This window comes from Bacillus sp. URHA0034 (genome assembly GCF_056280405.1).
Genome location: NZ_JBWCDK010000001.1, coordinates 230,686 through 431,699, shown reverse-complemented (window position 1 = coordinate 431,699; position 201,014 = coordinate 230,686). Strand labels below are relative to the sequence as shown.

Genomic DNA, 201,014 nt, shown 5'->3' with positions numbered 1-201,014 from the left:
AACAAAGCAACTGACAGCAAAGAAAATATTTTTAACCTGTCCATACGTATAATAACCATCTCCTTTCCCCGCATTTTTTTATGCAAGTTCAATTTTCAGGTCATGACCTGATCATAATACCCTTAAAAAAATCAATGTTAATTCATTAATCAACATCTGTTTATTATTATATAGAGAAACTTAAAGCATTCAATGGTTAATTTAACGTAATCCGTTGATTACTCAACAGATCAATCAAAATTGTTAATTATCTATAAGAAAGGTTGGGGAAGTCAACATGTCTAATATGCATATCATCAACTCAATCACTGCATTTTTAATAACTTCTGGCTTAAGGTAACGGCTGTACGATTTTCAATAGTGTTTCCACACTTTTGTTTGTATGACCGTCATAATTAACGCATCGAATCATTTGATTCGATGCGTTAGTTTTTTACAAATTGTTATAGGTTTCATCATCGACAGGTTCTAACCATTCCGGCTTTCCTGCAGTGATTGCAAGGTGCACAAACCAGCTGTCTTTTGTGGCACCATGCCAGTGTTTTACACCATCATGGGTGACAATCACATCACCAGCTTTTAATAATTGAGTAGGTTTTCCTTCCTCTTGGTACCAACCTTCGCCACCGGTTACTAATAAAAGTTGGAATCCATCACGATGAATATGCCAGTTATTTCGGCACCCTGGTTCAAAGGTGACATTTCCAACACCAACGTTTACTTTAGGGTCAGACACTAATCCTTTAAGATAACTTTGTCCCACAAAAAATTGTGCAAATGCTTCATTTTTTTCGCCCATTGGGAAAATAACGCCATTTTTTACTTCTTCATGTTTTGCCATTTTAATTCCTCCGTTTATTTTAACTTCCCGCCAAATACCGGGAAGAAGCTATGCTCACCATAATTCTGGATGCGCTCTACATTTTTCAAAATTTCCATATCTGCATCGCTGATAGCAAAATCAAGCTCTGCATTGTTTCTCATGTGATCCGGATTTGCCGTCTTAGGAATTACTACAAGACCAAGCTGGATATCATAACGTAGGCAAAGCTGAGCAACAGATACTCCGTACTTATCAGCTATTACCTTAACCTCTGCATTATCCAGAACTGCACCGTGTGCAATTGGTGAATATGCCTCTACTAGGATGTCATTCTTCTGGTTGAATTCAATTAGTTCAAACGGAGTATTGCTCACATGTGCCAATACCTGATTTACCATAGGCTTTATCTCACAGCTTGCAAGAATATTCTCTACATCATCCTGAAGGAAGTTAGACAGACCAATTGCTTTTACCTTGCCTGCCTTATAAGCATCCTCCATTGCTTTCCATACTTCTTTGTTCTCTTCGAAGTATCGGTTTCCCTCGCGGAACTCCACCCAAGGCTGTGGGCTGTGGATAATCAGAAGATCAATATAATCCAATCCCAACTTTGCTAAAGACTCATCAATGGACTGCGTAACTGCATCATAGGTCTTTGCTTCTGCAGCAACCTTTGTCGTAATGAAAAGTTCTTCTCTTGCGACACCACAGGAACGGATTCCTTCACCTACACCAGTCTCATTCATATAAGCCTGAGCAGTATCAATATGTCGATATCCGATAGATACCGCATCAAGCACTGCCTGTGCTGTCTGTGCATCGTCAAGCAGCCAGGTACCAAGACCTAATTTTGGAATTTCTACACCATTTGATAATTTGTAAGTTTCGTTAAACATGTTTTTGTCTCCTCTACATTGTTATATTTTTTGTAATACCTTGTCTTATAAACATTGCTTTTCCAATTTCTCATCAGGACTTTCTTCAAATGAAACAGAGATGCTTGGATCTCCAGCGTTTACTGAATCCTTAACAGCTTGCTTAATTTTCTGGAATTATTTCATTAACGCAAGCTAATGCGTTCAGTGTTCTCGGAAAGCCAATATATGGAAGGCAATGGGTGATTGCGGCGATCAATGATTCCTTGTTATTGCCTACGTTTTTGTTACCATGCACAGGTGCTTTTACTTGACCTTCAGCACCGCCTAAAGCAGTGATGATGCAGAGTGTCAACAACTCCCGTGTTTTTAAATCAAGTCCCTCGCGAGTATAGAAGTCTCCAAAGCAAAAAGCTGAAAGATATTCCTGCATATGCTTTTGATTTGCCGGAGCACTCTCTTGCATTTTTTTTATGACATCACCGAAAATCTCTACCTGTACGGACAGTCCCTTGTCAAAGCGGTTTTCTTCATTAACAGTGGTTTGACTTTCAATCGGTAAAGCGATATCCTTCGCTTTGAAAACCTCATTGACTTCATTGATAGCATTTAACGTTTTCGGGAATCCAATGTACGGAGCACACTGGTAAACCGCCTCTTTGATTTCTACTGGTGTTAGCCCAACGTTCAGTGCTGCACCCACATGTGCCTTGAGCTGAGGCAACGTCTCGTTGGTCGTAAGTACCACCAGGGTAATCAACTCGCGTTGCTTGTCATCCAGATCACCTTGATAAAAAACTTCCCCAAATATGAAGCGGCTAAGAATGTCCTGAAAATCAGGATCGGTAGCGTATGAGGCAGGTACTCCATTGCCAAATAGCTGTATGTATTTTTCCTTGCTCTTTTCAACGCGGTCCATTTATAAGCCTCCTGTTTTGAAGTAAATTTACTTTTATTTCCAAAAGTTAGCTAAACTGATGTATAAAAAATTGATATTGATTGATTAATCAACATCTGTTTATAATTATATAAAAGCCATTCATAGTTTCAATGGTTAAATTAACACAATTCGTTGATTACTCAACAAATTAATTAAAATTGTTGATTATTTTTAGAAAGATGGGAGAATTAAAATGCCTAAAGTAGATAGAAGGATAACCAAAAGCCAAGTAGCAATAAAAAATGCTGTAACTGAATTAATGTCTGACAAAAGATTTGATGACATTACCATTCAGGATATTGCTGACAGAGCAGATGTTAATCGAGGAACCATTTATCTTCATTACACGGATAAATACGATCTACTGGATAAGATGATTGAAGAACATATGAACAATCTTAGGGAACTATGCCAATCGGCTTCAGAGATGACGTTTCGAGAGGGAAATTATGTCTGGTTCGAATACTTTGAGCGTCATTATTTATTCTTTTCGACTATGCTAGCGAGTAAAGGTGCCCCTTTTTTTCGCAGTCGGTTTCTTAATTTAGTCGTAGAAGAGTATAAACCTGAAGTGGATACAACCGAAGGAAAAAATCAAGGATTAAGCGAAGACGTTTTTCTTCAATTTTTTGCATCAGCTATCGTAGGAGCGGTAGAATGGTGGTTTAAGAATGGAATGCCTTTACCAGCACAAGTCATGGCGGAACAAACGGGTGTATTGTTAGATAGGAATTTTGAATAATCCATCAAGGTTTCAAAAGAATAAAAAAAACTGAGTCCATATCTATACAGGACTCAAGCTTTTTTCTCCGTAGATTAATGTAATCTTAATGCATTGGCTTTTCCCATGCGCCTCTGACCTCAACACCGGTTTCTTTTGCCGCTGCTTCAAGATCAAGGATTTCCTGTTCTGTCAGACTAATCTCGGCAGCTTTAATAGCATCCTTGATGTGGGATGTTTTCGTCACTCCGATAATCGGCACCGTCCCTTTTGCAATGGACCAAGCCGTTGCAATTTGTGCTGTGGACGCATTGTATTTACTGCCGATATCTCTCATTACCTTAATTAAGCCTTCGAGCTTAGCTAGAACGTCTGCATTAAATGCCTCGCCTCTTCTTGTGCCACTTGGGAGAGGATGTTTGGCACTGTATTTGTCTGTTAATGCGCCTTGTTCCAAAACCATGTAAGAAAAGAACACAATATCATTTTCATTGCAATAATCAATAATTCCGGATACTTCCGACGAACGGTAAAGCAAGCTGTAATGGTTTTGTACAGCGGAAATTTTTAACCCTTCTTTCGCCAAAATGCTGGCTGCTAATTTAATTTCTTCAAGATTATGATTGGAGACACCTGCATACTTTACTTTGCCGCTTTTCATCAAAGGAATTAGTTTTGGCGTCCATTTTTCCACATCTGCCGGGTTGTGGATCCAATAAATATCGGCATGGTCCACTCCGAGGCGGTTTAGGCTGCCTTCCAAAAGATCCTCAACTGCGTTATCATTATCATTCGCAATTTGTGGAGTAAATTTCGTTGAAATCAGCACATCATCGCGACCTTTGGTAAAACTCCCCAAAATAGTTTCTGAAGCGTTCAGCCCATATACAGCCGCAGTATCCCATAAATTAAATCCGGCATCCATAGCCGCATCAAATACCGGCTTTATGTCTGCTGCTGTAAGCCGATTTCCGAAAACGGCATCCCCGCCAGTTGGACCGGTCCCCCATGACCATGTACCAAGTGCAATCGGAGGGATTTTCTCATTTTGCAAATTGACTAATTTCATTTTGTTTCACACCTTTCTGTTTTATTAACTGTTTATTTTGGTGAAAAATTTTTTTCATGCCAATGTTTTAAATGGATGTATTTCCGTATTCATTATTTCAGATTTTACGAAAGGGTCATTTTCAAAAAATTCTACTGCTGCTTCGTATGACTCTGCTTTATAAACAATTAATCCCATGCTCCTCTATACAAGAACCAGTAAATAAAATTTTCCCTATCTACAACCATCCGATTTACATAATCCAAATGTTGAGATATTATTTTCTTTTCTTCTTCAGTTGCATTCTGTCTAAAGTTTTCTCTTTTAGTGTTGCTGTTACAAAAAAATGTTGCTGTTTCATTGTTTTGTAACTCTCTTTCTTTTGTATTGAGAAAAGTTATGTCCCACTACAGACTAATATTAACGGACTGCAAGTAGATCAAGTTCAGGGTTCAATGCGTAAACCACGTAATCCTTCGCACTTTGCTCAAGTTGCTCATCGGACTGTTGATTCACTCCGTACAATACAAAAGGTGTCAAATAGCGTGTGCCAATCATGTTACTGCTTGCCTGAAGAGGTCGTAGTAACTCCAGCATAGTGAATTTAAAATTGCCCGCTGGTGAATAGTTTTCTTTAGCGGCACCAGTAGAAACGGCAATCAGCAGCTCTTTTCCGTGTAGCTTGTCCCCTTTGCTTCCAAATGCCCAGCCGTAAGAAAGGACGGCATCCTCCCATTTTTTCATCAATGAAGGCGTGCTGTACCAGTAGAAAGGAAACTGCAAAACAATTCGATCGTGCTTCTCCAATAACCTCTGCTCGGCTGCGACATCGATCTTCTCATCAGGGTAAGCTTCATAAACACGGTGAACGGTAACGTTAGCTTGCCTCTCCATTTCTTCCGTCAAGCGTCGATTAGCACGAGAAGCAGTTAAGTCTGGGTGAAAAACAAGAACAAGAGTTTTCATCTTATTATCTCTCCTTAAAGAATAATTTGTTTGTCAATTTGATTTATTTAAAACTATCATTAAACCTATATACTGGGTGAGGTACTTTTACCCAGTTCAAAAGCTTTTTTATAATGGGACGACTTTGCTCTTCATCGAGTACCCATTGATGGAAATCCTCGAACTGTTTCATCAAAGCTCACACAACCAAAACATAGGCGAAATACGTATAAGTCGGCATTTCCAAGTTCAACATATTCCATTGATTACTCCTTACTTCGAGTGATTTTTTTCACCCAAAGTTTGTTTGCTTCGATATTATTTATCGGATAAAAGCTGCCCTGCAACACCTATATTGTCTCTTTCATTTTCCTTTACGAAAACATAGAAGGTTTGTTCATGTAAATTCATGATATTTGCAGCTGTTGTGGTAAGTTCTTTTACTAACTTTCTTTTTTGTTCTTTAGTTAATTTAGCTGCTTCAATTGTTATCACAGGCATAATTTTATTCTCCTTTTTTACTGTTATGCACTAAAGAATGATTAAACAATTTGTTTGGTTGGGCGAATCAAAATTTCGCTCACCGCAACTGTTTCAGGTGTGCTAATTGCATAAGCTACTGCATCTGCAATATCGCTTGATTTCAAAGAAAGACCTTCTGCACCCTTACTCATAAGTTCCTTTGTCCATTCTCGATTTTTAGGATCATTAATTGTTGTATAAAGTTCAGTAGTTACAGCACCTGGTGAAATAATAGTTGATCGAATGTTATTTTCCCTTTCTTCCTGGCGGAGCCCTTCCATGATCGCACGAACTGCAAACTTAGTACCGCAATATACAGCAGAATCAGGGTATACAACATGTCCTGCAACTGAATCAGTTGCAATAATATGACCGGATTGTTGTTTTTTCATAATTGGTAAAACCGCAGCAATCCCGTTCAAAACACCCATGATGTTGATGTCTAACATTTGGCGCCATTCATCGAAGCGTGTTTCTGAAAGAGGCGCTGTCGGCATAACTCCAGCGTTGTTGTATAGTACATCGACACGTCCATATTTTTCGATTGCCAAATCAACAACGGCTTGAACTTCTTCTTTATTCGTTACATCCGCAACAGCATATGAAATTTCTGCATTCGGTAATGTTTCAACAAGAGATTTCAAACGATCTTCACGACGAGCCGCAATGACTAATTTTGCTCCTTCTTGTGCAAGTTTCTTGGTAGTGGCTTCGCCTATACCACTTGATGCACCCATAATGATAACAATTTTATCTTGAATATTAGACATAACTAAAAACATCCTTTTCTTTTTTTGTTTTGAAAAATTTCCTTGTATAAAGCCCAACATTGACTTCGCTTTTAAAAAACTCAATATCGGTTGATTAACCAACATCTGTTTATTATTATAAATAAAAACACGATGCCTTCAATGGTTAAATTAATGCGATTCGTTGATTACTCAACAAGCAAATAAAAATTGTTGATTATCTTTATGAAAATTTGGTGATTTAAAATTATCAAAAGTAAATAGATAGTAACTTCTTACATATAAAACGCACATGTATATTAATACACGTGCGTTACCATTAATAAACTTAGTTTTAATAGGCACATCTTAACCGTTATTCACTAACGGAAAATGTAACCTTCACACTACCAGAACCTAAGGCTTCAGTAAGACCAGTGACGTTGTCTATGTGTCCGAGCTTTACATAGCTGTAGGATGTATTGAATGTTTTGTAGAAAATAACAAGACAGTTGTTACCATAGAGCATTAAATCTCCTTCATTAATCCTACCTGGAATGGTTGACTTATCTTCCAGAAGATTAACTGACAAATTATTATACTTTTCATTCCCATTATGATCAGACATATCTACTGTTAGCGGTAGCTGGTTTACAAGCGCTTTAGCTGTATCGTTATCCTCAAGAGTTGCCGTGAATGTCTTATTTCCAACTATGATATTTATCGTATTTCCCATTGTTGTCGCCTCCCTAGCACGATCTGTTTGGCTTTTTTTGTGTTCATCGTTTGAGTTATTTTTAGAAACAGCAAATGTTTCAGATGATGTATTCTTATTGTTTTCTGCACTATTACTGCACCCTGCAAAAATAAAAATAACAGCTACTGTAAAAAATACTAGTAGGATTTTCTTCATTTTATTTGCTCCTTTTATAGCTAGGAATTATACCAATTTGCTTAGTTTTGTTACCAATCGATTTGCTTTCCATCTCTAAAGAATCCACCATTCGGTCCTGCAGTTCCAACAGTCGCTAACCACAAGATAGACTCAGCTGCTTGCTTTGGTGTTCTTGGTGCAGATGGTCCGCCCATATCTGAGCTTACCCATCCCGGATCAACTGCATTTATTTTGATATCCCTATTGATTTCTGCAGCTACCAATCGTGTCAATCCATTTAGGGCAAATTTAGACAACTTATAAGCTCCTACTCCTGGATATGACATTTCGCTCATCGCCCCATATTCCGAGGAAACATTAATAATTCTTCCATAACCTTGTTTTTCCATGATGGGAATAAAGGAACGGATGACATGGTATACGCCGAAGAAATTCGTAGCCATCGTTCTCTCTATAATGTAAGGTTCCATTGTCAATAACTTTTCAATTTCGTCCAGATACACTCCAGCATTATTAATCAATACGTCTAATCTTCCATACTGCTCATTTACTGTAATCGCAGCTTGACGGATGCTTTCTTGATTATCTACATCCAACACCACAAACGAAACGTCCAGATTTAATTCCTTAAGCTTTTGCGCAGCTTCATGACCCATCTCCAGATCCCTACTTGCTAAAATCACCTTAAAACCCTTCAACGCCAATTGCTTGACCAACTCATATCCAATTCCTCGATTCCCGCCGGTGACAAGGGCAACTTTTATATCTTTTGACATTTTAAATCCTCCATTTTTCGGCTACTAATCTTGGGCTAAAGCAGATTTTCCACACTCTAGAAATTTAGTAAAAGAAAGTAGGGCAGGGAACATAAATCAACAATGAACAGGGAGCCCTTAAAAAATGATGAATTAATTCCTTATCTAGAAAGTTGTTTTGTAGGACTCTGCATGTAGTTTCTTAGTAAAATAAATAACAGTCCTAATACCAACGATAATAATCCCACTAATACGACGTATTGTGTACCTAAATCTGAAATAAATAATCCACCTACGGCTGTACCAATTGTTGTTCCTAAGTTAACAGATGATAAAAATAATCCATTAGCGAAATCAGGAGCTTTTGGAGCTGCAGACGTAATCCAATATTGATTAATATTGGTTCCTATACCAGCCAATATTCCCCAACATAAAGTAATGATAGCCATAGGTAAAGTAAATTGTCCAAATAAGAATAATAGGATGTAAACAGCTCCCAATGCAAAAGGAAAAGATACTACAGTTTTGATGGCATCTTTAGTAAGTAACTTCCCTGCCAAAATGTTTCCAATAATATTTGCCCCCCCGAATATGACTAACATTAAACTAATTGATTTCCCAGAGATATTCGTAACGGATTTAAGATACTCAGCAAGATAACTATACACCCCAAATACTGCTGAATTAAGTAAAAGGACAGCAAAAATGGAAAGCCAAGTAATTGGTTTTTTTAATACCGACAATTGAGCTCCGTAAGAAAGTCTTTCTTTAACAGGCATAGAAGGGAAAGATACTAATGTAGCAATAAATACTATTGCATTCACGATGGCGAAAAATGCCATTGATATTTGAAACGAAACTGTGCTAGCAAGAAAACTTGCGATTGGTACACCAAGTACCATTCCCGCAGATACTCCAATAAAAACTTTTGAAACAGCTTTTGGAGCTTCTTCCTTACGAACTGAGTTAGCCGCCATTGTAAAAGCGGCTGAGAAATAGATTGGCTGAAAAATGGCTGGAATCACACGTGCAATTATTGCGATGGCAAAGTTAGACGTAAATATAGAGACAATGTTACCTAGAACGAAAATACCAAGTACAAGTAACATTGCTTTTTTGCGATTTACCCCCGAAAATAATAACGGCATCGTTGGACCAGATCCAGCAACAACAAGGGCAAAAAGACTCACAAGCAATCCTGCTTTTGATACACTGACATGAAAGTGATCAGAAATGTAAGGTAATATCCCTATAACTCCCATTTCAGTATTTATGATGCCGAAAGCCCCAAGGGTCAATGTAAATATAAGTAAATTATTTTGCTTAGACAAAAAAGCAACTCCTATCTTAGTTTTATCCAATATTTTTTTTATCGTGCCTCTGAATAAATTTCAAAGAATAATGTGTCCCACAAACATAGATTCCCATAATAGATAGGTGTCCAATTAAAAACCTTAAAGTGGAATTATCATTGAACCAACCAAATGGGCTGTAAATGAATAGTTTAGAACCTATGTCTTCCTCGAAGGAGGAATGCACCCCGTAGGCAACAATTAATACCGCCAAAATACGTAATGCAATAGTACGAACACGGCTTGTACCGGCGATTCCCGTCATCCTCCGAACTGAATTGATAATTATTCCCCATGAAAACCCTATATGGACTGCCATAATGATAAAACCCCAATATGCTGTCTGAACATGTATTTGTCGTAACATCATGTCGTTATTTATGGGAATAATGGGAAATAAGTCACTTGAAATCATCACTGCACTCACCATCATCAAACCTATAGTTACAAGAAAAAGTAGATTGATTGCTATTTGTATAATGCGCCTTAAATGATATTTCCCTTTAAAAATCGCTTTATACCAACGTCGATTTAAGAAGTTATGGACGATAAATAATAAAAGCACCACAACTCCAATGACTTCGTGGACCATGTTTCCAGTAATATAGTAAGCCATTGCAATTAACATAAGCAATGTCATAACAAGGTCATTAACAAGCCTGAATAACATCTTTGGAGTCAAAGTATTTTCCTCTTTCTATTTGATTTATCATTGAATTATGTTTCCATAGTGGACATTTAAACACCTTATAATGACTACACTTCCATTAGCTTTCAAATTGCTGTAAATACATCTTTAAGAGAACGTCCTGAATGATTTTAGCTTTATCCTTACCATCTATTGCATTACTTTCTTCTTTATTTAAATCCTTAGAATCATTCATTTGACCAGATATCTCACTTACCTTCCAGTGGTCAGTAGTGATATCTGCGATTGAAGTTTCTGGATTGCTGTTCTTTGATTGTGAAATCTCTTCCAAATCAAACTCTTTCATTTGTTCTAACGAATTCATATATTGATCCCTTTCCTGATTTGCGTGGCAGGTATAGCATCGCCCAATAGCTGGTCCACCAATACCATCTACCATCACTTCTTTGTCAGGAGTAAATGCTTGGAACTCCCATTCCCCAGGACGCTCATCAGGCGCGTACTGGGAACCCCAGCCGGTACGCTTTTCCATCACTAAATAATGCTCAAGCTCTCCATCTCGAAATCCTTCGAGAGTGATAACGGTGCCGCTCGGAAGCTCCTCTCCGTTCTGCACTGCTTCAATTGCTTCCCTACTATTTACATAGATGTTTTCATGAATATCTCCTCGATCGTAAGTGGCAAACACGATTCCTTTTTCAAGGTCTTCAGGGAATTTAACAAGGTTAGCTCCAGATCCAATCTCATCGTATTCCTCAGACTTTGCTTCAGAGGAATTCTCTTCTTGCTGAGAAATGACCTTTTTCCCAGTATCATTGTTGTTACAAGCAGTAAGAATGAAGGCTAGCAGTAATGCAAATGAATGCATTATTTGTTTTTTCATATTATTTTCTCCTCCAAGTTCCATTTAGTGTCTTTTAAATTCATTGTGACTAGGACTCTACATTCGCCGAACATAGATAATTTCAGCAAATGGTAATGAATGACATCACCCTTCAAATGACTCTGCAGCCATCCGAGATTACCTCCTGATTTAAAGTGATAATTGTTAGTTCGAATATCAATGAATGGGGATTATTACGAAACTGCCATTAGTAAAAAATTGCCTCAAACAGTTATGAGGCAATTTCTAATCAATCATTAATAGCTCAAAGGATATTTCTCATCGAACCCGGTTGGATTCCATCAGTAGCTTATGCATCTTTATAATCGAGGGATGTGGAAAGGTCACGATAAGCATCAATCTGTTGCCGCAGTTCTTTGACCTTTTGTTCAGCACCGGCAAGGGCATCTGCACCGGCAATCCAACGGGACGGTGGTTGTTCCTGATTTACCATGGTGATTAAAGCTTTAGCGAGTTTGACTGGATCGCCTTCCTGCTTTCCGTTTTTCTCTTTCCAAAAAGCATGATATTGCGCATTACGCTCTGCGTAGTCATCAATAGACGGCTCAGCAAGGAATGTTGATTCTGGCTCCAAAAATTCAGTACGGAAGAAGCCTGGTTCTAGAATTGTGGTTTTGATTCCATATGGAGCGACATCTTGATGTAACGACTCCATAAATCCTTCAAGACCGAATTTTGAAGCACAGTAAGCCGCATTGTATTCAAATCCAACTAATCCCGCAAGAGAAGAAATTGAAATAATGTGTCCTGAACGATTCTTACGCATCAAAGGCAACACTGCGCGGGTAACGTTCATCGGACCAATGAGATTGGTATTGATTTGTCGTTCAATCTGTTGTGGGGTCAATTCCTCAAAGAATCCTCCGTAGAAGTTACCTGCGTTGTTGACTACCACATCAATACGTCCAAATCGGTCAACAGCTGACTTGACCGCATCAACGGCACCTGTTGGGTCAATAATATCCAATTTTACGATCAATAGATTTTCATTATCGCCATGAACTTTGGCTAATCTTTCAATATTACGACCAGTGGCAACGACCTGATAACCTGCGGCAAGAGCAGCTTTTACGAACTCCACGCCCATTCCACGTCCAGCACCTGTGATAAACCAAACTTTCTTATTGTTAGTCATATTTATTTCCTCCTAGTTCTATTTTTCTTTTTTAAAATTGATGCACCAATAATTACAATAACTTTATCTTTTTTAGTAGACACACTAAACGTAGTCCTTTCTACTGATTACAATTTATTCTAGCTATGTCCTTTTGATATAGCCAATACTTATATTTCATATCATGATATGCTTGTTATGAATATCAGAAACGTATATACTAAAATAGTATAAAGGAGGATAAGTCAATGGAACTTCGAGTTTTGCGCTATTTTCTGACTGTTGCTAGAGAAGGAAGCATGACGGCTGCGGCTGATTTTTTGCATGTAACACAACCAACTCTATCAAGACAAATAAAAGATCTTGAAGAGGAATTAGGAAAAAAACTATTTATTCGCAGTAGTCATAGTATCAATCTCACCGATGAAGGAATGCTCCTGCGAAAGAGAGCGGAAGAAATCATTGATATGGTTGATAAATTAGAAACAGAATTTAATTCTATGGAAGAAACAATAAGTGGTGATGTTTACATAGGAGGTGGGGAAACAGAAGCAATGAGACAGATTGGACGGATTATAAAAGAGTTACAGGTAAGTTATCCAAATATCCGGTATCACCTCTACAGCGGAAACGAAGACGACGTGACTGATCGACTTGACAAAGGATTGCTTGACTTTGGTATTTTAATTCAACCAGCTGATTTATCTAAATACAATTATATTAATATCCCTGACAAAGATGTTTGGGGCGTTGTTATGAGGAAGGATAGTCCTCTTGCTTTCAAAGAGACCATTCAACCAATGGATTTATTAAATGTTCCGCTGATTTGTTCACGACAAGCTATAAAACAGACATTTTCTAAGAATGAATTTGCGGATTGGTTTGGTGAAGATTTTGATAAATTAAACGTCGTGACTACATATAATCTTGCCTATAATGCTGCCATTATGGTTGATGAGGGCATTGGTTATGCAGTAGTCCTTGATAAAATAGTGAATACATCTAGTGATAGTAACCTTTGTTTTAGACCGCTGGAGCCAATACTTGAATCCGGCTTAAATATTGTTTGGAAAAAGCATCAGGTTTTTTCTGCTGCTGCAGATATGTTTTTAAAAGAAATTCAGGCGAAATTTCAAATACTTTTTCAGATATAAATGCTTAGAAAGAGTTAAAAGGATACAGAGTGGAGTCTAACTTTCTTATAAAATCTATTATAAAAGCCGTTTTTCATATTTTAGAAAAACGGCTTTTCTTTTGTAATAAGAAATAATTAATGAGCCATAGGCATTTTATTTTTTTCCTGCCATTTCCCAGGATTAGTATCATCTGGGATCACTTTGTTGATAATGTCAAGGTAATGACTTGCCTTCTCGTCCATATATTTGACTGTTCGTTTTGCTTCCTCTAACTGAGCCTCAGCGATCTCCTTTTGTTTCAAAATAATTTCATAGCGCTCCTGAATCGTACTGTCACCTTTCAAACACAAATCTACATAGGTTTTAATGTCTTCCACTGTCATACCACATTGTTTTAAATATTTTACACCTGTTAGCCAATTGATGGATTCTTCGTCAAAAAGACGATTATTATTTTTATCACGCTTTAGAGTTGGAACTAATCCTTTATCCGTATAGAAACGAACAGTATGTTCAGTCAGATCAAGTAGCTTAGCCACTTCTTTCACAGTATACAATTCAACCCCACCTCGAATTTTTTAAAAAAAGTTACTTGAAATCTCTTGACTTAGTGTTACACGAAGGTATTAGACTTATTATCGTTCAAGCCTATCGAAAGCTTAAAAATAATTACGTAAAAGAGCAAAAGTTTTTCATATACAAAAAAAGGAATTCCGAAATTATTGACTTCGTGTTACACGAAGGTGATAGGCTTATCATAGTTCAGGTTGCTGAAATTGTAAATCCTAAAATAAAGGATGTCAATGGAGGAACTGAACACGTAAACAAGGAGGATTTTATATGCAAAAAGTTATTTTAAACAATAGTGTTGAAATGCCTATTTTAGGTTTTGGTGTTTATCAAGTCCCTGATCCAGCTCAATGTGAGCAGTCAGTTTCGGATGCACTTGAAGCTGGGTATCGTCTAATTGATACAGCTGCCGCCTATTTTAACGAAGAGGCAGTTGGCGCAGCCATCAAAAAAAGCGGGATTCCAAGGGAAGAACTTTTTATCACAACAAAACTTTGGATTCAGGATGCTGGTTATGAAAATGCAAAAAAAGCCTTTGATGTTTCCTTGAAGAAACTAGGGCTCGACTATCTTGATTTATACCTCATTCACCAACCGTTCAATGATTATTATGGTTCTTGGCGTGCAATGGAAGAACTTTATAAAGAAGGAAGAATTCGCGCCATCGGTGTTTCTAACTTTTATCCGGACCGTCTAGTTGATTTAATTCTGAACAATGAAGTTGTACCGGCTGTCAACCAAGTGGAAACCCATCCGTTCTTCCAACAGAAAGTTGCAAAGAATGTTATGGAAGAATATGGCGTACAAATTCAATCATGGGGACCGTTTGCAGAAGGGCAAAAGAATATCTTCCAAAATGAAATACTTGCCGGTATCGGAGCAAAATATGGCAAGTCGGTAGCACAAGTCATTTTACGTTGGCATATTCAACGTGGTGTAGTGTCAATTCCAAAATCAGTTCATAAAGAACGAATTGTTGAAAACTTTAATGTTTGGAATTTTGCTTTAAGCGATGAAGATATGGCAGCAATTGCTACTATGGATATTGGAAAAAGTGAAATTATTGATCATTTTACTGCCAATACAGCGAAGATGTTAAACGGATGGAAAATTCATGAATAATTAAAAATGAAAGATTTGTTTAGCTCGATATTTAATGCTTTTCATCATCAAAAAACCGATTTTCCAATTAGGAAATTCGGTTTTTCCATTTTAAGACATTACCAATAAGGAGGAAAAACGATTATGAGAAAGCATTTCCGGTGCGAATCAACCAATGACAATTTTATCAAAGAAGTTAAGGGTTCTGCTGTTGTTGTCGGTGCGTCGCTTTCTGGTTTAATGACAGGAATTGCCCTTTCGTGTGCTGGATTGGATGTAACTATATTAGAAAGAGCCGGTTCGAAACCACGTAGCGGTGCAGTTCTTCAAGTTGACAGTGGAGAAATTGATCGAACTCAAACAGCGAAATTCTTAAGAAAACTTGCTTCCGGTGGGATTAGGTCGGCAGAGGCTTGGTCATCTATACAGTTGCGATTGCGCACAGTAGCCGAAGCTGACACTAGAATTACCTTACGTTATGATACTCGTGTTCAAACTATTAATCAGGATAGCGATTCTGCTTGGGCAGTGACGGATAAGGGTGAGATATTCCATGGAAATATTTTGATTGGTGCTGATGGTCACCGTAGTATTGTACGTCGCTTAGTTGCACCTCATAAACCGAATGCAACATTTGCTGGATATTTGATATGGGTAGCTATTGTAGGTGAGAAAGATATACCTGAAAAACATCGACCTAGCCTCAATGCTCCGAAGTTTACTATGCCAGATGGTATCGGTGACTTTTTACTCGGTTCCATTATTGCTGGTGCAGACGGTTCCACCGCTCTTGGAGATCGACGATTGGGATGGGCTTGGTACGATAACACTCAAAATGATTTGTTACGTCGTCTTGGATGTGTGGAAGGTAGCCTTGTTCGACATTCGCTTCATTCTCCTGACATCCCGGAACAGACACTGATTGAGTTGGCTGAAAAGGCTTCTGTTAGATGGGAACAACCATGGTTAGATGCGATCCTTCATAGTATTGAAACACGTAATCTTGTTGGAACTCCGATTGCCGAGTACGTTCCTGACAATCTTGTAAAAGGACGCATAGCAATCGTTGGAGATGCTGCACATCTACCTACACCACTAACTGCATCAGGATTTAATGCTTCCTTACAAGATGCTGCTACCTTAGCCGAATGTGTTGAAAAAGGAATAAAAGGCTCTGCAGCAACCGAGGCTCTTTCGGAATATGAGTCTCTCCGTCTAAAAAATGCATGGCAAATAGTGCAATCTGGACAATCTTTTAGCCGCTCTTTTGGACGATAAAAGTATTGATATTTTTACAACCATATGAAACGGAGGAAATGAAGATGAAAATTTTGATTTTAGGTGCAGCTGGTCAAATTTCTCGTATGATAACTGAAAGATTACTCAATGAAACAGATGCAGAAATTGTTCTTTATGCAAGATCCGCACATTCTCGTTTAAAAGTGACAAGTGGCAGATGTACATCCTTCCCTTGTGACGATTCCTGTAGAATGGGATTATGAGGTTCCCTTTGGGATTGTTTATGCTAATGAGCCATCCAAAGCTGTCATGGCTTTTATTGATGCAATCGATAAGGCAAGAGTTTTGAAATAATTCGTGTCCAATTGTGTATTTGGCAATTAAAACATACTGTTTATGGCAGTATGTTTTTGAATGTAAAAAAGCTGCTGAAAATATGCAAGAAATGCAATAAAAATTTGCATATCTTCAACTTTTTATAATTTGGGATATTAAACAAAAGCCCTAGTTCGTTCAAGTGCAATGCTTCACAAACAACACCATAATTGAAGAGGAAAGGCATATTATCCTCCTTTTTCAAAAAATTAGAAAGTTTTATTATGCCATCAATCTATAAAATCCTTTCTAACAATATCCCCAAATCCTTCGCCATGACATGTGGTGGATAAGGCATTCCATCCTTTAACCACGATTCCAATACGCCTACGTATGCATTTGCGGCGAAATTTACAATAACATCTTCATTTAGACTGTGATTTTTTCCTGCTGCTATATTTACTTCATCCTTGAACTCTCCAATAAGAAACTCAAGGAATTTACTGCGAAAAGAAGGAGCCCCTTTACTCGCCAACATGGTTGAAAAGAATAAATAATTGCTTTCAAAGTATTCAAAAAAGATCCGAGTCGCATCTACCCACTCCCTTTCGCATGCCCATTCACTTGTTTCCCTTAACTTGTTTATATGTTCTTCCATCATCTTATCCAGCAGGTCATATTTATCTGTAAAGTGTAGGTAGATGGTTCCCCGGTTTACATTTGCCCTATCGGAAATATCTTGAATAGTAATGTCATCAAAACCTTTTTCAGTCATAAGTTCGATAAGAGCATTTTTAATGGCTGCTTGGCTTTTGGTTATTCTTCTATCTACTTTCGGCATTGTTTGTTCACCAACTTTCCTTAAGATAAAAGCTGCCTCAATGACAGCCCTATTTTATACAATTACTTGCTTTCCCTCTCCCCCACGGCTAAATCAAGAGGTCATGTGGACGGAATAAACCTATAAATTCCTATCTAGCAAAATCCCCACTTGTTCTGCAATAACTTGACGTGATTCGGATAATCCGTTGATAATCCACGTTTCTACTATCTCTACGATGGCAGCTCCAAAAAATCTAAGAATTAAATCTTTACTTAATCCTTTATTTTTTCCTTCGGTTACATCTACTTCATCCTCCAACTCCTCGATAACAAATTCTAGGAAATGCCTACGAAAAGAAGGAGCTCCTTTACTCGTTAACATGGTTGAAAAGAATGAATAATTCCGCTCAAAGTATTCAAACCAAATTAGATTTCCCTCAACAAAATCCAATTCAGATGTCGTTTCGCACAATTTTCTTAGATCGTTAATATGTTCTTCAATAAGCTTTTCCAGTAGATCAAATTTATCAATGTAATGATCATAAATGGTTCTTCGACCGACATTTGCCCTGTCGGAAATATCTTGTATTGTAATTTGATCAAAACTTTTTTCAGACATCAGCTCAATAAAAGCATTTTTTATTGCTTCTTGAGACTTTTGCACTCTTCTATCAACTCTAGACATTTTAATATCCACCAAACTTTCTTATAAAATATCGCACAATTTCAATCAGCTTGTGCAATAACGCACAAATTGTGGGATTTTGATTATTGCAGACATCCTCTTTTCATTTTATATTATATACAGATGTGCGATAGCATATCAACGTGCAATTTACTAATACATCAAATTTAACTACCTTCGGAATACTAGAAGAGTTAATTAAATTCATAGAGGAGGTTTAATAATGGATCGTGTTGAAAAGAGCAAAGAAAAGTTCAATCAACTATTTGGTGCGGAAGTAACTGCCGCACATGCTACTGATCCTGATTTTCAGGACATCCTTAGCCATTTCATTTTTGGGGAAGTTTTTTATCAAGGTAATCTAGATGACAAACAGCGTGAGTTGATCACTCTGGTGGTTCTTACTACCAACCAGACGTTGCCCCAACTAAAAGCACATGTGGGTGCAGCACTGAATGTTGGGCTAACACCTATAGAAATTAAAGAGGCTGTTTACCAGTGTGCTCCGTACATTGGATTCCCGAAAACGTTAAATGCTATCAATGAAGTCAATGAGGCATTCAAAGCGAAAAATATTGCTTTACCAATTGAAAGTCAAAAGACCATAGATGAAGATAATCGTTTTCAAAAAGGTCTTGACGTTCAAGTCGAGATTTTCGGAGATGTCATTAAAAAAATGCAAGAGAGTGCCCCGTCAAACCAAAAGCATATTCAGGAATATCTTTCTACTTTTTGCTTCGGAGATTTCTATACCCGTGGCGGACTCGATTTGAAAACACGGGAGTTGTTGACAATCTGTATCGTTAGTAGCTTAGGCGGTACTGAAAGTCAGATTAAGGCACATGTGCACGGTAACAAAAATGTGGGCAATGACAAGGAAACATTAATCACCGCCATCACCCACTGCCTCCCATATATGGGCTTTCCAAGAACACTGAACGCATTGGCTTGCGTTAACGAAATTATTCCTGAAAATTAAGAAAGGGTGTTATTATTTATGTCTAATATTCAAGATAAAGTTGTCATTATTACGGGTGCTTCTTCTGGAATTGGAGAAACTACTGCAAGAGAACTTGCGTCCAAAGGTGCGAAGTTGGTACTCGCAGCTCGTCGTGAAGATCGATTAAAGAAATTGCAAGATGAGATCCAAACCAGTGGCGGTCAAGCTATTTATAAAGTGACAGATGTAACTTCTCGCGGACAGATGGAAGAACTAGCTGCCTATGCTCTTAAGGAATTTGGAAAAATAGATGTATTAGTAAACAATGCTGGACTTATGCCACAAGCTTTTCTTGCTGAAAATAAAGTGGACGAGTGGGATAAGATGATTGATGTCAACATCAAAGGTGTTTTATATGCCATCGCTGCTATCGTTCCATCTATGAGAGAACGTAAATCCGGTCATGTTATCAATCTCTCATCAGTTGCTGGACATAACATCTACCCTGGTGGAACGGTTTATTGTGGAACCAAATTTGCAGTTAGAGCCATTTCTGAAGGTTTACGTCAAGAAGAAGCGATGAGTGGCACCAATATCCGAGTTACTAATATTTCTCCTGGGGCTGTTAGTAGTGAATTGTTAGAAACGACAACAGACCCAACCATGAAAGCAGGATTGGATGAATTTTATAAAATTGCAATCGATGCAAATAGTGTTGCTCGTGCCATCGCATTTGCCATTGAGCAACCATCAGATGTAGCCATTAATGAAATGATTGTACGTCCAACTGTTCAAGTAGGTTAATAATAAAAAAATATATTGGAGGAATTAAAATGACAAAACATGAAGAAGTAAAAAATGGAGTTATTTTCCCAGTAGGAGAGAAAAATGAAGCATATGCACAATATTTCGTAGGACAAAGTTACCTTAAATCATTGATCGCAGATCCTAAAGTGAATGTTGGGGTTGGGAATGTGACTTTTGAACCAGGATGCCGGAATAACTGGCATATCCATCGTGATGGATTTCAACTTTTATTAGTAACTGGTGGCGAAGGTTGGTACCAAGAAGACGGAAAACCTGCTCAATTCTTAAAGGCTGGCGATGTTATTGTCACTCACGATGGTGTGAAACACTGGCATGGTGCCGCAAAAGACAGCTGGTTTGAACACATTGCAATCACTGCAGGTACTCCAGAATGGTTAGAACCTGTTTCAGACGAAGTGTATGAAAATGCAACAAAATAAATTGTAAAATATAAGATCAAAAAATGGTAAAACAAACAGCAGGACTAGATTTACTAGATTGCTGAAGTTTGAACGAGAAACGGTTGATACATTCTCTTTAACTGCCCCAACTATGTAAATTGGGGCAGTTATGTTTTTTTAATAATAAATGTAACAAAAGAAAGTTTACAATAGGATGTGTCCATCCCTTATAACGATTACTAGTTAGCCTTCCCCACTATATTTAACTAGGATAGCTGGAGGAAAATAGATTTAAGAATAGTTATTTGAGTGGAGGATTCAAAATATGCCAGAAGAAAAAAATATTAATAATACAATAACAATAACTAAAGCTATGACACTTCTATTAGCAATTGCCGGTGGAATATCGGTAGCTAATATATATTATAACCAACCCTTGCTTTCAGAAATAGCAAAAACCTTTCATACAACATCTAGTTCAGCAGGATTAGTTGCTACTTTTACACAGTTAGGATACGCACTAGGAATATTTATGTTTGCAACCCTTGGAGATATCAAAGAAAAAAAGAAATTGATATTAACGTTAACTGGCTTGGTAACGGTATCCCTTTTAGGTGTGGCTACAGCGCAAAATTTACTATGGATGAATCTTGCCAGTTTTGCTGTTGGTTTAACTAGTGTCGTCCCACAAATTATTTCCCCTCTTGCTGCTCAATTGGCTTCACCCAAAGAAAGAGGAAAGGTAGTAGGGACAGTCGTAAGTGGTCTATTAATTGGGATTTTATTGTCCAGGACAGTATCTGGATTTGTTGGACAAGTAGCGGGGTGGAGAGCTATGTTTGTTGTTGCCGCTATACTGATGTTCATACTTGGGATAATTATGTATTACAAATTACCAGTTACAAAATCAACCACAATCGATAATTTTACTTATAAAGAATTACTTAAATCAGTTTTAAGTATGCCACGCAAGTATCCTAGTTTAATGCTGATTTCTATTTCAGGAGCATTGTTGTTCTGTGCTTTCAGTGTATTTTGGACAACCATGATTTTCTTAGTAGGAAATCCGCCATATTCTATGCAGAGTGATCAGGCTGGACTATTTGGATTATTAGGTGTAGCAGGTGCATTGGGTGCGAACATTATTGGGCGTTTAAGTGAAAGAAAAATTGCCAAATTTATTGGTGTGACATGTATTGGAATCACTCTACTCTCATATTTAATTTTTGGTTTGTTCAGTATGAATATTTTGGGAATGGTAATAGGCGTAATTTTATTAAGCTTAGGTGTTCAAGGTGCACAAGTATTTTACCAAATTAAACTTTATAGCCTAAGTGATGATGAAAGAAGCAGAATAAACACCGTTTTTGTGGTAAGTAATTTTATCGGAGCAGCTGCAGGATCGACATTAGGGGCTATGGCGTGGACCAATTATGGTTGGAACGGAGTATGTATTTTAGGTATAACAGCAGTTCTAATCGCTTTATGGATAAATTCGCGTATAAAAAGTTAAAATAACATGAAATTTGTGATAGGGACGAATGAGTTTCCCTATTTTTAGTTGATTTGTACGATGCATTACATCGCAGAATGAAACACGGTGTTCATATGGAAAGCCCTTATATTATTTTCCTTTTGCTAACATCATTGGTTGGAAACATTGAAGATTATTTGGATGAGGAACGAGAAAAATTTTTTTAAGAAATGGAGGAAATAGAAATGGGTAACTCAATGAAAATAACATTAGACGGAAAAGAATATACAGTGACATTAAACAATAATCGTACCGTAGAAGATATATTAAATATGTTACCGGTGGAATTGACAATGGGAAGATCTGGTGGGCACCATTATTGGGATTCGATTCCAAAAAGACCGTCAATCAAGGGAGTGCCTGTGACCTCAAAACCACATGCAGGTGGCATTTACTACTCTGATTTCGTGCGTGCGCTTGCAGTATTCTACGGTGATGGCACCGTACCTGTGGGGCTTGTGCATATTGGAGACACAAATAAGAATGTTATTTCACAGTTAGCCACATCTGGTAATAGTGTAAAGGCTAAAATTGAGGTTAGTGAGTAACTTTTCAGTTTTAGTATTACAAAATAATAAGATTTAATAAGAGACAATCCATTGCGTTAAATTGCAATAAAATCAAAATGATACAAACGAAAGTGAGGAAACAACATTGGAAAAACACGGAATTGAAAATGGTACAGCCGTTACATTAACTGTTGGCGATGCTGTAATTCCTGCAACGTTGAATGATAATATGGCAGCTCAGGATTTGATTTCCAGACTTCCTTATACAATTACTCTGCATCGTTATGAGTATGATTATTGTGGTGTTATGGATAATCCGCTGGAATATGATAAAAAGGATGAACACAACGGTTGGAAGAATGGGGATATTGATTTTGCCGTTGTTGGTAACTACTTTAGTATCCTTTTTGATGGCGAAGAAGTTTCCGAAAGTTATAGTAATATGATTACATTAGGGCGGATAGACGAAGATTTATCTTTGATTAAAAGCCTTGGAAATACAATTAGGATTACTGTGGCATTGGCTGAATAGCCTTTATATGCTGATTTAAATGACTGCAATTATGCAGTCATTTTTATTATCTTCTTCCACTCCCTCAGTTTGATACGAATATCTCTTGAATGCTCACTTATTCGCAGGATTTCATAACCCTTGTAATTGGAATTACGTGAAATTGAAATGAGTCAGATCATCTTGGCTTCGTGAAGGCATAGTCAAATAAAGGAGTCAGCTACTACTCCATATTTTACCATATAATGCACATCTCCACGCCGCCCTGGAGGCTTTCCCTCCCATGTCTCAACGGGTCAATTGCCCTCTCATTCCTTCGTCATGCCTATCCAAGGGGTGGAGGCCAGTTATGCTAACCTGATGGGTCACGGTGCCCTTTTGTTAAAGAAACCTGGTACTCCGTGCATATTTGAAATCCTACGAATAAGACAACATTCAAAATTTAAGACTATTAGTCATACTGCTTCTATGCTGCTAACGGGATTGTTTCTTGTAATTTATTAGCACAGTAAGATTCGTTTCGCTTAGCTATACCTACAAAAATTCTTGCTAATTTACCGACCAACTTCATGATAGATTTCATTTTCTTAATCTTCTTGACCTTCACATTATATGCATGGATAGCTTTAAACTCAGGGTTATTCATCACAAGGCTCATGGTTGCTAGATAGAGGAAACGACGTAGTCTAGACCTCCCTCGTTTTGAGAGGACAATCTGCCCTTTCCATTTTCCTGAGCTTGCTTCAGCTAAATGAAGTCCTGCATGGCGTAATAGAGAATTCCCATGAGAAAACCCACTTAGATCTCCAGCCTCTCCTAAAATGCCAGCTAATGAAATTTCACTTATACCTTTAATCATAAGCAGCTTCCTTGCAAAGGGTATTTTATTTAGAACTTCTTTAACTTGTTGTTCAACTCTTTCGAGTTGTTTTATGGCGAGGTCATACTCCTCCAGTAATTGTTCTAAATGGAACTTATAAGCGTCCAGTGCTTGTACAGTTCCAATCGAGGATTTTGCTAGATTGATTAGTAATTGAGTCTTTTTGGGTCCTGGTTGTCGCTGCATTAAAGACTTCCATCCCCTCATGACATCTAGAGGCTCAAAGGAAGCTATTTCATTAGGAGTTGGAAATAATCGGAGGGTTGCGATTGCCCCTTTACAAGTAACATCTTTAAATACTTGTCTAAGTTCTGGAAATACAATATCTACCCATCTATGAATCTGATTGGTAGAGCTTACGAGACGTTTAACAATCACGTCACGATTAGAAATTAAAACTCTGAGTTTCTCAAAGGATTCAGATGAAGGGCGAACAAAGGAATAATAGCCGTTTTTCACCATATCAGCGATAACTAGTGCATCTTTTTTATCACTCTTTGATTGAGTGTTATCACGATTCTCCTTGTTTCTCTTTACTAGGTGGGGATTGACTGTTACTACCTCAATTTTTTGTTTAACAAGCCAGTTAGATAGGTTTTTCCAGTAGTGGCCAGTAGGTTCCATACCCACTATTGTGGAATCTAGATTTTTTAGTCTTTTTAACTTTTTAATCCAATTTTGCAGTTTAACAAACCCCTCTTCATTATTTACAAATGTAAGGGGATCTCCGACAACAATTCCACGGAAGTTAACAGCTCGAGCAACATGAAATTGTTGAGCAATGTCTACACCAACAATAAGATGTGTATCGGAAATTCTTTCTATTAGTTGATTTTGTTTGTCTTGCATTTTAAAATTCATAGTAGGGCTTCCTCCTTAAGAGTCTGAGTTAGAGTGGTGTCTATACTCATATCTTACTGAGGGGCTTTATTTTTTTCAAACCTGATATTTAACGATCTACAGGAATGCTAAACTGCCATGAAATTGAAGTGGAAGAACAAATAGAGAACCTAATGATCCCTAAGTTACTTATTCAGCCATTTATAGAGAATGCTGTCATTCATGGAATAGAGCCTTCGAAAGAAAGTGGTTTTATTAAAATAAGTGCTTATCAGAATTCCAACTCCATCCATATTGAAATTATTGACAACGGAGTCGGCATCGAAGAAGCACAACTTAATACGTTAAAAACGACACTGGATACCAACTATTCCACAGGTGTTAATCGTCTGAATGGAACAGGTTATGCCATTCATAATGTGAAAGAAAGGTTACGGCATGTGTATGGTGAACACGCAAAAATCCATATCCATTCTATAAAGGAAAGAGGAACACGAGTAGAAATTCACCTGCTTAATATAGAAAATGTGGGGGTAAGTAGATATGACCAAATTGTTAATAGTTGAAGACGAGTCAACCCTGCGTGAGGGGCTGGTCGAAATGATAGAGTGGAACCGATATGGAATCGATATTTGTACTCCCTGCAGAGATGGGTTGGAGGGTTATAACGAATTCATTAACGAAAAGCCTGACATTCTCTTGACCGATATTCATATGCCGCAAATGAGCGGGCTTGAATTATTAAAAAAAGCTAAGGAAACAGATTTAAATTTTGAAGCCATTTTACTCTCTGGATACAGTGAATTTAGTTATGCAAAAGAAGGCATCAAACTGGGCGCATTTGATTATTTACTGAAACCTTGCCTACCAGAGGATGTTGTCAGTACAGTTATAAAGGCAAAAGAAAAAATTGAAGACAAAAAAGAAATGACAAACATTCTTTCTCAATTAAAAACATCCTGGACCAAGCATGGAACGGAAAGCTTAGATACCAAACAAAAACCAGATGAAATGTTCGAGGTACTTACAAAGAATGAACCTATTCACAAAACCGTATCACTTTGGATTTACTTGCGAAAGAGGTATTTGTATCAACCGCCTATTTAAGTTCTTTATTTAAACAAGAACTAGGAATTAATTTTTTGGATTACCTTCATAAATACCGCATTAATAAAGCCAAACAACTTTTAAAAGAAAGTCTTAAAGTATACGCTGTAGCCAAATTAGTCGGCTATCAGGATGAACGTCATTTTAGCACCACCTTCAAGAAATGGACTGGTTAACACCTACGGAATATCAAAGGAAAATATAAAACATTAGCCCTTTCCTTTTTTTGGAAAGGGCTAATGTTTTATATTTAATTACTAAATTTATGAATTCGCTAAAGCTCCACCTAACGTTCACACTCAATTATTAGCCCTATTTTTAAAAGGTGGTGATTTGGGTATTTAACTAAGTCAAACGCTCCAACGAATATAATCTTGTCAAATCAACAAAACTGGAAGTGAGACCATTATAAACTTGCCAGTATTTTATTTGGAGAGTAATATCTGAGTCATGCAAAATAACCAAACATTAACCCCAACGAGAAAAAAAGAATACAAATCAGGAACATCATTCAATTATCGTCCTTAATTTAAAATTCTCTTCGATAAAGTTTAGTAGACATTGGACTTTCTCCATATAGGATAATTTCACAAGTCCGTGACCCTCGGAGCTCTTTTTAAATCCGAGTGGAACGGTACGCTTTACCAACAGAGCATAAATTTCCGATCACTAATGTTAATATTTTGGTGGAAGATTCCTACGGAGATAGAAGTTGGAGAATAAATTATTTAGATCAATCCCTGGAACTAGCTAAAAACCTTGATATATAACAGTCAATAAAAAATAGGAGACAAGCCTATCTGAAGTTAGAAGGATTTACTGAAAAAGAAGCATTAGAAAATCTAAGAAGACTATTTAATAGTTATGATGACTTTCAAATCAATGCACCCTATAGTGTAAGTACATTATTTCACAAGGTCGCATGGACAAAAGCCACCATATATCAATGATAGCTAATCTTTTAACTTTTATTAAACAGACTAGATAAGTCATTGTTGTCCAAAAAACACTGAAACTCCAAACATCAACGCTTGGTAATTGATGCCTGTTGTCTCGTTTACTTTTCCTCTTTTTTCGATTTTAGCCAACTGGGAAGCAACCTGAATCCAATCTATTCAGAACACAGGTTGCATAATTGGTTTTCCCACGCGCCTCTAACCTCTCGCCGGTTTCTTTTGCCACTTCTTCAAGTTCGAGGGTTTCCATCTTTCACATCGGTACAATGAGCACTACATACCGGAACATATCTTTTATATAAAATTAAGGCTATAGCAATGGTAGTTAATATTAAAAATATCATTTCATCCCTCCCAATCAACTAAGCTTCAAGTAAATGTGAATGGTCTGTATTTAACGGACAATTTCTTAATTGATGTAAAGTGTATTGGTCTTTTGAGATTTCATATAAATCATATAGATTTCTATCTGCGTTTAATTTCTCATACATTGATTTTCTTGTTTCATTTGCTTTTACAACATAAGGTAGTTTTTCGGCTGCTTTTATGGAACGGATATTTTCTTTTCGAATACGCATAAAAACAGATTCAATACCCCGTTCGTAAAATATTTCATTAAAAAAAGCGTCTTTAGCCGCGCTATTATATCCTTTTCCATGATAAGGTTTTCCAAGCCAAGTTCCTAAAAATCCGAAATTACCTTCTATATCGAATAAAGTAATGGTACCGATTGGATTCCCACATTCATCAAGAATCGTCCGGGATAACAATTCCCCTCTCTCTTCTACCTCAATGGTTTGTTTTGTAATAAATAAAAATTCTTCATATGAACCAGCTTTTTGGCGGACGTAAGGGAAGACATCCGGATGCTTCATTAGTTCGTATAATAAGAAACTTTCATAGAGATCTCTTTTCTTGAGCATGACAATCACTCCTTAGGGGGTATTTCGATTACTAAAATATTTCATTTTAATTTCCTTAATTTTTTAAATTAATGTTCCTAAAAATATACATCAATCAATTATTTCTCACATGTATACAATTATTAATTGAGACATAATTTCTGCAATTACTAAATATCCAAAATTGGTGCACTTATGCACAAATGAATTAATATTGTGAATGAATTTACAAGGTCTTTACAAAATAAGAAATTAAGATATTAAGAGAATTCTGCACTAAGGTAATTCAAAATCAGGAAAACAAAAGATGGTTTAACCAATTGCATTAATTGGCAAACCCATCTTTTTTAGAACCTCTAAAAGGAAAATTGCTTATAATATATAATTTACTGGTATCAATATAGCTCTGAAAAGATGATAATTTCACAGTAGTTAATATAAAAATGGTCTCCCAAACCAGTCAACTTTGTATTTTTGGAGACCATTTCTTTAGATAAATTTAGTTGGCTCACTCTCATGAATCTCTATATTTTCCTTTTTCCATTCGTTAACACATGTATAAATCTTACTCAAAGCGTTAGTAATAGTTTTTGATTCCTTCGTCATTAAAGGTCCTGCGATTGCTAAAATAAGGACATAAAGAGCAGTAAATGATATAAGAATAGAATTCAATCCTGCTGTGATTCCCAATTGTGCTAAAACAATGGAAAACTCCCCTCTTACCATGGTGGTTAGACCAATGTTGGTTGAAGCTTTATAGGATAACCCAGCACTTCGTCCGGTAATCAATCCAGCCACCACATTGCCTCCAATGGTTAAAATAGCAGCTCCTATAGCCAGCCAGCCAGCATTAGCTAAGGTTGTTGGATCAATACTTAAGCCACAATTGAAGAAAAATATTGCCCCAAATAAATCTCTAAACGGAATTACGAGATGTTCAATTCGTTCACGTTGCTCCGTTTCAGAAAATACCAGTCCTAATAGCAATGCACCGATTCCTTCTTCAACATGCAGGATTTCTGAAAAACCGGCTACAAAAAACAAAATGGCAAAAATAACGATAATGAAAATTTCATTTGACTTTATTTTCAACCATTTATTTAACAATGAGGACCCTTTTCGGGCTATGACAAAGAATAACATCATATAACCGAATGAAATCATGACTGACGTGATTATTCCTACAACTGATGCAGATTCAGCAAGCAAGATTCCCGAAATAGTCGCTAAATATAGAGCCAAGAAAAGATCCTCAAACAAAATGATACCTAGAATTAGCTCCGTTTCAGGATTTACTGTTCTTTTTAAATCCACAAGAACCTTTGCTACAATTGCAGAAGAGGACACGCTTAAAATACCTGCAATAATAAAAGTCTCCATCCACGGCATGCCCATAATGATCCCATAAGCAATGCCTAGACCAAAATTGATTGCAACGTGTATACTACCTCCCACTATAATATTGCGCCCGGATTTCATTAGTTTTCCTACTGAGAATTCCAGTCCTAAGTAAAATAGGAGAAATAGGACACCAATACGTCCCAAAAACTGAATGATATCATTATTTTGGATAAATTCTATATGTGGACCTACTACCATTCCCAAAATAATCAAAAATGGAACAATCGAAAACTTTAACTTATTTGCAATAATTGAGCCAAGGGCAACTAGAATAAGTGCTATACCAATCTCAAATATTAAATGATTCATCTATATCTTTCACCTCTTGTTGAAAAAGTTTACATAAACGTTTTTATTAGTTTTTTAAACTATTTATATAATTTTAAAAATCATGAATTAAAAAAATTTGGCTTCAGCTTGTTAAAAGAATGATATTGAATAAAATTCCCCGTACCATGCAAGTACAGGGTTTTATTTATTGGAGTTATTTTGTTACATGAAGAGTATGATTTGATTTAAGCAGCTTTTAGAGTTTTTTCTTCTGCATCTGCAACACTACGTGGTAACATTTTTTTAAAAACGACTGGTGTTAATACACAGGAAATGACTGCAACAAGAATAAAGGTCCCGCCCATTTCTGCACTGATTACACCTATTCTTTGACCAATAGTTGCTCCAGCAATCACAAGCGAAAGGGTTGAAGTTAGTAGAAAACCTGAAGCAACTACTGTTTTTTGGTCATACCATTTCCTTAGGATAAGAACAGGAATAAATTTGGACAATAACAGTGCGAAAAGCAGAAGTGGGATTAGTAGCAGCATTTTTTTCTGGCTTAACAATGACCATAGATCCAAGTTCACACCAATCATCACAAAAAAGATAGGAATAAAAAATCCATACCCAAACGAATCCAATTTATGAACCATTTTTTTGTTCGGAGACAGCAAGGATACCAGTACCCCAGCAAGAAACGCCCCAAGTATGTTCTCAGCTCCAACAAACTCCGATATAGCGACCAATACAATTAGAAGAGTAAAAATTGCTCTTGTACCTATCTGTGTGGTTCCTGATGCCAAAACTGAAACAAATTTTCGTCCCTTAAACCTGTTGGCTACTAGATAGAGTACGACGCCCGCAGCAAGTAAAATTAAAATCATCCAAACATTGCCGCTGTCTTTACTATTTAATGAAACAAAAATGGCAAGAAGGATCATTGTAACAAAATCAGCAATAACAGCGGTAAGCAAGATAATCTGACCAATGTTTGTCTTCATCAAATGAGCTTCCTTTAACGTAGGGACAACAACGCCTAGAGAAATCGTTGATATAATTAAAGTCATAAGTAAGACATTATCAATAAAGCCTGCGAAAACAAATAGATAAGATAATGCTAAGGAAGCAATGAAAATCCCTGCAAAAATCATGCCTGCTATCAGAAAGCTATTTGGTTGAACGTTCGCTATTCTTGTTTTCTTCCCTTTCTTGATGGAAAAGGTACTAAAGTCAATTTCAATTCCACTTAAAAACATAAGAAATAAAAATCCTAGAGTTGATAGAATTTCGAGCCAAGCATCTTCATGCACAATATTAAATCCACTCTTCCCAATGATTAACCCCATAATGATTTCGGCAACCACTACAGGAACAAATCGCAATTTTAACTGATATAACAGGATTGGTGTAAAAAACGCGACAATAGTTACAATTAGAAGCGACATAATTGAAGTATGCTGTTCCATCTAATTCCTCCTTTAATCAAAATATTTTGGAAACTCCACCATTTTTCTGGAAAAGTGTGTTATTTGAACATCTGTTTATTATTATAAAGACATTAAGAATGCTTTTAATTGTTAAATTGAATTGGTATTAATAATGGATAAATTAATACTTTTTAAGACCAAATTTTAGGGTCGATTAATAACAACCTCTTTTGATATGGCTGATTTTCCTGGACCCTGGCATAAATGAAAAAAACTCCAGACTAAATGGTTTGGTGTCTTGTATGTTCGCTAAAATTGATGTTTTGATCTCAACTTTTTAACCTCTAAAATACTTTTTTTCTTGACGCATTAAGGAAGTGGTATGTCCTGCAACCTCCGTAAAAGCCAACCAAACCTTCAAAAACCCAAAACAGCGATAGCCCTGCCTCTCTACCGCCCTTACGGTTCCGAGACCGTTCCAGAAGGATTGGGAACAAGTAGTCTTTTTTGTTTAATTTCAAAAGAAATATAAGATAGAATTTAAAAATTGCGAAATTGCTGCGACTTTTTTGTAGTAAACTAATGGATTAATCGTTATTTAACAGCCTATTAGCTGATTTTTTCCTTATGTCCATGCGAAGCTTCTTCCATCAAATTAAATATAGCTTCTATACCATTCTTTTGAATCTCTTCAATTAGTTTTTTTAATCGTTCTTTACGCAGATTAGCAGCCTCCCTTATTTCACTGGAGGCAACAGTAGTAATGTCAACCTTTTTGTAAATATTAGACATACTAATCTTCCTTTCTTTAATGAAAAAGGGTTGGTAAAAAAATAAATAAATGTATATTAACGAGCTGCATATTAAACTAGTACAAATAATTTTTAAAAGAACTCACCTATAGAAACTCCAATTGCTCTGACTTTTCCACTTTGGTAGGCTTCCTCCATAGCACGATAAATCCCGTGATAGTCATTAAAAGGCTCGTGCATCAAAAGCAGGTCAATATAATCGAGCTTCATCGTCCGCAACGATTCATCAATCGTATTCACTGCTTTTCGGTAACCGCCTGACGGTATATACAATTTGGTTGTAATAAACAGTTTTTCGCGTAGCACCCCAGATTTTCGGATTGCATTTCCGACAGCTTTCTCATTGCCATATACCTGTGCAGTATCTATAGAACGATATCCAACATCGATTGCATCCAAAACGCATCGCTCGCATTCTCTGGCACTGATTTGATAAACACCATATCCCAAAATCGGCATTTTCACACCATTATTCAAAGTGATAGACTCCACAATTTCCCTCCTTATTGAAAAACACTTCTTGCCCTTTGGTCCAACTTGTAAGATTATTCCACAATGTTAAACCACGGACCGGAAGTTTGAATTACAGTCCAAAGTTTTTCTGGAAGCTCAAGTTCGCTTACTTTTGACTTCTTAATTGCGATCTCAATTTCAGCTTCTTTACCATTCTGGACTTTTTCAACCCAGTCTGGATTCATGATTAAAGCTTGCCCAATCGCTGCTAGGGTTAGACCCTTATCTAATGCAGTTTTAACGTCATTCGGAGTGGACATAGAACCAGCTGCCATTAAAGGAACTCTGCCATTTACATGTTCCACAAGTAATTCAAGATATGTTTTTTCATCTTGACTATCGACCGGCTTTGCAGAAAGGGTATAAAACAACGAAGCATGTATATAATCAACATCTTCTTCAATAAGGCGATTAATTAATTCATAAGTATCCTTCATTCGCAAACCACCCTCTTGATGTTCGTCAGGTGAAATTCTGTACCCCAAAACAAATGGTTTTGTTGCGTACTTTTTAATCACATTTTTAATTTCCTGAACGACCGCAAGTGGGAAGCGCAAGCGATTTTCTAGTGAACCTCCCCATTCATCCTCGCGTCTATTAAAGAATGGGGAGAAGAAGTTTTGAAGTAAAAACCCATGGGCACCGTGAATTTCAACACCATCAAAACCAGCTTCAATGGCTCTTCTTGTTGTTTCTCCGAAGGCATGAATTACTTCTAGGATTTCATCAAGCGAAAGCTCTCTTGGTAATAACGCAGGAGCAAATTCGGAAGCTTCAGTCTCTAAAGCACTGGAACTAACCACTTCGCCATCTGGAGTTAAAGTCGGTAATGCTTTGTTTCCAGCATGGAAAATCTGAAGGATCGCAGGAGCTCCACCACTTTTCGCGGCTTCAGCTAATTTACGTAAACTTGGAATAAATTTATCGTCATAAGCTGCGAATTCATTTGTAAAACCAATACCATTTGGTTGTACATGTGTACATCCAGTTATGACAAGTCCTACTCCATTGACTCTTCTTTGGTAATATTTCACTTCTTCATCTGATATGGTGTAGTCATCGTTACTTGACCAAGTTGTCATTGGTGACATAATTACTCTATTTTTAAGGATAACTCCATTTTTAAATGTGAATGATTCAAATATGTTGCTATATTGAGTGTTCATTTTTTTACCTCTTTCTATATGCTAATTGCTATGATGCAGTTAGTGTTGTTTTTTTAGAGTGTTCAATCGTTACAATTATGAATTTTTATATCGTACCTCGACACCTTCCAATTATAAACGAACGTTCATTTATTTATATTCTAAAAAATACCTCTTTAATTTAACCCCATACTAGATTTTCATTCAGTACAAGTGTTTATACTCAATGATAAACGAATGTTCGTTCATTATTTAGCAAAAAAATAAATTCAGTTGAATAATAAACGAACATTCGATTATAGTCAATGGATATTTTTTATTAATCTTAGAGAGGGATGATGTTAATGTAGGTTTCAAGCTTTTACAGCATCCCAACTCATTTTAACAATTTCATTTATAATTTTCTCATTTATTTCCGTAATTCCAATAAAATGCTCTTTAGCAACTTGTATCACCGGGTTAAAGGTATACTTAACCAGTAGTTCCGTACCAACTTGTTTAAAAACATTTTGTTTTTTCCCATTTTCAAATAAACCATAGAGAGGTTTAAACAACTCTGTACTTTCATCACGAGAAATATTTTGAAGAAGTGGTGAATTTTGAAACTGTTCGATAAATAAAAAGTAATCTTTGTTTGTCAAGATAAAATCAACATATTTTATTAATGAGGTTTCAAATGCCTTTTGTATTGATATTGAATCATCGAAGTTATTGAAAATGGCTAAACTCATCTTCTTTTTGGCATACAAATATAATTTATTAAGCAAATCCTCCTTATTTTCAAAATAAACATAAATAGTTGAAGCAGAAACCTTGGCTTTTTTAGCAATTTTGGACATAGAGGTCTCGGCAAGACCTTGTTCATTTATTAGTTCTAATGCAGCATTAAAAATGCTTTCGTTTTTATTTTCATCTTTATATCTCATACCTGAATATTAAATGAACGTTCGATTAATGTCAAGTTGAATTGAAAAGCAATATTTACCACATTATTACAAACCTACCCCGTTCAACAAGTAAAAATGACCGCCGCGCGATCATCATCCTTAACGTTTGTTTTAAGTATATTCCTTCACAATTTTCATTGAATATGATCACCTATTCTCTACTATAAATTCCTATCTATGTTCTAACCTTTAAGATTATTCCACAATGTTAAAACAAGGACCGGAAGCTTGAATGACAGTCCAAAGTTTTTTTGGAAGCTCAAGTTCTTAATACTATTGATTGTAATGCATAGCGACTTGACAGTGAATACACCAAAAAGCTAACATAGTTTTAACTAAAAGTTAAAGCAGGTGTTCGCATGTACAATAGACAAATCTATACATTTATTCAAGTAGTAGACTATGGGAGCTTTTCCAAAGCAGCAGAAAAATTGTTTATCTCTACCGTATCCGTAATGAAACAAATCAATGCTCTTGAAGGTCATATAGGAGTGAAACTACTGGAGAGAACAAACCAAGGCGTATTTTTGACCGCAGCCGGACGCTCTATTTATGAAGATGCAAAGCGGATGATTCAAGCTTCCGACAGCGCCATCCAGCGTGCCAGACAGATTGCAGGTGAAGAACAATACGTTATCCGAGTTGGAACTTCTTTGCTGCGTCCATGCAAGGTACTGATGGATCTATGGTCGAAAATTAATGACGGCAATTTACGTTTCCAGATAAAAATAGTCCCCTTTGAAGACGATATGACCTCAACTGTTGCCTCCTTAGGTAAGGAGATCGACTGTTTTGTAGGTCCCTGCGGCTCTATTCAGTGGATGAAGCAATACAATGTCCATTTGCTTGGAATGAATCAATGCTGCATAGCTGTTTCACACAAACACCGACTAGCAAAGAAAAAGCTATTGAAATGGGAAGATTTATACGGAGAAACTCTTATGCTTGTAAAACGTGGCGAAGCTCCGGTTTTAGACCGCCTTCAGGATGAGATTGAAGCAAAACATCCAGAAATCCATATCATAGACACATCAAATTTCTATGATGCAGATGTTTTCAATAAATGTGAACAGATGAACTATGTTATGGAAACACTGGATATCTGGGCAGATGTACATCCTTCCCTTGTGACGATTCCTGTAGAATGGGATTATGAGGTTCCCTTTGGGATTGTTTATGCTAATGAGCCATCCAAAGCTGTCATGGCTTTTATTGATGCAATCGATAAGGCAAGAGTTTTGAAATAATTCGTGTCCAATTGTGTATTTGGCAATTAAAACATACTGTTTATGGCAGTATGTTTTCATAGTGTTGAAAAACAACATCGTCAAGAAAATTCCTGAGAACTCTCAGGAATTTCTCTCTTTTTTAATATAGTAAATTGAATCGTTCATCCGCATCGTCTATAATTTTATATGTGAGGTGTAGACCAATATTCTGTAACGAGCGGAGTTTGGTCCACTTTTTCAAGTTTTGAATGATGGCAGTCATCAAAACTTGTGTCATCACTTTTTGGGCTCCACGGTAACACGCATAGCGTAAACCGTGGAGTTCTTTACTATGCGCAAAACTTAATTCAATGGTAGCTGGTCGAACCAGCTTTAATATTTTTCCCCGGTATGATAACCGTTGTTCGTGCAACTTATCATATATTCCCTGATGAATTGATATTCGGAGAGTCCGGTCTTCCCCAGGTTTTTTGGCAAACGGACAACCATTACATCCTCCTTTCGGAGGCTTAAACTCATGATATCCCTGCCGGGTCGTTGTTTTATAATAAAACGGGACGCCACAAGGGCAGCTGTAAAGATCCTCTCTCACTTTCCGGAACTTTGTCTTGCGACATTGTGGATGTTCCTTCGTTGACGGACGCCGATATGAGATATAAGTAAATATCTTTCGCTCAAACAATCCTTGGGCCAATTTGGCATTATGGTATCCGGCGTCAAGGGCTATTTCCTTACAGTAGCTACCAAACAAATCCGTAAGGAATCCAACTGGGACAGGAGAATCTTATGGCCGGGCACATTGGCAGCGGTCACCTCGGTTCCAATAATAAAGTTGTGGAGGGTATCCACAATACGGTGTTCAAAGTATGCGAACCGTCCACGTTCATCGTGCTTTACGGATAATGCCGCATCGGGGTCAACAGGGGATTTATTTTTCTTTTTTATAGTCCTCTTTACCTCTTTCGCTTTGAGTGGTTTCTTGCCGTACCGGTTCCTGAAATCATTGATGACTTTAAGGTCTTCCTCATCTTCTTCAATAGCCATATCTACATTTTCGGACTCACGAATTCTCTTATTCGCATTTGCTTTTAATTCAGTTTCATCAGCTGCCCATGTTTCCAGCGACAAAAACCCCTCCCGGTTAATCTCAAGCAAATGCCGATTAAAAAGATTCAGCCAAAACTGCGGACCACCAAGGCGTTTCCACAGAAATTTTGAAATGGTGGAATGGTCTGGCACTTTTTGAAAGGGGGAAATCCCCAGAAACCATCGGTATGTCATGTTCTGTTGGACGTGTTCACAAGTAAGACGAACCGAACGGAAGCCTTCCAATTTCTGAATCATGAGGATTTTGATTAATATAACAGGATCAGCTGAAGGACGGCCATTTGGCTTAGGGTAGTACTTTTTCAGCTTCTCAAAAAGATCAAACCAGTCCATAACCTTGTCAATTTCAACCAATTTGTGTGAAGGATTATAAGCTTTAAGATAAAAGGCCCTATTTTGTTCCACTTCTTGTGGAGTGTAAGAGAAAAGCATAAAAAAACCTCCTCTACAATAATGATTGTGAGGAGATTGTAAAAAAAATTTGACACTTTGTCCATTGACAAGTGACTTTATCAACAGAATGAAAACATACTGTTTATGGCAGTATGTTTTTGAATGTAAAAAAGCTGCTGAAAATATGCAAGAAATGCAATAAAAATTTGCATATCTTCAACTTTTTATAATTTGGGATATTAAACAAAAGCCCTAGTTCGTTCAAGTGCAATCCTTCACAAATAACACCATAATTGAAGAGGAAAGGCATATTATCCTCCTTTTTCAAAAAATTAGAAAGTTTTATTTATGCCATCAATCTATAAAATCCTTTCTAACAATATCCCCAAATCCTTCGCCATGACATGTGGTGGATAAGGCATTCCATCCTTTAACCACGATTCCAATACGCCTACGTATGCATTTGCGGCGAAATTTACAATAACATCTTCATTTAGACTGTGATTTTTTCCTGCTTCTATATTTACTTCATCCTTGAACTCTCCAATAAGAAACTCAAGGAATTTACTGCGAAAAGAAGGAGCCCCTTTACTCGCCAACATGGTTGAAAAGAATAAATAATTGCTTTCAAAGTATTCAAAAAAGATCCGAGTCGCATCTACCCACTCCCTTTCGCATGCCCATTCACTTGTTTCCCTTAACTTGTTTATATGTTCTTCCATCAGCTTATCCAGCAGGTCATATTTATCTGTATAGTGTAGGTAGATGGTTCCCCGGTTTACATTTGCCCTATCGGAAATATCTTGAATAGTAATGTCATCAAAACCTTTTTCAGTCATAAGTTCGATAAGAGCATTTTTAATGGCTGCTTGGCTTTTGGTTATTCTTCTATCTACTTTCGGCATTGTTTGTTCACCAACTTTCCTTAAGATAAAAGCTGCCTCAATGACAGCCCTATTTTATACAATTACTTGCTTTCCCTCTCCCCCACGGCTAAATCAAGAGGTCATGTGGACGGAATAAACCTATAAATTCCTATCTAGCAAAATCCTCACTTGTTCTGCAATAACTTGACGTGATTCGGATAATCCGTTGATAATCCACGTTTCTACTATCTCTACGATGGCAGCTCCAAAAAATCTAAGAATTAAATCTTTACTTAATCCTTTATTTTTTCCTTCGGTTACATCTACTTCATCCTCCAACTCCTCGATAACAAATTCTAGGAAATGCCTACGAAAAGAAGGAGCTCCTTTACTCGTTAACATGGAAATATCGCACAATTTCAATCAGCTTGTGCAATAACGCACAAATTGTGGGATTTTGATTATTGCAGACATCCTCTTTTCATTTTATATTATATACAGATGTGCGATACCATATCAACGTGCGATTTACTAATACATCAAATTTAACTACCTTCGGAATAATAGAAGAGTTAATTAAATTCATAGAGGAGGTTTAATAATGGATCGTGTTGAAAAGAGCAAAGAAAAGTTCAATCAACTATTTGGTGCGGGAGTAACTGCCGCACATGCTACTGATCCTGATTTTCAGGACATCCTTAGCCATTTCATTTTTGGGGAAGTTTTTTATCAAGGTAATCTAGATGACAAACAGCGTGAGTTGATCACTCTGGTGGTTCTTACTACCAACCAGACGTTGCCCCAACTAAAAGCACATGTGGGTGCAGCACTAAATGTGGGGCTAACACCTGTAGAAATTAAAGAGGCTGTTTACCAGTGTGCTCCGTACATTGGATTCCCGAAAACGTTAAATGCTATCAATGAAGTCAATGAGGCATTCAAAGCGAAAAATATTGCTTTACCGATTGAAAGTCAAACAACTATAGATGAAGATAATCGTTTTCAAAAAGGTCTTGACGTTCAAGTCGAGATTTTCGGAGATGTCATTAAAAAAATGCAAGAGAGTGCCCCGTCAAACCAAAAGCATATTCAGGAATATCTTTCTACTTTTTGCTTCGGAGATTTCTATACCCGTGGCGGACTCGATTTGAAAACACGGGAGTTGTTGACAATCTGTATCGTTAGTAGCTTAGGCGGTACTGAAAGTCAGATTAAGGCACATGTGCACGGTAACAAAAATGTGGGCAATGACAAGGAAACATTAATCACCGCCATCACCCACTGCCTACCATATATGGGCTTTCCAAGAACACTGAACGCATTGGCTTGCGTTAACGAAATTATTCCTGAAAATTAAGAAAGGGTGTTATTATTTATGTCTAATATTCAAGATAAAGTTGTCATTATTACGGGTGCTTCTTCTGGAATTGGAGAAACTACTGCAAGAGAACTTGCGTCCAAAGGTGCGAAGTTGGTACTCGCAGCTCGTCGTGAAGATCGATTAAAGAAATTGCAAGATGAGATCCAAACCAGTGGCGGTCAAGCTATTTATAAAGTGACAGATGTAACTTCTCGCGGACAGATGGAAGAACTAGCTGCCTATGCTCTAAAGGAATTTGGAAAAATAGATGTATTAGTAAACAATGCTGGGCTTATGCCACAAGCTTTTCTTGCTGAAAATAAAGTGGACGAGTGGGATAAGATGATTGATGTCAACATCAAAGGTGTTTTATATGCCATCGCTGCTATCGTTCCATCTATGAGAGAACGCAAATCCGGTCATGTTATCAATCTTTCTTCTGTAGCAGGACATAACATCTACCCAGGTGGAACGGTTTATTGTGGAACCAAATTTGCAGTTAGAGCCATTTCTGAAGGTTTACGTCAAGAAGAAGCGATGAGTGGCACCAATATCCGAGTTACTAATATTTCTCCTGGGGCTGTTAGTAGTGAATTGTTAGAAACGACAACTGACCCAACGATGAAAGCGGGATTGGATGAATTTTATAAAATTGCAATCGATGCGGATAGTGTGGCTCGTGCCATCGCATTTGCCATTGAGCAACCATCAGATGTAGCCATTAATGAAATGATTGTACGTCCAACTGTTCAAGTAGGTTAATAATAAAAAAATATATTGGAGGAATTAAAATGACAAAACATGAAGAAGTAAAAAATGGCGTTATTTTCCCAGTAGGAGAGAAAAATGAAGCATATGCACAATATTTCGTAGGACAAAGTTATCTTAAATCATTAATTGCTGATCCTAAAGTGAATGTTGGTGTTGGGAATGTGACCTTTGAACCAGGATGCAGAAATAACTGGCATATCCATCGTGATGGATTTCAACTTTTATTAGTAACTGGCGGCGAAGGTTGGTACCAAGAAGAAGGAAAACCTGCTCAATTATTAAAAGCTGGTGATGTTATTGTTACTCATGATGGTGTAAAACACTGGCATGGTGCCGCAAAAGACAGTTGGTTTGAACACATTGCAATCACTGCAGGTACTCCGGAATGGTTAGAACCTGTTTCAGACGATGTGTATGAAAATGCAACAAAATAAATTGTAAAATATAAGATCAAAAAATGGTAAAACAAACAGAGGACTAGATCTACTAGATTGCTGAAGTTTGATCGAGAAACGGTTGATACATTCTCTTTAACCTGCCCCAACTATGTAAATTGGGGCAGTTATTGTTTTTGGACAACCATGATTTTCTTAGTAGAATCCGCCATATTCTATGCAGAGTGATCAAGCTGGACTATTTGGATTATTAGGTGTAGCTGGTGCACTGGGTGCGAACATTATCGGGCGTTTAAGTGAAACAAAAATCGTCAAATTTATTGGTGTGACATGTATTGGAATCACTCTAATCTCGTATTTAATTTTTGGTTTGTTCAGTATGAATATTTGGGGAATGGTAATAGGCGTAATCTTATTAAGCTTAGGTGTTCAAAGTGCACAGGTATTTTACCAAATTAAACTTTATAGCCTAAGTGATGATGAAAGAAGCAGAATAAACACTGTTTTTGTGGTAAGCAATTTTATCGAGCTGCAGGATCTACATTAGGGGCTATGGCATGGAACTATTATGCTTGGAACGGAGTATGTATTTTAGGAATAACTGCCGTTCTAATCGCGTTATGGATAAATTCGCGTATAAAAAGTTAAGAAGACATAAAATTTGGAGATAGGGGCGAATGGATTGCCCTGTTTTAAGTTGATTTGTACTATGCATTACATCGCAGAATGACACACGGTGCTCATATGGAAAAGCCCCTATATTATTTCCCTTTTGCTAACATCATTATTCTTTATGACTCGTTCCTTTTCAGAAGGACTTTTTGGTGACCTTACTAAGGTCATAGACAGTGACATGAACCCGAAATGGCTTGGAAGAGGAGCCAATTGATAAACACAAAAATTCATATGGCATGCGGAGATAAGGATATTCTGCTTTATCTACCCTGTCTGAAGCAGAATACCGTATTAATTGGTAAGGTAAAGTAGCAAGTGACGAGAGAAAATGTAATCAATCAGGAGGAAACAAACATGGGACAGATTATAAAAATGGAGCTCAATGGAAAAGAATACACTGTCAAATTGAATGATAACAAGATTGCGGAAGAATTCGCACAATTGCTGCCTTTTGCAACCTCTGTGTCTGAATATAAGATGAGTCATTATTGGGGGTATATCCCTAAGAGACTGTCAACTCCGAAAGAAATAAAAACCTCAAGACCGCTTAAAGGCAGTGTTTATTACGCAGATCATTTAACAGCAATTGCTGTTTATTATGATGATCCTGGCAGCATTGCACCCTATGTAATTTACCATCTGGGGGATGTTGTGGAGGATATGTTTGAATTAAAAAATGCCGATTATCAAATTAGGTTAAAGGTTAGTGAGTAACTTTTCAGTTTTAGTATTACAAAATAATAAGATTTAATAAGAGACAATCCATTGCGTTAAATTGCAATAAAATCAAAGTGATACAAACGAAAGTGAGGAAACAACATTGAAAAAACACGGAATTGAAAATGGTACAGCCGTTACATTAACTGTTGGCGATGCTGTAATTCCTGCAACGTTGAATGATAATAAGGCAGCTCAGGATTTGATTTCCAGACTTCCTTATACAATTACTTTGCATCGTTATGAGTATGATTATTGTGGTGTTATGGATAATCCGCTGGAATATGATAAAAAGGATGAACACAACGGTTGGAAGAATGGGGATATTGATTTTGCCGTTTTTGGTAACTACTTTAGTATCCTTTTTGATGGCGAAGAAGTTTCCGAAAGTTATAGTAATATGATTACATTAGGGCGGATAGACGAAGATTTATCTGTGATTAAAAGCCTTGGAAATACAATTGGGATTACTGTGGCATTGGCTGAATAGCCTTTATATGCTGATTTAAATGACTGCAATTATGGGGCTGTTGACAAAATGGGGAGGGAGCTTCGCTCCCTCCCCATTTTGTCTCTTTTACGATATTATTAGTTTATAACCACTTTATTTTCAACTCTTTGGTGCTAATTCATAACCTTTATCATTCGTTTTAGATTTATTGCCAACGCCGAAAAGAGACATTGCTCATGAATTTTTTCAATGCCCCTTTTATAGGTTTTATATAGGTTGTGTTTAATTTTCATGGTTCCGAAGGAACCTTCGCACCAAACTCTTCTTAATTTTTGAACCTGTTTGTATTCCTTTGTTTTTGTCCTCTGCATATTTTCCTCTAATAACTCATGTGCAATCGGACGAGAAATAGTTCTCCTACTTGCAGTCTTTCCAAAACATTTTTCTCTAAAAGGGCAGACTTTACAGTCTTTGGTTTTCGCAGAATAAGTTTTATAATAATGCTCACCTTTAATCATTAAATGAGTAAAGGTGAGCTCTTTTTGATTTGGGCAAGTATATGTATCTGTTTCTCTGTCATAAATAAAATCACGGTAGGAAGTTGTATCAAAAGCATTACCATACTTAATTGGACTTATATAACCTGTTATTTCAAGTGTTTTTAATCCATGATGAATAGGAGTTGTGTCGTACCCTCGATCTGCTCCTACATTTTTAATATCTAATTCAAACTTGTCTTGAATAACCTTTAATCTTTCAACGAAGGGCTCGCAATCATTTATGTTTCCCGGGCTCGGATGAATATCTACAATAATTCCGTTTTTTGTATCAATACTGGTGTGAGCTAAGTAGTGGGGACCAGTTGGCTTTCCAGGACGACATAACACACCAGCGTCAGAATCCGTTTTTACAACTGAGATTGTTTCAGTAGATGGACCTTTTGGCTTTCGTCCCCGTTTTTTCGTTCCAGATTCTTTCCTTTTTTCCTAGCCTTCCTTCCTCCGTTGTTCCATCAATCGTTCATCTTGTTCCTTCTTAGCTTTAAACGTCCCCTGCACCTTTGTCCAAACCAATGCCCGGACAATTCCTCCAGCGTCATCCTTGCCTCTTTTTATTACCCTTCTTTTTGCATAAAATCAGAAAGGAAAGAGATTGCCTTTTCTTCATCATCACCATCAGCAATAATGTTGATTTCAGTTCCGGGTCTTACAGCCCGGCTCATTAGTCCCATAATACTTTTTGCATTTACTTTTATCCAGTCTTTTTCAAGGAGAATTTCCGAAGAAAAGCGGTTTGCTCCCTGAACGAATAGTGTAGCAGGACGCGCCTGAAGCCCTGTTTTTAATTTTATCTCAACTTGTTTTACTAGCATTTCACAAACCTCCTCAAAAGTTTTGTCTCTTTTTTCGGATCCATTTTAACAGCTGCAATTTTCTAGTAATTTCATCAATTTTTTTTTTGTAAGCAGTGGTTAGTTCCTTACTTGCGAACTCACCACCTTATACCCATACCGCTGATTTCTCTAAGGTAACGTCCTGTTCTTGAGATTCTAATATGTACCTCTTGTATCATTACAAAAGATTCAGTATTATCAAAATACGAGGACCTGTCCGAATACTGCTATAATACCTGCTAACTATTCCCCTTTTTGTACATTAAAAATTTTTGTCTTTATTCTTTCAATCTTTAATTTTTTATTTAATCTACGTAATGTAGGCTTAAATCCGTAGATTCTGTAGTTATCGTTCCATTTTGTGCCAAAGCAACTCGTACGGAATGAGAGAAAGAAAGATCAGAAGTGCTGGCATCCTAAATATTTTATTTATGCTCTTAACCTAGACCTTTAAATTTTAAGTATTTTACAAAATCGATACTTTACCAACTATTATCTGTCTCCTAATGACTATTTTGTTTCTTATTTTTTATAACGAGGGGGGAGTAACATTCATTTCCATATTACTTAACCTCTGGTTCTGGTAATTATCCTCAATAACTTTAACCAATTCCTCAATTATATCGTTTAGCTTCATCTGGCTAGTATCATTTCCAAGAATAAAAGTAGTTTTACATATCAACATTTCTTCATGCTCAATCACAGAAATGCCCCCGTTCTTAATTATATACACGAAATTACATTACCTAACCAATAACATTCATTGAAAATTGAATTTTACATTATGACAAGTTTTTTTAAAACTACATTTTAAAAAGATATTTAATATTACTGAGAGAGTTCTTCATTAATCGAGATTATCAAGCTTAGTGAAGTGGAAAAGATGTCCTTATATTGGCATGATTTCAAGTAACAAATCCCCTGTCTGAATAGCGTTGCCAGTAGAAACAATCAGGTCTTTCACAACACCTGAAAATGGAGCTTGAACAGTCGTTTCCATTTTCATTGCCTCTGTTATCATTAGGTGATCACCACGTAAAACCTTTTCTCCTTTTTGAACCAGAATTTTCACTACTGATCCCGGCATTGAAGCAGCAATATGATTTGAATTTTTTTGATCTGCCTTTACTCGTGCTTCAACAGTGGCTTTAATATTCTCATCCTTAATAACTACCTCACGAGGTTGACCGTTTAATTCAAAGTATACAACCCTTGTCCCATCTGCTTGCGGGTGTCCAACAGAAACAAGTTTAACCATGAGTGTTTTTCCAGTTTCTATTTCAACTTCTATCTCCTCGCCTAAACGCATCCCGTATAAGAATGTCGGCGTTTCCAAAACGGATAAGTCTCCATATAACTCTACTGTTTTCGTATAATCCATATAAACTTTCGGATAAAGGGCATATGAAAGCACCTCGAAGCTGGTAACAGGCCTTCTTAATTCGTTATATAATTCATCACTTAGTGTTGTGAAATCAACGGGCTCAAGCATTTCCCCCGGTCTAACTTTTAAAGAAGCTTTATCTTTTAATATAACTTTTTGTAATTCTTCGGGAAATCCACTGTATGGTTGACCAAGATACCCTTGAAATAATTCAACTACAGAATCAGGGAAATCGATTGTTTCACCTCTTTTTAAAACATCTTCCTCATTTAACCCATTTTGAATCATAAAAAGTGCCATGTCCCCAACAACCTTTGAAGACGGAGTAACCTTGACAATATCACCGAACATTTGGTTAACCCTTGCATACATTTTTTTCACATCATCCCAACGTTCACCAAGCCCTACACCTTTTGCCTGCTGTTGAAGATTACTATATTGTCCTCCCGGCATTTCATGCTGATAGACTTCTGTATGCGGAGCAATCATTCCGCTTTCGAAATCACGATAGTACTCACGCACATCTTCCCAATAGTGTGAAAGCTGTTCAAGTGCTTCAATTGACACATTAGGTCTACGATCATTCCCCTCTAGTGCATAATAAAGAGAGTTTGCACTTGGCTGTGATGTAAGTCCTGCCATTGAACTTAGTGCTGTATCTACAATATCCACTCCAGCCTGAATTGCCCTGGCATAAGTAATTACACCGTTACCGCTTGTATCATGAGTATGGAGATGGATTGGAACACTGACAGATTCTTTTAGCTCGGTAACAAGACGGTAGGCTGCCTCAGGTTTTAGAAGTCCTGCCATATCTTTAATTGCCAATATATGTGCTCCTTGTGCCTCAAGCTCTTTAGCTAATGTTTTGTAATACTCCAAATTATATTTCACTCTCATGGGATCCAAAATGTCACCAGTATAACAAATAGCAGCCTCCGCAATTTTTCCTGTTTGACGAACAGCATCAATAGCGATTTCCATTCCTTTAACCCAATTCAAACTGTCAAAAATACGAAATACATCAATCCCAGAATTGGCTGATTTTTCTACAAATTCTCTGATAACATTATCAGGATAGTTTTTGTAACCTACAGCATTTGACCCTCTAAAAAGCATTTGGAATAAAACATTCGGCATTTTTTCCCGAAGGCTTAGCAGCCGGTCCCATGGGTCCTCCTTTAAGAAACGATATGATACATCAAAGGTCGCTCCTCCCCACATTTCAAAAGAAAATAATTCCGGAAGCAATTTTGCAGTCGGCTCAGCAATATGTTCAAGATCCTTTGTTCGAACCCTGGTTGCCAACAAGGATTGATGGGCATCCCTAAAGGTTGTATCTGTTATTAATACCCTTTTTTGTTCTTTAATCCACTGAACAAGACCATCTGCACCATTTTCTGTCAAGATTTGCTTTGTTCCCTTTTGTAAGATAACGTCATATTTTACTTTCGGAATTCTTGGATTTGAAAAAACTGGTTTCCTCTTCTTTTCAATCCCTGGAAAACTGTTGATCGTAACGTTTCCAATATAATGAAGCATTTTGGTACCACGATCTTTTCTTACTGGAAACATAAATAGCTCAGGAGTTGTATCAATAAAAGAAGTATCATATTCTCCTTTTATAAACTTAGGGTGTTTTACAACATTCTCAAGAAATGGAATATTTGTTTTAATCCCTCTTATTCTGAACTCACGTAAATTCCTCAGCATTTTGGCAGCGGCATGTTCAAAATTCAATGCACATGTTGAAAGTTTCACTAATAAGGAATCATAATACGGCGTAATCACACTTCCGGTAAAGGCATTCCCGTTATCGAGTCGGACTCCAAAACCTCCTCCAGAACGATAAGTTGCAATTTTACCAGTATCTGGCATAAAATTGTTTAGCGGGTCCTCCGTTGTCACCCGACATTGAATGGCATAACCATTAAATTGGATTTTATGCTGTTCCGGGATTCCCACTGTAGTGCTATGCAAATGATGTCCTTGCGCAACCAATATTTGTGTCTGGACAATATCAATTCCGGTAATCATTTCAGTAATTGTATGCTCAACTTGAACCCGTGGGTTTACCTCAATAAAATAAAAATCTTCTCCAGAAACAAGAAATTCTACCGTTCCGGCATTTACATAGTTTACATTCTTCATGAGTCTAACAGCTGCATTACATATTTTCTTTCGAAGTTCTTTCGAAATGGACACGCTTGGGGCAACTTCTACAACCTTTTGATGCCGCCGTTGTACCGAACAATCCCGTTCGTATAAATGGACAATCTCCCCATGCTCGTCACCAATAATCTGCACCTCTATATGCTTTGGATTTTCGATTAGTTTTTCGATATATACTTCATCGTTTCCAAATGCTGCTTTCGCCTCAGAACTCGCACGATCAAATGCCTCTTGCACCTCTTGAGGTTCTCTTACAACCCTCATACCGCGGCCGCCCCCACCGAGTGCTGCTTTAATCATAACTGGGAACCCTACTTTTTCTCCAAAAACTTTTGCTTCCTGCCAGTCTTTAATCGGGCCATCGCTTCCAGGAATAACTGTAATTTGAGCGAGCTCCGCTCGCTTCCTGGCTTTGACTTTATCACCAAACATGTCAAGATGTTCAGTTTTAGGCCCAATAAATACGATTCCTTCCTCTTCACAACGTTTGGCAAAATTTATATTTTCTGACAAGAATCCATATCCTGGGTGGATCGCATCCACTGATCTTTCCTTTGCAATCTCGATAATACCCTCTATATCTAAATATGCATCAATTGGCTTTTTCCCTTCCCCAACTAGATAGGCTTCATCCGCTTTATAGCGATGATAGGATGCGTAATCCTCTTTTGAATAAATCGCCACTGTTCGTACGTTCAATTCGTTACATGCCCTAAAAACACGAATCGCTATTTCTCCCCGGTTAGCAACTAATACTTTCGTAATCCTTTTTGTCAACTTTAACACCCTATTTTCATTAGATTTATTTAAGGTTAGAAAATCTTCTTACATTCCAAGAGGATTTTCTTCATGAATCAGGAAGAACAGGCCCAGTGAAGTAATGATATTTTAATATATGAATATCAAGCTTTCGGCTGATATTAATCGTTTTTTCACTAGTTAATCCTTCTTGGATGCCAACTCGTATCATTTCTTTTCGAAGAAATTTAATGGTTTTTAATAGATCATAATCATTTTCGACAGTTAGAGATGACCTCATAAACGCTCTCCTTAATTTAAAATCTCACAAATATATTTACCATTCTCAGTCGATTCCCATTTATATTAACGATTTTTCAAGGATTTCCACCACATCTAATGTTTGTACTTTATTTTCAACTTCCTTTGCCTTGGTTCCATCGCTGATCATTGTTAAGCAATAAGGGCATCCTGTACCGATCATGGTTGGATTTGTTTGAAGAAGCTGCTCTGTTCTTGCAACATTGATACGGGTACCGGTCTTTTCTTCCATCCACATACGCCCACCGCCAGCACCGCAGCACATGGCTGTTTCACGTTTCCGTTCAGGTTCTTTAAGTTTGACCCCGGGTATGGATTTTAAGATTTCACGCGGTGCATCATACACATTGTTGTACCTTCCTAAATAACAGGAATCATGGTATGTAATCGTCTCATCCACATGATTCTTTGGAGATAATTTTCCTTCTTTAATTAACTTTTCCAACAATTCAGTATGATGATAAACCTCTGCTTCCAAACCAAATTCAGGATACTCATTTTTTAGAATGTTATAAGCATGAGGATCGATCGTAACAATTTTCTTGACACCATACTTTTTAAATATTTCAATATTGGCATTTGCTAACTCTTGGAATAAGAACTCATTTCCAATTCGACGTGGTGTATCCCCGGAGTTCTTTTCTTCATTACCAAGGATCGCAAGCTTTACTCCGGCCTTGTTCATCACACGGACGAATGATTGGGAAATTTTTTGGCTTCGGTTGTCATAAGAACCCATTGACCCTACAAAGAAAAGGACATCGAATTCTTCTTCTGCTTTTTTCAATTCTTTTACTGTAAGAACCTTTATATCCTCTAATGAATCTCGCCAATTAGCCCGTTCCTTACGGTTCAATCCCCAAGGATTTCCCTGCCGTTCAATATTCGTAATAGCACGCTGTGCCTCAGGATTTATTCTTCCTTCCGTTAAAACAAGGTAACGGCGCAAATCAATTATTTTATCCACATGCTCATTCATAACAGGACATTGATCCTCACAATTACGGCAAGTCGTACAAGCCCATATTTCCTCTTCTGATACAACATCGCCTATTAAACTTACATCTTCAAGAGTAGCTGCTACTTCGTTTGAGCCAGCACCTGCTAGAGCTAATTGATTAGCATTTGTACCTTTAAAAATAAAAGCTGGTGCCCACGGTTGTCTAGAAGTCACCGCTGCCCCTTTTTCTGTCAAATGATTTCTCATGTTGACGATAAGATTCATCGGTGATAACGTTTTTCCAGTTCCTGATGCCGGACACATATTGGTACATCGTCCACATTCTGCACAGGCATATAAGTCAATCAATTGATTCTGGGTAAAATCTTCAATTTTTCCTACACCGAATGCTTCTGCTGTCTCGTCCTCAAAATCAACCTTCTTTAACTTTCCAACAGGACCTGTTTTCCTAAAGAAGATATTGATCATTGCAAATATTTCATGAAATTGCTTAGATTGTGGTACAAACACTAAGAATGAAATTACCGTCAATATGTGAATCCACCAAAATACGTAGAATAAGATGGTTGCTGCAGTTGTTCCAATGCCTGAAAACAATAGCGCTATCAAACTAGAGAATGGAGCATAAACAAGATCTGGTCCGTGACCTACAATAACGGCTTCAAATCCCAATGCAACTAAGATTGACGAGGTTAGAGTGAATAAGGCTACATAGACAAATAGTGCTTTACCATCTCGTTTCCACTGTAACCTTTTCAACTTTTCTCCATAGCGACGGTAACATCCATAAAGAATTGCTAACATCATAAGGAAATTGGTCCACTCTTGAAGAAAGCTAAAATATTTATGTGCTTCACCAAAAGGAAATTCATAACCTTTAATCGCACCTTTTATGATTAGTTCGATAAGTCCTATTTGAATAATAAAAAATCCATAGAATAAGATGACATGCATTGTACCGCTTTTCTTGTCTTTAAATAATTTGGACTGTCCGAAACCATTCACTAATACACCATTAATTCGCTCGTTAAGCTTTAGTTCAAAATCAGCTTTCTTTCCGAGCTTTATAAACAAATACCTGCTATATATCAGATTAGCAAATAAGTAAACAGCATAGCCTGTTACAAATAGGAATAGAAGTATATTCAGAACTTGTATAATACTCATCCTAACTCTCCTTTTAAATTTTTCGTTAATGGAATCTCTTACGAATCCAAAGACAAGTTGTTTGTTTGAAACTAGTATCCATTCAATCTTTAACTCTTCTTTTATTAATGAAGCATTTCCATTATGAGTAATGTAATAAATGGGCAAAAGAGCATCCTAAATTAAAAAATTTTTATTTTAATTGTTTTAAAAGATTCCCTTATGCGATTTTAATTTCAAACAAACCTTTTACTTTGACTTCTCCTATTTCATTGATAGCTTCAGCTTCACAAACCAAACGATCAGAAAGTTTATCAACAACACTTCCTCTTACAACTATCTGTTCTCCAGGTTTTGTCATCGCTTTAAATCGAACAGAAAACTTCATTAAATTGTCGATTGAAAACCATTGACCGATTGCTTCCCCAATAAATCCCATAATCAGCATACCATGTGCGATAACCCCCCCAAGGCCCGCTTCTTCTGCAAATGGCACAACCGTATGAATTGGATTAAAATCCCCCGATGCTCCAGCGTATCTAACTAATTGTGTATGAGAAATTTGTTCTTTTTTGATTGGTTCAAATCGAAAACCGATATTCATTTTGATCCTCCTAGTGTCTTTCTATTACGGTTGAACGTGAAATTAATACTTTTTCATCCTTTTCGTTAAAATATTCTCTTTTAACTACAAAGAAATCCATGGAGGCTTTAGTGAACACATTTTCTAATACACTTTTTACTGTTATTGCTTCACCCGGTTTTATTTCTTTTATATATTCATATTCTTGCTCTCCATGAAGTACCTTTTGCTTGTTTAAACTCAAAAGTTCCGCGGTAGACTTTCCCCCACCCCAAAAATCAATAACAGTGGGGAAAGTCGGTGAAATTTTTTCCCCATTTAAATACTCATCTTTCAAATCCCCAACTGCCAGTGCAAACTCCCTTATTTTCCCTGATTCCACTTTAAAGACATAATTTTCTAGAGTTATCCCGATTCTTTCTTGTAATGTATGACTCAAATTCTTCACTTCCTTTTATACTTTAATAATGAGTTCATTTTTTTCTACATTTTTGAAATGAAAGATATACATTGTAATTGGTGTCCACCGAGATTACAGTTCAAGCCAATTTTTTTAATATAAACATACCGTTTTTTTGATGGAGGCGATATCGGAATTAAATTACCCCTCTGGTTTTTTATTAGATTTTGGATTAAAGATTTCTAAACACTCATCACACATATTGACATAACATTCATGTTGTTCTTCAAATTCTATTCCGCAGTTTGAACATTTTTTATCGGGTAAATTCATATAGAACTCTGTCATTTTAATGAGCATTTTTGTTACCTCCCATTTTCCGAACAAATTAATACATATTCTCCCTTTCTATTAAAAAAGTATTAGGCATTTACAGTCGGCACAGTTTTTAAATATTCCTTATGAAGTTGTGCAGCAATAATGTTTTTCTGAATTTCTGATGTTCCCTCATAAATTTTCGTTATTCTGGCATCGCGATAATACCTTTCAATCGGATACTCTCTTATATAACCAATCCCTCCGTGTATTTGGACCGCTTTGTCTGCTACTCGATTGAAAATCTCTGATCCAAGCAGTTTAGCCATTGATGCTTCTTTAATTACGTTCATTCCTTGATCCACCATCCAGGCTACACGGTAGGTAACCGCTCGCAGGGTTTCCACATCTAGCGCAATTTCTGCCAAATAATGCTGAATAATTTGTTGATCAAATATTGGTTTTCCAAACTGTTCACGCTCATGAGCATATTTAACAGATAATTCTAATAATTTTTGAGAGGATCCCAAGTTACGGGCAGCTAGTCCTGCACGGCCGTTAGCTAGAATTTTTAATGCATTAACATAACCTAAACCTTCTGTTCCAAGTACATTTTCTACTGGGATTTCGCAATCTTCAAAAAAGATTTCACATGAATGGGAGCCGCGGAGACCCATTTTTTCTTCAGTTTTTCCTACTACGAACCCCTTAAAATCTTTCTCAACAATAAATGAAGTAATTCCTTTAACCCCTTTTACCGGATCTGTAACCGCCATTACCGTGAAAACATCCGCAATAGGCCCGTTTGTAATATAATGTTTGGAACCGTTCAAAATGTATTTGTCCCCTTTGCGGGCAGCTTTTGTCTTAATTGCCGCTGCATTGGATCCAGCGCTTGGTTCGGTTAATGCAAATGCACCTATTAGATCACCGGACGCCATACCAGGTAAGTATTTTCTTTTTTGTTCCTCATTTCCCATTTCTACGATCCCGACTGAACCAATTCCAGTATGTGCTCCAATTACGGTTGTATATCCATTGGAGGTACGGCCAATTTCTTCAAAAATAGCGCATTTACCTACCATATCTATTCCCAATCCGCCGTACTCCTCTGGAATACTTAAACCAAATAAACCAATCTCTTTGGTCATTTTCATAATATGGTCAGGGATTCTATCTTCTCTCTCAATTTGATCTGCAATTGGATCAACGGTGTTGTCAACAAAATTTCTAATCGATTTCTTCATTTCCATTAATTCAGGTGATAACGTAAAATCCATGTTAGTTGCACTCCTTTTAATAAATATAGATTTAATATATTTAATTTTCAGAAAATAATTTATTCTGCGTTTTGTTTATTCGATGCATATGTTTACTAATATACTTATACGTATGAGATATTTTTGAATTCAGCTAAAAGCTCTTCACGGAATTTTGGATGAGCAATCGCAACTAATTCTTTTACTCGATCATGAAGCGATTTTCCAAACAAAGAGGCAATTCCGTACTCTGTAACCACATAATCAACTTCTGACTTTAATGAAGTTACAAATGGAACTTTAGCTTTGATTCGGGATTCAGTTCCTTTTTTCGCTGTTGATGGAAGAGCAATAATAGCTTTACCACCTTTTGAGAGCCTTGCTCCATGAATGAAATCCATTTGACCGCCAACACCAGCTACCGGATAAGCCCCAACCTGTTCCGCGTTGATTTGTCCAGTTAGATCTACTTCTAATGCAGAGTTAATCGAATGAAAATTACTTAATTTTGCGATTATTGATGCATTATGAGTATAATCTGAGGGGTATAATTCGATGTTTTTATTATAATCGGCAAACTGGTACAACATTTCCGTACCTGTTATCGTTGTACATACCGTTTTATACTTGTTTAATTCTTTATACTCATTTGTTATTACACCCAGTTCCATTAACTCTTTAATCGGATCTGTTATTGATCCTGAATGAATTCCAAGTCCTTTTTTTGATTTAAGAGAAAGTATAACGCTATCGGCAATCTTTCCAAGCCCTACTTGAATTGTGGTATAATCAGGAATAAGCTCTGCAACGAAACTGCCTATTTTCATTTCCAGTTCTGAGGGTGGTTCACTTGGAATTGTGATTAATGGGCGGTTTGATACAACAAAATGGTCAATCTCAGAAACATGTACCAGAGTGTCTCCATATGTGTATGGAAGCTCATTATTAACCTGTGCTATAACTAATTTTGCGTTTTTAATAAGAGATTTCACAACATCAACTGACAACCCCAAATTGCAATTCCCTTCACTATTTGGGGGAGAAACTTGAATAAGTGCAACATCTAGTTTTTCTTGTTCCAACCAACGAGGTATTTCTGAAAGATTGATAGGTATATAATCACATGACTGATTTAAATAAGCACTTTTTAGGGAAGATGATCCTAAAATGGTACGGATTTTAAAGTGTTCGTGACATGAGGGCTCCGCGTATACACATGGACTTCCAATGACGATGTTATACAGATAAAGCTCCTTTAAACGGTCCTTTTGTTGAACCAGTTCTTCAATAAGCGTTTGTGGTTCATTACAAAATGGAGCAAGAAAAACTTTCTGAAACGATTGTATATTATGAATAGCCTCGTGAACGTTTTTCAACCTGGAATGATAAATATCTAACCAATTTTTCATATATAAACAATCACCTCCTAGCCTAAATTACTTAACTGGCATCTTACCAATCAGTTTAATGGTTTACTAACCTTTCGGACTATACCTGCAAGTTTTCCACAATTGTAGTAATCCCTAATCCGCCGCCAATACAAAATGTAACCAATCCATACTTTTCTCCACGTCTTTCCATTTCATGAAGCAGCTTTGTCATTAAGACTCCGCCTGTACCACCAATTGGATGACCCAATGCAATAGCTCCGCCATTGACATTCACGCGATTGATATCCATGCCAAGTTCCTTTATTACAGCGAGAGATTGTGCTGCAAAGGCTTCATTTAACTCAACAAGTCCGATGTCATCAAGTGTTAACCCTGCTTGTTTCAAGGCTTTACGTGTTGCCGGGGCCGGTCCTATCCCCATGTATTCTGGTGAAATCCCTGCTACAGCCTGTGCAATAATTTTTGCTTTTGGCTTTTTGCCGTAACGCTCTGCTGCAGATTCCGACATCAGTAAAACAGCCCCTGCTCCATCGTTGCGTCCGCTGGAATTTCCGGCAGTTACGGTTCCGTTATCTTTAAATACCGGTTTCAACTTAGCTAATGCTTCCATACTTGTTTCTCTCGGATGCTCGTCTACTTTGAATTCGACAACACCTTTCTTTGTCTTTACTTCGAAAGGAACAATTTGATCATCAAACAACCCGGAAGTAATGGCGCGTTTGGCATTTTCTTGGCTACGTAAAGCGAATTCATCTTGTTCCGTCCGCGAAATCAAATATTTTTCAGCCAAATTTTCAGCTGTAATACCCATTACTAAGTTCCCATATATTTCAATTGGCTGTGTTCTCGGCTGGCTCTCAGTATTTGGATCAAGAAGCTCAGCATTTCCTACTCCATATCCATATCGAGCCTGTCGGAGATAGTAAGGGGCGGTACTCATACTTTCCGCTCCCCCTGCAATCACAATATCAGATAAACCACACATGATTTGTTGTGCTCCATTGTTCATGGCCTGAAGGCCGGATCCGCATTGTCGGTGGACAGTATATCCTGTGACTTCAATTGGAAAACCTGCCCGCAATAATGCAACACGAGCTAAGTTTGGTGCATCTGTGCTTTGTTTTGCCTGGCCAATAATCACTTCATCTACTTCACTTTTTTTAATCCCAGAGCGAGTAGCAATTTCGTCCAATACCTTGGAAGCTAAGAAACCAACCTCAATGTCTTTTAAAGTTCCACCCATACGTCCTACTGCTGTACGTACAGAATCAATGATCACTACATCCCTCATGTATATCTCTCCTTATCTTTTAAAACCGATTTAAATTTTGCTGGATAAACTTCTTGCAAAAGGCGTGATTTTCATAAGTTCCTTGAAGTCAACTTCAGACCGGCAACCCATTCTCGTAATCATATACAACAAATCTTCTGTTGAAACGTTGCCTGTTGCTCCAGGAGAATAAGGGCATCCTCCGAGACCACCTACAGAACTATCAAATTTGGTAATCCCGGCCTGCATGGCAGCGATTACATTTGCCAACGCCATTTTTTCTGTATCATGGAAATGACCCACAAAACTGGTATCAGGATATAAATCTTTTAATCTAGAAAACCTTTCATAAACGAGTTTGGGGTCAGCCTGGCCATTTGTATCGCCAACATCAATTTCGTCTGCACCAAGTTCTACGAAACGATCGCAAACATATTTCACTTCTTCAAAGGAAACATCCCCTTGGAATGGACACTTAAAGGCCATTGAAATATAGGCACGAATAAAAATCCTTTCATTTTTAGCTCTTTCGAACATCGGCACGCATTCTTCCAACGATTCAGAATTGGTCTTGTTAATATTCTTTTTATTGAACTCCGAGCTGGCTCCGATAAAAACAGCAATTTGTGGTGCTTTGGCAGCAATTGCACGCTCCAAAGCTTTTAGATTCGGAGTCAGCGCAATATAGGTAATTCCCAGCTCATTGCAAAAGCTGGCAATTTCTTCTGAATCCGCCATTTGAGGCACCCATTTGGGATGAACAAAAGAGGCTGTTTCCATTCGGGAAAATCCAGCATTCGCAAGCTGAGCAATAAGCTTTTTCTTATCTTCAGTTGAGATTGGCAGTGGTTCGTTTTGCAAACCATCACGAGGACCCACTTCAATTATTTCAACTTCCCGCGGTATAAACATTGGTCCAGGCCTCCTTGAATTAGTAAGATCTTGGCAATCCAAGCACATGTTCAGCAACGAAAGAGAGAATTAAGTTCGTTGAAATAGGAGCTACCTGGTAAAGTCTTGTTTCTTTGAATTTACGCTCAATATCATATTCTTCAGCAAATCCAAAACCGCCATGAGTTTGCAGGGCAACATTCGCAGATTCCCATGATGCATCTGCAGCAAGCAACTTCGCCATATTTGCCTCTGTTCCACACTTTACATTAGCATCAAACAATGCGGCGGCTTTAAAACGCATGAGGTCTGCCGCTTCTACATTCACATGAGCACGTGCGATTGGAAACTGAATACCTTGATTTTGGCCAATTTGGCGATTAAAAACGATTCTCTCGTTTGCATAATTTGTAGCCCGCTCGATAAACCAACGACCATCCCCAATACATTCAGATGCAATTAAAATACGTTCTGCATTCATGCCATCTAATATATATTTAAAGCCTTTGCCTTCTTCTCCAATTAAATTCTCAACGGGAACTTCTAAGTCCTCAATAAATAACTCTGTTGTTGCATGATTCATCATAGTTCGAATTGGTTTGATGGTTAACCCATTTCCAACCGCTTCTCTAAGATCAACCAGTAAAACAGAAAGCCCTTCTGACTTTTTCTTCACTTGTTCAATCGGAGTTGTCCGAACAAGTAAAATCATTAGATCCGAATGTTCCGCTCGGGAAATAAAAACTTTTTGTCCATTAACGATATACTTATCGCCCCGGCGCTCTGCGAATGTTTTTAATTTTGTAGTATCTGTTCCGGTATTGGGTTCTGTAACGCCAAATGCTTGCAATCTTAGAGATCCATCTGCAATTTTAGGCAGATATTTTGCCTTTTGTTCAGCATTTCCATGACGAAGCAGTGTTCCCATTGTGTACATTTGGGCATGACAGGCTCCTGCATTTCCCCCTGAACGGTTAATTTCTTCTAATATTATAGAAGCTTCTGTAATTCCAAGACCTGAACCACCATACTCTTCCGGTATAAGTGCGGCTAAAAATCCATTTCTAGTAATCTCGTTAACAAATTCTTCTGGATATGCCAGTTTTTCATCCAATTCTCTCCAATAGGAATCAGGATACTTGCTGCATACCCCACGTACACTTTGTCTTAGTTCTTCATGTAATTGTTTATCCACAACCGCTGTACTCATCTATCAATTCTCCCCTATGATTAAGAATTTAGTTTTTCACTTATTAAGAAAAGCTTTACCAACTTCTTTAATAAATCATCAGTCTGGCCGCTCTATTTTCCAACAAACTGTGGCTGACGCTTTTCTACAAATGCTCGGACTCCTTCAAGTCTGTCTTCAGTGTTAATACAACGATCGTAATAGCTTATTTCCAGTTTTTTTGCTTCCTTATTTGACATTCCAAATAATTGTTCCACTGATTTTTTACAGTTTTGCACTGCTATAGGTGCATTTTTAGCAATTTGTTCAGCGATTTCCAGTGCTATTTGACGAATTTCACTTGATTTTGCCATAACATTAAGGAGTCCTGCCTGTTCAGCATCTTCCCCTGAAACAATTCTACCGGTGCAAACCCATTCTTTTGCCCGATGAACGCCAATTCGTTTTGACAATAATCTTGTTCCTCCACAGCCTGGCATAATGCCTCTTGTGACTTCTGGCAAACCAAATTTAGCTGTATCGGCTGCTATGATCATGTCACAATTTAAAACGATTTCAAAACCACCCGCAAGCGCAAAACCATCCACTACTGCAATAACCGGCTGTTTCATATCTTGAATTGCACTAAACATTTTTTGGAAAAGTAAATGCTGATTTTTCCATTCTACCTCAGTCATATTATTTCGCTCTTTTAGATCCGCACCTGAACAAAATGCCTTTTCACTAGAGGAAGTTATTAAAACTGCTCTAACATCACTTTGTTCTATTTCTCTGCAAATAGTTAGAATCTGTTCAGCCATTTCAGTTGTAAAAGCATTTCTAGCTTCAGGACGATTTAAAGTGATTTCTGTGATTTTATTTCCTGTTCCAATCTTTTTAAATTCTACAAAAGCCACGTTTGTCATTCCCTTCAGAATTTTCAGATTCCAATAGATACAATTCCCACTTTACTCTTTTTTTTAAGTTGTTTTTTTAAAGGCTTCTTTTATATATCTATCTTCAATCCTACTTTCGATCTGTTCCAATAATGTTTTATCTTTCTGTAATTCAATAATATTTTGCAAGACTAATTGATTTAGATTCGGTTTCCTTTTCACTTTGGCCATGAAAACGGCTCCCTCTAAACAGTTGCTAACGACTTTTTGAATTCTTCCGTCAATAACGGAACTACTTCAAATAGGTCACCTACAATACCATAATCTGCAACCTGGAATATAGGTGCTTCTGGGTCTTTATTGATGGCTACGATGATTTTGGAATTCGACATCCCTGCTAAATGTTGAATGGCACCTGAGATTCCACAAGCAATATAAAGATCAGGCGTTACCACTTTCCCTGTTTGACCAATTTGTAAGGCGTAATCACAATATCCAGCATCACAAGCTCCGCGTGATGCACCTACAGCGCCACCTAAAACTTCTGCCAATTCTTGAAGAGGATTAAATCCTTCCGTACTCTTTACCCCTCGGCCACCAGAAATAATCACTTTTGCTTCGCTCAGGTCAACACCGCTTGTAGTCTTTTGAACAATATCTTTTATTATCGTTCTAATATCTTTGATTACCGGTCGATAGGATATGATCTCTGATTGTACTTTCTTTTCAGCGATTTCAAAATTATTGGCACGAAGGGTTGCAAACACTATCCCTTTATTAAAAACCTTTTCTTGGAAGGCTTTTCCTGCATAAATCGGTCGCGTAAACACAACTGTTCTATCCTCAACAGAAACAGCAGTACAATCAGAAACAAGTCCCGCATCTAACTTGGCGGCCGTTCTTGGAGCCATATCTTTTCCGATCGAAGTATGGCCCATTAATACTACATCAGCTTGTATTTCTTCGATCAGCTGGCATAAAGCTTGGGTATAACCATCTGTCGTATAGCGAGATAATGCCTCATCTTCAACAACATACACTTTTTGCGGACCAAACTTGCTAATTTCCTCAACAAAACGGGAAGCCCCGGGACCGAAGATCGCTGCCGATACTTCTCCTCCCTCTGCAATTTGCTGTGCCACCGTTAAAGCTTCGAAAGATACATTCCGAATCTTCTCATTCTTAATTTCTGTGAATACAAGGACTTTTTTGTTCATTTTTTCCATCTCCTTCATCCCAATTATTAAAACACTTTTGCTTCACTGCGAAGGAGTTGTACTAAATTACTTACCTGTTTAGCAATTTCTCCCTCGAATACTCGACCTGCCTGTTTTTTCGAAGGTAAATATTGATTATGAATAGATGCTCGTACATCCAAATCTTCTTCTGCTAAATCCAAATCCTCGACATCCAAACGATTAATCGGCTTTTTCTTTGCTTTCATAATCCCAGGCAGTGAAGGATAGCGAGGCTCATTCAAACCCTGTTGAGCGGTAGCCAAGAATGGGAGATTCACCTCAATGATTTCCATATCCCCTTCCACATCTCTTTCTACAATTGCCTTACTTCCTTCGATAGATAGTTTCGTTATCGTTGAAACATTAGGAATCCCTAAGGCTTCAGCAACACGAATGGCTACTTGACCGGATCCGGAATCTACAGCCATATTCCCGCCCAGGATTAAATCGTATTCTTCTCCTTCAATTGCTGCGACAATTATTTTAGCTAAAGAATATTCATCCACTTCCATATCTTCTAATTCAACAAAAACGCCCTTGTCCGCACCCATCGCTAATGCGGTCCTGAGTGCATTTTCAGCCCTGTCTGGACCAACAGTCAGGACAATCACTTCCGCACCCTGCTCTTCTTTAATTTTTATTGCTTCTTCTATTGCATATTCATCGTAAGGATTGATGATAAATTCCACTCCATCCTCTTTGATCGTGCCATTATCAATGACAATCCTTTCTTCTGTATCAAAGGTTTGTTTCATTAAAACTAAAATATTCATCCTTTATTCCCTCCTGCTCAGATGTTTTATATTTACATTTAAAACATTGCAATTATCGTGCCAACAATAACTTTCCTTTTAAAACGTTGCAATTGATAGATATATCATGAAAGTAATGGAATATCATTTTCAATTAATGCATTATTACATTAGAATTCGAAAGACATTAATGTTATTTTGCATTATAGGTAAAATTGCAGTTTTGATTTTCATAGCGTTCAGTTAACTGAAAATAAAGATAAGAAATATGATTCTGCTTTCCGGAATTAGCGTTATGATAATAGTTAATAATGTTTGCACTCATGCAACAATGAATAAGAGTATTTTTCATTATCAGTGTAAGCATACAGCTTCCAGCCTTCTATGAGTCTTGTTACTACCTCATCAATATCCTGATAAATTTTCTCATCTTTTTGATCATACATTATATAAAACAATTTAAATCTCTCCTCTTAATAGATTTTATTGGGTATTATTTTTGGGGAGAGTTATAAATTCCGTGCTCCCAAGCTCTTTCCACCATCAACATGTAGCACTTGACCTGTAATATACCGAGCTTCCTCTGATGCAAAAAACAAAACAGTATTTGCAATGTCATGAGGTTGGCCAATTATCGGAGTGGGCTGCGCTTTTAAAAGATTTTGTTGAATCTCGGGCTTAAGGCCACGAATTAAAGGAGTATCAATTAGCCCTGGAGCAATACAGTTCACTGTTATATTAAATTTGGCAAACTCCAGTGCCAAGGCACGAGTCAAACTAACCAGGCCACCTTTAGATGCAGAATAATTGGATTGACCTACTTGACCCAGCCATGCCCGTGAAGAGATGTTAACGATCCTGCCATATTCCTGCTGTTTCATTTGTCCAAGAACTGCCTTAGAACAAATCCAGGCGCCTTTTAAATTCACATTAAGAACAAAATCAAAATCCTCTTCCGGCATTTTTAAAATTAAGTTATCCCTTACAACGCCTGTATTGTTTACCAATCCATCAATTCTTTCATAACGATTCATAATCGTATCCACCATCTGTTCCACTTGTTCGGTTACAGTTATGTCCGCTTGCAAACCAATTGCCTCGTACCCATTTTCCCTTAATCGATGCGCTACGGATTCGGCTTTGGATAAATCAATATCATTGATAACGACTTTGGCTCCATTCTCAGCAAGTTTGGATGCAATTCCTTCACCAATTCCGCTTCCAGAGCCTGTTACTAAAATGACCCTATCTTTAACATTCATTTTGAATCCCCTCTCAAAATTTTATTTAGTAGCTAATTCAACAGCATTGCCAGTTATCAACTAAATATTTGCAAAAACCATGCCAAATTATAGTGGCTGATTTCCTTGCATTAATTCAATTATTTTTATTATTTAGATGCAAATTTTCATTTTTGATGTAGTCTTACATTGTTAAGAGATAACAATATCTGGAAAACAAAAAAAGCCTTTCACAATCTGTGAAAGACTTTTTCCTAGTAACTGTTTAAGTTTACGCTTTTAGCTTTTGTAATTTCCGAACAATCGTAGATTGGTCTACATGTAACATTTCAGCCGCTTTATAAGTATTCCCGTACTTCTCAATGGCCTTGTCAATGAGTTTTTTTTCATACTCCATCACCGCTTCCTTAAGCGGGCGAATTTCTTCTTCTTTTATCATGCTTTGCACCATGGATACTTCCCGAGGAACAAATATTGGAAGTTTAATATCTTTTAAATGAATTGCATCTCCTTCGGAAAGGACAAAACACCGCTCGATCACATTTTTTAATTCACGTACATTCCCCGGCCAACTATACTTCAATAGCATTTCATAAGAGTGTGGCGTAAATTTTTTGGATAGCCCGTACGACTGATTAAATCCATCAAGAAACATCTCGATCATGGGGATGAGGTCTTCCACTCGCTCGCGAAGGGGCGGGACCATAATCGGGATCACATTTAAACGGAAAAAGAGATCCTCGCGGAATTGTCCACTTTTTACTTTTTCCTCCAAATTCATATTGGTTGCTGCAAGAATGCGGACATCCACTTTCTTCGGCTTGATTCCTCCGATTCGTGTCACTTCCCTTTCTTGAATCACCCTTAACAGTTTCACTTGTAAGGTGAGTGGGAGATCTCCCACTTCATCGAGAAAGAGGGTCCCTTTATCAGCCAATTCAAACATTCCCGGCTTTCCTTTTTGACCCGCTCCGGTGAATGCACCACTTTCATATCCAAACAGTTCTGATTCGAGCAGATTCTCGGGGATCGCTCCACAGTTAATCGTGATTAACGGACCCTCACCCCGTGAACTATTCAGATGGATGAGCCTGGCTATTTCTTCTTTTCCTGTTCCTGATTCTCCAAATATTAAGGTGGTTGATTCAAACGAAGCTACTTTTTTGACTAAATGCAACACTTGCTTCATTTCGGAAGATTCGCATATAAAGTTGATCCGCGATTTCATTTCCGTGCGATATTGAGATAATTCTTCTTTATACCGTTCGGTCTGCAGCTTATTTTCTTCCACTTCCTCTTTTAACTGAATTAAATCGGTAATATTCCGTACATTGACGACAATATACTCTACATCTTCCTCGTTAAGAACAGGGTTAACGGTAATGAATAAGTTAACACCAGATTTCATTACATGCGATATCGACGTCGATTTTCTTTCCTTCAACACTTTCTTCGTGATTTCGGACTTAAAGGAAGGGAACATTTTAAATATATTTTTATGGGAAAGATTGGACGTTTCCGACTCAAAGAGCGTACCGATTGCATGGTTATAGCGAATGATTTCCCCGTTACCATCTGTAATAATAATTCCATCATAGGAAGCACTAATAATGGCTTCCAATTGCCGGTTCAGTTTGCGAACCGTGTCCAGTTCCTGCGATATATTCTCAAGCTCCGATATATCCTGAAAAACTGAGACGACGCCGGTAATATCCGTCCCTTCCACAATGGGGGTTCGCGTTAAGATGTGTATTCTATCCCTTCCCACCTCATTCCTTTTGGCAAACTGACCCAATCCTGTCCGCAGAACTTCCAGTACCCCAGTATGACCAACCACATCCGTTACAGATTGGCCGATAGCATCTTCTTTTTTTATGCCAAGTATCTTTTCTGCTGCCGGATTATAGGACGTATAGGTAAGGTTTTTATCAATCGATGTAATTCCAACTGGGGCATATTCGAAAACAGCCTCCAATTCCTTCAAGCGAGATTCGAGCATGTAGATATATGTATCATGTAATTGTCTTTGGCTGATAATTCCGATGATTGATTCAAATTTATTTTGGACTAAATAAAAAGCTTTTTTCTTATGAATTAATGTATTGATATCATCAGTCTCTAAAACCAAGTCATAATTTTGGTTCAATAATAATTGTGAAATTTCATTTACACCGTCCTGGATACCGTTTTTTACGGTGTCCCAGGCTAAAATCCCAATGAGCTGATCATGAATACTATGTACAGGGAGACCCTCTACGCTAGATTGTTCAAATAAAGGCACAACTTCTGTTATACGTTGATTCTCTTTTATGCGGAAAGAAGTTTTAACAGCAATTTCCCTACTTATCAACCTTTTCAATCTGAATACCCCCATTAATCTTTGGCTGAAAACGTTTTTATTTTTCCTTTTATTTTAACATGGTTTTTTATTCAATATTAAAAAAATTTTAAAAATAAAGAAAGTTGGAGGGGGATTGAAGTTCTATTATACTACTTCCCAAAAAAAAGAATCGTGAACGGCGTGGAGACATGTTTTGCTCACCGATATTATTAGGATTAATCGAAGAACATTGACAAAGTTTAACGTAATTACAGATACTGACCTTTGTCCACCACCAGGATCTGACCGGTCACCCCTGAAGAAAGATCACTAGCCAGGAACAGGGCAGCCCTAGCCTGATCGATAGTCTGGGTCGGAACTGTTCTGACGGTACGCGAATGCAAAATTTCCAGCATACTGCTACCCTCCGGTGCTAAACCTCCCTCTTCCTGTTTAGTTGACAACGGCGTTACAGTAAATCCTGGGCATAATGCGTTACAGCGTATTCCCGTACCAACAAGCCTTATCGCAATGTTTTTTGTAAGTATATTCAAGCCTCCTTTGGTCGAGGTATAGGCGGCGCCGCACATCGGCCTTACGCCGTTTGCCGATGAGATATTCACGATTGCACCAGTATTTCTGGGCATCATATGCTGAATAGCTTCTCGGCTATAAATTAGCGGGCCCTTTAGGTTTACATTAATAACATCGTCAATCAAATCGTCGGTTACTGACTCTATCGTCATTAAATCGCCTATGCCGGCGTTATTAACCAGGATATCTACCTGACCGAACTCCGCGATCGCTATAGCAAACACTTCTTTACAATCTTTTGTCGAAGCTACATCCGCAACAACACCGACCGCCTTGCCTCCAATATTTCTAATCCCTTCCACTGCCTTATCCAATGTCTCTTTAACAAGATCAGTCAGCACAACGTTAGCACCTTCTTCGGCATAAAGCTGGGCGATTGCCAAACCAATTCCTTGACCTGCTCCAGTGATAATGGCGGTTTTTCCAAACAATAATTTTTCCAACCTACATTCCTCCTGAGTAATAATATAGCTTCTCGACATTAGCTGAGGCAGATGGGAAAAAGATAGCCTCGAACCCCTACCTATGTGACTGCTTGATCACTGCATTCTCTGCATCGGAGAAAGTAGGTAGTGTCGCGGCTATTCCTGAATGTGTCAATGAATGGGACTTTTGTCTTCTTGTTTCAGTGCTGCCGCACAGACCGCAGCCTCCGTTGAGACTTCCACCCATCATACCATTGTGAAATTCAATATTTCCTTGTGTTCCTGCCTGTCCTTCTAAATCTAATACGTTGCCTCTTCATGCAGCGCTTTCACACAATTCTTCCCTCTTTGATTAAAGAGGACGCCGAGTCGAAAGTATCCACAACTTCTACTTGCAGATAAAAGCACTTACAATACTATCAAACTGTTATAAATTAGCAAGAAATATATTATACATTTTCTTCAAGTAATACTTCCAAACTTTTATTGGAGACATTTTCCACTCTTTTTCCCGGTTTTACGAAAAACATACAGGTCATGGTAAACAAAGCTGCAACCGTCAATGAAATAAACATGGAAATATAGCCATAATGCATGACTAGAGCCCCCACCAATGTTGGAGCGAGGACACTACCGGCGGCCTGTATAAAGTGTAAAATCCCTCCATATGAACCAGCCCTCGATGGCTCTGTATCGATTATAATCGCCCAATACAGTGAACTGTTGAAGTAGACAAATGAATTTCCTAGAAATATCAGGAATAATACAGCTCCTGGACTATGAACAGTCAGTATGGACAAAAAGCATATAATCGTACAAAAATAGGTAACGATCGTAATGCCAGGCCGTGCCAATCGCAAGTTATTGGTTTTTCGTCGAAGAAAATCAGAGAGTTTTGCACCAATTGGACACGTAAAGCAAGCCCCCAACCAAGGAATCATTCCAAGATACCAAAGGGACGATAAATTAAAATGAAAAACGTCCTGTAAGTATTTAGGTGTCCATGTCAAAATGATAAAACTAACAAAGGCTTGCCCAAAGCAACCTAAAGCAGTTAAAACAAGAGTTGGGTTTTTAAAAAAATGATGCCAACGTGTATCATTAGGCTTTGAAGATTTCAGTGCACTTTCTGAATTTAATAACCCCTCGGAAGAACGAATTTCCGCTAACTCTTCCTTGGAAACCCGCGGGTGATTTTCAGGGTAATTCGTAAATACTTTCGCCCATATCAAGGCCCAAATCATCCCAATTGCACCTAAAAAAACAAACATCATTCTCCATCCAGTTACGGATATTAAAAAGACTGCTATCGGCGCTGTTAATAGGGCACCAATCGGTACCCCTACATGCGCCAATGATAACATGAACGCTTTTTCCCTAGGAGCGGCCCAATTTGCTACAGTTCGGCTAACAGCCGTGAAGGATGGACCTTCAGCAAAGCCAAATAAGATACGGAATACAGCAAAACCAATTAATGCAGATCCACCAAACAAGGCTAACCCAATATCACCAGCAAATCCCGTGGCTATTTCAAAAATTGACCAAACTGTAACTACTAAGACCCACAGTAATTTAGGTCCCTTTTTGTCAGCCAAAATTCCACCCAATAAACCTCCAAACATGTAACCGTATCCAAAAAAACCAAGAACTTGACCCCAATTTTCGATATTCAAATTATATTCTTTAATGATAAATTCTCCGGAATATGCAATGGCCCCACGGTCAATGTAATTAATAACTGTAATAAATGTAAGCAATGACATAATCACGTAACGATACTTTCCTCTCATTTACTTCCCTCCAATGGTATTGGTTAATGTTTTATAGCAGATAACGCCCCTATCTCTATTCTCTATCGCTAGAATGTCATTTGATTTTAGACTTAAAATACAACCTGTTTTCCAATTCGCTAAATGATAGTCTAAATATCCAGTTGCAAATTTTACAGTTTAAATCCCTATACATGAGTCCACTCATTAATGGCAATCGACAAGGACATAGAAATCTTTTTCTGCTAAAATCTCAACTACTTCTCAATGCATCCTATCGGAAAGGGTAATAATTACACCGTCTATGTCACAATCATCAAGAAGGTTTATATAATTTTTTTAAAGAGGCAAGTCGGTACCCGTGCCCAAATTTTTACTGCTAGTTATTGCCAGCTACATCTACCATACTAGTTCACCCGAATTCTATTAGTTTAGAATACAATTTTGGCACTAGTTTTCATTTTAAACAGAGAAGAAGCAATTTCCTTTATATAATTGATTTTCCTGCAATAATTGCGCCACGTTATAAATGTTCCTATTTTATTACCTATTTAGGAAAACCATAAAATTAATGTTTTAATTCATGACCCAATGTACTATTGCATCAAAGAGAGCTCTTCCTTTTATATCTCTAGTAGCTCTAGTAATATGGCCATCCCTTGTCCGCCTCCGATGCATAAGGTAGCAACTCCATATTGTACATTGCGCCGGCGCATTTCATACATGAGCGATGTCATCAGCCGAGCGCCGGTTGCTCCTAGCGGATGTCCAAGCGCAATGGCCCCTCCATTGACATTTACTCTGTCCACATCTAGCCCAAGTTCCCGGATGACGGCTAATGCTTGCGAAGCAAATGCTTCGTTTAGTTCAATCAATCCGATATCGGAAAGGCTCAATCCGGTTTTCTTTAACAGTTTTTTTACCGCAGGAACCGGCCCTATTCCCATGATTTCGGGTGAAACCCCTGATGTGGACCAATCCACAATTCTCGCCAGTGGTTTTAAGCCCAACCGATTCGCCTTATCGTTCGACATGAGAATCATAGCCGCAGCGCCGTCATTTCTACCACATGCATTTCCGGCGGTTACCGTACCAATTTCATTGATTATAGGGCGCAATTTAGATAATGTTTCGATGGTCGTTTCTGGCCGAGGATGCTCATCTTCCGAAAATTCAATGGTACGTTTCTTATCTTTGACCATTACCGTTACGATTTCTTTCTGAAACCTTCCTAATTGATTTGCTTTCTGTGCTCGGCTTTGGCTTTGGGCGGCGAATGCGTCCTGTTCTTCACGGCTTATACGATATTTATCCGCTACATTTTCTGCAGTTACTACCATGCTCAAATGATTCCCATACCTCTCAGGTGGCTGAGCCCCATTTTCTAAATTTGAATCCACCAATATAGGATTTCCTTCACCGAAGCGGGCATTCCGCAAATAGATGGGCGCCTGGCTTAAATTCTCCGTACCGCCCACAGCGAGTATCTCAGCCTGACCGAAAGCGATTTCCTGTATTCCCGACACAACTGCCTGCATCCCGGATGCACACAATCGATTTACGGTAAACGCATTTGCTGTTTCCGGAATCCCGGCCCTTAGTGCAGCAACCCTGGCGACATTCGATGACTCCGAAGTTTGCCGAACCTGTCCCAAGATGATTTCATCGATTTGTTGCGGTTCAAGTCCCGCTCGAAAAATCGCTTCCTGCATCACTATTGCAGCCAATTGGCTTGATTCTATACTTTTCAAAGAACCTCCAGCCCGCCCAATTGGCGTTCTTACCGCACTTACAATGACTATTTCACCATTCCTCATTGTTGGGATCCTCCCTCTTCTGTCGCAAGGCTTCTATGGCGAATTTACTTCCATCTTCCTCGCAATTGTAGTTCCCGTAGGGGACTACAACATTATCTTTAATAAATTGTTTTTCTCCTATAAAAATTTTTTCTTCAGTAACTGTAAGTGCTTACAAAACTTCCCCCTTTGAAATTAATTTTTGTAACCTTCCACCTCCTTAGAAAGCCAATATTAATTTACTCCTCAGTGGATGCTACTGGCTGTTACTCTATTATCTTTGCAAAATGCATGCCAAAAGAAAATACTAGAAGAATCCTAGTATTATTAAGTCTGAATGAATAGATTTGATGTAATTTTCCATTTATGAATGCCATTCTGCATGAAAATTAATAACCTCTCTGACAATGACGACTTCATTGTTATTTATTTCTGAAATATCCTTTCTTCTATAAAATGCTTTTTTTCATCAGGACACTACGATTAATGTAATAATCCGTAAAATGCTTGATTGCCGTGATACATGAATCGGCCTTTCGATAGAAAGGAAGTCCACTATCCATCAAAATATCTAAGCTCACTTCCATTTCTCCCGATAAAGAAATCCATAGCGGAATAATTGGTTTATTCAATCGCCTAGCAACCTCTACGGTTTGTCTCACCATTACTTCTGTGTAGGTTCCTAATTTATACGGAAACGGAACGACTACCACATCCAAATTAGGATCATTTGCAAATATTTCAAGGTATTCCCTATACATCCCTAAACTTTGAAAGATGGAAGTCGTCAAATGCATGGGATTGGAGGCCATCCCAAACTCAGATGCAATTCGCTGCAAAAGACCTTTTGTTTTAGGAGTAAGATCAGGAACCACAAGATTGGCTAACCCACACTTTTGGACCAATAAGTTTTTAATACCGGCGGAGTAAGCGAATATGCCAATCCTGTTCCCGACAGGAACTCCATGTTTCACAAAGAGCCATCCCACATCAATTAATTCATCGACGTCTACCGCCGAAATAATGCCTGGATGGTCCTCAACTCCCAACTCCTGCTGACCAATGTTTAATACTATAAGAGGCTTCCCAGCCCTGTTCGCTGCTTCTGCCGCATTCAGGAACTTTTGTTTATCTTTGATCCCTTCGACTATCGCAAAAATAACTTGTGTAGTGGAATCGTATGCCATATATTTGATAAAATCAGCAACTTCCAAATCAGCTTCGCTTCCGGTAGAAACCCAATAATTAAAACCAATTCCTCGATCAACTGAGTCTAGGATGGTTCTCCCCAATCCTCCATCTACGGTGACAACCGATATCCTGCCATTTTGCAAGCGCTTCGGTTCATAATATAACGAGGAAGAGATACCAAACGGTTTTGCTATATTGAATAAACCAAAACTATTGGGGCCTAAAATTCGAATTCCCGTTCGGTCGGAAAAAGCCCTCAATGCTTTTTCAAAAACGCGCTTCTCCTCTGTATCCTCAGTAAAGCGCGTTAAAAGGATAATGAACTTTACTTTTTTTTCTTTACATTCATTAAGCAAAGCTAGGATGGAGCTTGCGTTTTCAATGATCACAACTGTATCCACTTGTTCGGGTATACTCGTTAAATTAGGATAGGCCTTCATTCCAAAAATTTCACTTTGCTCGGAGTGTACTGGATAGATCTTACCCTGATAGTAAGATTTTTGAATATTAATGAGTGCTCTTCCCCCCATCGAATTGGTGTCGATCGAAGCCCCAATGAATGCAACAGATTGCGGAGAAATGAGATAAGATAAATCAGGAAAGCTGTATTCTATCAAAGATATACCTCCTTTTATTTACTATTTATCTATTACTTTTGCAAAAAATGTGCCAAATTAAAAGTCTGAGATTTCCAGGCATGATTTGATTATTTTTCTTATTTAAAATGCAAATTTTCATTTTTGATGTAGGAATACATTGTTGAGACCTATATACCCTAGCATTGCCTCAAACCTTTCTTGGGCTAAAACGTGCCAAACAAAAAAGTACTCATATTTAGCTAGATATATTTAGAAGACTGCTATTTTAAATTAAAAATTCATTTTTAAATTTATATTTGCATGGAAAACTTGTTCTTCATTAAATAAAGATTCCAAAAAATAGCAGATAGACCCTGTTTAATAGGGCAACCCAACCAAAAACTATCTACAACATTGCATAATCTACTATTAAGGTTTGTTTACCAGTTAGTACCTCCGTTCACGCTCCTTCACATGCTTCCCTAATTATAACGTTTCCTTTTTCCTGATGAAGGGATGCCCAATTCATCCCTATACTTTGCCACTGTCCTTCGGGAAATACAAATGCCTTTTTTGGTTAATATATCACTTAACTGTTGATCAGATAATGGTTTATCGTGGTTTTCTTCTTTTATTAAATTCTTCAATTGTTTTTTTACACTTTCGGATGATGCCATCTCACCCGACAAAGTAGATAAACCCGAGGAGAAAAAATATTTCAGTTCAAAGGTCCCTCTCGGTGTTTGTACATACTTTTGAGTGGTAGCCCGACTTACTGTTGATTCGTGAAGGCCTACCGTATCGGCAACTTCCCTCAATGTCATTGGCTTTAAAGCTTGAATGCCATACTCGAAAAAATCCCGCTGTTTCTTTACAATAGTCTCAGCAACCATGCGTATTGTGATTCTACGTTGTTCTAAACTGCGAATGAGCCAACTAGCTGCGTTTATCTTTTCTTGAATGTATTTCTTTGTTTCACTTTCTCCATTATTCAACTTTTGATAAAAAGGACTGATGCTTATTCGTGGAGTTATCGAATCATTGACTAGTACAACGTAATTTCCTTCTACCTTCTCTATAGTAACATCCGGAACAATATATCTATCCTCTTCGTATTGGTAGACCAACCCTGGTCTCGGATTTAGAGTTCGTATATAGTCTATTGCTGCTTGGACTTGGCTTGATGTTGCTTCAAGCTTTTTAGCAATTTTATTAATTTTCCCTTCTGCCAACTCAGATAGATATCTCTTAACGATTTGATAACTAAGGCTATCACTTTGACCCTGATATTCCATCTGTATAATTAAACACTCTTTTAGACTTCTTGCACCCACACCCCTTGGTTCTAAACCCTGAACAACAAACAGCCCCTGCTCAACCTCCCCAATAGGCATATCAAGTTTTTCCGCGATTTGCTCAATGGTAAGGTCCAAATAACCTTTTTCATTTAAATTGCCGATAATATATTGGGCGATTCGTTTCACCATTGGATGGAGCTTCTTCAGATAGGAAAGCTGTTCTAAAAGATGCTTTTCTAATGTTACATCACTTTTTATTATCCAATCCAAAGGGCTGGAAGCGTTTTCGATTTTTTGTATCTTGCTTCTAGGCTCGTAATTATGACGTAAGTATTCCTTCCAGTCCATCTCCTGTGATTTCACTTGCGTTGGCGGATCTACTGAATGAGAATTTGAATTTGAATCTGCATCGAATTGCTCAATAACTGGATTTTCATTTAATTGCTGATGTAAGTACCCAACTAAATCGAAAGCAGATAATTGCAAAATATTTATCGCTTGTCTAAGTTGAGGTGTCATCACTAATTTCATGGATTGCTCTGCAAACAATCCGTAACCCATTTTCATGTTATCTTCCTCCCCCATCTCTATCCCATAATTTTTAAATATTTTATATAGTTAATCTTCGATTTACTATGCAAAAACCATGCCAAATAAAAAAACTTATTCGGATAGTATTTTTAATTATTTTAATTTTTTAAAAAAATGCAACATCGCATTTATGATGTAATTCTGCAGTGTTAATTTAATAATCTTAATAAATGCTATTTCTCTAACAATCGTAAAAAAGCTGCCGGTTCTACCGGCAGCTTTATCCGAAAACACTTTAAACGTTGTGTCCCTTTACTTCGGGACTCACTGGCAAGTTTACATATGAGGCGTAAGTAGAACTGAAGATATATGCAGTAACCGTGAGGATGGAAGACAATACGTGTTTATCTATATTGTCTTTGTCGAATTTTTGATAGCAATCCTAAATCGATGTCCTAGAAGTATGATACGAAGAAGAGGATGTAAAGTAGTTACCTAAACTAGCTGGCCTGAGGGATTTCTTCATGGCTGTTTATACGATTTCGGTGTACAGAATTGCGCATTTTGTCAAAAGGGGACACCTCTCACTTGTTATAAATTTTTAGACAAATTCAGATTCGTGCTTAACGAATCTAATTTGGAAATGGCAGTATTTTTCCTCGGCTTTACAAATAGCATTGATACTTGCCAATAAAGCTGCAATGGATGCTCCTAAAAACATTGAAAGATATCCGGTTTGCAATAAGATTTCCTGTTATAGTTGGCCTTAAAATCATTCCAGAGAAAAAAAAATATGGTTATTCCTGAAATCGTTCCTATTTTAGAAGGAGCTGTATCCACATCTCTAAATCTCTTTTCCTTACATGAGTAACCACGATTTGTAAATGCTTTCAAAAATCCTCCTTTGAAATTAATTTTTGTATCCTTCCGGCTCCTAAGAAAGCCAATATTAAATTACTCCTCTTTGATGCTAGTAGCTATTACTCTATTATCTTAGAGATGCATGCCAACAGAAAAAAAGCTAGGAGAATATAGATTTGATGTGATTTTCCGTTTATGTATGGCATTTTGCATGAGAGAAACATCTTAGTATTGACACCCAATCGCGAAATACAATTCTGGACTCTTATTTAGGGGCCGGAATTTCTGTTTCACCATTTCTTTTTAGAATAACTGCCTTTATCTTCATACCACTTTTTATGAATTTCCGGACGACTTTAATAAAATTTCGTCTATTCTGGTCTTATTTGAGGTTATTCTTTCATTTCTGGAATGATTTCATTGATGCAGGCAATAGCGTTCAATGCCCTCGGAAAGCCAATATAAGGAATACACTGTGTCAGAGCTGATAGCAAAGTTTCTTTATTATTGCCTACATTGACATTGCCCTGAATATGACTACGTACTTGATTCTCACATCCACCCAAAGAGCATAGGATACAGAATGTCAACAGTTCCCTTGCCTTTAAATCCAGTCCGCTTCTTGTATAAATATCACCAAAACAATATGCTGAAAGATAATTCTGAATATGCTTCTGGTTTTCCGGTGTGCTTTCTAGTATTCTGTCAATTCGATCACCAGAAACCATTTTCCGTGCTTTCAGTCCTTTTTCATGTCTGGTTTCTTCCGTTGTTTGTTTCTGGCTTTCCACCGAAAATGGAATGTTTCTTTTCCTTAAACGTTTCATTTACCTGATGGATGGCATTTTGTGTCTTTGAAAATCCGATATACGGCGCACAATGATAGATTGCTTCTTTGATTTCGATTGGGGTTAAACTAATCTTCAATGCTGCACCCACATGCCGTTTTAATTCTTCTAAAGTCTGGTTTGTTGTCAAAACTACAAGCGTAATGAGTTCTCTCATTTTGTCATCCAAGTTGCCTTGAAAATATATCTCCCCATAAATGAAATTCTTCATTAATTGATGGAAATCCGGGTCGGTTTCAGCTATTGGAAGATGAATATTACCAAATAGTCCCTTCCATTTACTGTCGCTCAGTTCAATTCTGCTCATCCTTTCGTCCTCCTATTTGTTTCAAAATAAGCAAGCCTGCATTATCCGGAAATAAATTCCGACAAACGCAGGCTCTGTTTCACATGATACATTGATTTTTAGGCCATCACAGCCTTGTCACGATTCACTTACAAGGTCAATCCTTCTCGTAGAGTCGTACACCTCCGGATAAATCGCCCAGTACGTCCACCAAACGGGTATTGATCACGTCGCCGTATCCCATGCCGATTGCAATCTCATAAGAGTTAAGGCAACTTGCCCCTTGAAGACTTAAGACACCGAGTTCCTTTGTCAGCTCGATGTATAAGGACACATCCTTTGCCGTAAGATTATTGGTCAAACCACCCTCCATATAATCCCCTTGGATGATCGATGGATACCGGTTTAAGGTCGAGAAATTAATGCCACCACCGTGATTGACAACGTCTAAAAAAGTTTCCAAGTTTAGACCAACCTTCTTCGCTGTCACCATCACTTCTGCGGTAGCCGACAAGGCAAGGTTACCTAGAAAATTGTTCAAAACCTTCGCCGCATGTCCGGTTCCACTCTCTCCCATATAGTAAATGTACTTGCTGAATGTTTCGAGGACCCCTCTCACTGATTCCAATGCAACTTTGGAACCTCCAGCCATGATGGTCGACGTTCCCTTTACAACAGAAGCAGCGCCTCCGGTAATGCCTGCGTCTATCAACTCGACACCCTTCTTCTGGTATTTGGCGTACAGCGCCTTTGTCGATGCGGGACGAGCTGTGCTGAGATCGACAATGATCTCGCCGGGCCGTGAATTCGCGATGGTCCCGTTTTCTCCGTATGACACCTTCTCAATAATCCTACTGTCCGGCAAGGACAACAGGATGACATCACTTCGTGCCATTAGGTCAGCAATGCTTTCAGCAGCCAGGATTTCGGCCTCCGCAACCTTTGCGGCATCAGCGTCGTAACCGATCGGTTGAAAACCATGTTCGTGCAATCTCCCCGCAAAGCGTTTCCCCATATTTCCAACACCAATCAGCCCAACCCGAGTATGATTTTCCTGAGCCATTTTCCGATCAACTTCCTTTTTATCGAATATATAATGGAGTTAATTAAACGAATCTATTTATAATAATATTTCATTTTTATTGGAATTGGCATTTAAGCTACAATCATGCTCTTTGACGAATCTGGGTACGGAACGTTTAGCATCAACTGCTTTTCCGTTTATCCACAATTTTAATCGTCCTACTTAACGTCCCTTCCAATTAGCGGGGCGCTTTTCTTTAAATGATAACGGCCCTTCGATTGCATCCTCACTCTCATAAACCTTCTCAAAAATCGCATCTGCACTTTCCCAGGCGGCCGTTCGACCCATCTCGGTCGCCAAATACACCATCTTGTGAGTCGCTGTTATCGTTAGTGGAGCGCCGGCTGCAATGCTTTGGGCAAGCTCCATCGCCTTATCCATCAAAGCAGTCAGTGGCACTACATCATTTAAGAGCCCAATCTCATAGGCACGTTGCGCGCTGATTAACTTTCCCGTTAAAGCCATCTCCATCCAGATTCGTTGCGGAATCATATGCATCAACGGCACGGACCACGGTGCTCCCCGACCCCAACGCGCTTCCGGCATGCCGAACCGTACATGATCAGCCGAAATGGCCAAGTCACATTGCTGCGCTAGAAGAAAACCGCCACCGAGGGCATCCCCATTCACTGCAGCAATCACGGGTTTATTCACCCAAATATTTCGATTTAACATAGGTATAAGATTTCTATCAGGAACCGCAGTTTTGTTTTCGGCAAATTCCTTAAGATGGGCCCCGGCACAAAATGTTTTACCTATTCCGGTAACTATCCCCACTTTGGCATCGCGATCATCACGAAGACGTGCAAATGCATCCCAAAGTCCTTGACGGATTGCTTTACTTAGAGCATTGTGGGAACCAGGTTCATTCAAGGTAATAATGGCCACCTGATCCTTAACCTCATACAATACAGCTTGATTTTCCACTTACTTTCCTCCTCGATACAAACGTACATCCTCTAATATCATTGATTCGCACTCGCTGCGATTAAGGCAACCTATGCAACGATGGACCTTCTCCTTACTGTGAGTGAAACCTTCCCTATAAAATACCACTCTCTTTGTTATTAAAATAGTTTTCTAATAAACACCATTTGCAATAAACGTGCCAAGCTAAAAATACAAATTTATTGTTATTTCTTTTAAAACGGTGGAAATATTAATTTAATTATTCATTTTTTCGATGCAGAAATACATCAATCACTTACGATCCATTGAAACTTAGACTTTCCTAAAAATACGCATCACTTTACCTGGTTCGCAGCGTTGATCGTGGCAAACACGATTGTCAATGCTGGAAGCCATGCAACTAACATTAGTTTCTGAGAGTCGTCGACCTTTCTGCCGTGCTAAGTATATCAAGGTTCAGGCGGTAGATGCGCATCGCGGTGCCATGGAAAAGGTCCTTCTTTTCCGAATCGCTGTAGCTGCGGGTAATGTGCTTCAGAGCGTTCCACAGGGGCACGTAGCCACAAGAGCGACCATCTGGAGAGAAGTTACTCTCCATCATGCACCGATCTGCGCCAAAGGCCTCAATCGCGGTCTCGACATAGGGACGCCAAGTGTCAGCAAGTTCCCTATAGCCTATCACTTCATTTCGCTCCTCGAAACCGAATCCCCAGACTGGCATCCCCAGACCGCCGATCTTACACACCACGTTCGGGCGCCGCGCGATCTCCCGAAGCGAAGCTCTCCAAGTATGAAAGACCTCAGCTCTTTCGTATTCTGTCATGTCCACGCCGACAGCAGTACCCATGTGATTTAGGACGAATGTTAACCCTGGAAATCGATCCACCAAAGACGTCAACTTCGGCAGCGAGGGGTGGTATATTGCAGCGTCGAACGTAAGCCCGCGCTTTTCCAATTCAGCAAGTCCTCGAGGGAATTCATTACTTTCCAGAATCCCAGCTGGCGGTTTGTAAGTCATAACATACCTAAATGGTCTGTCGTCAGGATAGTCCAGCGTTACGTGCCGGATCCCGCGGAATCGATCGGGTGCTGCTTCGAGGCAACGGTCCAATAGTTCGCCGACTTTCGATCCAAAAGTCAAATTTGCATGTCCGATGATTCCTGCACAAATCCGAGCGCTTCCGTAAACTCCGGTGGAATGCATTGCACCTATGCCATTTGCGAACTCGACCTCTCCAATCGGGCGCATATATTCCGGACCGTTCAACCTTGAAAACACCTGGGTCTCGCAATAAACTGAGGCAACGATGTTGTGCCCCGCATTTACATCAGAACTGTAATCATCCGCCATGTACCGGTTGCCCGGCAGGTCGAAAAGGTGATGGTGCGAGTCGACAATAGGCAAATCTGCATCAAGGATTGGCTCCTCGAGGCCTTCCAAGCGCTTTGTTTTCATCGTTATTCCTCCCAACCTTTTTTGTTTTGCAATTCCATTAACATACATCCTTTTTAAATTTATTTATAAGTGGAATTTTACATATGGCTATTTAGTTTTCTTAATATGCCTTTCAGAAAACATTCAGCCCATCCAATCGGCGTTCTTACCGCACTATCTTTTCTTCTATAAAATGCTCTTTTTCATCAGGACACTACGATTCATTTAATAATCCGTAAAATGCTTTACTGACTTGAAACATGCATCGGCCGTTCGATAGAAAGGAAGTCAACTATCCATCAATATATAGAAGCTCGCTTCCATTTCTCCGGATAATGAATTCCATAACGGAATAATTGGTTTATTCAATCGTCTAGCAACCTCTACGGTTTGTCTCACCATTACTTCTGTGTAGGTTCCTAATTTATACGGAAACGGAACAACTACCACATCCAAATTAGGATCATTTGCAAATATCTCCAGGTATTCCCTATACATCCCTAAATTTTGAAAGATGGAATTCGTCAAATGCATAGGATTGGAGGCTATTCCAAATTCAGATGCTATTCGCTGTAAAAGCCCTTTTGTTTTAGGGGTAAGATCGGGAACTGCAAGATTGGCTAACTTACACTTTTGGGCCGGTAAGTTTTTAATCCCAGCGGAGTATGCGAATATGCCGATCCTGTTCCCGGCTGGAATTCCATGATTGACAAAAAGCCATCCCACATCAATCAGTTCATCGAGGTCTACAGCTGAAATGATGCCTGCCTGATGATTCTCCACTCCCATTGCCTGTTGCCCAATGTTTAATACTATAAGCGGCTTCCCAGCCCTGTTCGCCGCTTCTGGCGCATTCAGAAACTTTTGTTTATCTTTGATCCCTTCGACTATCGCAAAAATAACTTGTGTAGTGGAATCGTATGCCATATATTTGATAAAATCAGCAACTTCAAAATCTGCTTCGCTTCCAGTAGAAACCCAATAATTAAAACCAATTCCTCGATCAACTGCGTCTAGGATGGTTCTCCCCAATCCCCCATCTACGGTGACAACCGATATCCTGCCATTTTGTAAGCGTTTCGGTTCATAATATAACGAGGAAGAGATACCAAACGGTTTTGCTATATTGAATAAGCCAAAACTATTGGGGCCTAAAATTCGAATTCCTGTTCTGTCAGAAAAAGCTCTCAATGCTTTTTCCAAAACACACCTCTCCTCTGTTGCTTCAATAATGAGAGTTGAAAGGATAATGAACTTTACTTTTTTTTCTTCACATTCATTAAGCAATGGTAGGATGGAACTTGCGGCTGAGTAGATGACAACTGTTTCCACTAGTTCGGGTATACTCGTCAAATTAGGATAGGCCTTCATTCCAAAAATTTCACTTTGCTCGGAGTGTACTGGATAGATCTTACCCTGAAATTGAGATTTTTGAAGATTAATGAGTGCTCTTCCCCCCATCGTTGGTGTCGATCGAAGCTCCAATGAATGCAACAGATTGCTAAGAAATGAGATAAGATAAATCAGGAAAGCTGTATTCTATCAGAGATATCCCTCCTTTTATTTACTATTTATCTATTACCTTTGCAAAAAATGTGCCAATTTGAAGGGCCGTATTTCCAAGCGTGACTCGTTTATTTTTCTCAGTAAAGATGCAATTTTTCATTTTTAATGTAGGAATACATTGTCAAGACCTACAAACCCTACGTTACACCTAACCTTGTTTGGACTGAAATTTTTTGAAAAATAGGGATATCCAATAGAAGAAGGTAATAGCCTTGTTTAGGAATTACCTATTAAATAGTCGTCTCTTCCTCGGATAATTAACGTAATTTACGCCTTTAGTTTCTGTAACTTTCGAACAATGGTAGATTGGTCTACATGTAACATTTTGGCCGCTTTATAAGTATTCCCGTACTTTTCAATGGCCTTGTCAATGAGTTTTTTCTCATACTCCATCACCGCTTCCTTAAGGGGGCGAATTTCTACTTCTTCTACCATGCTTTGCACATTGGATACCTCCTGAGGTACAAATAATGGTAGTTTAATATCTTTTAATTGAATCGCATCTCCTTCGGATAGAACAAAACAACGCTCGATCACATTTTTTAATTCACGCACATTCCCCGGCCAATTATACTTCAATAGCATTTCATAAGAGTCTGGCGTAAATTTTTTGGTTAGCCCGTACGACTGATTAAATCCATCAAGAAACATCTCGATCATGTGTATGAGGTCTTCCTCTCGCTCGCGAAGAGGCGGGAGCATAATTGGGATCACATTTAGACGAAAAAAGAGATCCTCGCGAAATTGTCCACTTTTTACTTTTTCCTCCAAGTTCATATTGGTTGCAGCAAGAATGCGGACATCCACTTTCTTTGGCATGATTCCTCCGATTCGGGTGACTTCCCTTTCTTGAATCACCCTTAATAGCTTCACTTGTAAGGAAAGAGGTAGATCTCCCACTTCATCGAGGAAGAGGGTTCCTTTATCGGCCAATTCAAACATCCCTGGCTTTCCTCTTTGGCCCGCTCCCGTAAAAGCCCCGTTTTCGTATCCAAATAGTTCCGATTCGAGCAGGTTTTCGGGGATTGCTCCACAGTTGATCGTGATTAAAGGTCCTTCTCTCCGTGAACTATTCAAGTGAATAAGTCTGGCAATTTCCTCTTTTCCCGTACCGGATTCCCCCAATATTAAGGTCGTTGATTCAAACGAAGATACTTTTTTGACTAAATGCAACACTTGCTTCATTTTGGAAGACTCTCCTATAAAATGGATATGGGATTTTAATTCCGTACGATATTGGGATAATTCTTCCTTATATCGCTCCGTAATTAATTTATTTTCTTCTACTTCCTTTTTTAACTGAATTAAGTTGGTGATATTTCGCACATTAACTACCATATAATCTACATTTTCCTCAATCATAACTGGATTTACGGTAATGATTAAGTTTACCCCGGATTCTTCCATAATATCAGATAGAGTAATCGATTTTCTTTCTTTCAAAACTTTCTTTGTTATATCGGATTTAAATGAAGGGAAATTCTGAAATAAATTTTTGGGGTGCCGTTTGGAAAAATCCAATTCCAAGAGCTTTTCAATAGCTTGATTATAGCGAAGATATTCCCCATTGCAATCGGTAATGATAATCCCATCATACGAGGCACGAATAATTGCTTCAAGTTGCTGGTTTAGTTTGCGAACCGTGTCCAGTTCCAACGATATATTCTCAAGCTCCGAAATATCCTGAAAAACGGAGACGACACCGTTAATGTTTTCCCCTTCTATAATGGGAGTCCTTGTTGAGATATATTTTCTGTTTCCAACCTCATACTTTTTAGCCACCTGGGATTCTCCTGTCTGCAGGACTTCCAGCATCCCCCCAGGAACAACCACATCCGTTACGAAGCGACCAATCGTATTTTCTATTTTTACACCGGATATCTTTTCTGCTGCCGGATTATAGGAAGAAAATAATCCGTTTTTATCAATCGATGCAATTCCAACGGGGGCATGTTCAAAAACCGCCTCCAATTCCTTTAGGCGAGATTGGAGCATATCGATATAGGCATCCTTTAATTGGCTTTGGCTGATGATTCCAATAATCGATTGATGTTTATTTTGAACTAAAAAAAACGCTTTTTTATGACGGATTAATGCACAGATGTCATCCGTGTCTAAAACGAAGTCATAGTCCTGGTTCAATGGTAATCGCGAAATTTCATTTAAACCATTTTGAATGGCGCATTTTACAGTGTCCCAAGCCAAAATCCCCATGAGCTGATCATGAATGCTATATACAGGGACACCCTCCAGACTGGATTGTTCAAATAAAGGCGCAACTTCTGTCATTCGTTGATTCACCTTTATTCGAATAGAAGTTTTGACAGCAATTTCCCTACTTATCATCCTTTTCAAGCCAAACACCTCCTCAAAAACACATGCCCAGCACTATTAGCTATCGAATTTAGGGATCTCTTTGTGCAGAACTACTCCTTTGCCAGTTGAACCCCGATCCGCTTAGGCAGCAATCTTGACCCACCACAGCCGGGCATTATGCTGCGATCTGTTTCCGGTAACCAAAGATTGCCGTTTTAGCTGTTACAATCATGTCTCTATAAAAACCTCATCCCTTTTTATGGGCTGAGGTTGTGGATTTCTTGTATGTTTAATTTTTGAAATCAATTAATGATCGCAACTCCGGTTCCTCTGTTATTATGCGGGTGGACGGACACCATCACCTTGTCCTGGAAGCTCAGAGGATTACTCATGTATTCAATTTGGCTTGTAAAGCAACCTTAACCAATTAAGAAGCAGACTTTACCAAATTGAATAGAAGATTCTATACGATTGATTGCATGACCAAATTGATTAAGTGGATACATTTGATCTAAAACAGGCTTAATTTTATACGTTTGAATAAAATCGAGCATCTCTTTATATTCTTCAGCACTTCCCATGGTTGTTCCTAAGATGTTAAATTGCCCCGAGAAGAGTTTACGGATGTTGATTTTAACTTCTTCTCCAGAGGAAACTCCAAATGTAACCACAGTCCCTCCTGGGCGTAACTGATCGAGCGACTTGTTAAATGTAGCAGCTCCAACACTGTCAATAACAAGATCCATTTTTTCTCCACCGAGTGCTTTATTCCAATCTTCATTACTCTCAAGGGCTTTGTCTGCACCAAGTTCAAGGGCTTTTTCACACTTATCCTTTGAGCGGGAAGTAACAAAAACGGTGGCTCCTACTGCTTTTGCAAATTGTAATAAAAACGTTGCTACCCCACTGCCAATTCCGGGAATAAGTACTTTCATATTCGGGTGTAAGCGCCCCCTCGTAAACAATACACGGTACGCTGTGAGAGCTGCAAGTGATAATACACCGGCTTCCTCCCAAGATAAATACTCAGGTTTCTGTACAACATTATCAGCAGGAACAACAACGTATTCCGCTAAAGTCCCATGAGTAGGGTGACCGAGAGTTTCAAAGCCTATCGGGGGAGCATCACTTTTTTCTCTCCATCCAAGCCCGGGGTTAATAATTACTTCATCCCCAGCTTGGACGTTTAACACTCCTGCGCCTACTGCATCGATTACTCCAGCACCGTCTGAACCAATAATGATTGGAGGATCGGTTGATTTATGGCCCTTATTAATGACTAAAAGATCACGGCGATTGAGCCCTGCCGTTCTTAACTTCACCCTTACCTCTCCAGGTTTTAGCTGAGGCTCCGCAATGTCCCGATAAGAAAGCCCTTCAAAGCCTGTTTTTCCCTCATGAACAATTGCCTTCATGTGTTTCACTCCGATTTTAAGTGTATTGTATTTACTAAATCCGAACACGTTAGTGAACTTTAACTTTCCTTTGCGGTAAAACAGCCCTAGTCAAAATACTAGAAGATTTTGTGAAAAGTAAAAACTTTTCTATATTAAACCCCACACTTTACCCGATCCCAGGATTGCCCCATTCCCAACTCCCGTAATTTATACTTTTGAATTCGCTGAGTTGGTGTTCGAGGGAAATCTTCAACAAACTCCACATACCTAGGGATCATAAAAGAGGACATATGGTCTTTGCACCAATGGATCAAATCCTCCGGATCCAATTCTTCTCCAGGCTGTAATCGAATGTATACCATGACTTCTTCTTCACTTAATTCATCCGGGACCCCTACAGCTGCACATTCTAACACTTTAGGGTGTTCGGTAATCGCTTTCTCTACCATGTAAGATGAAATATTCTCACCGCGCCTGCGTATTGAATCTTTCATTCGATCCACAAAATAAAAGAATCCCTCTTCATCCCGATAGCCCCGGTCCCCCGTGTGAAACCAGCCTCCTCTCATCGCTTCTTCGGTCTTATCGGGCATTTTTAAATAACCTTCCATTAACACATGTTCTTCGAGAGGTTTAACGACAATTTCGCCCGTTTGACCCACAGGAAGTTCTTGATCATTTTCATCAAAAATCCGGACATCAAAATGAGGTAATGGCTGACCGCATGAGCCAATACGATAATCCTGCATTGTATTGTACAAGCAAGCTGTTGCAGTTTCAGTAGATCCATAACCTTCCAATAACTGGATATTAAATCTTTCCTCACAAGGACGATAGATTTGTTTAGGAATAGGTGACCCAGTTGCTAAACGGACTTTATGTTGCCGTTCATATTCATTCACCGGCTGCTTATAAAGGATGGAAAGCATGGCACCAATAAATTTAAATATCGTAACCTCATAACGAACCATGTCTCGCCAGAAATTGGAAGCACTGAATTTTCTCGCTAATACTAATGGAGTTTTGGTCAGAAGGGCCGGCATCGTCGTTACTTGTTGGGCATTCACATGAAACAAAGGCAGACAAGTGTATATCCGATCTCCTTCTTTAAACTCATAAATGGTTTTTGCGGTATATTCACCTGTTTTAAAATAGCCGTTATGACTTAACATGACCCCTTTGGGCAAGCCCGTCGTCCCGGAAGTATATAAGATACACATCAAATCGCTTCGTTTCACCTTTTCATCCGCATAAAAAACTTCCGAAGCGGTTTCCAATACCTCTTGATAAGAATGGACGGTTCCATTGATTTCCATGTTAGTCCCGCCAACACAAATCGTATGCTGAATATTTTCTACTTGACTCTTAATCTCAAGATAGAATGGATAAAAATCATCATGAATAAAAAGCACCTTGGCTTCAGAGTGATTTATAATATAAGACAGCATCTCACCTTTGGTAGTGGTATTAATGGGCACCATTACAGCGCCAATTTTGGCTAATGCAAACCATGTAAATAAAAATTCAGGTGAATTTGCCATGATAATGGCTACTTTATCTCCCTTACCTACTTCCAGTTTGGATAGAATGTTAGCCACGCGGTTAACATTGCGATTTATCTCTTCAAACGTATAGATTTTCTCTTCAAAAAAGAGCCATTCTTTTTGCGGGTCTTCTTTCGCCACCTGTTCTATGAGCATGCCAACACTTTGCATCTTCAAGAAACAACTCCTCCCTTTCCTATCGATCGAGTTCTAAACGTAAAATCAAATTCCCCCACGATTTTCCGTGTACATCCAGATTTAAGGACCTAGATACGCCACCGGACAAAGCCTCTTCCATAACAAAATTAAGAGCCTTGATCCCATCAAACTCGTATCTTTGTATTTTTCCTTTGACCAGTTCGCCAAACAACTCAGCTACTTTCTCCACGGTTACTTCTCTTTTCAACCAATCAAAATCTGTTTCATTATAAGGAATTACTCCTACATTGGAGGTATCCCCTTTATCTCCTGATCTGGCAAAAGCCACTTCTCTTAACTGGACTTTAGGCATACTCAAACCTCCTTTACCTGTACATTGTATTGGAACTGGTTTCTAGGCACGGATGTGGAATACATGGCTAAAACTTCGCGAACATTCTGCCTGAATCCACCCCCACCTGAAGGTCCAAAAAATTGCCATTCTACTTCCTTCCCTATGGCTTGGGCAACTTTCTTATCTTTCGTACGAGCTGCGACACGCACCCGAACATCATGTAAAGATTCTTTTGGCAAGACTGAAGAACCTCCATAAATACTGTCCACACCGATGATGTCTATTCTTAATTCTTCGATTTTTTCACCATACCGTCGATTAATCCTTTTATACAATACTTCCCTGCTAAGTTCTGCACGTTCGGAGGCGCCAGGTCCTGCAAAAGATACCTCTCCTTCACCGATATACCCTTCGGCAACACCTACTAAAACTTTTAATGTATCAGGACGAGCTTGTCCTGTTGTACCATAGAAAGACACTCGATCTTTTGTCACTTCCTCAACTTTAGCATGCCTTACATTACAAGTTACATCAGGTGTTCTATATTGTTCAGGATCATGAATCTCATATACCAATTGGGCTTTTACTGTTCCTTCTGTTACTATGCCGCCGGTATCGTCCAATTTGGTAATAATCGCATTCCCTGATGGATCCATTTCCGCTATCGGCAATCCTAAATTATCTAATCCGTGAACAATCCGATAAGGAGGATCAGCAAAATTCCCCCCAGTCACATGGCTTCCACATTCAATTAAATGCCCGACTATCGTTCCTTGTGCAATTTTATCCCAGTCGTCCAATGACCAATTAAATTCATAAGCCATGGGCCCAACAAATAAGGACGGATCGGCCAGTCTACCGCCTATAATAAAATTGGCTCCTCTCTCCAGTGCCTCGACAATCGCTTCAGCTCCAATATAAGCATTAGCAGATATCACCTTGCCGCTAAGTTGACTGAGCGGTTTTCCCGTTTCCCACAATATGGGATCAATCGATTCAATCTTATCGTAAATGTCATCTCCTGTGATGGCTGCAAACCTAACATTTCTAAGGCCCAATTCCTTACATATCTCCAAAGCTTTATCTACTGCGGCAATCGGATTGGCCGCTCCCATGTTTCCAATTACTTTTAATTTCCCTTTATCCACATATGGAGCAAATGTTTTAATCATTTCCTCCAATCTTAAATCATACCCCGATTGCGGATCATTATTTTTTCTCATTTGTGCAAGTGCCAACGTGCGTTCAGCTAAAGAATCAAAACAAATATAGTCTAATTCGCCTTTTTCCACCAAATCAATTGCTGGGATTAAATCATCCTCAGCGTAAGCAGATCCGCCCCCAATACGTAAAGCACTTTTCATAAACTTTCACACCTTCCAAACATATTTATTTCATTTTCATCACTTGTAGGATAATTGCATGTGTCAAAGCTATGAACGTTATGTCTTACTTCACCCGAAACTTATCAGGATTCCTAATGTAAGACATTCCGTTTTTATCTCCTTCCACTTCCTACTTGTTTTATAAAATATTAATGCAAAATATATGCCAACAAAAAATACGGTTGAAATATGTATTATCGCTATGTTTAGATACGTAATCTTAATGTGATTTCCCATTTTTTAATGCAATTCTGCATAATGGTAATTCAGTTTTCAGATTCGCTTTTGCTCCAAATACCAACGAGGTACTTGAAGTAGGGATTTTGAGGAATTAAGGCTTCGATACAAACCATTTCAAAGGGAATTTTGCTTATCTTTAATTGAACGCAACATAACAACCTACTCCCTTCAAACTAAACTAACTATACACTCAGCCATAATGCGGTAATGTTTTAAAATATTGATACAAAAAAATAGCTGCCGAGAAACTCGACAGCCTGGCAAGTCATTTGCAATTCCACTGTAATAAACGCTGTAGCCCGTTACCTCTGATAACGTAATTGAAAGAAAAGATCACAGGATATAGCAGCGACGGAGAGTCCTGTTGGAATATACTTAAAATGCCTGAGTTTACCGGAATTAAATCCCGAAAAACGCAGGCACCGCCTTACATATTGCATTTATATTTCACATTCCCCTAAAATGCTTGTTAAAACAGGGTTCCTGTTATTTGACAGATTCGCCCCCATCCAAGGAGATTTGTGTTCCGGTGATGAAGGAAGACTCATCAGAAGCAAGGAACACCGCTGCGCCTACAATATCTTCCGGATCACCGATTTTATTGAGCATCGTTCTCTCGGCATCGCGTTCTGCTGCCCCCGGTTCGGACAAACGTACCCGATTTATATTCGTTCGGATGACTCCAGGGGCAATCGCATTTACGCGAATTCCTAAACCGCCAAGCTCCAGTGCCATATAGCGAGTCATCGACGCAACAGCCCCCTTAGAAGCGCCATAAGGGACAATATTGGGTGCTGCTTTACTGGCCCCCATAGAGGAGATGTGAATGATCGCTCCGCTTTTCTGTTCAACCATGACACGCGCAGCCTCTTGGCTACAAAGGAAAACCCCCCTGCAGTTCACATCCATTACAAGGTCATAATCCTCATCCGTCTGTTCCAAAAAGGGCTTTCGCACCGTGATTCCGGCGTTGGCCACGAGAATATCCAATCGTCCAAAACGATGTTCAGTTGCCTCGATACTTGCTTTTACACTTGCTCGATTCGCAACATCAACATGTTGAACTAGCCACATGTCTTCAGGAAATCCGGATCCCAATGCAACCTGTCGGGCCGCTTCCTCATTTATATCTGCAAACACGACTCGTGCACCCTCTCTAAGATATCCCTTTGCAATTGCCGCACCCATTCCAGATCCTGCTCCCGTGACTAAAGCTACTTTATTTTCAAGTCTCATAACGATTCCCTCCATATTAATGTTTTTATCTATGCCCAGCTCGCCAATGACGTCCAAAACTAGATTTTCAACTATTAATTATGCAATATTCATGCCAATGGATATTAGTAGTAACCCTTCATGAATTACGTCTAACTATATAAAATTAATGTAATTGTGCATTTTTTAATGCGAATTTCACACTGGAGTTGGCAAATTATATTTGATGAGTGCTTTTTCTTGTGAACGACTTCTCTACGTCAACAAAAGAAAAATAGTTGGTTATTTTCCAAACTAAATATATTGAAACTGAGGTTATTGTATTTTCTCTAATGTTTCTTTCAATGTCGTTACATTTCTTTTTTTATTTCCATGCAAGAAGTAATATAAAATAACATCAGCTAAAACCACTATTGTCATTATGATATATAAGTTTGTAAAACCTAAGATTGGAATTAATAATCCAAGTAAAAATGGTCCAAAACCAGCACCGATATCTACAAATATAAAGAAAGTTGATGTTGCCAAGCCCATACGATTGCGAGGTGAAATCTTAACAGCTATAGCCTGAGCACTTGGAATAAATCCCCCATATCCTAGTCCGATAAAAGCTCCAGATAATAAAAACATATATCCTTGGTGAACATGACTTATTATCAAAAAACCTATAGCTAAACAAATAAGAGCAGGATAAACTACATAATTTTCTCCTTTTTGATCAAACAATCGTCCTGTGAATGGTCTTGATACAATAGCAGCTACTGCATATATTATAAAGAAGAAACTGGCTATATCGACTAAATTAATTTGTTGTGCATATGTGGTAAGAAACGAGAGAATACTAGAATAAACAGCACCTATTATGATACTTACGATTGAAATTGGAAGAGCTTTCGGTTCAAAGAAATTGCTTAGCTTAAACCCTTTTGTGCTATCTAATTGCTCCTTAATACTTTCCTCTTTAGGTATCTTTAGAAAAATAGAAAATAAGAAGGTTATCACTATTATTACTGTACATACAACAAAGTTCATATTAAATCCTAAATTCTGATTAATAAATATACCGAGAAATGGACCAACAGCAGAACCAAGCGTTGTACTTAAACCATAGTAACCCGTAGCTTCGCCCCTACGTACATCTGGAATAACACTTGATACAATTGTTCCTGTTGCAGTTGAGGCAATTCCAAATCCAATACCGTGTAAAAAGCGTACAATTAATAGAAGAGATAAGTTTGTAACGGTAAAATAAAGAAGTATCGTTATAATCGAAAAAATAATTCCAGTAAAGAGGATTTTCTCCCGTCCAATAAGATCTATATATTTACCTGAATAAAGACGTCCAAAAAGCATTCCAATGATAAAAATACCTGCAGCCAACCCACTCATACTTGCTGAAGCATGAAATTTATCTGTTGTAAATACGGTAATACTGGCAATTAATAAAAAATGAATAACATAAAGAAAAAAATTAATCAAAGAAACAATTAAAAAATCTTTTGACCATAATTTAGGTTTATCCAATTTTTATCTAACCCCTTTTAAATATTTGGTTTATCCCGTAAGGGAAAATAATTTTTCTACAAATTTCAGACAATTGTATGAGGATAGATTTAAATAACTTGGGAATTAGTAGATCAATTAAATTTGCTTGATTTATCCTAACCATTTTTATACAAAAGAATCAAACTACAATTACAATTTAACCTAATTGTAGTTTGATTTTTCCAATTTTTTCAAATTCTATTATTATTCCAAAATGCCCTTTAAAATAATACTCTTAACCTGTGTAACCTCTTCTAAAGTAATCGTGAACCCTTCTCTGCCAATACCACTCTTCTTGTATCCACCAAAAGGACTTAATAAATTTCTGTAACCAGCATCTCCATTTAACGTTACACTTCCGGCCTGCATTGCTTGAGCAACTTTCATAGCTTTCTTCATATCTTTTGTGAAAACACTGCTACAAAGACCATAGATGGTATCATTTGCTATTTCAATAGCTTCTTCAATCGTATCAAAAGCTATTATTGGAAAGACTGGTCCAAATATTTCAAAATCATGGGCAACATCCATTTCTGTCGTCACTTCATCTAATACTGCTGGCGTATAATAAGCACCATTTCTTTCTCCACCATAAACAAGCTTTGCACCCTGTTTTACAGTTAATTGAACCTGTTCTTCCACTTCCTTAGCAGCTTTCTCGCTGATTAGTGTACCTACTTTAGTATTTGGATCTTGAGGTTCACCAATTGCGATTCCTTTAAGCTGTTCAATAAGTTTATCTCTAAATTCATCTTTCCGTGAACGATGAATGAGAAATCTCTTTGGAGCGGCACAAATTTGACCGTTATTATTAACAACCCTCCCAGCTATAGATTCTGACACGGCAAAGTCCACATCTGCATCATCTAGAACAATTTGAGGTGCGTTTCCACCCAATTCAAGTCCGAAGGGTATTAAATTTTCAGCAGCCATTTTTGCGATTTCATATCCTACTTCCGTACTTCCTGTAAAACTTACTTTTGCTACTCTTGGGTCTTCTACTAATAACTTTCCTAATTTACTCCCACTACCAGTTAGAAACTGTATTGCATTTCCCGGAATACCAGCTTCTAGCATAAGCTCGCCTATTCTCAAAAGATGCAGTGGATTATCACTCGGAAGCTTACAAATAACCACATTTCCAGCAACTAGGGAAGGTGCTACTTTGTGACTCCATAGGGACACTGGTGAGTTAAATGGAACAATACAAACAATAGTTCCAAGAGGTTCGCGTATGGTGAATTCTATATCTTTTTCTTTCCCTTCATGAACTCCAATAGGCATTGTCATACCTAACATATTGTTTGCCGTTTCCATAAATCCGCTGAAAATTTGTCGGATCAATTTAAATTCATTAATAGCTTGCTTAATCGGTTTCCCCATTTCTTTTGATAAAATTTCCCCTAATTCATAAAGATGTTCATCTACTAAATCAATGAATTTTCTAATTATCGTTTCTCTTTTATGCAGTGGATAGGATCCCCATTCTTTTTGTCCCTTAAGTGAATTTTCAAGTGCAGTGTTTACATCTTCTGCAGTTGCTGCCGGAACAGTATCAAGCAATTCACCTGTAGCAGGATTAATTACTTCAATTGTTGCTTTATCAAAAGCGTCAACTTGTTTTTCGCCAATTAACATTTTCATTTAAGAAATTCCTCCTTTTGACTAATAACCACTATTGAACCTGCCGACAGTTTTTAAGAAATTCCTCCATGTTGTCGAAGCTCCAAACATCGTTCATCTCCTTGCCAAGCAGGATGTGGATTCGGTCAGGTTCTCTCCATACTATTCTTATATCTTTACTTCTGTATCTATTAATCTCTCAGCGCAATAATTGTTCCAAATTAAAAATCTTCCTATTTTCTTTTATCCATTTAGAATGTTCATATTATTAAAATAATAATTCATATATTCAATGTATAATTAAAAATGCCGTGCAAATTCCCTCGGAACTGCAATACTCTTTCTTTCTAAAAGATCGAACGTAACCAACGTGGTTACTGCTTCCGAGAGCAGTTCATTGTGCTGATTATACATGACGTGCCTTAACGTAAAGCTCGTGTTTCCCATTCGCATCGGAGATACAACAATTAGAAGTGAATCACCTAATTTTGCCTCCTTTAGAAATAGGATTTCCAGTTTCTTCAAAGCCACCCCCAAATTCCGTTCACGCAATTCTTTACGGGGTAATCCTGATTTTTGAAACCATTCAATACGGGCATCTTCAAAGTAAAAAATATATTTTTTATTATTCATGTGTCCATACAAATCTATATCATTATCGTTAACCTGAATTTTCCTAACGATTTCCATATATCCACCTCATTGGTGAAATACAAGATTAAGGAGAGAACATGAATTCCTCCATGATGATTTTGCCTACCAAAAAAGCTTGTCGTATATTTGCATTTTCAAATCATTCCTATTTTGACTACAATCCTAAATCCTTAGCTACGGAGTTTCGAAGTATCTCACTCGTTCCACCACCGATACGCTGGAGAACAGACTCTCTATAATGTCTTTCCATCGGGAAATCAGGTGTTACCGAATACCCACCCAATACTTGCATACCCTGATTGGCAATTCGATTATAAGCTTCTGTTACATAGATCTTAGCGAAAGAAGCTTCCGTTCTACTTGGAATCTTTGCATCTATCCGTTTGGCTAAATCATAGGTAATAAGACGAGATAAATGTGCTTCCATTTGCATGTCAACCAACTTATGCTGAATGACTTGAAATTTACTGATTTGTTGTCCGAATTGTAACCGCTGCTTGGCATATGTAAGCGCGGTATCTACCGCGTTTCGCGCGGCACCTGTTGTCATGGCGGCAATCGAAAACCGTTCCTTCGTCAAATTGGTCATCAGATGCTTCCATCCGTTGTTTAATTCACCTAGCATATCATCCTTGTGAACGCGAACATCGTTATAAAATACTTGATAGGTTCCAAGCGACTGGGATACCATAGTATCCATACGTTCAATTTCAATACCTGGTGTAGTTGGATCTACAAAAAACAAGGAGATTCCTTTATGTTTGGGTACCGTTGTGTCTGTTCGTGCAGCCAATACCGTTCTGGTTGCGATGTTTACTTGGGAATTAAAAATCTTCTGCCCGTTGATGATATAATATTCACCATCGCGTACCGCTCTCACTTGGATGGAAGCGGCATCGGAACCGGAATTCGGCTCGGATAAGCTTAAGGATGATCTGAATTCTCCCTTCGCTATTAATGGAAGATATTTTGCTTTCTGTTCTTCTGAACCGTAAGTTAATAAAGATTCAGCCCCATGAACAGATGCTCTGTAAACCATAGTTGCTAACTCAAGGTGACCGTAGGCTAGTTCTTCCAGTATTATTCCTAGCTCTACAAATCCTAATTCTGCTCCACCGTATTTCTCGGGGATTAAGACGCCTAGCCAACCCATATCTGCCACTTTATGAAAGGCTTCCCAAGGCACTATTTTTTCTTGATCACATTTACGGGCATATTCATGCGGCACATGCTCTTTTACAAATTTGCGTACGGTATCGCGTAACATTAACTGTTCTTCTGTAAAACCATAGTCTTTCACGTCTTTCACGTCTTTAACATCCAACATCATTTATTGCTCCCTTCGTTATCGGTCTATGATTTTGGCCGCCCAAACTGTTTTAAGCGCAATCTCGCATTACTCGAAGCATTCTTGCGTATATTACAGCGGAAAGCATCATATCAAATTTCCTGGAATCCCCTGAATCCATGATGTAAATTTCTTACGTTTCTGTATCCCTACACCACCTATGAATTTAATGTTTGGAAAAAACTCGAAGGTAACCGTGATGAGTGCTACTACTTTCTTTATTTTTAATAATGCAAAATGCATGCCAACCTAAATATCTATTAGAACGTGAATCTACATTGACTGAAAATATTGATTTAATGCAATTTTGCATTTTATCGTGTAACATTGCATGATTTAAAGGTTTATGTGGTTTGAACAAGGAAAGTGAAAAGTGGCTCACCTTTTGCAAGACGAGCCACTTTATTAAAGCATTTACCCCTTTCGTACCTTTTCCCAACAGATACTCTTCACTATTTTTATATCGTTTATTGTGTATCTATTAATCTCTCAATGTTAATAGATCCGGGATACTACCATGCTTCCTGAAGCAGTGCAAGGGCCTCTTCTATGCTGATCGGCCGGGGGTTGGTGCGGATGTAGAAATCCCCCATTGCGTTCTGTGCAACCGCCGCCAGATCCCGCTGAGGAATCTGAAGGTCGCGCAGATGCACTGGTATACTCAGATTCCGGAGAAAATCAGTTACAGCCGTTGCCGCCAAAGCAATTCCCTCTGCCTCCCCCTTTCTAACGTCAAGGGCGGAGATCAAGTGTGGATGGCCCGGTGCGGTGATTTCTCTCATAAAACGCATGCCTGGCCCAAGTACAGCGCTAGCCACGTGGCCTTGTGGGAGATGTTCATAGCGGGCCCGTAAGGCATGGAAGAGCCCGGTTACGATGCCGAGGCCGCGGTTGGGCAAGGCATCTGCAGCGCGTGAACGAAGAAGTGAGGCTACCGCAAGCTGGATACGGACGGATGGATCGTCCGGTAGCCGGACCAACTCGGGCAGATACTCTAGGGAAAGGGCCAAGGCCTCGATCAAATCGCCGCAACTGAAACCATTCACGCCAGGGCAAAGCAACCCCTCCACCGTTTCGGCCAACGTGATCACAGCACTGTTCATGTAGAGTGCCGGATCTTCCATGCCAAGTGCCGCCGGGTCAAGGATAATGGCAGCAGGCCTGCTCTTGGGGTCAAATAGTTCGAGCCTCCGGCGCTGCACAGGATCGCGCACACCTCCACCGGCCGCAATGGCTGCTGAGGTAGGTGTTGTAAGCACTGTAATGTTGGGTATTTTCGGCTGCATGAGCCGCGGACTCACAGGCGGTTTTCCTGGCGGATACTGGGTGCACAGGTCGTGAGCCGTTCCGTCCTCACCAAGGAGAATCACAGCGGCCCGAGTTGTAATTACGGCGTTGAGATCACCGACGGCGATCAGCAGATCGGCGTCGGCCTCCCGGGCAGCCGTAACGCAAGCCTCCACAACTGGCAGGGGTGATTCCTTTTGAACACCGCTGAAGGTTCCGGCATAATAAACGCCCAGTGAATGACGAATGGCGTCGAGAAGATGGTTTTCACGAGCAACACTCTCGCCACAGACGATAAACGCCCGCTTTGATCCAAGGCGCTCAGCTTCCTTTCCTAATTGACTCACGGACCCGGGGCCGGCATGAATCCGGATTGCCGGGGCAATGTAACGAAATGATGTAGCAAGTTCCACTTCGATCACTCCTCATTTCTTTTTCTTAGAACAGATATTGGTGGAAACATCTTCCTTTAATATCTGTTCTAAATTTTTTCCCAAAGGATGAAATTTTCAACCGAAAAAATTTCCGCTAATGCAACAGGCCATGGAGTACCCGTTTTACATCATATGAAGGGACGCGGCAGTACAATATCACCGTATGCAATTGAAATGCCACTGGTATTTATCCTATGGTAACCATGGGCATATTTCCTTTCTTACTTTTCCCAATAATTAGGGCATCTGCTGCTTTTACTCCTTGACCCTGGTCAAATACCATGATTGGATTCAGATCGATTTCTTCGAATTTATTTTTTAAACAAGCAGCCATAATACTAACCTTATGCAAAGTCTCCGCCAAGGCATCTATATCCACGGCGCTTTGCCCGCGCACACCTTTTAAAAGTGGATATGATTTAATTTCCTGAATCATCTTCAATGCCTCGGTCTTGGAGAAAGGCGCCATTCTATAAGTGACATCTTTTAAAACTTCAACAAATATTCCGCCTAATCCGAACATCACAACCGGACCAAATTGGGCATCATTCTTGACACCAATTATGACTTCCTTCGACGGACGCACCATTTCTTGAACCATGACTCCATTGATGCGGGCCCCTTCCGCTTTTTTGGCATTATTGATTACATAGTTAAATCCTTTCTCCAACTCTTCCTCGTTAGAGATATTTAAGACCACACAACCAAATTCTGTCTTATGCAAAATATCGGGAGAATCTATTTTTAACGCAACAGGATAACCGATCGTTTCGGCGGCTCTTCTAGCATGTTCGATACTGGATACCAATTCGCTCTTTGTAACAGGCACTTCAAATTGCTGGATAATCGATTTGCTTTCATGTTCTGAAAGAGCATGGCCTTGGTACAAACGATTTTCATATTCTTTAAGCAGTAAGTTCTCGGAAAACTTACGATCGATATTAACCTTCTCGGAATAATGAGGTTTCTTGTGAATGAGAGAGATTACCGAAATCATCTCTTCAATGCTTTGGAAGCACGGGTAATTTGTTTTCAATAATCGTTTATAATCCGGTTCGTTTACCTCTCCAGTGAACCAGCAAATGAATACAGGTTTAACAAACTCATGTTGGGCTTTAATCAAACTATTTGTGATTGTTTGACTATAAGACGGAGGAATCGTAGTCAAACAAAACATGATCATATCAACATTTTCGTCATTTTCAAGCGCCTTTGCAATGTTAACTAAAAGCTTCGGATTTTTTGAAATTTCCCCTGTACCATCAACAGGGTTGGCAAAGCTGGCAAATGGCGGAAGGAATTGTTTTAAAATCTCAATGGTTTCTATTGAAAGATCCGGTATTTTCAAATCAAGTTCATCTGCAATATCCGCTATGACACTTCCGGCACCTCCCGAGATGGATGCAATTCCTAAACGATTTCCCACTTTTTTACCTTTCCATTTGGCCAGCGTTTCAGATACGAGCAACAGTTCATCCATGGTGTTAACGCGAATGATTCCCTGCTGTTTAAACAAAGCATCATGTACTTGATCCGAGCCTGTAAGCGATCCTGTATGAGCTTGAGCTGACTTCGCCGCTCTTTCTGATTTTCCAACTTTAAAAACTACCAGCTCTTTTCCTGCTTCTCTACATACTTCAGCAGCTTCGACAAACGCTTTACCATCCCTGATTCCTTCGATAAAAGCCGCAACCACTTCCGTATTTACATCATTCGCCAAGAATTTGATATAATCGGCTATTTCCACATCCGCTTCATTACCTGCTGAAATTACATAGCTAAAGCCTGCTCCATGTTTTTCAGCTCTTCCCAAAAAGGAACTTAACAATGCCCCGCTTTGCGAGATAAAGCCAATTTTTCCTTTCGGCAAGTGATCTTCCCACAGACCTCCCGATGTACTAAGTACTGCTTGCTGATGTACATTGACAATCCCCGTACAGTTGGGTCCACAAATTCTAAAATCATGGTTAGTACAAATTTCCTGTAATTCTTCTTGTAGCTGTTTTCCTTCTTGAGAGTTTACTTCAGCAAAACCAGATGAAATCACTACTGCTGATTTAATTCCTTTTTGTATACTTTCCTCTATAATAGGAATTACTAACTCTCTCTTTACTCCGATTATTAATGTATCGATATAATCAGGCAAGGATTGAATGTCGGGGTATGCTCTATATCCCATGATAGAATCGTACTTCGGATTGACAGGATAGATTTCCCCCTTGTATCCAAACTTAATTAAGTTGTTCATTAGTCCTGTTGCGCCGGTTTGCCCGACTTTTCTGGCATCGCCTGAAACGCCTATAATGGCAATGCTTGTCGGATTCATTAAATAATTTAAATTCCGTTTCATTTGTTCATCATCACTTTCTGTCTAGTATAATAATAAACAATCTTTATAAACCCAAATCGATCATCTTTTTTTACATAGATGACAACCTGACCGTATAACCCTTCAGCTTCTTGAGAGGTTAATAGAGCTTGGTAACCAGAATTAACAATACAGCAAATAGTCGAAATCGGTACCTGAATTCCCTTTTGTCTCATTGCTTTATAATTTTGGCCTTGTCTAGCGAAGTGGTAGCGCTTGCATAATAGATATCAGGATACTTCCTACAAGATGAAGTGATATTTGCTTTGTAATTGTTATCCACCGTATTGAACAATTCCGGGATGATGATGCTTCTATTTTATTTTGTGAGACTAAATCCTGAATCCATGACAGAAGGTGGTTGACTTTGGTAATTATTAGTAAGCTACTAGAATACCTCCCTATGTCACTATTTAATTCAGAAGGTCAGATTTTTGGTCATACCAAATAGAACCTACTTATCTTAAAATTTTTTCTAGTTAATTTATTGCTAATCAGTAAATGGTTTAGCTTGCTCAGTTTCCCTTACTTGAACTCCACACCATTCCTCAAACATTTTAATCACATTTAACATATCTTCATCTCCTTCGCCTTTAGCCATCGGAATGCCAAAGATCTGGTAGACAGAATTTGAAACAAAAGAAGGTACCTTTAGTTCTTTAGCAACTTGGTTAAATAAACCGATATCTTTGCCCATTAAGTTGACGGAGAAATTAAACTTTTTATCTGGAAATACATAATTAGGAAACTTGTTCATTGTTGCATCATTTCTCCCCCCGCTGGCACTAATGACTTCCATAGCTTTTTGAGGGGATATGCCCGCCTTTGTTGTCACCATGATTGCCTCTGAAGTGGCAACTAAACAGGCAGCAGACAAAAAGTTATTTGCCACTTTAAGTGTATGCCCAGCCCCATTCGGACCGACATGAATGATCTTTTTCCCAATCGTTTCTAAAATAGGTCGGCATCTTTCAAATATGTCTTCTTTGCCGCCGACCATGATTGCTAAGGTTTGGTTGATTGCGCCCACCGCTCCACCGCTTACTGGGGCATCAAGCATTTCAATCCCTTTATCATCCAGCATTTGTGCCAATTCCCTTGTGCTTCCAGGATCGGCCGAAGTCATATCGATTACAATAGTGCCCTTCCTAGCTTTGTTTAAAATCCCTTCGGGTGCTAACATCAACTCCTTTACCTGTTTGGAAGTCGGCATGCTTATGATAATGACATCGCTTTTTTCAACCACTTCTGCTAAAGAAGAAGCGCTCTTTGCCCCAGCTTCCAACATTTCATTAAAAACCGCTAACTTCATTTGGAAATCAGGTGCAAGTGGGGAGAAACCGCTGTTTGCATCAATTTCTTTTCGATAAGTAGGCAAAACAAGGGTATAACCGTTTTTGGATAAGTTATAACACATTGGTAACCCCATCGTACCAAGACCGATAAAACCAATTGCTTCACTTTTCATCTCATTTTCTCCCTTAACCTAACTCAGTCCTCAAGTTGGACCGTTGTAGCTCCCGATCTAACAATAGCGATATGAGAAAAATCCGATTCCGCATTGGCGCCATGCCAATGCTTTAACCCCGCTGGAATACAGATAACATCGCCTGCAGCAACTGCCCATTCCTCATCATCTGTTGCAACAATCCCCTCCCCCGCCGTAATGATGAGGATCTGGTCACTGTTATGAGTGTGAAATTTGTTTCGAACTCCCTTAGGGAAATTGACGCAACCTATGTGAAAGTCCTTGCTTTCATCAGGAGCCACCAATGTTCCGCGCAATACTTCGGCGGTAAATAATTCCGCATTCGAGCTTCCCAACTTCATTTCACTTGATTTTATTATCTTCATATAATTAGCACTCCTTTGTATGAACTAGTAGCAGTCGTTTAAAGTTCAGTACCTTTTAAAATAGCTTTGTATTTATCAGACAACAGCGGAATTACTTCAAACAGACCGCCGAGGATACCGTAATTCGGGATGTTAAAGATCAACGCTTCAGGATCCTTATTATTCGCTCACAATTACATTGAGGTTGGGAATGCCCGTAAAGCGATTCCTACGAAGTAATACCACCATTGACATTAATTTAGGATCACGCAAAGTGATATGAAATGTCTTGCCCAATTCAATGTTTCCATCTTGGCTAAATGTTCTGCATCTGACGTACCAAATCTCCGATTTTGTACAAAGGACAATGATGCTCAAATGCATTTCTGTAGCATCTGGACTATAATCCTAAATCCTTAGCTACGGAGTTTCGAAGTATCTCACTCGTTCCACCACCGATACGCTGGAGAACAGACTCTCTATAATGTCTTTCCATCGGGAAATCAGGTGTTACCGAATACCCACCCAATACTTGCATACCCTGATTGGCAATTCGATTATAAGCTTCTGTTACATAGATCTTAGCGAAAGAAGCTTCCGTTCTACTTGGAATCTTTGCATCTATCCGTTTGGCTAAATCATAGGTAATAAGACGAGATAAATGTGCTTCCATTTGCATGTCAACCAACTTATGCTGAATGACTTGAAATTTACTGATTTGTTGTCCGAATTGTAACCGCTGCTTGGCATATGTAAGCGCGGTATCTACCGCGTTTCGCGCGGCACCTGTTGTCATGGCGGCAATCGAAAACCGTTCCTTCGTCAAATTGGTCATCAGATGCTTCCATCCGTTGTTTAATTCACCTAGCATATCATCCTTGTGAACGCGAACATCGTTATAAAATACTTGATAGGTTCCAAGCGACTGGGATACCATAGTATCCATACGTTCAATTTCAATACCTGGTGTAGTTGGATCTACAAAAAACAAGGAGATTCCTTTATGTTTGGGTACCGTTGTGTCTGTTCGTGCAGCCAATACCGTTCTGGTTGCGATGTTTACTTGGGAATTAAAAATCTTCTGCCCGTTGATGATATAATATTCACCATCGCGTACCGCTCTCACTTGGATGGAAGCGGCATCGGAACCGGAATTCGGCTCGGATAAGCTTAAGGATGATCTGAATTCTCCCTTCGCTATTAATGGAAGATATTTTGCTTTCTGTTCTTCTGAACCGTAAGTTAATAAAGATTCAGCCCCATGAACAGATGCTCTGTAAACCATAGTTGCTAACTCAAGGTGACCGTAGGCTAGTTCTTCCAGTATTATTCCTAGCTCTACAAATCCTAATTCTGCTCCACCGTATTTCTCGGGGATTAAGACGCCTAGCCAACCCATATCTGCCACTTTATGAAAGGCTTCCCAAGGCACTATTTTTTCTTGATCACATTTACGGGCATATTCATGCGGCACATGCTCTTTTACAAATTTGCGTACGGTATCGCGTAACATTAACTGTTCTTCTGTAAAACCATAGTCTTTCACGTCTTTCACGTCTTTAACATCCAACATCATTTATTTCTCCCTTCGTTATCAATCTATCATTGAGACATCTTTAATTATTAACCTTAGTTGAGAATCTGTTCATAGTCCTCTTTACAATTAGGTAGACGGCTTCTCTTAAACTATAGCTGCCCTTCCGGGGCATCCTCTATCACATATACCTTCTCAATAATAGTATCTGCCGTCTCCCCTGCGACGGTTCCGCCCATTCTCAGGCGGACAATTACCCCATCTTGTGAGTGTTTTGCGTCAGCTACATCACCTTCTCCTTCAGAGCGTCCAGCGGCAACAGTGACTACCCGGTCGGGCTACCATGCTTCCTGAAGCAGTGCAAGCGCCTCTTGAGTGCTGACCGGCCGGGGGTTGGTACGGACATAAAATTCCTCCATGGCGTCATGTGCTACATCCTCAAGACCCGATTGGGGAATCTGAAGGTCGCGCAGACGTACTGGTAAACCCAGGTCCCGAAGGAGGTCAGTTATGGCAGTTGCAGCCAAGGCAATTCCCTCGGCACCGTCCTGTCTTATGCCAAGGGCTGCTTTCAGGTGTCGGTGGCCCGGGGCGGAAATTGCTCCCGTAAAATGCATGCCTGGCCCAAGTACCGCGCTGGCCGCGTGGCCTTGTGGGAAGTGGTCATAGCGGGCCTGTAAGGCATGGAAGAGCCCGGTAATGATGCCGTGGCCGCCACCGGTAGGCATGGCACCAACAGCGCGCGATCGAAGTAGAGAGGCAATCGCCAGCTGGATACGGACGGATGGGTCGTCCTGCCGTCGGACCAGCTCGGGCAGATACTCCAAAGAAAGGGTCAGGGCCTCGGCCAAATCCCCACAACTGAAGCCATTCACGTCGGGGCACAGCAAACCCTCCACAGTTGTGACCAACGTGGTCACAACTGTGTTTATGTAGAGTGACGTAGGTGCCGTGCCAAGTGCCGCAGGGTCAAGGATTATAGCCACAGGCCTGCTCTTCGGGTCAAACAGTTCAAGACGCCGGCGCTGCACAGGATCGCGTACCGCTCCGCCGGCCATAAAGGCTGCAGTGGTAGGTGTTGTAAGCACTGTAATGTTTGGTATTTTCGGCCGCATGAGCCGCGGACTGACAGGCGGTTTACCTGGCGGATATTGAGTACACAGGTCATGAGCCGTTCCGTCCTCACCGAGAAGAATCACAGCGGCCCGTGTTGTAACAACGGCGCTGCCACCTCCTACTGCGATCAGCAGATCAGCGCCCGCCTCCCGGGCAGCCGCGACGCAAGCCTCCACAGCCGGAAGTGGCGATTCCTTCCGGACACCACTGAAGGTTCCAGCATAGCGATTATCCAGTGACTGACGAATTGCGTCGATCAGCTGGGTCTCACGGGCTACACTTTGGCCACAGACAATGAATGCCCGCTTTGAACCGAGACGCTCCGCTTCCTTTCCTATTTGACTCACAGACCCGGGACCAGCATGAATCCGGGTTGCCGGGGCATTGTAACGAAATGATTTCACAGGTTCCACTTCGATCACTCCTCAGTTTTTTTTCCAAATATCATATTTCTTGCTTGTAATTCAGCATGAACGCTGAGTCTACTTTCACGGAATTTCAAGAATCTATGATGTAATTCTTACTTTTTTATATCCCTCTCCTACCAAGAAGGTAATGTTTATAAAAAACTATGTTTCGTATCCCATGATGGGAGCTACTAGTTTTCCTATTAATTAATAATGCAAAATGCATGCCAATCTAAATATCGAATAGATTCTTGATTCTCCAATGTCGGAATTTATTGATTTTAATGCGATTTTTCATTTTACGATGTAACGTCGCATTATCCAGAGTATTTATGAAACTAAAAGGAGTTATTTCCATAATCGATGAGGGATACAGGTACAGTTTGACAATACCTTTTTGAGGACGCTACCATTATTCACCAATCTAAACAAACCTCCACCCCAAATAAAATGAATAGATTGCTAACTTAATAAATGCAAATTTCATGCCAAAACCAAAAGAAATCACTCGTATGCTTGTTTTTTTATGACTAAATATATAATAGATTTGATGTAATTATCCTGTTATAATGTAAAACTGCATGCAATACAACATAATTTGTCCTATATAAATGTACGTTTTTTAATTTTGTAGGTTTTGGACAATGGTAGGTTTTGATATTACTAGCAGAAATTAAATGGATAATGGACATATTCTCTAATATGAACCACCTTTTTAATGGGGTAGTAAATATATACAAGGATTTGAGGCATTTAAACAAAAGAAAAGTGGGGATAGAGGAAACTTTAGAAGATTGTCGCCCATGATCAGAATCTAATTTTAGAAAGAAGCAAAAAACCCATATGAAAGTTAGTGTCCCGCGTTTTGTGGGGCAATCCTCTCCATTCCTCTGGATTATAGCTTTTTTTGCATTTTATGGTTATGTGAAAAACAAGCTGCGAAAAGAAATAAACTCGTTCTTCACGAATAAACAATGGAAATTCATAAAGAACCAGTTGCCAAAAAGGAAATCAGAGAGAATTGGATAAATTATTTGATATTATAAATTTAAATAACATTGTGTACTTTATTCTTATTCCTACTCTTTATTGTTCAAAATCATAAAAGTAGCAGATCCAATTGCAACTAAATTATTATGATCATCGAAAATTTCGGACGTACCGAAAGCCAATTTTCCTCCCTTGTGTGATAAGGAAGCCTTGGCTAACAATGCATTACTCCTGGCTGGCTTTATGTATTTTATATTTAAATCGACTGTTACTGTTCTTTGATTAGAATCTAGTGTAGGCAGAATAGCATTCCCAATTGAAGTATCAATGCGTGTTGCAAGTACTCCTCCATGTACAGAACCCGAAGAATTCAGAATGCTTTCAAAAACATTGCATTTAACATTAGCAGTACCATCGCTTGAGGATAACACTTCAAGTTGAATATACTCCCAAAATGGATTATCTTTCATCCAATCCCTCCTAAATTTGGAAGTACCCTCTTCAATCGTTTAGGCATTAGTGTAATTAGTTCTTCATAAAATTTAGTTTATTACTTTTATATATCGAATAATAAAATCTAGCCCCCTAATACCAAGTGTTATTCCGCTTAGCAGGCACTATGGAGGATTCCTGCCTCTAGAGCTCATTAAAGACCAAAAAAATGGACTGTTAAAACAGTCCATTTTTGTTCAATTCTTGCGCCTTATAGTGAGTAAAAGGGAAGGTATTATCTATTTAACCGGTAGTAAAGTATCAACCACAATACTGTTTAAAGCACTGACAAATGCAATTGCACTTGCTTTCAAGATATCCGTATCTGTTGCTTTGGCAACAAATTTTTCTCCTCTAAATTCCACTTGAATCCCAACTTTCCCAAATGCTTCCTTACCTCTTGATACACTGCTAATTTTGTATTCAGTCAATTTAATATCTAAATCACTAATTTCGGTAATAGCTGAATATAAAGCATCAATCGGTCCAGAACCAACTGCACTGCTTTTTAATATTTGGTCACCCTTTTTAATTTTCACAATTGCAGATGGGAAACTCGTATTACTAATCACTTGCAAATCCATTAGTTCATAAAAATTATCACTATAGTGTTTCATATTACTATTAATATCATTTTTTGCATAATAGTTCTCAACGATGATATATAAATCATGATTATATATTTCTTTTTTCACATCTGCCAATTCAAGGAAAGCTTCAAATATCTCTTCAAATTGTTTGTTGGTCATCTCATTAAAACCTAATTTTTCAAGCGTATTTTTCACCGCATGACGACCAGAACGAGCGGTTAAAACAAGTTCCATATCATCTAAACCAACTTCAGTCGGGCTCATAATTTCGTAAACATCTCTTGCTTTTAATAAACCGTCTTGGTGTATACCTGAAGAATGAGCAAAGGCATTATCTCCTGTAATGGCTTTGTTAACTTGTACATCAAGACCCATTAAACTACTTACCAACCTAGACGTTTTTATGATTTCTTTTGTATTAATATTTGTGAATGCATTATAGACTGATGAGCGCGTTTTAATTGCCATTACAACCTCTTCAAGTGCAGCATTACCTGCACGCTCACCAATGCCATTAATCGTACATTCAACTTTATCAGCACCATTTTTAATTGCAGCTAACGTATTAGCAGTTGCCATACCAAGATCGTTATGACAATGGACACTTAAAAGCACTTTATCATTCAAATTTTTCAAGCGATCATTTATTTTAAAGATTAATTCTCCATACTCATCCGGCTCGGCATATCCAACTGTATCGGGCACATTAATAATGGTAGCCCCTGCCTTTACAACAGCTTCAATCGTTGCCCATAAATATTCAAAATCGGAGCGAGTCGCATCCTCTAATGAATACTGTACATCTGGTAAAAATCTTTTTGCATACTTTACGGCATCAACACCGATATCTAAAATTTGACTTTTCGATTTTCCAAATTTCTTATCCACATGAATGTCTGAAGAGCCTAAAACTATATGGATTAACGGATTCTTAGCATATTTTATACTATTATAAACTGCATCGATATCTCCCTCTACTGCCCTTGCTAACGCAGTGATGATAATATCGTCTGTATTTCCTACTTTCATTGCTATTTCTTTCACCGAATTAAAATCACCAACTGAAGACGATGGAAAACCAGCTTCGATTATATCAACTTTCAGCTTCTTTAATTGCTGTGCAACTTCTAGTTTTTCATACAGATTCAGCTTAGCCCCTGGAACTTGCTCGCCATCTCTTAAAGTTGTGTCAAACATCCAAATTTTTCTAGTCATTTTCAGAAACACTCCTTTTTTTATTAATGAATAAAAAAAGCCCCGTCTCTATAGAAAATAGAGACGAGGCATTGCTCGCGGTACCACTCTAATTGATTAATCATTACATAATTAACCCACTCGTTTTCGGCAGTTATTACCACCTATCCTCATAACGGTAGAAAACCGACATCCCCTACTTTTAATGTTCAGGGAGTAGCTCTTGGATGAGTTCAAAGGCAATTACTACCGATTCTCACCAACCATCGGCTCTCTGAATAGCTTTTAAATCCTTTTACTATTTCCAATCATCGCATATTATTATTTAATTATTTATAATATAAAACCAGTTTATTCGATTTGTCAATTTAATTTTTAAAAAATAAAAAATATTTTGAATCTTAATGTTTCAATCTAAACCCTTTTCTCCCAAGAGGTTGACCTACTGAAATTGATAACCTTTGATGGTCCGGATCCCCCTACGTATTTACGAGTAGGAGCTAGTTTCGTTCATGATAACTCGTGGATGGACTTGTACTCTCTGGGATTCAATTCTATTATCCTCATCTATTCGTTTCGCCAAAGTGACGTCTTTATCAGATAAAGAAAAGAAGAGTGATGATTGGCATCAGCAATCGACTGCCTGTCATACAAAAGGGGAAATTTCTTCCCCCCTAATAATTTTTGGAGTTCTGGATCGACTTCACTTGGTTTTAAAGTATCAAGAATCCCATCATCTTGCCTTGCTTTCCTAAACCAAAGATAGCAAGATGATGGGGTTTTTAATAACACTATGCCTGTAATAAAACCATCCCAGGATCTGACGCCAAGGACTCGTTCCATTCTCCAAACATATAACGGTCGGCACTTTACCCTTTTAAATACAATTCCCTGCTTTTAGTATCTTTCACTAAATTCTATATTTTCCGATAAGGAACCTTTATCTCAGATAAATCACATTCAATTCGTGTAGTTTATTTAACTGATTAGCTCATCAATGGTCGAAATATTTCGGAATCAACTTTAATAATGGTTGGTAGGACATAATAGATTCATCCAATTGTTGACTACATCTTAATACAATTGGATCTCTTAATTCATATTTTTCTGCTAACTCATGCATAGTTTTTCTTTATTTTTCTATTTTTCCCGACAAATCCACCAGTTGCAATAGGAACACTTTTTATTATTCCTTTCCGCAACGATTTGTAAAATTAATTTCTTCAGCGATAAACATCCAAATTCCGTATAATTTCGGAAAAATCCACTCTTTTAGTACAGAGTTTGGTTGGACAAGGCCACTGAAAACAGGTACGGCTCGTCGCAATGTTTTATTCAAGAACAACTTGACTAACTGAAGGAAAATTCTTACTCCATTTTTCTTGCTTTCTCTATGATGATTTAGGTCTTCTCATACTCTTAGGTTATTGGGAGCCCCAAAAGATGGAGGGATTTGCTCCACTGACAGTGACCTCGATTTTCGCTAAAGGTTTGCCCATCTGTTCCATAGTCCTCTCAATAACATTACTTGACCAATGAGGGTATATACTCTTTTATTTTTGCAAAAAAGCAAACTCACTACCCGCTGACTCAGGATATTGTTCGCCAACCGGGACTCCATAAGGAAGATTCAGTTTATATATATCCAACTATTTCAATACAATATTATTGTCATCTCATTGTCTTCTTTTAATAAAAATTAACAGCTCCAAAGATAGGTCCAAAATTACCTTCTATTGAAACAATGCACCCATTACAAGAGATAAAAGCACTCTTTCAGTTCCTAAAACCCCATTGGAACAATTGTTAAAATGGTCATACCAGGTCATCCCCCTCCATTTTTAAGTATTTCATAAGCTTTTCCAGTATAATGAAAACGTAATGCTTCCTCACATGGAACGTTATCATGAAGGCGTACCACGTTTTTCGCGGGAACTTAATCAGCAATGCCGCCTGGGGATATTTCCAATAATAGTACACCATTAGGTGCGTTAAATTTAATTCTGATACAGTGTTTCCTACTAGAGTAAAGATACTGCATCTTAAATGATAATTCCCATATACTAGTAAAAAGTTAAATTAAAAATCATTTTTCCTTGCTCTAGTATGACGAAACTCAATTTGAACATGGGGTAGTTCCAAGATTTTTGCAAAACTTGTGTGACATATTGGGTAAAGAGAAAGCAAATTTCCCTAATAAGGGAAGAACCGGCTTATTTCATTTATTGTGATGTCGTTACCAGTTGAGTACATTTGTTAATCAACAATAATTATTTTACTAGCTATCTTAACCAATTAAGAAGCCAATCTTACCAAATTGATCAACAGATTTCATACGATTGAAAGCTTGACCAAAATGAGTAATTGAATAATTTTTATCTAAAACATGTTTTATTTTATGCGTCTGAATAAAATGAAGCATCTCTTTATATTCTCCTGCGCTTCCCATCCTTGTCCCTAAAAGATTTAATTGCTTGTGAAAGAAATCTTGGATGTTGATTTGAACTTCTTTTCCTGAGGAAACTCCAAATGTAACCATAGTCCCTCCTAGGCGTAACTGATCGAGCGACTTGTTAAATGTAGCAGCTCCAACACTGTCAATAACCAGGTCCATTTTTTCTCCACCTAGTGCTTTATCCCAATCTTCATTACTCTCAATGGCTTTGTCTGCACCAAGTTCAAGGGCTTTTTTACACTTATCCTTAGAGCGGGAGGTAACATAAACGGTCGCTCCTACTGCTTTTGGAAATTGTAATAAAAACGTTGCTACCCCACTGCCGACTCCGGGAATAAGTACCTTCATATTTGGGCTTAAGCACCCCCTCAGGAAATTCAGGGTGAAGAATTTAAATTAAGTGAAGGAGCCATTCTAATCCTTAACAAAAATGTGGAACATTCTATTAATAAAGTAGGAAAAGAGGATATCTTGATAAACTTCTTGGCAAAAGAGGAGTTTTTTGACAGCCAATTCATTTATCGGATTTTGGGGGATAATGTGCTCGGAAATACAATTGCTTCTATTATAACCAATCAAGCGAGGGAAAAAAATTTCCTATTATTTCGCACCGCTAAAAATTGGCAAATAAAACAAACCATTCAAAATATCTTATGTGAAGCGTTTGATAGTAATAAAAGCACGAATCCCGAAATCATCAAGGCTTATATCGTCATATTATTTAGTAGGCTTTTGGAAAGTCAGAACTATGAGATTTACTTGAAGAAAGGCATAAAAGATACCAGTATACCCATATCGGAGCTGTTAGCGAATATTGAGAAGAATTATATAGATGTTACACTCGAACAAACAGCTGCACATTTTAAATTTTCCTCAGCCCATTTAGGTAGATTTATTAAAAAGGTGACAGGGAAATCTTTTTCGACAATTGTTCAAGAACAGAAATTCAAACATGCATCCATGTTATTACGTTTGACCGATAAAAGTATTGACGATATCTCTAGAGAAATTGGCTATAATAATTTAACTTATTTTTATAAGAAGTTTCATTTGCTTTATTGCGTTACTCCTAGTGAGTATCGTAGTTCACACAAAAACAAATGATAATCAAGTTTAATTTCTTCAGCGTTCTATCTAAGATTGATGTTTTACCATTTTTCATTAAAAAAAGCTTGCAGATAAACTCATCTGCAAGCTTTTTTTACCTTTAATATTCTGAAAACAACCAAGGAATGACCCCCCAAACCAAAACTTATCTCCTTTTAGTATGAGGTTAGATAAACTAACCTATATGTATACGCTTCCAAATAGACACCATGCGAAATAATAATTAAAAAACAAGTACAGGAGGAAGGTATCTAGCAATTACGCTAAATTACTAATGCTTAGCTTCAATAATTTTCAGCTAAAGGAGAGAAGAAACTTGAATAAACAAAAAAAGGGTTTTTCTTTTAAAAAGCTTAGCAAAGTTGCCTTGATCCCCCCAACAGCAGCGATGTTAATTTCCGGTCTTGGGACAGGATTCGGTGGACAGTCCGCGCATGCCGAAAGTACCCCTTGGCCTGAAAATCCAAACTGGCAACAATATGTTTTAGCTCCCAAAAGCGACGATGCTCATCCTGTTAAAGTAGTGAATGTTTCCGGAAACGTTCAAAGTGCAGATGCTTTAATTAATAAAGACAATGGCATTACAAAGCTTACATGGGATGGCAGCTCCCCTGCACCAACTATTCTATTAGACTTTGGAAAGAACATTGGGGGTATACCATACTTCAATGTAACCTCAGTATCGGGAAGCCCGACATTGCGAATGGCATTTAGCGAAACAAATAAATACATGAATACAACTGGAGATGATGGAGGGCTATCTGGTAAGCGGTACGCGGATGTTACACCTAAGGGACCAGGTACTATTAAGACATCCTTGCAAGGTGGAGAAGGTTTCATGTTGCTTACTTTAACATCTCCGGGTACGGTATCTTTAGACACTGTTGGTATTCAGTTCAATGCGTATCGAGCATTGCCGGAGGATTATAAAGGATGGTTTCTTTCCAGTTCAGATCAACTGAACAAAACATGGTATTCAGGAGCATACACTGTACAGTTAGATATGGTACCGATTGGGACGCAAAATAACGATAATAACAGAGCCGAAGTCACATTCAAGCAGCTTTTTAAGGACTTCACAGTACCTTATGGTGTAAATAATAATCACCCCTTATTAGTTGACGGGGCAAAGCGTGACCGCCTAATTTGGTCGGGTGACATGGTAGTAGAAGACCCAACGTTATATAATTCAATTGGTAGCAATGGTCAAGAGTACGTCAAGCAATCACTAGCTCAATTAATCAGCAACCCCGATAATGGATTATTAGCCACAACAGCAGGTGTAGGTTTTAGGCTCCCATCATACTCAGCCGGTTACTGCCCCCACTTCACTGAGATAGCTCCATATTGCGTAGGTACTTCACCCTCTGCCCAGTCTAGATTACCAGTTTGGGGTTGAACAATCCAAGTTTTGTAACCAGGGTCAACAGGTCGCACTCCAAGGACGTATTCTGATAGTGCAGAGGTCGGTGCACTTGCTCAGCCATGGGCTAGACTGGTTTCACTAGATGGTAGCGTCCCGTCAGGATTCACTTTTTCCCAAAACGTTCCCGTATAATATGGATTGTTAGTGTCAACCATTTGTCCCCACATGTTGTTTATTAGTGTAAATGCGTTGTTCGTATCCCCTGTTTTTAAGCGTGCATTTAATTCTAGCCCATTAATCAACTTCTCGCAAATTCGTCATGAATGTTAAGTCTCCTGAAAAAACTTCGGGAACCATCGCTGTTCCGGTATCAAATGAAAATTCCGTAATTCATATTAACGGAAAACTAGTATGGAATAACGGGAAATTCCACGATGCCTCAGGTATTGTTCAACAGGCAAATTCCGATGGTAAATACGTTTACTTAACGGGTGTAGCAGGCGGTAATTATCAAATCGAATGTAAAATGACTGGAAAATAGCAAAATAACATGATTATATTACAAAAAAGGAAGAATACTTTTTAGTATTCTTTCTTTTTCAATATATGGGAGTATACTCTACGTTTTTGTTTTACTATACCGGTACTTAGGATATATAAAATTTCATTTTATTTTAATTAAAAAAAGCTTGTATAGTGCCATCTAGCCAAAGTCCATTGAGGTAATTCATTGTGACAAGGATATTGCTTAGCCTTTTCCTCATCAATATCAATACCTAACCCTGGTCTATCATTCCTCTAAATCCCTCCTACATAAATGCTACCATCCATTGAGCTATTCAAAAGAAATACCAAAGACCGCACCAAAGCAAAAAATCACCAATCCGGCTAGAAAATCCATCATTTTGTTGTTATCATCATTTTTCATCGAAATTGTCCTCGATATAGTTTAGTAGACTTCTCAATTTACGCATGTAGCCAAGCTGTGTTTCCAGCGGTTTAAAGGTGCTCTCTGCTAATAAAAATTCAATCCGGTCGTGCCAATGCATAGCCACATATTTTACACTATTCATTAACATAAATACCGGTACCACTTCATCAATCACTAAGCTTTCGTATGGATAATTCATATATATCTCCTTAACGTATTGTGGTATAGCGGTTTTCAATTAAATTTTACTTCTATTCAATCGCTGCACAGTTTGCATCTTCATGTTCTTTTTATGAAGCCTAATTAAAGTAAAAGCTGGCATGATAATATTCATCATACCAGCTTTTACGCTAAATAGTTCCTAGAAGATTATTTAACAACCTTCCAAGTAGTAACAGAATCTGCGACATTAGTTCCATCTGCTTTTTTAGCTGATGCAATTACTACATTGCCACTATCATTTAGTTCTACACCATCCCAAACAAATACACCTGTCTGCTGCAATCTTCCCTTACCATAATCCTTTCCATTTACAGTTAAAGTAACTTCCTTCAAGTTGGAATAAACCTTTACCGGTGTAATACTTTCTTTTCTATCGGTATATCTTCTACTTGTGATATAAACAAACTTGTCGTCTTTATTCCATTGTGCTTTATAGAAATAGAATGCATCCTTCTTAACTTGTCGGTCATATGATACGAGCCCCTTGGTATTAATACCTGGAGTTGAGGCTTCATTTTTACCAGCAACGCCAAAGTCAAACATATTCCAGACATGAGTTGCCCATAACCAAGGACGTTCACTAATGATACTCCATGCACTTTCATGAAGATAATTTTGAAATTCTTCTGGCTGCCATGGACCACGAGAAGATGCGCTATTCCAGTTATTGATAAAGTCTTCATCAATTACGTCATGCTGATAAGGGTTTGCTCCGCCACCATACTCTGAAATACCAAGTGGAACATTCGGATGCTTTTCATGTAATGTGTCAAGATAGTTAGCTAAATCTCCAGCTTTATTATAATACCAACCAAAATAGGTATTAAAAGAGGCAACATCTATGCTTCCACTTTCATTCCAAGCCAAATGTCTATCCAATACTTCCTTATAGCCTTCAGGATCACGGGAATTATTCCCCTGGATAGCGTGAGTAGTCAGTCTGTTAGGATCTAATTCTTTTGCCTTTGTAGCCAAACGCTCAATCAATTTCGTTGCCGCAGCATACTGCTCTTCAAGACTTTCACTAGCGTTCCTGCTAGTATAAAAGCCGTTGCCACCAAATTCATTTTGAAGACCCCAGGTTACAATGGACGTATGATTATAGTTTTGTTTAATCATCTCCGTTAATTGTTTTTCGGCATTGTTTGAAAATTCTTCTGATAGTGTCATTGTGTTTACCAAAGGAATCTCAGCCCAAACCACTAACCCCATTTCATCAGCTTTATTATAATCATACTGAGAGTGTTGATAGTGAGCTAATCTCAATGTATTTGCTCCAATTTCCTTAATAAGTTCAAAATCCTCTGCTCTGACTGAATCTGGTACAGCATTACCGTAACCATCTCTATCCTGGTGAAGGTCAACACCATGGAGCGGATAACTTTTACCATTCAGGAAAAACCCTTTATTAGGATCCATTGAGTAATAACGGAATCCTACTTTTTCATTTACCTGGTCAATTACCTCTCCTTTTCTTGTTACCGCAACTTCAACTGTATATTGATAAGGATCCTTTGTACCATTCCAAAGATGTGGATTACTAACTTTCATTGTCCCAGTAAATACAGCTTGATCTCCTAAAACATCTGCAGACTTCAACTTTTTCTCATCAGCCTTTAATTCTGTTCTTGATCTGATTTTACCCTCTGCATCTTTTATTAGGGCTCTTACTTCAATAGAGTTAGATTTACTCTCAAGGTCATCGCGGCTAATTTCCACTGGTACTGTAACTGTGGCTTCTGCGTTTTTCTCAATGGATTGATTATTTGGAATGCTAACATATACACCACTTGAACCATAATCTTCTACATCAATATGAGTTTTATCTGTAACTAATAGATTTACACTTCTGTAGATTCCACCCCAGAAAGTAAAGTCACCTTGTAATGGTGCCGAATCTTTAACTTCATTGTTTACTCTTACAGAGACAATATTTTTTTGTCCATAGTTTACATAGTCTGTAATATCAACTATAAAGGCGGAATACCCACCAATATGGGTATGTACAGACTTACCATTTACAAAAACTTCTGCTTCTTTGTTAGCAGCTTCAAATTGCAGGTATAATTTTTTACCTTCGTAGGAAACTGGAATATTCAATTCCTTTCTGTACCATCCATCACCTTTGTAATTATCTGCAATCCCACTGCCATCCTCTTCGTTCCAGGTATGAGGAAGGCTTATCTTCTGCCAACTGCTATCATTATAATTAATGGCACTGAAATTTTCCTCTGCACCTTGAGCTCCCTTATAGAATGTCCAACCATGATTAATGTTTTCAACAATTCTACCTGTATTGACTACTGTGTCTTTTAAATCGCTTTTTTCCCCTTGCTCGGCGCTTACACCTGGTATAACAAGCGTAAATACCAGTAAGATTGCCAGCATAAATAGTGCCGACTTTTTGAGATTATTTCCGATTAAAAACATCTCTCTCTCTCCTTTTCAATTTTTCTCTGTGAAAGCACTTTCACTTTGTTAAATATTTTTGACTTTTAATTGAATCACCTCCTTTCATTTGTAAAGCGCTTACTTATCCCAATTTTACAAATCTATTAAATATTAAGTAATGTTGATTATTTAGGTAACTATATGTTTTATTAAGGTGGTAGAATACTTAAATTAACCGCCTACTTTATTTGTGAAAATGAAACAAAGAAACTCCCACCATTCCGGGAGGGCACTGAAAAAGTCCCTAAAATATTTCAAAAGCACCCTTTCCTTCAAAATTTTGAAGGAAAGAGTGCTTTTTTTGTCGAATAATTAATTTATCAATATGAAGTGGGTGTTTACGATGATTCCAAATCAACAATCTATGCATTTTAGTCCTTATATGGCACTTTACGATATTGTAGTGTCGCAAGATAATATGCTTCGAAAAATTAATGAACTCATTGATTTTTCCTTTGTATATGATGAACTCAAGGACAATTATTGTCATGACAATGGAAGAAATGCCGTTCACCCTATTCGTATGTTCAAATATCTATTTTTAAAATCTATTCATGACTTATCTGATGTGGATATTGTTGAACGTTCAAAGTATGATATGTCGTTTAAATATTTTCTAGATATGTCCCCTGAAGATGAGGTCATTGATCCTAGTTCTTTGACTAAATTCCGTAAACTACGTTTAAAAGATGTCAATCTTTTAGATTTACTTATTAATAAAACAGTGGAAATAGCGATTGAAAAGGAAATTATCAAAAGCAATTCTGTCATCGTTGATGCCACCCACTCGAAAGCACGTTATAATCAAAAGTCTCCAAAAGAAATATTAATGAATAAATCAAAGCTTCTTCGAAAAGCAATCTATCAGGTTGATGAAAGCATAAAGAATCAGCTACCAGCAAAATCCACGACAGATATATTAGAGGATGAAATTGAGTATTGCCATAAGCTAATGGAGGTAGTCGAAAAGAATGAAGTAATCCGCGAATACCCAAAAGTAAAAGAAAAGATGAACTTACTTAAAGAAACCCTAGAAGATATGAATGAACAGCTTCAAATATCCAATGATCCAGATGCACGTGTAGGTCATAAGACAGCGGATTCTTCATTTTTCGGCTATAAAACACATCTGGCAATGAGTGAAGAAAGAATTATCACTGCCGCAGTAATTACAACAGGCGAAAAGAATGATGGAAAACAATTAGAAACATTAGTCGAGAAAAGTAAAGAAGCTGGGATAGAAGTAAAAACGATAATCGGCGATGCTGCCTTTTCTGAAAAAGGAAATATTGAGTACGCAAATACGAATGAGATTAATTTAGTAGCTAAATTAAGCCCTGCAGTAACTCAAGGATGTCGTAAAAAAGAGGACGAATTTGAATTCAATAAAGACGCTGGTATGTATGTTTGTAAGGCTGGACATATGGCTATTAGAAAAGCACGACAAGGTAAAAAAGATGTAAGTAAAAATCAAACTGACACTTATTATTTTGATGTTGAAAAATGTAAACAATGTCCCTTTAAAGAAGGATGTTATAAAGAAGGTGCAAAGAGTAAGAGCTATTCAGTAAGTATCAAATCAAATGTTCATACAGAACAAATAAAATTTCAAGAGAGCAACTATTTTAAAGAAAAATCAAAAGAGCGATATAAAATAGAAGCAAAGAATAGCGAATTAAAACACAGACACGGGTATGATGTTGCAAAATCCTCGGGTCTAATGGCATGCAATTGCAAGGGGCAATGGCTATCTTCGCAGTAAATGTAAAAAGAATATTGACACTAATGAACCAAAAATAGGGATAAAACGATCATAAAAATACAAAAAGACAGCTCACAAATTCAAAAAATGAATTCGAGGTGTCTTTTTTACTTCAAGCGTTCTAAACCTTATATTGAAAAACGAAAGTTTTTCAGTGCCCTCCCATTCCGGCGGGAGTTTCTTTGTTATGAAAGTAATATTCTTTCGTTACATGTTATTTTCGGAATATCATTTAGCTCTTTGTTAATCACAGGAAGTAATTCTTTAGGAATCTTGAAAAAAGACAGTTTAGACATCTTCTCTATGGACGTGACTCCCATCATTACCTTAAACCTCGGTTCCTCGTCCAGGTTTCCAAAAAATTTCTTAAATACTGTTTTCGCAGCTTCACATTTAAAAAGGTCTTCAATAGTGTCAAATGTAGAGTAGTATCCATCTTTAAGAACTATTTCTTGCAAATTCGATAAATCAAATTTTTCGAACCAATTTACCATATTTTTACTTTCTCCTTCATATACATAATTTTTGTCTAATTCTGCAACATGATTTAGAATGATTTCATCATTATAAACTATTTGGGCCTCATCCATTGCTTCTACTCTTATATGATTTTCCCCTTTTAAAAGTGGTACTTCTTTAAGAATTTTCATGGGTTCATCGCTTTTTAACTCAAAAAGTAAAACATTATTATTATATAGTTTTATATGAGAGAGGTTGGACAGAACGATGATATCATTAAGAGTTTTATGTCTATTCACGAATCTTCTTCCAGCTAAGTGAACAAAAGGTTCATTTGACCAAAATGCTTTATACAGAAAATAAGTATCTTTTTTTATTTTTCGGTCCATTGTTACAAGTCCTTTTAAGTTCTTTCCAGGGTCCCCGCCTTCATTTCTATTGGCACTGCCAAAATCGAACATATTCCACACATACCCACCTAAAACAAAGGGTCTCTCGTTAAATGTTTTCAGGGCATTATGATGGAAAACTAGTTGATATTCTTCAGAATAGTCTTTTACCTGGGGAACGTAAGTATGAAGTTTGGGATTTGTATCCACACCATATTCTGAGACTAAAACAGGAACGTGAGGTTTCACTCGATGAAATTCATCCAACCTCTCCCCCAATACTTCCTTCTCTCCATAGTACCAACCATAGTATAAATTATAACCTGCTATATCTGTTATATCATTGAGTACACTGTTATTTTCAACAGAGTAGATATTTGCTTGTGCTGTTAAACGATTAGGATCTAACTTTTTCGCCAAAATCCCTAGTTCCTTAACCATTCCATAGATTTGTTCGTTTTCCATAGCAATTGTTATCTCATTTTGAATACCCCAGCAGTAGATTGAGGAGTGATTATATGCTTGCTTAATTAATTTTTCTAAATGATCCTTTGCGTTTTGATTTGATGGATCTTTTGTGGACGGAATACTGATAAATGGTATTTCAGCCCATACCAACATCCCATTCTGATCACATAGACTATAAAAATAATCATCATGTTGATAATGCGCAAGACGAATACTGTTTGCCCCCAATTCTTTTATTATAGTCATGTCTTCGTCCATTTGTGCCTTTGTCAAAGCATTACCGATACCTGCATAATCCTGGTGACGGCTTACCCCCTTTAGCTTTAAGGGCTTACCGTTTAAAATTACACCAAGGTCAGAGGTAACATCCACTGTCCTAAACCCAATTTTTAAATTCCGGACATCATATGTCTGCCCTTTAATAATAACCGCAACAGATATTGAATATAGGTATGGCTGGTCTACGCCATCCCAGAGAATTGGATTTTTTATTACTTCAATTACTTTAAATTCCTTTTCTCTAACAATCTCTATTCTTACATTTCTTTCAAATATCATATTTCCATCTTGGTCAATTAGTTGTATATTAATAGTCCCGTCTTCTGACTTAAAAGATTCATTGATAACTTTGCCACAAACTTCCAGTTTAAAGTTATTCTCCTCAATCTTTTTTTGGTTGAGGTAAATTCCATCCCTGCTGTTATCTAGAACTTCAAAATGCAAATCCTCCATAACAAGAAGCTTTACATCCCTATATAAACCGCCATAAAATGTGAAGTCTGCCATTAATGGATAAACATTATGATGATAACGATTATCCACCAAGATAGAAATGAGATTTTCTCCAATTTTCAAGTGCTTGTTTAAAGAAATTCTGAACATTGCATATCCACATTTACTTACTCCAACAAGCTCCCCATTTATATAAACCTTCCGAATATTTCCTGCGGCACCAATCTCTAAATATAAACGCTTTTCTAAATACTCATGGTTAATGGTCAGTTTCCTTTGATACCAACATGTACCTCTAAAATATTCTCCACTGCCGCCTTGCCCATCGTTGCTATTCCAACAGTGAGGCAGGGTTACTGACTCTCCCTCACTTATTAACTCCGATTCATATGAAGGATGATTTACCCTTGAAAATAACCAATTATCATTTAAATCAATTGCATTCACCATATTTATACCTCTCTTAACATATTCCAATTCTTAGATGTTTTACTTAGCTATAAATTGTAGCTCGATTCCATTATCGTCTTTTTTATCTTCATATATTTGTTTATAAACGGTCTTATCAATCTTGTAGAATTTCATAGCTATAATGCTGATCATATCCCCTAGTATTGGAAAACCTAAATAAATTAATAAGGATGTCCAAAAAAGCGCAGTAGTTGGCTCGGCATTTGCATGGTAGCCTGCAAGTCCCATTAGCAGCCCAACAATAGAACCTGCCATGGAACTGATGACTTTATCGACAAAAGAAAAGGAAGATGCAAATATTCCAGGCATAAATTTTCCAGTTTTATAAGTATGATAGTCCACGACATCTGCTATCATTGGATCAACATTTTGTGCTGTCAATCTTCTACAAAGCGTGTTTAAAGACATTAGAAGTATAAAAACAGGAACTACATCGAAAGGGCGGAAAAGCAGTAATGAGACAGAAAAGATTAAATTTATCCAAGCTCCTAAGACAAAAGCCTTCCTTAGTCCAAATCTAATGGCAATTCCTCCAGCGAAAAAGGCACCAACAAATGCCACTATCGTAGAATAGCCGCTTACTATTAGCTGCAGGCTCACATTTTGAACCGCATACATATAGAAATAAATCAATGCTGCACTATCAACGGTATCCGCTAACTTGTTCGAAGATGCTGAAATCATTAACATTTGTAGAGGTTTGTTACTTTTTATAATATTCCAGTAATCTATTACCTTTACTTTTTCTTTTCTTTGATCGCCCATTCTAAAAAACTCAGGTTTATCTTTTGCAGATATCGCAAACAATGCTAAACCAAGTAAAACTAAATTTAAAATGACAGCAAATGTAGAAACCCACTTCCAGCCCGACTCGGCTCCAAATCCACCATTCATATTAATCAATGGAACTATACTCACCAAAAAAGCCATATTCAATAATGTGCTGTATACTCCTCCAGCTATACCAGAAACAGGTCTTTGTTTAGGATTCCTTGTTATGACTGCAAGAACTGACTTATTAACGGTTGACATCATAGAATAACCTATATCCCATAGTCCATAAAAAAATATAATCCAAAAAATTTGAAAGTTTTCCGGAATAATAAAAGACATTTTGAATAACATGATTAAACTAATATTCATGATGATTGATCCGCTAACTAAAAACGGTCTAAACTTCCCAAATTTTGTTTCAGTCTTGTCAATGAAGGTACCTAAAATTGGATCCATAAAAGCATTAAAAAGCCTAGATACTGTTAAAACGATCCCGATTAAGACAGGATTCATTTTTAAGGCTTCTGTAGCAAATACCATGAAGAATGACATGAATAAGAAAAAATGAACATTGGATGAAGCTGAACCTAATGGTGTCATAATAACGTGCCACAATTTTTCACCTGAATTTTTTATAGTCACAGATAGTACCCCCATTTTTTCGAGAAAAAAGTTAAACAGTAATTCTATTTTTCTATTTACCATTAAGACAAGTGTAAAGGTTTACAACAACTCGTACAAACCGTCATATTAATGATTATTTACCTCCGGTATCGATCTGCCTCATCCACTCCAAATTTAATTTATAGCTGTCGTTATTTCCACACTATCTATTACTTTATTATTTTTACCTTCCTTGAATATGTTGTATATTTAATATACATTTTCTGCATTCTAAATTAGGCTTATTATATCTTTTATTAAGATTTCTCTTTTCAGGATAACACTATAAAAAACAACAAAGACAGAACCTTTTTATTCTGTCTTTGTTTTCCTTTGATTTGTTAATTTTATTTTGTATTGATTTGGTGTCATGCCATATGTTTTCTTAAAAATTTTATAAAAGTAACTATGGTTGGTATAACCGACTTCCAAAATGATATTTTCAATTGTCATATCTGTGTTTTTAAGTAATTTGCTAGCCTCTGACATTCGAACATCAGTCAGTAAATCCTTTAAATTTTTGCCAAATTCTTTTTTAACAAGACTACTTAGATAACTTGGATGAAAATGAAAATAAGCTGCCATTTCATTAAGATTTGTATCTTTATATCTATTTCTAATGTAGGTTAGAATTCCTTCTTTTATCTTATTTTGTTCATCTTTTATCACTTCTTCAGTACTATCAGTAATTTCTCTTGATAGTTCTGTAAAAAGAATTAGCAGGTACCCGTTAATAGCCACAGAAGATTTCATTTCTGTTGAATAATACTCTAGCAGAAGGTTTTCTAAAATGATTTTTATGAAAGAATCGTCTTTTATATGGTGTTTTAAGAAATTTTGTTCCTTACTCTTAGAGTAAAGACTATTGATGATAAAATTGGAAATAAAGTTATCATCCGATAATAAATACATAAAAATACCATCAAAAAATTCAGGTGTCAAAATAATATTGACAACGACATCTGATTCACTTAAAGGCAAGGAGCTATGTACGACATTTCTGTCTAAAATACATAAATCCCCTTTATTCATCTCGATCTGTATTCCATTTATTTCTTGAATAAAACTTCCTTCTAAAACATATACCATTTCAATATAATCATGTTTGTGTTTTAAAATAGGTATATATTTCATTTTTCTTCTTATTAGGAACTTATTTGTTTTTTCCTCCTCATTAGGATAAGATGTAATAATTCCTTCCTCGTCATAATCCATAATAATTTTCCATTCTTTATCCCCTAACTTATCTTCAAGAAAAAAAGGTTGTTGTATAGGATATTTCTGGACCTTATTTGGATTCTGCATGAAATATTCTTCTCTCTCGGTTCTTTTATTAATTATTTCCAATAAATTCTTATAACCTATGTGTCTCATTCAAATGCACTCCTATCTGACGAGAAAAAAAGCGGTTTCATTTTAATTTATTCTACCATCCATATAATAAATTAAATAGACATAAAATTATTAATTTTATAAAACAAGAAGGTCCCCGTCCTTGTCGGATGGGACCTTTCAATTCTACTAAACAATCTATAGCCCAATTTTTAATTATTTTACTGCTGCATGATCAGGTGTACCTGTCTCTCCTGCATGATCAGGTTTTCCAACCGCTTTACCTTGATTATAAGAAAGCCCAAATCCGTACTTATAAACATCACCAGATTTATTTATATATGGATAAGCAGGGTCTTCTTCAGGTGCAAAACTCGGAACATCTCCAACCTCGTTGTGTACTGCTTCCATACTTGCAGGAAGTGCGAATGGAAGTTTTCCAATTGGATTGTATTCTCCACGAATGACATCGACGATTGCCTCTGCCTTTGTCCCAAAAGTTGCGATTAATGCTGCAGTATTTGGTTCAATTTGATCTAGTACCCATGGGTTGGTCATGTTTACAGCCGTGATCGTCGGAACCGTCTTTTGAATGTCAATAATTCTATCAACATTCGTGATACCTGTTTCAGGACCTACGGTTATTCTTGGATTATTATCCCAGTTTGACTGAACAGGTTTTACAAAAATATAAGCATGTGTAGCTTCATTAAGATTATTCGTAATTGTAATTGAAGGATCATGCTTTTTAATGGTTTCTATTAACCCCTTCATATTGGCTCCGTTCGTTCCGCCAGGGAACATTTCGACGTATAGTTTTACTTTTTTAAGCTTAGCATCTTTTAAAGGTAATAGATTTTTATCATTACGCAAAAGAACAATCGATTTTAGATGTGCTTCATATGCAAGTTTCTGGGCTTCAGGATTTGCGACCACATCAAGTGCATTTTGTGGATCTACATTAGGATCTTCGAACAGCCCTAAATTCATCATTTCAGTTAGCAATAAGGATACGGATTCATTAACTGTCTCTTCCGTGAGTAATCCTTTTTCAACTGCTTGAATGATCGGAAACGGATCAGATGAGCCAGAAATAATATTGTCCCAGCATTAATTGCCTTTGCAACCTTTTCCACTTGTGTTAAACCTTCAGCCCCCCAAGAATTAGAACCAACCGCACCGGTATCAGTGTTAACATATCCTTTGAAACCAAGCTGGCCACGTAAGAAACCATCTAAGAATGCATCATTTAAGGCGAAACCGACCTCTTCAAATTGCTGGTCTTCACTGTACCATGGTAATCCTTGATCCGCACTATTATTGCTAGGATAAGCGTAATAAGGCATGATGGACGATACACCCGCTGCGATAGCTGCCTTGAAAGGAGGAATGTGATATTTAAGTAGACTTCCCTTTGTCGGATATGGATTGAATTTACCTTCTGCAAAATGTGGATCCAAACCATTATCACGTGCCCCTCCACCTGGGAAATGCTTCACTGTGATCGCAACACTATCTTTGCCAAGTTTATCTCCTTGAAATCCTTTAATAACGTTATAAATCATATCTGAGGCCACTTTAGGATCCTCACCAAATGTATCTTCAATTCTTGCCCATAAAGGGTCAGTAGCGATGTCCGCGGTATACCCGTAGACCTTGCGAATTCCGGCGGCCCTCCATTCCTTTGCCGCGATTTAAGAGAATTCCTTTACCGCTTCGGTATCGCCAGCGGCTGCAAAGCCTAATGGCCCCGGCCAAAAAGAATGTTGCCCCTGGCTTGCAGTAATGTTGGTGTAATCCGTAGAGGCATGATTCCGTGGATTCGAAGTTACCACGATTGGAATACCTAATCTTGAGGCCTCACCAAGTTCTTGCAGTTGATTCGTATATTTTGCGATAACATCTACAGTTGGAGTTTGACGGAAAATAACGTAGCGCATGTTTTTGCCAACAATCATTGGATCATCTTCTTTTACGTATCTTCCATCTGCCGGATCCGCGATTGGAGAGTGTGTATTGATCAGCATTAATCCTGCTTTTTCAGCAAGCGTCATCTTGGATACCAAATCAGTTACCCGTTGATTTACAGGTTTTCTCCAGTTTTCGTAGGTATCCAGAGCTCTGTCCCCATCTAAATCTCTAAACTGTCTCCCATCAATAGTAAGGACTCCTTTTTTTGCGGCTTCGATTTCCGGTTGCCCAGTAGCGGAGTTAGCAGGAACTCGATAGGTTACTGTGTCTGCTCCTGAATTGCCAGGATTGGCATTTGTTGTTGGATCTACACATCCAAGGTCCTCATTATTTGCGTGTACTTTTGGGACCATGAGAGGAGCTAGTAATGATAATGCGAGCGCACTCATTAGTACAGTTTTTCTTAGTTTTGAAGATTTTTTTCTTATTCTTGACGATATTGAAGCCATGTTTTTTCCCCTTTAATACCACAGAATTTAAATCCGGGAGAAAACGCTTCCTAATTTAAAAATACATTTTCCTACCAATCTTCCAAATTAAATTATTTAGACCTATCTGGATTATTAAACATATATTCCAGATAGGTAAATGTTAATTACGGGCGAGCTTGTTCTATAGCTTCCATAATATCTTTATAATCTTTAAAGTACTTTTCTACCATTGGCTTAACTGCATCTTGCCAAGGTTTAAGATCCTTTACTTCAGTGAATGTTACACCTTCGTCTTTCAATTTCTTTTCAGAACGTTGTTCCCACTTATCCCATTCAGCTTTCTGAGTTTCTACCGAATCAAGTGCAGCTTGTTTGATAATTTTTTTGTCTTCTTTATCTAACTTATTCCAAACAGCATCACTCATTAGCAAAACTTCAGGAATACGTTGGTGGTGATCTAGGATAATGTTTTTTGCTTCTTGATAATGGTTAGAGGAGTCGAAGCTTGGCAGATTGTTTTCAGCTCCATCGATGATTCCTGTTTGCAGGGCACTGAATACCTCTCCGTATGGCATTGGAGTAGCATTCGCTCCTATAGCCTTAATGAAATCAATATTAATTTCACTCTGCTGAACTCGAATTTTAAGACCTTTTAAATCATCAATACTTTTTAATTTCTTAGTAGAGTAAAAATTACGAGATCCAGAATCATAATAGGCTAAACCTTTCATCTTTGATTGTTCTAAACCATCCAGCATTTCCGTTCCTTTCTCGCTTTCAAGGAAATTCCATAAATGCTCATCGCTTTCAAATACATATGGAAGACCAAGTACTGAAAAGTCTTTATTAAATTCAGCTAGTGGGCTAGCGTTAATTCTAGTAAATTCAACAGCTCCCAGCTGAACTTGTTCAAGCACCGATTTTTCATCCCCTAATTGTCCCGATGGAAATACTTCAATTTTTATACGTCCATTCGTTCTTTCTCCAACTAACTCTGCAAACTTTTTGTCTCCCACAACTGTTGGATAATCAGCTGGCTGGTTATCCGCCAAGCGGAATGTATAACTCGGCTTTCGATTTTCTTTCGATCCTGCATCTGAAGTTGTCTTCTCTTGATTACTTCCGCAGGCAGTCAATAATGTACCTGCAAAAATAGCTGCTGCTAATAATCCTGTAAACTTTTTTGTTTTCATTATTGTAATCCCCCTAGTTTGTGTTTATATTTTTTATAATTTCACCTAAATCCTCCTTCTACTTAACAATCATATTTGGAAGCCACATTACAACTTCCGGAATATAGGTGATAATTAACAAAACAACTAATAAAGCATAAAAGAATGGAAGCATTGCTTTGGTTGCATCCTGAATGGAGACCTTACCAATTGCGGAACCTACAAACAACACTGTTCCCACTGGAGGTGTTAACAAACCAATCCCCGAGTTTAAAATTAGGATGATTCCAAAGTGCACCGGATCCATACCAAAGTTTGTCACCACAGGAAGAAGAATTGGTGTCATGATTAAAATCATTGGCGCCATGTCCATTGGTGCACCAAGAAGTAGCAATAATATATTAATGATCAATAAAATAACCAGCGGATTATCAGAAATCTGTAAAAACAAATCAGTTACCATGCCAGGGATTTGTAAATATGCTAGTATCCAGCCAAAAGATGCCGAGGCTGCGATTAAGAAAAACACCATTGAAACCGTTCTCATTGTACGCTTTAATATTTTCCCCATACTAGATAATGGAGCCTCTCTATAAACAAAGAATGCTATAATAAAAGAATACAAACATGCTAATGCTCCTGACTCAGTAGCGGTAAACCATCCACTTAAGATTCCACCCAAAATGATGACGGCTGGGCTTAAAGATAAAAAACCATGAAGAAGAATTCCTGGAATTTCAGATATCGGTACTCGTTGAGCTTTTCCATATCCACGTTTTCTTGCGATGATATAACCTGTTAAAATGAGAGCGATTAACATGATTATTCCTGGTACAATCCCTGCCATAAAAAGACTAGCAATTGATACGCCCCCAGCTGCTAATGAATATAAAACAAGATTATGGCTCGGAGGTACGACCACACCTTGAATCGCAGAAGCTATGGTAACACCTACAGCATAATCTGCTTCGTATCCATTCTTTTTCATCATTGGAATCATAACAGATCCAACAGATGATACATCCGCAACAGCAGATCCGGAAATATTTCCAAAGAACAACGCAGCTACACTGTTAACCATGGCGAGACCCCCGCGGATTCTACCAACCATTAGACTTGCAAACTTTACAATCCTTTTGGCTAGACCGCCTTCACTCATTATTTGTCCTGTAAGAATAAAAAACGGTATCGCTAGCAAAGAAAAAGAATTCATTCCTTGAATCATTTGCTGACCAATAACCGGCATCGGAATACCGAGATAAATTACAGTTATCAATGACGAGACAACGAGTGTCAAAGCAATAGGAAAACGAAGCAATATTAAAAGAACAAAACTTGCAAGTAGAATAATAATTGCGATAGTATTAGTATCCAAGCTACATACCCTCCTCAATACCTTCATGTCTAGTTGTGTTAATGTTAAATAATTGGAGTAAGGCATACCCACAAATCATAAAGCCTGTAATCGGCATCGCCAGATAGGTAATACTACTTGGAAGCTTTGTAGCTGGCAGTGTTGAATCTTGCATCAATACTGTAAAGTCCCATCCTTGAACTACTAGGTATAAGCCAAAAGCAAACACACTTAAATTAATGACCTTATCCCAAAACTTATTGAATGCCTTTCCAAAAAGATTCGTGAAGGAATCTATACCTAAATGGATATACTCGCGAACTCCTATTGCGATTGCCATGAAGGCAAACCATACAAGCAATAGGAGAGTGATTTCTTCAGACCAGAAAAAAACGAAATTAAACAATTTCCGCGTCATAACTTGAATAGTTACAACTAAAATTAATGCTACCAGCGATATTAATGTAAAGTTTTCAAAAATAGAGTCAACCAATAGACCAGCTTTTTTGATAAACTTCATTAAAATTCCCCCTCTTTTCGTTAAAACGTTTACTTGTCCCAATTTTCCCAATTTACTAACTATTAATTAATGTTGTTTTTTTGGGAGAGTATATGTTTTATTAAGGTTTATACTTTTTAGTCCCTTCAATTTGAACAACCTTCTTTAAAACCCTAAACAGAAAATATACAAAAAATATCCACCACTATAGACCGTGGTGGATATTATACATTAGGTTCCCTAAAACACTAGGACTATGTAATTTTCTGATAAAATATTAATTGAAACTATAATGAAAAAAATTGAATATTACGCTGAATTCTTCATAGCTTGTATACATTACCCACATCAGTATCGTGTGTTAAAATGTAAAAAATCACTATTGATAGTGCCTACTGGTTTCAAATTCCTTAGCGATTTTATAAAATGTATTTTTCTTTAATCCCATTTGATTTATAAAATCAACAGCCGTTATTTCCTTCCTTTTCCAAAGCTCATAATTTGTTTTCAATATTATTATTTGCTTTTCAGTTAATGATTCGAGATTCAATCTCGGTCTGCCTAGATGTTTGCCTTTTGCTTTAGCGGATTCAATTCCTTCTCGTTGCCTCCTATTAATATCCTCTCTTTCTTTTTCAGCAACAAACGAAAGTACCTGCAATACTAAATCAGAAACAAATGTCCCCAAAGTATCCTTGTGTTGTGTTGTATCCAGCAATGACATATCAATTACCCTAATCTCAGCTTTTATTTCGGAAGTAATGATTTCCCATTCTTTTTTAATCTCTTTAGAATTTCGGCCAAAACGGTCAATTGACTTTATATATAGTAAGTCTCCTTCACGTAAGCACTGTTTTAGTGCTTTGTATTGAGGGCCATTAAAATTTTTCCCGCTTTCTTTATCTATAAATATATCCCTATCATTTATACCTAGTTCCAGCATTTCATTAAGTTGACGATCAATATTTTGGTCTTTGCTGCTTACTCGAATATAACCGAATATTTTATTTTTCATGAAGTAAGTATCTCCGTTTTTTTTCCTTTTCTCTTTTTTTGCTCAGCCATAAAAAAATCCTCCTTCATTTATGGGGAATCCCATACATCACAAGGAGGTCACACAGTCTAATTAACAATAGCCCAAACAGTCTATATGTAAAAAAGAAACATTATCAAAATTTTTCAAAACAGCTAAAACACCATTAAATCAACGTTTTGGCGGGACTGCCTGGGAATCGAACCCAGCTACGGTGGCACGCACCGCACAACCAGTTTTGAAGTTAGAGGGATGGTGTTATTTCTAATCTTCCTTTGTGATTAAAAATTATCGGAAGTTGTTAATTTAACAATGTTTATCGGCAATCAAATACCGATTTGTGATTTCTATTAATCGCTAGTTATTTTTCGTATGTGACCAGAATGTGACCAAAAAAGTTAGAAAAAATCTTGCTCAAATTTAGCTGTTGCTCACTCATAAAGCTTATATCTTTTAGATATTTGAAATTGTTTATAGTTACCGACACCATTACAATTTCATTCATTCTAAAAGGAGTTCTGAAAAATGACGTATCAAAGACTTGATGAAAGATTAATAAAAGAATGGAACTGGAAAAAAAATGTTGACCTGGATCCTAGAAATTTAAATGTGCCTGCAAAAACAAAATTATGGTGGATTTGTGAGAGCGGCCATGAATGGCCTGCTAGACTTGACCACCGCAAAAGAGGCGCGGGTTGTCCATACGATTCTGGGTATCGACTCTTACCTAATAACAGCCTTGCGATTACTCATCCCGAAATTGCTGCGGAGTGGCATCCATATAAAAATGGAAATGTTACACCTCACGTTGTTTCCAGGGCAACTACAAAGGCATATTGGTGGAAATGTGAAAGAGGCCATGAGTGGCCGGCAAGTGTTTCTAACCGAACTAGAAGAGGCGATCGCTGCCCTTATTGCAGCGGCAAAATTGCAACACCGGAAACCTGTTTAGAAACACGAAATCCCGAACTAGCAAAGGAATGGAACTACGATAAAAACGAATCACTCACACTATATACCGTTGCCTTAATGTCCAATAAACGGGTTTGGTGGATATGTGACAAAGGACATGAATGGAGAGACAAGATTTCAGCAAGAGCTACAGGAAATCGGTGCAAAGTTTGCTTCCCAAGAAAGACTAAACAAAAGGTATCGAATAATTACAACCAAAAAACAATAAACCCCATACTAATAGATGAGTGGCATCCAAATAAAAACAATGGCTTAGATCCAGCCACTGTATCGCCTGGATCAGGTAAAAAAGTTTGGTGGTTATGCCGGTTTTGCGGCCATGAGTGGGAAGCTAAAATTGGTAACAGAAACGAAAAAAACAGAGGATGCCCTAAATGCAATGCTGGTAACTCTAGTTCATTTCATGAACAGTGTATTCTCTTTTATTTAAGAAAAATTATTATTCCAGATTGTGAAAATAGATTTTTGTTAACCGTTGACGGTAAATTAATTGAAATAGATATATTTATCCCTTCATTAAATATTGCAATTGAATACGATGGGTACTTCTATCACAAAAACAGAATTCAACAGGACGAACGAAAAAATCGTATTAAATGAACGGGGAATAAAACTAATCCGTATCCGTGAAAATAATGGGGATGACAAAATCCTTCCCAAGATCCAACGTTTTGATTCGATTGAGATACAGTGTAAAGCAGATGATGAAAAAAGCCTTTCCAATGTAATAAAAGAAATTCTTATATACATTGAACTCCTTGGCTATCTTGAAGGAACAAATCTAACTCCCCTTGTAAAAAGTATAAAAATTAATATTAAAGATGACTACCTAGAAATACTTAGCAAAGCGAAAAAGAATGAAAAAGAAAGAAGCTTAGGCTTTCTTTTCCCGGAATTTGCTTCCGAATGGAATAAGGAAAAAAACCAACAATTGTCACCAGAAAATTTCACACCAGGTTCCGATAAACGGGTTTGGTGGACATGCAAAACCTGCTACAGAGATTGGAATGCTATTATTAATAAGAGAGTAAATGGACAAACCTGCCCCTATTGCTCTGGACAAAAGGCTGGACCAGTTCGTTCACTTGAAAAAGAACGTCCACAAATCGCTTCCATGTGGCATCCTATTAAAAACGGAAAGTTAACACCTCTGGATGTCTTGCCCGGAAGTAATGTAATGGCATGGTGGTTTTGTTCAACATGTAATCAAGAATGGGAAGAACCTGTTTCTCGTCGAAATAGTAAAAAGGGATGTCCCTACTGTATCGGTAAGCGGGTTTATGAAGGAAATTGTTTAGCTACTATTAAACCTGATATTGCGAAGTTATGGCATCCTACCAAGAATGGTAAACTGACGCCGTATGATGTAACAAGCTGTTCTGGAAAACTTGTCTGGTGGAAATGCCAGTGCGGTAATGAATTTGAAAAACAGGTTTATAAGATGAAAGAAAAATGTATCATCTGCAAATGAAGGAGAATCATAGATAGGAGAGATTATGTTTTAGAAAAAGTTAATATAATTGAAAATTGTTGAATTATCTCATAATTAGCTGTATTTTCCATCAAAGAGTGGCCGGATATTCTATAAATTAAAACAATTTATCCGATTCAATAATCACGCCAGTTTCCAGAAAAAATAAGCAGCCTGAGCGATCTATCAAAACTTTACCAAGTTGCCGATCACTTCAATCTAAGATTTGAACTAGATTTCCATATATCTTAACTAAACGAATGGCTGAAAGATTTTTATTCCCATTAAAGGTATTACTTGTTTTCAGAAACTATTATATCGTTGTGGAGGAGAATGTATATGAAGCAATCCGTAAAGATTCTGTTTGATGCCGTTGCTAGTGATTACGACCGTCAAAGGAGACCACTTATACCATGCTTTGATGAATTCTATGGGATGGCCTTGTCTTTAGTGAATAGTGTGGAACCTTCCCCTCGTATCCTAGATTTGGGTGCGGGAACCGGGCTGTTTTCAAGCTTGGTTTTGCAGAAGTACCCTAATGCACATCTAACACTCATTGACTTGAGCGATAAAATGCTGGAAGGCGCTCGTAGAAGATTTAATTATACATCCAACGTTCAATATATCGTTGCTGATTATTCAAGCCATGTGTATGCTGATTCGTATGACTTTGTAATCTCATCGTTATCCATCCACCATTTGACTCATACTTCAAAAAGACAGCTGTTTAAAACCATATTCCGATTACTACGAAATGGTGGTATTTTCGTGAATGCCGATCAGGTACAAGGCAACACCGAGAGTACAGATCTGTATTATCGTCAACGCTGGCTTGAATATATTAATGAAAGTGGTCTTTCTCAAGAAGCAATTGACGCCTCCGTGGAAAGAAGGAAACTGGATATTAACGCTAAATTGGAGGATCAGATCAGTTGGTTGGAGGAAGCAGGTTTTGCAGAAGTAGATTGTATGTACAAATACTTAGATTTTGCTGTATTTTTCGGAAAAAAAGCCCTTTAATCCCGTAAATAAATTCACTTCACCCTCCTCCTATTTTACCTGATTAGCTGAGGAAGGCTTCCGAACGATTCGGCAGCCTAAGGCCTATGATCGAACTAACGCTCTCTATTTAGTTTAATGAACTGCATTTTCACCTGAATTACAGTTCGCTGTCTATAACAGTAAGTTTTAGATGCGCATTTCTTGCTCCGGAAATGCGCCCTTTTGTTGAATAAAATGACTAACGATTTTAAACAACAGTAATATAAGGTGTTTTTCATGTTGTGGCTACTGTCAAAAAGCATACTTAATGACACGTTGGAAAACAGGTAATATTCCGCGTGTCATTAAGTATGCTTATTCATTTTGAAATATTTCATATTGTTGATATACTTTTTGACATAGATTAATAGTTTTTGGAGGGAGTGGCTATTTTTGAAATTGGGATACGTTCGTGTTTCAGCTAAGGATCAAAATCCAGAACGGCAGCTTAAGAAATTTCGTGAACATAGAATTGAAGAACATTATATCTTCATTGATAAACAAAGTGGAAAAGATTTTAATCGTCCGCAGTATCAGGCGATGCTCCTAATCATTCGCGAAGGGGATTTGATATACCTTGATGCACTAGACCGATTAGGTCGGGATTATGATGGGATTATTCGAGAATGGAAGTATATTACACGAAAGTTAAACGCAGATATTGTGGTATTAGAGAATGAGACGCTTTTTGACAGCCGGAAATTCCGGGGAATGGGTGATCTTGGGAAGTTAATGGAGGACCAATTTTTAAGTGTACTTTCTTATGTCGCTGAGCAAGAACGTAAAAAAAATAGACAACGGCAGGCTGAAGGAATTGAAGTAGCAAAGAATAAGGGAGTGAAATTCGGGCGACGTAAGTACGAGATCAATGCGGATTTCATTCAGGTGTATGATGAGTGGAAATCTGGATTAATTACTGCGACAGAAGGAATGAAGCGTCTTGATTTAAAGCCAAATACCTTTTATCGACGTGTAAAGGAGTATGAAAATCAAAGAAAGAGGTGAATACCTTGCGAGGAAAAGAACTTCTTACAACAGACCAACGATTAGAATGGATGGTACCTCCCAATGGTAAAAGAGAACTTGCTACTTACTACACCTTCTCACAACATGATTTGGAAATCATTCATAGTCATCGACGGGACTACAACCGATTAGACTTTGCCGTCCAATTAGCACTACTCCGTTATCCAGGTTGGAGTTTAACCGATATCAAACCAAATCCCCGATTTTTTGCTTAACTATTTAGCAAAACAACTTAATATTGAGCCAAGCGTATTTTCCTTGTATGCCCGAAGGGAAAACACGCTATGGGATCATCTGAAAGAAATACGCGAGGAATATGGGTTTACCACGTTTACAACGAACGATTATCGACGATTGTTAAAGTACTTATTTAAGCTAGCGCTGGAAAACGGGAATACAGTTCATTTGATTCGTGCAGCATTAGACGAGCTGCGTCGCTCAAAAATTATCCTGCCAGCTATTACAACCATTGAGAGGGTCGTATGGGAAGCGCGATACCGTGCGGAAGAACGGATTTACCGCCAGATTCACGGTGCTCTAACTTCTTACCATAAACAGAAACTAGACAAGCTTATTGAACCTGTAATTGGTACTGGAAAAACTAAACTTGGTTGGCTAAAAGAAACCACAGGACAATTCTCTCCTGAAGCCTTTTTAAAGGTTATTGAGAGATTAGATTATATACGGGGCTTGCAACTACATATTGATACTAAAGAAATCCACCCAAATCGGCTCAGGCAGCTCTCGCGTCTAGGCGCACGATATGAGCCGCGGTCCTTTCGACGCTTTCATGAAGCAAAAAACGATATACAATATTGGTAGCGTACCTTTTGGATTTAGCTCAAGATTTAGTTGAGCAAGCATTTGAAATCCACAATAAGCAAATTTTAACCCTGCAATCAAAAGGTCGAAAACAACAAGAAGAACTCCAGAAACAAAACGGCAAAGCTGTGAATGAGAAAGTTGTAAATTTCGCAGACTTTAGTGATGCTCTTATTAAAGCGCGAGATGAGGGCCTTGATCCTTTTACTATGCTAGAAATGATCATGCCGTGGGAAAAGTTTGTTGAATCTGTAGAAGAAGCCAAAATGCTATCCCGGCCACTTGATTATGACTATTTGGATCTTCTAAAAAGTCGCTTTAATTATCTTCGAAAAACTCCAATATTAGGCGGCATTACACCTGAAATGGAAGCGGAATATAATTCTCAAACATTAGTTGGTAGAATGGGAAAACCGGAAGATATAGCCAACATGGCGTTATTTCTTTCCTCGGATGAATCTGATTTTATTACCGGTCAAGTCTATCTTGTTGACGGCGGATGGTCGGCTCGGTAAAAAAGCATTTTGTATTGTTTGATTTACTTTATATGTTTTATTGGGGTACCGCCACTTGCGGCACCCCTTCTTAGATATTACCTGTTTCCATGACTTTCTTGGATAGTGATACATGAATTGTAATTAACCGTTGTCCTACTTGAAGAATTTCCTCCATTAAAGATTATTATCAGTTAAATTATCTAGAAAAAACCATACACTTTTAGAAAGACGTTCCGCTGGGCGTGTTATAACATTGGTTATAATTGAGTTCGATACATATCCATCCCAATATTTTAATCTCCCACAAGAGACCTCCAATTCCACAGTCGATTTTAATACTATACCATATCCCATTCCTTTTATTACATATTGCTTTACAGCCTCAGTTGAAAAAATGCTCTTGGTTTGGTCATTTATTTTCCCTTTAATTGATAAGGGGATGTCAGAAGGAATAAAAATCGTTTTTGAATTAATCGGACATGGAGCCTGTACCCCTATTAATTGATCATCGGAGATTTTCCTTATTCTTAAAGAAAAATGATCCTCTGGAGGTGTTAATGTTATACCTATATCAATACTTCCAGATCGAACTAAACTTTCAATTTCCTGATCTGCCCTTATTTCCAAATCGACAGTGATATTTGAATGGTTTTCATTAAAAGAAAGTATAATGCTTGGTAATAAATATGTACCTAATACTCGAGAAGTACCTACAACAATTCTTCCTCGACTGCCTTGCTGAAACTCCTCCATTGCCCGATATGCTTGCTCTTCTAAAGATAAAATTGATTCTGCATATTCCATTAAGGTCAGACCAGCGTCTGTTGCAGTTAGATTCCTTCCAACTACTGTATATAAGGGGACTCCTACATCTTGTTCTAGCCGTTTAAGCATCTTCGTGATAGCGGGTTGGCTGACGTGAATTTCCTTTGCAACCTGACTAATATTACCTGTATCCATGACTCTCATAAATACAGACAAGTGATTATTATTCATAAAACATCATCCATAACCTTTTTGTCATAAAAACATGAAATTAATGATATTTGTATTATACCCTTTTCGCTGTCAAAATAAAGTTATTGAATGATTGAGAGGAGTATATAAAATGAACCTAAATGCAATAAAAACTCACTTCCCCATTTTGGACCAATCTGTCAATGGGCACCCTTTAGTCTATTTAGATAACGCCGCAACCTCACAAAAGCCGAAAGTAGTAATAGATACATTAGAAACCTATTACCGAACTTACAATTCAAATGCACACAGAGGGGCACATACTTTAGGTGTAAAAGCAACAGATGCCTACGAAGGTGCGAGGGACAAAGTTAAAACTTTTATAAATGCAAAGGAATCGGCAGAAATTATTTTTACACGAGGAACGACTTCTTCCTTAAATTTAGTTGCTCAAAGTTACGTAAGGGAGTTTCTCAAAGAAGGTGATGAAATTTTAATTACCCAGATGGAGCATCATAGCAATCTTATACCATGGCAGCAGGCGGCAAAAAAAACAGGAGCGATATTAAAGTACATTCCTCTATCGCTAGATGGAACGTTAGATCTGAACAATGTAAAGGAATCAATAACGGCCAAAACGAAATTTATTTCCATTACACATGTTTCAAATGTATTAGGAACAATTAATCCTATAAAGGAAGTCGGAATGCTAGCACATAAACAAGGAGCAGTCATTTGCGTTGATGCAGCCCAAAGTGTTTCCCATCTTAAGGTAGACGTTCAAGACCTTGATTGTGATTTCTTAGCGTTTTCTGGTCACAAAATGATGGGCCCAACTGGAATAGGAGTTTTATACGGTAAAAAAGAAATATTGGAAAATATGCCTCCTATTGAATATGGAGGAGAAATGATTGATTTTGTTGGTTTATATGATTCTACATGGAAAGAGCTTCCTTGGAAGTTTGAAGGTGGTACTCCCATAATTGCTGGAGCAATAGGTCTTGGGGCTGCAATAGATTTTTTGTGTCGAATTGGACTGGAAACGATACGACTTCATGAGAAAAAACTAGCTAATTATGCATTGGAGCAACTATCCTTGATTAAAGGGATTTCAATATATGGACCAATCAACCCTGAACAAAGAGGTGGATTAATTACATTTAATGTAGATAATGTTCACCCCCATGATTTAGCAACCGTTTTAGATCAGGAAGGGATTGCAATTAGAGCCGGACACCACTGCTGCCAACCTTTAATGAAATGGTTAAATGTATCAGCTACTGCACGTGCTAGTTTTTATCTTTACAATACAGAAGAAGACATTAATTTACTCATTAATGGAATAAAAAAAGCAAAAGCCTACTTTGAAGATGTATTTGTTATTTAATTCATCCAAAAAAAGTAGAATGATGTATTTAATCTTTGATTGAATATAACAAGGATATTCAATTTATTATTAATAAGCCCAAACTGAGTTAATGTTTGGGCTTGTTTAAGAATAATTGGTAACCATAAATGCAAATTGAATAAAAAACTTGTATGACAAAAAGATAAATCGGTTTAAAATTAACCAATTTAAAGATATTTAACTTTTTACATATCCAACTTATAGGATAAGCAAATAAAAAGTTGATAATGGCATTCACTAAAAAATATAAACCAAATTTACCGAAAGTGAAATGAAATATCCATATAGTTCCCATGATATAAGGTCCCAGGATAAAGCTTAGATCATTAAAGATCTTTTCTTTCATCCCACCTTTGACTGTCCACAATTTATATGGTATCGATATTAAGCTTTGTAGTAAAACAAAGGTGATAGCCAAATTTGCAACTGGTGCATATTTTTTAAAAACCCCTTTTGGTAAAAATACAATGGACAACCATGATACAACAAAAATTCCAATTCGAATAAAACCTACCATTATTTCAAACCTCTTTTTAAATTAGTATTTTTTAAAAATGGAAATTTATACATTGAGTTCGGACACTTGTCTGGCAGGGTAAAGAGAGGTCTCTGTGGGTAACATTGATCCTTTTCACTCTATGGTAGCCCTCATCTAGTATTTCCCAGCTGAATAACGGTTGCATTCGGGACTTCACCCTAAAGTGGAGCTTGCCGCAACACGGACAAAAGAAGACACCTTTAGATGTCTCCTTCCAAAATAAGCTTATAGATATTATCAAGCGAACTTCAAATTTTTTTATCCCAGCTTGACACCTCTCGACTCATTTCTTCATCAGGTTATAATAGATAACCTCAAATAATGAACAACTCCGAATTTCATGCAATTCACTCTCATAATGTTAAGGTTAAAAAATTAAAGAAGATGAAATCAATTATGAAATTACTTGGTAAATTGGCTAGAATTTTAGTGGGGATTGCTCGCCGAAATGAATCCTATAACCCTGATAAGGTACAAGCTTTAACACCTTTAGCAGCTTAGAACAATAGCCGTATAAAATTGCTAGTTTTTATAGGACATTTAACAATAACATTATCTGATTTAAATAGAGCTTACACAAGCCGAATGTTGGCTTATTCGTAGGATTTCAAATATGTACGGAGTACCAGATTACTTAAACAAAAGGGCACAGACCCATCCCGTTAGCAAAACTGGCCTCCACCTCCTGGATAGGCATGACGAAGGAATGAAAGGGCAAATGACCCGTTGAGACATGGGAGGGAAAGCCTCCAGGGGCGGCGTGGAGAATGTACATCATGTGGTAAATCATGGAGTTTAATAACACTCCTTTATTTCACTATGCCTTCACGTGCCAATAACGGATCTGTTCCCCCTTCTTTTAGTCAGTACTAATTACAGTTGTATGAAATCCTGCGAATAAGCGAGTATTCGGGAGATATTCGTATTAAACTGAGGGAGTTTAAGTGTATAAATTCACAATTTCTTAGAGAGTAGTTGTCATAAGTCGTCAATCCTAACAAAAAAATCCCACGTAAAACGTGGGATTTTTAACCATTATCTAATTGTAACAAGTGAGTTCTTTTGAGCAATTCTCCCTAAATAACGGGCACTTTCTTTCGGTTTCCGTTGCTGTGTGGAACGCTCAACCTCAATAAGACCAAATTTCATCGCATAGCCCGATTGCCATTCAAAATTGTCAAAAGTGGACCAGTGGAGATAACCTCTAACTTCAATTCCTTCCTCAAGACAATCCTGTAAACCTTCCAAACCTCTACGTATAAATTCTACACGTCTTTCATCATTATCCGTTGCTACACCATGTTCGGTAATTATAATTGGAATTGGCAAAACCTTAGCGACCTTGCGAATAACACTTGGAAGCGCTTCCGGATAAAATTCATATCCCATTTGAGTAAGTTCTGCTCCTTCAGAAGGTCTAAATTGACCTCCTGGACCGTACACCTCACGGGTATAATTTTGAAGCCCAAAAAAGTCGTCATCTTCAATGGCATCCAAATATTGTTCAAATAACTAGTCCATTTTTTCGAGGCAATTTCTTCCCCACCTTGAATGGGCTGTATATCAGAAAGAGCCATTGATAATCCGACTTGAGTTTGTGGGCTCACACTCTTAATTACCTCCCGTGCCTTCCTATGAGTTCCCTTTAGTAACCTAATGGACTCCTTATCCGAAATCATATGAAAGGTAAAGTAATTATCTATAGTCGTATCACATAAATGAGCTGCCGATTCTCTCCACTTTGGCGCCACCCAAGCTTCTCTCTCAATGCCCACCGGTGGTATAAAACCAATCCTTGAAAAAATATCACGCAGCGTAACTGGCAGGTTCACTTCATTCATCGTTAATTGTCTTACCGAACATGCAAAAAGAAGCTGCACATCTACTAGAGCAACTGATAAAATAGATTTCTTAAATAAATGGTTGTGACCAAGTTGTGGCCAAAAGGCAGTTTTATACTTTTTTTAATCATAAAAATTCCCTCATTAACTTCATAAAAACTCTTCTAAAACCCTTATATATCAAGGTTGGCGGGACTGCGTGGGAATCGAACCCACCAGACCTGGCACGCAGGTCTCAAGCAGTTTTGAAGACTGTGGGTTGTCTTTTGACTCTTTTACTTTTTCGTTAGTACAGTCAAATCCCCGTCAAATCAGCGTCAAATCAGTTTTAATCTATAAATTTCACTAGTATTTTTCTAAATAAATCACTAGTATTCATGTCTAATTCCTTAGTATTATTATAGCCTACTTTTTTACCATATCAAGAAGAAAATTTATTTATGATACTTTTCTTGAGATACAAGGCCTTCTTTTTCAGCCTTGTCCTTAATCCTCGAATCAAACTCATCCAGCATTTTTTCTATTCCCTTAAACTGTAATTCAGTATCTAATAATAATTCCTTTATTTCTTCCAATTCTTTTGCAAACAATTTCTCTATATTCATCTTATTTCCTCCACCAAGTGTGCGTTAGTTATACATGAATACACTTGTAAAAAAGGCAATGAATAGGACAAATTATTTCCCCTTTTTTAGAAATAGGCTTTATCAAAAGCTAGATATGCTTTAATCATTTTTCTAAAAAATAGAATCATTACCTGTATCCTGTTTGATCTAGTAGCCTATCTAATAGGGAGTTTTAATAGTTTTTCTTCTCCTTGTTTATCTATTAAACTCCTTAAATATCCTAATTTAGGGTTATTTAACTTAAGGTTAATTGTCTTAAGTTTTCTAGCCCTTTTTGCATTGCATATAACAAAATTCAAAGAGGTGAAAACATGGATAGAGAATTTACTTATCATTACATTCGTTATGTCCGGTTATTAAGAGGCTTAACATTACAGCAAATGGAACTGGTAATGCAAGTCGATAAATCGACCTTAGCTAAACTAGAAAAAGGACAATTAGAATTTACATCCCTTTATCAGTCACGTTTTATTGAGACTTTACGCAAATTAAATATTTCAAAGGTTGAATTATCTAGTATCGAAATTATGTTGGAGTTAGCTTATAAACAAGAAAGTATGGGTGGTTATTAACTATGTTAAAGGTTAGTGTAGATCGTAAAGCCATTGATAAGGCCATCAAGGATATGGACCTGTTTCATGAAGTCAAGAAGGTTATTGAGGTTTATAAAGCTGATAAAAGTTCACTAATTGAACGTGAACATCACCTAAAGAAAGAATTTGAGGCATTACAGGAACAGCATACAAAGAACCTTATGGAACAAGAAGTGACTATTGACGTTAGTGAAACTATTTACCTTAAGAAGCAAGCTAAGGAAATCATTTATGAGACTGACGTTATCAACTCAATGTTAGAGGAATTACAGGAAGAAAGGGCAGCTTTAAAAATGAAACATGTACCTTTATTCCTATACGCAATTGAAAAAGACAAGAAGAACAATGCAGGTCAGTATAACGCTAATGAGATAGTCGACCGATTACGTTACGAAATGATTAAAGCAATTGCTGATCTAAGTAAGGCCATGAACGAACAGTATAAAGAAGTTGCCGGTCCAGTATTCGAGATATTTGAGGATTCTTCTGTAAAGCATGCATATCCGCATTTACAGTATGCTTTTCCTAGTCACGTGGGGAAACCAACTTATAGTGAATCAATGCCTACCATAATTGGAAGGAATGATTTATTTTCAGCTATCGACAATGGACAAGTACCTCAATGGATTAAAAAGCCGGAGAGTGATATTAAATGAATAATGATAATCTAATTAAGATAATAAAGGGGCTTGAGGAAGGACCTAAACAGGACATCCCTATCAAGGTAACAAACAGTGAGACAATTGGTGAGGCCATCAAGAATATGAACCAACCTAAGATTAAATACAAGACTAATGGAATCATATTTTTCCGTAAACAGGACGACAATCCAACAGAATAAACAAACATTGAGGACCGCTAAAAAAAGTGGTCCCTTTTACTTTTATAAGGGGTGTTAAAAGTGGCTTATTACGATAGACCCGAACAAGAGACAGTTATTATTTACGAACCAATTACAAAACAATGGGACATTTATAGTACAGTCCCAAAGCATATTAGAAGGTTAGAAAATTGCAAAATAAATGCGGTTTTAGACCTTGAAAAAGATTCAGAAGGTAGAACCATTGCCCTGCGTATTAAAGTTAGTAAATTGCCATATGTGACAATTTTTAATAGGTAAGGAGGTAAGGAGATTGGTTGAATTAAACTATGTAAATGAAAATAGACCATACCAGCGAGTACTTGACCTACATTACAATGGAAAAATTGTACCTATTGAACGGTTCCTGAATGGTAAATCAAGTATCTTACATCATTGTTTAGTTTGCGGTCAGACCTTTTACGCCAAACCTAACTTTCTATTAAAAACTCAACGGCATGTATGCGGGGCAGATCGCTTTATTAAAGGTAATGAATATAAAAGGTTAAATAAGAAACAACGGGGTGAAGTAATTGATCTATATATTAAGGGCTATTCAGTAAGTCAGATTACTAAATTATTTCAAGTTTAACCTAGCCAAGTAAAACATCAACTTAAAAAAAATAGGTTACTATAAAAGGGCCAACCAGTTACAGGGTAGGCCCTAAATTTTAATGGAGATACTGCTGGGATAGAAAATTATCTAAAATTATATGAATTACAGTAAACTAAATGTCCATCTAACTTTATTACAACTTTTACAAAATCATGCCCTTCAAGTAAACCGTTCATTGTAATACTTAGTTTGTTTGAAGATATGACATAATCTTCTCTAATAAATTCACAAATAGGTTTACCTCCTCTACCAGACCATCTTATATCTATATTTCTTGGATAACGATCAATTTTATTAAATTCAACCTTTAAATTACTTTTATTCTGATACACATTCAATAGTTTTAAGAAATCACCGTGGAATATCGTTTTTGAATCCGTAGTATCAAAAGTACCCTCGTCTAAGTAACAAATCTTATCACTATATTCAACCAATGCAAAAAAGTCTAATAATTCATTCAACGTATCTGCTTCTGCTTTAGTTCTACACACAATTTTTTGTAGATATTGTAAATTACATTGATCTTTAATCACTATTTCTGCCTGGCGATTTTTCCGAATTTGTGTCCCATCAAGGTTATAAGTACTTTCATTATGATAGATATAGTGAAATGGTGCTTCAGCTAATTTTTCAATCCCTTGATATAGTGGTACAGGATAATGTGAAGCTAAACTTTCATACGAAAAAAACACATTACTTTCGTCTAACATTGCTGGATCAAACAATAAAAATACTGGCACTGGGCAATGTGCACCAAGGTTTGTTATTTCATGTTTGGCCCGTATTCCTTCATTGTGAAATTGGGTGGGGGTTAAAGGTCTAAAATAGAAACGTACATAATCTTTATATTCTTCTTCTGTCCCGCCAATTACATCACTACTAGCGTTATCATTTAAGATTTTATTATCTAAATTTTTTACTTGATTTCTAGACCTCAATAAATCATCATTTAAGATAGATGCTATGTTCGTTACATGGCTAAAATGATATATATATTTAGACCACCACTCACATCCTGGTGGTAAATGTTTTTTGACATGTGAACTTAGTAATAATTGCTTAGCTGAAACAACAGATTGCATAGTCCAATCCCCCTAAAAAAGTTATATATATTATAAATATTACCATATATAATAGGCTTAAGGAGTGTGAACAAATGATTATTTATGAAAAAGGTGACCTTTTCAAACAAATAAATCAAGTTGAAGCAGTTATAAATACAGTTAACTGTGTTGGTATAATGGGAAAAGGAATTGCTTTAGAGTTCAAGAAACGATATTCCGAAAACTTCCTAATATACAAAGATAAATGTTCTAGCAAAGAACTAACAATTGGTAAAAGCTTTATATACAAGATTCCTAATAACGAAAAAACAAAGTTTATAATTAACTTTCCTACTAAAAAACACTGGCGGAATCCCTCAAGAATCGAATATATTGAAGAGGGTTTAGATGATTTAGTTAAGTTAATAACAGAGTATAATATTAAATCAGTTGCTATGCCAGCACTTGGTTGTGGTAATGGAAATCTTGATTGGAATATTGTAAAACCCTTAATAGAGAATAAATTAAATCCATTAAATAATGTTGAAATAATTATTTATGAACCATCTATTACAAAAGATAAGAAAACTAAAAGTACAACGAAAAAGCCTAGATTAAATGCGGATCGAAAAAAACTATTACTTTTGATGAATGACTATAATAAAGCAACAAAAGGTCCAATGTTAAGCTTTATCCAAACTCAAATCATTAGTTATTTCTTAAATTTTAAAAGTAAAAAAATGAAATTTGAACTAAGAGATAAAGGACCCTATTTACAAGATATAAATGGAATAATTTACAAATTAAAAGAATATTATATCCAACCTATTGAAAAAGTTGACCCGAATCAGCCTACACAAATCAAAGTTCTAACCCTTAACTTCCCACAAAAAAAAGATATAATGGCTGACCCAGAATATCTCTTGGTTAAATCCTTAATAAAGGGGTTTGAAAGTTATGAGGGTCTTCTAACTCTTTCAGTTACACATTGGTTTAAATTTAATGAAAATTTAAATCTCAAAGAACTTCAAGACAAAGTTATTGCATGGATGGAAAAAAATAATCACATACCAAACTCACCTTTAATAGAAAAGGCTATAAATAGAATAGATAGTATCTACTTTGAACCGGAAAATTTATCACTTGAATTATTTTAAATTTATTTTATTGCACTCAATAAACAAATGTTTTTGAGTGTTTTTTTATTGGAAACCTTACACGTGTCAACACCGGTTTATTTTTCCCCATTTACCAATTTCAGCGTTCAACCTTAAATAGGTTGAACGCCTGCCCGTTGTTTTTCTCTTAATCTATATGATTGTCCTTTAATATTAAACGTTGTAGAGTGATGCAATAAACGGTCGAGGACAGCAGTTGCTAAAACGTCATCTCCAAATATCTTTCCCCATTCAACGTAGGATTTATTGGATGTAATAATGACCGATCCATGCTCATATCTTTTTGAAATGATCTGAAACAATAAATTTGCACTAAGGTCATCAAATGGAAAGTATCCCATTTCATCAATAATTAAAACATCGGGCTTTGATAATTTATTTACCAAGCGACCAGTAGTTCCTCGCTGCTCTGCCTTTTTACATGACAGAATAAAATCATCGCATCTTGTATAATAGGCTGTATTTCCTTGTTCTAGTGCTTCTATTGTTAAACCGATTGCTAGATGAGTCTTTCCAACACCTGGAGGGCCCAAGAGTAATATATTCTCGCCATTTTGTATGAAGCGGCAAGTCATTGCTTCTTTAATTCTACGTTCGCTTATACTTGATTGAAACTCAAAATCAAAATCCTCAATTTTTTTATAGAATGGCAGTTTTGATTTTTTTAGCCTTCTATCTAGATTTTTCCTTTCTTTATTTTCAATTTCTTGTAATAACACCGTGTTAAGAAAGTCAGAATATGATACATTATTCTTAGAGGCATCTTCCAAAATGCCTTCTATTAAATTTGAGGTTATATCAAAACCTACACTTTTAAGACGTTCAGTTAAAAGGTCAGTGTTCATTCATATTCACCAGCCTTTGACTGTTCTTCATAAACCAGAAGGGAACGCTGTTCCACTTTTGGACCAGAGAGAGGATTGTGACCGGTCGCCAAACCTTTAGTTGTCACTTTCGTCTCTTCTTTTTCGTTCTCTTTATAATGTTTAAGTTGTGCAATTGATTGGGTAATCCCTTTGATTATCGGATGTGTGGCAATGCAATCAAGTTCGTAGTAAACCTCAATATGATGCTCTAAGGTCTCTTTAATTTTTACTTCTGATCCTTTATATCGGAAGGGGACAGAATAAAGTTTGTTATCGTAAGAGATAAATCCCTGTGGGTCAACTGTTGTAGTTGTCCACTTATTCATAGGGAATAAAGGTCGTTGGTTCCAATTTAGTAATTTCTCTTGCTCCACTTCAAAACGATCAAAGGGGGCTTCTTTAGTAGTTTGATTTGGTTTTTTATTAGCTATTTTATCCAGCCATTCTAGTAGACTCTCATTCATCTTTATCAAGGAAGGCTCCAATTTCCGCTGCATAAAGTTCTTCTTCATATATCCGACTGCACTTTCCACTTTACCTTTAGATTGAGGTCGTGCTGGTTTACAAGCTTTTGGAACAATACCATAGTAAGCTAAAAATTCCTCAAATTTGCGATTAAACCGAATTTCTGTTGGACTATGTTTTATCACTACAGTTTTCATATTATCGTAAAGAATCTGAGAAGGAACACCATTAAAATACGAGAAAGCATTCATGTGACACTTCATCAGTTGTTCCATATTCATAGAGGTTGTGATCTCCATGTATTTCATTCTCGAATACCCAAGAACAATGACAAAAACATAAAGTTTTTTCCTCTTACCATCGACCTCATGCTCTCCGAGTTCGCCCCAATCCATTTGAGCTTGCTTACCTGGAGGAGTTTCAAAACGAATACTTGATTGTTTATTTGGTTTTGCCCGGTAGGGGCTTATAAACTCCCTTAGGATAGTGATTTGACCATCATAGCCCATTGCTTGAATCTCTTCTAACAAAACAACACAATTTGTTGTTCCTTCTTTCAATCGCTTTAACAAATAATCTTTGTATGCATCTAATTTACTTACCTTACTTTTTTTACTCTCCGTTCTTTTAGGAAGCTGATTTTGATTTATGTACTTCCTAATAGTTTTTCTATCAAACCCGGTTTCTTCTGCAATTGCAGTTTGAGTCCATCCTTTCTGGTGTAACTCTCTAATCATAAAAAATTCCCCATCCTTTAACATATTGCCTCTCCACTCAAAAAGATTTTTGATGTATCGAGACAATTATCCGTTATTTTTGGGGAATTTTTAACCGTTTATATTGGGGATTTTAACACCGTTTTTTACACACGTGAACAAATTAGAAAAATATTGTGGAAACTAGGTGCAACCAAATAAAATGCTACACCTATTAGTTATTTTCGATATTCCATTTTTCCAATCTATTTAAAACACCTAAAAAGTCACCAACATCAAAATTTTTGCTGATATAATCTTTTGGCATTATCTGATAAATTATTTCCTCAAAATAATTGTAAAAAGAAATGTCAAAATCAATAAGTTTTTGTTTCCATTCTTTTAAATCAATTTCATCTCGATTAACCATATTTAAAGTTAATCCATTGTAACTAATTGGCACTTTTTTCTCATTTAATCCTAATCCGTTTATATGGTAAGTACCTCTGTGTTTTAAATAATTGTAGGCCTCACGAATCTCTTTTGTTAGAGATAGTTTTAAAAAATTCTCTACTATTGTATACTGCTTCCTTTGTCTAGCTAGACACATTCTTAATCGTAAGGCCTCTTGATTGCATTCCTTTGTGGCCTTTAAATATCTATTTCTATACTGAATCATTCCGTAGTCTTCTTCACCAAAATATAAAAAAAGCACTTGCCAGGATAAATCAATACAATAATTATAATGTGCCAATGAATCAAATAAGAACTTTGACCTGATAAATGAAAGATGCAAACTATCATTCTTTGAAATAAGCTGTCCATAATTTTCTACTTCCATAAAGAGTAAGGATGAACGTGCATTACTAAATTGATGATAAACATCTTCAATTTTAAAACCAGCTAATATTTCATGGGGTAAAAATTTGGAGTATTGTGGAATATCAGGTTTAAAATCTTGCCATTTGGAAATATCATACTTAATGTATAAATCATTAACAGAGAGTTTCATACTTATACATACATCCTTTTAGTTTTTCACTTCTAGCTATTTGTCTAGTTAAATTTTACCATAGATATATGTGGATGATTTATGAATCTTCGGGACTTTTAAAGTATTTTTGTCTTCCTTAGTGTATCGTTTAGTGTGAAGGGAGGTGTTTTATGCGGAAGGAAAAAGTGCAGCCTCATTGTGAGGTTTGTAGCAAACCATTTAAAAGAACAGAAATAGTTTACACTGACACCATGTTCACACAGATACAACATGCTAAATGTTTTTTCTATAAGCCTGAATTTATTAAGGACAAAGGTACTTATGAAGAAATAGTTAATAAATACCCTGAGTACAAAAGGTCATTTATCGTATCGGATAAACCAATCACAGAATTAAGGGTGGTTTCTTCACTTAGAAAAAGTAAATAACGGTACATATAAAAGGAGTCAGAGTTTCCCGACTCCTTTTAGTTTCTTATCCCATAAAAAATAGTAAAGAGTATTGCGAAACTCTTTACTCTATGAAATTCACAGTCTAATCTAATGGGAACAATGTTATACTTGCATCCTCCTCTTTGTCAAAATAGGAAATCTCCACTCCTTCAATTAAGTTTTCATTTTCAAGTTCCTCTATAATTTCTTGAACTGCTTTATTAACATCTAAAGCATAGTTAAAAATCTCTGCAACTCCCATCCCGTTGCCTCCGCCATCACAATAACCATTTCCAGTAAATAATAAACATCTTTCAATTACAACCTGAACATATTGTCTTTTCTCATGGGTTTTTTCAATTTCATCAGCTTCATAGTTAAAGGTCACTAAAAGTAAAGTTAAGTCATTCTCTTCTACAAATCTAAAGCCATCTTGTATCTTTTCATTTACTAATTCTTTCAATTCTTTTTCTCCATTTCTAGAAAGAGACAATTGTATTTTCTTTATTTCCAAAATACTTCCAACTGTACCAGAATGAATTACAAGGGACGACTCTTCTAACCAAACTCCCCAATATAATATCTCATTGTCAATCTGCTTAATTAAGCTAGTTCTTTTATTCCATTCTGAAGTAGAACTGTTCAAACGTGGTACTTTTATTGAAATCTTTTCTCCATTGAAAGAACCCGCTACCTCAACAATTTCAATTTTTTCTTCATGATAAGATTTTTTTTTCATCTGCTACCTCCTAATATTATTTAGGACGTCCTATCCCTAATATCCCACTTGTTCTGAGATTTATACATTCTTTTATTTTCGTAAGTTAAGTGACTTTAAGTTAAGTTTCATAGAGTTAAGTTACACAGAGTTTAGAGACCTTAAGTTCAATTAGATATAGTTAAGTGTAGTTAGGTGTAGTTAGGTGTAGTTAGGTGTAGTTAGGTGTAGTTAGGTGTAGTTAGGTGTAGTTAAAACAGAATATTATTTGCAATATTAAAGCGAATAATTAACTTGTTAAGATTGTCCTGTTAGTTCAACAAGACCATACTTCATTAAAGTTATCCAATCCCCATCCGAAAAGATTTTTAAGAAATTCAATATACAGTATTTTACTCAATCTTGGTGTACCCTTACCGTCTATATAAAAAAAGGTGCTACCAACTACGGTAACACTTTTTACGGTATATGTATTTTATAGTTCCAAAATTAGCCCTCATAAGAGATCCTTATCAACTAATAATGGTTTAGGATACTAGTCCTTTTTCTAAGTTCATCATAAGCTAGATTCATTTCAACATTTAATGATGTTAGTCGTGCACATAACTTATTATATTGCTTTAGGTAATCCTCTATTTTTTTATTTATTTCCTCTGTGGTTAATTCCTCATACTCAATATAGGTATCCATTCAATACTCCCTCCTTAATTACTATTACGAGTTTCCCTCGGCCCTCTTTGAGAACTTAAGATTAAGTCAACCAATTCATCACGGTCAATTAGCCTTACACCTGTTGATTGTGCAAGTCTCATAGCTGGTGTTGTAAAGTAGTTATTGGTTACCACCCAAGCCCCCGTTGCATTATAGAAAGCCCTTGCTGAACTAATTTCTTGAACAGCTTTTATTCCTACTGTGCTGTTATATCTCTTAGCCTGAATTACGATCCGTTCCTGTCCTTCCAATACCAAGTCTGCCCCGTAATCATTAGACGCTTGTGTTCGTTTTGTTTTAAATCCAATCTTTTCAAACAGTACCTCTAGATACATTTCAAACTCAATACCGTCCATTCTGTCAACATCATAAATATCTGATTGACTTAACTTTTCCCTGTCCTCTTTTTTTCTTCTTTCTTCAATAATGTCTTCGATAATGAATCTACCAATAACTATTACTACAACTATCCCTATAATGATAAAAATCAATGGCGTTTCAAAGAGAAAAAATTTTAAAATAATGAATGTATCCGACATAGCCCTATCCCTCTATTTCTATAAATTTCATATTCTGCTTTTATTATCCTAATTGATTTTATTGTGGTCAATAACAGTCTATTCAGGGTATTTAAATCCGTTGGGAAAATTTTCTTTAACGACTCCATTAATCTTAAATTGAAATTTCCCTAGGAACCCTTCCCCCTTCCTTTCATCATTAGCCCCTCTTTTCAAACTGATTACCATTTACCAAAGTCAACCGAGGTTCTTAGGTTCCCTTATCCTTGAATAGAGGGGAGTATTAACGCTAACGGTATTACGTTGTAGTTAAAAACAGGCGAATTTTGTAGTGCTTTTGCATAGGACAGGCCTTTAATTCTTGCATACTTTAGTAATGTAAACCAATTACTTTGAAAGGAAGTGCATTACAATGTCACATGGTTCACATGGTTCTAAAGGTGATAAAGAATGTTGTTGTGTTGAGGAAATGGCAGAACAACTGGAAAAGTTCGAGGATTTTTTTGCAGACGTTTATGAAGAAGGCAATGAGGTTTTTCTTGAGGGAACTATCAGAAAGGTTATTGATGATCAGGTCCTTCATATGGAAAATGTGCAAAAACTGGTCTTTACTCCTATTGGAACTTTTAATCGGTTTTATGCTGACTTATATATCAGTATCTGTTCCATTACAGAATTTGCCCCTCTTTTTCCAGTAACCTCAGTAACAGCAGCAGAAATTACGGCTATGCAAAATGAATTACAGAAAAATACAAAGGCAACCAGATTACGATAGTGCGATTAAATTCCTACTTTCAAACCACATAAATAATAGAATTTGCAAAAAAGGGTGGGGTTAGGATTTCCCACCCTTCTTCTTATAATTTTTTAATCACATCTTTTAAACCTCAGTACCTTTACCAACATCAACCGAGATTCTCTGAATCTATAACCATTGACAAGGGGGACGTGTCATAACGGATTACATTGAATTAAGTAAGGTGGTTGTTCACTAGATTAAAGTAATTCGCTTAGAATCGCCCTCAGCGACATTAAAAGATATTAAAGTAGTTTAGCATCAAAACCCCCAAAATTACTGTTAACACTATCACACCGTATACACGCCATCTTTCCTTTTCCTTAATTGCTTTGACCAAAGCCATCCCAAGTAGAATTAAGAAAAGTACTCCCATAGATAAAGGTACTATTGGAGACTCTACGTAATTATGTAGTACACCAAGTAGGACTATAATGATACTAAGTAATGCACCAAATTTTGTTTCCATTTTGTGTACTCCCTTTTTTAACTCAATAATACCATATAAATCCAGCGAAGTTTTCAAAATGTTGCGTAAAAATAGTAAGCACCAGACCGGACCCCGGATGCCCCCCAGTCCCCCCGTGTACCCCTTCCGCCATAAAGGTCTAATCGTCATTGAAACAGACAAGAAGTGTGCTGATCTCTATTGCTTGTCACTGTTTTTATTTCTTTTTATGCTGATATTGACTAGTGATTGTGGGCCAGTCGGTGCCGTTACTGGTCCTCTTAGTTACTGTCATATCTGTTGGTATATCGTTGTTTCCTAATCACCCTCTATATGGTCCTATGACTTTCCACTACTCACTTGTTTAACCAATTGACCTTATTACCCATTATCAATCATTATAGCTATTGTAGGGCAAGTTATTGTGGTCTAATAACGTCTTATTGCATAGGTAATTTCCATATAAAAAATACATAGGTTCAAAAAGTCTACACTTATTGACATTAATAAAAAACCTCGGTATCATTGAATTTAGGTAGTATCAAAAAGTCGTATCAAATAAAGTTAGCTAAAAAGGGGAAACTATAATGATTTACGGTTATGGACGTGTCAGTACCAACAAACAGGAACTTGATATTCAGATTAAGGCCCTAAATGAGGCAGGTGCTACTAAGGTGTATAAGGAAAAGATCAGTGGGGCTAAGGCTGATAGAAAAGAATTAACTAAGCTATTAGGGGAAATTAAAGCTGGTGACACTCTTATAGTAACTAAAGCTGACCGTATTGCACGTTCATTATCTCAACTAGAAAAGATTGTTACTGATCTAACTAACAGAGGTGTAGGCGTACATATTTTAAACATGGGAATGTTTACAGCTGAGACAATGGAAAATCCAATGACTAAGCTATTATTCAATGTTCTGGGTGCATTTGCTGAGTTTGAACGTTCTATGATACTTGAAAGAACTCAGGAAGGCATTAAAGAGGCCAAAGAAAAGGGTGTAAAGTTTGGTAGAAAATCTAAGACGTATCAAATAGAGGGTGCTTTATTACATGCTATCCAACAAGTTGAGGAAGGCAAAATGTCACAGCCTGAGGGTGCTGTATTTTCAGGGTGTAGCGTTGCAACCTTTAAACGGAGACTAAAAGAATATAGGGAAAATAAAGAGAATTAAGGTAGGGCCGGTGGCTTTGCCTTTTTGTTTTAAAAAAGGTTTATAGCTAGGTTATGTGAAAAGTACATACCGGCAAAATTTCACACTTTCTCACAAGGTGAAATACACGTCCAAGTATTGCTATTACTGAATTTTCCCCCGTTTCACTGCATTGTGATTAGCCTAAAAGAAAAAGAACTGTCACAAGGACAGTCCTATTCTACAGGGAGTTTTTTTTTATTTGGCTATGTAAATGCCTTTATTTATATACCCTTTTTCTGAGGGGTTAAACATATAAGAAAAAGGACCATCCCAATAAAGGATAGTCCTAAATTCTACAGGTCGTTTCTATGGCTATAAGGTAGCCAATATTTACATACCCATTATTTAAAAGGTTAACACCATGATAAACAAAATAAGCCCTAAAATGGTCAGCACTTTAATATTTTTTACGTACTAATTCACAAAGTTTTCATACCATTTCACTCGGAATTGTTGTAAGATATTGAAGTTAATTATAAATCAAAAGGGGTAAGAGTAACCTTGAAATCAGAACATGTTCTATATAAAGAGAAAATTTACCTTGTTATTCATAGATATGATTCTGGGTACTTGGAAATTAAGGAATCGAGTAGTTATAATGTAATTTTAGTCCATGAATCAGAGGTAAGACCGTTATCTAACTAGGTAATGGTCTTTTTTATTACAATTTTGGTTAAGATGGAAATAAAATGGAAATAAAAAAAGGAAACTGATATGATAGGACTTATTTTTGCAATTATTGTTTTTAATTTCACAGCATTTAAAACAAACAAAAGACTAACTAAGAATCAAATCATTCACATATGGGGATTTACAATTGCGTTTCAGCATGTATTCGATACGGTATTGAACTTTAAATATCATGCTTATTGGTATTTTTCTGAAGAGGTTGATTGGCTTGCACTACCTGCATATCTTTTTTTAATACCACCTGTAAACATGATGTTTCTGAACTGGTACCCTTTTAACTCTAAACTTCAAAAGCGTATTGTATTTTTTATTTTTTGGACCATATTCTGTTTGCTTTATGAAGCATTAACAACACTTCCTGAACCATGGGGCTACTTTAATTTTGGTTGGTGGTCGCTACGGTACTCTACCATTGTTGACCCAATCCTTTTATTGATCTTAATTAAGTTTTACAAGTGGATAAGTTCAGTAGAAGAGGAATTACTAAAGAGGTAAATGAAATTCTAGAGGAATAAAAGACAAAACCCTTCCTTACGGGTGTTTCGGACTATCGTCCTCACACTAGTCTGTATCCCTTTCATAGCTATAATTTATTAGTACTAATATTCCATCGATAACATGGAGAGGGGTTTTCATCCCTCGGAATGTTACGGTGTATGTTTTTTCCTTTGTTACGCTAAAAGAGTTTTCTTTACATAGCTTATTAACAGTAATGTATTAGCTATCTAATATATAATAGGGCAAGGATTCAAAAAAAGTGAGTTCACGCTTACTCCCTCTAAGGATGAAGGCACTTTTTCTTTACGGAGATTTTGAGGTTGAAAATAGGCTATTTACGGAGATTTTGAGGTTTTAATAATTAAAGATAAGATACTTACTCATTTGTAGGTGTCCTATTTTAGTTCCTTTCTGCAAGTATACCGGTGTGGGGGTGTTATTAAACTCACTAACCTATAAAACAGAAAGGATGTTCTTACATGAAAGACATACAATTAGTCGACCGTAACACTGGTGAGATAATCAATACAGAGGGTAAACGTGTTTACATGGTGGCTGAAAAAAGTATTAACGCATACCAAAAGAAAAACGCTGCTAAGACTGATCTAAAACTATTCAACTCATTAAACGGTGAGAACTTCACTCATTCCGTATGTACGGCCATTAACACCCTATTTTCAAGTGACGTTTTTACTGATAGTGAGTGCGTACACGTTATGTATATAGGTAGTCATGTTAATTATGATGGTGTACTAGTTGCCGGTAATAATAAAGCTATGAGGAAGAAGAACCTTAAACATAAAGTCAATATTAAACGTGAGGCAGACTTTTACAGATTCTACAATAAACTAATCAACAATGGTATCTTAAATGAATCTGAGGGCCTATTATTATGGAATGAGAGTGTTTCCTTCAAAGGCCCGTCTAAGAACGCTACTCCATCCAGTAAGCTGGTTCGTATTTATGATAAAACAATTCAAGAATTATATGAGTCAAACACAGCAAAATCATTAGTTCCAGTATTCAGGTTATTACCTTACATCAATAAGACCTCTAATACACTATGTAGAAATGTTGAGGAAATGGATTACAAAAAATCTCAACCGTTATCACCTGAGGAAGTAGCGAAAATATTAGGATATTCGAAAACCAATATTTCTAATACAGTCCTTAGGAAATTATGTGTCGGTAATGAGTACATTTTTTTTGTCGGTAAAGTAGGTAATGAGTATCAAATTAAAATCAATCCTAGTTTAATATGGATGTCAAACAATGCACCGGATAATTCTTTAGTTGGTATATTCTCTTTAGCTAAGGCAAGGCTAATGGAATCAAAGAGAATGAGGAGTATTTAAGAGTTTCTTAGTGAGGGATTTTATCACTTGCCCTCACATACATATAGGACGGAAAAATTTGTTTAATGGCCATTTAAAGCGATTGTAACCATACCACTATCACACCCGTCTAGGACATTAAAATTGTGACCGTTAAATAAAAAAACGTTTAAGTTAATGTCAGTTAATTTTGTTATATATTTTACCCTTAAACTAATAAAACATGAAAAAACCTACTAGCATTGGCCAGTAGGTTTGATTGTCTGTCCTTATAGTTTTTTATTACTCTTGGATTTCCTTGTTGGTATTCCACGTTCACGTAGATACTTTAATAGGGTATTACTAACAATCTTTGTTTTCTCTCTGATTGATTCATATGATTCACCTTCTATATACATCTCTATTGCGATCTCTAGTCTTTGGTAAAAATCATTTTTCTTAAGTTCAGTTTTTGTTGGTTGTTCATTTTTTATTTCACGTGGATTGTCAAAACACCAATATACGTACTCTTTATACTCTTCTAATGACATTCCGTTTCTTTCAGCGACCTCAGTCATAATTTTGTAGAAGTGTTCTAGTGTAAAATTAAACTGGTTATGCTTAAACTTAGCCCATTCAAAAATATTATTATCAACTTTAGAATTATTTAGATCAGCCCTTAAAGCAATCATATTCCCATATGTAGTTCCACCGTGGCCGATATTTAAAGGTATAACATGATCTAGGTGTAGGTTTTCTGTATCCCCTGTTAAACAACAGCCTCCAGCTAATAGCTGATCACCTTGTTCTGTAGTTAAATCATAAGGTAATCTCCTAATCTTTGCCCTTCTTTTTCTAGTTATCTGAACTTGATATTCTGAGTTTTCCCTTGCCCATTTCCGACTATGTTCTCTGTATCGTTCAGGATCTTTTTGACGATATTCCCTTTGTTTATTTCTAATATGTTCCCAATTTTTATAATATCTTTCTTTTACTAAGTTGTTTATACGTTCTTTATTTTCTTCTCGATATTGTCGATTATATTCTTTATAATGTTCCTCGTTTTCTTCACGGAACCTTTTTCCTTTTTCAATACTACATAGAATGCAATGACTGTCTTTGTTAGCAATGAAACCTTTTCTTTCCCGGAATTCATTAACTGATTTTATTTCCTTGCACATAGTACAGTCTAAATAGATATTTCCTCGATCGTCGGATAACTTTCGTCTACCTCTCTCTGTTACTTCTTTAACGGTCAAGCTTATTTCACCTAATAGGACAACCTCACCTAACCACTTTTCGTATTTATAGTATTTCTTACGTCTACAATCATAGCATTTACTTTCTTTACCATAGAAACCTTTTGATGAGTTTATATAACTTTCTAAGGGTTTTGGTTGTCCGCAATCGCTGCAATCTAAGAAAACCTCATCAAATTCATTTATATATGCTTTACGCTTACCCGTTTTAGCCTTATCAATAACTTTCAATTCCATAAAAGCCACCCCTTACCTTCTTCCAAATACACTTTTAAGTGGAGAATAAGAATTATGCTGTCTTTTAACGTCTGAATCCGTCATTTGAATATATTTTCTTACCATACTCATATCAGAATGACCTAATATTTTTTGTAATGAAAACGGATCGCCACCATTCATTATATAAAATAAAGCCCCTGTATGTCTGAAGGTATGTGGAGAAACCCTTTTTGTTGAGATACCTGCCATTTCACCTAATTCAGTTAATCGCCTTCTCCATGTATTACTTAGAATATCTCTTCCATCATAAGTTACAAATAGAAACTCACTTCCGAAATCCTCCGATTCCCTCAAGTATTCCTCAAGTAATTTTATTGTTTTAGTTGATATTGGAACACTTCTAGTTCGTTTTGTCTTTGTTTCATGCGGTTCTAATTTAATGTAGCCACTCTTTAAATCAACATTAGCCCTTTTCATATTAAGTAATTCAGATATTCTTACCATAGTGTCTAATAAAACATAAATCATAACCTTATCCCTAAATCCAACATATCGTGAATCGTCAATTTGATTTAATAAAGCTTTTACTTCTGACGGTGTAAATGCTTGAATTTCATCCTCAGGTGTTTTAATAGGCTTAAATTTTTCATGGATAGGAATTTCAATCCAGTTTTCTTGATAGCAGTAACGTAAAAAGGCCCGGTTTGTTCTAATACGCACATTGACGGTGGTTGGTTTTAGCCCCTGATCGTGTAACATATAACCAATATAATCTCTGAATAATTCAACTGTTATTTCTTCGTTTGGAACATCTCCACCTAAATAATCATTTAGATAGTGATAGTGTTCGTAATAGCCTTGAATAGTCGGTTTGGCTAAACCTTCTGTTTGTTTGTAATTCATAAACCGTTCAAACATTTCAAACAGAGTCATCTTTTTTTCAGTATTTTTTAAACGGTTAATATTTTGAGTAGTTCTAACACCCTTTCGCAGAGTTTTTCTAACAACAGATTGCATAAAAAAATCCACCCTTCTTATAGAAATTGGTGGAATTGACACACTAGTACAAACTAAATCAGTCTCACTAGTACTATGTAATTTTCAGAAAAAATACTGGTGACTTTTAACTTACAAATCACGGTTCAAATCACTGTCAAATCGCATTCAAAAAACAGCTTAAACCGTTGATAATACTGAAAAACGTTGGCGGGACTGCGTGGGAATCGAACCCACCAGACCTGGCACGCAGGTCTCAAGCAGTTTTGAAGACTGTGGAGGACACCAGTACCCCCTTAAGCCCCTCCAAAAAAGCATTAAATCAGTGTTTTTATCAAGATCAATACAGTATATCACTTATTAATTATCAAGTTTTTCCCTTAAGTTAATTTTATTTAGGCTTAAATTGAATCCTTGAATTTTTCTTTATCTGTTTTTATATTAATAACAGAATTGGATTTCTTTGCAGTATAATATCATATATATATCCCTTTAAAATTAATCCTCTTATCAGTGTTTATGTTGTTTGTAAGGTTACGATAGTTTAACAGTGGTTAACAGATAAGCATATTTAAATAACAGTCATTTTAATAAGTGGACATAAAATTCCTAGAATTATTTTTAGATAATTCGGACTAATGTTCTTAGTTCTTTTTCCTCTTTTTAACAATTTATTATCCGCTTATAATCAAAAGTAATTAATGACCCCCTTTATAAATATATTACTTCGGACTCTCATCTGGGAGTCTACTTTTTTGTTTATTTATCATATTACTTTATCCTTTCCTTTCAAATGTTATTGATATATTATATAGCCCATAAATTGACAGTATTAATTGTCCGCAGTTCGACGGAATTACTGTACAACCGTATCTCTGAAAAAAGGGAGAATCATGATAATTCTCCCTCAATAACCCGTTTAACCATGTGATCATCTATTATTCAAAATCCGTTCTGTGAGCCATAAAGAACAATGAGTATATAACTTATTTTATGAGCATTGCAGCTACTCCAGAAAACCGGTGAATTTCATCTAATGCACCATCAAAAAAAACTGCTGTCCACTCCTGCATATTTTAGTTTCTTTGCTACATACTCTCCCAGTTGATAACGGTGTCATAATATCCCAATTTGAACTGTATATCAATTCCTTGCCGTATTGCTGCGAATGATTGAAGACGTAGGAGATCCCAGAGTTTTACTTTGTCCAACAAGGATAAATGCCATTGGACTTTGGGCATCCATTTTGAAGTTAAGCAAGCTTACCTCCTCAAGCATCTCCTTATCTAATAGATGAGCTTCGTTCTACTACAACCTCTGGCTGAATACCACGGATTTCTCTCATCAACTCTATCTCCCGATGTAGTTGCCGTTTTGCATCACATCTATAAAACTTTGCCTCTGAGCCTAATTGTTCAAGCAATCCTTTATAAAAGTCTCGAGGGGTTAATTTTGAATCAGACAAGTTTCCCTTATCAAGTCGATCTACAAATCTACGAATAGTGGTTGTTTTACCAGTGCCACCATCACTGGTTAAAACGGCAAACAGCTGTCTTTCTGCCACATACTTAAGCCTCCCAAGAATTTCTTGCATCATAGGTGAGCCATATAATTTATATGTAGGGCCATCCCTAGAAAAAGGCGTTTTTTCCATCCCATATGCTGCTTCAAACATTTCCTCAATCATCCTTCCCAATGGCACGGAAGGTGACTGCTGGTGTCAGTTCAATTTCCCGTTCTTGGTGTTTCTTTTCCGCAGCTTTTAATAGTCTAGATGAATTAGCTTATTGTGCTTGAAGATGGGATGGTAATGCTGGATAAAGTCGATAAGATACTAAAAATAATTATCTAATATTTGAAGACATGGGTTTCGAAGTTATTTAGATGAGGACCAAATTGAAACAAAAATGCTATTACATTTTCTTATTCTTCTCAGGTTACTTTGGGTTCATTGAAGAAGCTGAGCAAAACTGATTGCTCTACATTGTCTACAAATATAAAAATATACATTTTAAAATAATTATATAACATGTAATGACTTATATAATCAATTATAATCCAATATTAACATATATGTTAATATATATTATTTATTTTGTTGGTGAGAAAAAAGTTCGTGTTGGATAATTAATAAGTCCTTTTTCAACGGTCTATTGTTGTTTTAAAAAACAAAAATCCCCAATAGTTAACGGTTTACTTATTGTAACTTTTGATTTATAAAGCTGACCTAATGAATTGGATTATTTTTTTACTAATTAAAATGAAGCTGACCCAAAAGGTCGTTGAATAACGACTCTTTTGGGTCAGTTTTTTATTCTCTTTTCAGTTTTTTTGGGATAATTTGAAAATTCGGATGGTGTGAGAGGGAATTTCCCCTCTATTTTTTTGCTATTTTCAATTGTTTTTTGGAAGTGGATTGCCACTTCATTAAATTATGTGCAACACAAATAAGACCCCAATCCGTCGTATTTTTGGATAGGCCTCTTAACGCAAACCTCTTGAACTCCTGATTGTGTTTAATTTGTCCAAACACCAGCTCTACTTCGATTTTTCTTTTCCGGTATTTTCGTTCTCCTTCTTCAGTCGACAAACGCTCCCGTACTTCCTTTCTTTGTTTTTGGTTTTCAACCGAAACCTGGACGGTCTTTGTATCTTTATTTTTGGCACAGGAAGTTTGGAACGGGCAGTTAAAGCACTCCGTACATCGATACGTTCGTTTGACGGAATCGTACCCATTGTCTGATTTTTTTCGACTTTCATATTGGAAGATAAGGCGTTTGCCATTTGAACAAATCCACTCATCAAGCTCTTCATCATAGGTCATATTTTCGACACGTCCGATTTGTTGTCTCCATGCCTTTGTTTGTTCTTTATCGAACGTGTTATATTTGATCAATGCCTCAATTTCTGCTTTTTCACAATGGGTATAATTTTCTTCACTTCCATAACCGGAATCAGCAATAACGGACTTTGGTTTTGGACGATTATACTTCTCCAATAGATCTAAATGGGGAATCAGGCAGCCAGGATCTCCAGCACGTTGATGAAGGCTGAATCCAATGATGAATTGATTTTCCGTTCCAATTTGTACATTATAGCCTGGTTTAAGCTGGCCATTCTTCATATGGTCCTCTTTCATTCTCATAAAGGTTGCATCATTATCCGTCTTGGAATAGCTGTTGCGTTCTCCGAACGTTGCCTTTTGTTCCTCGTATTTTGTTTTCGAGGCAGAAGATCCTTTTCTAACTGACGCTTCGCTTTCTTTAATGGTTTGTTCTTAGGATCCCGTTCCAGTCTTTCCTCCAATTTTTTCACGGTATCAGCGATTTTCTCGGAAGTAATCGGTGATTCTTCTAATTTTTCCTCCAAGTCTAGATTCTGTTCTGCTTCTTCGTCTTCTTTCATGACTTGTTCGATGCCTAATACAATTTGTTGAAATTTCTCATCGAGTTTCTTATCATATTTTTCAGTAGATTTACGCCACAAAAAAGGTATACTTATTTGCATTCGCCTCAATCTTGGTACCGTCCAGGAAATAATCCTCCAGTTTCACTAAACCTTCTTCATGAAGGAGGTCAACGACGGAAAAGAAGGTTTCATAAATAACCTCTTTCATCCGTTCAGAACGGAAACGGTTAATGGTACGGAAATCTGGTTGTTGCTCACCCGAAAGCCACATAAAGATTATGTTCTCCTTCAGTTGCTTTGCGATTTATCTAGAAGAGTAAATACGAATGGAATATGCATAAAGAATAACTTTTAACATCATTTGAGGATGGTAGGGAGGTCGACCTCCACCCGGATACATGGATGAGAAAATAGTAGGATTGATTTTGTCGACCGCAAGGTCGATTAAACGTGCGAGATGATGTTGGGGTATCAAAACTTGAATGTCCATTGGAAGAGTTAATTGGTTCGTGTTATACTGTTTGTACATAAGAAAATCTTTCCTTTCTGATAATTTGTTGTGGTGACTAAATTATATCAAAAGGAACGATTTTCTTATTTTTTTATGCTCAAAAAGAGGATGCCCCCAAAAGTTATACTTTTGGGACACCCTCTCTAAAAAACTCGTCAATTCTTTCATCAAAAAAAATCATTAACTAATGATACATTTCACCGATATCGATTCAAAAGTAACCTCCTGTTAGAAAAAAGGCTTATAAAGAAAAAGATAAGGAGGTTTAAAAGTTATAAGTCTAACATGACCAATTAGACCAATCTGTTCTTTTGGGGCAAACTGAGAAAAATAAATCATGATTGGTAATCTACGAACTTCGTCAAAATTATTAATTTATAGAATTCTTGGGTTCTGTCCAACCAGTCATTTACTAGAGAATTGAAAAGTTGGGGTTGTATCGTTTCCTATCAATAAAAAAGATTTCCAATACTGTCTCATTATCACATTCATCTGAATCATTATGTTCACTTAGACATGACTTAAACAATATTTCCCCAAAATCTCCCTTTCAACATTTGGAACAACACGGATTGTGGCAACTGCTCCCAGCCAAGAGGTGAAATTTGAGGGATGCTTGCTTTCACAAACATGTCCTAGGTATCTTTTATTGAATACCTAAAACAATGACATTGGTATGTCAACACTAAACTAGACAACTTTTTTAAGGTGTTCCTTTTTATATTCAATAGGGGTTAAATATCCAAGAGTTCCGTGGATTCTGATGTGATTAAACCAATGAACATAATCGTCTAATTCTAATTTTAACTGTTCCAGATTTTCAAAATGCATTCCTTTTATAAACTCTGTCTTAATAATCTTGAATGTAGCTTCAGCTACCGCATTATCATACGGGCAGCCCTTCATGCTTAAGGACCGTTTAATTTTAAATGTGTCTAGGGCCTCATCAATTATCTTGTTCTTAAATTCATTCCCTCGATCTGTATGAAACAATTGAATTTTACTCAAATTGGCTTTAATAGTTGTTAGAGCTCGATAGACTAATCCGGCATCTTTATTAGGACCAGCACTATGACCGACAATTTCCCGATTGTAAAGATCAACAAATAAACATATGTAATTCCAACAATCACCGACTCTGACATATGTTAAATCACTTACTACAACTGTTAATTCCTTTTGTTGATTAAATTTTCTTTTCAGTACATTTTCTACTTTTGATTCATTACACTTATCTACATGCGGTTTAAACTGGGCAACTGTATATTTAGATACAAGCCCATTCTCTTTCATAATTCTGCTGATTCGTCGCCTAGAAGCGATTATACCAAGCTTTTTTAATTCATGTTTAATTTTACGAGTACCATAGTTCTGGCGGATTTTATGGAATATTTCTATAATGGCAGCCGTAAGTTCCTCGTCTACTTTTGATAGCTCTTTTTCCTCGTAATAATAGGTACTTCTTGAAAGTTGCAGGACGTCGCACATTGCTGATATCGAGTATTTGTGCCGATTATTTTTAATCACATTTACTTTCGTCCTAGTATCAGCGCAGCTTGCTTTAAAATATCGTTCTCCATCAATAGGCGTTGGTTTTCTTTTCTAAGTTTAATTAACTCTGTTTCTTCAGATGATCGATTGTCCTTCTCTTTAAATGAACCAGATGATTGGTTTTGTTTCACCCATTTGTCTAATGCCGAAGGCGTTAAATCGTATTCACTAATAAGATCTTTTCTAGGTTTGCCATTTTCATATAGCTTGACCATTTGAGCCTTAAATTCAGAAGTATAGGTTCTTCTAGCTCTCGTCATAACGGTACCTCCATAACTGAATGAGATGTAGTAGACTACCAATATAGTGGGTAAATACCGCAACTTGACAAGGAGCCTCTGCGGGCATGCTTTCCCAGCCAGGAAGCCAGATTGTCATGAACATCTGGCTTGCCAACCAGGCTAGCATACCCGCTTCTCCTAGTAAAGTTGCTTGTATGGATTTCTTATGCTTGATTAGCAGTTTATCCAGATTTGGTGGTTAGTCTACTTGACCTTAATTTTATTGTCCAGTTAAGTGTAGCCGATTCAGACATTCACTCAATTTGCGGATAAAGTGACGACTGCACAATTGTCATATAGATCGATTTCCGTTTCGAAAGGAACAACCTGTTAAGCGTTTTTTTTATTGACATTCGGTGATATGAACTTGTGATACATCCTCGGATACTGTTGTCAATCCAGCTGCTGTATCTACGCATTGTTTGTAATCGCCTCAAGAATTTTTAGTGCTATTAATAGCGTTAATTTATATTTTTGATATGACAATTTTATTTCGTCGTCTTTTCTAGAATGGCTTTCTTCATATATTTCTCATAATCTTCTATAGTGATGAGATCAAGATCGCCCTTAATGGTCATACAGCACGCTAAGGCATAGCGGTACTCTAATTCTTGATCAGAAAGTGCCTCATGTGATCGAACCAACTTCTGTTCGTATTCTCCACTCAATACTTTCACCTTGCACATACCACATCCTCCTCGGCGGCATCCAGTTGGAAATGGAATAAATTCATTTCGAGCTGCTTGAAGAGGTGATTGGTCTGGAGATGAGTTAAATTCAAATTGTTGCCCCCTAGACATAAGATTAACTTTGTACATTGGTCTCCCTCCTTCTACTAATCAATCCATTAAATTATTCGAAACAACAAATTAAGTTAGCGCTTTCATAAAAGACTCAGACAATTCTCTTGCATGATAGAAAATTCCGGTTCCAATTTTAGATGCATCCCATGTAATTGTTGGTATGTCTGCATAGGTCATATATCCGTTGGCAAAGGCTTCATTACGATTTCCAGAAGGATCAAAGAAATAGATTGTTTCCCCTCTTGAAATACCGTGCCGAGTGGGAGTTACATCAAATGGAACATTATACATAGACAATAAATCTGCGGCTTTAAAGACATCCTGAATGGAATCAACATGGAAAGCTGCATGGTGAAGCTTAGAATTAGGGCCTTTAACAAATGCGATATCGTGTGCAGTATTAGTTGTAAATAAGAAGCTTCCTAATAACTCCTCTTCACCTTCAGTAACAACTCTTTCGCTTTGTCTAAAGTTAAGGGCTTCAACAAAAAATCTAGTAACAGTTTTTAAATCTTCACCCGTTAATAAAATATGATCTAAACGATGTGGTGCAATCCCCTTCCAGCCTAATGGCCAAGGATGTGGATTCCTAAATCCGACTGCTGTTCCTAGGAAACCAATTTCATGATATAATTCGCAATGGTGTCCAGTTGGTAAAATAAAATGAACTGCTTCTCCTTCTGCCAATCTACTATTCTTTGAAGTTCTTGACGTTGTACAACCAAACTGTTCTACTTTCTTTTCGTAATAGGCTAAATCATCTAATGACTCAACCTTAAATGCTACATGAGCCATTCCTGGAGAATATGATTTTGTTAAAATCACGCTATGATGGTCAAATTCATCCCATGCTTTTAAATAGACACTGTCACCCATTCGACCGGTTTCTTCTAGCCCGATAATATTTGTGTAGTAGTCTACTGATTTTTCTAAATCTAATACATTTAATTCAACTCTACCAATACGCAAAACTTTTGCCATTTTTATCCTCCTACTAAAATAAATGTAAATTGGAGTTAAATCCAATCGTTTCAATTGCCATGACCATGAATCTGGGACTTATCCTTACCTTTGAATTAATGATTATTTCTTTACATATACTCTCATATTGTTCTTCAAATCCCTATGCCACCAATATTATTCATAAGATTATGGCTAACAAGTAAATCCACATCCAACTATTTTGAGGGAAAACCCCATCCACCTCATTTTACTCGTTCTACCAATTGCATTAATTCATGATTTGGTCCTTGAAAAAGGATTATGCACCCTCCTTCAAGAGTTGGCTTCACATCATCTGAAGTAAATACGATATCTTTTTCTTTTAAATATTCAATGGTTTCAGCAATGTTTTCTACTGTAAAAGCTAGATGATTGACAATTCCAGTTTGACTGTACTCGATATTAGCCGTTAGTTCTTGAATTAACTCAATTTCCATATCTTGCTGTGATTCGAGATATAAAAAGGCTATTTTCCGACCTGATTTGCTGCCCCGAAGGCGAACTTTAAAACCAAAGATCTCCGAATAAAAACTAATAGATTGATTAATATCTTAACCATTATGGCCACATGCTCCATTTTGCTAATCATTTGGTCCCCTCATTTTCTTGACAAATTTTGAGAAAGCCGCGGGAGGTCATTAGCCTCCCTGTTTCCTCTTATTGCTGAATATAGTGTAAATTGTCTTTTAGTGCTTTAACCCATTGCACCGATTTTTCGTAGCAATCACCAATTTGAAGTACCCTTTGATCGGAGAACGGTTTACCAATTAGCTGAAGTCCGACAGGGAGGTTTTCAGATGTGAAACCACATGGAACGGATAAGGCCGGAAAGCCTAGAATATTCGCTAATGGGTTTTGCCAAGGGTAAACATATTGCTGATGGCCATGGAAGGAACCATCGTGCCGATTTCAAACGGCGGCTGGACATTGGTTGGTCCGACTAATGCGTCAATTCCTTGTTCCTTCATTTGCTTAATCGTTTCTCTGACAAATTGGTCTCTCCTGCGCTGGGCACGGAGGTAGGCAGTTGCGGAAACCTCACTGCCAAATTCAAAGCGATATTTCAAATCATCGCCGTATAAATGTCCGTATTTTTTCAATAACGTCTCATGAACAGAGACAACCTCTGATTGGGCGATTGCTTTTAAAGCGTCAAGAGCTTTGCCAATTCCCGGCAAGACAATTGGAATGATTTCTGCCCCAAGTGATTCTAATTGACTAAATGCCCGGTCAATCACTTGTTTCACATCAGTATCAATTCCGGCAAACATATATGGCTCATAGAAGCCCAACCTTACACCTTTTAGGTCTCTGAATGACTCTTCAAAAAAGACAGGATCATCTCTTTTTACAGATACACGATCTTTTGGATCATGCCCCTTCATTACTTCGAGCATGATGGCTGCATCCTCTACCGTCCTTGTCATTGGACCGACATGATCCAAAGACCAGCTGAAAGGAAAACAACCTGATCTGCTCACCAATCCATAGGTTGGTTTAAATCCGACCGTGCCGCAGAACGCCGCTGGAAGTCGAATGGAGCCTGCTGTATCGGAACCCACAGCACCAAAGGCCATTCCTGCTACAGTTGCTACGGCTGACCCGCCACTTGATCCGCCGGGAATTTTTTCATATTCCAAGGGTTCTTCGTACTTCCATATTGAGGATTTTCCGTTGTTGCACCCATGTCAAATTCATGCAAGTTTGATTTTCCATTTGATAATCGCACCGGCTTCTCTTAGCTTTTGAACTGCTGTGGCATCATCGACAGGGATCCAGTTATCAAAAATTTTCGAGCCGCCGGTTGTTTTCACACCCTTTGTTTGTAAAATATCCTTGACTGCTACTTTTAACGCTTTTTGAATGTAAGTAAACTTTCCGTAATTGACTCCAATAAAGTTTAAACGAGTTGATAATATTATTTTTGGCGTATAATATAAATAGAAAAAATCTAAGCCCTAGACTCTATTCATTTTGAGTTAAAACCAGTAATCAAAAGGAATTTTAACATAAAAATAAAAAGTCTCGAAAACTGCTTTTCGAGACTTTCAATTACTGTAAATCACTATTCGTCTTAATGTTTATTAAACGCCAAGGCTGAGAATAGATTAAACAACTAGTTAAATTGGTTCCAAGGAGTAGCAGTTTCTTCAACGGCTTTTTTAACTTTATTTAAATTCTCAATTCCCTTTGTTTCTAACCATTGATAAAACTTCTCGTTTCCTTCTTCTGCACATCTTTCCAGGTGGCTCTTCCGCAAAGTACACCACAAAACTTTGAATCTGCATTTTTGGCAAAATGTAATGTACCAATAAACTGTTCATTTGTTACGCCACCGCTTAAGTAGATAAATGGAACACGGCTTTTATCCGAACAGCTCTTGAAATAACTTGCTGCTTGTTCAGTACTGAAAATAGGATTGTAATTGTCATATTGGTCGTAGCCATTAATATTGAAGATAGAAACAGGTACTTCCACTTTCAACAGATCCACGCCATATTCTTCTTTTGAAAATTCGTCCATTAAAAATTCAATGATTTCTGGTTTTCTTTCAAGGAAGTCTTTTTTAGAAGCTTCGGTTGCATCGTAAGAAACTGGTTCTAAGATAAACAAAAGGTCGTTTTGTTTACACTCATCACCTACACGTTTAATAAATGCCTTTTTGATTTGATTAAATTCTTCTTCTTCTTTGATATCATAATAAACTAATAGTTTAAGAGCATGTGCCCCTTCATTTACCAAATCTTGAACCGCATAGAAGTCAACCAGGTTCGGCAATCTCCCTTTTTCACTCGCATCATAGCCTGTCTTTTCATACGCCATAATTAAACCAATATCTACATTTAATTTTTTAGCAGCATCCCATCCATATTCCGGATCCAGAAGAAAAGAGGAAGATTTGTTGCCCAACACTTCACTGATTCCTACTTTAAATTGGCTCAAACCTTCTTCGTATGAAAGACGGTCATTAAAGGATTGAATCATTTTTCCTAAAGTGATAGTCTTCAGCGTTGGTACGATTCACTATGAATGGATCAAGCGAATCAACATCGACAAATATATCTATCGCTGGATTTAATGTACATGTATAAATCATAAACAAAACCTCTTTCTACTCATGATGTTTCCTCTAGTTAGATTATTGCATAGATAACGTTGAAAGGGTTTTCTACTTTTGTAAAGGTTTTCGTTTCTTTTGATACATCTTTTTTCATTGGGTCCACGATTTCAATAGCTCTTAAGGAAGAATATAAATATACATATACATGTTAAAAAAAGATTTTCACACGAAAAATCAAGTGGTATTTTCTATAACCACTTGATCTTGATTAAGTTCTTTATTTACATAAACTCATTAATTACAACTTGTCGCTTTTGTAAAAATTCTTTTAATTGATCAAGAGTTGTGTTTCCTTCCATGGGTCCTTTTTTTGTAACAGCAATAGCCCCTGCAGCGTTTGCAAACATCACCGCTTCCCGAAAGCTTAATCCCTGACATAAGCATGAAACCAATGTCCCACCAAAACAGTCTCCTGCTCCAGTTGGATCTACTTCAACAACAGCTATTGGGGAAACTGAGAAAGAGAATTCCTGTCCATATGCATTGCAACCTTTACTACCTTTTTTCACTATCACATTCTCAATTCCTTTTTCAAACAGTTGTTTCACTGCACTTTCTTCATTCTCTGTCTCTGTAAAAAGTGTAAGTTCGTCACTTCCAGGGAGGAAAAGGTCGCAATGGTCAAGTACATACTCAAGAAACTGTCTCATCTCTAAGTCTTTTAAAATTTCTTTTCGGATATTTGGATCAAATGAAATTTTTGTGCCTGTCCTTCCACAAATTTCAATTGCCTTTTGTACAGCAGACCGGATGCTAGAATTAAAAAGAGAGCTCCCCATTATGTGAAAATACTTGCAATCTTGGAAATCCTCTTCTTTTATTTGTTCTGGACCTATTAAGCTAGAAGCCGAATTTTTGATATGATAAATAAAATCTCGATCCCCGTCATGTCGGTAGGTAACAAATGCAACCCCGGTTGTGAGTTCATCCGTTGTAGTTATGAATCCAACATCTACTCCATCAGATTTTAATTTCTCAAAGTTTAGGTGGCCAAACGCGTCGTTCCCAATTGTGGAAATAATCCCCACTTCACTTCCTGCTTTTGCAGCCTGGTTGATGAAAATAGCAGGGGCTCCACTGGCAAATGGACCTACAAATTCCCCCGTTTTATCAAAAGGTTGACCCACATCTTTTGCCATTACTTCTACTAGAATTTCACCAATTGTCAAAATCTCGGCCAACAGAATCCCTCCTATTTGCCCAAAATACGTTGTTTATTTCTTACATCTAAATAGACCGCTACAATAATAATGAGTCCCTTTACAATTTGCTGATAAAAATATGGAAGGCCGATTAAATTCATGCCATTATTTATAACACCCATAATAAGCGCCCCAATAAATGTTCCAAAAACAGTATCATACCCACCAGATAAACTAGTTCCTCCAAGGACTGCTGCTGCAATCGCATCAAGTTCATACCCTCCAGCTGCGTTCGGTTGAGAGGAGTAAAGCCTTGAAGTTAGTAACCTGAGATTATGAAAATTTTAATCTGTAATGATTTTGTATTAATTCCAACATATTCAGCTGCAGTTCTATTTCCGCCAGCCATTTTTGCTCGTCTACCAAATTTCGTTTTTGAAAGTATGATATGGAAAATGACTAATAAAAGGGCTACTATTATAACCGGCACCGGAATGACATCAAACAATTTTTTATTTCCAAGAAACAAAATAAATGAATCATCGATTTGGATAGGTTTAGCGTCTGTAGTCGCATAACCAATGCCTCTGAAAATCCCCATTGTCGCTATTGTTACAATAAATGTTGGGATTCGGAAACGGGCACTTACAAAACCGTTTGCAAATCCAGCCAATGCCCCAGTTAAGATAACCACTAGAATAGAAAGAGGACCACTTAACCCAAGCGAAAGCATGAGTCCTAAAACAAGGCCACAAAGAGCGGCAATCGATCCCACTGATAAATCGATTTCTCCAATCATTAATACAAAAGTCATACCAAAAGCCATAATCGCTATAATGGAAACTTGAGAGAAAATCGTTAATATGTTATTGATATTTAAAAAATGAGCACTTTGGATTGAAAAAAAGATAATCAGTGCAATTAATGCAAGTAAAACTCCACCATAACTTTTCGCAATTTTATTATCCTGAATTTTATTAAGACTAGGGAAAACTCCACTATAATTTTTACCCATTTTGTTTTCCGGAATTGTTTTAATCCCATTCCCACTCATCATTTATCACCTTCCCATTCCAATCTTTTTATCTGTAAATAATACAAATTATCCAATCGGTTCTGATTTTTTTGTAATATAGTTCATGATTTCTTCCTGAGTTGTTTCATTCGGATTTAATTCCGCAGCTATTTCTAAATCTCTCACGACTAAAAGACGGTCAGAGATATTAAGTACTTCTGGAAGCTCTGAAGAAATCACAATTATGGCTACGCCTTTTTTCGCCAGTTCAATCATCATTTTATAAATTTCAAACTTGGCTCCAACATCGATCCCTCGTGTTGGTTCATCCAAAATCAAGATTTCTGGTTCTATTTCAAACCACTTTGAGAGAACAATTTTTTGTTGGTTCCCACCGCTTAATTTATTTACAGTTTGATAAATACTAGGTGTTTTAATTTTTAAGCTATCTATATGTTTTTTTGTAATCTGAACTTCTTTTTCATGTTGTACAAGTTTAAACTTATTTATCACTTTATCTAAATTAGCTAGAGTCATATTTTCGAAAACACTGGCAGTCAATACTAGACCCTCATGTTTTCTATCCTCTGTGACAAACGCAATTTTATGATCAATAGCTGCAAACGGATTGTCCACTTTCACCTTACTTCCGTGTATAAACATATCTCCCCGTTCTTTTTTTAAGATTCCAAAGATTCCTTGAGCAATCTCCGTTCTTCCTGAGCCCATAAGACCATATAGACCTAAAATCTCACCAGGACGAACAGAAAAAGAAATATTATGGAAAAATCCCTTTCGGTGGTATCCTTTTAATTCTAGTAAAGGTTCATTCCGAACATAGGGGAAATCTTTATGTGGATATACTTCCTCCATACTTCTTCCAACCATCATTCGTATCAACTCATCTGATGTGGTTTCCTTGGTCTCAACGTTTCCGATATACTTTCCATCCCTTAGGACACTGACTGCATCAGTAATCTCAAATATTTCTTCTATACGGTGGGAGATATAAATAATAGAACATCCTTTTTGTTTAAGGTTAGAAATTATAGAAAAAAGTATCTCGGTCTCTTTGCTGCTTAAGGCTGATGTGGGTTCATCCATAATGACAATTTTGGGGTTGGAAGAGATAGCTTTTGCAATTTCCACAATCTGCTGGTTCGAAATGGATAAATCTTTTACAAGCTTTGTAGGAGCTATTGAAATACCAAGTTCATCGAATAATTCTTTCGTTTTGCGGTTCATTTCCTGATCGTCAATTAATCCGAATTTTACTGGTTCATTTAGAGCAAAGATGTTTTCAGCCACCGTCATATTTGTACTTAAACTGAGTTCCTGATAAATAATACTAATCCCAAGATCTATTGCATGAACGACGTTCTTTATGCTAACTCTCTTTCCAAACAATTCAATGTGCCCGCCATCTGGCTGATAACTACCGGATAATATTTTCATTAACGTGGATTTACCTGCTCCATTTTCTCCTAATAGTGCAAACACTTTTCCTTTTTGGAGGGTGATATTAACACCGTCTAGTGCCACCACTCCAGGAAATTCTTTTCGAATGTCCTTCATTTCAAGAATGGTACTCAAAATATCACGTCCTTTTAAAAAGAAGGAAACGCCCTACGCGTAGCATTTCCTCCAATTGGATTATTCAGATATGGTTACTTTTCCATTTTCAACTTTTACGTCTACAAACCCTTTGCCATTAACATAGAGACCTGGTGTAATAGGTACTTCCTTTTTAACTTTTTCACCTTTTGCTAGTTTTACAGCATTCTTCACCGCTTCTGTTCCCATTTTGTCTGGGAATTGAACAACAACCGCTTTGAATGCATTATCTTGGTCGACGGACTTTCTTGCTTCTTCAAGACCATCAAATCCAATTACAACTGCATTTGATCCCCTTTCTCCAATAGCAGCCGTTGCAGCAATCGCCATGTCATCACCGAAACCAAAAATTCCTTTTAAAGAAGGATAAGCTGTGAGCATGTCCTCAGAAGCCTTTTTTGCTTCTTCTCTGGTTCGACCTGGCAATTCAGAGACAATTTTTAAATCTGGATGGTTTTTTGCATTCTTTTTAAATCCGTCAATACGGTCTCTAACTGACTGGACCTCAGGATATGTTGTAAGGCCCACTTCACCTTTGCACCCCATATATTTTGCCATTGCTTCAGCAGCAATCATACCGCCTGTATAGTTATCAGTAGCAATGTGAGAATCCACTTCCACTCCATTCGCTTTTATATCAACAGTTACAATTGGGATGTTGGCATCTTTTGCTTTCATAACGGCTCCCTTTATTCCATCCGAATCAACAGGTGTAACAATAATCGCGTCTACCCCCTTGTTGATGAAATCTTCAATAGATGAAATTTGACGATTTAAATCTTGATCCGCTATAGATACATCAACGTTAACTTTTTGATTTATAGCTTCTTTCTCAATTGCTTCCTTAATAGCTACTTGAAATGGATGCGATTGGGTCAAAAGCGATACCCCAATCGTGATATCTTTTTTGGATTCACTACTGGATGATTCACTACAAGCTGATAACGCCATGATTGTTAAAATTAATAATAAGGCCACAAATTTTTTCATTTTCTTACCCCCTAGTTTTTTGGACTTAAATGTGGAAATTGATACTTTTCTTATATGTATCAGAAAAAATACTACTTATTTGCATCCACCCTTCAATATCACCTTGTTGTAATCGCTTTCAGGTTGATCGGATAATTAGATTATTGCATGGATATTCATGAAAATGTTTTCTAAAAGTGTAAATGTTTTCAATGTTTGGATAACGTTTGCATGGAAATTCACATAAACAATCAGCCAAAGCATATTAAATACATTGGCTGATTAGTGTCACCTATAAATCGAATTGGTTTTAATTGCGCTTAATTACTCGTATTTAATATCGTTACTTTTTCACGTGTCATTGATTCAATACCCTTACGAATTCCTTGTACTCCCATACCCGATCCTTTGACACCAATAAAAGGAAAGTGATCAGGGCCGCGTTCAGTACGACCATTAATTTGGATCGAACCAGTTTCTAATTGATTTGCAATAAAAAAGGCTTTATTAATGTCTTTTGTAAAGACACTGGCTTGTAAACCGTATTCCGACTCGTTTGTAATTTTTATGGCTTCATCATCAGAAGAAACACGAATCACTGGTAATACTGGCCCAAATGGCTCTTCCCATGCTACTTTCATATCTCTTGTTACATGATCTAAAAGAGTAGGATAAATTAAATTATCTTTACGTTTGTTTCCTGTTACAACAGTTGCACCTTTACCAAGTGCATCAGCAATTAATATTTGAATGAAATCAGCGGATTTAGTATTAATCAAAGGAACAATTGAGCTTCCTTCTTCTGGAGAGCCTACTGTCAATTTTTCAATTTCTTCTTTTAATTTTTCTACTAGTTCATCAGCTACGCTTTCATGGACTAATACACGCTTAATTGCTGTACAGCGTTGGCCGGAATAGGAGAAAGCTCCACTAATAATTTGTTTTGCTGCTGCTTCTAAATCAGCATCTTCACGAACGATCCCAGGATCTTTCCCTCCAAGTTCGAGCACAAGTGGAACCATCCCGGCCTTCTTAGCTAATCGTAAACCCGTATTTGTACCACCTGTGAAGGAAATCATGTTAATTCCTTTATGTTCAACTAGGTAGTCACCAATTACAGAACCACGACCAGTGACAACATTAACGAGACCTTTTGGAAATGCTGCTTTGTGAAGTGCCTGAATCATTTTGATTCCGCTAATAGCTCCTTGTGTTGCAGGTTTAAAAATCACAGCATTCCCTGAAATAAGAGCTGGAGCTAATTTTGAAGCCGCTAGGTTCACTGGATAGTTAAAGGGTGGAATGGCCAATACAACACCTAACGGAACGCGTTCGACAATAGCGATTTTAGATTTAGAACCGCCCGGAAAACTGTCTCCCTTCATACTTTCTCCATGCATATGAAGTGCTTCTCCAACTGTATATCGAATAAGGTCAGCTGTTCGTATGACTTCGTTCCTTGCATCTTTCAAGCTCTTTCCTACTTCTTGCATAATGACTTCAGCGATCTCATCTTGCATGTTGATTAATTCATCTGCCCATTTGTGTAAACATTCAGCACGTTCTTGAAGAGAAGTTTCTCTCCAACTTTTTTGTACCTCTTTTGCGAAATAGATTGCTTCATCTACCTCTTCCCTTGTTATCGCTTGTACTTTTCCAATTACATCACCAGAATAAGGTGAAGAGATGTCAATGGTTTGTCCGGAGTTACTTTCTTTCCATTCTCCATTAATATAAAATTTGTAAGTTGTTACGTCCTTTGAAGTTGACAATACAGTTATCAAAAGTATTCCTCCTGAAATTAATATTTTAAATTCGTCTCAACTTTTTTAGAGAGATTTGACAAGATAGTTATTGATAAAAATATAAATACATGTGTGGTAAGAATCAGGTTTAGATTAAAAGATTTTACTTACTAATCTATCAAAGGATGAAAAATATCCTCTGATTTGGTTTTTCTTAATATTTCTGTCAAAAAATTAATATTCGATTTGGAATTTTCTTGGTGTATAATACTAACCCCAGTATTATACTCTTGATCAACGTACTCTCCTCTAATAGCTTTTAGCGCTTGTTCAACACATATATATCCAATATCAAATGGATTTTGCGCAACAGAAGCGCTCAGTTTACCCTCTTCCACAGCTTTCATCATCTTTAAAAAACCGTCCGTTCCAACAATAGGAATATGGTACCCCTCTTTTTCTGACACATTTAAGGCATCTAAAGCCATAACATCATCAGTGGCCAATACCCCTTTGATATTGGGATAATCATGTAGAATAGTTCTCATTGTAGATTGCACATGCCCTAATTCATCATACCCGTCTTGTACGGTAACAATTTCAATTCCGATAGCATCTAACGCCGCTCTTGCTCCATCAATTCGAACGCTTGTACCCGAACTTTGTGTCATTCCTCTTATGATAGCCACCTGATTTCCAGGTTGTAGCATGGAACCTAATAATTCTCCGGCTTTTTTTCCTAATTCATAGTCATTTGTCCCGATATATGCAGTTTGATCCTTCCACTTAGCATTTGTATCCACAAACAACACAGGAATATGTTTGTTCTTGTATTTCATTAATACAGGTATGCTTGCAGAAAGGTTAATAGGAGCAGTTATTATCGCATCTGGAGGTTCTTTTAAGCTCTTTTTTAACAAATAAATCTGCTTTGAGGGTGGATATTCCGAATCAGGTGCTATCACTTCACCCTTTACATGGAAATCAGAAAATGCTTTTTCCGCCCCATATTTTATGGTTTTCCAATAATCTGTATTCAATTGTTTCAGCACGACTACAACCTTAGGTTTATCCTCTTTTTTAGAAAAAGTAGTCACACATCCTACGAATGCAACCAGAAAAATAATAAAAACCAATAGGAATAACCATCCCTTTTTCAAGGTTATTCCCCCCTAAAAATAGTGTGTCTAGTTAGAAAAACGGAAGATCAAGATTTATTTTTTAGGCAGTATAAAATTTGAAAAATCCAATATAAATATTATGATTTAATAACTAAGTCGGGCTTCTTCTTTAAACTATGCTTTCCATCGATAAAACGAACTGTACCAGATTTAGCTCGCATTACTACTGAGTGGGTTGTACCGATGTTGCCTTTATATTGAACTCCTCTTAATAATTCCCCATCAGTAACTCCGGTTGCCGCAAAAATCGCGTCCTCCCCTTTTACAAGGTCTTCCATCATGAGGACTCGGTTCACATCTTCTATCCCCATCTTTTTGCAACGAATCAATTCTTCTTCACTTTGAGGTAAAAGCTTACCTTGCAGCTCTCCACCAAGACACTTTAACGCAACAGCTGCCAATACTCCTTCTGGGGCTCCTCCCGAACCAAGCATGATATCCACCCCAGTATTCTCGAATGCTGTGTTAATAGCTGCTGCTACATCGCCGTCTTCAATAAGTTTAATTCTAGCGCCAGAGTTACGAATGTCTTGTATCATTTTCTCGTGTCTTTCACGATTCAAAATTGCTACAACGAGATCTTCTATCTCTTTATTTTTTGCTTCAGCCACAGCTTTTAGGTTTTGAATAACAGGGGCATTGATATCAATCTTTCCGACAGCTTCTGGACCAACCGCGATTTTTTCCATATACATATCAGGGGCATGTAAAAGGTGACCATGATCTGCTACAGCCAAAACAGCAAGTGCATTCCATGTACCTGCGGCTACTATATTCGTGCCTTCTAATGGATCAACTGCTACATCAACCCGAGGACCATATCCCGTTCCTAATTTTTCTCCGATATAGAGCATGGGTGCTTCATCCATCTCGCCTTCCCCTATTACAACAGTTCCTTTCATAGGGATTGTATCAAACACATCGCGCATACTTTGTGTGGCTGCCTCATCGGCTTCAGCTTTTTTTCCTCTTCCCATCCATCTTGCGGATGCTAAAGCAGCAGCTTCTGTAACTCGGACCAGCTCCATTGACAAACTTCTTTCCATCACTTTACACGTCCATTTCAACTTTTATTATTATAACTACCTTATCAGCGTACAAGATAAGTGAGGTGTTAAGGTATTCTTAAAAAGGATATTAATGTTATCCTTTTGTAGTATTATGGCGTTAAGTTAATACCAAGCATTATATTTTTTCTTTTATTAAACCTGTCTGTTCTATTGTAACAATTGCATCTTCAGCACTAGTGCCTTCACAAGTAATGACGATTTCAGCACCATCTGGTATGCCTAGGGACATAACCCCCATGATTGATTTTAAATTTATTGTTTTCTCGTTGTATTCTAAACGAATGTCACTATTAAATTGACTTGCAGCATGTACTAAAGTTGTCGCGGGACGTGCATGAATTCCTGATTCCTCGGTAACTACGAATGTTTTTCTTATAATCATTGTTTGATTTCTCCCTATATTTTAAAAATTATTTATTTTCAGTTTTTTTAATATATGAGCTAGTTATTTTTAAAGCCAAGGAACAATTGTCCTTGGCTTTTTAAATTGTGAAAACTATCTTAATAGATTCTTTCTACTTTCACTTGTTTTTTTAGTTCTTCCACTTTTCCCTGTTGAACAAATCCTGTATAAGATTCGAGTGCATTTGCCGTACCGCATGCAGACGCAAATGCCAGTGTTTCTTCAACGCTGAATCCTCTATTTATAGCAACTGACACACCTGCTACGAAAGAATCACCGGATCCTACGGTGTTAACCGCTTTTACAGCAGGAAACGTAACTCGGTACTTTTTGCCTTCCACGATTGCCATAGATCCTTCTTTACCCATTGATATAACACAAAATGGGATTCCCTTATCAAATAACATATCGAGTGCTTCAAGAATATCTTGTTCTGACCTTACCTTATTACCTATAATTATCTCTAACTCTTCATGGTTTGGCTTCATGAAAAACGGCTTTGCTTTAACAGCTGCTTTTAAACTTTCACCACTTGTATCTAGTAAAAATTTCACACCTTTTTCATTAGCCTTTGTAATTAATTGATTATAATAGGTGTGAGGAATCCCTTGTGGTAAGGAACCACTTGCAGTAATAACAGTACATTCTGATAACATCTTTTCAAACTTTTGATAAAACTTCTCTAAAGAAAGAGAATCAATGTACGGGCCAGGCTCAAGAAGTTCCGTACTTGGGCTATTTGAGCCTAAGATATTAAGACAAGATCGAGTTTCTCCCTGTATCTGTACAAATGCATCAATGATACCAATCTTCTTTATTTCATTTCTAATAAAATCTCCTGAAGAACCTCCAAGAAATCCTGTTGCCTGTACCTGGTCTCCAACTAGTGTTGCAACCCTCGAGACATTTAGGCCTTTCCCGCCTGCTGTTCGTTGCACTTCCTTAACCCGTGTGACACTTCCTAGGTTAAACTCCCCAACTGTATAACGTATATCCATAGAGGGATTTAAGGTAATTGTTCCGATCATTATGCTTTTCCTTCACTTCTACACATTCTAATTTTTTCTGCTACTACTTTTGCCATCGCTTTTTTTGCAGGCGTTATATATTTACGAGGGTCATTTGCTTCAGGGTTTTCATTAAAATAGCCCTTAATAGCATTTGAAAATGGAATTTTAAGATCTGTAGCAACATTTACTTTACATACACCAAGATCTATAGCTCTTTGTACAGATTCTACAGGTACATCTGAAGCGCCATGCAGAACGAGAGGTACATCCACTTGGTCTTGAATTTCAGCAAGACGTTCGAAATCTAATTTAGGTTCGCCTTTATATAATCCATGAGCAGTTCCAATTGCGACCGCAAGTGAATTTATACCTGTACGTTTTACGAACTCATTTGCTTGAGCAGGGTTCGTAAATTTAGCATCTTTTTCATCAACGATCAGGTCATCTTCTTGTCCACCCAATCGTCCTAGTTCTGCTTCTACTGTTACACCCTTGCTCTTGGCATATTCAACTACTTCCATTACAGTGCGAACATTCACTTCAAATGGATCATGTGAGGCATCAATCATACAAGAAGTAAAGCCTGCTTCAACACAGCGCTGAATATCATTTAGATTCTCAAAGTGGTCTAGGTGAATTGCAATTGGAATATCATATAAAGATGCTGCAGTTTCGGCCATGGCTACAAAAAATTCCGGACCACAATAGTCTATTGTTCCTGGAGTTCCTGCGAGAATAACAGGTGATTTTAATTCTGCAGCTGTTTCCACTACGACTTGCAAAGTTTCCATATTATGGATGTTAAAAGCTGGGATAGCATATTTCCCCTTCTGCGCCTCTTGGAACATTTCATACGTATTTACAAGTTTGCTATTTTTTTTAGTTGATATCATTTCGTAAAACCCCTTATTTTTGTAGGTATAGTTGGTTTTAAAGTTAATAGTTTCCTACATATTAAATATTCCAAAATACTATAATTTAAAGAAATCAATCCTATTCCATTTCAAACATGACTTTAATACTATTTGCATCTGGATTTCGCAAAGTATAGAAAGCATTGATTCCTTCTTCTAAAGGGTAAACATGTGTTATGAACAGCTCCGTATTAATTTTCTTTTCCTTAATGTATTGCAATGCTGCTTGCCATTCGTAACCTGGAAATGGAGCTGAATAAGACATCCATGACCCTGTTACTTCAAGTTCACCACGTAATATTTTTTCAAAACTTTTTGGAGGAAGAGTAAAATCCCGCGTAGCTGTTCCAATAAACACTACTTTTCCTAGCTTTTTCACAGCTTCAATCGACTGCATTTGTGTGATTGGTGTACCTGCAGTCTCAAATGCATATTCTGGGCTTCCATGTTCTTGTAAATAAGAAAGGACGTTCACATTTTTAGCATTGATGATATCATCTGCACCCATTTGCTTAGCAATGTTAAGCTTTTCATCGATGATATCTACTACATAGATCTTTCCAAGTCCCCGAGCTTTTAAGCATTGTAAAGTTAATAGCCCAATAGTTCCAGCACCGAACACTACTGCAGAAGCACCACTTTTAAGAGAAACTCGATCAATTCCATGGATAGCTACAGTAATAGGTTCGATTAGTGCTGCGGATTTAAAGTCGATTTCATCTGGTATTTTAATTAAGTTTTCTTCTTTTACTACTACATACTCTGCCATAGCTCCCGGTTGTCGAGAACCTAAGAAACCATATTCTTCACACATTGCTGGATTTCCCGTTTTACAGTAATCACAATGACCGCAAGGTAATAAAGGTGCGACCGCAACACGATCGCCTTTTTTGAATTGTTTTACAGAACTTCCAACTTCTTCTATAACACCAGCGAATTCATGTCCTAGAATTTGTGGATAGTTGTGTACCTTACCGTCCAATGCGCGTGGTAAGTCTGACCCACAAATCCCACATGCTTTTACCTTCACTAATACTTCATTTTCTGAACAATTGGCAATTTCGATATTTTCTATTCGAACATCTTCTTTTCCGTGTACTACAAGAGCCTTCATTTTGTTCATATTTCATCGCCCCATCTATTGGTTTTCAGATTTGTATTAAATCTAGTGTAATCTGTAATCCTTAGGATATTTGTCTTTGCTCATCAAGCATTTCTAGAGCTTCCTTTTTCATCTGGTTCTTATAAGAAATGATAGTGAATAACACACATATAATATACAATCCGCCAATAACCAGTAATCCCAGTCCCAATTTTCCAGTGAACAACTGAGTTAAAATGAATGTAATTGGCGATCCGCCCTGGTCTAGTGAAGATACTTGTGTCACTCCATTGGATAGTGCATTTGCTTGCTCAGCTAATTGAGTATGCAAGCTGATCATCTGTGTAGAAATCCATAGCGTAATTCCCATAATGAAAGAACCTGAGATAAGAGTACGGAAAAGGTTACCCTTATGAATACCTGTAGCCATTGCAATAAAGAATCCAATAGTTGCTAAATCTCCAAAGGGTAAAACTTTGTTTCCTGGTACTATCATGGCTACTACTATTGTCAATGGAACAAAGATTAAACTTACTGCCATAACCTGTGGATCGCCTAATAATAATGCTGGATCCAAACCGATTAAAAACTCTTTTCCTTTAAACTTTTTCTCTAACATTTTTCTTGCTGCAGCTGCAACCGGAAGTAGCCCTTCCATAATACATTTCACCATTTTAGGCATTAATACCATTACAGCTGCCATTTTCATCCCTAATTGCAGAGCTAATTGGGTGTCATAACCTGCAAGGAACCCTATGGCCATGCCAAGAATTGCCCCCATTATCATTGGCTCTCCAATTACTCCTAATCGAGACTCAATTTTTTCAGCATTTATATTAATGTTTTTAACCCCTGGAATGCGATTATACAACCATTCTAACGGTATCGCTAATGGTGCCACGTAAGCAGCTGATCCATGAGGAATAGCAATACCTTCTAATTCAAAATATCTTTTTGTTACCGGCTCGAACCAGTCACCTAGTTTGTAAGCAAATGCAGCATGTACAGCCACTGCAACTACACCCCATATGAAGCTCCCTGTTGCGATCTGTACTATTGCCCCTGTAAAGGCCATATGCCATACATTCCAAATATCAACGTTTACAACTCGAGTTAACCCCATTACTAACATTAATACATTAACAGCGATTGCGATTGGAATCGCAACACCACCTACTGAAGAAGCCCATCCCATTGGTGCTGCTCCCGGCCACCCTACGTCCACTGCTGATAAATGTACACCAAAGCGCTCTGCCATGTCTTTAGCAGCGGGACCTAAGTTGTCCAACATCAGACCAACAACTAGATTGATTCCAATAAAACCAATTCCAATCATAATTCCAGATCTTAGGGCTTTACCAGGCTTTTCCTTCAAGGAAACAGCCAGTATAAAAATTACGATTGGAAGCATGACTGATGGACCTAGGTCTAAGATGTATTTCATAATATTCATGTCCATTCTCCTTTGGTCTTTCTATTCTAAATTTAGTCTTACCTTAAGTGGCTTAAAATACGTTCTTCTGCTGCTTCAATTCCTACACCAGAAACGAAGGCCATCCCATTTTCTAAAGGAACACCAAAGTCTTTTGTAACACGAGCAGTTGTTACAATTAAATCAACATTATCAGAATTTGATGCAATTTCAGATACACGGCACTGTACTATTTCAACGGGAATCCCCTGTTCCTTACATAGTTCTACAATACGATTTGCTGCCACTGTAGAAGTTGCTACTGCTCCACCGCAAGCTACAATAATTCTTTTCTTTGCCATAATTGTCTGCCTCCACCTATGTTAAATTGATTTTAACAAGTGTCTTTTTTCCATTTTTTCTTTGTAAAACAAATTTATTACTTATTACTTTAAATGCCTTAAGATACGTTCTTCTGCTGCTTCAATTCCTACACCAGAAACGAATGCCATCCCATTTTCTAAAGGAACACCAAAGTCTTTTGTAACACGAGCAGTTGTCACAATTAAATCAACATTGTCACAATTTGATGCAATTTCAGATACACGGCACTGTACTATTTCAACGGGAATCCCTTGTTCCTTACATAGTTCTACAATACGAGTTGCTGCTACTGTGGAAGTAGCTACTGCTCCACCGCAGGCTACAATAATTCTTTTTGTCATTTTATGTTTACCTCCATTTATGATTAAATAAGTTTTGATAAAATTTCTTCTATCTCGGAAGGATCATTTGCTTTCTTAATACGGAGCAACGTTTCTTTTTCTTGAAACATTCCCATTAATTTTTGTAGAAAAGATATGTGTACCTTCGGGTCATTTACCACTAAAGCCAAAACAATTTCTACATCCACTGTTCCATCTAGGCCACCCATTTCCTCGAACTCTATACTGTGATCTAAAACAGCAACTGCAATGGTCGTTTTATTAACGTGAATAGCATCTGTATGAGGAATTGCTACACCAATAGATCCTGTATTTATTCCTGTAGGATAATCAACCTCACGTTGAAGCAAAGCTTCAGTGTATCCTTCCTTTACATAACCTTTGTCCTGTAATATTTGCCCTAAGTTTGACAAAAGTTCTTCCCTTTTAAGGTAAGGAACTCCTAATAAAATCAAATCTCGATCAATAACTAAACCTTTTTCCGATGTTGTGTTCATAATGTTTCTCCTTCCTAATCCCCATTTATTATTTTTTATTCTATTGAAAACTTTTTAATAGTTTCATAAATTTCTTCAGCTGATTGTGCTACTATAATTGAGTCGATATCTTCTTTACTTCCTGCAAGCCTGGTCAACTGCATTAATGATCGTAAATGTTGTTGCCTATCCCTAGCTGCAATTATGATGACAATATTTATTGGATGATCTTTTGCAAACTCAACGCCCTTTTCTAAACGAAGTAAGCTCATTGCGACTTCATTTACCCCATCTTCTGGACTTGCGTGTGGGATAGCCAGATTAGGACCGATAATAATATAGGGATCACTTATATCGTAATTTCGAATCATTGCCTCTACGTATGAAGGATTTATCCTTTCATTTTCAATTAAAGGTTGAGCCCCTATTCGTATAGCTTCCTCCCACGATGAAACTGATGTGTCTAGTCTAATTGTCTCAGGGGTGATTAACTCGCATAAATTTGGCTTGCCTTGTTCGGATTGTGATGTAAAAGTTGAAGATTCATTACCAATAAAGTACTGTAATAAATCTTTTGTTAATGCTTGCTTATTTTGAACAACAGCATTTTTTTCAATGATTTTTACTATTTGATCGACATCTATTTTTGATGGTATAAACCCATGTAAATCTTGCAAGACTTGTTTTCTCAAGCGATTTTTTTCTTCAGTCTGAAGAAAAGGCTTCACAATAAATAATTTTTTCTTTGTCTGTAGAAATACGGGTGAAAAAACAACATCGTAATCAAGTGTATATTGCTGGAATTCTCTTACAGATAATGCATCTAGAAAGATAAACTCTGGGAACAATTCTTTTAAAATACTTTGCATTAATCTGGAAACGGATACTCCCTTAGGACAAACAACTAAAGCTTTGGTCTTATGTTGAATACTGTCTCCTTGTCTTGTTAACCATCCGCCAATTAACATTGTAAAATAAGTGCTTTCGCTCTCAGGAATATCACTTCCAATAAGATCGGATAAAGGTTCAATCGACTTTTTAACAAGATGGTGTAATTCTTTGAATTCGTTACTAACTGTCTCCTGTAATGAATTGGATATTGTTAATTTATACTTTATACGATAATATGCTGGCTTTAGATGAAGTAAAATTTTATGCAATAATTGTTCTTTATCCTGCAAAACAATACATGATAACTTTTCAAATAACGTTAGCATCTTGTCCAAAGCTTGAATCAAGTCCGGGATTGTTTCTTCGGTCAATAACTCCGAAGAGGATACATTCGTAGTCAAAAGTTGCAAAGTTATAAATAATCGTTCTTCCATTGGGATAAATTCCCAACTAGATAATAGTTCCTCCGCCGCTTTGTACTCTTTTGTATCTGAGAGCTCATCATAATGAATGTTGAAAGAATTAATAATCTTCCCTTGCTTGATTCTTCGTAACACAAGTGAAAGAATATAGGGCATCGAATCAATTTTTTCATCTGTAAATTTCAAATTAAGCTTACTTTCAACCTTTTCAATACGTTGATGTAAATGTTGGATCTCTTCCTCATTAACCTTAGTTAATTGTCGAATCCAAAAGTCACCATTATACATTTCGAGAATTTTATGAACCATATTTATTAGTAGCTTTCGTTTTTTAAATTCATTTCCCTCGATTGAATATCCATTTTGCCTTGAATAATTAATTTTAAGTTTATAAGGGTCTAAAATGCCCTGTGCTGTTTTCAAATCACTTAAGATGGTATTCTTACTTACGTCCAAGGCTGATGTAAAATGAAATAATGATAGTTCCTCATATCGACTAAGCAATAATAAAATAATAAGCTCTGCTCTTTCATTTTCAGAAGGGAGATATTTATTTACTGAAACTCTCTCTTTTACATCAAATATTGAAGTAAAAAGAATTGGATTTAGTATGAACAGACCTTGTTTAGTCCGTTCGATTTTTGGAAGGTTATTCGTTTCTAACCAGTCATTGATTTTGTCAAAACTATAGCCTATTTGTCTCCGACTTAAACCGTATTTTTCTTCCAAGTCTTTATTCTTGATTCCTGGATTCGTAATCACTTCTTCTAATAAAGAATTACTTCTCTCGTCTAGTTGCACTTTCTCCCCTCCTTTCTGTAATTTCATAGTATCATGTTTAAAAATAAAAATGCACACGGTTTCATCCCATTTATAAGCACAACAAATGTACATCAATGTGATAAACAATGGTGTTTGTACATCAATGTGATGAACAAAAATATATAATAAAGGGGTGTGGTATGAAGATTTTTTAGGGGTATTATCGTTCTTCTTTTATTTTCACCATAAATTAGTTAAAAAAAGTAGTGGTGTAAGACTTGCTCACTTTACAAATTCTTATTTATTAAAGTCCCACCCGCTTTTAAAACATATACATTTCCTCCTCTTGTTTTTCACTGATATTCACTACAATCCTAGTTGTCTTTTAATTTATTGCATTGGTGTTTAAATTCTTGAATTTAACATTAGATACCAAAATCCGGATGCACTCCCATTTCCACAGCACATGGGGATCCAATTGAAGAAAGACATTGAAAATTACATACAGTTTTATGTTTATTCAAAATTGAAAAAAAGACAAAGCGGCGTTATCCCCTTAGAATACAGGGATAACGCCGCTTTGTGTCGTTTTGTAATTTTCCGCAGTATACTTGACTCGTGAAGCTCAGTGAAATGAACAGCATAACTCTTTTTTTACATTACTTTTTGTTCATTATCTACGGACTTTAAATTGATCTTTGTTTGTTGCTTATAATAGATATAGGTAAAGATCACGCATAAGACGTATACAACACCCAATACTAGTAATCCTACTATATTTTTACCAGTTAATAACTGAGCTAAGAGATATGTTATTGGTGAGCCACCTTGGTCAAGAGAGGCTACTTGAGTAACTCCTTTGGATAAGGCGTGCGTTTGCTCTGCCAATTGGGTATGCCATCCAATCATTTGAGTAGAAATCCATAATGTTATCCCCATAAGGAAGGAACCAGATATGAGAGTACGGAATAGGTTTCCACCGTGAATTCCTGTTGCCATTGCGACAAAGAATCCAATAGTAGCTAAATCCCCAAATGGTAAAACTTTATTTCCTGGTACCACCATGGCTAGCACAATTGTTAATGGAACAAAAATCAAACTTGCTGCTACTACCTGTGAATCGCCTAATAATAATGCCGGATCTAATCCAATTAAGAACTCTTTTCCTTTAAACTTCTTTTCTAATAGCTTTCTTGCAGCAGCCGCGACTGGAAGTAAGCCTTCCATAATACACTTCACCATTTTTGGCATTAAAACCATAACTGCTGCCATTTTCATCCCTAATTGTAAAGCTATTTTCACATCATATCCTGCTAAGAAACCTATTGCCATCCCTAGTATTGCGCCAACAATCATTGGCTCTCCAATAACTCCTAATCGTGACTCGATTTTTTCCGCATTAAGATTTATATTCCTTACTCCTGGAATTTTATTAAACAACCATTCAAACGGAATAGCGAAAGGAGCTAAGTAAGCAGAAGAGCCATGCGGAATAGCTATACCATCTAATTCAAAATACTTCTTTGTAACTGGTCCTAACCAGTCCCCCAGTTTGTATACAAACGCCGCATGAACTGCTACTCCAACCATCCCCCACACGAAGCTTCCTGTAGCAACCTGTACCATCGCCCCAGTAAATGCCATGTGCCACACATTCCAAATGTCTACGTTTACAACTCGTGTTAAACCCAACGCCAGCATCAAGACATTCACAGCGATTGCAATTGGAATTGCAACGCCTCCAATCTGTGAAGCCCAAGCCATCGGAGACGCACCAGGCCATCCAATATCTACAGCAGATAAATGCACACCAAAGCGTTCGGCCATTTCCTTAGCTGCGGGACCTAAGTTGTCCAGCATAAGTCCAACAACTAAGCCTATTCCAATAAAACCTATTCCAATCATTATTCCTGAACGCAGGGCCTTACCAGGCTTCTCCTTTAAACAGATGGCTAGAATAAAAATAACTATTGGAAGCATAACGGCAGGACCTAAGTCTAAAATGTACTTCATAAAACCCATGCTCATTCTCCTTTTCAATAAGATTCATATTTATTACTTTAAATGACTTAAAATCCGTTCTTCTGCTGCTTCGATTCCTACACCGGAAACAAATGCCATGCCATTTTCCAACGGAACACCGTAGTCTTTTTTAACACGAGCTGTCGTTACAATTAGATCCACATTCTCACAGTTGGCTCCAATTTCAGAAACTCGACATTGTACAATATCTACGGGAATTCCTTGTTCCTTACATAATTCAACAATACAATTGGCAGCAACTGTGGATGTTGCAACGGCTCCGCCGCAAGCTACAATAATTCTTTTTTTTGTCATGAAAATCTACCTCCGAATAATGAAATGAATAAATTCAACCTATTGTATATCAATAGGGGTGTTACTTTCTTACTAGGTTTTAACTCCTTTCTCTTAACTACAACTTCATAGTAACATGTGCAACTCTCTAATTGAATGCGTTTACATCCCATTTTGTAGTCAAAAAAATGTACATCACAGTGATGGACAATAATTTAATATAACAATTTGATTGAAGTTATTTAATAGGATAATTTTACAAATCGATGTAATCCTATAAAGGATGTAGTTTTTACCCATTAACCTTATATTTTTGTTAAGCCGTTCTTCTTTTTAACTCTTTATTGCAACACGATTGTGTGGAATTGGTTTTCAATAAAAAACAAGGACTTTATGTCCTTGTTTCACATTGTAGACAAAAGGCATTCGAATGAGCACATTCGGATGCCTTTTTATTGGATTTTTGCTCGTAAGAGCAAATTTTAGACCTATCCTATGCTTAGTATTACGCCAATTCTGGACTTTTCCATGTCCAGCTTGCCATCTTTTTCAAATTCATGGAAGCAAAAGTAAGCATCGCTTGCATGGACAATTTTTTTAAACCCCTTAGGGTTGTCCAACGCATACCATGCTTTTCCTTAGCATCCACAAAGACACGTTCTACCGTTTCTTTACGTCTAGCGTAAATGCTTTTATTCTCTTGTGTATGACGAGGATGATCGGCTTCTTCTAAATAATGTCCTTGTTTTAATCTATTTTATAAGAAGTGGTTGAACGGATAGCACCCTATCTTCACATTAAGTACCCAAGTATTTATGAACAAATTATTAATCATAATCACTACTTTCTACTTGAGCAATTATCACATTGGTATTTTTATTTTTTAAAGCCTGCAATGTTTCTTTATTTACATTTTCATCGGTAATTAGAATATGGATATCGTCTAAAGAAGCCACTTTATTTGAAGCGACTGTATTGAATTTAGAATAATCCGCCATCATTACGCGTCTTTGACTATGTTTGACCATTAATCTGGAAACTTCAGATTCTCCCATATGGAAATTGGTATAGCCTGCATCTGCATCAATCCCACCAATTCCAAAAAAACCAGTGTCTGCATATAGGTTTTCAATCGCACGATAAGCGACAGGTCCAAATAGGGAATTTTCATTTTTTCGAATATTACCTCCGATGATCACTATGTTAAAATCCGTATACTCGGTCAATTCGCTGGCGATAGGCAAAGAATTGGTGATTATAGTTAAATCCTTCTTATTCATGAGTTCTCTCGTGAAAAATAAAGCCGTAGTTCCATAGTCAATATAAATTGTGTCTCCATCTGATACGAACTCTACAGCTTTTTTTGCTATACTTAATTTTTCTTCATGGTTTGTAGATTTTCGACTCGCATATTTTGTTTCAAAACTAGCCTTATTTAAAATGGCTCCACCATGTACCTTTTTGATTAGTCCGCGTTCTTCCATTTCGTATAAATCTCTTCTAATTGTCTCGCGTGTAACATCTAACCGTTTACATAAATCCGAGATTTTTACAGAACGATATTCTTGTAGTAATTTAATGATCTCAGTTTGTCTCTCTTGAGGAAGCATCCTGCCACCACCTATTTTTGTCGAAATTGCTTACTCCTTACAGTTTAACCATACTATAAACAATAAAGCAAAATATTACAACATATCATGTTGCATTTTTTGTAAATGCAAAAAAAATATTTTGCTTTTTTTGTCATTTAGTCTTATGATGTTATTGAAATGCAAGGATTAACGTTTTTCCTTTTAATTAATATCCCAATAATACTTTGTTACTTATGTAACAATCCAGGAGTGATGAAACAAGATTCATGTTGGAGGAAAATGATTCAATGTTTATCAATTAACATTACTAAGAATTACTGCATTCAATTGAAGAATCTCTTATTTAAGCAAGTACTTATTTATTATCAAACTGTATGTATCGGCATTCACACATTGAATTATGAAATGTGGAAATTAATAAATCTCAATCACAAAAGTAGGGGGATAAAATAATGAAGTTAACTGCAGGTAAACAAAGAGGCTTAGAATTGATTTCCGATGAAAATAAAGTAATTTTAGCTACAGCGATGGATCAAAGAGGATCTTTAGGAAAAATAATACAATCCTTTAATGACCGTCTTTCATATGAAGAAGGTTTGAGCCAATTTAAAGTAGGAATCAGTGAAGTGTTGGGCAACAAATCTTCCTCTTTTCTTCTGGATCCGGAATATGGATGGGATGCTGCTAAAAAATTAAATGAAGATATTGGTTTAATTATGGCGTATGAAAAGACAGGCTATGATGCGAGTGAAAAAGGGAGATTGCCGAATCTGGTTGACTTCTATGCGGTTCAAGATTTGGTAAATGAAGGGGCACATGCTCTTAAACTATTGGTCTATTATGATATCAAAGAAGAAGATAAATTTAATCAAATCAAAAAGGCATTTATTAAACGTGTAGGTGATGAGTGTAAACAAAACGACCTTTTGTTTATCTTAGAGCCAGTTTCTTACGATGCAACCGAAGCTTCTAAAAAAGACTTCCTTGAAAGAAAACCAGAAATCATTGAATTTTTCATGGACGAATTTTCAAAAGAAGAATATGGCGTGGATTTGTTGAAAGTGGAAGTACCTGTTTCCATCTTCAATATTAATGGCTACGACCAATATGACAATTACAATCCTATTTTCAGTTCTGAACAAGCAGCAAGTTATTACAAGAGCTGTTCGGATAAAAGTGGTGTTCCATTTATCTACTTAAGCGGTGGCGTAACAAATGAACAATTTATCGATACATTGCATTTTGCTAAAAATGCAGAATCAAAGTTTTGTGGTGTACTTTGCGGAAGAGCCACATGGAAAGATGGAATTCAAACATTTGCAAAAGAAGGAAACGAAAAGTTTTATCAATGGTTAGAAACAAAGGGAATTGAGAATTTAAATAAAGTTAAAAAAGCTGTTGAAGAAACTGCTACTCCTTGGAACCAATTCAACTAGTTTTTGAGATATCCCTAAAAAACCCTTGGCCTCACGCCAAGGGTTTTTTTACTATTTTCGATAAGACTAACCTTTTTAGGTAACCCTGGGTTGTTTCTCTTTTTGTCCACGATAGCTTGTTCTCGATAGAATAATTCATTAATGGTTGTATTTCAATTATTTCCGTGTAATGTATTAATTCAATGTTATATTTAAAGTCTTTCTCCTGTATTTCACAATAACCTGAACTATACTTGTGTAAAACTATTCTTTTTGTTTGTAAATTACAACACGGTATAAATCTCTCATGATACTCCCTTATTTTAACTTTACTTTTATTAATATTTAGTCACTTCAACATCGTAATTTTACTACGATCCAGAGATATCATGGACGCTAGAATGATAACAGCACCCATAACTATATCCTGGAAGTAAGAATTGACCCCTACTACATTCATGCCATTACTTAGGATAGCCAAAATGAATGCTCCAATTAGCGTTTTTCCTATGCCTCCATTACCACCTGTCAATGCTGTCCCGCCAATGACAACAACTGCAATAGACTTTAGTAGATAAGGATCGCCCAAAGTAGCACTTCCATTAAATATCTCTCCTACCAGTAATACTCCGGCGAGAGCGCCTGTTATTCCAGAAACCATAAATGCCATGATTTTATTCCTCTGAACAAGCACCCCTGACATCCATGCCGTTGCCTCTGAACTACCAATATAATAAAGTTTTCTTCCTCCTGTAGTATAACGCTGGTAAATATAGCAAATAAGCCAGATTAAAAAAACGATTAGAATTGTTACAGGGATATGAAGAATTGTATAGCTGTAAATATTTAAAACTGGTGAAGTTGGATCGGACACCGCAACAGTAGACCCATTTGAAATGACATATGCTAAACTTAAAAATATCCCTCCTGTCCCTAAGGTAGCTATGAATGAAGGAATTCTAAGTGTGGTGAATATCAGTCCATTCAGTAATCCCCCTACAAGCCCTATCAACATAACAAGCAAGAGGCTGGAAAAACCTAAATCGGATACTGTAAGTGCGAATACGACACTGCTAAGGGAAGCCATGGCCCCTACGGAAAGATCAATACTTCCCAACATGATAACCCATGTTTGTCCGATTGCAGCTAATAGAAGAATACTAGATAATTTAAATACAGTGATAGAATTTCCATTTTGAAAAAATGCAGGATTCCAAATTCCAACAATAATAAGCATGATGAACAACACTATGACTGGAGTCCACTGTCTAATAAAGTTCCGAGTGAAGAGTGGTTTAAGTAGCTTTGTTGTGCTTGCTGGTTCCGTCATTCTTTATCCTCCTTACCTATCAAAGCGCTCTCATAACCTGTAGTACAGATGGTTTACGATCAGCACTTGAATTGATTTCATCAATAATTTTTCCTTCTTTCATGACGAGAATTCGATGGCTTAAACCGATATCCTCTTCCAAAGAATCACACATTTGAAGGACGGCCACGCCTTGCTCTGACAGTTCACGCAATAATTTATATATTTCGGCTTTCGCCCCAATATCAATTCCTCGTGTTGGGTGGTCCAGAATCAACACTTTGATATTTGAGGATAACCATTTTGCTAAAATCACTTTTTGTTGATTGCCTCCACTTAATTGACCCACTAGCATATTTGGAGAAGAGGCGCGAACACGCATACGCTGCATCCATGTTTGTGCTTCGCTCTCTTCATGCCTACTATGGATAAAACCCAACTTGGCGATTTTGTCCATTGAATTTACTACTGTATTGGATGTGATATCGAGGTTTAAAAAAGCTCCCTCTTCCCTCCGATCTTGCGGTACAAAACCCAAACCTTCTTTAATAGTCTTATATGGATTTTTAGGATTTAGCCGTTTCCCGGATAACCAAACCCTCCCTTCAACAGCTTGTACAGCACCTAATATAGCTCGACAAACCTCTTCTTTCCCAGAACCGTCTAAACCAACAAGGGAAACAATCTCTCCTTCCCGTACGGAAAAGGATACATTTTCAAAAGAACCTTGTAAGCAGAGATTTTCAACCTTAAGAACCGGTATATCAAATGGTTCCTTCTGCTGATCAACCAGGTAATACTCTTTATTCAATTCTCTTCCAATCATCATTTCTTGAATTTTGGCAACGGTGAGTGTTTCGGCTTCAAGTGAAGCAATATCACGCCCATCCCGAAATACCACGACTCGATCGACCAGTTCCAAAACTTCATCAAGGTGGTGGGAGATAAAAATGATACCGGCCCGATCCCGGATGCTCTTAATAATTTCAAATAGTTGTCGCACTTCACTTGAATCCAATACAGTAGTTGGTTCATCTAAAACAATAACAGGGGGGCGGCCGGATATTTCTGATAACCAAAGCAGTCTACCGACTTCCAATAACTCCCTTGTACTTAGGGGCAATAATGATACCTCATCCGATAAGGAACAACTCAACTGCATCATATCTAGGATTTTATTTCCAGTCTCTCTCATTTTTTTGTGGTTTAAAAGGCCATTTCTTGTAAACAAATGTTCATACCCCAAAAAAATATTCTGAATTACAGTTAAATTCAATAGCAAGGATTGATCTTGGTAGACCATTCCAATGTTGTACTTCATAGCATCACGAGTATTTGTAAAAGCAACTGATTCATTCCCGACAACTATCTCACCGGAGTCAGGACTTTGATAACCTACGAGAATTTTCATCATTGTTGATTTTCCAGCGCCATTTTCTCCAAGCAGACCAATAATTTCTCCACGCCGCACTTCAAAATTTGCACCGTCCAATGCTACAGTTCCCGGGTATTTTTTCGTGATATTCCTCATTGATACAAGAACTTCATTCTCCAACTCTAAAACCTCCTTTACTTAACAAATTTAGACTTTTTCCGATTAATGGTTAAAGCAATAGCAATTATCAGTACGATTCCTTGTACTGCCTTTTGAATGTAAGGGTTAACGGATAGAAGGATCATTCCATTTCCCAGAATTTCAACGACAAATACTCCAATGAGAACTCCAAAAATGTTTCCTCGTCCCCCTGACAAAGCCGTGCCTCCCACGACAACTGCGGTTAAGGCTGCAAAAAGGAAACCATCCACTGTATCCGAACTGCCAATCATCAGCCGAATACTATTCAGCCCTCCTGCAAACCCATAGCACATACCTGCTAAAACAAAGACAAGAACCTTTATACGATAAATAGGAACTCCTGCTTGTTTTGCAATGATTTCATTTCCCCCAACCGCTCGAATATGATTACTTAAAGGGATGTACCTTTCAAACAGAAAGAATATTAGAAAAAAGCCTGCTCCCCACCAAAAAATGGAGGGCAATCCAAGATAGTTACCAATAATAGAGTTCTGAAGGTCATAATCCAGAATGCTGATTGGGTTTCCACCATATAAAACAGTTGCAAGACCCAATCCAACGAAAGACATGCCAAGAGTAACAATAAAACTTGGTATTTTGGCTTTAACAAAAATAAGTCCGTTTACGGCTCCTAAAAGGCCTCCGATTAAGACCCCTGCGAATATTCCCCCTACTCCTAAATCAAATGAAGTCAGAGAGTTCTTGACCAGCATTGCTGTGATAACTCCAGAAACAGCCATTGTTCCTTCTACGGAAAGATCAATTGACCCTGTTTGGATAACCAAATTCTGTCCAACAGCAATCATCAGTGGGATGGGCACAAGCATTAGAATGTTCATAAAATTATTAGAAGTGAAGAAATTAGGACTTGCTATGGAAAGGATGATTGAAAGCCCAAACAAAATGGCTAGAGAGCCAGTTTCTTTTGGTAGGTTAATTTTACGAGAACCTGGGATATGTTTAATCTTATTATTTACGGAAACTTTTAAATTTTTTTCAATCATGTTTTCACCTCACTCGCATTTTTATAAAGGGTAACTGTCCCTGTTTCATGGAAGTTACCCTGTTTATTTACCTATTTAGTTTTAATTGGACCAAGATATTTATCAAAGAAATGATCCTTATCCCACTTGTAATTAGGTTCTTTAACGTAAAAATCATCGTTAAATTGTTTTACGTTCTTCTTAGTAATCATAGGAGCCTCAGCCATCCATGCACGTTTCTCTTTAGGCAGCTCGTTTATCTTCAGTTCACCTTTCTTCACTGCCAAAGCAATGGCAAGTCCCATACCACCTTGAAAGTAAGAATCGGAAAGGACGGTGGCTACAGCATTTCCATTAGTAATGGCTTCGAACATTTGCGGTGTCCCATCAATTCCAGTTATTGGTATCTTACCCAGAAGACCTTTTGCCTTTAATGCTTGAATTCCCCCAAGTGCCATAGAGTCATTTGCCGCCCAAATCCCATCCAAATCAGGAGTTTTTACCAACTCATTGGAAATAACGGTAAACGCTTTTGAATCAGACCAATCTGCTGGCTGCTCGCTAACTATTTTAACGTCAGGATGTTTAGCAACGGCATCCTTAAATCCTTTGAAACGTTCAATGGCCGATGAGTTACCAAGAATACCTTGAACAGCTATAATTTTACCCTTATATGGTGTCTTCATATTTTTCATTAGCTCTTCAGCCGTTTTATATCCTGAGGTATAGTTATCAAAAGTGACATGCATCACCCAGGTTGGATAATCTGAGAGATTAACATCCTCGGGTTTATTCCACCAAGTAACAAAGGGAACGTTATGGTCACCTAAATACTTGCCAATTGCCTCAACGTCTGCCGGTTCATTAGGATCAAGGTTAAATACCACATTTCCTTTTGTTCTTGCTACAATTGCTTTAATATCATTCATTTGTTTTTCAGAACTTCCTTGATTCTCCATCACGATAAAATGATCTTCATCAATTCCGACACTTTTGGCAAAAGATTTTCCTCCCTTAATCCAGTTTGTGTAATAAGAATTAGATAAACCTCTTATACCTTCAACGATATAAACTTGATCCGAATTACTAGATATATTTTCTCCTGTAGAACCTTTTGACGTTGTCGATGTAGTTTTAGATGTACTTGAACAACCTGTTAAAAAACTTGCAATCATTACTCCCGCAATCATTAAAGAACTCAGTTTCTTCATAATTCCATCCTCCTTATCCGTTTTAACCGCTTTTAAAAATGAAATTCTCCTTTTTCCTAGATAGTTGACCCTCTTAGTTCAATGCGTGCTGACCTTTAGATAAGCGCTTTCATTATTTCCCCCCATCTATCTGTTAACTTTCACAATATAAGGTTAATACTTTTGTTGGATTTTATTAATTGAATATATTCCTAGTTTTGTATGAAATCTTACTAGGATTAAACAATAAAAAAATAAGATAGGATTTCTCCTATCTCACACCACTCAACTTATTTTTCGACTACTGGAATCAAAACAGAAACGGTCGTTCCTTTATTGAGCTCACTTTCAAAGCTCAATCCATAATTAGACCCATAATAAAGTTGGATCCTTTCATGAACATTTCTCACTCCAACCCCTTTCCCTTTGAGGTTATCACGAATAGGAATAGTCAACATTGATTTTACTTTTTCTGAATCCATCCCTACCCCATTATCAATGATCTGGAAAAGAACACTTGCATTTTCGACTTTTTTTCCAATAATCAAAATCATACCTGTTTCAGGCTTATTCTTAATTCCATGATAAATCGCATTTTCTACGATAGGCTGCAAAATAAGTTTGATAGTCTTGTTAGATAAGATGGAAGAGTCAATATCTATAATAAAGTCTAGCTTATCTTTATATCTCATTTTTTGAATAATTAGGTAACTTCTAACATGTTCAATTTCATCAGAAATAGATATGATTTCTCTTCCTTCACTTAAGCTAATTCTAAATAGCTTAGCTAATGCAGAAGTCATTTCAACTACTTCGTCATTTTGGTTTCCATCAGACATCCAAATAATTGAATCCAATGTATTATAAAGAAAATGAGGATTAATTTGGGACTGTAACACCTTTAATTCACTTTTTCTTATTTTCTGTTGTTCTTTTAAAATTTGTTGCATCAATTCTTTAATTCTACTAGTCATAATATTAAATGAATTGCTCAATCTTCCCACTTCATGGTTCAAAAAGGGCTCCAGTACAATATCAAAGTTACCAACTTCTACTTGTTTCATGGTTGATTCAAGGCGTTTGATAGGCCTTGAAATCTCTCTTGATATTATATTTCCAATAAGAATTGCTAATAAAATACTGATAGCAATAACAATATTAAGAAAGATCTTGGTATCTTTTCCATCCATAATCATTTCATTGAGGTTTGATACACTTACAATTTTCCAACCTGTCAATTCGGAATTGGTGATAGTATATATCTTTTTCCCCTCATCATTTTCGATTAGAAAGCTTCTTCTCTTGGCCTGCAATACCTGATGAATGTTTTCCTTCCATAAACCTTTTTCAATTAATTGCTGTTGAGGATGATATATAATGTTTCCTTTCTTATCAATAATGAAGATATATCCTTGTTTTCCAAGATTAATCTTATTACATATTTCATCTATGGTAATGAAATTCAAATCGACTAAGATAATCCCTTTTCCTTGTTTCCCGTCTGTATTTTTCATTTCCCGACTTAATGAAATGACCCAACGAGGGTTTTCAACGAACGATTGGATATGAACAGAAGAAAAATCTGGTTTTCCATTTTTTTGTTTTGTTTTCTTGTACCAATCAGAGTTCTGAATGTGAATATTATTTTTAATTTGTAGCTCTGGGGAGCTAGTTACATATTGACCGTCATAACCAAAAACAAAGATAGATGTAATATCATTCTTTACATTAATGAATGTCCTCAGTAGTTCTTGTATCCTTCCAGCTTGATCTTGTTTTTCTTTCGTACCCCAATTTTTCTCAACCGAAAAAAAATCCTGCACACTTGATTCCAATTCGATAAAAGAGGAAATATTGTCCATATAACGTAGATGATAATCGATATTTTCCCTTACTTGTTCGATCAATTGATAATTATGTTGTTCAACATTCTTTTCCAAAGTACTTTCAAACTTTTCATAAGATACAAACCCTACAGTTACAACAATAAATAAGATAAGAATTGAAAAGGAAACAGATATATGAAATTGAATACTGTTTAAATGTCCCCTCATTCGCTCAAACCATTGTATAATGAATCTCTTCATTCCTCACGAGACCTTTCTTTACTCTGCTCTTTGCATGGTTGTACGATACTCTGTTGGCGAAACACCAATATGTTTTTTAAATACGGTACTAAAGTAATGCGAATCGTTGAATCCGGTATTATCAGCAATTTCATAGGTCTTTAAATCTGATAACTTCAGAAGTTGTTTTGCTTTCTCCAAACGAATTTTCGTTAAATATTCAATAAAAGTATTTCCTGTTTCTTTTTTAAAGATATAACTAAAATAACTTACACTAACATGTAAATAATCGGTTATTGAACCAAGGGAAAAATTACTGTTCGCGTAATATTCCAAAATATAATGTTTAGCCTGCTCCACCTGGTTCTTAACTGAACAATACCGTTGTTCATTGATAAAAACATTCACATCTTCACATAATTTTATTACCCATTCCTTAATCTCAGGTAAGGTCTTATAATGATGTAAATCAGACACGGGAAAAAAAGAACTCCCCCATAATCTTATAGGATCAATACCCATCTCATAAAAGGTTTTATGTATTATCACGAGTAGCTCAATCACATATAATTTACCTCGTTCCAAGGTTGCCTGTTCTAATTGAATAAAAATAGATTCGATATACTGATAGGTTTCTTCAATTGTTCCCACTTTCAAACTCGTTAATAGCTTTCTTTCTAATTCAACAGGCGGTATAAATAGTTGCTCTCTCTTTTCTAAATCAGAAATATGAATAATTTGGTTTTTTCCTAACAAGAATCGATATTCAAGCGCCTCTAATGATTCCTGATAGGATATAAAAATTTCTTGAACTTCAAAAACGGGATTTCCAATACCAAAAGTGACGGACATTTTCAACCTTTTTTCCACCACTTCTTTAATCTCCCTTGCGATACAAGAAACTTGTTCATTAACCGACTGTACGTCAGCACCACTCAAAATCATTACAGTGTGTCCGTATTTATTACTGAAGGTAATTAGTTCTTTTCTATTCACGTACAAATCCGTACATATATTTGTTAGTGCAAATTGCATCATATGTTTTTGTTCGAAACTTCCATCCAAAAGATCCAGTTGCATGGCTAGAACGACATAGGGTGGTTCGAAAAAAGGTATGGACAAATATCTGCAACTTTGAAAAATTTCTTCTTGCGAGATCCGCATTGAGACTAACTGATTCAAAAATCGTTCCCTTAAGAGTGGTAAACTTTCCTCAATTTTCTTTTTTAATAGATCCTGGTATTGTCTCTCATTTGATTTCTCATCGAGTTTCTTTTTTACCTTCAAGAGTAGATTTCTTAGCTCGTTAGGTGTAATTGGTTTCAATATGTAGTCTCTTACTCCAATTTTTAACGCTTTCTGTGCATAATCAAATTGATCGTAACCACTTATTATTATAATTTGAATAGAAGGAGAAATTTGTTTTAAAGCTTCAGTCAAAGATAATCCATCCATGATTGGCATGCAAATGTCAGTTATCACTAAATCCACAGGAGATGACTGAACGATCTGTAGTGCTTCATGACCGTTCTCCGCAACACCCACCAAATTGAACCCAAGTTCTTTCCAAGAAATTCGGTCTCGAATCCCTTCGCGAAAAATCGGCTCATCATCAACGATTATTACGTTATACAAATCTTCTCTCCCCTTTACTCAATGGTAAAATAATTGTTTTGAAAATTAAGATTTCCTCGGTCGTTTTAAACGCTTTTTCTACCTCCTAGGGTCACTAAAGTAGAGTAAATTCTAATGTTATGTAGCTATCATTTCTAATTAGTAATGATTATTCCAAACTCAATACAATCGAAAACCTTTTTATCAAGAAATATAAACGAAAATGCAAAATAATGCAAAGTAAATTTTTGGCTTAATTAGAAAAAACACAATATTTTATTTTGCTTTTTGTGTATTATTGAATTATTATGATAATTAAAATGAAGCGCTCTCATCTAATGAATACATTTATGCTTAATAAAAAAAGATAGATACTTAGTTGGTTTTTCAAGTTCAGGTTCATTCTTAGAAAAACAATTGGAGGATTGATTAAAATGAAAGTTACCCAAGAACAAATAGAAAAAGAATATTTATTAGGTATCGATATTGGGACATCAGGATGCAAAATCGCTGCATTTACTAAAAGCGGTGATGTTATTTTTCAGAAGACAGAGGAGTATGAAACCCTGTTCCGTGAATTCGGATATGTAGAACAAAACCCGGAGGAATGGTGGAGAGCTGTGTGCCGGGGGCTCCAATTTATGTTTAAGGAAACGAAAATCTGTCCAAATGAAATTAAAGGGATTGGAGTGGACGGTCAAAGCGGAGCAGCTATTCCAATTGATCATTCAGGTAGAGTTCTTCGAAATGCGATTATATGGATGGATCAACGATCCTCAAAACAATATGAACGTTTGAAACAAGATGTAGGTGAGGAAAAAATATTTTCAATCTCTGGAAATCCTTTAACTCCGACATATACTACCGGGAAGATATTATGGATTAAAGATCACGAACCTGATATCTACAGATCCACCTATAAATTTTTACAATGCAATAGTTATATTGTATATAAATTGACCGGAAAATTTACTCATGATCTTTCTCAGGGTAACGGCATTCATGCTTTTAATATTGAAACTGGATTATGGGATTATGATTTTTGCGAACAGATGGGGATAAACCCAAGTTTTCTTCCTGACCTCTATGGATGTAGTGATGTAGTCGGTGAGGTGGGTACCGAATCTTCGAATCAAACTGGACTAGCAAAAGGGACTCCTGTAGTAGCCGGAGGTTTAGATGCTGCGTGTGGGACCTTAGGTGTTGGCGTTATTCATCCAGGAGAAACCCAGGAGCAAGGTGGACAAGCTGGCGGTATGAGTATTGTTTTGGATAAAGCTGTTAAAAGTCAAAAACTTATTTTGGGTCATCATGTAGTTAGTGGGAAATGGCTTCTTCAGGGAGGGACTGTTGGAGGGGGAAGTTTAAAATGGTTCAGAAGGGAATTTTCCGATGAATTAACATTTGAGTTATTAAGTGAGATGGCAAACAAAATCCAAGCAGGAAGCGATGGATTAATCTTTTTGCCGTATATGTCTGGGGAAAGATCCCCTATATGGGATACGCATGCACAAGGTGTATTTATAGGCCTTTCATATGAAAAGACAAAATCACATATGACTCGATCCATCATGGAAGGATGTGCATTCGCTTTAAAGCACAATCTGCAAACAGCTGAGGAAGTTGGAGTTAAAGTTGATGAATTATTCAGTATGGGTGGGGCTGCAAATAGTCAAATTTGGTCCCAAATTAAAGCAGATGTCACCGGAAAACCAGTAAAAATACCATCATCTGATACAGCAACGACTCTAGGTGCAGCGATTTTAGCAGGTGTAGGGGTAGGGATGTATCAATCCTTTGAAGAAGCAGTGAAACGTACTATTAAGATTGATAGAATTCATGAACCAAGTCTTCCAAATAAATTAGTTTATGAAAATAACTATGAGATTTATCTTGAATCTTATAAGCGATTAAAGGATTTATTTCCAAGACTAAAGGGCAGTGAGTGAAACAGATCCTTCTTTCACTTTGAAGCAATCTAATTATTATCTATTGTTACTTATGGCAAGGAGATAAAACGACATAATTATTACGGATCATTTTAGCAAGGATGTTAATAATCTATGATGATAAGGATGGATCCCTTGTGAGAGGATTCATCCTTTATTGTTTTTGTCATTAAAGTAAGATTTCAAACTAAGTCAGGATAATATTGAATTTATTAAAATATGAAAAAGTTTTAACCTAATAGTAACAAAGTCATCAAAAAACATTGGAAGGCTTTAATGTAAGCGATTACTATTCTATGAAATAATCAATAGGCATTAAGAGCAGTCAATTACAGATTGGAGGAAAAGGAAATGAATAATTTAAAAGAAAAGGCAAAGGCTGCGGTTTGGTATGGCAATCGCAAGATTGAAATTCAAACGTTCCCAATCCCCGTTGCAGAAGCAGATGGGGCTGTCATACGTGTGGATGCGGTCGGAATATGTGGTACAGACGGTCATTTATTCCCAGAAACAACAAATTATCCAGCAATTCTTGGTCACGAAGTCACCGGTACAGTTGTTGATTTGGGAGAAAAGGCAAATAAAACCCTAAATGTTTTTGGTGGTCCTTTGAAAGTGGGTGACAGAGTCGTACTATATCCTTGGATTACGTGTGGTAAATGTGATGGCTGTTTAACCTACGGATCAGGAACTTGTACAGTTTGTGAAGACTCATTTGTGTATGGCATTCCATATGAGAAACTAGGATTAGGTGGAGTTGAAGGTATTAGTTCAGATGTTAATCTTTATCCTCATTTTAAAGGTGGATTCGGTGAATATCTCTATGTTTATCCGGAAACGTATTTATGGAAATTACCGGAAGATATGCCTTCTGAGGTTGCCACATTACTCGACCCATTGGCTGTAGCCGTGAGAGCTGTAGAGTTGGCGATTACTTCACCTGGTGTGGTTGAAGAGGCATTTACAACAAGTTCGTCTGTCGTAATCATGGGAGCTGGACAAATTGGAGTGTTATCAGCTCTTGTTGCAAGATTGATGGGTGTAGAACAAATCATTATCGTTGGCGGAAGAAAAACGAGATTGGCGATTGCTCAGGAACTTTCCAATGCCGATGCAATTATTGATATCAAAGAATTTAATGAGGAAGAAAGGATAAAAAAGGTCAAAGAATTAACCGGTGGGAAAGGTGCTGACGTTGTCATTCAGTGTGCCAATGTGACAAGTGCTTTTGTTGAAGGATTAGAAATGATTAGGCGTATGGGGACATTGGTTGAAGTTGGAAATATGGTAAATACCGGTTCAAATGTTTCAATTGATCCAGCACGTCATATTTGCGGAAAACATGCGAGAGTATTCGGAATGAGTGCAAATTCTGCAAAGGCATTTGATAAAGCTTTTCACCTTTTAAAGCGACATAAACAAATTCCATTTGAAAAGTTATTTACTCATAAATGTACATTAGAAGATTTGGAGAAAACTTTAAACAGTATGGGGGAACAAGATTATTTGAAAGGATTACTAAAATTAAATTAAATAATAATTACCATTTAAACATGGTAATTATTATCTAAAAATCCTTCGATAAATATTGATGAATATAACCTGCCAGAATTGAACCGCTTTGCGGTTCTTTTTTAGATTTTTTACTTGTCCTTTCGTGAATACCTACGACCTTCATTTTCCTCATTACACAATGCGCTGAAAGTATAATAAAATAAATATATCTCAGGAAAAAACTAGAGTTCTCCTTTAGTGGATTCGGCACAAAATCTTCATTACTCATATTAAATCAACGAGGCTCTAGAAGTTTATTTAAGCTTTATAAGTTTCTACGAGGAATTGTGGCGTGAGAGGTCGGGGGCTACTCTCTCCTTCCTACTGAAAGTATGTTCACCCATTATCCTATTTAACATTTAATCAATAGTTTTTTGTCCGTTTTTCAATGAAGCATAATAGAAATTAAAACCAATTGAAGACAAATTCCTTAAAAAACTCATTCCAAAGACTAGAAGATAATGTTTAATATGTAATTGCAAGAACATAATCTTTTGGATTTTTTCCCTATGTGATTAATCAAGACATACGTATAACATAAGCATCAAGGAGTAT

General features: G+C 37.2%; 189 protein-coding genes, 1 tRNA gene, 9 pseudogenes and 1 other annotated feature (1 of these 200 running past the window's edge). Of the genes and pseudogenes, 45 read left to right on the top strand and 154 right to left on the bottom strand.

Going from position 1 to position 201,014, the window contains the following annotated elements:
* Positions 1–433 precede the first annotated feature (433 nt).
* The 3 genes from ACZ9EE_RS02230 to ACZ9EE_RS02220 form a co-directional block, all read right to left on the bottom strand.
* Positions 434–841 carry a cupin domain-containing protein gene (locus ACZ9EE_RS02230; protein WP_476025034.1) on the bottom strand — a complete coding sequence of 136 codons (408 nt, stop codon included), beginning with the start codon at positions 839–841 and terminating at the stop codon, positions 434–436.
* Positions 842–855: 14 nt separating this feature from the next.
* Positions 856–1,719 (bottom strand): aldo/keto reductase, encoded by an 864-nt coding sequence (locus ACZ9EE_RS02225; protein WP_476025033.1) that lies wholly within the window; start codon positions 1,717–1,719, stop codon positions 856–858.
* Between the two features lie 142 nt (positions 1,720–1,861).
* Entirely contained in the window at positions 1,862–2,617 is a 756-nt protein-coding gene (locus tag ACZ9EE_RS02220) for a carboxymuconolactone decarboxylase family protein (protein WP_476025032.1), read from the bottom strand.
* A gap of 214 nt (positions 2,618–2,831) precedes the next feature.
* Between ACZ9EE_RS02220 and ACZ9EE_RS02215 the strand changes: the two genes are divergently transcribed.
* A complete protein-coding gene (locus ACZ9EE_RS02215; RefSeq protein ID WP_476025031.1) occupies positions 2,832–3,380 on the top strand; it encodes a TetR/AcrR family transcriptional regulator in 549 nt (182 codons plus the stop codon).
* Positions 3,381–3,465: 85 nt separating this feature from the next.
* Here ACZ9EE_RS02215 and ACZ9EE_RS02210 read toward each other — a convergent pair whose 3' ends face one another.
* From ACZ9EE_RS02210 to ACZ9EE_RS02160, 11 genes are all read right to left on the bottom strand, one after another.
* A complete protein-coding gene (locus ACZ9EE_RS02210; RefSeq protein ID WP_476025030.1) occupies positions 3,466–4,428 on the bottom strand; it encodes an aldo/keto reductase in 963 nt (320 codons plus the stop codon).
* A 54-nt stretch (positions 4,429–4,482) separates the two neighbouring features.
* Positions 4,483–4,605, bottom strand: a complete 123-nt coding sequence (locus ACZ9EE_RS02205; protein ID WP_476025029.1) for a YciI family protein — start codon at positions 4,603–4,605, stop codon at positions 4,483–4,485.
* Positions 4,606–4,827: 222 nt separating this feature from the next.
* Positions 4,828–5,373, bottom strand: coding sequence for an NAD(P)H-dependent oxidoreductase (locus tag ACZ9EE_RS02200; RefSeq protein ID WP_476025028.1), 546 nt, complete (start codon positions 5,371–5,373; stop codon positions 4,828–4,830).
* Positions 5,374–5,670: 297 nt separating this feature from the next.
* On the bottom strand, positions 5,671–5,853 hold the full coding sequence (gene dmpI / locus ACZ9EE_RS02195) for a 4-oxalocrotonate tautomerase DmpI (protein ID WP_476025027.1): 183 nt from the start codon (positions 5,851–5,853) through the stop codon (positions 5,671–5,673).
* Positions 5,854–5,894: 41 nt separating this feature from the next.
* Complete coding sequence (locus ACZ9EE_RS02190) at positions 5,895–6,644, bottom strand: SDR family oxidoreductase (protein ID WP_476025060.1); 750 nt, start codon at positions 6,642–6,644, stop codon at positions 5,895–5,897.
* Positions 6,645–6,978: 334 nt separating this feature from the next.
* On the bottom strand, positions 6,979–7,515 hold the full coding sequence (locus ACZ9EE_RS02185) for a cyclophilin-like fold protein (RefSeq protein WP_476025026.1): 537 nt from the start codon (positions 7,513–7,515) through the stop codon (positions 6,979–6,981).
* Between the two features lie 50 nt (positions 7,516–7,565).
* Complete coding sequence (locus ACZ9EE_RS02180) at positions 7,566–8,273, bottom strand: SDR family oxidoreductase (RefSeq protein ID WP_476025025.1); 708 nt, start codon at positions 8,271–8,273, stop codon at positions 7,566–7,568.
* Positions 8,274–8,413: 140 nt separating this feature from the next.
* Positions 8,414–9,583: an MFS transporter gene (locus ACZ9EE_RS02175; RefSeq protein ID WP_476025024.1), complete on the bottom strand. Its 1,170-nt coding sequence runs from the start codon at positions 9,581–9,583 to the stop codon at positions 8,414–8,416.
* A 22-nt stretch (positions 9,584–9,605) separates the two neighbouring features.
* Entirely contained in the window at positions 9,606–10,274 is a 669-nt protein-coding gene (locus ACZ9EE_RS02170; protein ID WP_476025023.1) for a DUF4405 domain-containing protein, read from the bottom strand.
* A gap of 97 nt (positions 10,275–10,371) precedes the next feature.
* Positions 10,372–11,136, bottom strand: a complete 765-nt coding sequence (locus tag ACZ9EE_RS02165; protein WP_476025022.1) for a cytochrome P460 family protein — start codon at positions 11,134–11,136, stop codon at positions 10,372–10,374.
* A gap of 310 nt (positions 11,137–11,446) precedes the next feature.
* Positions 11,447–12,292 carry an SDR family NAD(P)-dependent oxidoreductase gene (locus tag ACZ9EE_RS02160; protein WP_476025021.1) on the bottom strand — a complete coding sequence of 282 codons (846 nt, stop codon included), beginning with the start codon at positions 12,290–12,292 and terminating at the stop codon, positions 11,447–11,449.
* A 227-nt stretch (positions 12,293–12,519) separates the two neighbouring features.
* On the opposite strand from ACZ9EE_RS02160, the gene ACZ9EE_RS02155 reads away from it, so the two are divergent.
* Complete coding sequence (locus tag ACZ9EE_RS02155; RefSeq protein ID WP_476025020.1) at positions 12,520–13,425, top strand: LysR family transcriptional regulator; 906 nt, start codon at positions 12,520–12,522, stop codon at positions 13,423–13,425.
* A gap of 116 nt (positions 13,426–13,541) precedes the next feature.
* Here the strand turns inward: ACZ9EE_RS02155 and ACZ9EE_RS02150 are convergent, their stop codons facing one another.
* Positions 13,542–13,964 (bottom strand): MerR family transcriptional regulator, encoded by a 423-nt coding sequence (locus tag ACZ9EE_RS02150; protein ID WP_476025019.1) that lies wholly within the window; start codon positions 13,962–13,964, stop codon positions 13,542–13,544.
* Between the two features lie 283 nt (positions 13,965–14,247).
* On the opposite strand from ACZ9EE_RS02150, the gene ACZ9EE_RS02145 reads away from it, so the two are divergent.
* The 3 genes from ACZ9EE_RS02145 to ACZ9EE_RS02135 all read left to right on the top strand — a co-directional run bounded on the left by ACZ9EE_RS02145 (position 14,248) and on the right by ACZ9EE_RS02135 (position 16,671).
* Positions 14,248–15,099: an aldo/keto reductase gene (locus tag ACZ9EE_RS02145; protein WP_476025018.1), complete on the top strand. Its 852-nt coding sequence runs from the start codon at positions 14,248–14,250 to the stop codon at positions 15,097–15,099.
* Between the two features lie 414 nt (positions 15,100–15,513).
* Entirely contained in the window at positions 15,514–16,356 is an 843-nt protein-coding gene (locus ACZ9EE_RS02140) for an FAD-dependent monooxygenase (RefSeq protein ID WP_476025017.1), read from the top strand.
* 171 nt (positions 16,357–16,527) lie between these two features.
* On the top strand, positions 16,528–16,671 hold the full coding sequence (locus ACZ9EE_RS02135) for a hypothetical protein (RefSeq protein ID WP_476025016.1): 144 nt from the start codon (positions 16,528–16,530) through the stop codon (positions 16,669–16,671).
* Positions 16,672–16,927: 256 nt separating this feature from the next.
* Here ACZ9EE_RS02135 and ACZ9EE_RS02130 read toward each other — a convergent pair whose 3' ends face one another.
* Positions 16,928–17,473 (bottom strand): TetR/AcrR family transcriptional regulator, encoded by a 546-nt coding sequence (locus ACZ9EE_RS02130; protein WP_476025015.1) that lies wholly within the window; start codon positions 17,471–17,473, stop codon positions 16,928–16,930.
* Between the two features lie 120 nt (positions 17,474–17,593).
* A complete protein-coding gene (locus ACZ9EE_RS02125; RefSeq protein WP_476025014.1) occupies positions 17,594–18,139 on the bottom strand; it encodes a TetR/AcrR family transcriptional regulator in 546 nt (181 codons plus the stop codon).
* A gap of 223 nt (positions 18,140–18,362) precedes the next feature.
* Here ACZ9EE_RS02125 and ACZ9EE_RS02120 point away from each other — a divergent pair, with 223 nt between their 5' ends.
* The 6 genes from ACZ9EE_RS02120 (at position 18,363) to ACZ9EE_RS02095 (ending at position 22,862) form a co-directional block, all read left to right on the top strand.
* Entirely contained in the window at positions 18,363–19,118 is a 756-nt protein-coding gene (locus tag ACZ9EE_RS02120; protein WP_476025013.1) for a carboxymuconolactone decarboxylase family protein, read from the top strand.
* Positions 19,119–19,136: 18 nt separating this feature from the next.
* The gene (locus ACZ9EE_RS02115) at positions 19,137–19,883 is read left to right on the top strand and encodes an SDR family oxidoreductase (protein ID WP_476025012.1); all 747 of its coding nucleotides are present in this window, start codon (positions 19,137–19,139) and stop codon (positions 19,881–19,883) included.
* A 29-nt stretch (positions 19,884–19,912) separates the two neighbouring features.
* Positions 19,913–20,326 (top strand): cupin domain-containing protein, encoded by a 414-nt coding sequence (locus tag ACZ9EE_RS02110; RefSeq protein WP_476025011.1) that lies wholly within the window; start codon positions 19,913–19,915, stop codon positions 20,324–20,326.
* 286 nt (positions 20,327–20,612) lie between these two features.
* Positions 20,613–21,800, top strand: coding sequence for an MFS transporter (locus ACZ9EE_RS02105; protein WP_476025010.1), 1,188 nt, complete (start codon positions 20,613–20,615; stop codon positions 21,798–21,800).
* 206 nt (positions 21,801–22,006) lie between these two features.
* Positions 22,007–22,369: a cyclophilin-like fold protein gene (locus tag ACZ9EE_RS02100; protein ID WP_476025009.1), complete on the top strand. Its 363-nt coding sequence runs from the start codon at positions 22,007–22,009 to the stop codon at positions 22,367–22,369.
* A 106-nt stretch (positions 22,370–22,475) separates the two neighbouring features.
* Positions 22,476–22,862 (top strand): cyclophilin-like fold protein, encoded by a 387-nt coding sequence (locus ACZ9EE_RS02095; protein WP_476025008.1) that lies wholly within the window; start codon positions 22,476–22,478, stop codon positions 22,860–22,862.
* A gap of 445 nt (positions 22,863–23,307) precedes the next feature.
* Here the strand turns inward: ACZ9EE_RS02095 and ACZ9EE_RS02090 are convergent, their stop codons facing one another.
* Positions 23,308–24,582 (bottom strand): IS110 family RNA-guided transposase, encoded by a 1,275-nt coding sequence (locus tag ACZ9EE_RS02090; RefSeq protein ID WP_476025007.1) that lies wholly within the window; start codon positions 24,580–24,582, stop codon positions 23,308–23,310.
* Between the two features lie 152 nt (positions 24,583–24,734).
* Between ACZ9EE_RS02090 and ACZ9EE_RS02085 the strand changes: the two genes are divergently transcribed.
* From ACZ9EE_RS02085 to ACZ9EE_RS02075, 3 genes are read left to right on the top strand one after another with little or no spacing between them, the layout of a single operon-like run.
* Positions 24,735–25,127 carry a sensor histidine kinase gene (locus ACZ9EE_RS02085; protein ID WP_476025006.1) on the top strand — a complete coding sequence of 131 codons (393 nt, stop codon included), beginning with the start codon at positions 24,735–24,737 and terminating at the stop codon, positions 25,125–25,127.
* On the top strand, positions 25,105–25,668 hold the full coding sequence (locus ACZ9EE_RS02080) for a response regulator (protein ID WP_476025005.1): 564 nt from the start codon (positions 25,105–25,107) through the stop codon (positions 25,666–25,668). The genes ACZ9EE_RS02085 and ACZ9EE_RS02080 overlap by 23 nt, the downstream gene beginning before the upstream one ends.
* Positions 25,623–25,844 carry a helix-turn-helix transcriptional regulator gene (locus ACZ9EE_RS02075; protein ID WP_476025004.1) on the top strand — a complete coding sequence of 74 codons (222 nt, stop codon included), beginning with the start codon at positions 25,623–25,625 and terminating at the stop codon, positions 25,842–25,844. The genes ACZ9EE_RS02080 and ACZ9EE_RS02075 overlap by 46 nt, the downstream gene beginning before the upstream one ends.
* A gap of 1,142 nt (positions 25,845–26,986) precedes the next feature.
* Here ACZ9EE_RS02075 and ACZ9EE_RS02070 read toward each other — a convergent pair.
* The 7 genes and pseudogenes from ACZ9EE_RS02070 to ACZ9EE_RS02040 all read right to left on the bottom strand — a co-directional run bounded on the left by ACZ9EE_RS02070 (position 26,987) and on the right by ACZ9EE_RS02040 (position 34,023).
* Positions 26,987–27,547 (bottom strand): GNAT family N-acetyltransferase, encoded by a 561-nt coding sequence (locus ACZ9EE_RS02070; protein WP_476025003.1) that lies wholly within the window; start codon positions 27,545–27,547, stop codon positions 26,987–26,989.
* 468 nt (positions 27,548–28,015) lie between these two features.
* Positions 28,016–29,236 carry a cation:proton antiporter gene (locus tag ACZ9EE_RS02065; protein WP_476025002.1) on the bottom strand — a complete coding sequence of 407 codons (1,221 nt, stop codon included), beginning with the start codon at positions 29,234–29,236 and terminating at the stop codon, positions 28,016–28,018.
* A 218-nt stretch (positions 29,237–29,454) separates the two neighbouring features.
* Positions 29,455–30,666 (bottom strand): annotated as a pseudogene (locus ACZ9EE_RS02060) (cation:proton antiporter); the annotation flags it as partial.
* A gap of 570 nt (positions 30,667–31,236) precedes the next feature.
* Entirely contained in the window at positions 31,237–31,419 is a 183-nt protein-coding gene (locus ACZ9EE_RS02055; RefSeq protein WP_476025001.1) for a hypothetical protein, read from the bottom strand.
* A gap of 92 nt (positions 31,420–31,511) precedes the next feature.
* Positions 31,512–31,931, bottom strand: a complete 420-nt coding sequence (locus tag ACZ9EE_RS02050; protein ID WP_476025000.1) for an aldo/keto reductase — start codon at positions 31,929–31,931, stop codon at positions 31,512–31,514.
* A 53-nt stretch (positions 31,932–31,984) separates the two neighbouring features.
* Positions 31,985–33,118 carry an NADH-dependent flavin oxidoreductase gene (locus tag ACZ9EE_RS02045; RefSeq protein ID WP_476024999.1) on the bottom strand — a complete coding sequence of 378 codons (1,134 nt, stop codon included), beginning with the start codon at positions 33,116–33,118 and terminating at the stop codon, positions 31,985–31,987.
* A gap of 332 nt (positions 33,119–33,450) precedes the next feature.
* A complete protein-coding gene (locus ACZ9EE_RS02040) occupies positions 33,451–34,023 on the bottom strand; it encodes a TetR/AcrR family transcriptional regulator (RefSeq protein WP_476024998.1) in 573 nt (190 codons plus the stop codon).
* 380 nt (positions 34,024–34,403) lie between these two features.
* Here ACZ9EE_RS02040 and ACZ9EE_RS02035 point away from each other — a divergent pair, with 380 nt between their 5' ends.
* Positions 34,404–35,291, top strand: coding sequence for a LysR family transcriptional regulator (locus ACZ9EE_RS02035; RefSeq protein WP_476024997.1), 888 nt, complete (start codon positions 34,404–34,406; stop codon positions 35,289–35,291).
* Positions 35,292–35,412: 121 nt separating this feature from the next.
* On the opposite strand, the gene ACZ9EE_RS02030 is transcribed toward ACZ9EE_RS02035, so the two are convergent.
* From ACZ9EE_RS02030 to ACZ9EE_RS02015, 4 genes are all read right to left on the bottom strand, one after another.
* Positions 35,413–35,865, bottom strand: a complete 453-nt coding sequence (locus ACZ9EE_RS02030) for a transposase (protein ID WP_476024996.1) — start codon at positions 35,863–35,865, stop codon at positions 35,413–35,415.
* Between the two features lie 131 nt (positions 35,866–35,996).
* Positions 35,997–36,812 carry a transposase gene (locus tag ACZ9EE_RS02025; protein ID WP_476024995.1) on the bottom strand — a complete coding sequence of 272 codons (816 nt, stop codon included), beginning with the start codon at positions 36,810–36,812 and terminating at the stop codon, positions 35,997–35,999.
* Positions 36,813–37,132: 320 nt separating this feature from the next.
* Positions 37,133–37,678 carry a TetR/AcrR family transcriptional regulator gene (locus ACZ9EE_RS02020; RefSeq protein ID WP_476024994.1) on the bottom strand — a complete coding sequence of 182 codons (546 nt, stop codon included), beginning with the start codon at positions 37,676–37,678 and terminating at the stop codon, positions 37,133–37,135.
* A gap of 120 nt (positions 37,679–37,798) precedes the next feature.
* Positions 37,799–38,041 (bottom strand): TetR-like C-terminal domain-containing protein, encoded by a 243-nt coding sequence (locus ACZ9EE_RS02015; protein WP_476024993.1) that lies wholly within the window; start codon positions 38,039–38,041, stop codon positions 37,799–37,801.
* A gap of 199 nt (positions 38,042–38,240) precedes the next feature.
* Between ACZ9EE_RS02015 and ACZ9EE_RS02010 the strand changes: the two genes are divergently transcribed.
* The 6 genes from ACZ9EE_RS02010 (at position 38,241) to ACZ9EE_RS01985 (ending at position 42,047) form a co-directional block, all read left to right on the top strand.
* On the top strand, positions 38,241–38,996 hold the full coding sequence (locus ACZ9EE_RS02010) for a carboxymuconolactone decarboxylase family protein (RefSeq protein WP_476024992.1): 756 nt from the start codon (positions 38,241–38,243) through the stop codon (positions 38,994–38,996).
* Between the two features lie 18 nt (positions 38,997–39,014).
* Positions 39,015–39,761, top strand: coding sequence for an SDR family oxidoreductase (locus ACZ9EE_RS02005; protein WP_476024991.1), 747 nt, complete (start codon positions 39,015–39,017; stop codon positions 39,759–39,761).
* 29 nt (positions 39,762–39,790) lie between these two features.
* A complete protein-coding gene (locus ACZ9EE_RS02000; protein WP_476024990.1) occupies positions 39,791–40,204 on the top strand; it encodes a cupin domain-containing protein in 414 nt (137 codons plus the stop codon).
* Positions 40,205–40,382: 178 nt separating this feature from the next.
* Positions 40,383–40,712, top strand: a complete 330-nt coding sequence (locus tag ACZ9EE_RS01995) for a hypothetical protein (RefSeq protein ID WP_476024989.1) — start codon at positions 40,383–40,385, stop codon at positions 40,710–40,712.
* Between the two features lie 482 nt (positions 40,713–41,194).
* Positions 41,195–41,554, top strand: coding sequence for a cyclophilin-like fold protein (locus ACZ9EE_RS01990; protein WP_476024988.1), 360 nt, complete (start codon positions 41,195–41,197; stop codon positions 41,552–41,554).
* Positions 41,555–41,660: 106 nt separating this feature from the next.
* On the top strand, positions 41,661–42,047 hold the full coding sequence (locus tag ACZ9EE_RS01985; protein ID WP_476024987.1) for a cyclophilin-like fold protein: 387 nt from the start codon (positions 41,661–41,663) through the stop codon (positions 42,045–42,047).
* 134 nt (positions 42,048–42,181) lie between these two features.
* Here ACZ9EE_RS01985 and ACZ9EE_RS01980 read toward each other — a convergent pair whose 3' ends face one another.
* The 55 genes from ACZ9EE_RS01980 to ACZ9EE_RS01710 all read right to left on the bottom strand — a co-directional run bounded on the left by ACZ9EE_RS01980 (position 42,182) and on the right by ACZ9EE_RS01710 (position 107,826).
* Positions 42,182–42,895, bottom strand: a complete 714-nt coding sequence (locus ACZ9EE_RS01980; RefSeq protein WP_476024986.1) for a transposase — start codon at positions 42,893–42,895, stop codon at positions 42,182–42,184.
* Between the two features lie 227 nt (positions 42,896–43,122).
* On the bottom strand, positions 43,123–43,380 hold the full coding sequence (locus ACZ9EE_RS01975) for an HPr family phosphocarrier protein (protein ID WP_476024985.1): 258 nt from the start codon (positions 43,378–43,380) through the stop codon (positions 43,123–43,125).
* 550 nt (positions 43,381–43,930) lie between these two features.
* Positions 43,931–44,104 (bottom strand): hypothetical protein, encoded by a 174-nt coding sequence (locus tag ACZ9EE_RS01970; protein WP_476024984.1) that lies wholly within the window; start codon positions 44,102–44,104, stop codon positions 43,931–43,933.
* A 186-nt stretch (positions 44,105–44,290) separates the two neighbouring features.
* Positions 44,291–47,734: a pyruvate carboxylase gene (pyc, locus tag ACZ9EE_RS01965; RefSeq protein WP_476024983.1), complete on the bottom strand. Its 3,444-nt coding sequence runs from the start codon at positions 47,732–47,734 to the stop codon at positions 44,291–44,293.
* 70 nt (positions 47,735–47,804) lie between these two features.
* Complete coding sequence (locus tag ACZ9EE_RS01960; protein ID WP_476024982.1) at positions 47,805–47,996, bottom strand: Spo0E family sporulation regulatory protein-aspartic acid phosphatase; 192 nt, start codon at positions 47,994–47,996, stop codon at positions 47,805–47,807.
* Positions 47,997–48,056: 60 nt separating this feature from the next.
* Complete coding sequence (locus ACZ9EE_RS01955; protein WP_476024981.1) at positions 48,057–50,144, bottom strand: (Fe-S)-binding protein; 2,088 nt, start codon at positions 50,142–50,144, stop codon at positions 48,057–48,059.
* Between the two features lie 199 nt (positions 50,145–50,343).
* Entirely contained in the window at positions 50,344–50,727 is a 384-nt protein-coding gene (locus ACZ9EE_RS01950; protein WP_476024980.1) for a MaoC/PaaZ C-terminal domain-containing protein, read from the bottom strand.
* Positions 50,728–50,737: 10 nt separating this feature from the next.
* Positions 50,738–51,154 (bottom strand): FAS1-like dehydratase domain-containing protein, encoded by a 417-nt coding sequence (locus ACZ9EE_RS01945; protein WP_476024979.1) that lies wholly within the window; start codon positions 51,152–51,154, stop codon positions 50,738–50,740.
* Positions 51,155–51,307: 153 nt separating this feature from the next.
* Positions 51,308–51,466, bottom strand: coding sequence for a protein YhfH (gene yhfH / locus ACZ9EE_RS01940; RefSeq protein WP_476024978.1), 159 nt, complete (start codon positions 51,464–51,466; stop codon positions 51,308–51,310).
* 62 nt (positions 51,467–51,528) lie between these two features.
* On the bottom strand, positions 51,529–52,701 hold the full coding sequence (locus ACZ9EE_RS01935) for an acyl-CoA dehydrogenase family protein (RefSeq protein WP_476024977.1): 1,173 nt from the start codon (positions 52,699–52,701) through the stop codon (positions 51,529–51,531).
* A 104-nt stretch (positions 52,702–52,805) separates the two neighbouring features.
* Positions 52,806–54,089 carry an acetyl-CoA hydrolase/transferase family protein gene (locus ACZ9EE_RS01930; protein WP_476024976.1) on the bottom strand — a complete coding sequence of 428 codons (1,284 nt, stop codon included), beginning with the start codon at positions 54,087–54,089 and terminating at the stop codon, positions 52,806–52,808.
* Positions 54,090–54,168: 79 nt separating this feature from the next.
* Positions 54,169–55,362, bottom strand: coding sequence for a thiolase family protein (locus ACZ9EE_RS01925; RefSeq protein ID WP_476024975.1), 1,194 nt, complete (start codon positions 55,360–55,362; stop codon positions 54,169–54,171).
* A 30-nt stretch (positions 55,363–55,392) separates the two neighbouring features.
* On the bottom strand, positions 55,393–56,253 hold the full coding sequence (locus ACZ9EE_RS01920; RefSeq protein WP_476024974.1) for a hydroxymethylglutaryl-CoA lyase: 861 nt from the start codon (positions 56,251–56,253) through the stop codon (positions 55,393–55,395).
* A 19-nt stretch (positions 56,254–56,272) separates the two neighbouring features.
* A complete protein-coding gene (locus ACZ9EE_RS01915; protein ID WP_476024973.1) occupies positions 56,273–57,442 on the bottom strand; it encodes an acyl-CoA dehydrogenase family protein in 1,170 nt (389 codons plus the stop codon).
* A 92-nt stretch (positions 57,443–57,534) separates the two neighbouring features.
* Positions 57,535–58,317, bottom strand: a complete 783-nt coding sequence (locus tag ACZ9EE_RS01910) for an enoyl-CoA hydratase/isomerase family protein (protein WP_476024972.1) — start codon at positions 58,315–58,317, stop codon at positions 57,535–57,537.
* A gap of 63 nt (positions 58,318–58,380) precedes the next feature.
* The gene (locus tag ACZ9EE_RS01905; RefSeq protein ID WP_476024971.1) at positions 58,381–58,527 is read right to left on the bottom strand and encodes an FbpB family small basic protein; all 147 of its coding nucleotides are present in this window, start codon (positions 58,525–58,527) and stop codon (positions 58,381–58,383) included.
* Positions 58,528–58,541: 14 nt separating this feature from the next.
* On the bottom strand, positions 58,542–59,513 hold the full coding sequence (locus ACZ9EE_RS01900) for an electron transfer flavoprotein subunit alpha/FixB family protein (protein ID WP_476024970.1): 972 nt from the start codon (positions 59,511–59,513) through the stop codon (positions 58,542–58,544).
* A 26-nt stretch (positions 59,514–59,539) separates the two neighbouring features.
* Positions 59,540–60,307, bottom strand: a complete 768-nt coding sequence (locus tag ACZ9EE_RS01895; RefSeq protein WP_476024969.1) for an electron transfer flavoprotein subunit beta/FixA family protein — start codon at positions 60,305–60,307, stop codon at positions 59,540–59,542.
* A 284-nt stretch (positions 60,308–60,591) separates the two neighbouring features.
* Positions 60,592–60,744 (bottom strand): hypothetical protein, encoded by a 153-nt coding sequence (locus tag ACZ9EE_RS01890; protein ID WP_476024968.1) that lies wholly within the window; start codon positions 60,742–60,744, stop codon positions 60,592–60,594.
* 51 nt (positions 60,745–60,795) lie between these two features.
* Complete coding sequence (locus ACZ9EE_RS01885; RefSeq protein ID WP_476024967.1) at positions 60,796–61,548, bottom strand: SDR family oxidoreductase; 753 nt, start codon at positions 61,546–61,548, stop codon at positions 60,796–60,798.
* A gap of 250 nt (positions 61,549–61,798) precedes the next feature.
* Positions 61,799–63,886, bottom strand: coding sequence for a sigma 54-interacting transcriptional regulator (locus ACZ9EE_RS01880; RefSeq protein ID WP_476024966.1), 2,088 nt, complete (start codon positions 63,884–63,886; stop codon positions 61,799–61,801).
* A gap of 230 nt (positions 63,887–64,116) precedes the next feature.
* Entirely contained in the window at positions 64,117–64,884 is a 768-nt protein-coding gene (locus tag ACZ9EE_RS01875) for an SDR family NAD(P)-dependent oxidoreductase (protein WP_476024965.1), read from the bottom strand.
* A gap of 431 nt (positions 64,885–65,315) precedes the next feature.
* Entirely contained in the window at positions 65,316–66,656 is a 1,341-nt protein-coding gene (locus ACZ9EE_RS01870; protein ID WP_476024964.1) for an MFS transporter, read from the bottom strand.
* 602 nt (positions 66,657–67,258) lie between these two features.
* The gene (locus ACZ9EE_RS01865; RefSeq protein ID WP_476024963.1) at positions 67,259–68,452 is read right to left on the bottom strand and encodes a thiolase family protein; all 1,194 of its coding nucleotides are present in this window, start codon (positions 68,450–68,452) and stop codon (positions 67,259–67,261) included.
* Between the two features lie 428 nt (positions 68,453–68,880).
* Positions 68,881–70,239 carry a CoA-binding protein gene (locus ACZ9EE_RS01860; RefSeq protein ID WP_476024962.1) on the bottom strand — a complete coding sequence of 453 codons (1,359 nt, stop codon included), beginning with the start codon at positions 70,237–70,239 and terminating at the stop codon, positions 68,881–68,883.
* Between the two features lie 443 nt (positions 70,240–70,682).
* A complete protein-coding gene (rpoN, locus tag ACZ9EE_RS01855; protein WP_476025059.1) occupies positions 70,683–72,059 on the bottom strand; it encodes an RNA polymerase factor sigma-54 in 1,377 nt (458 codons plus the stop codon).
* Between the two features lie 1,223 nt (positions 72,060–73,282).
* The gene (locus ACZ9EE_RS01850; protein WP_476024961.1) at positions 73,283–73,681 is read right to left on the bottom strand and encodes a carboxymuconolactone decarboxylase family protein; all 399 of its coding nucleotides are present in this window, start codon (positions 73,679–73,681) and stop codon (positions 73,283–73,285) included.
* Positions 73,641–74,045 (bottom strand): carboxymuconolactone decarboxylase family protein, encoded by a 405-nt coding sequence (locus ACZ9EE_RS01845; RefSeq protein WP_476024960.1) that lies wholly within the window; start codon positions 74,043–74,045, stop codon positions 73,641–73,643. Before ACZ9EE_RS01845 ends, ACZ9EE_RS01850 begins: the two co-directional genes overlap by 41 nt.
* A gap of 136 nt (positions 74,046–74,181) precedes the next feature.
* On the bottom strand, positions 74,182–75,087 hold the full coding sequence (locus tag ACZ9EE_RS01840; RefSeq protein ID WP_476024959.1) for an NAD(P)-dependent oxidoreductase: 906 nt from the start codon (positions 75,085–75,087) through the stop codon (positions 74,182–74,184).
* 183 nt (positions 75,088–75,270) lie between these two features.
* Positions 75,271–76,035, bottom strand: coding sequence for an enoyl-CoA hydratase/isomerase family protein (locus ACZ9EE_RS01835; protein ID WP_476024958.1), 765 nt, complete (start codon positions 76,033–76,035; stop codon positions 75,271–75,273).
* Positions 76,036–76,423: 388 nt separating this feature from the next.
* A complete protein-coding gene (locus ACZ9EE_RS01830) occupies positions 76,424–77,473 on the bottom strand; it encodes an amidohydrolase family protein (RefSeq protein WP_476024957.1) in 1,050 nt (349 codons plus the stop codon).
* A 267-nt stretch (positions 77,474–77,740) separates the two neighbouring features.
* Positions 77,741–78,913, bottom strand: coding sequence for a CoA-binding protein (locus ACZ9EE_RS01825; protein WP_476024956.1), 1,173 nt, complete (start codon positions 78,911–78,913; stop codon positions 77,741–77,743).
* A 372-nt stretch (positions 78,914–79,285) separates the two neighbouring features.
* Positions 79,286–81,364 carry a sigma 54-interacting transcriptional regulator gene (locus ACZ9EE_RS01820; protein WP_476025058.1) on the bottom strand — a complete coding sequence of 693 codons (2,079 nt, stop codon included), beginning with the start codon at positions 81,362–81,364 and terminating at the stop codon, positions 79,286–79,288.
* Positions 81,365–81,753: 389 nt separating this feature from the next.
* Complete coding sequence (locus tag ACZ9EE_RS01815; RefSeq protein ID WP_476024955.1) at positions 81,754–82,749, bottom strand: zinc-binding dehydrogenase; 996 nt, start codon at positions 82,747–82,749, stop codon at positions 81,754–81,756.
* Between the two features lie 134 nt (positions 82,750–82,883).
* A complete protein-coding gene (locus ACZ9EE_RS01810) occupies positions 82,884–84,446 on the bottom strand; it encodes an ATP-dependent acyl-CoA ligase (RefSeq protein WP_476025057.1) in 1,563 nt (520 codons plus the stop codon).
* Between the two features lie 25 nt (positions 84,447–84,471).
* Positions 84,472–84,786, bottom strand: a complete 315-nt coding sequence (locus ACZ9EE_RS01805) for an AtuA-related protein (RefSeq protein ID WP_476024954.1) — start codon at positions 84,784–84,786, stop codon at positions 84,472–84,474.
* Between the two features lie 2 nt (positions 84,787–84,788).
* The gene (locus ACZ9EE_RS01800) at positions 84,789–86,132 is read right to left on the bottom strand and encodes an acyclic terpene utilization AtuA family protein (RefSeq protein WP_476024953.1); all 1,344 of its coding nucleotides are present in this window, start codon (positions 86,130–86,132) and stop codon (positions 84,789–84,791) included.
* Positions 86,133–86,879: 747 nt separating this feature from the next.
* Positions 86,880–87,629, bottom strand: coding sequence for an SDR family NAD(P)-dependent oxidoreductase (locus ACZ9EE_RS01795; RefSeq protein ID WP_476024952.1), 750 nt, complete (start codon positions 87,627–87,629; stop codon positions 86,880–86,882).
* Positions 87,630–87,923: 294 nt separating this feature from the next.
* Positions 87,924–89,132 carry an MFS transporter gene (locus ACZ9EE_RS01790; RefSeq protein WP_476024951.1) on the bottom strand — a complete coding sequence of 403 codons (1,209 nt, stop codon included), beginning with the start codon at positions 89,130–89,132 and terminating at the stop codon, positions 87,924–87,926.
* Positions 89,133–89,357: 225 nt separating this feature from the next.
* Positions 89,358–90,797, bottom strand: coding sequence for an aldehyde dehydrogenase family protein (locus ACZ9EE_RS01785; protein ID WP_476024950.1), 1,440 nt, complete (start codon positions 90,795–90,797; stop codon positions 89,358–89,360).
* A gap of 279 nt (positions 90,798–91,076) precedes the next feature.
* Positions 91,077–91,466, bottom strand: coding sequence for an acyl-CoA thioesterase (locus ACZ9EE_RS01780; protein ID WP_476024949.1), 390 nt, complete (start codon positions 91,464–91,466; stop codon positions 91,077–91,079).
* A gap of 118 nt (positions 91,467–91,584) precedes the next feature.
* Positions 91,585–92,760, bottom strand: coding sequence for an acyl-CoA dehydrogenase family protein (locus ACZ9EE_RS01775; RefSeq protein ID WP_476024943.1), 1,176 nt, complete (start codon positions 92,758–92,760; stop codon positions 91,585–91,587).
* Between the two features lie 530 nt (positions 92,761–93,290).
* Complete coding sequence (locus ACZ9EE_RS01770) at positions 93,291–94,478, bottom strand: iron-containing alcohol dehydrogenase family protein (protein WP_476024948.1); 1,188 nt, start codon at positions 94,476–94,478, stop codon at positions 93,291–93,293.
* 208 nt (positions 94,479–94,686) lie between these two features.
* Positions 94,687–96,825 carry an acetate--CoA ligase family protein gene (locus tag ACZ9EE_RS01765; protein WP_476024947.1) on the bottom strand — a complete coding sequence of 713 codons (2,139 nt, stop codon included), beginning with the start codon at positions 96,823–96,825 and terminating at the stop codon, positions 94,687–94,689.
* Between the two features lie 20 nt (positions 96,826–96,845).
* Complete coding sequence (locus tag ACZ9EE_RS01760) at positions 96,846–97,043, bottom strand: hypothetical protein (protein WP_476024946.1); 198 nt, start codon at positions 97,041–97,043, stop codon at positions 96,846–96,848.
* Positions 97,044–97,357: 314 nt separating this feature from the next.
* The gene (locus ACZ9EE_RS01755; protein WP_476024945.1) at positions 97,358–98,335 is read right to left on the bottom strand and encodes an NAD(P)-dependent oxidoreductase; all 978 of its coding nucleotides are present in this window, start codon (positions 98,333–98,335) and stop codon (positions 97,358–97,360) included.
* A 23-nt stretch (positions 98,336–98,358) separates the two neighbouring features.
* A complete protein-coding gene (locus ACZ9EE_RS01750) occupies positions 98,359–98,721 on the bottom strand; it encodes a cupin domain-containing protein (protein ID WP_476024944.1) in 363 nt (120 codons plus the stop codon).
* A 379-nt stretch (positions 98,722–99,100) separates the two neighbouring features.
* The gene (locus ACZ9EE_RS01745) at positions 99,101–100,276 is read right to left on the bottom strand and encodes an acyl-CoA dehydrogenase family protein (protein ID WP_476024943.1); all 1,176 of its coding nucleotides are present in this window, start codon (positions 100,274–100,276) and stop codon (positions 99,101–99,103) included.
* Between the two features lie 296 nt (positions 100,277–100,572).
* Positions 100,573–101,763, bottom strand: a complete 1,191-nt coding sequence (locus ACZ9EE_RS01740; RefSeq protein ID WP_476024942.1) for an iron-containing alcohol dehydrogenase family protein — start codon at positions 101,761–101,763, stop codon at positions 100,573–100,575.
* A 1,073-nt stretch (positions 101,764–102,836) separates the two neighbouring features.
* Positions 102,837–103,253 (bottom strand): PaaI family thioesterase, encoded by a 417-nt coding sequence (locus tag ACZ9EE_RS01735; protein WP_476025056.1) that lies wholly within the window; start codon positions 103,251–103,253, stop codon positions 102,837–102,839.
* A gap of 225 nt (positions 103,254–103,478) precedes the next feature.
* Positions 103,479–105,044, bottom strand: coding sequence for a 2-isopropylmalate synthase (locus ACZ9EE_RS01730; RefSeq protein ID WP_476024941.1), 1,566 nt, complete (start codon positions 105,042–105,044; stop codon positions 103,479–103,481).
* 56 nt (positions 105,045–105,100) lie between these two features.
* Positions 105,101–105,344 (bottom strand) — a binding site (T-box leader).
* 246 nt (positions 105,345–105,590) lie between these two features.
* Positions 105,591–105,866, bottom strand: coding sequence for a hypothetical protein (locus ACZ9EE_RS01725; protein WP_476024940.1), 276 nt, complete (start codon positions 105,864–105,866; stop codon positions 105,591–105,593).
* 151 nt (positions 105,867–106,017) lie between these two features.
* Positions 106,018–106,146 (bottom strand): aspartyl-phosphate phosphatase Spo0E family protein, encoded by a 129-nt coding sequence (locus ACZ9EE_RS01720; RefSeq protein WP_476024939.1) that lies wholly within the window; start codon positions 106,144–106,146, stop codon positions 106,018–106,020.
* Between the two features lie 63 nt (positions 106,147–106,209).
* Positions 106,210–106,362: a hypothetical protein gene (locus tag ACZ9EE_RS01715; RefSeq protein ID WP_476024938.1), complete on the bottom strand. Its 153-nt coding sequence runs from the start codon at positions 106,360–106,362 to the stop codon at positions 106,210–106,212.
* Between the two features lie 948 nt (positions 106,363–107,310).
* A complete protein-coding gene (locus tag ACZ9EE_RS01710) occupies positions 107,311–107,826 on the bottom strand; it encodes a zinc-binding dehydrogenase (protein WP_476024937.1) in 516 nt (171 codons plus the stop codon).
* Positions 107,827–107,910: 84 nt separating this feature from the next.
* Between ACZ9EE_RS01710 and ACZ9EE_RS01705 the strand changes: the two genes are divergently transcribed.
* Complete coding sequence (locus ACZ9EE_RS01705; RefSeq protein ID WP_476024936.1) at positions 107,911–108,582, top strand: helix-turn-helix domain-containing protein; 672 nt, start codon at positions 107,911–107,913, stop codon at positions 108,580–108,582.
* 1,317 nt (positions 108,583–109,899) lie between these two features.
* Here the strand turns inward: ACZ9EE_RS01705 and ACZ9EE_RS01700 are convergent.
* Both ACZ9EE_RS01700 and ACZ9EE_RS01695 read right to left on the bottom strand, forming a co-directional pair.
* Complete coding sequence (locus tag ACZ9EE_RS01700) at positions 109,900–110,022, bottom strand: alpha-L-rhamnosidase C-terminal domain-containing protein (RefSeq protein ID WP_476024935.1); 123 nt, start codon at positions 110,020–110,022, stop codon at positions 109,900–109,902.
* 42 nt (positions 110,023–110,064) lie between these two features.
* Positions 110,065–110,253, bottom strand: coding sequence for a hypothetical protein (locus ACZ9EE_RS01695; protein WP_476024934.1), 189 nt, complete (start codon positions 110,251–110,253; stop codon positions 110,065–110,067).
* Positions 110,254–110,270: 17 nt separating this feature from the next.
* Here ACZ9EE_RS01695 and ACZ9EE_RS01690 point away from each other — a divergent pair, with 17 nt between their 5' ends.
* Complete coding sequence (locus ACZ9EE_RS01690; RefSeq protein WP_476024933.1) at positions 110,271–110,492, top strand: hypothetical protein; 222 nt, start codon at positions 110,271–110,273, stop codon at positions 110,490–110,492.
* 376 nt (positions 110,493–110,868) lie between these two features.
* Here the strand turns inward: ACZ9EE_RS01690 and ACZ9EE_RS01685 are convergent, their stop codons facing one another.
* On the bottom strand, positions 110,869–111,081 hold the full coding sequence (locus ACZ9EE_RS01685; protein WP_476024932.1) for a hypothetical protein: 213 nt from the start codon (positions 111,079–111,081) through the stop codon (positions 110,869–110,871).
* Between the two features lie 170 nt (positions 111,082–111,251).
* Positions 111,252–113,534 carry a glycoside hydrolase family 2 protein gene (locus ACZ9EE_RS01680; protein WP_476024931.1) on the bottom strand — a complete coding sequence of 761 codons (2,283 nt, stop codon included), beginning with the start codon at positions 113,532–113,534 and terminating at the stop codon, positions 111,252–111,254.
* A 364-nt stretch (positions 113,535–113,898) separates the two neighbouring features.
* Between ACZ9EE_RS01680 and ACZ9EE_RS01675 the strand changes: the two are divergent.
* Positions 113,899–115,355 (top strand): annotated as a pseudogene (locus tag ACZ9EE_RS01675) (IS1182 family transposase).
* A 147-nt stretch (positions 115,356–115,502) separates the two neighbouring features.
* Here ACZ9EE_RS01675 and ACZ9EE_RS01670 read toward each other — a convergent pair.
* The 10 genes from ACZ9EE_RS01670 to ACZ9EE_RS01625 form a co-directional block, all read right to left on the bottom strand.
* The gene (locus tag ACZ9EE_RS01670) at positions 115,503–117,815 is read right to left on the bottom strand and encodes a glycoside hydrolase family 2 protein (protein ID WP_476024930.1); all 2,313 of its coding nucleotides are present in this window, start codon (positions 117,813–117,815) and stop codon (positions 115,503–115,505) included.
* A 39-nt stretch (positions 117,816–117,854) separates the two neighbouring features.
* A complete protein-coding gene (locus ACZ9EE_RS01665; RefSeq protein WP_476024929.1) occupies positions 117,855–119,252 on the bottom strand; it encodes an MFS transporter in 1,398 nt (465 codons plus the stop codon).
* Positions 119,253–119,585: 333 nt separating this feature from the next.
* Positions 119,586–120,647: an AraC family transcriptional regulator gene (locus ACZ9EE_RS01660; RefSeq protein ID WP_476024928.1), complete on the bottom strand. Its 1,062-nt coding sequence runs from the start codon at positions 120,645–120,647 to the stop codon at positions 119,586–119,588.
* Positions 120,648–120,821: 174 nt separating this feature from the next.
* Positions 120,822–121,610, bottom strand: coding sequence for a glycoside hydrolase family 3 C-terminal domain-containing protein (locus ACZ9EE_RS01655; protein WP_476024927.1), 789 nt, complete (start codon positions 121,608–121,610; stop codon positions 120,822–120,824).
* On the bottom strand, positions 121,604–122,299 hold the full coding sequence (locus tag ACZ9EE_RS01650; protein ID WP_476025055.1) for a glycoside hydrolase family 3 N-terminal domain-containing protein: 696 nt from the start codon (positions 122,297–122,299) through the stop codon (positions 121,604–121,606). The genes ACZ9EE_RS01655 and ACZ9EE_RS01650 overlap by 7 nt, the downstream gene beginning before the upstream one ends.
* Positions 122,300–123,025: a hypothetical protein gene (locus ACZ9EE_RS01645; RefSeq protein WP_476024926.1), complete on the bottom strand. Its 726-nt coding sequence runs from the start codon at positions 123,023–123,025 to the stop codon at positions 122,300–122,302.
* 146 nt (positions 123,026–123,171) lie between these two features.
* The gene (locus ACZ9EE_RS01640) at positions 123,172–124,200 is read right to left on the bottom strand and encodes a TRAP transporter substrate-binding protein (RefSeq protein ID WP_476024925.1); all 1,029 of its coding nucleotides are present in this window, start codon (positions 124,198–124,200) and stop codon (positions 123,172–123,174) included.
* 58 nt (positions 124,201–124,258) lie between these two features.
* Positions 124,259–125,554: a TRAP transporter large permease gene (locus ACZ9EE_RS01635; RefSeq protein WP_476024924.1), complete on the bottom strand. Its 1,296-nt coding sequence runs from the start codon at positions 125,552–125,554 to the stop codon at positions 124,259–124,261.
* Between the two features lies 1 nt (position 125,555).
* Positions 125,556–126,053 (bottom strand): TRAP transporter small permease, encoded by a 498-nt coding sequence (locus tag ACZ9EE_RS01630; RefSeq protein ID WP_476024923.1) that lies wholly within the window; start codon positions 126,051–126,053, stop codon positions 125,556–125,558.
* Positions 126,054–126,411: 358 nt separating this feature from the next.
* The gene (locus ACZ9EE_RS01625; protein ID WP_476024922.1) at positions 126,412–127,047 is read right to left on the bottom strand and encodes a recombinase family protein; all 636 of its coding nucleotides are present in this window, start codon (positions 127,045–127,047) and stop codon (positions 126,412–126,414) included.
* A 543-nt stretch (positions 127,048–127,590) separates the two neighbouring features.
* On the opposite strand from ACZ9EE_RS01625, the gene ACZ9EE_RS01620 reads away from it, so the two are divergent.
* From ACZ9EE_RS01620 to ACZ9EE_RS01600, 5 genes and pseudogenes are all read left to right on the top strand, one after another.
* Positions 127,591–128,637, top strand: coding sequence for a zinc-ribbon domain-containing protein (locus ACZ9EE_RS01620; protein WP_476024921.1), 1,047 nt, complete (start codon positions 127,591–127,593; stop codon positions 128,635–128,637).
* Positions 128,576–129,508, top strand: a complete 933-nt coding sequence (locus ACZ9EE_RS01615; protein ID WP_476025054.1) for a zinc-ribbon domain-containing protein — start codon at positions 128,576–128,578, stop codon at positions 129,506–129,508. Before ACZ9EE_RS01620 ends, ACZ9EE_RS01615 begins: the two co-directional genes overlap by 62 nt.
* A 339-nt stretch (positions 129,509–129,847) precedes the next feature.
* Complete coding sequence (locus ACZ9EE_RS01610; RefSeq protein ID WP_476024920.1) at positions 129,848–130,528, top strand: class I SAM-dependent methyltransferase; 681 nt, start codon at positions 129,848–129,850, stop codon at positions 130,526–130,528.
* A gap of 414 nt (positions 130,529–130,942) precedes the next feature.
* On the top strand, positions 130,943–131,554 hold the full coding sequence (locus ACZ9EE_RS01605) for a recombinase family protein (protein ID WP_476024919.1): 612 nt from the start codon (positions 130,943–130,945) through the stop codon (positions 131,552–131,554).
* A gap of 5 nt (positions 131,555–131,559) precedes the next feature.
* Positions 131,560–132,912: pseudogene (locus tag ACZ9EE_RS01600) on the top strand (SDR family oxidoreductase).
* A gap of 156 nt (positions 132,913–133,068) precedes the next feature.
* Here ACZ9EE_RS01600 and ACZ9EE_RS01595 read toward each other — a convergent pair.
* The gene (locus ACZ9EE_RS01595) at positions 133,069–133,890 is read right to left on the bottom strand and encodes a LysR family transcriptional regulator (protein WP_476024918.1); all 822 of its coding nucleotides are present in this window, start codon (positions 133,888–133,890) and stop codon (positions 133,069–133,071) included.
* A 112-nt stretch (positions 133,891–134,002) separates the two neighbouring features.
* Between ACZ9EE_RS01595 and ACZ9EE_RS01590 the strand changes: the two genes are divergently transcribed.
* Positions 134,003–135,238, top strand: a complete 1,236-nt coding sequence (locus ACZ9EE_RS01590; protein WP_476024917.1) for a cysteine desulfurase — start codon at positions 134,003–134,005, stop codon at positions 135,236–135,238.
* A gap of 88 nt (positions 135,239–135,326) precedes the next feature.
* On the opposite strand, the gene ACZ9EE_RS01585 is transcribed toward ACZ9EE_RS01590, so the two are convergent.
* Positions 135,327–135,776, bottom strand: coding sequence for a hypothetical protein (locus ACZ9EE_RS01585; protein WP_476024916.1), 450 nt, complete (start codon positions 135,774–135,776; stop codon positions 135,327–135,329).
* Between the two features lie 339 nt (positions 135,777–136,115).
* Between ACZ9EE_RS01585 and ACZ9EE_RS01580 the strand changes: the two are divergent.
* Positions 136,116–136,298: pseudogene (locus ACZ9EE_RS01580) on the top strand (IS110 family RNA-guided transposase); the annotation flags it as partial.
* 534 nt (positions 136,299–136,832) lie between these two features.
* On the opposite strand, the gene ACZ9EE_RS01575 reads toward ACZ9EE_RS01580, so the two are convergent.
* Positions 136,833–137,294: a family 1 glycosylhydrolase gene (locus tag ACZ9EE_RS01575; RefSeq protein ID WP_476024915.1), complete on the bottom strand. Its 462-nt coding sequence runs from the start codon at positions 137,292–137,294 to the stop codon at positions 136,833–136,835.
* A gap of 778 nt (positions 137,295–138,072) precedes the next feature.
* Complete coding sequence (locus tag ACZ9EE_RS01570; RefSeq protein WP_476024914.1) at positions 138,073–138,243, bottom strand: hypothetical protein; 171 nt, start codon at positions 138,241–138,243, stop codon at positions 138,073–138,075.
* A gap of 332 nt (positions 138,244–138,575) precedes the next feature.
* On the opposite strand from ACZ9EE_RS01570, the gene ACZ9EE_RS01565 reads away from it, so the two are divergent.
* The 5 genes from ACZ9EE_RS01565 to ACZ9EE_RS01545 are packed head-to-tail and all read left to right on the top strand — an operon-like array spanning position 138,576 to position 140,308.
* Positions 138,576–138,836, top strand: a complete 261-nt coding sequence (locus ACZ9EE_RS01565; RefSeq protein ID WP_476024913.1) for a helix-turn-helix domain-containing protein — start codon at positions 138,576–138,578, stop codon at positions 138,834–138,836.
* A gap of 2 nt (positions 138,837–138,838) precedes the next feature.
* The gene (locus ACZ9EE_RS01560; protein ID WP_476024912.1) at positions 138,839–139,513 is read left to right on the top strand and encodes a hypothetical protein; all 675 of its coding nucleotides are present in this window, start codon (positions 138,839–138,841) and stop codon (positions 139,511–139,513) included.
* Positions 139,510–139,698: a hypothetical protein gene (locus tag ACZ9EE_RS01555; protein WP_476024911.1), complete on the top strand. Its 189-nt coding sequence runs from the start codon at positions 139,510–139,512 to the stop codon at positions 139,696–139,698. The genes ACZ9EE_RS01560 and ACZ9EE_RS01555 overlap by 4 nt, the downstream gene beginning before the upstream one ends.
* Positions 139,699–139,758: 60 nt before the next feature.
* Positions 139,759–139,977, top strand: a complete 219-nt coding sequence (locus ACZ9EE_RS01550) for a hypothetical protein (RefSeq protein WP_476024910.1) — start codon at positions 139,759–139,761, stop codon at positions 139,975–139,977.
* 13 nt (positions 139,978–139,990) lie between these two features.
* On the top strand, positions 139,991–140,308 hold the full coding sequence (locus tag ACZ9EE_RS01545) for a hypothetical protein (protein ID WP_476024909.1): 318 nt from the start codon (positions 139,991–139,993) through the stop codon (positions 140,306–140,308).
* Positions 140,309–140,415: 107 nt separating this feature from the next.
* On the opposite strand, the gene ACZ9EE_RS01540 is transcribed toward ACZ9EE_RS01545, so the two are convergent.
* Positions 140,416–141,414, bottom strand: coding sequence for a DarT ssDNA thymidine ADP-ribosyltransferase family protein (locus ACZ9EE_RS01540; RefSeq protein WP_476024908.1), 999 nt, complete (start codon positions 141,412–141,414; stop codon positions 140,416–140,418).
* Between the two features lie 74 nt (positions 141,415–141,488).
* On the opposite strand from ACZ9EE_RS01540, the gene darG reads away from it, so the two are divergent.
* On the top strand, positions 141,489–142,532 hold the full coding sequence (darG, locus tag ACZ9EE_RS01535) for a type II toxin-antitoxin system antitoxin DNA ADP-ribosyl glycohydrolase DarG (RefSeq protein WP_476024907.1): 1,044 nt from the start codon (positions 141,489–141,491) through the stop codon (positions 142,530–142,532).
* A 113-nt stretch (positions 142,533–142,645) separates the two neighbouring features.
* Here the strand turns inward: darG and istB are convergent, their stop codons facing one another.
* From istB to ACZ9EE_RS01520, 3 genes are all read right to left on the bottom strand, one after another.
* Positions 142,646–143,398, bottom strand: a complete 753-nt coding sequence (gene istB, locus ACZ9EE_RS01530) for an IS21-like element helper ATPase IstB (protein WP_476024906.1) — start codon at positions 143,396–143,398, stop codon at positions 142,646–142,648.
* Positions 143,395–144,645, bottom strand: coding sequence for an IS21 family transposase (gene istA / locus ACZ9EE_RS01525; RefSeq protein ID WP_476024905.1), 1,251 nt, complete (start codon positions 144,643–144,645; stop codon positions 143,395–143,397). The genes istB and istA overlap by 4 nt, the downstream gene beginning before the upstream one ends.
* Positions 144,646–144,814: 169 nt before the next feature.
* On the bottom strand, positions 144,815–145,591 hold the full coding sequence (locus ACZ9EE_RS01520) for a hypothetical protein (protein WP_476024904.1): 777 nt from the start codon (positions 145,589–145,591) through the stop codon (positions 144,815–144,817).
* Positions 145,592–145,743: 152 nt separating this feature from the next.
* On the opposite strand from ACZ9EE_RS01520, the gene ACZ9EE_RS01515 reads away from it, so the two are divergent.
* Entirely contained in the window at positions 145,744–146,001 is a 258-nt protein-coding gene (locus ACZ9EE_RS01515) for a hypothetical protein (RefSeq protein WP_476024903.1), read from the top strand.
* 106 nt (positions 146,002–146,107) lie between these two features.
* Here the strand turns inward: ACZ9EE_RS01515 and ACZ9EE_RS01510 are convergent, their stop codons facing one another.
* The 3 genes from ACZ9EE_RS01510 to ACZ9EE_RS01500 all read right to left on the bottom strand — a co-directional run bounded on the left by ACZ9EE_RS01510 (position 146,108) and on the right by ACZ9EE_RS01500 (position 147,972).
* Positions 146,108–146,743, bottom strand: coding sequence for a hypothetical protein (locus ACZ9EE_RS01510; protein WP_476024902.1), 636 nt, complete (start codon positions 146,741–146,743; stop codon positions 146,108–146,110).
* Positions 146,744–147,238: 495 nt separating this feature from the next.
* The gene (locus ACZ9EE_RS01505; RefSeq protein WP_476024901.1) at positions 147,239–147,412 is read right to left on the bottom strand and encodes a hypothetical protein; all 174 of its coding nucleotides are present in this window, start codon (positions 147,410–147,412) and stop codon (positions 147,239–147,241) included.
* Between the two features lie 14 nt (positions 147,413–147,426).
* Positions 147,427–147,972, bottom strand: a complete 546-nt coding sequence (locus tag ACZ9EE_RS01500) for a restriction endonuclease (RefSeq protein WP_476024900.1) — start codon at positions 147,970–147,972, stop codon at positions 147,427–147,429.
* Between the two features lie 391 nt (positions 147,973–148,363).
* On the opposite strand from ACZ9EE_RS01500, the gene ACZ9EE_RS01495 reads away from it, so the two are divergent.
* Complete coding sequence (locus ACZ9EE_RS01495) at positions 148,364–148,726, top strand: hypothetical protein (RefSeq protein WP_476024899.1); 363 nt, start codon at positions 148,364–148,366, stop codon at positions 148,724–148,726.
* A 256-nt stretch (positions 148,727–148,982) separates the two neighbouring features.
* Here ACZ9EE_RS01495 and ACZ9EE_RS01490 read toward each other — a convergent pair whose 3' ends face one another.
* A complete protein-coding gene (locus tag ACZ9EE_RS01490) occupies positions 148,983–149,216 on the bottom strand; it encodes a hypothetical protein (RefSeq protein ID WP_476024898.1) in 234 nt (77 codons plus the stop codon).
* Between the two features lie 566 nt (positions 149,217–149,782).
* Here ACZ9EE_RS01490 and ACZ9EE_RS01485 point away from each other — a divergent pair.
* The 3 genes from ACZ9EE_RS01485 to ACZ9EE_RS01475 all read left to right on the top strand — a co-directional run bounded on the left by ACZ9EE_RS01485 (position 149,783) and on the right by ACZ9EE_RS01475 (position 152,934).
* A complete protein-coding gene (locus tag ACZ9EE_RS01485; protein ID WP_476024897.1) occupies positions 149,783–150,370 on the top strand; it encodes a recombinase family protein in 588 nt (195 codons plus the stop codon).
* A gap of 735 nt (positions 150,371–151,105) precedes the next feature.
* Entirely contained in the window at positions 151,106–151,576 is a 471-nt protein-coding gene (locus ACZ9EE_RS01480; RefSeq protein ID WP_476024896.1) for a hypothetical protein, read from the top strand.
* 482 nt (positions 151,577–152,058) lie between these two features.
* The gene (locus tag ACZ9EE_RS01475) at positions 152,059–152,934 is read left to right on the top strand and encodes a hypothetical protein (protein WP_476024895.1); all 876 of its coding nucleotides are present in this window, start codon (positions 152,059–152,061) and stop codon (positions 152,932–152,934) included.
* 248 nt (positions 152,935–153,182) lie between these two features.
* Here the strand turns inward: ACZ9EE_RS01475 and ACZ9EE_RS01470 are convergent, their stop codons facing one another.
* The 37 genes and pseudogenes from ACZ9EE_RS01470 to ACZ9EE_RS01290 form a co-directional block, all read right to left on the bottom strand.
* A complete protein-coding gene (locus ACZ9EE_RS01470) occupies positions 153,183–154,388 on the bottom strand; it encodes a hypothetical protein (protein WP_476024894.1) in 1,206 nt (401 codons plus the stop codon).
* Between the two features lie 12 nt (positions 154,389–154,400).
* Complete coding sequence (locus ACZ9EE_RS01465) at positions 154,401–155,387, bottom strand: tyrosine-type recombinase/integrase (protein WP_476024893.1); 987 nt, start codon at positions 155,385–155,387, stop codon at positions 154,401–154,403.
* A 187-nt stretch (positions 155,388–155,574) separates the two neighbouring features.
* A tRNA-Sec gene (locus tag ACZ9EE_RS01460) sits at positions 155,575–155,671 on the bottom strand.
* 977 nt (positions 155,672–156,648) lie between these two features.
* Complete coding sequence (locus ACZ9EE_RS01455; RefSeq protein WP_476024892.1) at positions 156,649–157,068, bottom strand: AAA family ATPase; 420 nt, start codon at positions 157,066–157,068, stop codon at positions 156,649–156,651.
* Positions 157,046–157,183 (bottom strand): annotated as a pseudogene (locus ACZ9EE_RS01450) (transposase); the annotation flags it as partial. The gene ACZ9EE_RS01455 and the pseudogene ACZ9EE_RS01450, both read right to left, overlap by 23 nt.
* Positions 157,184–157,743: 560 nt before the next feature.
* Positions 157,744–159,303, bottom strand: a pseudogene (locus ACZ9EE_RS01445) (IS1182 family transposase).
* A gap of 672 nt (positions 159,304–159,975) precedes the next feature.
* Positions 159,976–161,096, bottom strand: a protein-coding gene (locus ACZ9EE_RS01440; RefSeq protein ID WP_476024891.1) for an IS3 family transposase whose coding sequence is annotated in 2 segments (ribosomal slippage) — positions 159,976–160,850 and positions 160,850–161,096 — 1,122 coding nt in all. Because the reading frame shifts where the segments join, the coding sequence is not laid out codon by codon here.
* Positions 161,097–161,605: 509 nt separating this feature from the next.
* Positions 161,606–161,917, bottom strand: a complete 312-nt coding sequence (locus tag ACZ9EE_RS01435; RefSeq protein ID WP_476025053.1) for a 2Fe-2S iron-sulfur cluster-binding protein — start codon at positions 161,915–161,917, stop codon at positions 161,606–161,608.
* Between the two features lie 69 nt (positions 161,918–161,986).
* The gene (locus ACZ9EE_RS01430; RefSeq protein ID WP_476024890.1) at positions 161,987–162,901 is read right to left on the bottom strand and encodes a catechol 2,3-dioxygenase; all 915 of its coding nucleotides are present in this window, start codon (positions 162,899–162,901) and stop codon (positions 161,987–161,989) included.
* A gap of 224 nt (positions 162,902–163,125) precedes the next feature.
* The gene (locus ACZ9EE_RS01425; protein ID WP_476025052.1) at positions 163,126–163,440 is read right to left on the bottom strand and encodes a VOC family protein; all 315 of its coding nucleotides are present in this window, start codon (positions 163,438–163,440) and stop codon (positions 163,126–163,128) included.
* A complete protein-coding gene (locus ACZ9EE_RS01420) occupies positions 163,389–163,511 on the bottom strand; it encodes a hypothetical protein (protein WP_476024889.1) in 123 nt (40 codons plus the stop codon). The genes ACZ9EE_RS01425 and ACZ9EE_RS01420 overlap by 52 nt, the downstream gene beginning before the upstream one ends.
* Before the next feature lie 68 nt (positions 163,512–163,579).
* Entirely contained in the window at positions 163,580–163,762 is a 183-nt protein-coding gene (locus ACZ9EE_RS01415; protein WP_476025051.1) for an amidase family protein, read from the bottom strand.
* 5 nt (positions 163,763–163,767) lie between these two features.
* Positions 163,768–164,609 (bottom strand): annotated as a pseudogene (locus tag ACZ9EE_RS01410) (amidase).
* Positions 164,610–164,616: 7 nt separating this feature from the next.
* A complete protein-coding gene (locus ACZ9EE_RS01405) occupies positions 164,617–164,736 on the bottom strand; it encodes an amidase family protein (RefSeq protein WP_476024888.1) in 120 nt (39 codons plus the stop codon).
* Positions 164,737–165,118: 382 nt separating this feature from the next.
* The gene (locus ACZ9EE_RS01400; protein ID WP_476024887.1) at positions 165,119–165,907 is read right to left on the bottom strand and encodes a tagatose 1,6-diphosphate aldolase; all 789 of its coding nucleotides are present in this window, start codon (positions 165,905–165,907) and stop codon (positions 165,119–165,121) included.
* Entirely contained in the window at positions 165,891–166,019 is a 129-nt protein-coding gene (locus ACZ9EE_RS01395) for a hypothetical protein (protein WP_476024886.1), read from the bottom strand. Before ACZ9EE_RS01395 ends, ACZ9EE_RS01400 begins: the two co-directional genes overlap by 17 nt.
* A gap of 245 nt (positions 166,020–166,264) precedes the next feature.
* Positions 166,265–167,224, bottom strand: a complete 960-nt coding sequence (locus tag ACZ9EE_RS01390) for a sugar kinase (protein ID WP_476024885.1) — start codon at positions 167,222–167,224, stop codon at positions 166,265–166,267.
* 11 nt (positions 167,225–167,235) lie between these two features.
* Positions 167,236–167,484 (bottom strand): annotated as a pseudogene (locus tag ACZ9EE_RS01385) (ABC transporter permease); the annotation flags it as partial.
* A gap of 20 nt (positions 167,485–167,504) precedes the next feature.
* Positions 167,505–168,200 (bottom strand): ABC transporter permease, encoded by a 696-nt coding sequence (locus tag ACZ9EE_RS01380; protein ID WP_476024884.1) that lies wholly within the window; start codon positions 168,198–168,200, stop codon positions 167,505–167,507.
* Between the two features lie 87 nt (positions 168,201–168,287).
* On the bottom strand, positions 168,288–169,793 hold the full coding sequence (locus ACZ9EE_RS01375) for a sugar ABC transporter ATP-binding protein (RefSeq protein WP_476024883.1): 1,506 nt from the start codon (positions 169,791–169,793) through the stop codon (positions 168,288–168,290).
* Positions 169,794–169,853: 60 nt separating this feature from the next.
* Positions 169,854–170,804, bottom strand: a complete 951-nt coding sequence (locus tag ACZ9EE_RS01370; RefSeq protein WP_476024882.1) for a substrate-binding domain-containing protein — start codon at positions 170,802–170,804, stop codon at positions 169,854–169,856.
* A 299-nt stretch (positions 170,805–171,103) separates the two neighbouring features.
* The gene (locus ACZ9EE_RS01365; protein ID WP_476025050.1) at positions 171,104–172,555 is read right to left on the bottom strand and encodes an NADP-dependent glyceraldehyde-3-phosphate dehydrogenase; all 1,452 of its coding nucleotides are present in this window, start codon (positions 172,553–172,555) and stop codon (positions 171,104–171,106) included.
* A 143-nt stretch (positions 172,556–172,698) separates the two neighbouring features.
* Entirely contained in the window at positions 172,699–173,688 is a 990-nt protein-coding gene (locus ACZ9EE_RS01360) for a sugar ABC transporter substrate-binding protein (RefSeq protein WP_476024881.1), read from the bottom strand.
* A gap of 98 nt (positions 173,689–173,786) precedes the next feature.
* Positions 173,787–174,755: a class II fructose-bisphosphatase gene (gene glpX / locus ACZ9EE_RS01355; RefSeq protein ID WP_476024880.1), complete on the bottom strand. Its 969-nt coding sequence runs from the start codon at positions 174,753–174,755 to the stop codon at positions 173,787–173,789.
* A gap of 139 nt (positions 174,756–174,894) precedes the next feature.
* A complete protein-coding gene (locus ACZ9EE_RS01350) occupies positions 174,895–175,158 on the bottom strand; it encodes a phosphocarrier protein HPr (RefSeq protein ID WP_476025049.1) in 264 nt (87 codons plus the stop codon).
* A gap of 122 nt (positions 175,159–175,280) precedes the next feature.
* On the bottom strand, positions 175,281–176,210 hold the full coding sequence (gene pfkB, locus ACZ9EE_RS01345) for a 1-phosphofructokinase (RefSeq protein WP_476024879.1): 930 nt from the start codon (positions 176,208–176,210) through the stop codon (positions 175,281–175,283).
* A complete protein-coding gene (locus ACZ9EE_RS01340) occupies positions 176,210–177,085 on the bottom strand; it encodes a tagatose bisphosphate family class II aldolase (RefSeq protein ID WP_476024878.1) in 876 nt (291 codons plus the stop codon). The genes pfkB and ACZ9EE_RS01340 overlap by 1 nt, the downstream gene beginning before the upstream one ends.
* 100 nt (positions 177,086–177,185) lie before the next feature.
* Positions 177,186–178,229, bottom strand: a complete 1,044-nt coding sequence (locus ACZ9EE_RS01335) for a galactitol-1-phosphate 5-dehydrogenase (protein WP_476024877.1) — start codon at positions 178,227–178,229, stop codon at positions 177,186–177,188.
* A 61-nt stretch (positions 178,230–178,290) separates the two neighbouring features.
* Positions 178,291–179,661: a PTS galactitol transporter subunit IIC gene (locus tag ACZ9EE_RS01330; protein ID WP_476024876.1), complete on the bottom strand. Its 1,371-nt coding sequence runs from the start codon at positions 179,659–179,661 to the stop codon at positions 178,291–178,293.
* A gap of 38 nt (positions 179,662–179,699) precedes the next feature.
* The gene (gene gatB, locus ACZ9EE_RS01325; RefSeq protein ID WP_476024875.1) at positions 179,700–179,981 is read right to left on the bottom strand and encodes a PTS galactitol transporter subunit IIB; all 282 of its coding nucleotides are present in this window, start codon (positions 179,979–179,981) and stop codon (positions 179,700–179,702) included.
* An 84-nt stretch (positions 179,982–180,065) separates the two neighbouring features.
* On the bottom strand, positions 180,066–180,344 hold the full coding sequence (gene gatB, locus ACZ9EE_RS01320) for a PTS galactitol transporter subunit IIB (RefSeq protein ID WP_476024874.1): 279 nt from the start codon (positions 180,342–180,344) through the stop codon (positions 180,066–180,068).
* A gap of 23 nt (positions 180,345–180,367) precedes the next feature.
* Positions 180,368–180,841 carry a PTS sugar transporter subunit IIA gene (locus tag ACZ9EE_RS01315; protein WP_476024873.1) on the bottom strand — a complete coding sequence of 158 codons (474 nt, stop codon included), beginning with the start codon at positions 180,839–180,841 and terminating at the stop codon, positions 180,368–180,370.
* Positions 180,842–180,876: 35 nt separating this feature from the next.
* Complete coding sequence (locus tag ACZ9EE_RS01310; RefSeq protein ID WP_476024872.1) at positions 180,877–182,934, bottom strand: BglG family transcription antiterminator; 2,058 nt, start codon at positions 182,932–182,934, stop codon at positions 180,877–180,879.
* A gap of 615 nt (positions 182,935–183,549) precedes the next feature.
* A complete protein-coding gene (locus ACZ9EE_RS01305; protein WP_476024871.1) occupies positions 183,550–184,917 on the bottom strand; it encodes a PTS galactitol transporter subunit IIC in 1,368 nt (455 codons plus the stop codon).
* Between the two features lie 33 nt (positions 184,918–184,950).
* Positions 184,951–185,232: a PTS galactitol transporter subunit IIB gene (gene gatB / locus ACZ9EE_RS01300; RefSeq protein ID WP_476024870.1), complete on the bottom strand. Its 282-nt coding sequence runs from the start codon at positions 185,230–185,232 to the stop codon at positions 184,951–184,953.
* Between the two features lie 484 nt (positions 185,233–185,716).
* A pseudogene (locus ACZ9EE_RS01295) lies at positions 185,717–185,947 on the bottom strand (transposase); the annotation flags it as partial.
* A gap of 91 nt (positions 185,948–186,038) precedes the next feature.
* On the bottom strand, positions 186,039–186,821 hold the full coding sequence (locus tag ACZ9EE_RS01290; protein ID WP_476024869.1) for a DeoR/GlpR family DNA-binding transcription regulator: 783 nt from the start codon (positions 186,819–186,821) through the stop codon (positions 186,039–186,041).
* A 434-nt stretch (positions 186,822–187,255) separates the two neighbouring features.
* On the opposite strand from ACZ9EE_RS01290, the gene ACZ9EE_RS01285 reads away from it, so the two are divergent.
* Positions 187,256–188,239: a tagatose 1,6-diphosphate aldolase gene (locus tag ACZ9EE_RS01285; RefSeq protein WP_476024868.1), complete on the top strand. Its 984-nt coding sequence runs from the start codon at positions 187,256–187,258 to the stop codon at positions 188,237–188,239.
* 328 nt (positions 188,240–188,567) lie between these two features.
* Here ACZ9EE_RS01285 and ACZ9EE_RS01280 read toward each other — a convergent pair whose 3' ends face one another.
* The 6 genes from ACZ9EE_RS01280 to ACZ9EE_RS01255 form a co-directional block, all read right to left on the bottom strand.
* On the bottom strand, positions 188,568–189,548 hold the full coding sequence (locus ACZ9EE_RS01280) for an ABC transporter permease (RefSeq protein WP_476024867.1): 981 nt from the start codon (positions 189,546–189,548) through the stop codon (positions 188,568–188,570).
* A gap of 19 nt (positions 189,549–189,567) precedes the next feature.
* A complete protein-coding gene (locus ACZ9EE_RS01275) occupies positions 189,568–191,082 on the bottom strand; it encodes a sugar ABC transporter ATP-binding protein (RefSeq protein ID WP_476024866.1) in 1,515 nt (504 codons plus the stop codon).
* Positions 191,083–191,096: 14 nt separating this feature from the next.
* Positions 191,097–192,107 (bottom strand): ABC transporter permease, encoded by a 1,011-nt coding sequence (locus ACZ9EE_RS01270; protein WP_476024865.1) that lies wholly within the window; start codon positions 192,105–192,107, stop codon positions 191,097–191,099.
* A 71-nt stretch (positions 192,108–192,178) separates the two neighbouring features.
* Positions 192,179–193,297, bottom strand: a complete 1,119-nt coding sequence (locus ACZ9EE_RS01265; protein WP_476024864.1) for a sugar ABC transporter substrate-binding protein — start codon at positions 193,295–193,297, stop codon at positions 192,179–192,181.
* A 269-nt stretch (positions 193,298–193,566) separates the two neighbouring features.
* Positions 193,567–195,363, bottom strand: a complete 1,797-nt coding sequence (locus tag ACZ9EE_RS01260; RefSeq protein WP_476024863.1) for a cache domain-containing protein — start codon at positions 195,361–195,363, stop codon at positions 193,567–193,569.
* Positions 195,364–195,381: 18 nt separating this feature from the next.
* Positions 195,382–196,977, bottom strand: a complete 1,596-nt coding sequence (locus ACZ9EE_RS01255; protein ID WP_476024862.1) for a response regulator — start codon at positions 196,975–196,977, stop codon at positions 195,382–195,384.
* A 413-nt stretch (positions 196,978–197,390) separates the two neighbouring features.
* Between ACZ9EE_RS01255 and xylB the strand changes: the two genes are divergently transcribed.
* Positions 197,391–198,905: a xylulokinase gene (xylB, locus tag ACZ9EE_RS01250; protein ID WP_476024861.1), complete on the top strand. Its 1,515-nt coding sequence runs from the start codon at positions 197,391–197,393 to the stop codon at positions 198,903–198,905.
* A 351-nt stretch (positions 198,906–199,256) separates the two neighbouring features.
* Positions 199,257–200,438, top strand: coding sequence for a zinc-dependent alcohol dehydrogenase (locus tag ACZ9EE_RS01245; protein ID WP_476024860.1), 1,182 nt, complete (start codon positions 199,257–199,259; stop codon positions 200,436–200,438).
* Between the two features lie 540 nt (positions 200,439–200,978).
* Here the strand turns inward: ACZ9EE_RS01245 and ACZ9EE_RS01240 are convergent.
* A protein-coding gene (locus ACZ9EE_RS01240) for a MurR/RpiR family transcriptional regulator (RefSeq protein WP_476024859.1) crosses the window boundary here: on the bottom strand, positions 200,979–201,014 show its final stretch. 573 nt of this gene lie beyond the right edge of the window; 36 of the gene's 609 nt are visible here — the last part of the coding sequence; its start codon lies off the right edge, out of view; the stop codon is at positions 200,979–200,981.

Coding starts and splice junctions, on each gene's coding strand:
- ACZ9EE_RS01495 (WP_476024899.1), top strand. CDS start 148,364: ATGTCACATGGTTCACATGGTTCTAAAGGTGATAAAGAATGTTGTTGT.
- ACZ9EE_RS02020 (WP_476024994.1), bottom strand. CDS start 37,678: ATGCCGAAAGTAGATAGAAGAATAACCAAAAGCCAAGCAGCCATTAAA.
- ACZ9EE_RS01615 (WP_476025054.1), top strand. CDS start 128,576: ATGGGTACTTCTATCACAAAAACAGAATTCAACAGGACGAACGAAAAA.
- ACZ9EE_RS02160 (WP_476025021.1), bottom strand. CDS start 12,292: ATGACTAACAATAAGAAAGTTTGGTTTATCACAGGTGCTGGACGTGGA.
- ACZ9EE_RS01465 (WP_476024893.1), bottom strand. CDS start 155,387: ATGCAATCTGTTGTTAGAAAAACTCTGCGAAAGGGTGTTAGAACTACT.
- gatB (WP_476024875.1), bottom strand. CDS start 179,981: ATGGCAAAGAAAAGAATTATTGTAGCTTGCGGTGGAGCAGTAGCAACT.
- ACZ9EE_RS02065 (WP_476025002.1), bottom strand. CDS start 29,236: ATGAATCATTTAATATTTGAGATTGGTATAGCACTTATTCTAGTTGCC.
- ACZ9EE_RS01775 (WP_476024943.1), bottom strand. CDS start 92,760: ATGATGTTGGATGTTAAAGACGTGAAAGACGTGAAAGACTATGGTTTT.
- ACZ9EE_RS01950 (WP_476024980.1), bottom strand. CDS start 50,727: ATGAATATCGGTTTTCGATTTGAACCAATCAAAAAAGAACAAATTTCT.
- glpX (WP_476024880.1), bottom strand. CDS start 174,755: ATGGAAAGAAGTTTGTCAATGGAGCTGGTCCGAGTTACAGAAGCTGCT.
- ACZ9EE_RS01990 (WP_476024988.1), top strand. CDS start 41,195: ATGGGACAGATTATAAAAATGGAGCTCAATGGAAAAGAATACACTGTC.
- ACZ9EE_RS01290 (WP_476024869.1), bottom strand. CDS start 186,821: ATGCTTCCTCAAGAGAGACAAACTGAGATCATTAAATTACTACAAGAA.
- ACZ9EE_RS01430 (WP_476024890.1), bottom strand. CDS start 162,901: ATGGCAAAAGTTTTGCGTATTGGTAGAGTTGAATTAAATGTATTAGAT.
- ACZ9EE_RS01905 (WP_476024971.1), bottom strand. CDS start 58,527: ATGGCCAAAGTGAAAAGGAAACCGAATCTAAATCAATTAGTCTTGCAA.
- ACZ9EE_RS01265 (WP_476024864.1), bottom strand. CDS start 193,297: ATGAAGAAACTGAGTTCTTTAATGATTGCGGGAGTAATGATTGCAAGT.
- ACZ9EE_RS01400 (WP_476024887.1), bottom strand. CDS start 165,907: ATGATTCAATCCTTTAATGACCGTCTTTCATACGAAGAAGGTTTGAGC.
- ACZ9EE_RS02125 (WP_476025014.1), bottom strand. CDS start 18,139: ATGTCTAGAGTTGATAGAAGAGTGCAAAAGTCTCAAGAAGCAATAAAA.
- yhfH (WP_476024978.1), bottom strand. CDS start 51,466: ATGCTCATTAAAATGACAGAGTTCTATATGAATTTACCCGATAAAAAA.
- ACZ9EE_RS02010 (WP_476024992.1), top strand. CDS start 38,241: ATGGATCGTGTTGAAAAGAGCAAAGAAAAGTTCAATCAACTATTTGGT.
- ACZ9EE_RS02035 (WP_476024997.1), top strand. CDS start 34,404: ATGTACAATAGACAAATCTATACATTTATTCAAGTAGTAGACTATGGG.
- ACZ9EE_RS01865 (WP_476024963.1), bottom strand. CDS start 68,452: ATGAGGAATGGTGAAATAGTCATTGTAAGTGCGGTAAGAACGCCAATT.
- gatB (WP_476024874.1), bottom strand. CDS start 180,344: ATGACAAAAAGAATTATTGTAGCCTGCGGTGGAGCAGTAGCTACTTCC.
- ACZ9EE_RS01755 (WP_476024945.1), bottom strand. CDS start 98,335: ATGAAAAGTGAAGCAATTGGTTTTATCGGTCTTGGTACGATGGGGTTA.
- ACZ9EE_RS02225 (WP_476025033.1), bottom strand. CDS start 1,719: ATGTTTAACGAAACTTACAAATTATCAAATGGTGTAGAAATTCCAAAA.
- ACZ9EE_RS01305 (WP_476024871.1), bottom strand. CDS start 184,917: ATGGGTTTTATGAAGTACATTTTAGACTTAGGTCCTGCCGTTATGCTT.
- ACZ9EE_RS01270 (WP_476024865.1), bottom strand. CDS start 192,107: ATGATTGAAAAAAATTTAAAAGTTTCCGTAAATAATAAGATTAAACAT.
- ACZ9EE_RS02130 (WP_476025015.1), bottom strand. CDS start 17,473: ATGCCGAAAGTAGATAGAAGAATAACCAAAAGCCAAGCAGCCATTAAA.
- ACZ9EE_RS02145 (WP_476025018.1), top strand. CDS start 14,248: ATGCAAAAAGTTATTTTAAACAATAGTGTTGAAATGCCTATTTTAGGT.
- ACZ9EE_RS01660 (WP_476024928.1), bottom strand. CDS start 120,647: ATGAGACACATAGGTTATAAGAATTTATTGGAAATAATTAATAAAAGA.
- ACZ9EE_RS01380 (WP_476024884.1), bottom strand. CDS start 168,200: ATGGGTAAAAATTATAGTGGAGTTTTCCCTAGTCTTAATAAAATTCAG.
- ACZ9EE_RS01720 (WP_476024939.1), bottom strand. CDS start 106,146: ATGCATGAGTTAGCAGAAAAATATGAATTAAGAGATCCAATTGTATTA.
- ACZ9EE_RS02200 (WP_476025028.1), bottom strand. CDS start 5,373: ATGAAAACTCTTGTTCTTGTTTTTCACCCAGACTTAACTGCTTCTCGT.
- ACZ9EE_RS02165 (WP_476025022.1), bottom strand. CDS start 11,136: ATGAAAAAACAAATAATGCATTCATTTGCATTACTGCTAGCCTTCATT.
- ACZ9EE_RS01795 (WP_476024952.1), bottom strand. CDS start 87,629: ATGAGACTTGAAAATAAAGTAGCTTTAGTCACGGGAGCAGGATCTGGA.
- ACZ9EE_RS01840 (WP_476024959.1), bottom strand. CDS start 75,087: ATGGCTCAGGAAAATCATACTCGGGTTGGGCTGATTGGTGTTGGAAAT.
- ACZ9EE_RS01830 (WP_476024957.1), bottom strand. CDS start 77,473: ATGAAAACAAAGCGCTTGGAAGGCCTCGAGGAGCCAATCCTTGATGCA.
- ACZ9EE_RS01280 (WP_476024867.1), bottom strand. CDS start 189,548: ATGACGGAACCAGCAAGCACAACAAAGCTACTTAAACCACTCTTCACT.
- ACZ9EE_RS01870 (WP_476024964.1), bottom strand. CDS start 66,656: ATGAGAGGAAAGTATCGTTACGTGATTATGTCATTGCTTACATTTATT.
- ACZ9EE_RS02180 (WP_476025025.1), bottom strand. CDS start 8,273: ATGTCAAAAGATATAAAAGTTGCCCTTGTCACCGGCGGGAATCGAGGA.
- ACZ9EE_RS01670 (WP_476024930.1), bottom strand. CDS start 117,815: ATGGTGAATGCAATTGATTTAAATGATAATTGGTTATTTTCAAGGGTA.
- ACZ9EE_RS01565 (WP_476024913.1), top strand. CDS start 138,576: ATGGATAGAGAATTTACTTATCATTACATTCGTTATGTCCGGTTATTA.
- ACZ9EE_RS02070 (WP_476025003.1), bottom strand. CDS start 27,547: ATGCTCAAGAAAAGAGATCTCTATGAAAGTTTCTTATTATACGAACTA.
- ACZ9EE_RS02055 (WP_476025001.1), bottom strand. CDS start 31,419: ATGTCTAATATTTACAAAAAGGTTGACATTACTACTGTTGCCTCCAGT.
- ACZ9EE_RS01560 (WP_476024912.1), top strand. CDS start 138,839: ATGTTAAAGGTTAGTGTAGATCGTAAAGCCATTGATAAGGCCATCAAG.
- ACZ9EE_RS01370 (WP_476024882.1), bottom strand. CDS start 170,804: ATGAAAAAATTTGTGGCCTTATTATTAATTTTAACAATCATGGCGTTA.
- ACZ9EE_RS02220 (WP_476025032.1), bottom strand. CDS start 2,617: ATGGACCGCGTTGAAAAGAGCAAGGAAAAATACATACAGCTATTTGGC.
- ACZ9EE_RS01500 (WP_476024900.1), bottom strand. CDS start 147,972: ATGTCGGATACATTCATTATTTTAAAATTTTTTCTCTTTGAAACGCCA.
- ACZ9EE_RS01540 (WP_476024908.1), bottom strand. CDS start 141,414: ATGCAATCTGTTGTTTCAGCTAAGCAATTATTACTAAGTTCACATGTC.
- ACZ9EE_RS02115 (WP_476025012.1), top strand. CDS start 19,137: ATGTCTAATATTCAAGATAAAGTTGTCATTATTACGGGTGCTTCTTCT.
- ACZ9EE_RS01285 (WP_476024868.1), top strand. CDS start 187,256: ATGAAGTTAACTGCAGGTAAACAAAGAGGCTTAGAATTGATTTCCGAT.
- ACZ9EE_RS01680 (WP_476024931.1), bottom strand. CDS start 113,534: ATGTTTTTAATCGGAAATAATCTCAAAAAGTCGGCACTATTTATGCTG.
- ACZ9EE_RS01730 (WP_476024941.1), bottom strand. CDS start 105,044: ATGACTAGAAAAATTTGGATGTTTGACACAACTTTAAGAGATGGCGAG.
- ACZ9EE_RS01340 (WP_476024878.1), bottom strand. CDS start 177,085: ATGATATCAACTAAAAAAAATAGCAAACTTGTAAATACGTATGAAATG.
- ACZ9EE_RS01685 (WP_476024932.1), bottom strand. CDS start 111,081: ATGAATTATCCATACGAAAGCTTAGTGATTGATGAAGTGGTACCGGTA.
- ACZ9EE_RS02080 (WP_476025005.1), top strand. CDS start 25,105: ATGACCAAATTGTTAATAGTTGAAGACGAGTCAACCCTGCGTGAGGGG.
- ACZ9EE_RS01395 (WP_476024886.1), bottom strand. CDS start 166,019: ATGATTTATACATGTACATTAAATCCAGCGATAGATATATTTGTCGAT.
- ACZ9EE_RS01820 (WP_476025058.1), bottom strand. CDS start 81,364: ATGATAAGTAGGGAAATTGCTGTCAAAACTTCTATTCGAATAAAGGTG.
- ACZ9EE_RS01520 (WP_476024904.1), bottom strand. CDS start 145,591: ATGAAACTCTCTGTTAATGATTTATACATTAAGTATGATATTTCCAAA.
- ACZ9EE_RS01640 (WP_476024925.1), bottom strand. CDS start 124,200: ATGAAAACAAAAAAGTTTACAGGATTATTAGCAGCAGCTATTTTTGCA.
- ACZ9EE_RS01885 (WP_476024967.1), bottom strand. CDS start 61,548: ATGAATGTTAAAGATAGGGTCATTTTAGTAACAGGCTCTGGAAGCGGA.
- ACZ9EE_RS01335 (WP_476024877.1), bottom strand. CDS start 178,229: ATGAACAAAATGAAGGCTCTTGTAGTACACGGAAAAGAAGATGTTCGA.
- ACZ9EE_RS01585 (WP_476024916.1), bottom strand. CDS start 135,776: ATGGTAGGTTTTATTCGAATTGGAATTTTTGTTGTATCATGGTTGTCC.
- ACZ9EE_RS02120 (WP_476025013.1), top strand. CDS start 18,363: ATGGATCGTGTTGAAAAGAGCAAAGAAAAGTTCAATCAACTATTTGGT.
- istA (WP_476024905.1), bottom strand. CDS start 144,645: ATGTTAAAGGATGGGGAATTTTTTATGATTAGAGAGTTACACCAGAAA.
- istB (WP_476024906.1), bottom strand. CDS start 143,398: ATGAACACTGACCTTTTAACTGAACGTCTTAAAAGTGTAGGTTTTGAT.
- ACZ9EE_RS01330 (WP_476024876.1), bottom strand. CDS start 179,661: ATGAATATTATGAAATACATCTTAGACCTAGGTCCATCAGTCATGCTT.
- ACZ9EE_RS02045 (WP_476024999.1), bottom strand. CDS start 33,118: ATGAACACTCAATATAGCAACATATTTGAATCATTCACATTTAAAAAT.
- ACZ9EE_RS01480 (WP_476024896.1), top strand. CDS start 151,106: ATGATAGGACTTATTTTTGCAATTATTGTTTTTAATTTCACAGCATTT.
- ACZ9EE_RS01765 (WP_476024947.1), bottom strand. CDS start 96,825: ATGAATCCGACAAGCATTGCCATTATAGGCGTTTCAGGCGATGCCAGA.
- ACZ9EE_RS01955 (WP_476024981.1), bottom strand. CDS start 50,144: ATGAGTATTATACAAGTTCTGAATATACTTCTATTCCTATTTGTAACA.
- ACZ9EE_RS01510 (WP_476024902.1), bottom strand. CDS start 146,743: ATGAAAAAAAAATCTTATCATGAAGAAAAAATTGAAATTGTTGAGGTA.
- ACZ9EE_RS01925 (WP_476024975.1), bottom strand. CDS start 55,362: ATGAGGGATGTAGTGATCATTGATTCTGTACGTACAGCAGTAGGACGT.
- ACZ9EE_RS02170 (WP_476025023.1), bottom strand. CDS start 10,274: ATGTTATTCAGGCTTGTTAATGACCTTGTTATGACATTGCTTATGTTA.
- ACZ9EE_RS02105 (WP_476025010.1), top strand. CDS start 20,613: ATGCCAGAAGAAAAAAATATTAATAATACAATAACAATAACTAAAGCT.
- ACZ9EE_RS01690 (WP_476024933.1), top strand. CDS start 110,271: ATGAATGTTAAGTCTCCTGAAAAAACTTCGGGAACCATCGCTGTTCCG.
- ACZ9EE_RS01935 (WP_476024977.1), bottom strand. CDS start 52,701: ATGGATTTTACGTTATCACCTGAATTAATGGAAATGAAGAAATCGATT.
- ACZ9EE_RS01895 (WP_476024969.1), bottom strand. CDS start 60,307: ATGAATATTTTAGTTTTAATGAAACAAACCTTTGATACAGAAGAAAGG.
- ACZ9EE_RS01810 (WP_476025057.1), bottom strand. CDS start 84,446: ATGCAAAGTGTTGGCATGCTCATAGAACAGGTGGCGAAAGAAGACCCG.
- ACZ9EE_RS01780 (WP_476024949.1), bottom strand. CDS start 91,466: ATGGAAATCGTTAGGAAAATTCAGGTTAACGATAATGATATAGATTTG.
- ACZ9EE_RS01505 (WP_476024901.1), bottom strand. CDS start 147,412: ATGGATACCTATATTGAGTATGAGGAATTAACCACAGAGGAAATAAAT.
- ACZ9EE_RS01610 (WP_476024920.1), top strand. CDS start 129,848: ATGAAGCAATCCGTAAAGATTCTGTTTGATGCCGTTGCTAGTGATTAC.
- ACZ9EE_RS02085 (WP_476025006.1), top strand. CDS start 24,735: ATGATCCCTAAGTTACTTATTCAGCCATTTATAGAGAATGCTGTCATT.
- ACZ9EE_RS01960 (WP_476024982.1), bottom strand. CDS start 47,996: ATGAGGTCATCTCTAACTGTCGAAAATGATTATGATCTATTAAAAACC.
- ACZ9EE_RS01515 (WP_476024903.1), top strand. CDS start 145,744: ATGCGGAAGGAAAAAGTGCAGCCTCATTGTGAGGTTTGTAGCAAACCA.
- ACZ9EE_RS01845 (WP_476024960.1), bottom strand. CDS start 74,045: ATGAGCAGAATTGAACTGAGCGACAGTAAATGGAAGGGACTATTTGGT.
- ACZ9EE_RS02205 (WP_476025029.1), bottom strand. CDS start 4,605: ATGGGATTAATTGTTTATAAAGCAGAGTCATACGAAGCAGCAGTAGAA.
- ACZ9EE_RS01800 (WP_476024953.1), bottom strand. CDS start 86,132: ATGAAAAGTGCTTTACGTATTGGGGGCGGATCTGCTTACGCTGAGGAT.
- ACZ9EE_RS01815 (WP_476024955.1), bottom strand. CDS start 82,749: ATGAAGGCAATTGTTCATGAGGGAAAAACAGGCTTTGAAGGGCTTTCT.
- xylB (WP_476024861.1), top strand. CDS start 197,391: ATGAAAGTTACCCAAGAACAAATAGAAAAAGAATATTTATTAGGTATC.
- ACZ9EE_RS01745 (WP_476024943.1), bottom strand. CDS start 100,276: ATGATGTTGGATGTTAAAGACGTGAAAGACGTGAAAGACTATGGTTTT.
- ACZ9EE_RS02190 (WP_476025060.1), bottom strand. CDS start 6,644: ATGTCTAATATTCAAGATAAAATTGTTATCATTATGGGTGCATCAAGT.
- ACZ9EE_RS02185 (WP_476025026.1), bottom strand. CDS start 7,515: ATGAAGAAAATCCTACTAGTATTTTTTACAGTAGCTGTTATTTTTATT.
- ACZ9EE_RS02110 (WP_476025011.1), top strand. CDS start 19,913: ATGACAAAACATGAAGAAGTAAAAAATGGAGTTATTTTCCCAGTAGGA.
- ACZ9EE_RS01490 (WP_476024898.1), bottom strand. CDS start 149,216: ATGGAAACAAAATTTGGTGCATTACTTAGTATCATTATAGTCCTACTT.
- ACZ9EE_RS01825 (WP_476024956.1), bottom strand. CDS start 78,913: ATGGGGGGAAGAGCACTCATTAATCTTCAAAAATCTCAATTTCAGGGT.
- ACZ9EE_RS02100 (WP_476025009.1), top strand. CDS start 22,007: ATGGGTAACTCAATGAAAATAACATTAGACGGAAAAGAATATACAGTG.
- ACZ9EE_RS01630 (WP_476024923.1), bottom strand. CDS start 126,053: ATGAAGTTTATCAAAAAAGCTGGTCTATTGGTTGACTCTATTTTTGAA.
- ACZ9EE_RS02090 (WP_476025007.1), bottom strand. CDS start 24,582: ATGAATTTTAAAATGCAAGACAAACAAAATCAACTAATAGAAAGAATT.
- ACZ9EE_RS02210 (WP_476025030.1), bottom strand. CDS start 4,428: ATGAAATTAGTCAATTTGCAAAATGAGAAAATCCCTCCGATTGCACTT.
- ACZ9EE_RS01260 (WP_476024863.1), bottom strand. CDS start 195,363: ATGAAGAGATTCATTATACAATGGTTTGAGCGAATGAGGGGACATTTA.
- ACZ9EE_RS01805 (WP_476024954.1), bottom strand. CDS start 84,786: ATGCCTAAAGTCCAGTTAAGAGAAGTGGCTTTTGCCAGATCAGGAGAT.
- ACZ9EE_RS01930 (WP_476024976.1), bottom strand. CDS start 54,089: ATGAAAAATTGGTTAGATATTTATCATTCCAGGTTGAAAAACGTTCAC.
- ACZ9EE_RS02155 (WP_476025020.1), top strand. CDS start 12,520: ATGGAACTTCGAGTTTTGCGCTATTTTCTGACTGTTGCTAGAGAAGGA.
- rpoN (WP_476025059.1), bottom strand. CDS start 72,059: ATGGGTTACGGATTGTTTGCAGAGCAATCCATGAAATTAGTGATGACA.
- ACZ9EE_RS02015 (WP_476024993.1), bottom strand. CDS start 38,041: ATGTTAACGAGTAAAGGAGCTCCTTCTTTTCGTAGGCATTTCCTAGAA.
- ACZ9EE_RS01710 (WP_476024937.1), bottom strand. CDS start 107,826: ATGAAGGTACTTATTCCCGGAGTCGGCAGTGGGGTAGCAACGTTTTTA.
- ACZ9EE_RS01620 (WP_476024921.1), top strand. CDS start 127,591: ATGACGTATCAAAGACTTGATGAAAGATTAATAAAAGAATGGAACTGG.
- ACZ9EE_RS01315 (WP_476024873.1), bottom strand. CDS start 180,841: ATGAACACAACATCGGAAAAAGGTTTAGTTATTGATCGAGATTTGATT.
- ACZ9EE_RS01420 (WP_476024889.1), bottom strand. CDS start 163,511: ATGATTAGCAAAATGGAGCATGTGGCCATAATGGTTAAGATATTAATC.
- ACZ9EE_RS01570 (WP_476024914.1), bottom strand. CDS start 138,243: ATGAATATAGAGAAATTGTTTGCAAAAGAATTGGAAGAAATAAAGGAA.
- ACZ9EE_RS01595 (WP_476024918.1), bottom strand. CDS start 133,890: ATGAATAATAATCACTTGTCTGTATTTATGAGAGTCATGGATACAGGT.
- ACZ9EE_RS02215 (WP_476025031.1), top strand. CDS start 2,832: ATGCCTAAAGTAGATAGAAGGATAACCAAAAGCCAAGTAGCAATAAAA.
- ACZ9EE_RS01475 (WP_476024895.1), top strand. CDS start 152,059: ATGAAAGACATACAATTAGTCGACCGTAACACTGGTGAGATAATCAAT.
- ACZ9EE_RS01590 (WP_476024917.1), top strand. CDS start 134,003: ATGAACCTAAATGCAATAAAAACTCACTTCCCCATTTTGGACCAATCT.
- ACZ9EE_RS01995 (WP_476024989.1), top strand. CDS start 40,383: ATGCAGAGTGATCAAGCTGGACTATTTGGATTATTAGGTGTAGCTGGT.
- ACZ9EE_RS01485 (WP_476024897.1), top strand. CDS start 149,783: ATGATTTACGGTTATGGACGTGTCAGTACCAACAAACAGGAACTTGAT.
- ACZ9EE_RS01785 (WP_476024950.1), bottom strand. CDS start 90,797: ATGAAAATGTTAATTGGCGAAAAACAAGTTGACGCTTTTGATAAAGCA.
- ACZ9EE_RS01760 (WP_476024946.1), bottom strand. CDS start 97,043: ATGAGACAAAAGGGAATTCAGGTACCGATTTCGACTATTTGCTGTATT.
- ACZ9EE_RS01555 (WP_476024911.1), top strand. CDS start 139,510: ATGAATAATGATAATCTAATTAAGATAATAAAGGGGCTTGAGGAAGGA.
- dmpI (WP_476025027.1), bottom strand. CDS start 5,853: ATGCCTGTGATAACAATTGAAGCAGCTAAATTAACTAAAGAACAAAAA.
- ACZ9EE_RS01435 (WP_476025053.1), bottom strand. CDS start 161,917: ATGTCTAGGGGGCAACAATTTGAATTTAACTCATCTCCAGACCAATCA.
- ACZ9EE_RS01915 (WP_476024973.1), bottom strand. CDS start 57,442: ATGAGTACAGCGGTTGTGGATAAACAATTACATGAAGAACTAAGACAA.
- ACZ9EE_RS02040 (WP_476024998.1), bottom strand. CDS start 34,023: ATGAGATATAAAGATGAAAATAAAAACGAAAGCATTTTTAATGCTGCA.
- ACZ9EE_RS01470 (WP_476024894.1), bottom strand. CDS start 154,388: ATGGAATTGAAAGTTATTGATAAGGCTAAAACGGGTAAGCGTAAAGCA.
- ACZ9EE_RS01645 (WP_476024926.1), bottom strand. CDS start 123,025: ATGGCTTCAATATCGTCAAGAATAAGAAAAAAATCTTCAAAACTAAGA.
- ACZ9EE_RS02000 (WP_476024990.1), top strand. CDS start 39,791: ATGACAAAACATGAAGAAGTAAAAAATGGCGTTATTTTCCCAGTAGGA.
- ACZ9EE_RS01920 (WP_476024974.1), bottom strand. CDS start 56,253: ATGTTTATACCGCGGGAAGTTGAAATAATTGAAGTGGGTCCTCGTGAT.
- ACZ9EE_RS01245 (WP_476024860.1), top strand. CDS start 199,257: ATGAATAATTTAAAAGAAAAGGCAAAGGCTGCGGTTTGGTATGGCAAT.
- ACZ9EE_RS01750 (WP_476024944.1), bottom strand. CDS start 98,721: ATGAAGATAATAAAATCAAGTGAAATGAAGTTGGGAAGCTCGAATGCG.
- gatB (WP_476024870.1), bottom strand. CDS start 185,232: ATGACAAAAAAAAGAATTATTGTAGCTTGCGGCGGAGCCGTTGCAACA.
- ACZ9EE_RS02005 (WP_476024991.1), top strand. CDS start 39,015: ATGTCTAATATTCAAGATAAAGTTGTCATTATTACGGGTGCTTCTTCT.
- ACZ9EE_RS01900 (WP_476024970.1), bottom strand. CDS start 59,513: ATGAACAAAAAAGTCCTTGTATTCACAGAAATTAAGAATGAGAAGATT.
- ACZ9EE_RS02025 (WP_476024995.1), bottom strand. CDS start 36,812: ATGCTTTTCTCTTACACTCCACAAGAAGTGGAACAAAATAGGGCCTTT.
- pfkB (WP_476024879.1), bottom strand. CDS start 176,210: ATGATCGGAACAATTACCTTAAATCCCTCTATGGATATACGTTATACA.
- darG (WP_476024907.1), top strand. CDS start 141,489: ATGATTATTTATGAAAAAGGTGACCTTTTCAAACAAATAAATCAAGTT.
- ACZ9EE_RS02230 (WP_476025034.1), bottom strand. CDS start 841: ATGGCAAAACATGAAGAAGTAAAAAATGGCGTTATTTTCCCAATGGGC.
- ACZ9EE_RS01975 (WP_476024985.1), bottom strand. CDS start 43,380: ATGCTAGTAAAACAAGTTGAGATAAAATTAAAAACAGGGCTTCAGGCG.
- ACZ9EE_RS01725 (WP_476024940.1), bottom strand. CDS start 105,866: ATGGAACGAGTCCTTGGCGTCAGATCCTGGGATGGTTTTATTACAGGC.
- ACZ9EE_RS01625 (WP_476024922.1), bottom strand. CDS start 127,047: ATGAAAAATAAAATATTCGGTTATATTCGAGTAAGCAGCAAAGACCAA.